170 protein-coding genes, 4 tRNA genes, 1 other RNA gene, 1 pseudogene, 1 CRISPR repeat array and 1 riboswitch (2 of these 178 only partly in view) are annotated in these 230686 nt (G+C 52.8%); of the genes and pseudogenes, 65 read left to right on the top strand and 111 right to left on the bottom strand.

Going from position 1 to position 230686, the window contains the following annotated elements; translation table 11 throughout:
* The 14 genes from BMX00_RS02495 to BMX00_RS02425 form a co-directional block, all read right to left on the bottom strand.
* A protein-coding gene (locus tag BMX00_RS02495) for an aspartate aminotransferase family protein (protein ID WP_090826711.1) crosses the window boundary here: on the bottom strand, positions 1-891 show its 5' portion. The gene continues 522 nt to the left of window position 1, outside the view; 891 of the gene's 1413 nt are visible here — the first part of the coding sequence; the start codon lies at positions 889-891; its stop codon lies beyond the left edge, outside the window.
* Positions 892-969: 78 nt separating this feature from the next.
* The gene (gene rpoC, locus BMX00_RS02490; protein WP_090826708.1) at positions 970-5190 is read right to left on the bottom strand and encodes a DNA-directed RNA polymerase subunit beta'; all 4221 of its coding nucleotides are present in this window, start codon (positions 5188-5190) and stop codon (positions 970-972) included.
* Positions 5191-5289: 99 nt separating this feature from the next.
* On the bottom strand, positions 5290-9363 hold the full coding sequence (gene rpoB, locus BMX00_RS02485) for a DNA-directed RNA polymerase subunit beta (RefSeq protein WP_090826706.1): 4074 nt from the start codon (positions 9361-9363) through the stop codon (positions 5290-5292).
* 172 nt (positions 9364-9535) lie between these two features.
* Positions 9536-9916: a 50S ribosomal protein L7/L12 gene (gene rplL / locus BMX00_RS02480; RefSeq protein ID WP_090826704.1), complete on the bottom strand. Its 381-nt coding sequence runs from the start codon at positions 9914-9916 to the stop codon at positions 9536-9538.
* A gap of 71 nt (positions 9917-9987) precedes the next feature.
* A complete protein-coding gene (gene rplJ / locus BMX00_RS02475) occupies positions 9988-10512 on the bottom strand; it encodes a 50S ribosomal protein L10 (protein WP_090826702.1) in 525 nt (174 codons plus the stop codon).
* A 409-nt stretch (positions 10513-10921) separates the two neighbouring features.
* Complete coding sequence (gene rplA / locus BMX00_RS02465; RefSeq protein ID WP_090826698.1) at positions 10922-11614, bottom strand: 50S ribosomal protein L1; 693 nt, start codon at positions 11612-11614, stop codon at positions 10922-10924.
* 1 nt (position 11615) lies between these two features.
* On the bottom strand, positions 11616-12047 hold the full coding sequence (gene rplK, locus BMX00_RS02460; RefSeq protein ID WP_090826696.1) for a 50S ribosomal protein L11: 432 nt from the start codon (positions 12045-12047) through the stop codon (positions 11616-11618).
* Between the two features lie 105 nt (positions 12048-12152).
* On the bottom strand, positions 12153-12686 hold the full coding sequence (nusG, locus tag BMX00_RS02455) for a transcription termination/antitermination protein NusG (RefSeq protein WP_090826694.1): 534 nt from the start codon (positions 12684-12686) through the stop codon (positions 12153-12155).
* Positions 12686-13030 (bottom strand): preprotein translocase subunit SecE, encoded by a 345-nt coding sequence (gene secE / locus BMX00_RS02450; protein WP_090826692.1) that lies wholly within the window; start codon positions 13028-13030, stop codon positions 12686-12688. The genes nusG and secE overlap by 1 nt, the downstream gene beginning before the upstream one ends.
* A gap of 174 nt (positions 13031-13204) precedes the next feature.
* Positions 13205-13280, bottom strand: a tRNA-Trp gene (locus tag BMX00_RS02445).
* Between the two features lie 121 nt (positions 13281-13401).
* Complete coding sequence (gene tuf, locus BMX00_RS02440; RefSeq protein WP_090826690.1) at positions 13402-14592, bottom strand: elongation factor Tu; 1191 nt, start codon at positions 14590-14592, stop codon at positions 13402-13404.
* 67 nt (positions 14593-14659) lie between these two features.
* Positions 14660-14734: transfer RNA gene (locus BMX00_RS02435), tRNA-Thr, on the bottom strand.
* 109 nt (positions 14735-14843) lie between these two features.
* Positions 14844-14917: transfer RNA gene (locus tag BMX00_RS02430), tRNA-Gly, on the bottom strand.
* 170 nt (positions 14918-15087) lie between these two features.
* Positions 15088-15172, bottom strand: a tRNA-Tyr gene (locus BMX00_RS02425).
* Between the two features lie 271 nt (positions 15173-15443).
* Here BMX00_RS02425 and BMX00_RS02420 point away from each other — a divergent pair.
* Entirely contained in the window at positions 15444-15803 is a 360-nt protein-coding gene (locus tag BMX00_RS02420) for a hypothetical protein (protein WP_090826688.1), read from the top strand.
* A gap of 64 nt (positions 15804-15867) precedes the next feature.
* Here the strand turns inward: BMX00_RS02420 and BMX00_RS02415 are convergent, their stop codons facing one another.
* Positions 15868-16332 (bottom strand): FKBP-type peptidyl-prolyl cis-trans isomerase, encoded by a 465-nt coding sequence (locus BMX00_RS02415; protein ID WP_090826686.1) that lies wholly within the window; start codon positions 16330-16332, stop codon positions 15868-15870.
* Between the two features lie 223 nt (positions 16333-16555).
* Between BMX00_RS02415 and BMX00_RS02410 the strand changes: the two genes are divergently transcribed.
* Complete coding sequence (locus BMX00_RS02410) at positions 16556-16957, top strand: YbaN family protein (RefSeq protein WP_090826684.1); 402 nt, start codon at positions 16556-16558, stop codon at positions 16955-16957.
* 278 nt (positions 16958-17235) lie between these two features.
* Here the strand turns inward: BMX00_RS02410 and BMX00_RS02405 are convergent, their stop codons facing one another.
* The 4 genes from BMX00_RS02405 to BMX00_RS02385 all read right to left on the bottom strand — a co-directional run bounded on the left by BMX00_RS02405 (position 17236) and on the right by BMX00_RS02385 (position 21471).
* Positions 17236-17901, bottom strand: a complete 666-nt coding sequence (locus BMX00_RS02405) for a YiaD family glycine zipper/OmpA-like lipoprotein (protein WP_090826683.1) — start codon at positions 17899-17901, stop codon at positions 17236-17238.
* Between the two features lie 322 nt (positions 17902-18223).
* Positions 18224-19750 carry an alkaline phosphatase family protein gene (locus BMX00_RS02400; protein ID WP_090826681.1) on the bottom strand — a complete coding sequence of 509 codons (1527 nt, stop codon included), beginning with the start codon at positions 19748-19750 and terminating at the stop codon, positions 18224-18226.
* A 319-nt stretch (positions 19751-20069) separates the two neighbouring features.
* Entirely contained in the window at positions 20070-20981 is a 912-nt protein-coding gene (gene xerD, locus BMX00_RS02390) for a site-specific tyrosine recombinase XerD (protein ID WP_090826677.1), read from the bottom strand.
* Positions 20968-21471, bottom strand: a complete 504-nt coding sequence (locus tag BMX00_RS02385; protein WP_090826893.1) for a methylated-DNA--[protein]-cysteine S-methyltransferase — start codon at positions 21469-21471, stop codon at positions 20968-20970. Before BMX00_RS02385 ends, xerD begins: the two co-directional genes overlap by 14 nt.
* Positions 21472-21669: 198 nt before the next feature.
* Between BMX00_RS02385 and BMX00_RS02380 the strand changes: the two genes are divergently transcribed.
* The 9 genes from BMX00_RS02380 (at position 21670) to BMX00_RS02335 (ending at position 33516) form a co-directional block, all read left to right on the top strand.
* On the top strand, positions 21670-23175 hold the full coding sequence (locus BMX00_RS02380) for a leucyl aminopeptidase (RefSeq protein WP_090826675.1): 1506 nt from the start codon (positions 21670-21672) through the stop codon (positions 23173-23175).
* 16 nt (positions 23176-23191) lie between these two features.
* Positions 23192-23614: a DNA polymerase III subunit chi gene (locus BMX00_RS02375; protein WP_090826673.1), complete on the top strand. Its 423-nt coding sequence runs from the start codon at positions 23192-23194 to the stop codon at positions 23612-23614.
* 111 nt (positions 23615-23725) lie between these two features.
* Positions 23726-24088, top strand: coding sequence for a hypothetical protein (locus BMX00_RS02370; RefSeq protein WP_090826671.1), 363 nt, complete (start codon positions 23726-23728; stop codon positions 24086-24088).
* Positions 24089-24221: 133 nt separating this feature from the next.
* Positions 24222-27023 carry a valine--tRNA ligase gene (locus tag BMX00_RS02365; RefSeq protein ID WP_090826669.1) on the top strand — a complete coding sequence of 934 codons (2802 nt, stop codon included), beginning with the start codon at positions 24222-24224 and terminating at the stop codon, positions 27021-27023.
* 293 nt (positions 27024-27316) lie between these two features.
* Positions 27317-27970: an adenylate kinase gene (adk, locus tag BMX00_RS02355; RefSeq protein WP_090826665.1), complete on the top strand. Its 654-nt coding sequence runs from the start codon at positions 27317-27319 to the stop codon at positions 27968-27970.
* A gap of 208 nt (positions 27971-28178) precedes the next feature.
* Complete coding sequence (locus tag BMX00_RS02350) at positions 28179-29438, top strand: 6-phosphofructokinase (RefSeq protein ID WP_090826663.1); 1260 nt, start codon at positions 28179-28181, stop codon at positions 29436-29438.
* Positions 29439-29566: 128 nt separating this feature from the next.
* Positions 29567-31600: a sodium-translocating pyrophosphatase gene (locus BMX00_RS02345; protein WP_090826661.1), complete on the top strand. Its 2034-nt coding sequence runs from the start codon at positions 29567-29569 to the stop codon at positions 31598-31600.
* Positions 31601-31705: 105 nt separating this feature from the next.
* A complete protein-coding gene (locus BMX00_RS02340) occupies positions 31706-32116 on the top strand; it encodes a GlcG/HbpS family heme-binding protein (protein WP_090826891.1) in 411 nt (136 codons plus the stop codon).
* A gap of 332 nt (positions 32117-32448) precedes the next feature.
* Complete coding sequence (locus BMX00_RS02335; RefSeq protein WP_090826658.1) at positions 32449-33516, top strand: AI-2E family transporter; 1068 nt, start codon at positions 32449-32451, stop codon at positions 33514-33516.
* Positions 33517-33734: 218 nt separating this feature from the next.
* On the opposite strand, the gene BMX00_RS02330 is transcribed toward BMX00_RS02335, so the two are convergent.
* Entirely contained in the window at positions 33735-34550 is an 816-nt protein-coding gene (locus BMX00_RS02330; protein WP_090826889.1) for an SDR family NAD(P)-dependent oxidoreductase, read from the bottom strand.
* 230 nt (positions 34551-34780) lie between these two features.
* On the opposite strand from BMX00_RS02330, the gene BMX00_RS02325 reads away from it, so the two are divergent.
* Positions 34781-35479, top strand: coding sequence for an SDR family oxidoreductase (locus BMX00_RS02325; RefSeq protein ID WP_090826656.1), 699 nt, complete (start codon positions 34781-34783; stop codon positions 35477-35479).
* A 285-nt stretch (positions 35480-35764) separates the two neighbouring features.
* On the opposite strand, the gene BMX00_RS02315 is transcribed toward BMX00_RS02325, so the two are convergent.
* Both BMX00_RS02315 and BMX00_RS02310 read right to left on the bottom strand, forming a co-directional pair.
* Positions 35765-36085, bottom strand: a complete 321-nt coding sequence (locus tag BMX00_RS02315; RefSeq protein WP_090826652.1) for a heavy metal-binding domain-containing protein — start codon at positions 36083-36085, stop codon at positions 35765-35767.
* A gap of 90 nt (positions 36086-36175) precedes the next feature.
* Complete coding sequence (locus tag BMX00_RS02310) at positions 36176-36442, bottom strand: hypothetical protein (protein WP_090826650.1); 267 nt, start codon at positions 36440-36442, stop codon at positions 36176-36178.
* Between the two features lie 87 nt (positions 36443-36529).
* On the opposite strand from BMX00_RS02310, the gene BMX00_RS02305 reads away from it, so the two are divergent.
* The 3 genes from BMX00_RS02305 to BMX00_RS02295 are packed head-to-tail and all read left to right on the top strand — an operon-like array spanning position 36530 to position 40340.
* Positions 36530-37543, top strand: coding sequence for a Fe(3+) ABC transporter substrate-binding protein (locus tag BMX00_RS02305; protein ID WP_090826648.1), 1014 nt, complete (start codon positions 36530-36532; stop codon positions 37541-37543).
* Between the two features lie 10 nt (positions 37544-37553).
* Entirely contained in the window at positions 37554-39239 is a 1686-nt protein-coding gene (locus BMX00_RS02300; protein ID WP_090826646.1) for an ABC transporter permease, read from the top strand.
* 24 nt (positions 39240-39263) lie between these two features.
* Entirely contained in the window at positions 39264-40340 is a 1077-nt protein-coding gene (locus BMX00_RS02295) for an ABC transporter ATP-binding protein (protein ID WP_090826645.1), read from the top strand.
* Between the two features lie 84 nt (positions 40341-40424).
* Here the strand turns inward: BMX00_RS02295 and mltB are convergent, their stop codons facing one another.
* The 7 genes from mltB to glgC all read right to left on the bottom strand — a co-directional run bounded on the left by mltB (position 40425) and on the right by glgC (position 53730).
* Positions 40425-41420 (bottom strand): lytic murein transglycosylase B, encoded by a 996-nt coding sequence (gene mltB / locus BMX00_RS02290; protein WP_090826642.1) that lies wholly within the window; start codon positions 41418-41420, stop codon positions 40425-40427.
* Positions 41421-41525: 105 nt separating this feature from the next.
* A complete protein-coding gene (locus tag BMX00_RS02285) occupies positions 41526-45098 on the bottom strand; it encodes a UvrD-helicase domain-containing protein (RefSeq protein ID WP_177171738.1) in 3573 nt (1190 codons plus the stop codon).
* The gene (locus BMX00_RS02280) at positions 45095-47938 is read right to left on the bottom strand and encodes a PD-(D/E)XK nuclease family protein (protein WP_090826640.1); all 2844 of its coding nucleotides are present in this window, start codon (positions 47936-47938) and stop codon (positions 45095-45097) included. The genes BMX00_RS02285 and BMX00_RS02280 overlap by 4 nt, the downstream gene beginning before the upstream one ends.
* A gap of 24 nt (positions 47939-47962) precedes the next feature.
* A complete protein-coding gene (fdxA, locus tag BMX00_RS02275) occupies positions 47963-48286 on the bottom strand; it encodes a ferredoxin FdxA (protein ID WP_090826638.1) in 324 nt (107 codons plus the stop codon).
* A gap of 247 nt (positions 48287-48533) precedes the next feature.
* A complete protein-coding gene (locus tag BMX00_RS02270; protein ID WP_090826636.1) occupies positions 48534-50561 on the bottom strand; it encodes an alpha-amylase/4-alpha-glucanotransferase domain-containing protein in 2028 nt (675 codons plus the stop codon).
* Between the two features lie 159 nt (positions 50562-50720).
* A complete protein-coding gene (locus BMX00_RS02265) occupies positions 50721-52421 on the bottom strand; it encodes a glycoside hydrolase family 57 protein (RefSeq protein WP_090826633.1) in 1701 nt (566 codons plus the stop codon).
* A gap of 31 nt (positions 52422-52452) precedes the next feature.
* The gene (gene glgC / locus BMX00_RS02260; RefSeq protein WP_090826885.1) at positions 52453-53730 is read right to left on the bottom strand and encodes a glucose-1-phosphate adenylyltransferase; all 1278 of its coding nucleotides are present in this window, start codon (positions 53728-53730) and stop codon (positions 52453-52455) included.
* Between the two features lie 155 nt (positions 53731-53885).
* Between glgC and glgB the strand changes: the two genes are divergently transcribed.
* Positions 53886-56135, top strand: coding sequence for a 1,4-alpha-glucan branching protein GlgB (gene glgB / locus BMX00_RS02255; RefSeq protein ID WP_090826883.1), 2250 nt, complete (start codon positions 53886-53888; stop codon positions 56133-56135).
* A 53-nt stretch (positions 56136-56188) separates the two neighbouring features.
* Positions 56189-57673 carry a glycogen synthase GlgA gene (gene glgA, locus BMX00_RS02250; protein ID WP_090826631.1) on the top strand — a complete coding sequence of 495 codons (1485 nt, stop codon included), beginning with the start codon at positions 56189-56191 and terminating at the stop codon, positions 57671-57673.
* A gap of 51 nt (positions 57674-57724) precedes the next feature.
* Here the strand turns inward: glgA and glgP are convergent, their stop codons facing one another.
* Both glgP and orn read right to left on the bottom strand, forming a co-directional pair.
* The gene (gene glgP, locus BMX00_RS02245; RefSeq protein ID WP_090826629.1) at positions 57725-60280 is read right to left on the bottom strand and encodes an alpha-glucan family phosphorylase; all 2556 of its coding nucleotides are present in this window, start codon (positions 60278-60280) and stop codon (positions 57725-57727) included.
* A gap of 69 nt (positions 60281-60349) precedes the next feature.
* Positions 60350-60895, bottom strand: a complete 546-nt coding sequence (orn, locus tag BMX00_RS02240) for an oligoribonuclease (RefSeq protein ID WP_090826881.1) — start codon at positions 60893-60895, stop codon at positions 60350-60352.
* Positions 60896-60994: 99 nt separating this feature from the next.
* On the opposite strand from orn, the gene BMX00_RS02235 reads away from it, so the two are divergent.
* The 3 genes from BMX00_RS02235 to rsgA all read left to right on the top strand — a co-directional run bounded on the left by BMX00_RS02235 (position 60995) and on the right by rsgA (position 63540).
* Positions 60995-62251: a M48 family metallopeptidase gene (locus tag BMX00_RS02235; protein ID WP_090826879.1), complete on the top strand. Its 1257-nt coding sequence runs from the start codon at positions 60995-60997 to the stop codon at positions 62249-62251.
* A 45-nt stretch (positions 62252-62296) separates the two neighbouring features.
* Positions 62297-62638 (top strand): 4a-hydroxytetrahydrobiopterin dehydratase, encoded by a 342-nt coding sequence (locus tag BMX00_RS02230; RefSeq protein ID WP_090826627.1) that lies wholly within the window; start codon positions 62297-62299, stop codon positions 62636-62638.
* A 110-nt stretch (positions 62639-62748) separates the two neighbouring features.
* On the top strand, positions 62749-63540 hold the full coding sequence (gene rsgA, locus BMX00_RS02225) for a ribosome small subunit-dependent GTPase A (protein ID WP_090826878.1): 792 nt from the start codon (positions 62749-62751) through the stop codon (positions 63538-63540).
* A gap of 101 nt (positions 63541-63641) precedes the next feature.
* Here rsgA and BMX00_RS02220 read toward each other — a convergent pair whose 3' ends face one another.
* The 12 genes from BMX00_RS02220 to BMX00_RS14940 all read right to left on the bottom strand — a co-directional run bounded on the left by BMX00_RS02220 (position 63642) and on the right by BMX00_RS14940 (position 74678).
* Positions 63642-64226, bottom strand: coding sequence for a gamma-glutamylcyclotransferase (locus BMX00_RS02220; protein ID WP_090826624.1), 585 nt, complete (start codon positions 64224-64226; stop codon positions 63642-63644).
* 261 nt (positions 64227-64487) lie between these two features.
* Entirely contained in the window at positions 64488-64916 is a 429-nt protein-coding gene (locus BMX00_RS02215; protein WP_143053027.1) for a hypothetical protein, read from the bottom strand.
* Positions 64917-65189: 273 nt separating this feature from the next.
* Positions 65190-65405: a hypothetical protein gene (locus tag BMX00_RS02210; protein WP_143053026.1), complete on the bottom strand. Its 216-nt coding sequence runs from the start codon at positions 65403-65405 to the stop codon at positions 65190-65192.
* A gap of 210 nt (positions 65406-65615) precedes the next feature.
* Positions 65616-66032, bottom strand: a complete 417-nt coding sequence (locus tag BMX00_RS02205) for a universal stress protein (protein ID WP_090826618.1) — start codon at positions 66030-66032, stop codon at positions 65616-65618.
* Positions 66033-66112: 80 nt separating this feature from the next.
* Positions 66113-67456: a SulP family inorganic anion transporter gene (locus tag BMX00_RS02200; RefSeq protein WP_090826616.1), complete on the bottom strand. Its 1344-nt coding sequence runs from the start codon at positions 67454-67456 to the stop codon at positions 66113-66115.
* A 961-nt stretch (positions 67457-68417) separates the two neighbouring features.
* Positions 68418-68909 carry a winged helix-turn-helix domain-containing protein gene (locus BMX00_RS02195; RefSeq protein WP_090826614.1) on the bottom strand — a complete coding sequence of 164 codons (492 nt, stop codon included), beginning with the start codon at positions 68907-68909 and terminating at the stop codon, positions 68418-68420.
* Positions 68910-69202: 293 nt separating this feature from the next.
* Positions 69203-69520 (bottom strand): P-II family nitrogen regulator, encoded by a 318-nt coding sequence (locus BMX00_RS02190; RefSeq protein WP_090826612.1) that lies wholly within the window; start codon positions 69518-69520, stop codon positions 69203-69205.
* Positions 69521-69673: 153 nt separating this feature from the next.
* On the bottom strand, positions 69674-70624 hold the full coding sequence (locus BMX00_RS02185; RefSeq protein WP_090826611.1) for a sodium-dependent bicarbonate transport family permease: 951 nt from the start codon (positions 70622-70624) through the stop codon (positions 69674-69676).
* A gap of 1774 nt (positions 70625-72398) precedes the next feature.
* Complete coding sequence (locus BMX00_RS02175) at positions 72399-72896, bottom strand: hypothetical protein (RefSeq protein WP_090826606.1); 498 nt, start codon at positions 72894-72896, stop codon at positions 72399-72401.
* Between the two features lie 102 nt (positions 72897-72998).
* The gene (locus BMX00_RS02170; protein WP_245727564.1) at positions 72999-73328 is read right to left on the bottom strand and encodes a P-II family nitrogen regulator; all 330 of its coding nucleotides are present in this window, start codon (positions 73326-73328) and stop codon (positions 72999-73001) included.
* Positions 73329-73454: 126 nt separating this feature from the next.
* Positions 73455-74435 (bottom strand): sodium-dependent bicarbonate transport family permease, encoded by a 981-nt coding sequence (locus tag BMX00_RS02165; protein WP_090826604.1) that lies wholly within the window; start codon positions 74433-74435, stop codon positions 73455-73457.
* A gap of 117 nt (positions 74436-74552) precedes the next feature.
* A complete protein-coding gene (locus BMX00_RS14940) occupies positions 74553-74678 on the bottom strand; it encodes a hypothetical protein (RefSeq protein ID WP_281245889.1) in 126 nt (41 codons plus the stop codon).
* A 1587-nt stretch (positions 74679-76265) separates the two neighbouring features.
* Here BMX00_RS14940 and BMX00_RS02155 point away from each other — a divergent pair.
* From BMX00_RS02155 to BMX00_RS02135, 5 genes are read left to right on the top strand one after another with little or no spacing between them, the layout of a single operon-like run.
* A complete protein-coding gene (locus BMX00_RS02155; protein WP_090826874.1) occupies positions 76266-77750 on the top strand; it encodes a complex I subunit 4 family protein in 1485 nt (494 codons plus the stop codon).
* On the top strand, positions 77743-81030 hold the full coding sequence (locus tag BMX00_RS02150; protein ID WP_090826600.1) for a DUF2309 domain-containing protein: 3288 nt from the start codon (positions 77743-77745) through the stop codon (positions 81028-81030). The genes BMX00_RS02155 and BMX00_RS02150 overlap by 8 nt, the downstream gene beginning before the upstream one ends.
* Positions 81031-81035: 5 nt before the next feature.
* Positions 81036-82670, top strand: coding sequence for a proton-conducting transporter transmembrane domain-containing protein (locus BMX00_RS02145; RefSeq protein ID WP_090826599.1), 1635 nt, complete (start codon positions 81036-81038; stop codon positions 82668-82670).
* A 4-nt stretch (positions 82671-82674) separates the two neighbouring features.
* Positions 82675-84258 carry a complex I subunit 4 family protein gene (locus BMX00_RS02140; RefSeq protein ID WP_090826596.1) on the top strand — a complete coding sequence of 528 codons (1584 nt, stop codon included), beginning with the start codon at positions 82675-82677 and terminating at the stop codon, positions 84256-84258.
* A gap of 16 nt (positions 84259-84274) precedes the next feature.
* Complete coding sequence (locus BMX00_RS02135) at positions 84275-85750, top strand: complex I subunit 4 family protein (RefSeq protein WP_245727561.1); 1476 nt, start codon at positions 84275-84277, stop codon at positions 85748-85750.
* Positions 85751-85971: 221 nt separating this feature from the next.
* Here the strand turns inward: BMX00_RS02135 and BMX00_RS02130 are convergent, their stop codons facing one another.
* The 16 genes from BMX00_RS02130 to BMX00_RS02055 form a co-directional block, all read right to left on the bottom strand.
* A complete protein-coding gene (locus tag BMX00_RS02130) occupies positions 85972-87093 on the bottom strand; it encodes a carboxysome shell carbonic anhydrase domain-containg protein (protein ID WP_090826592.1) in 1122 nt (373 codons plus the stop codon).
* A 48-nt stretch (positions 87094-87141) separates the two neighbouring features.
* The gene (locus tag BMX00_RS02125) at positions 87142-88452 is read right to left on the bottom strand and encodes a sensor histidine kinase (protein ID WP_090826590.1); all 1311 of its coding nucleotides are present in this window, start codon (positions 88450-88452) and stop codon (positions 87142-87144) included.
* Complete coding sequence (locus tag BMX00_RS02120; protein WP_090826588.1) at positions 88439-89122, bottom strand: response regulator transcription factor; 684 nt, start codon at positions 89120-89122, stop codon at positions 88439-88441. The genes BMX00_RS02125 and BMX00_RS02120 overlap by 14 nt, the downstream gene beginning before the upstream one ends.
* A gap of 331 nt (positions 89123-89453) precedes the next feature.
* Positions 89454-90521 (bottom strand): uroporphyrinogen decarboxylase, encoded by a 1068-nt coding sequence (hemE, locus tag BMX00_RS02115; protein WP_090826586.1) that lies wholly within the window; start codon positions 90519-90521, stop codon positions 89454-89456.
* A gap of 244 nt (positions 90522-90765) precedes the next feature.
* A complete protein-coding gene (locus tag BMX00_RS02110) occupies positions 90766-91896 on the bottom strand; it encodes a deoxyguanosinetriphosphate triphosphohydrolase (protein WP_090826584.1) in 1131 nt (376 codons plus the stop codon).
* Entirely contained in the window at positions 91889-92989 is a 1101-nt protein-coding gene (aroB, locus tag BMX00_RS02105) for a 3-dehydroquinate synthase (RefSeq protein WP_090826582.1), read from the bottom strand. The genes BMX00_RS02110 and aroB overlap by 8 nt, the downstream gene beginning before the upstream one ends.
* 128 nt (positions 92990-93117) lie before the next feature.
* Positions 93118-93531, bottom strand: a complete 414-nt coding sequence (gene hemJ / locus BMX00_RS02100) for a protoporphyrinogen oxidase HemJ (protein WP_090826580.1) — start codon at positions 93529-93531, stop codon at positions 93118-93120.
* Positions 93532-93784: 253 nt separating this feature from the next.
* Positions 93785-94345 carry a NifU family protein gene (locus BMX00_RS02095; protein WP_090826578.1) on the bottom strand — a complete coding sequence of 187 codons (561 nt, stop codon included), beginning with the start codon at positions 94343-94345 and terminating at the stop codon, positions 93785-93787.
* A gap of 34 nt (positions 94346-94379) precedes the next feature.
* A complete protein-coding gene (sufU, locus tag BMX00_RS02090; RefSeq protein WP_090826576.1) occupies positions 94380-94862 on the bottom strand; it encodes a Fe-S cluster assembly sulfur transfer protein SufU in 483 nt (160 codons plus the stop codon).
* Positions 94863-96122 (bottom strand): cysteine desulfurase, encoded by a 1260-nt coding sequence (locus BMX00_RS02085; protein WP_090826574.1) that lies wholly within the window; start codon positions 96120-96122, stop codon positions 94863-94865.
* Between the two features lie 3 nt (positions 96123-96125).
* Complete coding sequence (sufD, locus tag BMX00_RS02080) at positions 96126-97430, bottom strand: Fe-S cluster assembly protein SufD (RefSeq protein ID WP_245727559.1); 1305 nt, start codon at positions 97428-97430, stop codon at positions 96126-96128.
* Between the two features lie 2 nt (positions 97431-97432).
* Positions 97433-98221: a Fe-S cluster assembly ATPase SufC gene (sufC, locus tag BMX00_RS02075; protein WP_090826570.1), complete on the bottom strand. Its 789-nt coding sequence runs from the start codon at positions 98219-98221 to the stop codon at positions 97433-97435.
* Positions 98218-99654, bottom strand: a complete 1437-nt coding sequence (gene sufB, locus BMX00_RS02070; protein ID WP_090826568.1) for a Fe-S cluster assembly protein SufB — start codon at positions 99652-99654, stop codon at positions 98218-98220. The genes sufC and sufB overlap by 4 nt, the downstream gene beginning before the upstream one ends.
* Positions 99655-99759: 105 nt before the next feature.
* A complete protein-coding gene (locus BMX00_RS02065; RefSeq protein ID WP_090826566.1) occupies positions 99760-100110 on the bottom strand; it encodes a HesB/IscA family protein in 351 nt (116 codons plus the stop codon).
* A 59-nt stretch (positions 100111-100169) separates the two neighbouring features.
* On the bottom strand, positions 100170-100694 hold the full coding sequence (locus BMX00_RS02060; RefSeq protein WP_090826563.1) for an Rrf2 family transcriptional regulator: 525 nt from the start codon (positions 100692-100694) through the stop codon (positions 100170-100172).
* 275 nt (positions 100695-100969) lie between these two features.
* Positions 100970-101587: a TetR family transcriptional regulator gene (locus BMX00_RS02055; RefSeq protein ID WP_090826561.1), complete on the bottom strand. Its 618-nt coding sequence runs from the start codon at positions 101585-101587 to the stop codon at positions 100970-100972.
* 68 nt (positions 101588-101655) lie between these two features.
* On the opposite strand from BMX00_RS02055, the gene BMX00_RS02050 reads away from it, so the two are divergent.
* The 5 genes from BMX00_RS02050 (at position 101656) to BMX00_RS02030 (ending at position 112223) form a co-directional block, all read left to right on the top strand.
* The gene (locus BMX00_RS02050) at positions 101656-102897 is read left to right on the top strand and encodes an efflux RND transporter periplasmic adaptor subunit (RefSeq protein ID WP_425433856.1); all 1242 of its coding nucleotides are present in this window, start codon (positions 101656-101658) and stop codon (positions 102895-102897) included.
* An 11-nt stretch (positions 102898-102908) separates the two neighbouring features.
* Entirely contained in the window at positions 102909-106025 is a 3117-nt protein-coding gene (locus BMX00_RS02045) for an efflux RND transporter permease subunit (protein ID WP_090826560.1), read from the top strand.
* Positions 106022-107452 (top strand): efflux transporter outer membrane subunit, encoded by a 1431-nt coding sequence (locus BMX00_RS02040; RefSeq protein ID WP_090826558.1) that lies wholly within the window; start codon positions 106022-106024, stop codon positions 107450-107452. Before BMX00_RS02045 ends, BMX00_RS02040 begins: the two co-directional genes overlap by 4 nt.
* Before the next feature lie 356 nt (positions 107453-107808).
* A complete protein-coding gene (locus BMX00_RS02035) occupies positions 107809-109050 on the top strand; it encodes an efflux RND transporter periplasmic adaptor subunit (RefSeq protein WP_090826556.1) in 1242 nt (413 codons plus the stop codon).
* On the top strand, positions 109047-112223 hold the full coding sequence (locus BMX00_RS02030; protein ID WP_090826554.1) for a multidrug efflux RND transporter permease subunit: 3177 nt from the start codon (positions 109047-109049) through the stop codon (positions 112221-112223). Before BMX00_RS02035 ends, BMX00_RS02030 begins: the two co-directional genes overlap by 4 nt.
* 200 nt (positions 112224-112423) lie before the next feature.
* Here BMX00_RS02030 and BMX00_RS02025 read toward each other — a convergent pair whose 3' ends face one another.
* Complete coding sequence (locus BMX00_RS02025) at positions 112424-113347, bottom strand: LysR family transcriptional regulator (RefSeq protein WP_090826552.1); 924 nt, start codon at positions 113345-113347, stop codon at positions 112424-112426.
* 144 nt (positions 113348-113491) lie between these two features.
* Here BMX00_RS02025 and BMX00_RS02020 point away from each other — a divergent pair, with 144 nt between their 5' ends.
* The 4 genes from BMX00_RS02020 (at position 113492) to BMX00_RS02005 (ending at position 118644) form a co-directional block, all read left to right on the top strand.
* A complete protein-coding gene (locus BMX00_RS02020; RefSeq protein WP_090826550.1) occupies positions 113492-114961 on the top strand; it encodes a ribulose-bisphosphate carboxylase large subunit in 1470 nt (489 codons plus the stop codon).
* Positions 114962-114984: 23 nt separating this feature from the next.
* On the top strand, positions 114985-115419 hold the full coding sequence (locus BMX00_RS02015; RefSeq protein ID WP_090826548.1) for a ribulose bisphosphate carboxylase small subunit: 435 nt from the start codon (positions 114985-114987) through the stop codon (positions 115417-115419).
* 186 nt (positions 115420-115605) lie between these two features.
* Complete coding sequence (gene cbbX / locus BMX00_RS02010) at positions 115606-116559, top strand: CbbX protein (protein WP_090826546.1); 954 nt, start codon at positions 115606-115608, stop codon at positions 116557-116559.
* A gap of 231 nt (positions 116560-116790) precedes the next feature.
* The gene (locus tag BMX00_RS02005; protein WP_090826544.1) at positions 116791-118644 is read left to right on the top strand and encodes an ABCB family ABC transporter ATP-binding protein/permease; all 1854 of its coding nucleotides are present in this window, start codon (positions 116791-116793) and stop codon (positions 118642-118644) included.
* A 56-nt stretch (positions 118645-118700) separates the two neighbouring features.
* On the opposite strand, the gene BMX00_RS02000 is transcribed toward BMX00_RS02005, so the two are convergent.
* Entirely contained in the window at positions 118701-122777 is a 4077-nt protein-coding gene (locus BMX00_RS02000; RefSeq protein WP_177171737.1) for a CheR family methyltransferase, read from the bottom strand.
* A gap of 258 nt (positions 122778-123035) precedes the next feature.
* On the opposite strand from BMX00_RS02000, the gene asd reads away from it, so the two are divergent.
* Entirely contained in the window at positions 123036-123848 is an 813-nt protein-coding gene (gene asd / locus BMX00_RS01995) for an archaetidylserine decarboxylase (RefSeq protein WP_090826540.1), read from the top strand.
* A 148-nt stretch (positions 123849-123996) separates the two neighbouring features.
* On the opposite strand, the gene galU (BMX00_RS01990) is transcribed toward asd, so the two are convergent.
* The 4 genes from galU (BMX00_RS01990) to BMX00_RS14675 all read right to left on the bottom strand — a co-directional run bounded on the left by galU (BMX00_RS01990) (position 123997) and on the right by BMX00_RS14675 (position 129494).
* A complete protein-coding gene (gene galU / locus BMX00_RS01990; RefSeq protein WP_090826538.1) occupies positions 123997-125049 on the bottom strand; it encodes a UTP--glucose-1-phosphate uridylyltransferase GalU in 1053 nt (350 codons plus the stop codon).
* Positions 125050-125125: 76 nt separating this feature from the next.
* On the bottom strand, positions 125126-126670 hold the full coding sequence (locus tag BMX00_RS01985; RefSeq protein WP_090826870.1) for a cytochrome B6: 1545 nt from the start codon (positions 126668-126670) through the stop codon (positions 125126-125128).
* Positions 126671-126907: 237 nt separating this feature from the next.
* A complete protein-coding gene (locus tag BMX00_RS01980) occupies positions 126908-127465 on the bottom strand; it encodes a DUF6328 family protein (RefSeq protein ID WP_281245888.1) in 558 nt (185 codons plus the stop codon).
* Positions 127466-128039: 574 nt separating this feature from the next.
* On the bottom strand, positions 128040-129494 hold the full coding sequence (locus BMX00_RS14675) for an endo alpha-1,4 polygalactosaminidase (protein WP_090826534.1): 1455 nt from the start codon (positions 129492-129494) through the stop codon (positions 128040-128042).
* Between the two features lie 950 nt (positions 129495-130444).
* Here BMX00_RS14675 and BMX00_RS01970 point away from each other — a divergent pair.
* The gene (locus BMX00_RS01970) at positions 130445-132589 is read left to right on the top strand and encodes an Agd3-related carbohydrate deacetylase (protein ID WP_090826531.1); all 2145 of its coding nucleotides are present in this window, start codon (positions 130445-130447) and stop codon (positions 132587-132589) included.
* A 66-nt stretch (positions 132590-132655) separates the two neighbouring features.
* Positions 132656-133081 (top strand): hypothetical protein, encoded by a 426-nt coding sequence (locus tag BMX00_RS01965; RefSeq protein ID WP_090826529.1) that lies wholly within the window; start codon positions 132656-132658, stop codon positions 133079-133081.
* An 88-nt stretch (positions 133082-133169) separates the two neighbouring features.
* On the opposite strand, the gene BMX00_RS01960 is transcribed toward BMX00_RS01965, so the two are convergent.
* A complete protein-coding gene (locus BMX00_RS01960) occupies positions 133170-136748 on the bottom strand; it encodes a tetratricopeptide repeat protein (RefSeq protein ID WP_090826527.1) in 3579 nt (1192 codons plus the stop codon).
* A 330-nt stretch (positions 136749-137078) separates the two neighbouring features.
* Here BMX00_RS01960 and BMX00_RS14265 point away from each other — a divergent pair, with 330 nt between their 5' ends.
* Positions 137079-137366 (top strand): hypothetical protein, encoded by a 288-nt coding sequence (locus BMX00_RS14265; RefSeq protein ID WP_143053022.1) that lies wholly within the window; start codon positions 137079-137081, stop codon positions 137364-137366.
* Here the strand turns inward: BMX00_RS14265 and BMX00_RS01950 are convergent.
* The 11 genes from BMX00_RS01950 to BMX00_RS01900 all read right to left on the bottom strand — a co-directional run bounded on the left by BMX00_RS01950 (position 137317) and on the right by BMX00_RS01900 (position 151255).
* The gene (locus BMX00_RS01950) at positions 137317-139929 is read right to left on the bottom strand and encodes a bifunctional glycoside hydrolase/polysaccharide deacetylase family protein (RefSeq protein WP_177171736.1); all 2613 of its coding nucleotides are present in this window, start codon (positions 139927-139929) and stop codon (positions 137317-137319) included. The two genes, BMX00_RS14265 and BMX00_RS01950, sit on opposite strands and share 50 nt — an antisense overlap.
* A gap of 359 nt (positions 139930-140288) precedes the next feature.
* A complete protein-coding gene (gene pelG / locus BMX00_RS01945; RefSeq protein ID WP_090826521.1) occupies positions 140289-141656 on the bottom strand; it encodes an exopolysaccharide Pel transporter PelG in 1368 nt (455 codons plus the stop codon).
* A gap of 236 nt (positions 141657-141892) precedes the next feature.
* Positions 141893-143401 (bottom strand): GT4 family glycosyltransferase PelF, encoded by a 1509-nt coding sequence (pelF, locus tag BMX00_RS01940; protein WP_177171735.1) that lies wholly within the window; start codon positions 143399-143401, stop codon positions 141893-141895.
* Positions 143401-144420 (bottom strand): tetratricopeptide repeat protein, encoded by a 1020-nt coding sequence (locus tag BMX00_RS01935; RefSeq protein ID WP_090826516.1) that lies wholly within the window; start codon positions 144418-144420, stop codon positions 143401-143403. The genes pelF and BMX00_RS01935 overlap by 1 nt, the downstream gene beginning before the upstream one ends.
* A gap of 11 nt (positions 144421-144431) precedes the next feature.
* Complete coding sequence (locus BMX00_RS01930) at positions 144432-145769, bottom strand: PelD GGDEF domain-containing protein (protein WP_090826514.1); 1338 nt, start codon at positions 145767-145769, stop codon at positions 144432-144434.
* A 25-nt stretch (positions 145770-145794) separates the two neighbouring features.
* The gene (locus tag BMX00_RS01925) at positions 145795-146376 is read right to left on the bottom strand and encodes a hypothetical protein (RefSeq protein ID WP_090826512.1); all 582 of its coding nucleotides are present in this window, start codon (positions 146374-146376) and stop codon (positions 145795-145797) included.
* A 624-nt stretch (positions 146377-147000) separates the two neighbouring features.
* Positions 147001-147405 carry a DUF4870 family protein gene (locus BMX00_RS01920; protein ID WP_090826510.1) on the bottom strand — a complete coding sequence of 135 codons (405 nt, stop codon included), beginning with the start codon at positions 147403-147405 and terminating at the stop codon, positions 147001-147003.
* Positions 147406-147539: 134 nt separating this feature from the next.
* Positions 147540-148385: an MlaA family lipoprotein gene (locus tag BMX00_RS01915; RefSeq protein WP_090826508.1), complete on the bottom strand. Its 846-nt coding sequence runs from the start codon at positions 148383-148385 to the stop codon at positions 147540-147542.
* Positions 148386-148413: 28 nt separating this feature from the next.
* Positions 148414-149586, bottom strand: coding sequence for a cysteine desulfurase family protein (locus tag BMX00_RS01910; RefSeq protein ID WP_090826506.1), 1173 nt, complete (start codon positions 149584-149586; stop codon positions 148414-148416).
* 79 nt (positions 149587-149665) lie between these two features.
* A complete protein-coding gene (iscR, locus tag BMX00_RS01905; RefSeq protein ID WP_090826504.1) occupies positions 149666-150136 on the bottom strand; it encodes a Fe-S cluster assembly transcriptional regulator IscR in 471 nt (156 codons plus the stop codon).
* A 282-nt stretch (positions 150137-150418) separates the two neighbouring features.
* Positions 150419-151255, bottom strand: coding sequence for an RNA methyltransferase (locus tag BMX00_RS01900; RefSeq protein WP_090826502.1), 837 nt, complete (start codon positions 151253-151255; stop codon positions 150419-150421).
* A 38-nt stretch (positions 151256-151293) separates the two neighbouring features.
* Between BMX00_RS01900 and BMX00_RS01895 the strand changes: the two genes are divergently transcribed.
* The 4 genes from BMX00_RS01895 (at position 151294) to mutS (ending at position 159985) form a co-directional block, all read left to right on the top strand.
* Complete coding sequence (locus tag BMX00_RS01895; RefSeq protein WP_090826500.1) at positions 151294-152103, top strand: inositol monophosphatase family protein; 810 nt, start codon at positions 151294-151296, stop codon at positions 152101-152103.
* Positions 152104-152232: 129 nt separating this feature from the next.
* A complete protein-coding gene (locus tag BMX00_RS01890) occupies positions 152233-154299 on the top strand; it encodes an amylo-alpha-1,6-glucosidase (protein ID WP_090826498.1) in 2067 nt (688 codons plus the stop codon).
* 3 nt (positions 154300-154302) lie between these two features.
* Positions 154303-157041: an MGH1-like glycoside hydrolase domain-containing protein gene (locus BMX00_RS01885; RefSeq protein ID WP_090826496.1), complete on the top strand. Its 2739-nt coding sequence runs from the start codon at positions 154303-154305 to the stop codon at positions 157039-157041.
* A gap of 238 nt (positions 157042-157279) precedes the next feature.
* Positions 157280-159985, top strand: coding sequence for a DNA mismatch repair protein MutS (gene mutS, locus BMX00_RS01880; RefSeq protein WP_245727548.1), 2706 nt, complete (start codon positions 157280-157282; stop codon positions 159983-159985).
* Positions 159986-160019: 34 nt separating this feature from the next.
* Here mutS and BMX00_RS01875 read toward each other — a convergent pair whose 3' ends face one another.
* The 13 genes from BMX00_RS01875 to rpsB all read right to left on the bottom strand — a co-directional run bounded on the left by BMX00_RS01875 (position 160020) and on the right by rpsB (position 172680).
* A complete protein-coding gene (locus tag BMX00_RS01875) occupies positions 160020-160517 on the bottom strand; it encodes an FKBP-type peptidyl-prolyl cis-trans isomerase (protein ID WP_090826494.1) in 498 nt (165 codons plus the stop codon).
* Positions 160518-160765: 248 nt separating this feature from the next.
* The gene (gene rnhB / locus BMX00_RS01870; protein WP_090826491.1) at positions 160766-161368 is read right to left on the bottom strand and encodes a ribonuclease HII; all 603 of its coding nucleotides are present in this window, start codon (positions 161366-161368) and stop codon (positions 160766-160768) included.
* Between the two features lie 146 nt (positions 161369-161514).
* Complete coding sequence (gene fabZ / locus BMX00_RS01865) at positions 161515-161952, bottom strand: 3-hydroxyacyl-ACP dehydratase FabZ (protein ID WP_090826486.1); 438 nt, start codon at positions 161950-161952, stop codon at positions 161515-161517.
* A 101-nt stretch (positions 161953-162053) separates the two neighbouring features.
* Entirely contained in the window at positions 162054-162581 is a 528-nt protein-coding gene (locus tag BMX00_RS01860; RefSeq protein ID WP_425433855.1) for an OmpH/Skp family outer membrane protein, read from the bottom strand.
* Between the two features lie 85 nt (positions 162582-162666).
* A complete protein-coding gene (gene bamA / locus BMX00_RS01855) occupies positions 162667-164949 on the bottom strand; it encodes an outer membrane protein assembly factor BamA (protein WP_090826481.1) in 2283 nt (760 codons plus the stop codon).
* Positions 164950-164951: 2 nt separating this feature from the next.
* Complete coding sequence (gene rseP, locus BMX00_RS01850; protein ID WP_090826478.1) at positions 164952-166319, bottom strand: RIP metalloprotease RseP; 1368 nt, start codon at positions 166317-166319, stop codon at positions 164952-164954.
* A gap of 321 nt (positions 166320-166640) precedes the next feature.
* Positions 166641-167828 carry a 1-deoxy-D-xylulose-5-phosphate reductoisomerase gene (gene ispC, locus BMX00_RS01845; RefSeq protein WP_090826475.1) on the bottom strand — a complete coding sequence of 396 codons (1188 nt, stop codon included), beginning with the start codon at positions 167826-167828 and terminating at the stop codon, positions 166641-166643.
* On the bottom strand, positions 167825-168646 hold the full coding sequence (locus BMX00_RS01840) for a phosphatidate cytidylyltransferase (protein WP_090826471.1): 822 nt from the start codon (positions 168644-168646) through the stop codon (positions 167825-167827). The genes ispC and BMX00_RS01840 overlap by 4 nt, the downstream gene beginning before the upstream one ends.
* A gap of 50 nt (positions 168647-168696) precedes the next feature.
* Positions 168697-169494, bottom strand: coding sequence for a polyprenyl diphosphate synthase (gene uppS / locus BMX00_RS01835; protein WP_245727538.1), 798 nt, complete (start codon positions 169492-169494; stop codon positions 168697-168699).
* A gap of 109 nt (positions 169495-169603) precedes the next feature.
* On the bottom strand, positions 169604-170161 hold the full coding sequence (gene frr, locus BMX00_RS01830; protein WP_090826465.1) for a ribosome recycling factor: 558 nt from the start codon (positions 170159-170161) through the stop codon (positions 169604-169606).
* Between the two features lie 93 nt (positions 170162-170254).
* The gene (gene pyrH / locus BMX00_RS01825; RefSeq protein ID WP_090826460.1) at positions 170255-170971 is read right to left on the bottom strand and encodes a UMP kinase; all 717 of its coding nucleotides are present in this window, start codon (positions 170969-170971) and stop codon (positions 170255-170257) included.
* Positions 170972-170975: 4 nt separating this feature from the next.
* Positions 170976-171884, bottom strand: coding sequence for a translation elongation factor Ts (gene tsf / locus BMX00_RS01820; protein WP_090826457.1), 909 nt, complete (start codon positions 171882-171884; stop codon positions 170976-170978).
* A 52-nt stretch (positions 171885-171936) separates the two neighbouring features.
* Positions 171937-172680: a 30S ribosomal protein S2 gene (rpsB, locus tag BMX00_RS01815; RefSeq protein WP_090826454.1), complete on the bottom strand. Its 744-nt coding sequence runs from the start codon at positions 172678-172680 to the stop codon at positions 171937-171939.
* Positions 172681-173175: 495 nt separating this feature from the next.
* Here rpsB and BMX00_RS01810 point away from each other — a divergent pair, with 495 nt between their 5' ends.
* The 4 genes from BMX00_RS01810 (at position 173176) to BMX00_RS01795 (ending at position 175027) form a co-directional block, all read left to right on the top strand.
* Positions 173176-173589, top strand: coding sequence for an ElaB/YgaM/YqjD family protein (locus tag BMX00_RS01810; protein WP_090826451.1), 414 nt, complete (start codon positions 173176-173178; stop codon positions 173587-173589).
* Between the two features lie 39 nt (positions 173590-173628).
* On the top strand, positions 173629-173997 hold the full coding sequence (locus BMX00_RS01805; RefSeq protein ID WP_090826447.1) for a phage holin family protein: 369 nt from the start codon (positions 173629-173631) through the stop codon (positions 173995-173997).
* Positions 173994-174353, top strand: a complete 360-nt coding sequence (locus BMX00_RS01800; RefSeq protein ID WP_090826444.1) for a hypothetical protein — start codon at positions 173994-173996, stop codon at positions 174351-174353. Before BMX00_RS01805 ends, BMX00_RS01800 begins: the two co-directional genes overlap by 4 nt.
* Positions 174354-174445: 92 nt before the next feature.
* Positions 174446-175027, top strand: a complete 582-nt coding sequence (locus BMX00_RS01795) for a shikimate kinase (protein WP_090826867.1) — start codon at positions 174446-174448, stop codon at positions 175025-175027.
* Between the two features lie 70 nt (positions 175028-175097).
* On the opposite strand, the gene def is transcribed toward BMX00_RS01795, so the two are convergent.
* The 7 genes from def to smc all read right to left on the bottom strand — a co-directional run bounded on the left by def (position 175098) and on the right by smc (position 184998).
* Positions 175098-175631, bottom strand: coding sequence for a peptide deformylase (gene def, locus BMX00_RS01790; RefSeq protein WP_090826439.1), 534 nt, complete (start codon positions 175629-175631; stop codon positions 175098-175100).
* Positions 175621-176367: an S-methyl-5'-thioinosine phosphorylase gene (locus BMX00_RS01785; protein WP_090826436.1), complete on the bottom strand. Its 747-nt coding sequence runs from the start codon at positions 176365-176367 to the stop codon at positions 175621-175623. The genes def and BMX00_RS01785 overlap by 11 nt, the downstream gene beginning before the upstream one ends.
* Positions 176368-176429: 62 nt before the next feature.
* On the bottom strand, positions 176430-176975 hold the full coding sequence (locus BMX00_RS01780) for a hypoxanthine-guanine phosphoribosyltransferase (RefSeq protein WP_090826434.1): 546 nt from the start codon (positions 176973-176975) through the stop codon (positions 176430-176432).
* A gap of 151 nt (positions 176976-177126) precedes the next feature.
* Positions 177127-178014: a UTP--glucose-1-phosphate uridylyltransferase GalU gene (gene galU / locus BMX00_RS01775; protein ID WP_090826431.1), complete on the bottom strand. Its 888-nt coding sequence runs from the start codon at positions 178012-178014 to the stop codon at positions 177127-177129.
* An 11-nt stretch (positions 178015-178025) separates the two neighbouring features.
* Positions 178026-180143 (bottom strand): NAD-dependent DNA ligase LigA, encoded by a 2118-nt coding sequence (gene ligA, locus BMX00_RS01770; protein WP_090826428.1) that lies wholly within the window; start codon positions 180141-180143, stop codon positions 178026-178028.
* Positions 180140-181429 carry a cell division protein ZipA gene (locus BMX00_RS01765; protein WP_245727530.1) on the bottom strand — a complete coding sequence of 430 codons (1290 nt, stop codon included), beginning with the start codon at positions 181427-181429 and terminating at the stop codon, positions 180140-180142. Before BMX00_RS01765 ends, ligA begins: the two co-directional genes overlap by 4 nt.
* Before the next feature lie 2 nt (positions 181430-181431).
* Positions 181432-184998, bottom strand: a complete 3567-nt coding sequence (smc, locus tag BMX00_RS01760; RefSeq protein WP_090826423.1) for a chromosome segregation protein SMC — start codon at positions 184996-184998, stop codon at positions 181432-181434.
* A 111-nt stretch (positions 184999-185109) separates the two neighbouring features.
* Here smc and queF point away from each other — a divergent pair, with 111 nt between their 5' ends.
* Positions 185110-185529, top strand: a complete 420-nt coding sequence (queF, locus tag BMX00_RS01755) for a preQ(1) synthase (protein WP_090826421.1) — start codon at positions 185110-185112, stop codon at positions 185527-185529.
* 219 nt (positions 185530-185748) lie between these two features.
* The gene (locus tag BMX00_RS01750; RefSeq protein WP_245727528.1) at positions 185749-187110 is read left to right on the top strand and encodes a LysM peptidoglycan-binding domain-containing protein; all 1362 of its coding nucleotides are present in this window, start codon (positions 185749-185751) and stop codon (positions 187108-187110) included.
* On the opposite strand, the gene BMX00_RS01745 is transcribed toward BMX00_RS01750, so the two are convergent.
* The 3 genes and pseudogenes from BMX00_RS01745 to BMX00_RS14810 all read right to left on the bottom strand — a co-directional run.
* Positions 187097-188188 (bottom strand): PEP-CTERM sorting domain-containing protein, encoded by a 1092-nt coding sequence (locus tag BMX00_RS01745; RefSeq protein ID WP_090826415.1) that lies wholly within the window; start codon positions 188186-188188, stop codon positions 187097-187099. The genes BMX00_RS01750 and BMX00_RS01745 overlap by 14 nt on opposite strands.
* A 368-nt stretch (positions 188189-188556) precedes the next feature.
* Entirely contained in the window at positions 188557-188889 is a 333-nt protein-coding gene (locus BMX00_RS01740; protein ID WP_090826412.1) for an SMR family transporter, read from the bottom strand.
* Positions 188890-189097: 208 nt separating this feature from the next.
* Positions 189098-189354: pseudogene (locus BMX00_RS14810) on the bottom strand (transposase); the annotation flags it as partial.
* A gap of 262 nt (positions 189355-189616) precedes the next feature.
* On the opposite strand from BMX00_RS14810, the gene BMX00_RS01730 reads away from it, so the two are divergent.
* The 4 genes from BMX00_RS01730 (at position 189617) to BMX00_RS01715 (ending at position 198298) form a co-directional block, all read left to right on the top strand.
* Positions 189617-190768: a DUF1207 domain-containing protein gene (locus BMX00_RS01730; RefSeq protein WP_245727578.1), complete on the top strand. Its 1152-nt coding sequence runs from the start codon at positions 189617-189619 to the stop codon at positions 190766-190768.
* A 109-nt stretch (positions 190769-190877) separates the two neighbouring features.
* The gene (gene recJ / locus BMX00_RS01725) at positions 190878-192653 is read left to right on the top strand and encodes a single-stranded-DNA-specific exonuclease RecJ (RefSeq protein WP_090826404.1); all 1776 of its coding nucleotides are present in this window, start codon (positions 190878-190880) and stop codon (positions 192651-192653) included.
* 211 nt (positions 192654-192864) lie between these two features.
* Positions 192865-196326, top strand: a complete 3462-nt coding sequence (mfd, locus tag BMX00_RS01720) for a transcription-repair coupling factor (RefSeq protein ID WP_090826401.1) — start codon at positions 192865-192867, stop codon at positions 196324-196326.
* A gap of 310 nt (positions 196327-196636) precedes the next feature.
* Positions 196637-198298, top strand: a complete 1662-nt coding sequence (locus BMX00_RS01715) for a sensor domain-containing diguanylate cyclase (protein ID WP_425433853.1) — start codon at positions 196637-196639, stop codon at positions 198296-198298.
* A gap of 99 nt (positions 198299-198397) precedes the next feature.
* On the opposite strand, the gene BMX00_RS01710 is transcribed toward BMX00_RS01715, so the two are convergent.
* Together BMX00_RS01710 and purT are read right to left on the bottom strand one after the other, a co-directional pair.
* Entirely contained in the window at positions 198398-199243 is an 846-nt protein-coding gene (locus BMX00_RS01710) for an SH3 domain-containing protein (RefSeq protein ID WP_245727524.1), read from the bottom strand.
* A gap of 141 nt (positions 199244-199384) precedes the next feature.
* Complete coding sequence (gene purT, locus BMX00_RS01705) at positions 199385-200623, bottom strand: formate-dependent phosphoribosylglycinamide formyltransferase (RefSeq protein ID WP_090826398.1); 1239 nt, start codon at positions 200621-200623, stop codon at positions 199385-199387.
* Between the two features lie 197 nt (positions 200624-200820).
* Here purT and serB point away from each other — a divergent pair, with 197 nt between their 5' ends.
* Positions 200821-201651, top strand: a complete 831-nt coding sequence (gene serB, locus BMX00_RS01700) for a phosphoserine phosphatase SerB (RefSeq protein WP_090826861.1) — start codon at positions 200821-200823, stop codon at positions 201649-201651.
* A 135-nt stretch (positions 201652-201786) separates the two neighbouring features.
* On the opposite strand, the gene BMX00_RS01695 is transcribed toward serB, so the two are convergent.
* The 4 genes from BMX00_RS01695 to BMX00_RS01680 form a co-directional block, all read right to left on the bottom strand.
* Entirely contained in the window at positions 201787-204393 is a 2607-nt protein-coding gene (locus BMX00_RS01695; protein WP_090826395.1) for a TonB-dependent receptor, read from the bottom strand.
* A gap of 14 nt (positions 204394-204407) precedes the next feature.
* Positions 204408-205520 carry a sialidase family protein gene (locus BMX00_RS01690; RefSeq protein ID WP_177171734.1) on the bottom strand — a complete coding sequence of 371 codons (1113 nt, stop codon included), beginning with the start codon at positions 205518-205520 and terminating at the stop codon, positions 204408-204410.
* Between the two features lie 228 nt (positions 205521-205748).
* Positions 205749-206615 (bottom strand): PA4780 family RIO1-like protein kinase, encoded by an 867-nt coding sequence (locus BMX00_RS01685; protein WP_090826392.1) that lies wholly within the window; start codon positions 206613-206615, stop codon positions 205749-205751.
* Between the two features lie 148 nt (positions 206616-206763).
* Positions 206764-207996 carry a dicarboxylate/amino acid:cation symporter gene (locus BMX00_RS01680; RefSeq protein ID WP_090826859.1) on the bottom strand — a complete coding sequence of 411 codons (1233 nt, stop codon included), beginning with the start codon at positions 207994-207996 and terminating at the stop codon, positions 206764-206766.
* A gap of 415 nt (positions 207997-208411) precedes the next feature.
* On the opposite strand from BMX00_RS01680, the gene BMX00_RS01675 reads away from it, so the two are divergent.
* The gene (locus BMX00_RS01675; protein ID WP_245727522.1) at positions 208412-209404 is read left to right on the top strand and encodes an MraY family glycosyltransferase; all 993 of its coding nucleotides are present in this window, start codon (positions 208412-208414) and stop codon (positions 209402-209404) included.
* 24 nt (positions 209405-209428) lie between these two features.
* Complete coding sequence (locus BMX00_RS01670; protein WP_090826389.1) at positions 209429-211456, top strand: polysaccharide biosynthesis protein; 2028 nt, start codon at positions 209429-209431, stop codon at positions 211454-211456.
* Between the two features lie 54 nt (positions 211457-211510).
* Here the strand turns inward: BMX00_RS01670 and BMX00_RS01665 are convergent, their stop codons facing one another.
* Positions 211511-213268, bottom strand: a complete 1758-nt coding sequence (locus BMX00_RS01665; RefSeq protein ID WP_090826387.1) for an ABC transporter transmembrane domain-containing protein — start codon at positions 213266-213268, stop codon at positions 211511-211513.
* Between the two features lie 81 nt (positions 213269-213349).
* On the opposite strand from BMX00_RS01665, the gene BMX00_RS01660 reads away from it, so the two are divergent.
* Positions 213350-213652, top strand: coding sequence for a hypothetical protein (locus BMX00_RS01660; RefSeq protein WP_143053021.1), 303 nt, complete (start codon positions 213350-213352; stop codon positions 213650-213652).
* Between the two features lie 74 nt (positions 213653-213726).
* Here the strand turns inward: BMX00_RS01660 and BMX00_RS14805 are convergent, their stop codons facing one another.
* Both BMX00_RS14805 and BMX00_RS01650 read right to left on the bottom strand, forming a co-directional pair.
* Entirely contained in the window at positions 213727-215352 is a 1626-nt protein-coding gene (locus BMX00_RS14805; protein ID WP_177171733.1) for a PEP-CTERM sorting domain-containing protein, read from the bottom strand.
* A gap of 523 nt (positions 215353-215875) precedes the next feature.
* Positions 215876-217672 carry a TonB-dependent receptor domain-containing protein gene (locus BMX00_RS01650; RefSeq protein WP_090826381.1) on the bottom strand — a complete coding sequence of 599 codons (1797 nt, stop codon included), beginning with the start codon at positions 217670-217672 and terminating at the stop codon, positions 215876-215878.
* 334 nt (positions 217673-218006) lie between these two features.
* Positions 218007-218273, bottom strand: a riboswitch (cobalamin riboswitch).
* 540 nt (positions 218274-218813) lie between these two features.
* Here BMX00_RS01650 and BMX00_RS01640 point away from each other — a divergent pair.
* The 6 genes from BMX00_RS01640 to BMX00_RS14795 all read left to right on the top strand — a co-directional run bounded on the left by BMX00_RS01640 (position 218814) and on the right by BMX00_RS14795 (position 221818).
* Positions 218814-219014, top strand: a complete 201-nt coding sequence (locus BMX00_RS01640) for a hypothetical protein (RefSeq protein ID WP_090826375.1) — start codon at positions 218814-218816, stop codon at positions 219012-219014.
* A gap of 6 nt (positions 219015-219020) precedes the next feature.
* Positions 219021-219329 carry a cell division protein ZapA gene (locus BMX00_RS01635; protein ID WP_090826373.1) on the top strand — a complete coding sequence of 103 codons (309 nt, stop codon included), beginning with the start codon at positions 219021-219023 and terminating at the stop codon, positions 219327-219329.
* Between the two features lie 87 nt (positions 219330-219416).
* Positions 219417-219596, top strand: a non-coding RNA gene (ssrS, locus tag BMX00_RS01630) — 6S RNA.
* A gap of 175 nt (positions 219597-219771) precedes the next feature.
* Positions 219772-221253 carry an amidohydrolase family protein gene (locus tag BMX00_RS01625; RefSeq protein WP_090826369.1) on the top strand — a complete coding sequence of 494 codons (1482 nt, stop codon included), beginning with the start codon at positions 219772-219774 and terminating at the stop codon, positions 221251-221253.
* Positions 221254-221372: 119 nt separating this feature from the next.
* Positions 221373-221648: a VOC family protein gene (locus BMX00_RS14800; RefSeq protein WP_245727520.1), complete on the top strand. Its 276-nt coding sequence runs from the start codon at positions 221373-221375 to the stop codon at positions 221646-221648.
* Positions 221609-221818, top strand: a complete 210-nt coding sequence (locus tag BMX00_RS14795; protein ID WP_245727518.1) for a VOC family protein — start codon at positions 221609-221611, stop codon at positions 221816-221818. Before BMX00_RS14800 ends, BMX00_RS14795 begins: the two co-directional genes overlap by 40 nt.
* A gap of 95 nt (positions 221819-221913) precedes the next feature.
* Here BMX00_RS14795 and BMX00_RS01615 read toward each other — a convergent pair whose 3' ends face one another.
* Positions 221914-223152 carry a CapA family protein gene (locus BMX00_RS01615; protein WP_245727516.1) on the bottom strand — a complete coding sequence of 413 codons (1239 nt, stop codon included), beginning with the start codon at positions 223150-223152 and terminating at the stop codon, positions 221914-221916.
* Positions 223153-223280: 128 nt separating this feature from the next.
* Between BMX00_RS01615 and BMX00_RS01610 the strand changes: the two genes are divergently transcribed.
* From BMX00_RS01610 to BMX00_RS01600, 3 genes are all read left to right on the top strand, one after another.
* The gene (locus tag BMX00_RS01610; RefSeq protein ID WP_090826364.1) at positions 223281-223772 is read left to right on the top strand and encodes a pyrimidine dimer DNA glycosylase/endonuclease V; all 492 of its coding nucleotides are present in this window, start codon (positions 223281-223283) and stop codon (positions 223770-223772) included.
* A gap of 328 nt (positions 223773-224100) precedes the next feature.
* The gene (locus BMX00_RS01605; RefSeq protein ID WP_090826362.1) at positions 224101-225054 is read left to right on the top strand and encodes a Kdo hydroxylase family protein; all 954 of its coding nucleotides are present in this window, start codon (positions 224101-224103) and stop codon (positions 225052-225054) included.
* A gap of 259 nt (positions 225055-225313) precedes the next feature.
* Positions 225314-226618 (top strand): sugar-transfer associated ATP-grasp domain-containing protein, encoded by a 1305-nt coding sequence (locus tag BMX00_RS01600; protein WP_245727514.1) that lies wholly within the window; start codon positions 225314-225316, stop codon positions 226616-226618.
* A gap of 149 nt (positions 226619-226767) precedes the next feature.
* Positions 226768-230340: a CRISPR direct-repeat array (repeat unit 28 nt; unit sequence TTTCTGAGCTGCCTACGCGGCAGTGAAC).
* A gap of 130 nt (positions 230341-230470) precedes the next feature.
* Here BMX00_RS01600 and cas6f read toward each other — a convergent pair.
* A protein-coding gene (gene cas6f, locus BMX00_RS01595) for a type I-F CRISPR-associated endoribonuclease Cas6/Csy4 (protein WP_090826356.1) crosses the window boundary here: on the bottom strand, positions 230471-230686 show its 3' end. The gene runs 348 nt beyond the window's last position; only the last 216 of its 564 coding nucleotides appear in the window; its start codon lies beyond the right edge, outside the window; its stop codon occupies positions 230471-230473.

Raw genomic sequence — 230686 nt, 5'->3', positions numbered from 1 at the left:
GACGATTGCGCGATGCATGCCGTCGTAAACGCTATCATAAACGGCGCGACGAGTAATCGTCGCCCCCACCGGAATATAACCACCGGAAAGCGCCTTTGAAAGACAGATGACGTCGGGTTCCAGGCCCTCGATCCATTGGCTGGCCAAAAAACGTCCCGTGCGCCCCATCCCTGATTGCACCTCGTCGCAGACCATCAATGTGCCATACTTCCGACAAAGACTCTGTGCGCCAAGAAGATACTCGTCACTGGCGATGTTGACGCCCTTGCCTTGGATAGGCTCAAAGACAAAGGCCGCGACATTGCCCCGGGCTAGCCGTGCCTCAAGACCCTCCAGGTCACCAAGCTTCACTTCCGAACTATCCGGAAGCATGGGATCGAAACCTCTGCGAAAACTTGCTTCTCCGTTTAACGAGAGGGAACCCATCGTGAGACCGTGAAACGCTTTCGCGAGATGGATCGTGGTGGGTCGGCCTGTATGGGCGCGTGCAAACTTGATCGCCGCCTCGATGGCTTCGGTTCCTGAATTGCTGAAGTAAACCATATCCAGACCGGGTAGCATGCGCTTCACAAGTTCACGCGCCAGCACGGCGGCCAGGGGCGGAGCGTCGAAACCAACCCATCCCGGAAAATCGGAGTCCAACACCTGCTGCATTGCGTTGCGGATGGCAGGATGGCGGCGGCCGAAATTGAAAACACCCCAGTTGGTCAGAAAATCCAGATAACGTGTACCATGTTCATCCCAAAGATATGGGCCTTCGCCGCGCACCCAGGTGCGGTTGAAACCAAGCGTGCGCAGTACCTTGACGAAGACCGGATTCACATGTTCTTCGAAAAGCTCGAAGTTTTTGCCGCGAGTCTCGGCAACTATTGCATTGATATCAATTGGCATAACTCGGATCTTCCATTTTGTATTGATGAGCTCGCAATATGGACCGCTGATCTCAAATTAAATCCGGACTGTGATGCGTCATAATGCCAACTGCTGATTCCCTGTATCTTCCTGACGCAACTCATGACTCTCCTCGGTACTTAACACAAGTCTCTGCTTTTTGCGCGTATTGTGGAAAGTCAAGCCGGTCCCCGCGGGTATAAGCCGCCCGACGATAACATTCTCCTTAAGGCCACGTAGATCATCCTTCTTGCCCATGATGGCCGCCTCGGTCAGCACCCGCGTGGTTTCCTGGAAGGAAGCCGCGGAAATAAAGGAATCGGTAGAAAGTGACGCCTTCGTAATGCCGAGCAGCATATACTCATAGGTGGCAGGCTCTTTATTCTCCAATGCCACCTCTTCATTTTCCGCCAGCAGATCCGCGCGTTCGACCTGTTCGCCAGGGATGAATCGGGTATCACCGGCATCTACAATTTGTACCCGGCGCAACATTTGCCGGACGATAACCTCAATATGCTTGTCGTTGATCTTGACACCCTGGAGACGATAAACATCCTGAACTTCGTCGGTAATATAACGAGCGAGCGCTTCGATACCCAAAAGGCGGAGAATATCATGCGGGTCGGCCGGTCCGTCGACAATGCTTTCTCCCTTGTTCACGACTTGACCGTCGTGCGCAGTGACGTGCTTGTCCTTGGGAATCAGATACTCATGCGAAACCCCGTCCAGATCGGTAATGACCAGGCGTTGTTTGCCTTTGGTGTCTTTACCGAATGACACGATCCCCGTAACCTCCGCCAGCACACCCGCATCCTTCGGTGAACGGGCCTCAAACAGCTCCGCAACGCGAGGCAAACCACCGGTAATATCCCTCGTTTTCGAACTCTCCTGTGGGATGCGGGCCAATACCTCGCCGACGCTGACCTGCTGTCCGTCCCGCACCGTAATAACAGAGCCCACTTGGAATGTGATATTGACAGGGAGATTGCTTCCGGCGAGTCTAACCTCCTTGTCATCTTCATCCAGAAGTTTCACCATCGGCCGCAAACCCTTGCTTTGAGCCACGCCGCGTCGTTTCGGATCGATCACCACAAGGGTGGACAAGCCCGTCACTTCGTCGATCTGCTTGGCAACGGTCACGCCTTCCTCAACGTTCTCGAAACGAACTTTACCGGCATATTCGGTAATGATGGGACGAGTATGCGGGTCCCAGGCGGCCAGCACCTGCCCAGCCTTTACAGCTTCCCCGTCGCGAATCAACAATGTTGCGCCATAAGGCGCTTTGTGGCGTTCGCGTTCGCGGCCGTTATCATCATATATCACGACTTCGCCACTACGCGAAATTGCGATCAGTTCGTTGCGGGCGTTGGTAACATAACGCATCGTAGCCGAATAACGCACAATCCCATTTGACTTGCTCTCCACCTGACTTGCTACCGCGGTTCTGGAGGCAGCACCCCCAATGTGGAATGTGCGCATGGTGAGCTGAGTGCCGGGTTCACCTATCGACTGGGCAGCAATAACCCCTACCGCCTCTCCTACATTGACAGGGGTACCTCGTCCCAGGTCGCGCCCATAACATTTTGCGCACAGACCATAGCGCGTTTCACAGGTAAGCGGGGTGCGAACTTTTACTTCATCTATACCTAAAGACTCAATCATATCCACCGCACTTTCGTCCAACAAGACGCCAGCGGGATACATCACGGTCTGATGCTCCGGATTGATTACATCGGTAACGACGACTCGTCCGAGTATCCGTTCACGCAGAGCCTCAATGACTTCGCCCCCTTCTACCAACGCTTTCATCAGTACTCCATTACCCGTCCCACAATCGTCCTGGGTCACAACCAGATCCTGGGTCACATCCACTAAACGGCGGGTAAGATAACCCGAATTGGCGGTCTTCAGTGCCGTATCGGCCAAGCCCTTCCGAGCTCCATGGGTCGAGATAAAATACTGCAGCACGTTCAGCCCTTCACGAAAATTCGCGGTAATGGGCGTTTCGATGATTGAGCCATCGGGCTTGGCCATCAATCCCCGCATTCCCGCCAACTGACGAATCTGGGCAGCGGATCCGCGCGCACCTGAATCGGCCATCATATAAATCGAGTTGAAGGATTCCTGTGTCAGTGACTTGCCTTTTTCGTCGTTCTTGGTTTCCCCAGTTAGCGGATCACGTATCGGCTCAACGCCGAGCTGATCCATCATAGCCTTGGCCACCTGATCGCCAGCACGACCCCATATATCCACCACCTTGTTGTAGCGTTCTCCTTGTGTCACCAAACCCGACGTATATTGAACTTCAATCTCCTGCACCTCCCTTTCGGAAGCACTGATAATGGCATCCTTCTGCACCGGCGTCAGCATATCGTCCAGGCAGATCGATATACCGGCGCGAGTCGCGTAACTGAAACCGGCATACATCAGTTTATCGGCAAAAATTACCGTCTCGCGAAGGCCACAGCGGCGGAAACTGGCATTAATAAGCCTTGAAATTTCCTTTTTCTTGAGGACTTTGTTGATGAGGGGAAAGGGAAGCCCGGCGGGCAGGATTTCGGACAGCAGCGCTCGTCCTACGGTAGTATCGTAACGGGTGGTCTTCTCGCGGCGCTCACCGTCAGCGTTGATTTCGTATTCCCTGATCCGCACCGTGATTCTGGCGTTCAGCTCGATGATGCGGCTCTCATAGGCGCGGGATACTTCACTGATGTTGGAAAATAACATCCCTTCGCCGCGCGCATTGATTTTCTCCCGCGTCGTGTAATACAGTCCCAGCACGATATCCTGCGATGGCACGATAATCGGTTCACCGTTTGCTGGCGATAGGACATTATTGGTGGACATCATGAGGGTGCGGCATTCCATTTGCGCTTCCAGCGAGAGCGGCACGTGAACCGCCATCTGGTCGCCGTCGAAGTCGGCATTGAATGCTGCACATACCAGCGGATGCAATTGAATAGCCTTGCCTTCGATCAGCACCGGCTCGAACGCTTGTATACCCAGGCGGTGCAGGGTTGGCGCCCTGTTTAGCATTACCGGGTGCTCGCGGATGACATCCTCCAGAATATCCCAGACGATCGGGCTTTCGTTTTCCACCTCGCGCTTGGCCGCCTTGATGGTGCTGGCTATGCCCATGATTTCGAGTTTGTTGAAGATGAACGGCTTGAACAATTCCAGCGCCATTTTCTTCGGCAAGCCGCACTGATGCAGTTTGAGTTGCGGACCCACCACAATCACCGATCGTCCGGAATAATCCACCCGCTTGCCCAGCAGATTCTGACGAAAACGCCCGCCTTTGCCCTTAATCATGTCGGCAAGCGATTTTAGCGGCCGCTTGTTCGCGCCGGTCATGGCTTTGCCGCGACGGCCGTTATCCAGCAGTGAATCCACCGCTTCCTGCAGCATGCGTTTCTCGTTGCGTACGATGATTTCCGGAGCTTTCAGCTCAAGTAGACGTTTCAGCCGGTTATTTCGGTTAATGACACGGCGGTATAGATCATTCAGATCGGAAGTGGCAAAGCGCCCTCCATCCAGCGGCACCAAGGGGCGCAACTCGGGCGGCAATACCGGTAGTACCGCCAAAACCATCCATTCCGGCTTGATACCGGATTTGTTGAACGCCTCCAGCACCTTGAGGCGCTTGGCGATCTTCTTCATTTTGGTTTCCGAACCGGTTGTTCCCATCTCGCGGCGGAGATTATCGATCTCGACCCGAATGTTCAAGTTACTCAACAGGTCGCGAATACCTTCCGCACCCATGCTGGCGCGAAAATCATCCCCGTATTCTTCCGTTTTCGCACGATAGTCGTCATCCGTCAACAACTGGCACCGCAGCAGAGGAGTCATGCCGGGATCCGTCACCACATAAGCTTCGAAATAGAGCACGCGTTCGATATCACGCAAGGTCATATCCAGCACCATGCCCAGGCGCGAGGGCAGCGATTTGAGAAACCAGATGTGCGCTACCGGGGAGGCGAGTTCGATATGACCCATGCGCTCACGCCGTACCTTCGACAGCGTGACTTCCACACCGCATTTCTCGCAAATGACGCCGCGATGCTTCAAGCGCTTATATTTTCCGCACAGACACTCGTAATCCTTTACGGGACCGAAAATTTTCGCGCAGAATAACCCGTCGCGTTCCGGCTTGAACGTGCGGTAATTGATGGTTTCCGGTTTCTTTACTTCACCATAGGACCACGAACGTATTTTCTCTGGCGAAGCCAGACCGATCTTGATTGAATCGAACTCTTCTTTCTGGGTAACCTGTTTGAATAAATCAAGCAGTGCTTTCATTTGTCACTCCTGTTGATCAGGGGTCGATACATAAAAAATTTACCGGTACTTTAAACACGGAAGCGAAAAATACAGAGATTCCGTGCCGCTATATGAATGCTAATGCCGGTCTAAATCGATATCCATCGCCAGCGAGCGGATTTCCTTCACCAATACGTTGAATGACTCAGGCATGCCGGCATCAATTTTGTGATCGCCCTTGACAATACTTTCATATACTTTGGTACGCCCGTTCACATCGTCCGACTTAACGGTCAACATTTCCTGCAACGTATAGGAGGCCCCGTACGCTTCCAGTGCCCACACTTCCATTTCTCCAAAACGCTGACCACCGAACTGGGCTTTTCCGCCAAGCGGCTGTTGGGTTACGAGACTATAAGGACCGGTTGAGCGCGCGTGCATTTTATCGTCCACCAGATGATGCAGCTTCAGCACATGCATATAGCCCACTGTGACAGGGCGATCAAAAGCTTCACCCGTCCTTCCATCGTAGAGGGTCACCTGTCCGGACCGGGGGAGACCGGCAAGCTCCAGCATATCCTTGATCTCACGCTCGGTCGCACCATCGAACACAGGGGTTGCGAAAGGCACGCCCTCCTTGAGATTATCAGCCAAATCCAATATTTCTCCATCAGTAAGTGAAGCGATATCCTCTTGCCGCCCGCTGGTGTTATAAATCTTGTCGAGTAATACGCGGACCTCGGCGGCCTGGCTGCCAGCGTGCAGCAGATTACCGATCCGGGTGCCCAGGCCTTTCGCCGCCCATCCAAGATGGGTTTCCAGAATCTGGCCAACATTCATGCGCGAAGGCACGCCCAAGGGATTCAGCACCACATCGACCGGTGTGCCGTCAGCCATGTAAGGCATGTCTTCCACGGGCACAATCTTCGAAATGACACCTTTATTACCGTGGCGCCCGGCCATTTTATCCCCCGGCTGCAGGCGGCGCTTCACCGCAACATAAACCTTGACCATTTTTTGCACGCCCGGCGGCAATTCGTCGCCTTGGGTAAGCTTCTTCTTCTTCTCTTCGAAAGCAGCATCGAACGCCTTGCGTTTCTGCGCCAGACCCTCTTCGATCTGCTCGAGCTGCAGGCTTGCCTCTTCCTCGGAAAGCCGGATATCGAACCAGTGATGCGGATCAACGCCGTCAAGATATTCCTTGGTAATCTCCGCGCCTTTGGCAAGTTTTTTAGGGCCGCCGGTAGCAGCCTTACCTATGAGCAAGCGCTCGATACGCTTGAAGGCGTCGGCTTCGACGATTCGCATCTGATCAGCCAGATCTTTCTTGTAACGTTTCAGTTCGTCGTCAATGATCTGCTGGGCACGCTTGTCGCGCTCGATTCCTTCCCGTGTAAATACTTGTACGTCGATAACGGTTCCCGAGATGCCGGATGGCACACGTAGCGATGTATCCTTCACGTCGGAAGCTTTCTCGCCAAAAATAGCGCGTAACAGCTTTTCCTCAGGCGTCAACTGGGTTTCGCCTTTGGGAGTGACTTTCCCCACCAGCACATCGCCCGCTTCCACTTCGGCGCCAATATGGACTATGCCTGAAGCATCCAGGCGTCCGAGCTGCGCTTCCGACAAATTGGAAATATCGCCCGTGATTTCTTCCGTTCCCAACTTGGTATCACGGCTCACCACGGACAGCTCTTCGATATGAATCGAAGTAAAACGATCTTCAGCAACGATACGCTCTGAGATAAGAATCGAGTCTTCGAAGTTATAGCCGTTCCATGGCATGAACGCCACCAGCATATTCTGCCCCAAAGCCAGTTCACCCTTGTCGGTAGAGGCACCGTCAGCGACCACGTCGCCGCGCGCAATAACGTCACCCACCTTTACCAGGGGACGCTGGTTGATATTAGTGTTCTGGTTGGAGCGGGTATATTTAATTAGGTTATAGATGTCCACGCCCACTTCGCCGGCGCGTGTTTCGGTATCGTGCACGCGCACGACGATACGGCTTGCATCCACGTAATCGACCACGCCACCCCGCACCGCCTGGACCGCTGTCCCGGAATCGACCGCCACAACACGTTCGATACCGGTGCCAACCAGAGACTTTTCAGCGCGAAGACAAGGGACTGCCTGACGCTGCATGTTGGAACCCATCAGGGCGCGGTTTGCATCGTCATGTTCCAGAAACGGAATCAATGAGGCAGCGACCGATACGATCTGCGCTGGCGCCACGTCCATGTACTCGATTCGGTCCGGTGTCGCCAGGGTAAATTCATTCTTATGGCGACAGGAAATGATCTCGTTGGTGAATTTACCATTGCGATCCAGCTCGGCGTTTGCCTGCGCTATCACATACTGACCTTCTTCGATAGCCGACAGATAGTCAATTTCATCCGTTACCTGACCGTTTTTCACCTTGCGGTAGGGGGTTTCCATGAAACCGTATTCATTGGTGCGCGCATATAAGGCCAGTGAATTGATCAGGCCAATGTTCGGGCCTTCCGGCGTTTCGATCGGGCAAACACGACCATAATGAGTGGGGTGGACATCGCGCACCTCGAACCCTGCGCGCTCCCGCGTCAACCCGCCCGGTCCCAACGCAGACACTCGTCGTTTATGGGTAATCTCGGAAAGCGGATTGGTCTGATCCATAAATTGCGATAACTGGCTCGAACCGAAGAACTCGCGCACCGCGGCGGAGACGGGCTTCGCGTTAATCAAATCATGCGGCATCAGGTTATCCGACTCCGCTTGACTGAGCCGTTCCTTAACCGCTCTTTCGACTCGTACCAACCCGGAACGGAACTGGTTTTCCGCCAGTTCACCGACAGAGCGCACGCGGCGATTGCCAAGGTGATCGATATCATCAATCTCACCGCGGCCATTGCGAAGCTCAACCAGGATTTTAATAACGGCAGTGATATCCTCATTCGACAGCGTGGTTGCCCCGTCCAATTCGGTTCTGCCGATGCGGCGATTAAATTTCATTCGCCCAACCACCGAAAGATCGTAGCGCTCAGGCGCATAAAATAATCCGTTGAATAGCACCTTGACAGCTTCTTCGGTGGGTGGTTCACCTGGACGCATCATTCGATAGATGGCCACCTGCGCCGCCATCTGGTCAGCGGTCTCGTCTATTCTAAGGGTTTGTGATATGTATGCGCCCTGGTCAAGATCATTCGTATAAATTGTCTGAATCTGTTCTATATTTGCATCGTGCAGCTTGGCAAGCAGAACTTCGGTAATCTCGTCATTGGCCAATGCCAGCACTTCACCTGTTTCTTTATCTACCACGTTGTGGCCCAATATGCGCCCCAACAGAAAATCTTCCGGTACCGCCAGTTTATCAATGCCTGCCTGCTGCATCTCACGGACGTGCTTGACGGTTATACGCTTGTCTTTCTGAACAATAACCTTGCCATTCTTGGTGACGATATCGAAGCGCGCAATATCGCCTCTCAACCGTTCCGGTATGAGTTCGAACAGGATCTCTTTTTTTGATAAATGGAAGGTATCGAAGGAAAAGAAATCCGCAAGAATCTGCTCCGGAGTGTAACCGATCGCCTTCAGTAAAACGGTAATGGGCATCTTACGGCGACGGTCGACGCGGAAATAAAGGTAATCCTTGGGGTCGAATTCGAAATCGAGCCAGGAACCACGATAAGGAATGATACGTGCCGAAAAAAGCAATTTACCGGATGAATGCGTTTTGCCGCGATCATGTTCAAAAAACACCCCTGGTGAGCGGTGCAATTGGGACACAATCACGCGCTCGGTGCCATTAATGACGAACGAACCCGTGTTGGTCATGAGCGGAATCTCACCCATGTAGACTTCCTGTTCCTTGACTTCCTTTACAGTCGGCTTGGACGCTTCTTTGTCCATAATCGTCAACCGTACTTTTGCGCGCAAGGGTGAAGCATAGGTAAGCCCGCGCTGCTGGCATTCCTTCACATCGAACGGCGGAGCACCCAGCACATAATTGACAAAGTCGAGACGCGCATTCCTGGAATGACTCTCGATCGGAAAAATGGACATAAATGCTGCCTGCAGTCCCTGATTGGCGCGACGATCAGGCTCAACTTGAGCTTGCAGAAACGCTGCGTAAGACTCGATTTGTGTAGCGAGAAGAAAGGGGATCGGCAAAACGCTCGCGCGCTTGGCGAAACTCTTACGGATACGTTTTTTCTCGGTAAACGAATAGCTCATGGAATCTCTCCGGGAGGTCAGAGGACGGATGGACAGAAAATGGGAGCAGAGTACCTGATTTTAGCTACCGTGCTGAGTGTTCTACCGCACATTGAATGCGGAAATCCAAATGTGGAAAAGCCAGAGCCTGGCGGCGTCGTTGACGCCGCCAGCTCGACTTATTGCATTACTTTTACTTAATTTCAGCGGTCGCACCGGCTTCGGTGAGTTGTTTCTGGATAGCTTCAGCATCAGCTTTGGGAATGCCTTCCTTGACCGGCTTGGGCGCGCCATCCACCAAGTCTTTCGCTTCTTTCAAACCAAGTCCGGTAATCGCGCGCACGACCTTGATAACATTAACCTTGCTGTCTCCTACGGCAGTAAGCATCACGGTAAATTCCGTTTGCTCTTCCACGGGGGCCGCGGCTGCACCTGCCGCGGGAGCAGACGCTACAACAGCAGCGGCGGCAGCGGAAACACCAAACTTCTCTTCCATCTCCTTAATTAGCTGGGAAAGTTCCAGCACAGTCATGTTTGCAATCGCTTCCAGAATTTCTGCTTTGGCTATAGCCATGTTCTTCTCCTGATAAATTTAAGCTTATGATCGTATTACGGTTCTTATGTCCTAAACGGCGCGAAACTAGACTAGGCAGCTTCCTTTTGATCACGGACGGCTGCGAGGCCACGTGCGAAACGGGCCGGCACTTCGTTGAGGGTGCGCACGAAATTGGCAATGGGTGCCTGCATGGTGCCCAACAGCTTCGAAAGAAGCTCGTCACGGCTCGGCAGCGCGGCAAGGCTGGCAATCTCTTTACTGGACATTACCAAATTTGGCATTGCACCAGCTTTGATCACAAATTTGTCGTTACCCTTGGAAAACTCGTGCAGCACCTTCGCTGCCGCTACGGGATCACTTCCGATGCCATAGGCCAACGGTCCCACCATATGGTCGGAAAGCCCGTTAAAAGGTGTTCCGCTTATCGCGCGCCGTGCTAGGGAATTTTTAAGTACGCGAAAATATATTCCCGACTCCCGTGTCTTGGCACGCAACTTGGTCATGTTTCCCACTCCCAGCCCGCGATATTCCGCGATGATAATAGCCTGGGCTTTCGCCACCTGGGCACTGACCTCGGTGACCACCGCTTTTTTCTCTTCTAAATTTAGACCCAAGGTTCATTCTCCATCAGTTAAAATACGGCGTTGAGCTTTAGTTTCGGATAATCTGATCTGATCAATCCGAAAAACCGTAAACGGTGGCTCAATACCACGAACCGGCGACCTAAATCAGGAGCTGAATCTCTTTCAGGAGCTGAATCTGTTCCTGCTGAATCTGTCCTGTTTTGGGAAGCCATCTGCGTTGGGTGCTCGGATGATGAAAAAACAAGATACTAGATCCTGCCTCAACTTCTTCCGTCTCTGCAATTAAGCCCTCGACGATGGTTTGTTCAATAACCCCTGACTCTAAAAAGAACTCCACCAATCGCCAAACAACCCCAACGGTCTTTGATAACCCGCCGAATCGACAAAAGCGAAAGCGTCTCTCCGGCAGCCCAAAGTCTTACAAAATCATTTTTTGACCTTAACGCATGCTGGTCTGGTCAACCCGGACTCCTATTCCCATAGTGCTGGAGATCGAGATCTTTCTTAGATAAATACCTTTGGATGTCGCGGGCTTAGACTTGTTCAGCGCATCCAGCAATGCGGATATGTTTTGAGTTAACGCTTCCACGCTGAATGACGCACGCCCGATGGGGCACTGAACGATACCCGCTTTATCGGCTCGATATTGAACTTGACCTGCCTTGGCATTTCTGACCGCTCCCGCAACGTCCGGGGTAACGGTACCCACCTTGGGGTTGGGCATCAAGCCGCGCGGGCCGAGAATTTGACCGAGTTGTCCGACAATACGCATGGCATCCGGGCTGGCGATCGCCACATCAAAATCGATATTGCCCGCCTTGATCCGCTCCGCAAGGTCTTCAAATCCCACAATGTCAGCACCCGCTGCAAGCGCTTCCCTGGCTTTATCTCCTTGAGCGAACACGGCTACGCGGGCGGTCTTGCCCGTACCCGCCGGCAAAACCACTGATCCCCGCACCGTCTGGTCCGATTTTTTCGCGTCAATGCCAAGATTGACAGCCACGTCGACTGACTCATCGAATTTTGCAGTCGCCGTTTCCTTGATGATCTTGAACGCCTCGGGCAATGGATAAGATTTGGTGCGATCCACCTTTCCGCTAATCTCCTTGAAACGCCGCGATATATGCGCCATGTTATATACCCTCCACTTCGATACCCATGCTGCGAGCGCTGCCGGCAATAGTGCGAACTGCCGCATCCATGTTTGCTGCCGTCAGATCGGGCATCTTTGCCTGTGCGATTTCTTCCGCCTGCTTTCTTGTCAAACGCCCTATCTTATCGGTGTGGGGCTTGGGACTGCCTTTGCTCACTCCGGCTGCTTTCTTTATCAGCACGGTCGCAGGCGTGGTCTTCATAGTGAAAGTGAAGCTCTTGTCGGCATACGCGGTTATTACAACCGGCACCGGTAGCCCAACTTCCATTTTCTGCGTAGCGGCATTGAATGCCTTGCAAAACTCCATGATATTGAGTCCCCGCTGGCCTAGCGCGGGGCCAATTGGCGGGCTGGGGTTGGCCTTGCCCGCCGGTACCTGCAGCTTGATATAGCCGACTATTTTTTTTGCCACGACAATTCTCCTCTTGGGTACAAGCGAACGTATTGTTCTCCCCGTTTAATAAACAAGACGGCGGCACTCCCCATCCCTGCGGAAGCGCTCGCCTCTATTTCATCTTCAAGCTTTTTCGACTTGGCTGAAATCCAGTTCCACGGGGGTGGGTCGGCCAAAAATGGAAACTGAAACCCTGATTTTACTTTTGTCATAATTGACATCTTCCACATTCCCGTGGAAATCAGTAAATGGCCCTTCCTTGACCCGGACGGCCTCGCCCGGTTCGAAAAGAACCTTGGGCTTGGGTTTCTCTACACCTTCCTGAATCTGATGAAGGATGTTCTGTACTTCCTTATCGCTGATCGGGGTTGGTTTCATTGCCGAACCCCCGATAAATCCGGTAACTTTGGCGGTATTCTTGACCAGATGCCACGTTTCGTCGGTCATCTCCATCTCGACCAGCACATAGCCAGGAAAGAACTTCCGCTCGCTGAGATTCTTCTGACCGGCTTTCATTTCGATGACTTCTTCTACTGGAACCAATATCTGTCCAAATTTATCCTGCATACCAGCGCGATTGATGCGTTCTTTCAATGCGCGCTGCACGCTCTTCTCAAACCCGGAGTAGGCATGAACCACATACCATTTCTTATCCATTACCCCTCCTGTCCCATCAGATACTTCACCGCCAACAGCAACCCCGCATCCACCATCCATAAAAATATTGCCATCACCAGAACAAAGGCGAACACTATCCCGGTAGTCTGCATCGTTTCCTTGCGGCTCGGCCACACGACCCTCCGGGTTTCTTCCGATGACTCCTTACTGAACGCATAGAACTGTTTACCTTGAGGGGTAAACCACACTACTACCGCCGCCAGAACAATGCCAGCCAGGACCGAAATCACACGAATGACCATGGCGCCATCCCGCAGGTAATAAAAACCGGCAATACCTGCGATCAATAGCAGAAGCGCGAATCCCAACTTGATCTTATCCACTACTTTTTTCCACTCTGCCTTTAATGCTTGTCAGTAAATGAAGGGGTGTACGAGCTGATCATGCAAATCGCAGCCTCAGCCCATGATTCAGCGTATTGGGCGGCATTAAGAAGATACTTCGCTTCCATTGCGAAGCAAGCGGAATTGATGGTTTTTCAATGGTACTCCGTGTTTTGGCAGGCCAGGAGGGCATCGAACCCCCAACCTTCGGTTTTGGAGACCGACGCTCTGCCAATTGAGCTACTGGCCTGTATTCGTTGCGAGCCCAAAGCTGAAATCACAAAATTCACTCAAGTATATCGATGCACAAATCATCAGTTTGCAAGACTTCACCTCTCACAACTGATCTGCATCATCTGCACCACCTGATACTACTCAATAATTTTTGCCACCACACCTGCGCCGACGGTTCTTCCGCCTTCACGAATGGCAAAACGAAGACCCTCTTCCATGGCAATCGGCGCAATCAGGTTGACTGTCACCGATACATTGTCCCCAGGCATCACCATCTCAGTGCCCGCCGGCAATTCAATCGCACCCGTGACGTCCGTGGTCCGAAAGTAAAATTGGGGCCGATAGCCCTGGAAGAATGGGGTGTGACGTCCCCCTTCTTCTTTGCTCAGCACGTATATCTCGGCGGTAAATTTGGTATGCGGGGTGATCGAGCCAGGCTTGGCCAGCACTTGACCACGCTCGACTTCCTCGCGCTTGGTGCCTCGCAGCAATACCCCAACGTTGTCCCCTGCCTGCCCCTGGTCCAGCAGTTTCCTGAACATCTCCACGCCAGTACAGACTGTCTTGATCGTGGGCCGCAATCCGACTATCTCGATTTCTTCGCCCACCTTGACTACACCCCGCTCTACCCGCCCCGTTACCACCGTGCCGCGGCCAGAAATGGAGAAAACGTCTTCAACCGGCATCAGAAAGGGGCCGTCCACAGCCCGTACCGGCTCCGGTATGTAGCTGTCCAGTGCATCCGCAAGCTTGAATATGGAGGGCTCGCCTATATCGCTTTGGTCGCCTTCGAGCGCCTTCAGGGCAGAACCTATGACGATCGGGGTGTCGTCACCGGGAAAGTTGTATTTCGACAGCAGTTCGCGAACTTCCATCTCCACCAGTTCCAGCAGTTCGGCATCGTCCACCATGTCGGCTTTGTTCATGTACACCACAATGTAGGGTACTCCCACCTGACGCGCCAGCAGTATGTGCTCGCGTGTCTGCGGCATCGGTCCGTCCGCAGCCGATACCACCAGTATGGCCCCGTCCATCTGGGCCGCGCCCGTTATCATGTTCTTGACGTAGTCAGCATGACCAGGACAGTCAACGTGGGCGTAATGACGGCTCTTCGTCTCGTATTCAACATGCGCCGTGTTGATGGTGATGCCGCGCGCTTTCTCTTCCGGCGCCGAATCTATCTGCGCATAGCTCTTCGCCTCACCACCAAACTTCTTCGACAATACCATCGTGATCGCCGCCGTCAATGTGGTCTTGCCATGGTCCACATGCCCTATCGTCCCAACGTTCACGTGCGGCTTCGTCCGCTCAAATTTGCTCTTTGCCATGATGAAATCCTTTTTAAAGCACTTTTTCTTCTGTCAGGTTCTCAATTAAAGCCTATGTTAAAGCCTATGGAGCCCATGGCCAGGATTGAACTGGCGACCTCTCCCTTACCAAGGGAGTGCTCTGCCACTGAGCTACATGGGCAAGCATCGATCCTGCCTAATTACATTTCCTCATTACAATTCATTAACACTTGACGTTCGGCGACTCTTGGCTCTTTCAAAACAAACCTGCGATAGACTTGTTACTCATCTGGAGCGGGTGAAGGGAATCGAACCCTCGTCGTAAGCTTGGAAGGCTTCTGCTCTACCATTGAGCTACACCCGCGTCTGGCAACCGATGTGGATCGAAGCAACCAGTCAACTCATCACAGAAACCACCGCATGCGCCGCCCGCATGGCTGATTCATCCCTTTCTTTTTTCTCTTCTTCTTCCTTTAACCTGGCTCTTTAACTAGGCTTTTAAGAGTTGATAACGGAAAGCCAGCCGGTCCCAATTGGTGGAGGGGGAAGGATTCGAACCTTCGAAGGCAGAGCCGTCAGATTTACAGTCTGATCCCTTTGACCGCTCGGGAACCCCTCCAAACGAAACCGCTAATTGTGAATGTTTTGAGTTGACAAGTCAACGTGCATTTAAGGGTTTCTCTAGAAAACCGCTGAATAAGGGCCCGAGTTTGCAGATAGGTGTAGGGGAGGACGGCATTACAACCAACCCCTGGCGCTCCTCCTCGGAAGAGGCCAGAGGGTCGGCAGGCGCTATTCCGTGTCGCACTGTTGCAACAATACGGCCCTACACTACCTACGGTTCCAAGTATGTCGGTCCAACCCATGATGCGGATTAAACGGAGGCGAAAATGGAGAACGAAATCGAGTTGTTGAACGACTCGGATATACAGGAAAAACTGGAAGATGAAGGTATGGTGGGCGAGGAAGAGGTAGAAGGGATAGAAGAGGTAGAAGAGGTAGAAGAGGTAGAAGGGATAGAAGAGGAGGAACCGGAGGAAGAGGAAAGAATCTATCGCAAGGCCATCAAGACGGTTGAGAGCCACGAAAGAAAGCTGAACCTGCTTTATTCAGGCGCAGGGATGTACTGGCTTGGCATGTCGATTGGCTGGAAGGCGTTTCGCGTCGTGCATACCAGACGATCATCCTCAACTATAAGGGTTCGCGGGGTTACCCGGCATTTGCTCACCTTCCCCCATTGCAGCTATTGAAGCCCTCCCGGCGCATTCCCCGCAGAATACTGTTTGAGAAGCCGGAGCATATTTAAAAACGAATTCAATGCGTAGAGCCTTGCCGCAGGCCCAATAACTCAACATCAAATATCAATGCCGCGTTCGGAGGAATAACGTTCCCTGCCCCGTGCGCGCCGTAAGCCATTGCCGGGGGGATAATCAAAGTGCGCTGTCCTCCAACTTTCATCCCCGCAACACCCCGATCCCAGCCTTTAATTACGCGCCCCGCTCCAAGCAAAAACGAAAAAGGAGCGCCACGGTCGCGCGAACTATCGAACTTCGCGCCCTTCTTATCCGGTGCGGCTTCATCATAAAGCCAGCCGGTATAGTGCACTTCAACCATTTTGCCGACGACGGCTTCTTCGCCAGTCCCAACCTTTGTATCCTTTTTTATAAGCTCGGTCACGCTGGCCGCTCCTTTATTGGTTTCAGAAAATGCACCGGAAGACAACAGAGTCATGCCAAATATGGCCATGCTCAGTTTGATCAGCATATTTACTCTAAACATGTTTACCTCAATAATAAATAAGTCCGCGGAGCGCAAGCTACAGCGGGCAAGAATCGCATTATACCCGGGTAATCTGTGTCGAGATGCGATCATGACAACTTATCGCTACCGGGAGGATCTGAGCATGCGACCGGAGCTGGCAATGGATTAAAAGGAGGCAGGCGTGGGGAAAAGACGAGGGGATTTAGGGATGAGGCACGGATGAAACCAAGGATGAGTCAGGATGACTTCGGCAAGGATACATAATTCACGGTTAATACGTGCCGTTTATTTAGTCGGTGGTTTTGCCGCACTGATACTGGCTGTGGTGGGCATCGTATTGCCAGTATTACCGACGACTCCTTTTGTCCTCCTGGCGGCCGCATGTTTCGCACGTAGTTCAAAGCGCTTCCATGACATGCTCCTGGCCAACCGCATCGCCGGACCCGTTATCCACGAGTGGGTCGAGCACCGCAGCATTCGCCGTCAGGTCAAGCGCTGGGTGTACCTGTTGCTGGCACTGTCATTCGGCAGCTCCATGCTCTTCATGCCCTCTGGGTGGCATCAGGGGATGCTAGCCGTACTGGGTGTCGCCCTGGCCGTATTTGTCTGGCGCATACCCGTGAGGGATACCGATGCGGGATGAGGAGAAATGATGAGGAAGATTCTGAACTGTCTCCGACGGCCCAGTTGCAGCCTGTTTGGCAGCACCCGATGAAGCGGAGCCGCGACCGAATGACGAAGCAGCGTATCTCGAACACCCATCCATCCATTCATGGATCCATCCGAAGATTTTTCGGTGGGTAAAGCGCCGGACCCGGTCACCCCACAAACAGAAAGCGCGGGGAAAAATGGCTAAAGGGTAGTGTCATCATCCCTTACCGCGAACGCTGCATTTTCGTACGCTCTTATTCACGTACGCTCTTATTGTGGAGCAGCCTGTGGTTCAGCCACAAAGATTTCAACACGACGGTTTTTAGCCCGGTTCGCAAGCGTATCATTCGCCACAAGAGGCTGACGTGAGCCCCGGCCATCAATATTAATGCGACTGGCGGACACCCCCCGGCTCACCAGATAGTCGCGCGTACTGGCTGCACGGTTGAGCGATAACGGGTTATTGATGGCATCGCTACCTGAACTGTCCGTGTGGCCGATAATGCTCACCCGCGTGCCAGGATTGTTGGTAAGGCTTGTTGCAAAGCTATCCAGTACCGGTTTGAAATCAGATTTGATCTCTGCGCGGCCCGTATCGAAGGAAATATCGCTTGGTATATCCAGCTTCAGGCGATTATCGGACGTCCTGACTACCTGCACGCCAGTGCCTGCGGTGGCTTGTTCCATTTCCTTCTTTTGCTCTTCCATTTTTCGGGACCACACATTGCCCGCAATGGCCCCCAGGCCAGCGCCGGCAGCCCCGCCAATCGCTGCCCCTTTCCCTCCGCCCGCGATTGCCCCGATCAATGCTCCCGCACTCGCGCCTACTCCCGCCCCAATGGCCGTATCGCGGGTTCTTGGACTCATTTCGGGTGTGGCGCAACCGCTCAGCACCAAGATCGCTGCTACGGAAATAGTTGCCAACTGATTACGCATGATCTCTCCTCGTCTGTATTAACTTCTTCTGGTAGGAATGACTCCTGCTATTTATAACTATAACTGTAGCAGAGGAGATAAGAGATGCCAAAGTCGACGCGGGTAGCTACCAAAACCAATGATAAGCCAGAATATCTTCTATCTATCGACGAAGAAGCCAGTCCATTTTCGCGGACCTGAGTTATTCACTTAAATTCTTTTGAAAGAACGACAACCGAACGAAGAGAAAGCGTCATCACGGCTGCTCGCGATGACGCCATGTTAGCCCCTGCCTATGGCTGATGCGGCTGCCCGCTATGTTAAACGAATGAGCCGCGGGTCATCACTCCCGGTCATCGCCGCGAAGCGCTGGCAACGGGGTTGTTTTTTCCTTGCGCACTGCAAGTAGTTCTTCAGGATCGATGCGTAACGCTTCAAGAATCGTTGGGGCCACCTGCATGGTCTCAACCGGCGACTTTACCACTTTCTTCGATAGCCCGGGATGCGATACGATGAGCGCGACATTGGTATCGTCATTGCTAAAGCCCCCGTGTTCCGCGATCTTTTTCGACGACGTGGTGAAGATGACGCCGGGAGTGGGCAGCACGATAATATCCGGTGTTCGGCTATCGATGAGGGGATCGTTGAACCTGAGTTTCAGCAAATCGCCGGCAAGCACGTCCTGTATGTTAAGGGCTGTCTGGTTGGCACGCAAATAATCAGCTACCGCCTGGGTCTGACTTTGATCCTTCAGCCAGATAAGCGCAACGTCATCATCTGTAATCTTGGCGAACATGCCAGCGATTGCTGGGCTGACTTTGTCTTCCAATGTACCAATCTTGTTAACTTTAACCGGGTCTATTGGGCCTTGACCGTGCTTGGCGCTAATGATCATTAGGGTCGAATCGTAGATCCCCTCGTCCCTCAGTGCCTTCACTATTTTGCCCAAGGAAGCATCCGTTTGATCGAGCCCAAAAGCCAGAACTTCTGAGGGTGTGGCCAATGCATCGATATAGCCGCCGCGCTTTCCTTTCAGATTGGGCTGCGGTCGGGGATCGTTGTCTGATGCGATTTTCTGTCCAACGCTGACAGCCTGGAAATTCATCCCAAGAATGGTCGGCTTACCGACATTCTTTGTTCCGCTATGATCGAAGCCACGAATTTCGTTAATTACGGCATCGACCTTGAGCTTGTCGTTCGCAGCGGCGGTCACAACGCTAAACGTTGCGTCAAAACCGTTGACAATCGTTATCTCCGGTGTGTACAGATCATCCACGCCTTTTCCGGATGGTCCATTCACCAGATCGTAAGCAGGATGCTTATCTGCCCATGCTGTGCGGCCGCCGTGATTCTTGATGACTTCGAAGATAGTATTCACTTTTACGAACTGATGCGGAAATACCGGTTTGCAGTCGGGCCCCAACGGCAGCTTGGCCGGGTCGATACCGTCATTGGTAGCATTATCAATGGTTTCATCGAGTACGACTTCGGTTCCTGGAGTACCGCCGCATTTGCCCGGTGCAAAGAAAGTTCGGTCGTAACTGTTGTCGTAGAAAACTCCCGTCGAGCTCGGTGATCCGCCCGTAACGAGTGCCAATAGGCCAGGGAACGAGTCGGATGGTTTCGACGAGGATGCGTTGGTGTAGCGTACAGCATGCTGACTCAACGTTGCCAGCGCTGAACCCGGATGTGTCCGGATGTAATTCTCGACGTCAATTGCATGCATGCCATCCACGCTAATCAGCAATACATGCCGGACATGATGCTCCGTGGGAAAATGATGTTCGCTGTGTTCGCCGGCGTAGAGGTTAGCGGATATCACTAGGGCGGATGAGGCCAACAGCGACAGGGTAATCTTGCGAAACTGCATGGGGATCCTCCTTGGGGTGGGTACAACTGTGGGAGGTGTCACCCTACTCCATGTGTATTACGATTATTCGTGGCGAGTACGATCTCGGGTTAATCTTTAAGAACTATTATGCTGATTGCACCTTTTTTGCCACCTTTTGCTTCGGCTTCCTAGTATTGATAGCAAAGCTCGAGATGAGCGGTGTGACGAGAGGGGTGACATGCAACATGGCTTGTATTGCTTATGATCGAATCAAGCGCCAAAACGTCAGCAACGGAAGATAGGAAAGAGAATGCTCAAATGAGTATCGGAATACCCACTACGGAATACTGCCGTTGCATTATCCGCGTGGGTGATGCATGGCATGGATCCGCTTCAGCCGTTCCCGCGCCACGTGAGTATAAATTTGAGTGGTGGAAATGTCCGCGTGGCCCAACAGCAGTTGCACCACGCGCAAGTCGGCTCCGTGATTGAGGAGATGTGTAGCGAAAGCATGACGCAACGTATGGGGCGAAGGGAGCTTGGCTATGCCAGCCTGGCGGGCATAGCGTTTGATCAGATACCAGAATGCCTGGCGCGTCATGGCGGAGCCTCGAGCGGTTACAAACAGCGCATTGCTCAGCTTTTCGCCCAGTAAGCCTGGCCGAGTTTCTTTGGCGTAGCGGACTACCCATTCCAGCGCCTCCTCACCCAAAGGTGTAAGGCGCTCCTTTCCGCCCTTTCCCATAACCTTTACAACACCCATGCTCAAACTGATCTGCCCAGCTTCCAGGCTGACGAGCTCTGACACCCGCAGACCGCTGGCATACAATACCTCGAGCATGGTGCGGTCGCGCAATCCCAGCGGTTGTTGGACATCAGGCGCATGAAGTAATGCCTCAACCTCTGCTTCGGTCAGGCTGACAGGCAGACTGCGCGGTAGTTTGGGTGAATCGATGTTGAGGCTGGGGTCAGCCTGAACTTTTCCCTGCTGTAACAAAAAACGGTAGAACCGCTTTAAGCTGGAAAGCTCGCGGCTGGTCGTGCTGGCTTTGACCTTGGCGGAAACCTTTTGGGCAAGAAATCCGAGCAGGTCGGAATGCATTGCAGCGATGAATGCGCTGTCATTCTGTTTCGGTTTGCCAAGCCATTCTCCGAACTGTTGCAGATCACTGCGGTAGCTGTCCAGCGTGTTGCGCGACAGGCCATCTTCCAACCACAGGACGTCCAGGAATTCGTCCAGTAACGCCATATCAAGCTCAGACACGCTCATGGTGCAATAGCCAGCGCTTGATGGCGAGCGGGATCCCGTCACTCGCATTCATAAAGCCGCCCAACCCCCCGCTTTTGGCAATAACGCGATGGCAGGGAATAATGATGGGAAGGCGATTGGCGCCGCATGCCTGTCCTACGGCACGAGGAGCGGAATGCAACTGCGCAGCGATATCGGCATAGCTGCGCGTTGTGCCACTGGGGATATCCTGAATGGTACGCCATACCCGGCGCTGATGAATCGTGCCACCAATATGCATCGACAGATCGAATATGAAGCGCGGATCGGTCAAATACGCTTGTAATTGATCGCAAATCTCTCTCGCAAGAATGTTTTGCGGCGCAAGTGTAGGGGTATCGATGGGCAGATATTCAATATCCGTCAGCCAGTCTTCGTCGATGCGGAGACCGAGCACGGCAAACGGCGTAGCGAGCTTCGCCTGATAATCAGCCGATGGTTGCATCGTCAGGTTGGCCTTTGATTTACTCATGATCATTTATGTATCGGCATCGGCTCGACCTAGCAGGGCTACGAGGCGGGCCTGTTACAGGACTGGTTGCGAGCCGGTTTACCATAGCGCGTCAATAATTTTTTGCCCGCTTTGACTTTATGCGAACAGTCCGGCGATAATCGGCCATTATCCGGTTTGAGCAAGTCGTCGGCAAGACCTTGAATTAAGGAGTACGCGGTGAAATTCAGCATAAAAAAGGGAAGTCTGGAGAAGCAACGCAGTGCCTGCATGGTCGTGGGTATATTTGAGCCGCGTAAAATGAGCGAACCTGCGGAGGCTCTCGACACGATCGCCAACGGTTATATCAGCGCCATATTGCGCAGCGGCGATATGGAAGGCAAGGCAGGCTCCACGCTCATGTTGCATAACATTCCCGACACGCCGTGCGAGCGCGTATTGCTGGTGGGGCTTGGCAAAGAGTCAGAGCTAACCGAAAAGGGGTATCGCGACGCGGTACGTGCCGCCTTTAAGGCACTGAATGAGACCGGCGCCGCTGAGGCGGCCTTGTTTTTGACCGAGACGCCAGTCAAGGACCGCGACACCGCCTGGAAAGTCTCACAAACCGCGATTGTAGCCATGGAAACCATCTATCGCTTCGATCGGCTTAAAAGTAAAGTGGAGGAAACCAAACCCCGCCTGCACAAAGTCACGTTGCGCGCTGTCAACGCGGGCGGGGCGACGGAGCTTGCCGGGAGCGAAGAAGCCCTACAGCAGGGGCTTGCCATCGCGGAGGGTATGAATCTGGCTAAAGATCTAGGCAACCTTGCGCCTAATATCTGTACCCCAACCTATCTGGCGGAGCAAGCAGTGGGTATGGCCAAGACCCACAAACTCAAGGCTACTGTCCTCGAACAAAAGGATATGGAAAAGCTCGGCATGGGTGCGCTGCTCGCCGTTGCCCGCGGCAGCCATCAGCCCGCGAAGCTGATTGCCCTGGAATATTGGGGACGGCCAAAGAAAGAGAAACCTGTCGTACTGGTGGGTAAGGGTATCACTTTTGACACAGGCGGCATTTCCTTGAAGCCGGCGTCGGAAATGGATGAAATGAAGTACGACATGTGCGGCGCAGCCAGCGTGCTCGGCACCATTAGCGCAATCGCAAAAATGCGGCTCCCCCTGAACGTCGTCGGTGTCATTCCCACCACTGAGAATATGCCGGGCGGCAATGCCACCAAACCTGGCGACGTGGTTACCAGCATGTCGGGGCAAACCGTGGAAATTCTCAACACCGATGCTGAAGGACGGCTCATCTTGTGCGACGCACTGACTTATGCCGAGCGCTATGAACCGGAGACCGTTATAGACATCGCGACCCTGACGGGCGCTTGCGTCATTGCGCTCGGTCATGTCGCATCGGGCCTTCTTAGCACAGATGAGAAACTGGCTGAGGAATTGCTTTATGCCTCCGGGCGAGCGGCCGACCCTGCCTGGCGCCTGCCATTATGGGAAGATTACCAGGAGCAGCTCAAAAGTAATTTTGCCGATATGGCCAATATTGGCGGGCGCGCTGCCGGAACCATTACGGCCGCGTGCTTCCTTTCGCGTTTCACCAGGAAATACCGGTGGGCTCACCTGGACATTGCCGGCACCGCATGGAAATCAGGCAAGGAGAAAGGCGCTACCGGCCGACCGGTACCTTTGTTGACCCAATTTCTGATTGACCGGTCATTAAGGAAAACCTGACGTCGATTTGAATAGCATGACTGAAATCGACTTCTACTCTGGCGGTGGCGATAGGTTGGATGTCGCGTGCCGCCTCATCACGAAGGTTGTTCGCAAGGGTTTCAGAATAATGATCTACACACCCGACCTCGTGATGGTCGAACAACTGGATAATCTTCTGTGGACCTTCTCTCCAACGGATTTTATCCCGCACTGCCGGGTTGACGATAAGTTGGTCAATGTTACCCCGGTCATATTGGGCCACAAGGCCACCAAGCTCCCCCATGATGAAGTGTTGCTCAACCTGGATATAGAGAATCCCGTTTTTTTCAGTCGCTTCCGCCGCTTGATCGAAATTGCCGGAACAAGACCGGAAGATACTGAGGCGGCACGAAAACGGTACCGTTTTTACCAGGACCGGGGATATGAAATTCGCCATCACAAGCTTGGCTGGCAATAGTAATCGTTAACTCTGATTCGAAGAAATCGTCCGGTTCATCCATTATTCTCGGTCCGTTATAACCTCCTTATGATCTCCTTACCATCCCCTTAGCGAAACCGGGATATCCACATGACAAATGGCAATGACGTCTCTCAGGAAGCCCAATATGATGAGATCGTGAGCAAATTGGAGGCGTTACTGCAAAAACACAAACGCAAATCCTCAGCTACAATGGCAGCAGCGGGCGGCGCGGCGGCATATCCCAGCTCAATTACGGGAAGCATGGACGTGCCACTGACAGCGAACGACAATATTCCGACGCTCACTGAAACGGTTCATATCACTCCGGCGATGCTCTTGCCTCAGTCTGACATTACCTCCTTGCTTGGCCAAATCCTGGATTCTGCGCTCAATGATGCCGGTGTCGACCTGGATCCAGTTGCGCGGAAAGCGCTTGTACACGCGCTGGAAAGTCATCTGTTCGGCCTCTGAGCCATTCGCGGTTACCTCAGACTAGAGAGCTGTGCCGAAGCCACCATTTCATAAAGCTTTCGATCCTACCGCCCTGCCGGCGCTTCCTCTTCCGCTATAATGGCCGGTTTTAATGCAAGTCTTTGATAGATATATGGAACTTGAAAAAAGCTTCAACCCCCGCGCCATCGAAAACCATTGGTATTCAGTTTGGGAAGCGGCCGGCTATTTCAAGCCACTTTCGAATAACGCAGGGGCTGAAGGGGTTCCTGCTTATTGCATTATGCTGCCCCCTCCCAATGTGACCGGCACATTGCATATGGGGCACGCCTTTCAGCATACGTTGATGGACGCGCTTATCCGTTATCACCGTATGCGCGGCTACAATACGTTATGGCAGCCAGGCACGGATCATGCCGGGATCGCCACCCAGATTGTGGTGGAGCGCCAACTGGATCAGCAAAATATCGACCGGCGCGACCTGGGGCGCGAAGAATTCGTCAAGCGCGTGTGGGAATGGAAAGCGGGATCGGGCTCCACCATTAGCCGCCAGATGAGGCGGTTGGGTGCATCATGCGACTGGTCGCGTGAGCGTTTCACCATGGATCCGGAATTATCACGGGCCGTGACCGAGGTTTTCGTGCGGCTCTATCGCGATGGCCTCATTTATCGGGGCAAGCGCCTGGTCAATTGGGATCCGGTGCTGCAAACCGCTGTATCCGACCTGGAAGTGATATCGGTGGAGGAAGAAGGATTTCTCTGGCACATCCGGTATCCGCTCGAAAAAATTGCAGGCGGGATCCCGGATGAGAAAGAGGCAGATGGATTGATCGTCGCCACGACCCGCCCCGAAACCATGCTGGGCGATATGGCGGTCGCCGTGCATCCGGACGATGCACGTTACCGTCATCTGATCGGCCGCCATGCGCGCCTGCCGTTATGCGAACGAAACATTCCCATTATTGCCGATCCCTACGTCGATCCCGCGTTCGGCACTGGGTGCGTCAAAATCACTCCCGCGCATGATTTCAACGACTATCAGGTGGGACAACGGCATAAACTCGTTCCCCTCAACATTTTCACACTGGAGGGAAGGATCAACGATCTTGCGCCTGTCGAGTATCAAGGCCTGGATCGTTTTGACGCTCGCAAGAAGGTTATCGCGGACTTGGAACAACAAGGGTTTCTGGTTGAAACAAAGCCGCACAAGCTGATGGTCCCGAGGGGCGACCGAACCCATGCGGTGATCGAGCCGATGCTTACCGACCAATGGTATGTAGCAATGGAAGGTCTTGCCAAGAGCGGACTGGAGGCAGTGGCAGGTGCCGATGTAAAGTTCATTCCGGAAAACTGGAGCCACGTCTACAACCAATGGCTCGAAAACATCCAGGACTGGTGCATTTCCCGCCAATTGTGGTGGGGCCACCGCATCCCCGCATGGTATGACGAAGACGGAAATATCTTTGTCGCGCATGATTTGAAGGAAGCGCAACGCCAGGCTGGCGCACACAAGCTCATGCAGGATGAGGATGTCCTGGATACCTGGTTTTCGTCCGCGCTCTGGCCGTTCTCCACGCTCGGCTGGCCTGATGAAACGCCAGAGCTCAAGATGTTTTTGCCTACGTCCGTTCTGATCACCGGCTTTGACATCATTTTCTTCTGGGTCGCGCGCATGGTCATGATGTCGCTCTACTTTACCGGCAAGGTGCCGTTCCGGGAAGTCTATATAACCGGGCTGATCCGCGACGCGGAAGGCCACAAGATGAGCAAATCGAAGGGCAATGTGCTGGATCCGCTGGATCTCATCGATGGCATTACGTTACCGGAACTGATTTTCAAGCGTGCGACCGGCCTGATGAATCCCGGGCAGGCGGAATCCATCGAGAAACTCACGCGCAAGCAATTCCCCGACGGCATTCCCGCATTTGGCGCCGATGCGCTGCGTTTCACCTTTGCCAGCCTCGCTTCACATGGCCGTGATATTAAATTCGATATGCAGCGCTGCGAAGGTTATCGGAATTTCTGCAACAAGCTGTGGAATGCTACGCGTTACGTATTGATGAACTGCACGGGAAAAGATACGGGGTTGGTTGCAGATTTGGACGTACAGCCCGTTTATGCACAGCCACTGGCACATCTGGACACCGACAAGTGGATCATTAGCCGCCTGCAACATGCGGAAAGCGTGGTGGAGCAGGCCTTCCATGACTACCGCTTCGATATTGCGGCACGAGAAATCTATGAATTTGTCTGGGACGAGTACTGTGACTGGTACGTGGAGTTTGCGAAGGTACAGTTGAATAGCGGTACTGAATCCGTACAGCGCGCTACTCGCCATACTTTGGTGCAGGTGTTGGAAGCAGCGTTGCGGCTTGCCCATCCTATCATTCCCTTCATTACGGAAGAACTGTGGCAGAACGTCGCGCCGCTTTCCGGGAAAACGGGTCCGAGCATTATGCTCCAGCCCTATCCCGAACCCGACCCTATGAAAATCAGCGAAGACGCCATCGCACATATCGCTTTACTCAAGGACATGATTAACGCCTGCCGCACGCTGCGCGGAGAAATGAATCTATCCCCAGCGTTAAAAGTGCCTCTGTTTACCGCGGGAAACGCGCAGGCACTTGCTGAATTTACCCCTTACCTGGTGGCGTTGGCTAAGCTGTCCGCTGTTGAAATCATGGATGAATTGCCCGACGCCGAGGCGCCGGTCGCAATCGTCGGCGAGTTCAGATTGATGCTGAAAATCGAAGTGGATAAAGAAGAGGAGCGCGCTCGCCTGGCCAAGGAAATCGCTCGCATCGAGAGCGAAATCGTTAAAGCGGAAAACAAGCTTGGCAATACCAGCTTTGTTGAGCGCGCACCGGCCAGGGTGGTGGAGCAGGAAAAAGAGCGGCTTGCAAGCTTCGGCGCAACGCTGCAAAAGGTGAAAGAACAGCTGCGGAAACTGGGCTGAGCATGGCTGTTTTTACCGACGATGATTCCGGTTGCAAATTAAACGCCGCACCTGCATACGTCCCCGCCCGCGAGGAATATCCCGAAGGTCTGGCAACTGTCCCGCAAGCGCTTGTAGAAAAGCGAAGCTACCGCGGCAAGAAACATAAAAAGCACATAAGCAACAGAAGGGATTGCCAGTAAAAAATTCAAGCAACCGGCTTGCCTGCGTTATAATCACCAGATAAACAAATAAATACCTCTAGCTCTGCATTTATAAAGGCGGAGATTTACGGAAAGAGAAAGGGGGAAACAATCATAATCATCTTATTAGGTGGCCCCGGGGCGGGTAAAGGCACCCAAGCCAATTTCATTAAGGAATATTTCGGCATTCCGCAGATTTCTACCGGCGATATGCTGCGCGCCGCTGTGAAGGCGGGTACCGAACTCGGCATCATGGCCAAAAGAATCATGGATGCGGGCGGCCTTGTATCCGACGATATCATTATTGGCCTGGTTAAAGCCCGTATCGCGCAGCCGGACTGCAGGAAAGGTTTTCTCTTCGATGGATTCCCTCGCACCATTCCGCAAGCGGACTCAATGAAGGCCGCTGGCGTACCGATCAATTTCGTTATTGAAATTGACGTGTCCGATGAAGAAATCATCAGGCGCCTGTCGGGTCGCCGCATGCATCCCGGTTCGGGCCGTATTTATCATATGATATTTAACCCTCCCAAATTGGATAACAGGGATGATGTAACCGGCGAGCCGCTGATCCAGCGCGACGATGACAAGGAGGAAACCGTAAGAAAACGGCTGGAAATCTATCACGCTCAGACTAAACCGTTGGTAGAATACTATGCCAGATGGTCAGCTCATGGCGGAAAGGGTGCCCCCAAATATGTAAAAGTAGCGGGGATCGGATCGGTTGAAAATATCCGTGATGCCATTTTCGCGTCACTGAAATAACTTCAATCAAAGTCCTGGCGGGATTTGAGCTTTTAGTCTTTCAGTATTACCCGCCTTTTAATCGCGAATAAAAGCACTACTGCAGAGGCAGCGATCCCGGACGCTGCCGGATGCATATTGGCGCCGACAAGACTATAGCGCCAGGGAGAAAGCGTGCCGGTTCATACGCCGGCGGTAGCACAAGGATTTTAATTATCAGGGGAGAAACATGGCAGCAAAGAACGCCTTTTATGCTCAATCCGGCGGGGTCACCGCCGTCATCAATGCTTCCGCCGCTGGCGTTATCGAAACCGCGCGCCAGCAGAAGGGGAAGATCGGTAAGATTTACGCGGGCCGTAACGGTATTATCGGCGCGCTTACCGAAGATCTGATCGATACCAGCAAGGATTCCATCACGGCAATCCGAGCGCTGCGCCATACTCCATCAGGCGCTTTTGGATCTTGCCGTTATAAATTGAAAAGCCTGGAACAGAACCGGCGCGAGTACGAACGCCTGATCGAAGTATTTAAAGCCCATAACATCGGCTATTTTTTTTATAACGGCGGCGGCGATTCGGCTGATACCTGCCTAAAGGTATCCCAACTGGCCGATACGCTAGGCTATCCTGTCCAGGCCGTTCATGTGCCGAAAACAGTGGATAACGATCTGCCCATTACGGACTGCTGCCCCGGTTTTGGCTCGGTCGCGAAATATATTGCTGTCTCAACGCTTGAAGCAAGCTTTGACGTAGCCAGCATGTCGAAAACATCGACAAAGGTATTCGTGCTGGAAGTGATGGGACGACATGCCGGCTGGATTGCGGCGGCGGGCGGCCTGGCATCCGGCAAGGACGGTGAAATACCGATCGTTATCCTTTTCCCGGAGATCCCGTTCGACCGAACGAAATTCCTTGCCAAGGTGGACAGTCATGTCAAGAAGTTCGGCTACTGCTCTGTCGTGGTATCCGAGGGGGTGAAAGGAGAGGACGGCAATTTCCTTTCCGATCAAGGCCTGCGCGACGCTTTCGGCCATGCCCAACTGGGCGGTGTGGCCCCTGTTGTGGCAAATATCATCAAAGAGGGGTTGGGCCTTAAATATCACTGGGGGGTAGCTGATTATCTGCAACGCGCCGCCCGCCACATCGCGTCGAAAACGGATGTGGAGCAGGCCTACGCAATGGGCAAGGCCGCTGTGGAATTCGCCATCGGCGGGCACAACTCGGTAATGCCCACGGTAGAGCGTACCTCCAGCAAGCCCTATAAATGGAAGGTGGGCATGGCACAGCTATCGAAAGTTGCCAACGTCGAAAAAATGATGCCCAAGAACTTCATCAGCAAGGATGGTTTTGGGATTACGGACAAATGCCGGGAATACCTCGCTCCTCTCATCAAAGGGGAAGACTATCCCCCCTATAAGGACGGTTTACCCAGCTATGTCAGGCTGAAGAATGTGGCAGTTCCGAAGAAATTGAGCGATTTTACGATCTGAGCCTTTACAAGCTATGGTGCAGGCGTGGGCAACCTGATCTTCGCGCTCAAAAGTAAGGATGGCACCTTAAAAAACAAATCGTATTTCGCATATGTGCTCAGGCGATCTGAATTTAACTGGAGATTTGAATGGCTAATGGTTTAATCATCGCAATCGGTTGTGCGATGGCGGCACTCGTGTATGGAGTGCTAATGATAAAATGGATTGTAGCGCTGCCTACGGGTAACGAGCGCATGCGGGATATTGCTCTTGCTATTCAGCAGGGCGCTTCGGCTTATTTGAACCGCCAATACACCACCATCAGCATTGTGGGTGTTATTCTGCTGATGGCGATTTTTTTGGCCTTGGGCTGGCAAACCGCAGTGGGGTTCGCTCTTGGCGCATTTCTGTCGGGCCTGACCGGTTATATCGGCATGAACGTGTCGGTACGCGCGAATGTTCGCACTGCGGAAGCCGCCCGCCATGGCCTCAATGCCGCGCTGGATGTAGCCTTCAAAGGCGGTGCGATCACCGGCATGCTGGTTGTGGGATTGGGTTTGCTGGGCGTAGCGGGCTATTTTGCGGTCCTTATCGGCATGGGCGCCACCGAAGCGCAGGCAACGCATGCTCTGGTGGGTGTGGCGTTTGGCAGTTCGCTTATTTCCATTTTTGCCCGCCTTGGAGGCGGCATTTTCACTAAAGGTGCGGACGTCGGCGCCGACTTGGTGGGTAAGGTTGAGGCAGGCATTCCCGAGGATGATCCGCGCAATCCGGCGGTCATCGCTGACAACGTTGGCGATAATGTCGGTGACTGTGCCGGTATGGCTGCGGACCTGTTTGAAACCTATGCCGTGACCATTATCGCCACCATGCTGCTGGGCGGTCTCCTGATTACCGATGCGGGTCCTCACGCGGTACTCTACCCGCTGGTATTAGGTGGAGTCTCCATCATCGCTTCCATTATCGGCTGCTATTTTGTCAAGGCACGCGAGGGCGGCAAGATCATGAATGCGCTGTACCGTGGTCTGGCAGTTGCGGGTGGGCTGGCGGCAATCGCTTATTATCCCATCACTACCATAATGCTGGGCGACGGTGTCATGATCGAGGGCAAACTGGTCTCATCGTTGAATCTGTACCTTTCCGTCCTGGTCGGCCTGGCGCTGACTGCCGCCATGGTATGGATTACCGAATACTACACCTCCACCGAATACGCGCCAGTGAGGCATATCGCGGAAGCATCCAGTACTGGCCACGGCACGAATGTAATTGCCGGATTGGGCGTTTCCATGAAATCGACCGCCGCTCCCGTGCTCGTGGTTTGCCTCTCCATCTGGTGCACTTACGAGCTGGCAGGACTGTATGGCATCGCCATTGCCGCCACTTCAATGTTGTCGATGGCGGGCATCATCGTGGCACTCGACGCCTACGGCCCCATTACCGACAACGCCGGCGGCATCGCGGAAATGGCCGGCTTGCCGCCGGAGGTGCGCGATATCACCGATCCGCTGGATGCCGTGGGCAACACCACCAAGGCGGTGACCAAAGGCTACGCTATCGGCTCGGCTGGTCTGGCAGCGCTGGTGCTGTTCGCGGATTATACTCACGCACTCTCCAGCGGCGGCAAGATCGTAAACTTCGATTTATCCGATCACATGGTGATCATTGGCCTGTTTATCGGTGGTATGGTGCCCTATCTGTTCGGCGCCATGGCGATGGAAGCCGTCGGTCGCGCGGCCGGTTCGGTGGTGGTGGAAGTGCGCCGGCAGTTCAAGGAAATACCCGGCATCATGGAAGGCACGGCCAAACCTGATTACTCCAGAGCGGTGGACATGGTAACCAAAGCGGCCATCAAGGAAATGATTGTTCCCTCATTGTTGCCGGTAGCGGTGCCCGTGCTCGTCGGCCTCCTGCTTGGTCCGGTTGCTCTGGGTGGTGTCCTGATTGGTGCCATCATTACCGGCATTTTCGTAGCCATTTCGATGACTGCCGGTGGCGGAGCCTGGGATAACGCCAAGAAATATATCGAAGACGGCAACTTTGGCGGCAAGGGCTCGGAGGCGCATAAAGCGGCGGTAACTGGCGACACCGTCGGCGATCCTTACAAGGATACTGCCGGCCCCGCAATCAACCCGCTCATCAAGATCATGAATATCGTAGCCTTGCTCATTGTGCCGCTGATATAAAACCAGATTGTGTTTTCTGCAAAGCACGCCGGTCGTTCGGCGTGCTTTATTTTTTACCGCACTCATGGTCTGCTTCTTCAATGGTTCCTCGACACCCCATTCTCCATGAACAATAAAATTATCCTCAGTCTCGATGATGCCAAAACCATTGCGGCTGCGTCAGAGGCTGAAGCCAGACACAACGATTGGCCGGTTGTGATTGCAATTGTCGATGATGGGGGTCACCTCATCCATCTCCTGCGCCTCGACAATACTCAATTCGGCAGCGTTGAAGTTGCGATTGAAAAAGCCCATTCCGCCATTGCCTTTCGCCGCCCTACCAAGGTGTGGGAGGACCATATTGCGGAGGGGCGCATGCGGTATCTCGGCCTGCCCGGAGCCGTACCGATTGAAGGAGGTTTGCCCATCTATGCCGGCGGTCAATTCATCGGTGCTGTGGGAGTCAGCGGAGTGAGATCCAACCAGGATGCACAGATTGCGCAAGCCGGGCTGGACACATGGTTGAACGCCCGCTGATCAGACTCCGCCTTGACGCCCTTTCTACGGGCAGCGAATTCCACAGCGCTGCCACAGATTGCGTAATGTGGCAGTCTTGAAGTCGAATGCCATGATCGCCCGCTACACGTCTTATAGCGGGCGTCAGCAGGTCTGACGGCAATCTCGATAAGATTGCTCTCAACTCCCCAATATTCCTTCAGGCCTTCGAGAAAGCCCTTCCATGAATTCCATCAGGGGTGCATCCCTTTTTCTTGCACCATTGCCCAACTTGAGGCTAAGTTAAGGTAGGATTGAGCTGCAACTGGATAAAATGGCGGCTAAAACGCGTCATCACTTCATTATCTGAGAATATGAATTTTCCGGAGATTCAACAGAAAACCTTCCTGCTCATGCTGATTGCCGTTTCTCTGGCGTTCGGGTGGATACTGCTGCCATTCTACGGCGCGGTATTCTGGGGTTCTGTTCTGGCCATCATATTTACCCCGTTTTATCGCAGATTGCTGATCACCATGAACCAGAGGCGGAACCTGGCTGCATTCACCACCTTGCTGCTCTGCCTTATCATGGTGATTCTGCCGTTAACATTGATTACGGCTTCGCTGCTGCAAGAGGGGCTGGCTGTTTATCAGCGGATCCGCTCTGGTGAGCTGAATTTCGGCGCCTATTTGCAACAAGTCATGAGCGCCCTGCCAACATGGGTAGTCCATTTGATGGAACGTTCGGGAATAGGAAATATTTCAGAGTTGCGCGATGCGCTATCGAACAGCGTTTTGCAGGGAAGTCAGCGTATCGCGACAGAAGCGCTCAGTATCGGCCAGAATACGTTCGAGTTTATCATCAGTTTTATCATCATGTTATATCTGTTGTTCTTCCTGCTTCGCGACGGGGCTATTTTAACCGCCAAGATAAATCAGGCCATCCCGCTAAGCATGGAGCACAAGCACCACTTGTTCAGCAAATTTATCACCGCTGTTCGCGCCACTGTCAAAGGCAATATAGCCGTGGCGGCGGCACAAGGCATGCTGGGTGGATTGATATTCTATTTTCTTGATATACAGGGAGCGCTGCTCTGGGGATTCGTGATGGCCATCCTGTCTCTGTTACCAGCAATTGGCGCGGGATTGATATGGGGGCCTGTGGCGATTTATTTTCTGTTTACCGGAGCGGTCTGGCAGGGAGTAGTCCTCATTCTTTTCGGGGTGCTGGTAATCGGCTTGGTCGATAACATACTGCGGCCCATACTCGTCGGCAAGGATACCCAGATACCCGACTATGTGATACTCATCTCAACGCTCGGCGGCATGGTTCTTTTCGGGCTTAACGGCTTTGTTATTGGCCCGGTCATTGCAGCGCTATTCATCGCTGCCTGGGATCTCTTTTCTACGGCAAACGAAAACAACAGGAATTCGGGATCCTGATAATGCCTTATCCTCCGGCCTCGACCGTATCTGCCGCAAAGCTTACGGCCAGATCAAGGCGGTACAGTGGGTGCAAGGCGGGCAATACCGGGATTAAACCTGAATCCGGCAGTTAACCGCTCATTTTTGGGTTTACCCCGCCGTGATCCCAAAGGTTTGCGATACTTGAATTTTTACCTTGTGATGAGTTCGCTACTCCGTCCAACTGCCTGACTAGGTTAAAATTTCATCTGACGCCTGGCTCCCCAGGCAAAGAGGCGGTCCCCAAGCAGCCACCTGGCCACAACGGCTATCTTGGAATCAAAAGGCAGAGCATGCCGTACTGGGCGAACAATAGCCGTCAAAGCATCAAGTACGGATTGTGCAATGATGTCCGGCCCAGGCGCCTTGGGTTCGCCAGCCAGAAGCTTGTGCACACCCGCGAGAAGTTTTTGATAGGCAGATGGATGCGCGACCGTCTGAAGCAGCCGTAGCTGATTGGGAACGAATTCAGTTTTGATCAGGCCAGGTGCGATGAGCACGACGTCGATCCCGAACTCCATCACCTCTCCCCGCAAGGCATCAGTCAGTGCTTCCACAGCATGCTTCGAGGCCGCATACCAGCCAAAACCCGGAATGGATACCCTGCTCAACGCCGAAACAATATTGATGATGCATCCAGATTTCTGATCCCGCATGTATGGCAGAACCGCCTGCATGAATCGCGCGTAGCCAAAAACGTTAACCTCGAACTGACGGTGAGCGGCCTCCATCGAAACGCATTCTATAGCGCCCAGTTGGCAGAACGCAGCATTATTCACCAGCACATCAATTCTTCCCTTTGTTGAAATGATATGGTTTACCGTTGCTTGAATAGCTTCTTCATCCGTGACATCCAGCCTGATCGGCTCAATATGGTCGGAGCGTATCCGTTCCAACCTATGCATACGCCGGGCCGCTGCGAATACGTAATAGCCATTTCTTGCAAGAAGCTTGGCCGTGGCTCTTCCAATACCGCTGGATGCGCCTGTCACCAGTGCGATTTTCTGACTCATTTCTCCCTCCTTCATTTTTATTGCGTTATGTTTAGCTTCTCGCCCATCTCATACGCAAGCCGCGGCTTCGTGCGCGCTCTCCGATCATGTTTTCGATCAACTTCGGTAGATTCGCCACTTGCACCTTCGATTTGAGCCTCTGATACTACAGTCTGTTGTCTATAATTTTAGACAACAGCTACTCTGGTTATGGGAAACCGCATCCGGGCAATATCCAAATGGAGGAAAGCATGAAAACAACATTGATCACCGGCGCCAACCGTGGGATTGGTTTGGAGTTCTCCCGACAATATGCCGAGGACGGCTGGCGTGTATTGGCCTGCTGCCGTACTCCAGAGAAGGCAGATGCACTCAATATGCTGGCAACGAAATATCCTGACCGGGTCAGTGTATATATGCTGGATGTCGCTGACCATGACCAGATCGATGAACTGGCCCGTTCGCTATCCGGCGAATCCATTGATCTACTGATTAATAATGCCGGGGTTTATACCGATTCTCATGCCGGCACTTTCACTAATATTGATTATGAGGCATGGGTCCGCGCGTTCCTCGTCAATACCATGGCGCCGCTGAAGATGGTTCAGGCGTTTGCTTCCCATGTCGCTCGGGGAAGCCAGAAAACGATCGTGACGATCAGCAGCAAAATGGGCAGTATCTCGGAAAACACCAGCGGGGGCAGTTACATGTACCGATCCAGCAAGGCCGCAGTCAATATGGTCGTGAAAACACTATCCATCGACCTTAACCCAGCCGGCGTTATCGCAGTGGTTTTTCATCCAGGATGGGTAAAGACCGATATGGGTGGGCCGAACGCACTGATCTCCGCAGTGCAAAGCGTATCGGGAATGCGTCAGGTCATTAGCCGCCTGACCATGGGCGACTCGGGTAAATTCTTCGCCTATGATGGGCAGCTTGTGCCGTGGTAAATGCACGGCCCACTTTCATCGCGCACCCTGAGCGTTGCCGAGGGATCCAAAAAAGTGGGAGGGGGCGTTGGCGCCCTTGGAGCATCGCCCGAGCGGTATCAGAGCAGCTGAATGTCCGATCGCATTGGTTGGAGGCGCCTGCATCCGCTGCGAGGTGGCGCCCCGAAGCTTAGGGGCGAGGGTTCCCGCGAAGCGGGATGCCACGACCGTAACTTCATCATTCAAAACTGCTCACTCCAGGTTGTATCTTCCTGCGGAAGACACTGCTCCGTCCTGCGCGGTCGCCTATTCAACGATCACCGCAGTTCCACTCGCGGAGACCATAAGCATGCCATTTTCCTTACCCATGATCTCGTAATCGATATCAATACCGATCACGGCGTTTGCTCCCAGATCCACCGCCCGTTGCGTTAGCTCTTCAAGGGCAATCTCACGCGCACGTTGCAGTTCTCTCTCGTAGGTACCCGAACGGCCCCCCACCAGGTCCCGAATACCCGCAAACAAATCCTTGAACAAGTTGGCGCCGAGGATTGCTTCACCAGCGATGACTCCGCAATATTTGGTGATGCGTTTGCCCTCGATGCTTGGCGTTGTTGTAAGTTGCATTACGCTCCCCTCCGAATCCAGAATATATGCTTATCGGTTATTCATAAAAGATATTGCCAGGTGTTGCTTGAGATTCATGCCATCTATTCATTAAGGCGTTCCTCCTCTGGGCGGCCTTTTACGCAGCTTCTTCAGCCCCCATTTCCCGGGAGCGCCCTCCCGAGGTTTCGGCTGATCCGTGGGTGCGCCGGGTTTACGCCGATGGTTCTGCTCCGGAGCGTTGGCCCGGTTGACAGGAGTAAGCGTAATCTCGAGCTCATTGATTTCAGCCCATTGGGCTTCGGTACGCTGGCGCTCGGGAACTGCAAGAAGCTCCTGCAGGCGCTGATAAGATGAAGCCGATTGGGATTTTTCCATGATAATTAATGTGGTGCTTTACTGATAATTATTATCATTTATAATATGACAATAATAGTCTTCCGCTATTCATACCCGGAGAAAAAAATGCCGAGCCGCCGCTTGTACCATTATCTTACCGCAATGTTTTGTTGTGTCAGCCTATTTAGCGCCAACGCGGCACATGCGGAGCAAGTGGTTGTCTATTCGGCCCGGATCGAACAGCTCATAAAACCGATGTTCGACGCATTCACTAAAGATACGGGCATCGGCGTGAAATTCATTACCGATAAGGAGGGCGCATTGCTCGCTCGACTTAAAGCGGAAGGAAAAAACACCCCTGCCGATATGTTAATCACTTCAGATGCAGGCAACCTCTGGGAAGCTGCCCGGGAGGGGCTCCTGCAGCCGGTAGAATCCAAAATACTCGGAGCCAATATCCCCGCTTATCTGCGCGACCCGCAGAATCAGTGGTTCGGCCTGTCGGTGCGCGCGCGCACCATCATATATAATACGCAAAAAGTAAAACCTTCCGATCTTTCTACTTACGAAGCCCTGGCTGAGCCAAAATGGAAGGGGCGGCTGTGCCTGCGCACTTCCAAGAAAGTATACAATCAGTCTCTGGTGGCAATGATGATTGCCGAGCATGGCGAGGCCAAAACCGAACAAATCGTAAAAGGCTGGGTCGCCAATCTGGCCATCGACCCCCTATCCGATGAAACCAGGGCAATGGAATTTGTTGCTGCCGGGCAATGCGACGTTACCTTGGCTAACACTTATTATTACGGCCGCCTGATGGAGAAGAACCCTTCACTTCCGCTAGCAATTTTCTGGCCAAACCAGACGGGTACCGGAGTCCATGTAAACATCTCAGGGGCAGGAGTTACAAGATACGCGCATAACGTTCCGGCTGCAATTAAATTGCTGGAATTTCTGTCATCGGAAAAGGCGCAGAACCTGTTTGCCGATGTAAACATGGAGTATCCAGCCAATCCCAAAGTCAAACCGGACCCGCTGGTGGCTGCTTGGGGCTCTTTTAAAGAAAATCGTATCAATGTGACTACGGCAGGTGAACTGCAGGCAGAAGCGGTTAAATTGATGGATCGGGCCGGCTATCGGTAAGGCATAAAGGGTGAAAAGTGAGGCGATTAACTCCACGGGGGACAATACAAGCACCAGAAGTTATTTTTCCCGCTTATCGATCTATAAACAAAGCGGCTTACTGCGCTGGCGCCTGATCCCTATTCTGGTCGCGGCAGTCGTGCTGATTCCCGTCGGCACAGTCATCTCGTCATTCTTCTCTCCTGCCAGCGATGTCTGGCAACATCTTGTTGAGACAACGCTACCGGCCCTGCTGAGTAATACATTCTGGCTCGCTGTGGGAGTCGCCTGTGGTGTAACGCTGCTGGGGGTCAGCCTTGCGTGGTTCACCGCGGTATGTGAATTTCCCGGGCGCAAATTCTTTTCCTGGGCCTTGCTGCTGCCTCTTGCGATTCCCGCGTATGTCACTGCATTCGTTGCGCTAGGATTATTCGATTACATTGGTCCCGTTCAAACCATGCTCCGTGAATGGCTGGGACCGGACCTGTTCTGGTTTCCGAATGTACGCAGCAGAACGGGTGTTATCGTTGTTATGGTTCTGGCGTTTTATCCCTATGTCTATCTGCTGGCACGCAACGCATTTCTCACTCAGGGTAAGCGCTCACTGGAGGCCGCTCAATCCCTGGGCCTTAATCGTACACAAGGATTTTTCAAGCTGGCACTACCCATGGCGCGACCTTGGATTGCAGGCGGGCTGATGCTGGCGTTGATGGAAACGCTCGCGGATTTCGGTACGGTGGCAGTTTTCAACTATGACACATTCACCACCGCCATCTATAAAGCGTGGTTCGCCATGTTTTCATTATCTGCGGCCTCTCAGCTCGCGTCCCTGCTGATTGTGATCGTCTTTGCAATGATCCTCATTGAACAACAGCTTCGTTCACGTACGCGCTATGCAGAAATCAAACAGAGCGCACCCGGCGATCGTATTCCGCTCGCCGGCTGGCGCGCATGGTTGATCGCCGGTTTTGCCTCGGGCACACTTTTTTTTGCGTTCCTTTTACCGGTCACTCAACTGAGTATCTGGGCTGCGGATGTTTTTGCGCGCGATTTCGACCAGCGTTACCTGGAATTTCTCTGGCATTCATTGCTGGTATCCTTCCTTGCCGCACTACTTACCTGTTCCGTCGCTCTACTCCTGGTTTATGCAACGCGCCGGCAATCTGATAGGGTCACTCGCGCCGCCGTGCGTATCGCCACCATTGGTTATGCGCTGCCCGGGGCGGTTCTGGCGGTGGGAATCTTTATTCCGTTGGCATGGCTGGATAACTGGTTGAGTGAAGTGGTCATGCGATTGTTTCATATAGAAACGGGACTGCTGATCCAGGGCACGCTTGCTACGATGCTCATCGCCTATATGACGCGTTTTCTCGCCGTAAGCCACAGCCCCATAGATAGCGCAATGCAGCGTATAACCGGTAACATTGACGAGGCCGCCATGGGGCTCGGCCTGGGTGGGTGGTCGGTCCTGCGCCGTGTTCACTTGCCCATGCTGAAAGGCGGCCTGTTCACTGGCGCAACACTGGTGTTCGTGGATGTGATGAAAGAAATGCCCATTACGCTGATGACCCGGCCTTTCGGATGGGATACGCTGGCGGTGAGAATTTTTGAAATGACTTCGGAAGGACAATGGGAGCAGGCTGCGCTGCCCGCGGTTGCCCTGGTGCTGGCAGGGCTGCTCCCCATCGTACTCTTCATGCGGCAAACCGATAGATAGGTTGAGCAAAACCTGAACAGCTGCATGAATACACTGCTTGATCTCAGGAATATCCGGCATGCCTACGGCCGGCAAACCGTGGTGAACGATTTATCGCTCACGCTAAAAAAGGGTGAGATCGGTTGCCTGCTGGGCCCGAGCGGCTGCGGCAAGACAACTGTGCTACGTTGCATTGCCGGGTTTGAATCTATCTCGGCTGGCGAGATTTCCCTCAAGGGGACGGTAGTAAGCAACGCAAGCGTGTGTTTACCGCCCGAACAGCGGCACATCGGCATGGTATTTCAAGATTATGCATTGTTTCCCCATCTGACTGTCGCCGCGAATGTCGGCTTCGGCTTGCATCGCATGCGGAAAACCGAGCGTGAGACGCGCGTTGCCGAAATGCTGCAAACCGTAGGCCTCGCCGAGGCGGCAAAGAAGTACCCCCATGAGCTTTCCGGGGGTCAGCAACAACGCGTGGCGCTAGCGCGCGCGCTGGCCCCACGCCCCGATTTACTATTACTGGACGAACCTTTCTCCAATCTGGATGTGAGCCTGCGGGAACGCTTGAGCCTGGAAGTGCGGGATATTCTCAAGAGTCAGAACGCTACGGCGATTTTAGTTACCCACGATCAGGACGAGGCTTTTGCAATCGCGGACGAGATCGGCGTCATGCATCATGGCGAAATACAGCAGTGGGACACGGCTTACAATCTCTACCACCAGCCCACCAACCGGTTTGTCGCAAACTTCATCGGCCAAGGAGTTTTTCTTCCCGGCAGGATGCTCGATCCGCAACATGTCGAAATAGAACTGGGAGTCCTCACAGGGACCACACCGCACGAATGTACTCCGGGATACTGCCTTTTATGTAGCCCCGGATCCCCCGTGGAGGTACTTATAAGACCGGATGACATCGTGCATGACGACGCCAGCCCCTTATGGGCAGTGATTTTGCACAAGGCGTTCCGAGGTGCCGACATTTTATATACATTACGCCTGCCCGGCGGTGCAACTGCCCTGTCACTGGTGCCCAGCCATCATAATCACGCAATAGGGGAGAAAATAGGCATCAAGCTTGAGGTTGACCATGTCGTAGCGTTCAGCCAACCTACATCATAATGATAAATTCAAACTTCAGGTCCCTGTTTGTTTAAAAGTACGAAGGGCAATAGGCATGAGGAATGAATTCAATAAACGTTATCTTCACCGCAAACTCGAATTCCTGGCTGCGTAAATCTCCTTCGCCAACTCCAACACTGACATTGCATAATTCACACTGCGGTTATAGCGGGTAATGACAAAGAAATTGTTGAACCCCAGCCAATACTCATTCCCGCCATTGTTTTCCAGCTCGATCAATGTAGCATGAGGGTTGCCAGGCATACTCACCCGCGAAGCGATACCCAATGTTCTCAAGTCGGCTACGGTATAGGTCGGCCAGTTTCCGGTGAAGAGTGCTGCACGGTAATTTTCACTGTTAACCAGGGCGGGAACCGCCACCGCTTCTCCCATTTGCCAGCCATGGCTTTTTAGATAGTTCGCAACACTGCCTATCGCATCCGTTGTGCTGCCGGATAAATCGATTCTGCCGTCGTTATCGTAGTCCACGGCATAGCGCCGGTAGCTGCTGGGCATGAATTGCGGAATACCGATAGCACCAGCATAAGATCCTTTTATATTCAGTACATCCGCATTTTGATCCTTGCCCAACAGCAGGTATTGCTCCAGTTCACCACGAAAAAATTGGGCTCGCTTGGGGTAGTCGAAAGCCAGCGTGGTCAATGCATCCAAAACGCGGTGTTTGCCGGCCTGCGCGCCATAAAGTGTTTCCACGCCGATTACTGCCGTGATGATTTCTTCGGGAATGCCAAACTCCCTGCGCGCGCGCTCCAGCGTTTCGGCATGACTATTCCAGAACGCGACGCCCCCGGCAATACGCCTCGGGTTGACGAATAGCGTACGAAACTCGTACCACGGCCTTGAAGTAGCCGGCTGCGAAATGGCATTGAGAATCGCCGGCTGAAACTGTGCCATGACGAGAATGCTTTCAAGCTCGGCTTGGTTGAACCCGTGCCGATTCACCATCTCGCCGATAAATGCCTCGATCTCCGGCCGCAGTTGCGCTGCGGCAGGCGTCGCGGCAGCCCCCATGCACCCGGCGAGTGCAACAAGTCCGAATGTGTATCTCAGCAGATGCATGGCTTTCCGAATAATATTGTGCGGAATAGACGCCCCAGCTCACTGTTGTAAACGGGACAAACGGCCGCCACTATATGGAATTTACAAGTTGAGATAGCGATTCTCCTATTTTCGTACCTCATCCTCCCACTCCCGCCATCCTCTTAAAAGAGGGAAATAGAGTCCCCGCTTTACCGGTTTATTGTCAACCCTGTGCATAAGCTCGGCGTAGCGGTCGAGCTGGGCACGGTAGCGCTCCTGCTCACGGCTGAGAAAGCCTTCCAGGTCGGCGCCTTCATGGCTGCTGGTCTTGTAGTCCACAACCCAGCGCTGGCCATGTGCATCACAAAATGTCCGGTCGATGACGAGATCCCGCGGCTGGCCATCGATGACTGCTGTCATGCACAACTCGTTGCAAGCATCCTGTTGCGATCCCAACAGCCATCGCCCGCGTGTATCGCTCACCGCGTGGGTGAGGGCAGTTATGATGCGGTCGGCAGCCACATCCGTTTCCCTGTTATATTTATACATGCCGCCCGCCATCAACTGGTGCCTGACAGTATCGCGCAAATCCTGAATCCGCGCCGTATTCCATGTTTCCAGCCCATCCTCGGCGATACACCGCAACCAGCGGTGTACTATATTCCCAATATGGCGCGCCCTTTCGCCGGCCCATGAATATTCGATATCGCCTCGCGTCGAACTCGCAGGCTGCTGAGCCTTCCACTTTGTGGCTGGCGGCGCGGCCGGCAAGGCCCAACCCGAGACCAGACGGCGCAATGATTGGTCAATCGGATACTCACCCGTCCGGCCTGACTCTTTGCCCGTAGGACTATGCGGAACAGGCGATGGTTGCGAAGAAACCGCCTGCACCGCCGCTTTTTCATAGATGGGTTGAACCGCGGGCCAAATTTTGCTCAGTAAGGATTTTCTGGCGGGCGGCCTCAGCTCATGCTCGCCATCGCGGCTGTAAAATACGCTTGTGCTCCCGAGCAAGTGTAACCGTTTTCTAGCGCGCGTTGCCGCGACATAGAGCAGGCGCTCGTCCTCCAGGCGCTCTTTTTCATTATCCATTTTCTCCAGCCAGGCGTAGATACGGTCTCCGTCGGCGCCCGTTTCCTGTATCGGCGCAAGCAATAAATCATTACCGCAGCTTGCTTCACTTGGAGACGACCGCGCGCGCAAGCGCTCCATCCACATGAACAGCTTTTTATCGTTGCTGCGGGATGAACGACCAAGACCGGGCAGGATGACATAATCGAATTCCAAACCTTTGGCTTTGTGTATGGTCATGATCTGCAATCGACCGTCAGCCTTCAGGTCCGGTAATGCGTAAAGCTTGGTGAGGCCTTCTTCCACCGCGCGAATGCCGGCGTTGCCTGCATCCTCGTGCGCTTCAAGGTGATCGAGATAGGCTGCCGCATCTTCAAGGTCTGCCAAACCATCCACGCAAGCGGGTCCTCCCAGCGCGAGCCAAGCCGCCTCGACTGTCTCCCGCAGCGATTGCCGGTAGCGATTGTCCAGGCAGACCCTCAGCTCTTCCCGTACGCGCCGCAGCCGGGCTTGGCCATCGGTGGAGATGGTCGCAATGCGTGAAGCATCGTTTAGCACTTCCCAGATCGTTTGATCTCTTGTGCCAGATCCCGTCGGCTCGGTATCGCCGGACATTCCGCTTTGATCCATGGGAACGGGTGCGGGTGTCGAAACCAACGCATGGATGTCTGCCAGTGTAAGACCGCACCACGGGGCGCGCAACAACGCAAGCCAGGCCAACCGGTCTCCCGGATGGGTCAGCGCACGCGTCAGGGCAAGCAAATCCTGGACAACTGGCCGGAACGCCAATCCCTCAATATCAATCGCGCGAAACTTCAGCCCGGCATTCCTGAGCCGTGGCGCGATTTCACGGAGATGGCTGCGGTTGCGCACCAGAATAGCCATCGTCGCGGATGGATCATTTTTTTGTGCTTGCAGGGCGATCTCTACCACTCTCGTCGCCTCGGCGGTGTGATCATCGTCGAAAAAAGGGTGCACGCCGACTGCCGCGCCATCAAGCAGGCCATGCATTGAGGCGGACGGTATGTATGGGGTTGCGCCCAGAGCGATGTCCTCCTGCTTCGGCATGATGCGTGCAAAAGTGATATTGACCCAATCCACGATACCGCGCTGGGACCGGAAATTAGCCGAAAGAGAAATCGGGTGCAAAGTAATATCCCCGATTCCCGCAGCGCGGGCACGCAGGAAAAGGCCCACCTCGGCTTCGCGAAAACCATAGATGGACTGCATGGGGTCGCCGACTATCAGCATACTGCGGCCGTCTCCCGCCTCCCACCCTGAGGTAAGTCTGGTGACAAGTTCGTACTGACTGATCGATGTGTCCTGAAACTCGTCTATTAATAGATGGCGAATGCGATAGTCGAGCGCGAGCGCAAGATCGGTGGGCATCTCAGGCTCACCGAGCGAGCGCAGGGCGCCTTGCGAGACCTCGGTAAAATCCACCTTGCTACGAACCTGGAATACGAGTCTGAGCTGGGCGACGGCGCGCGGCAGCAGCCGCATGATCGAGCCGAGCACTTCCCACTGTTTTTCGGTGTAACAGGAGGGCGGCAGAAGCCGAACATCATGCAGCGCCCGACATAAAGTATTGCCATTTTCGTGCGCCGCCAACGATGAAACAAGTGTGCATGCTCTCTCTTTCCATTCCTTCGCAATGTCTTTCCGTCCCTTTGTGACGGTAGGAAAGCCATCGTTTATCGTGTGCTGTTTGCGCCAGGCGCCGTCTCTTGTGAGCAATAGCTCGGCGATCGCATACCAGCAGGCGTAATCCTGCTCCTCATCGCGAGGCAATACGCAAAGCCCGCCGAACTGCTCATAGTTCATTGCAATCGAGTTTCTGCCGCTTGCAGCCAAATTGCAGGCGGCATATCGCATAAGCTGAACCAATTCATCCTGCATCGACTCAGGATGAAGTTGAAAAAGGCTGCGCAGGTGCCTGAGCGCATCCTGCCGCGTATTTCTCAGTGCGGCTTCCAGCTCATCACGGTCCCTTCCATGAATATGGCGCAGCCAGTGGTCGCGTCGCGCCAGCATTTCAGCAAGCAGTGATTCGACGCGGGCCATGTCATTGTCGAGATGTTCCAGTAAGCACTCGATATCCCTCATGACAACTTCGTTGCTGTCCACCAGATGGATAACTGTGCGCGCCGCTTCTCGATACAGATCGGACGCATCCTCTAGGGTCTCCGGTTGGCAGCCAAATTCCGACAAGATGGGCATCTGGCGGCTCAGCGAGGCGCATAACGAATCAAAGGTCTGAATGCGTAGGCGCGCCGGATTTTCGGCCAACCGCCAGCCGGCCTCCGCGTCGCGCCGAACCGCCGCATCAGCCAGCTCGCGAGTGAGTTTTTGGTGCTCAGTTTCAGGCAAGGTCAATGGATCAAGCTTGCTGCCCGCCTGAGCCAATGCTCCGATCACCCGTTCACGCATCTCCCCGGCGGCTTTTCGGGTGAAGGTTATCGCAATAATCTCTTCGGGCTCATTGACGCATGTAAGCAGTTTGAGATAACGCTGGATCAAAAGCCCGGTCTTGCCGGATCCAGCAGGGGCCTGAACAATAAAGGAATGACTGGGATCAAGCGCACGGCGGCGCTCGGCAAGGTCCGGCGTATCCGTCATACTTGAAATAGGCGAAAGTTTATTCATTCATCATCGCTCTCGATAAATCTATCCCCCCTGTCCCCCGTTCGCTCATCAATACGGCAAAAGGATCTCAAATCGCAGTTGCGACATGTGTGAGGGTATTTCTTGGGATCAACCCTGGCGTCGCCGCTGGCGAAACTGGCTGCGATATCGGCAATATTCGTATGCCAGGCCTTAATCAGTTCTTCCCATGAGCGAAATTGATCACCCATACGCGGTCCGGGAAATGCAGGCACCCCGGGCAACAGATCGCTGTCGCGCGCAAGGGTTACAAATCGCATGTCCCCCATCCTGACCTGCGCAAATACAATGGCTGCAGCATCCGGTTCGCTGGTGACAAGATACAGAGGCAGTTGCGGTTCCTCCGGTCGCTCATCGAGCAGGGAGCGCGCCACCGGCGCCCTGGATTTGTAATCGATAATAATGCGGCGCCCGTCAGCGAGCTCGTCTACTCGATCCAGGCGTGCCGTCAGGACAAGCCCGCCGATTTCAACGCTGCGTTTATCTTCAATGGCTACTACCTCGAATCTACCGCGCTTTCGATCTTCGTTAAGCCATTCTCGCGCCGATCGCATCAGGCGGCGCTGTTCGATTTCCGCAAAACGACCAGACATCGCGACCGGACGATCTCGGCGTAGGCGGGCGATCGCTTCCTTCGCTGCGCGCATGAGCAGCGCTTCAAGATCGTCATCGCTAATAGTATCGAGCGCATCTTTGGTTTTGAGCTGGCTCCACGTCAGCGCGAGTACATGATGTATGAGCGTGCCCCGCTCTGCCGCATCCAGTCCGGCGGATGGCGATTCCGGACTCTCCGCACCCAACCTGTGCAGTGCCAATGCACGGAATTGGCAAGCGGCGTGATCTTTTATTACCGCCACGCCCCCACGGACGCGCCCACCCATTTTTGCCGCATTACTCCCGCGCGGACTATCCGCTCCGTTCGTTTCGCCGGCGGCGGGCGCAACGGGTGCCACAATCAGCGCCGGGGCTTTATCGTCGCTTACTCGCTCAAGCCTGCGGACTTGGTGGATCAAGTCCCGGTAATCCGGATAATCAGGCAGCACAAGCTCTGCAGTAGTCACAATGGCAATATCCAGAATCAGCGGGCTGAGCGAAAGCGTACGCGCCTCACGGTCGTCGCTGTACCGCGAATGGCTTAAAACAACCTCATCCGCCGTAGAAAGCCATGTGGCGGTAAGCCGATGCGCGAGCTCGAGCGAGGCGGCTGCAGAGCCCTGCGGAAACCCAGCTGATTGCTGCAGCTCGACCGGAAGGAAAGGATTCGGCCGTGGCTGGGGCGGCCATGCCTCATCAGATAAACCCATTACCCAGAGGTGATCGAACGCCATCCCGCTGGATTCCAAAACGCCGAGTATCTGTATCGGAACATCCGGTGTCTCAGGCTGAAACATCACCTGCGCAACCATATGGCGCAGCCGAACCAGAGCTTCGCTGTAGCGAATATGAGCGAGGACGGAATCAAGTGCGGCAAAATCAGCCAGAATTTCCTGCCACTTTTTCAAAGTCTGATATTCAGACGAATCCAGATCGCGCTCGCCGGGAAAACCGAGAGTCCGCAACGCTTCGGAGATTTCGCGGGCCAATGTTGACGGTTTATGCAAACCGGCTAATTTCGCTTTGACGTGCTCGGAAAAATTGAATAGCCCTTGTACCAGGATGGGGCAGCCTGCCGCGGAATCTTCACGCTCGATCAGGATCAGCAGCCATTCAAGTGTAATCGTAGACTCGGCACGCTTGCGCAACCGCATATCCAGCCGCGCACGGTCCATGATTTCAGTCTCGCCGCCGCTGAGGAACGGTGATCGAAGTAAATGACTTGCTCGCTCGAACTCAATTTCTCCTGAACCGAGTTCGAGCATCAGGAGTGCGGCGCTTACAAGAGGATACGAATCCAAAGTCATACCGAGCGACACGTTGAATGGGAACGTGTGCTCGGCTCGGCTCGACAGTGAATGCTGGCGATCCGGATTCATTACGGAATCAAAGATCCGTATGATCTTGTTATGGTATTTGGAAAACTCCGGGACCACCACGCCTATGCGCGCCGAGCCATTGGCCTCGAGCCGCGCCCTAGCCCATACCGCCGCGCAGCGGATCTCATCAACACTATTGTCATGTACAAGGCGACGCGCATTAAAATTGTGCAGCTGAAGCTGCGACCGAGGCTGTGCCATCATGACTTCACAATCCGCCTCTTGAAGCTTGCTCAGCAATGTCGCCTGCTGGGGTGTAACGATATCGAAACCATAGCAAACCAGCCGTTTCGGCTTATGGAATTTCAGGTGTCCGCACAATTCGCATATCAGGTTGTAAAGGCGCGCCCGGTCAATCTGGCCAGCGCGACCGGTCATCTCCTCGTAGCATTGTGACCAGTCCCGGAATGCCTTCGTGTCTTCATTCAGTATAAAACCCTTGAGCCGCGGAATGAGATGCCAGGCATGGGCAAGCTGCCAGGCTTCGCGAGCAAGCAGCGCCGCCTCCGCAACAGCAAGCAGAACTGCGCCCTTCTCCGAATAGTTGATGGCGCTTTCCCACAACACCTGTTCCTGAGCGGATTCAAGAAGCGCAGGCAACCCGCGTGCCTCCCCGGAATACAGCACATCTTCGTAAATACGTTCGACAAAAGCGGAAATTGGAAGAATATCAGCCGAATCCCAGATAGTGATACCTCGGATGGCCTGGGTGCGGTCGAACTCGCTTTTAAGCATTCTCGCGAGCCGGCGGGTGGGTGTAACCACCGTCACGCCGGCCTGCGGGCCGGCGGCAAGGTCGACAAAAATCTCGGAGAGAGAAGTTTGTGGGAAATTCAGATTGGAGGACATGCGGCGGCAAGCTACCGCTGCGTATCAGCGTTCTAGTTTATCCAGCTTTTCAGTTACCTTCGCCCAGTCATCGGCATCGGGCGGCGCTTCTTTTTTCTCAATGATAGGTTTCCAGGCCTTTGACAATTCAGCGTTGAGTGCGGTGAAATGCTGCTGTTCCACCGGCACATCATCTTCCGAGAAAATTGCCTCTACCGGGCACTCAGCGACACAAAGGGTACAATCTATGCATTCGTCCGGATCAATCACCAGAAAGTTGGGTCCCTCGCGAAAGCAATCCACCGGGCATACGTCTACGCAATCAGTGTACTTGCACTTGATACAGGCTTCAGTTACTACATAAGTCATGACGGATCCTTGCTGAGCTCTTGGAGAATTCGCGATTTTACCAGAAATTATTAGGGGCACCATAACTCTATAACCCGCGACGCGCTTATCATCACGGGCCTTTTATCCTTCCAAACGAGTCTACAGATAGAGTCGACAGGCAACGCCTCAGTTCCCGTTGAACTGGCAACTGATATGTGAGCGGCAGGAGTTGAGCGAAGTAAAGTCAAACGGGGATCGGGGGGCCTTTTTTCCGGAGAGCCGTGATTTATGATGAGCCCTCTTTCAGGGTTCCCCCTTTCGCCTTGATCTCCAGCGAAACCAGCAGCTCGTCCATTGTTACCGGCCACTCCAGCTTCAATGTAACCGCCTGCATGATTTTCTCGAAGCCGGCCTCCGACTGTGATACGGAATAATAGGGTTGGGCGCGCAATGACGCGGGAGATGAAACTTTAAGCTCAACACTTCCCTGCAGCTCATCGTCATCCAGCGCAATATCAACTACATCACGCAATTCGAGCAGTTGACCGAACCCGCCTGGGATTCCGCCTCGATAAACATAACGTCCGCTCCAGCCATCACAACTGGGCATGGCGAGATTGATTTCCGTACTGAACACACCCTCCACGTCCGCCGCGAACCGGTATGAGACCTGCAAGCGACTGTCCACCAGATCGAAACTCTTCGATATCTGCAACGAAAACACTTCCGCATGACAGTATGGGCCACTGGCGGTGAATGGTTCATGCCGGTAGTCCACCGTATCGCCATTCAAGCGATCTATAAACAATCCTCGCGCATCACCGTCCACCTCCATATCTTCCACATCTATCTTATGCTTGAAGCTGATTCGCTCATGCGCTGAAGCGATACCGGTGCCGCTATGTCCGCTGCTTTCGCTGTGACGAATTTTATGATAATAATGTTCAGTCTGGCGCCGTAAGGTATCACCAAAATTATGGTTCAGCAGATAAGAATCGAACTCGCAGATACCTCCATCCCCGTCCAGCTTCAGTACCGCCTGAATCAACCCGTTCTGCAGATACATTTCATCCGTGCCGTCGAGATCAGTGTCTTCGATAAAGCGGGCCGCACGCGGTGCGCATGCGTCCAGCATTGCTTCCAGCTCGACGATTGCTTTATATATCGCCCGCCTCAGATGGGGTAGATATAGCCCCCCGAACAGGCCATGCCAATACGCATCATTGGCTTGCGACTCGTAGAGTTTCTCTTTCATCCTGCTGGTGTGCTGGCTGACCGGCAGCGAGTCGAGCCGCGCCGAAAGGCCCAGCATGCGTTTATGCATCCAGTTGGATTCGGGATATCGGGAAAAAAAATTCTTCCAGATACCGCCGCGCAGAAACGCCTTGTGGGACTCATACCAACCTGCCGATTTTGCCTGCCGTACCAGATCGGCATAAATATGGGCGGGCTGGGCGGGCAATGTCCACTCGTTCATTTCGATATAGGAAGTGGTTGGCAAATACACCACGCCACGGGTTTTTTCAATGGAATGATAATCACGGTAGTGTTGAGTGCGAATCATGGACGAACTCAGGATTCCCTGGATGAATTGATCGAGCCATCCTCTTTCATAGACCCACTGGTAGGTTTCCGGCCAAATGCCAAATTTTTCGATATCGTCGAAGTAGATCGCCGCATTCCGGCCGCCGGCCACGTTGCTTTTGGCGAAGGACTCGATATAGGCCACTACTTCATCCGCTGGAGAGAACGGCAGTCTGTAACGCAGAGTTTCTGAAATTGGAAACAGATCCAGTACGCGTCCATCCTCTTCGGTCGTGAAATAACCATCCAGTTCTGCTGCAGTTTTACCTGCGCAAAGAAAGTGATAATCGTCCACGATTACATAGCGAATACCACAATCAGCCAGCGCGGGCACAACGGTTGCCTCCCAGACGCGCTCCGTCAGCCAGGCACCTTGCGGACGCTGCCCCAGCTCCATCTCCAGCTTATCCGAGAAAGTCTGGATCTGACCAATACGATCGCGGTTCGGAATGGCTGCCAGTACAGGCTCGGTCTCACCCGCGCCAAATAGCTCGACTTGTCCGCGAGCAACCATTTCGCGCAACAGCAACATGTCCTCAGGATAATGATGCAGCAAATAATCCAATAGCCAGCCGGAAATATGCAATGCAAAGCAGAACTTCGGGTAGCGATAAACTACTTGCAGGAAGGGCTTGTAGCAACGAAGGTGGGCATCGGCCAATACCTCGGGGAAATTGCCAACAGGCTGATGAGCATGAACGCCGAAAAGCAGAGAGACGGGTTGAGACATGGACCTATTCTCCAGAAAAAGCTTCGGCCAAATTTACGCGGGCGCCCTATTCATAGGGCGCCCGCAGCCGGGTTGTCCGTATTACCGGCCGTCTCTGAGTTTGCACCAGCTATAATGATGTTCTCAACAGATTAATGAGCACCGCCTCTTCCGGTGATTTCACGAGGCACGACGCATGGCGCCGCCCGATTCAGGAGTACCGCCGACACCCTGGCTGATGGGTTCCCTTACCGATACCGGTACGGGCAGCTTCAACAGACAGTAAAGATTAGCCAGATTGGCGCGGAACAATTTGTCAAAACTTTCCACCACATGGGGCGGGTTGTAATCCCCTAACCACCAGAACCAGTCAGAACTTTCGCAAGAAGCAAGTTGCCGTTCCGCTTTAGCCTTTTCATCCTCCGTCAGGCGCCCGCTCTGCATAACCAGATCGTAACTATGCTTGGCTGCACATAGCAGATCCCAAGCCTGGTTTTTTTCCTTGTCCCCGATCCAGGTCGAAAATGTTCCATAAACCCAGCTGCCTGCGGCCAAAACCGGGAGCACGGTGGCTTCAGCCTCTGCGGATGCAATATAGTCACGATAGGTCGTGGTGCGGATTACAGGGTGATTTTCGAGTATCTCATAGAGATCATTTAGAAAATAATAGCCGTTGTAGGGATAATATTCCCAGGCATTTTCACCGTCGAGTATTACGCTTACCACCGGGCTCTCTCTGGGTAGTGCGTTGTGACCGATGTCTTCCAAAGAGTGTACCAAATGCTCGGCGGCATCCCGTCCAAACCATTTCGAATACTCGAAACCAATCATGTCGGAAAGTCTCTCATCGCGAAAAAAACAAATGACATTGTTTGATTTGCCCGCTACCCGATAAGCTCGATAGAGATAACGGCCTCGTTCCGGCAGGGGTTCGGCTGGGTACGATTCGCGTAGACTGTTGGCCAAAACCACCTCGCCACTCGCGCTCCATTGGCAATCCTGTTCCGCCAGAATTTCAAGAAACGGTGCCGATACAGCGCCCTCTGCGGGCCATACGCCACAAGGCCTTGCACCAAAGCGCCGTGAATGGGTCGCAATGGCCGAGGCTAACTGAGATGCGACCCGGCTTTTCCCTCCAGGGTAGGCTGCTTCGGTCGGCAGGTTAACGCCCGGCATACTGTCGCGCGCAGAAGAAAAGTCTATCAGCAGCGGCGCCAAAGGATGATAGTGGGGCGTAGTGGACAATTCGATTTGCCCGGACTCGGCGAGCTTCCGATAGCGCGGGATCAACCCCTGTATCAGCTCCCCGATCAGATTCAATAGCTGGGTTCGGTCGGCATGGCTGAAACGCGCACCTTGCGTCATCAACCGTACGACTGTCTCATTGTTTCTCCGCACACTCTCTCCGGTCCACGCAAGGTGATACCATACGAGCAAGTCCGACAGATATTGACCCGAGAGATACACCAGCTCAGCTTCACTACGCTCCCTTAATCTTTCGTGCATGTCGTGCAGACGCTTGTACGCGGGGTAGGGTTGCATCATTGTCGTATGGTTACTGCGAAAACAGCTATCAAAGATTCTTACACGATCGCCTATGGATATCTGTTCCAGATCCGGCGTGCCCAGCAGACGCAGGAGCGGATCCCGCAGCTGGCCGGAGGCGAACTGCGCGGCATAGTCCTCAAGCTGATCCAGCAATACCGGCACGAAATTGACAACCGCCTTCATGGAAGGATGTGATTCCAAGTGATACACCATGTCGGTGTAATCCTTGATAGCGTGCAAATATACCCATGGGAGCATAAATTCGCCGGTTTCGTAATTGCGATAATCCGGCTGATGCATGTGCCACAGCAAAACTAATTGTAATGGTTGCATTTCTTTCCAGATCTAATAAAACTGTGCTCTCTCATCTGACATAATGTATTTTTTGGCCCAGCATTTCCGGAGTAATCAGGGTGATCCCATTTTCGGTAACGTAAAATCGCTTACGGTCTTCCAGCGGGTCAAATCCAGCCCTCATTCCGGGGGGGATGACGCAGTTCTTGTCCACCACCACCCGCCTCAGGCGCACGTTTCTGCCGACATCGACATTGGGCAATATAACGGAGTCCTCTATATTGCTGTAGCTGCGCACCTGCACGTTGGAAAATAATAGTGAGCGGCGTACCGTTGAACCGCTAATAATGCAACCGCCCGAAACCATGGAATCCAGCGCCTGGCCGCGACGATCGTCGTCGTCAAAAACGAATTTTGCCGGGGGTAATTGCTCCTGGTGAGTCCATATGGGCCAATCCTCATCGTACAAGTTCAGGTCCGGTGTGATGTGAGTGAGATCAAGGTTTGCCTCCCAATAGGCGTCGACTGTGCCCACGTCCCGCCAGTACGGTACGCCAGAGGCCATATTGACGCAACTGTCCATAAAGCGATGAGCAAATATCCGACGACGTGGTACCAGATACGGAATCAGATCCTTACCAAAATCATGGGATGAATCCGGCTCATCATGGTCGCGGATCACTTGTTCGAAAAGAAACTGCGCGTTGAATACGTAAATACCCATGCTGGCAAGGGCGTGCCCGGGCTGACCGGGGATAGGAGCCGGATTCGCTGGTTTCTCGGCAAAACTGGTGATACGCCAGTCAGCATCGACACTCATGACACCGAACCCGCCCGCCGACTGCAGCGGCACGTCGATGCACGCAATTGTCATATCCGCCGATTTCTCCACATGATCGGCCAGCAGCTTGCTATAGTCCATTTTGTAAACGTGATCGCCGCCCAGGATTACCACATAATTCGGATTATGGGAGCGAAGAATGTCCAGGTTCTGGAACACGGCATCGGTGGTTCCCTGGTACCAGGTTTCCTCAATGCGCTGTTGGGCGGGCAGCAGCTCGACAAATTCATGAAAGCGGCCGTCGAGAAAGCCCCATCCGTGCTGTATATGGCTGATTAAACTTTGTGATTTGTACTGGGTTGCCACGCCGATACGCCGGATTCCGGAATTGACGCAGTTGGAAAGGGCAAAATCGATAATGCGGAACTTGCCCCCGAACGGCACGGCGGGCTTGGCGCGCCAATCGGTAAGTTGCCGCAGCCGGCTGCCACGCCCGCCAGCCAGTATGAACGCAATCGAATTACGCGTAGTCTGGCTGTGAAAACGTATATCCGCCTCTTGTTTCATGAGCAGCCACCCGTACATAACATTGACAGAACTCCTGAATAAATCTCCGCGTCGTGCTTCATCAATGGCCCAGCTGGCAGCTGGGCTTGAAAAATCAGGGGCTTAATCAGAGGCATATCTGTTCCTCACCTCATGCACAGGCTATAATTCATCCCATGCAATCGAATCCCTCAAGATATGCCCTGATCGTCAAAGTCAACCCAGCCCTGGAAGCGCTCCTTGCAGCACGACTGCATGATCCCTTTAGTTATCTGGGTGCTCACATGGAGCAGGATTATATCCTTATACGGGTATTCTACCCTCATGCGATGAATGTATGGATCAGTATAGCAGGCAATTTCGAGCTGATGGCAAGGGTGCATCCATGCGGAGTTTTTGAATGGCGTGGCCCCATTTCGCCGGTCATGCCCTACCTGTTGCGCGTGGAGAATGACAGCAATACGCCGGAAGCACATATATATGAGACCTACGACGCGTACGCATTCCTGCCCCGCGTTTCCCATTATGACCTGTACCTGTTCAACGAAGGCAGATTATGGCAGGCGTATCGCACTCTTGGCTCCCACGCCAGGGAAATCGATGGTATCGCCGGGGTTCTTTTTGCAGTGTGGGCACCCAATGCTGAGCGCGTCAGCGTGGTGGGGGATTTTAACCGCTGGGATGGGCGCATACATCCGATGACGGTTCATGGCTTCAGCGGGGTATGGGAATTGTTCATTCCCGGCTTGCCGCCGGGTTCGCTCTATAAATATGAAATACTCAACCGCAGCAGTGGCGAGCTCCTTCTTAAAACAGATCCTTATGCCGGATATTATGAGCTGCGTCCCAACACCGCCGCTTGTACGCCTGCTGCCAGCCAGCCAGGCTGGCACGATGCCGGGTGGATGGCAAACCGTGCGATATCCGATTGGTTGCACGCTCCGCTGAATATTTACGAGGTTCATGCAGGGTCGTGGAAGCGTAATCCGGACGGAAGTTTCCTTTCATATCGCGAACTTGCCGGGCATCTGATCCCGTACGTACGCGAGATGGGTTACACCCATATAGAATTGTTACCCGTTTCGGAGCACCCGCTCGATGAATCCTGGGGTTATCAGACCACCGGGTATTTTGCCCCCACCAGTCGCTTTGGCTCCCCGGACGATCTGAAATTTTTTGTTAATGCCTGCCATCGGGCAGGGCTTGGCGTCATTCTCGACTGGGTTCCGGCGCATTTTCCAACCGATGCATTCGCCTTGACCCGGTTTGATGGCACAGCGCTGTATGAACATGAAGATCCGCGTATGGGATTCCATCAGGACTGGGGCACGCACATCTTTAATTTTGGGCGTAATGAGGTAAAAAGCTTTCTACTGTCGAGCGCCCATTACTGGTTATCAGAATTCCATATTGATGGGTTGCGGGTGGATGCCGTCGCATCCATGCTCTACCTGGATTATTCGCGCAAGCCGGGAGAATGGATACCCAATAGATTTGGAGGTCGGGAAAATCTGGAAGCGATGGATTTCCTGCGCGAACTGAATATCATGGTGCACCAGGAATTTCCTGGCGCATTGACTCTGGCTGAGGAATCCACTGCGTGGCCAGCTGTATCTCGCCCCGCTTATGTCGGCGGCTTGGGGTTTTCGATGAAATGGAACATGGGCTGGATGAACGACACCTTATCGTATATGAGAAACGATCCTGTTCATCGGCGGTTTCATCATGAGCAGCTTACCTTTGGTCAATTGTACGCATACAGCGAAAATTTCGTGCTGCCGTTCTCTCATGATGAAGTTGTCCACGGGAAGGGCTCATTGTTAGGCAAAATGCCGGGCGACGCGTGGCAGCGATTCGCAAATCTGCGTCTGTTATTTTCTTATCAGATGACCTACCCCGGCAAAAAGCTGAATTTCATGGGTAATGAATCCGCGCAACAGCAGGAATGGAATTCCGGCGGGGAACTGGACTGGGAACAGTTCAAATCCCCGCAACACCTCGGCGTAAAAAGGTTGTCGCGGGATCTCAATCACCTGTACAGCAGTATCCCGGCATTGCATCAACTCGACTTTTTACCAGAAGGCTTTACATGGATAGACTGCCACGACGCTGATAATTCCGTGATCAGTTATCTCCGCCATGCCTGCAATGGCTCATTCGTGCTGGTCATTCTGAATTTTACGCCCGTGCCGCGGAGAGAATACCGTATCGGTGTTCCGGCCGGGGGAACGTATCACGAAATATTTAACAGCGACTCTTCATACTACGGCGGCAGCAATCTGGGTAATATGGGACGTATCGACGCTACGTCCGAGCCATGGATGGGGTGGCCGCATTCTATTGTCATCACGCTCCCGCCCCTGACGGGAATTATTCTCTCGCTTGAAAGCTCGCGCGGCGTTGTGGTGCTGACGGATGAGGTGTGAAGGCACTGGTAAGGCAGTTCCCTCATACATAAAAATAGAAAACGGATTCATTGATGCCGCTCGGTTCTACCCATCCCGGCCTTCGGGTGCTATTTATCACGCCAGAAATTCATCCCCTGAATAAAACGGGCGGCCTAGGTGACGTAAGCGCGGCGTTACCTGCGGCGTTACGCGAATTGTGTGTGGACGTGCGGGTACTGATCCCTGGCTATCCTCAAGTACTAGCGGGGCTAAAATACAAGCGCAAGATAGCTGAATTTTCCGCCCGGCCTCCGTTTCCTTCAGCTGCACTGTTGTCGGCAAAGCTGCCACTGGGAGGATCCGCGGACCTTCCCTTACTTATCATCGATTGTCCGTCCTTTTACTGCCGAGATGGAGGTCCCTATTCGGACGCATCCGGGCGCAACTGGCCGGACAATGCCTTGCGTTTCGGGCTTCTATCCAAGATCGGGGCGATTCTTGCAAGTGACGCCAGTCCCATTGCCTGGCGTCCCCGAATCGCCCACTGCAATGATTGGCAAAGCGGCCTGCTGCCCGCGTATCTTCACTTTCATGCAGGGCAAAAAGCAACTTCATTGATGACGATACACAATCTCGCTTTCCAGGGTGTTTTTCCTCCCGATACCGCGACTCAACTGGGACTGCCCGCCGCAAGCATGAATATGAATGGCGTGGAGTATTACGGCGGAATGTCCTTCCTCAAGGCCGGGCTGTATTATTCAGACCACATCTCTACCGTGAGCCCGACCTACGCCCGGGAAATTCAGACTGCACCGCTGGGTTTTGGTATGCAGGGTTTGCTGGCTTCACGCCGCGAAGACATCAGCGGCATTCTTAATGGCATCGCCACTGATGAATGGGATCCCGCTACTGATCCATATCTCGCGCGGAAGTATTCGATTACTAATCTGGCTGCCAAATCCGCTAATAAAAAAGCGCTGCAGAAATTGCTGGGGTTGACTATAGATCCTCAAATCCCGTTGTTTGCTGCTATAAGCCGTATCACATACCAAAAAGGTTACGACCTGCTGCTGCAAGTAGCAAAAGAGCTCACGGAAATACCAGCCCAACTGGCGATCCTGGGCAATGGAGAGATAATACTGGAACGTGAATTGACCGCGCTGGCAAGAAATAACGGCGGAAAGATCGCCGTATGTATCGGCTTCAATGAAAAACTCGCGCACCTGATCGAAGCCGGAGCCGACAGCTTTATCATGCCTTCGCGCTTTGAACCGTGCGGCCTGAATCAGATGTACAGCCAACGCTATGGCACGCCTCCGCTCGTGCACGCCACGGGTGGCCTGGTTGATACGGTCGTCGATTGCACACCCGCAACCTTGGCTGTCGGAAGCGCCAGTGGTTTTCTGTTCCGCGATATGACGGCGGAGAGTTTCCTTAACGGAATACAGCGCGTCGTCGCTGCCTACAACGATAAATCCGTCTGGCGCCGCTTGAAGAAAAATGGCATGACCAAGGATTTCAGTTGGCGCTCCAGCGCCGCCGATTACCGTAAAATTTATTTGTCTCTGTTATCTTGACGGGCCGCGCGCCATTCGATGGTGAAGTTTTCCAGCTTCACGCAAATATCTTCAAAGCCATACCATCATGCCCATTTCAAACGGATGGGTCAGCAAAGGCTGATATGGATAGATGCGAATGTAGTACTCCAGTTTCCCGCATAAATCCGGAGTGAGATTCAATGCAAACAGGTGTTCTCCCGATTCTTCGACCCCGGTGAACTCAAACCGGAAATGCCTGAATTCGGATAGCTTGCTCTTTTTGAGCTGACGGCAGATCAGCAGCTCGACGATTACATCCTCAGGCTTCAAACCGTTCAGTATCGCAGCGACCTCAAAATGCAAAGCATCACCGAAGCTGATGCGCTTGGCTGGCGTATCCAACCGGCGAATACGGACCCCTCCCCACGCCTTTCTAACAAAAGCTTTCCAGGCTGCGGTTTTTATCGCACCCTCGAAATCATTCTCAGAATAAACTCTGCCCTGCCTGCTGGCCGGCACATAAAATTTTTCGGTGTACTCGTTTACCATGCGCGCGGCGTTGTAACGCGGCAGCAACGATATCATCGAGTTCTTGGCCATCTTTACCCATCCCGACGAGTAACCCGGCTTATCACGAGTGTAATAGAGAGGCACAACATGGTCCTGCAGGGTTTCATAAAAATCTTTGCTTTCTTCCCTGTCGCGAAGCGCTGGGTCCATATTCTCCGGTCCCGGTTTAATAGCCCAGCCATTTTTGCCATCGTAACCCTCCCCCCACCAACCGTCGAGCACACTCAAATTAATCGTCCCATTGATACCTGCTTTCATACCTGAAGTACCGCTTGCTTCCAGTGGATATACCGGACTGTTAAGCCAGACGTCCACCCCGGCTACCAATCGCCGGGCGAGGCGCAGATCATAATCCTCGATCAGAAATAGTCGCCCTTCAAATTCAGGCATCCGTGCAACCTGGCTCACGCTGCGGATCAGATCCTGCCCGGGAACATCTACCGGGTGCGCTTTGCCTGCGAAAATGATCATGACGGGACGCTCCTGATTGAGCATGATCCTGCGCAACCAGTCGAGATCCTGGAATAGCAGTGTCGCCCGCTTATAGGTGGCGAAGCGGCGGGCAAAGCCGAGCGTCAGGATGTTGGGATTGATCGGATCGACCGATTTCAGCAGCCGGTCCAGGTGCGCTTCAGACCCGTGATTCCGGGAGTTCTGCGTGGCCAGACGCGCGCGTATCCCGTAAAACATCTGCGACTTCAGGGTTTGACGGACGCTCCAGAATAAATGATCCGGTATTGCACTGATACGGGACCAGTATTCGGTATCACACATGTTGTTGCGCCACTCATAGCCGAGATACCGGTCAAATAAGTCGGACCATTCCTGCGCCAGGAATGTTGGCACATGCACACCATTTGTGATGTAAGCGATCGGATTTTCCTCCGGCTCGATCTGGGGCCATAAATCCCTGCATATGCGGGCCGATACATTGCCGTGTATCTTGCTTACGCCATTGTGGAACCGAGAACCGTGAATGGCGAGCGCGGTCATATTGAAATCATGGTTACCCGGGACACGGCCAAGCGCCATGAATTCTTCACGGGTTATACCGAGGTCATGATAAAATTTTTGGAAATATGTATTTATCATGTCATCGCTGAATTGGTCGTGCCCTGCCGGTACCGCGGTATGAGTAGTAAATACCGTGCTCGCGGCCACCGCCTCCAGCGCACTTGGAAAATCCAGCCCCTGCTGCACCAGGCCGCGCATGCGCTCCAGCATCATGAAAGCCGCGTGGCCTTCATTGATATGCCATATCGTCGGCTTGATCCCCATTTCCTGCAGTGCAAGTACACCCCCGACGCCGAGCAGGATTTCCTGCTCGATACGCATGGACCTGTCGCCGCCATAGAGCTGGTGAGTAATATCACGGTCATCCGCTGAATTTTCCGGAAGATCCGTATCCAGCAGATAGAGGGTGACATGTCCAATTTTGGCACGCCAGATCTTTGCCTCTACTTTGCGCTGAGGTAATTCCACGTCGATCCGAACTTCCGTCCCGTCATTGCGCAACACCGGTGCCACCGGCAAATCTTCAAAATCAGAATCGGTATAGGTGACCCGCTGATTGCCCTGATTATCTATGGTCTGGAAGAAATATCCCTGACGGTAAAGCAATCCAACGCCGATCAACGGCAAGCGCAAATCGCTTGCTGCCTTACAGTGATCCCCCGCCAGAATACCCAAGCCGCCGGAATAAATGGGAAAGCTCTCGTGGAAACCGAATTCGAAACAAAAATACGCCACCTGATCGTTTGCTTTGAGACCTTTGGCGCCGTCACGCCGTACCGGTTCGGAATGATATGAATCATAGGCAGAGAGAATGCTGTTGTAATTAGCCAGAAACACCTGATCCTCGGCTGCCTTCCACAACAGCGATTCATCCACGCGCTTGAGAAATGCCTTCGGATTGTGGCCCACCGCTCCCCACAGGCTGGGATTCAGGCGCGAAAACAGCGAGCGTGTCGAGCGGTCCCAACTGTACCAAAGGTCATTAGCCAACTCTTCGAGGCGCGCAAGCCTGGGGGGTATTTTGGGGTTGACAGCAACAGTAAAGACGGTACCAGTGGGCATATGTAATTTTCCTTGCAGGGGTGGAAAAAGTGTTATTCAGGCCCCGAGAGGGGAAAATTCCCTGATGATTTATATTCTAATGAAGTGCTCGCGGTAATGCTTCAGCTCGGCGATGGAATCATAAATATCCGAGAGCGCTTCATGCCTGGATTGCTTTACCAGACCCGCCAGGATTTCAGGTTTCCAGCGTTTTGCCAACTCCTTCAAAGTGCTCACGTCAAGGTTGCGGTAGTGAAAATAAGCTTCCAGCCGCGGCATCCATCGCCCCAGGAAACGTCGATCCTGGCAAATGGAATTGCCGCACATGGGCGAGATCCCCGGGGGAATATGCTCTTGCAGAAACGCGATCATGGATGCTTCAACCTCAGCTTCCACCAACCGGGATAATCTGACCTTATCTATCAGCCCGGAACGGGTATGAGTGGACGTGTTCCAGCTGTCCATGGCATCGAGTACCGTGTCTGGCTGGAAGACGACCAATACCGGCGCTTCCGCCACTACGTTCAGTTGAGAATCAGTCACTACCAGAGCGACCTCTATGATGCGGTCGTTCTCCGGGCTGAGGCCGCTCATTTCCATGTCTATCCAGATGAGGTTGTGGCTATCTTGTGCCATAATGGGAACGCAGTCCATGAATTTTCAATGCGTTATTGTGTCATATCCGATATCAGCGCGTCATCTTCCATCCAGGTTTCGTTCGCTTACTTTAGATTTATGCAAACGTTCACAGCTGTTTTTCTCATCGCTTTATCGCTTACGTTCGTGACGCGGATGTGGCTCTCAGCCCGACATATTCGTCATGTTCTCGCTCATCGTGGCAGCGTTCCTGCAAATTTTTCTTCGCAGATCAACCTTGAAGCTCATCAGAGAGCGGCTGACTATACCTGCGCAAAGACGCGCCTGGGTTACGTCAGCATTTTGTTGGAAACGGCGGTATTGCTGATATTGACCTTGGGAGGGGGAATAGATGCCCTATCCTCATTCTGGTCGGCCCGATTGAATAATCCGCTCATTCACGGGATGGCGCTCATCCTCAGTACCATGTTGCTGATGGGCTTATTGGAAATTCCCATAAGCTACTACCGGAACTTTGTTATCGAGCAACAATTCGGCTTCAACAAAATGACGCCCCGGATGTTCCTGCTCGATCTTGTCAAACGGACACTAGTCGGGCTTCTGCTCGGCGTTCCACTGCTGCTCGGCATTTTATGGCTAATGGATAAGATGGGTTCGAACTGGTGGTTTTATGCCTGGCTGGGGTGGATGGGTTTCAATCTGGCTCTCCTGGCCGTGTTCCCCACCTGGATCGCTCCGCTATTCAATAGGTTCACGCCGCTTGAAGATGCGCCACTCAAGGCGCGCATCGAGCAACTGATGCGAAAATGCGGCTTCAGAACCAGTGGTCTTTTTGTAATGGATGGCTCGCGCCGGAGCAATCACGGCAACGCTTATTTCACCGGTTTTGGAAATACCAAACGCATTGTTTTCTTCGATACTCTATTGGCGCGTTTGGATGTGCCGGAAATTGAAGCGGTGTTAGCGCATGAGCTGGGGCATTTCAAACGGCATCACGTTATCAAGCGTATTGCGTGGACGTTTGCTATGAGCCTCTTGTTCTTATGGTGCCTCGGGTATTTAATGCAACAGCCCTGGTTTTACCTGGGGCTGGGTGTCCATGCTCCATCTGTACCTTCTACTGCAACAGCCCTATTGATATTCTTCCTGGTCATGCCTGCGTTCACATTCCTGTTCCAGCCAGTCGCCAGCCTGTATTCCCGCAAACATGAATTCGAGGCTGACGAATACGCTGCGCATAATGCTTCCGCAATGGACCTCATACGCGCATTGGTCAAACTCTATCAGGACAATGCCGCGACACTCACTCCCGATCCGCTGCATTCCGCTTTTTACGATTCCCATCCTCCGGCTTCGCTGAGGATCGCGCGCCTGCAGAGCCTGGCGCGAAATTGACCGCTAAAGCATAATTATAGTTTCTTATAACTACCAGGAGCGCCAATGAATAACGCTGTCGATGATCTCACCATGAAAACATGCCGGCCCTGCGAAGGCGGCACGCCCCCCCTTTCATCCAGCGAAATAACCGAGCTGATGCAGCAGCTCGATGGATGGGAATTTCTAGAGGCCAGAATTGGAAAGGATTACCATTTTAAAAACTATTATCAGACCATGGCTTTTGTCAACGCCATTGCATGGATCTCACATCGCGAAGATCATCATCCTGATCTAATGGTTGGCTACAACAAATGCCGGGTTGAGTACACGACTCATGCCATCGGTGGGCTGTCCGAAAACGACTTTATTTGCGCGGCAAAAATTGACACCCTGTTCACAATTTGAGATCCAATCCGCTTTCTACCGCCTCACCGCCCGTTGCCGGACAAATAATCGCCGCCTTTGGCAGGCATTTCCTCGTAAAAACCCAAAGTGACGCGGTTCTCCCATGCGTAATGCGCGGAAAGAAGGGTGGCGTGGCGTGCGGTGATCAGGTAGAAATTCAGCTTACGGGATCGGGACAAGGTGTAATAGAGCGCATTCTTCCGCGCAGCACACTGTTGTATCGTAGCGATGCTTACCGCGAAAAACTCATCGCTGCAAATGCCACACAAATAATTATCGTAGTCGCTGGGGTCCCTGGTTTCAGTGAGGAGCTCATCAACCGATGCCTTGCTGCTGCCGAGAGCCAGCGGCTCAAGCTTCTGATTGTACTCAATAAGGCTGACATCGTTCAGCCAACGCACGCTGCAGCGACCAAACTTGCTCTCTACCGTGAGCTCGGCTATACGCTCTTGGAACTGAGCGCCAAATTTGATGCGGCGCCCCTGTTACCGTATCTGCGAGGGCAACTCAGCGTTCTGATAGGCCAATCGGGTATGGGAAAATCCACACTCATCAATACGCTTATCCCCGAGGCCGAATGCGCGACCGCTGCAATTTCCGTAGCGCTTGACACCGGACGCCACACTACTACTTATGCCCGGCTTTATGAACTTGACGAGCACAGCGGCATCATCGATTCTCCGGGTTTGCAGGAATTTGGCTTGCATCAACTCAATGGCGAGGAATTGGCGTGGGGATTTATAGAATTTCGTCCCTACATTGGACAGTGCAGATTTACAGACTGCCGGCATATGCATGAGCCGGACTGCGCGCTCGCACAGGCGGTGAGGGAGGAAAAGATCAGCGCGCGTCGCCTCGTTTTTTATCAAAAGCTGGCTGCGTCATCTGCCGCCATCTCGTGAGCGCGGCATGAAATCTTAAACAGTCCGGGACGAAAACGGGCGGTACCGAAACCAGTACCACCCGCTGAATGGATATTCGAAAACGCCAAACTGTTTTTCGCCTAGGCCTCCTGAACGGCAGCCTGACGCATACCTGTATTAAATTGAAAATGGCTTAGCGGTAACGCACCGAATAGTAGCGATTCTCTCTCGGAACGGCGCTTTTTATTGAAGTCGGGTTGTGCGTCAAACGTCCGCAGCCACTCAATGTACTCATTGGGCAGACCATGCTCAATGGCTCCCGCTATGGCAGATGCTTTATACCATTGATATGGCAGAAGCGGGTCCTCCCTATAGCTCGCTACATATGTTACCGCGATGTAAGTGCCGGTTGACGTGACGACTTGGATATTCGTTTCACTATATCCAATCCCCAGTCCTTCTCTTTCTTCAAAGCTCGGCTTCTCTTTCTTGTTTATCTTATAAAGAATCCCATAAGCCCGATCGTTCGGATTGCCCGTGAGCTCGATATCACATTTTCCGGAGCCGTCGCGACTTATTTTACCGAATGAGAATCGACGTCCCTGAACAAAACCGACGTCAATAGCTACGGCGGACGGCGCTCTATCCGGGGCATTAATTCTGCGAGACAACATATTTGCACCATATGCAAAGTAAAGAAATGTTTGAGTCGATTTGTTTAGCATGATTTTACCGATATAAAGAGGTTAAAGAAATTAATCGCTTGCGTATTACAGATAGCTAATAAACAGCCAATCAATTGCTATACGGCATCAGAAGATTGGGCGCCGAATATAGAAGACTAGAGGAACAAGTCATCCTGGATGGTGGCAATTCCTGCGCTTCTCCTGTTTTTCTTTTTAAATAGGGGAGTCCCGCGCTTTTTGGGTTTCAGGCAATGAACTCATATCGCCTGTGATCTCTTTTAATTTCATTGAACGTTACGCCTAAAGATGTGCGTCATAAGTGCTGCCCGTTGTCATCTCGGGAGAATAGGCTCCCTCACATTGTCTGCGGTCGTGCTCGAATTTTTTCCATGTACGGCTCCGCTCTTTTGTTTTGGTGGTATTTGCACTGCGCAGGACTTTGCGGTAATCGCTCCATGCCTTCCGTTGCGCAAGCCGTCGGGTTTTATAATCGCTTATGCTCCAACTACCCTTCAGCGCGTCACGCCGCGCTTCCAGAGCATTTTTTGTCGACGATGACCAGTCGCTAACCATATTAGCCAACGTGGTATCACGAGTATCGATGGCGCTTTGTATGCACAGAACATCGATCTTGGAAGAGACTGTCGTTGCGGATTGTTGCGCAAGAACCGGGAGCCCGGCGAATATGGCACTACTGAGTAGCAGCGCTTTGACCAAATTGATTTTCATGTGATAGTACATCAATATATTTTCACAACTTCACAGTTTCTTTATGTTTTATACACATATTCTTCACATAATAGGCAAAATTTTTTTGAGATTTAGTGTGAGCGAATAAGTGGAATTAAAATATCAACCGTATGCACGAGCTTCTCTGATATAAATTTATTGCGTCTTTCACTGGAGTCGGAATCATTCTTCAATATACCGTGCAGAAGATGTGGGGCGGGTAGACTGGATAGACCCGTTTTGCTTTCCCGCCCCCCCCCGAAAGGCTCGTTTTTACGCCATGGCACGGCTTAAAATCTGCTTATTGCGACGCGGTATGAAGCTGAAAAGATTGGGGTAAGCGAGCATCAGGTAAGTACTAGCCACGATGCCGAAGTCTATAGCCAGCCACCCAGCATTGATTTCCCGCGATGCGAGAATGGGAACCGCCCATAGCAGGAGAAGACTCAAATTCAATATTAAAGCGGAGATACGATGAGTAGTTTTCACGGAATGACTCCTGAAAAGAATATTGTTTAAGGAATTTCACGCTAACTATAAGAGTGCCCTGAGCAGCTTAGAATTTATTAATAGAACCTAGCTGACATACAGATCACAATTACTTAACAAATATTATACATATTCTTCACAACTTCACAAGTATTTTACATTTAGTACACATATTCTTAACATTATGCGCAAATTTTTTAGGCCGATGAACTAATGCGGGCGAACGAGCAAAATTGAAATTTCAACCGTTTGCACCAACTTCTCCGCCACCGAACCGATGACCAGGCGTTCCAGCCCACGGCGCCCTTTTGTACCCACCACGAGTAACTCGGCTCCCCACTCGGCAGCAGCATTTGCGATAACTTCGGCTATCCCGTTCAAGCCGTATACTCCGTCGGAATTCAGCAAGCGGGTTTCAACCCGCGGTACGGCACTTGCCGCCGACGCGGCCTGCCCCAGCAGGTCCGCCCCGGCTCGCTGATTTTTATTTTCTTCGTCATCCGCTTTGGCCGCAGCATGTACTATGCATAGCTGGGCGCCGTCGGTTGAAGCTATATGCAGAGCCTCCTGTAGAGCGAATGGTGAGGTTTCATCGCTGCCGATTGCTACCATGACCTTCCTGTACATACGAACTCCTGTTTGTAGACGATCCACTATATCCGACGAGCGGATGTGCTAGTCCGCCCGCCGTCCTTTGAATGACCTGCTCAGTCGACCCCGCCACCCGAGAATTTCTCGAAATACTTTTTGATGATGACTTTGCTTGGAATTTTTCCGGCCTGGTTAAAGACGAGATAGTTGACAAGCCCGTGCACCGCCAAGGCGACGATCATCCCTTCGAAAATGCCGATCTTGAATACCAGCAGGCCGGTAACCGTGGCAAGAATCAATGCATATTGCCCGTAGTGGGCGACGTGCCACAGACCCATGATCATTTTCCAGCCCGAGAAAATCATGATTGCAGCCAGCGAAAATTTCGGCAGGTACTCGAGGTAGTGTGAATTGATCACGAAGAAGAGGATGACAGACCCTACGACGAGATTGGAGAATTTTGTATAAGCCCCGGCAAGCTTGTTGGTCGTGCTTTTAGCCAGACCATCGAGATTGGTCATGCCTCCAAAGAAGCTCGAACCCATATTGGCTATCCAGATGGCAAGCAGGCTGTTGTTGGTGTTGCATTTGCGGCCCAATGGGTCTATTTTTTCGATGGCGGCATTGCTCATGACCTGCTCGATCACATCGATGGTCGCAAGCATCGCGCAGAAGCCGATGAGATATACCCAGGTCATGGCATCTTCTACGTGTGGTATCGGGAGGGCAAGCTTAAGCTCCACATCATCCACGTGCAGCATGGGGACGGTTATGAATTGGGCTACGATTATGCTTGCGCCGATCAGCAGAAAGTATGGAATTGCGGGTTTCGAGTTCTTGAACCTGGAAAACAGATACACGAACATGGCAAATCCGGCCAGCGATATGAGGACCATCTGTACACGGGCGCCATTCCAGAATGCGTCAGCCGTCTCCTGATCCGCAGGGATCTCATAAGTAAACGTCATAAACTTAAGCGCAATCTTTAAACCGACTCCTGCCAGCAACCCCTCGACGAGATACGCCGGAACAGCCAGCAGGATATACCGCTGCCAGTTGTATTTCCACACCACTGCCTGCATGGCAGATGTCAGGAAAATGGCAAATGCCATGTTTTCGATGCCGAAGCTGTGAACGCCCAAAGCCAAGGCGGGCGCCAGGCCGGCCGCCACCCCTGGCACACCGATATAGTTGCCCGGCCGGAAGAAGGCATTAACCCATCCGATGAAACAGGCAAAAACCACCGTTGCCAGCGCCACCTTGATGGGATATTCCGACATCATCGCGATCCCCGTTGAGAGGGGGATGGCCATGGCTCCGCATATAATCCCCGCCTGCAGGTCTCGGGCAATATACTTTGCCTGGAACCCGGCCGATCCAGGAGCGACGACCGGTGCCGCTGTTCCGCTGGACCCGTGATCATCCGTGGGAAGCGACTTATCTGAAGTATGTGAGCTCATACCTATCTTCCTTTTAAAAATTTAACGAATAAGATTTATGGAGAATACCCGGCACGGTAATGCTTTCGGTGACGCCTCGTCCTTTGCCTGCTTTCGCCGCATACTGGAAAACGGATACACCGAAAGCGACTTCAAGTTACTTTAGAAGCTCGTCTTCGGCCATGTAGATAGAGGTGCCGTGTAACAGTCTGGCAATGGTTTCTGCCACGAATCACGGTGGTTACTCATCAGTTATTTTCTTTGGCTTTAAAGACGGCGCTAACATAACATCGGATATGTGAAGATTATGTATATTAATTGTCAAGTTTTTGTGAAGTACTTTAAATTATCTTCACATTTGATTTTCCCTGTGTCTTATATAAATCTAAAATTTCCTTATTTTGTCGCTCTTTAAACATAGACTTATAATTATTATGCTTACTATTACGGGTATTAGATGCATAAGCCAATTTCATCACGAATGTGAAGTTTATGTAAAATTATGGGCAGCGCTGTAAAAATGGTAATAACTGATATGAAATGGGTTTCCACTTACACGTGCGCTAACTAATATGCGGGGCGGAAATAAACGCGGTCGGAGGCCATCGCTAGTCGAGCATGCGACATGAGTGAATAACGCACTATCGAGCAAATGCGCCTAAGGATCGCTTCAGCCGGACAATTGTCCGTACTTTATGGCCAACACTCTCAATCTTTCTAAAGTAAAAAAGGGAGAAGAAAGAAAAGAGCAGGAGAAAGAGAAAGAAAGGAAAAGGAAAAGGAAAAGGAAAAGGAAGTAGGCAGGGCAGCGATAAGTCTTGCGCTGCCCCGATTGAATTAAAAACCAGCAATTGTACCAACGCTTAGTTTGTGCCGCTAACCACTTGGTCCAGTGTCAGGAGGCGAAAAAAGCCTCAATAGATCAGATAACCCTGTTTTTTTACCAGGTGTTCGAATATATCCAGCATAAGTTTTACCGTGATTATTTCTTCTGATTCATTCTTTCCCATGCTTGCGTGACCATTGCGTCCGTTTTAGAATGTTGCGTAAGTTTCGAGAACCCATGGCGCCGAAGCAATTGATAAACCGTTGAAGTTGACACTTGTCTTCCTACCCGCCTTTCAAGCTCAGCCTTTAATTGGGGTATAGGAAGAATACCCGTATCTTTTGCTTCGCTGACGAACGGCGCAAGAAACGTTACCTCTTCGTCAAGGCTCATCCGCGCATGATTCCGAAGGCCCTTTTTTGTCTTTACCTGTTCTGTGCCGATTTCGATACGCTGGAACCGCGTCCGCAGTTTTCCGGTACGGCTCTTGGATAATCCAATGATCGTAGCCGTCTGTTCCAGCGATAGCCCAAATTCCAGCGGCAGGAGTAATGCTTGTGCAGCACGCAACGCGTCAACCGTTTTGGCTGATGCGATCCTCTCCTTCGCAGCCTCAACAAACTCCCGTCCCGTCGCAGGTCTTGCCATATCACTCTCAAATAAATCAATTAAATCAAATAATTTTAGGTAATGAACCCCGGATAACCGCTTAGGCCAGCCATCAGCAGGATCGCGGTGCGGCCCAACATATAATTCGAAAAACTCTGTGTTGTAACATGATCAACCTCTCAAATAGTGCGTAAGCCCAGCAAACACGACTATAAGCGTGCTGCCAAAAAACCTGGACCCAGTTAGGTAGGAGATGTGTCCAGGGTTAATGGCTGAGTAGTGAGAAAATATGCCCGAAACACATGAGTAACTTCGCAAAATCCAAGTCAGGTTTAATATGAAGCCGCTGGCCCTTCAACCCAGGAACAGTCCGAGATTAGGCACATGCCTCCAAAATCTTTTAGTTTGGGGCGAAGTGCATTAATCACCTTCTGTGCTGTAGGTTCCAGGCATGCGAGAATCAACAAGGCATTAGTCTCCTCAAAAAAGATATCGTCAGGGCGTCGCGACCCACGCGAACCGAGACCGCCAGCTGACTTGATGAACGTGTAGCCACGCACGCCAATTTCACGCAACAGAGCTATCAGTTCTTCGAGCTTTTCCTCATCAATTACGATCTCCATCCGTTTCATTGCTATCGTAGAATTCATGGTTTTCCCCGAGAATAATTAAAGAGAGGGCCGTATAACCGCAGCGCCCTGTTATTGATGTAACGTCCTATCGAAACGTACTATCAGCCCAGAAAGTGCTTTACTAATGCCACCTTGGTAATGATAGTACGTCCATCTTTTTTTGCGCTGAGACTATGCTACGCCTTTAAACCATTTCGCCATTTCCCAGTAGATCGGCACTCCGATGAAGATGTTAAATGGGAAGGTAACCCCTAGAGACGCACCGATCGATACCGCCGGATCCGCTTCTGGCACCGCGATGCGCATGGCTGCGGGAGCCGCGATGTAGGAACAACTTGCATACAGAACAGCCAGCATCATGGTACCGCCCGTAGATAAACCGAATGCGGCGCCCAGGAATGCGCCAAAGAACCCCGCTGTTAACGGGAACAGTATGCCGAACACGAGCAGGAACGGGCCTTTCGCCCTGATCGCCGACAACCGCGCCGATGCCAGCAAGCCCATTTCCAGCAGGAAGAGCGACAGCACGCCCATGAACAGGTCCATGTACATCTTATCCAGCGGCGCGACAAGTTTTACCATTCCGGCGTAGTAACCGATGATAACGCCGCCGACCATCAGAAAAATACTCGTGCCGGTCAGTATCTCGTGCAACAATTTGCCCCACTGGGTAGTGCCCTTGGCACCCATGCGCGCCAGCACCGTCCCCGTAACCAGCGCCGGTATCTCCATAAGCGCCATTATCAGGACCATGTAGCCTTCGGACGTCTCCTTGATACCTTCCAGGAAGGCGAGGCCGACGGCAAAGGTTACCGCGCTTACCGAACCGTAGTGGGCGGCAATAGCGCCGGAATCGGCCTGACTAAATTTCCCCAGCTTCTTCAATATAGGATAGGCCGTCAGCGGCACCAGCGCCGCGAGCACAACCATCGACAGGGCGATGGGCAGTACGTCCATGATCTCGTACTTGGCCATCGATACTCCACCCTTGAAACCAATGGCTATCAACAGGAAAATGCTCAGGCTTTTGTATAAGGCCTCGGGGATCTTGAGGTCGGATTTCAGTACGCCAGCTAAAACGCCCAATATGAAGAATCCCACTACAGGTTGTATGGTTGGCATCGCTTATCCTCCTATTTTGATCAGTTGTTGTAAGGATCTGCGCGATTTTGCCAGCGCTATGTCCCAGCCTCTTTTGTGTTGCATGTGGCGTTTAAGCACTTTCTCTCCCCCCAAATTGACGTTGCTATTCATAACGTTACCCTCAGCATTACTCTATTTACATGTACTGCACCCCAGCATTAATTGCATAAATCAGGTTTATTACGCATTGACCTGCCTCAACTTCTTCCTGGCTTCTTCCCGACCGCACACGCCTGATGAAAATGATTTTTTGATTGACTCGCCTCCAGAGAACGGGTGGCGTCTGCTCTCGCAAAAAAACTTGTTTCACAGCACCAGCGCCGCAGTTTTCGTGAACGGCAAGCACAGCCACGCGGCTATCATTCGGTTTCTTGAATGCCCCTATATGAATTTTGAGCTGATTCGTACCGACCCGCTTCACAACACATATCTTCTAATCCGGTCGCAGAGACAGCACCTTCATGAAATCCACCCGCTTCCAGCAATTTGTTAACTTCTCAAAGACACTTTTCAAACATACGATTGTCATAAATTCCTCCGAAAGTAAGGAATTTCTGAAACACAAATGGAATTAATAACAATTTGGATACAACCGAACAGCTGAGCCAATAATTTGCTGTTATGGCCATTTTCCATAAATTATTTATCCCATTGATCAGCAGTTCTTCTTCGGAGTTTGATAAAAATAGTCTGAAATTAAATCCCCGTACGCGTATCCCAATAAAATATCTCGTACTAAGTACTTGAATATTCACCAAAATATGTGGTTAAGCAAAGACCCGTTTAGTTATAGGGGATATAAATTTACGGATGAGGCGAAAATTAGCACACCATATGTGAAAAAAATATTTTGTATGTGTGATTAATTTGTGAATACCGAAGAACAATCAATTTTTTTAAAAAAGTACTAATTTCTTATTGAATTCAGTCTCCCTCACGAAACACATAATGCCGATTAAAATCTAGCTGGTGTCCAGGTTAAAATTGAGATGGCACGAATTCGACTTGGGGTGTATGACCACGTGGGTTATCTGACGGGTTGTAGACGGGTTGACTGGCGGGTTGACTGACGGGTTTGTGTTGCATTCCGCTGTCGGGCATTCCTGAGAATGCGTGCTTCATGCAAAGGCTGCGCGAGCGACATAACAGCATTCCCCCAAGCTGAGCTGCGCGCCGAATGGGTATGTGATCGCGAGAAAAGCGAATGTCGGGCAAGCTAAGTGCACATTGCATGTTTTATGCATGCGATAGTGCCCATCAAGCGGATATGTCCAGTCTACCAGCACGCTCGACTGGTACACATAAACGGAGGAATTTAGTGCCAGGATGACGCCGGTGCAAGTGGACCATGATTTGAGCGATAGCCACATCCAGCGCGGCGAACAGGGGGCTGTGACTCCCTCTGCGCGCACAGTTAGGGCTGCGCCGTTCTGACACGCCAACCGAAAGGGGCTCGGCGGCTGCGGGTGATCCCACACCTGGATCTGCGGGTTCTCACCAGGGAACATCAAAATTAATTCTGGAGTTCGCGAGCAGGAGGCGCTCGCGGCTTTGCTAGCGGGCTGCTTTGTGAGACTTTTGGGGTTATATGAGGGAAGCCTCGCGAAGCGAGGGATCAAGGCAACGGCCCGGGGCCGGGACGCGCTTCGCGCGTGATTATCAACTTCGTTCCCAACTTAGTTGCCAACTGAGAGAACCTGTTCAGAGATTCCCTTCAATCATGCCCGCGCTGGGGTTTGATTATTCTCCGGGGTCACGTCTCTTTCTGCTGGCCCACTCTTTCCCATGCTTGCGCCACTAACATAGTCGTTTGCGGGTGCTGCGCCAGTCTTGACAATCCGTGACGCCTGAGCAATTGATAAACGGTGGATGTCGATACTGGCCTGCCTATGCTTCGTTCAAGTTCAGCTTTCAGTTGTGCGGCGGGGAAAGCACCTGTGACTTTTGCCTGGGCAACAAATGGCGCCAGAAATTTTACCTCTTCTTCAAGACTCATCCGGGCGTGGTTTCGCAATCCTTTTTTGGTTTTAACCTGTTCAGCGCCGGTTTCGATACGCTGAAACCGTGTCCGGAGCTTCCCCGTGCGGCTCTTGGATAATCCAATGATGGTAGCCGTCTGTTCCAGCGATAACCCAAACTCCAGCGGCAGGAGTAATGCCTGGGCAGCACGCAGCGCATCAACCGTTTTGGCTGATGCGATTCTCTCCTTTGCAGTCTTAACGAACTCTCGTCCCCTAGCAGGTCTAGCCATTTTTATACTCAGTCAAGTTAAATATTGGAATAGGTCCCGGCTAATATCAGCCGGGATTCGGTTTGACCCAGGATTGATCGTCACCTGAACCACTCTTCCAGCTCAGTATGAAACCGCCGGTCCTATAACCCACTGACAATCTGAGACCAGACACATGCCTCCAAAATCCTTCAGCTTGGGGCGAAGCGTCATGATCACTCTTTCCGCCTGCTTTTCTTCACAAGCCAGGATTACGACCGCATTATCTTCCTTCAGAAAAGGTTCATCGGGTTTCCGTTCTCCGCGTGAACCCAGACCGCCAGCCGGCTTGATAACGGTATAGCCCCGCACATCCGCCGACCGCAATAACTCGATCAGGTTATCGAGCTCCTCTTCTTCGATGACGATTTCGATCCGCTTCATCGATATTAAAATTTCTGGTCTTAACATCATAGTTTTTCTCCCAAAAATGTTTACGTGATAGTCAGGATTTGAATGCTTTCAATCAGATCAGATCTATCTCTAATACTTTCGAATGACCGGCAACTTATTCCCCAACTTATTCCCAGGCAATCTCGCTTACTGCCCGGCCAGATACTGCGCAGCCGCGTAATAAGAAGGAATGCCGATCACCACGTTAAACGGAAAGGTACAGCCGAGCGACAGAGTCAAGTAAAAAGAGGGATTGGCCTCGGGTATCGCAAGTCGCATCGCCGGAGGTACCGCGATATAGGAGCAGCTTGCGGCGAGCACCGTCACCAGCGTGACACCACCCACGGAGTATCCGAGGTAGTAATGGCCCAACAGGAGTCCGAAGAACGCACCTATTAGTGGCATCACGATCCCGAAACCGACAAGGAACACACCCACCGTTTTAAATTCCGATAGTCTTTTTCCCGCTTCCATCCCCATGTCCGCAAGGAATATGCACAAGGCGCCCATGAATATGGTTTCAAAGAATGGCTCGATCTTCTTGTAGCTCGTATCCGACACCACTGCACCAATCGCCATTGAGCCGAACAGCAGCAGGATACTGCCATTGGTAAAGGCCTCGAGCAGCAAATGCTTATACATGCCCTTGTCCTGCTTTTGCGCTCCTCCCATGATTTTTCGCGAGTATCCGGCCAGCACCAAGCCAATCATGATCGCGGGTGACTCCATGATTGCCAGCATGATCACGGGATAGGCTTCATAGGTCACGCCGATCCCCCCCAGGAATGCCACCGCGGTCATATAAGTCCCTGCGCTCACCGAACCGTAATGTGCGGAGATGGCCGCGGCGTTGAGCGGATCGATCTTTCCAATGACTCGCAAGATAATGTAAGCGATGATAGGCAAGCCAATGCCAAATGCCAGGGCTGCCCATACGGCGGGAAGGGCGTCACCCATGTTTGACGAGGACAGCGCCTTGCCGCCGTGCAGTCCGATTCCGATCAGCAAGTAGATAACAATCATCTTGTGCATATCAGGCGGAAATTTAAGATCCGATTTGATTACACACGCAAACATCCCAAGGGCGAAAAATAATATCGCCGGTACAAGAAGACTGGAAACTGACATCGCTACCCCCTTATCTAAAAATTAGTTAAATTAGACTGCACGACTTACCCGCCTCCGAGATGGCGTCATGGGCACACTGGAACCTTCAAGTCGGGTAATCGAGTGGTTATGAACACGTCAGAGAAGAATCCATTGATCTACGGAGACCGCGCTGTAAACGTCTGGAATTTTTCTGAAGACCACAGTGGCCACCAAGCCGGTTCCCGCGACATCCCCTTCCACCGTGATAGAGATGAAGTTCATCAGAAGTTTCATCTCCGTTTAAGAGCTTTGTTCATTTCCCAAAAACACGCATGTCATATTTCTCTCTCCGATGGTGAATAAGAATTACTTAAACGGGAACGGACTTAATAACATCTGGCAATACAAGCGAACGGCTGACCCGCAATTGTTTTTTTATGTCCATCATTTAAACGCTTCCTCCATTGATCAAGCAGATCTTTTAGGCAATCTGATGACAATTAGTTTGAAATTAAATCCCCGGAGCAAACAAGCAACTGGGGCGCAAATTAACACACTGTATGTGAAGAAAATATTTTTTATACGTGATCATTTTGTGAATGTTAGAAGTGTTAAAAGCAGTGTTAAAGGGACATTTATATGTGAAAAAATAATTTTTTATGCGTGATGATTTTGTGAATGTCACCCGTAAACGTGTTGAAGGGCCTTAAATGTGAAGAAAGTATTGATGTGAAGAAAATATTTTGTATAGGTTATGAAATTGTGAATGTCATAAGTGTTAAAAGGATTTAATTCCATGTTGCATTCAATCTTCCACCAGAACTTTCCAACACATTCAATAGAATTTGCCTGGTCTCCAAATTAACATTGAGATAGCCTGAATTTACGTGTTACACAGCCAAGGGGTCTGTCTGACAGGTTTAAATTGCAACCCTGCCGTGAAGCGTCAATTAGAATTCGTGCTTCATGTGAGGTCGGGGATAAATGGTCGTGCAGGCGTTTCATCCTGGGATCACCTGTCGAAGACTTGGATATCGGCATCCTGACGGTACCTACGAGGAAATACCGAATAAGTAATACCTTATCTCGCAAGCAGGGACTCGACGATGGCCTTGCGCAATGGGCTGGTCTATAAACGAGGAAGTCGGACCCGAATAGCGCGCAACCGCGCAGGGTAGAGCAGGGCCTTCTGCAGGAAGGCGCGACCCAGAGCAGGATGCGGCGCCCGAAGCGTGGTGGTAGCGGCATTCCCACTGCCCGATCCCCGCTCCAGGGCGGGCCCTTCGCGCAGCGTTCTTGGTTCCCCATCGCGCTAAAGTCTGACGAAAGCTTTACATTGCTTACCGCATTTCAATCTGTGGCCTTCCCATCGAGTTGGAGAAAAATCGCCCGTGGGCATCGCCATCATCGTGGAAAGCACAAGCTACACTTCCATAGGGGCAATTTACTTACCAGAATTAAGACTTCGTGTTTACGTGCGAATCGCATGTTTGTGAAGAAAGCATTATGAATTCGTGATGAATTTGTGAATGTCGTACGGCAGTCAACAATATTCCAGCAAAGTTGTGCTTTTATGCAGCATTCATGCCATGATTAGAATTCAATGCTTGGGTATCTGCTTGATTGTGAGGAAAACATTCGGAATCCGTGATTAATTTGTGAATATTTAAATGATTTCTGCATATTAAAAAAAATTGTACTTATTTGTTAAATCCATGACACAATCAGTGTTATTTTATTTCATCTAAAAATAATATATGGCCGGCAATAGCAGTTAGAAACACAGCTAACAACCACATACAGACCTGCAATTAATTGAAACAGGCGGTTGTTTTCCATAATGAGAAACGGGGGTTGGCGCACCAGGAAATGGGGATCTTAAGCGCAATTCTGTGGACGCCAGCGATGGGTGCCTTACTATTGGCACTGATCCCCGACCGTGATCAAGATTTCACCCGTGCTCTCGGCAGGTTTTTCGCCGGTATTACCGTTTTATTCACCTGTTATCTGCTGTTCAGTTATGACCAGCGCGACGCCGGTCTGCAGTTCAACGAATACTTCGCAATCAATCCCAAGGTCGGCAGTGCGTACGCCCTGGGCGTTGATGGTTTGTCCCTTCCCATGGTGGCATTGGCCACGCTGCTCACATCAATAGCATTACTTGCTTCTTCCGGCATCAATATCGGTGTCAAGGGCTATCACATCAGCATACTGCTGACGGAATTTGGAATGTTGGGCGTGTTTCTTGCCCAGGACTGGTCTCTCTTCTATATTTTTTGGGAGGCGACCTTGATTCCCATGTTTTTCCTGATAGACCGCTGGGGTGGGCAACGCCGCCAGACAGCAAGTCTCAATTTTGTGCTGTATACGATGGGTGGCTCCATTTTTATGCTCGTCAGTCTGATTGCGGTCTATCAATACGTTCCGGAGCATGTCTCCCTGATGAGCGCAATGAGCCGGGTATCGGAGACCATGCCCAAGGATCAGCAGATTTGGGCGTTTCTGGGTTTCCTGATCGGCTTCGGCGTCAAGATGCCAATTTTTCCGCTGCATGGCTGGTTGCCGCTTGCCCATGTTGAGGCGCCGAGCCCGGTCAGCATTCTTCTGTCGGGTATTCTGCTGAAAATGGGAGCATACGGTCTGCTCCGGGTAGTGGTCCTCCTTCCGACAGCTGCGCTTGCTTTGCAGTCACTTCTGGTATTTCTTGCGCTGTTCGGCATGATCTATGGCGGATTGCTGGCTTGGCGGCAAAGCGATCTTAAAGCGATGGTCGCGTATTCTTCGATCAGCCATATGGGCATTGTTCTTCTGGGTATCGCCACGCTGAACGAAACTGGTTTCACCGGTGCGGTTCTGCAGATGAGCGCCCACGGTTTGATCGCGGGCGCATTGTTTCTGGTGGTCGGTCTGCTATACGAACGCACCCATACGCGCAACATACAGGACTATAGCTCGCTGGTTCAGGTCATGCCGCGTTTTGCATTTTGTACCACCATAACATTGTTGGCCGCGATGGGAATGCCCGGAACGGTCGGGGCGGTGGCTGAACTACATGCGATGGTGGGCGGTTTCAGGCAGTGGGGGGGCTTGATGGTGTTTTTCAGTCTGGCCATCCTGATCAGTACCGCTTACGCGATCCGTACCATTGGTTTGCTGTTTACAGGCCCGGTTAAGCCGCAAATGAAACAGATTGAAGATTTAAGGCCGCCTGAGTTGCTGGCACTCGGTGTTCTGGTCGGCGGCATCGTGTTGTTCGGCCTGCTGCCCGCATCGCTGGTTGATCTGTCGGCAGCGACCACTTCGCATATGAACAGCCTGATCAGGTTACGAATTCTGGAGGGTAGCGATGCCTGAAGCACACTTGAAATCCAGCCATCCGGTAGCAGACATACGCGAGCACATCACGCAAGCATTAAACCATCTGGACCATGTCCTGCCTGGCCAGGCGCCCATTCTCGATTTCGTGCACCACAATACGTTGCATGGCTTCCAGCATCTTCCCTTCGAAAAAGCCTTGGCTGAATTCGAAAAACTGACCGGCATCTCCGGTTATCTTCCAGAAACACAGAACCGTGCTTTTTACGGTCAGGGGCGTATCAATGACGACGATATCTCGGCGGCCCTCGCGCATGATGCCGCTCTACAAGCGGAACAGATTATCTGCAAAGTAAAAGATAGAGTCCTAACTCGTGGGGACGTGTATCGCGTTGCATTGTTATTCGACCTGCAATCCTTGACGGTCAGCCAGCTGAATTGGCAAATAGAAGAATTGAATGCGTTGGATTCCGTGCAAGCCGATGTACCGTTAAAAGTTCATAAGCAATTGTTTGCTGACAGCACCAGCCCGGAAAGCGTGATAAGGGAGCTGTGGGAAGGCATTCTGAAAAAACTCGGAATGAGACAAGCTGGTCTGCACCCCGAAAATTTACTTGATTTATCGTTGGAGCAGGCTGAGGAATGGCTGGAACACGTCCATGAAAGAAGCCAGGGGGCATCGGTTCATCAGCAAATGCAACAGCAGGCAAACAGGGCGCTGGATGAATTGCTCGGCCAACTGGGCGATAGCATCACGTTGCGCGGTTTGATCATGGCGTTGAGCGGGACCGATGTTCTTGACTCTATTCGCCCGCAACTGATACGTATTTGCGCCTCATGCATGGACGAGGGCATCGCGGCATGGCAGATGCCTGAGCGCAGCCGATTGGGTGTTTATGGCGCTTGGCGAGCAGTTGTTCAGTATGACGCGGATCCCTTTCTGCACGAATTGCCCGATTGGCAGGAGATCATCGCGGAATTGCCTGCGGATGCGGTAGATACCATCATTCTACAATTGACGCGACTGGAAATACCGCAAGCAAAATGGGAAGGATATCTCCGCCGTTTGGCGCTCGAATTACCCGGCTGGTCAGGCCTGATCAACTGGCGTCAGCATCATCCAAATTATTATGCGGTCGAGGATGCGAGACCTAACCTCGCCGATTATCTGGCCATACGGTTAACGTTGGACCGATTCTGGCTAAACCGTATTTGCCATGAAAATTGGCGCGTCGAAGCCAGGTTGAGCGGATTGCAGACCTATTTCCGTAAAAACCTGTCGGAATTCCTGGTGCGCAGCCAGTTGTACAAGAGGAGGTTGCCGGAATACCTTACCGAACGGGTAGCGTCTCTGATCCTGCTTGCAGGTTCGGAGCGGCATGAGCGTGCGGACTGGCAGCGTGTTGCTGATCTGATTCAGACTTGGCAATTCAGCCCGCTGGCTGAATCCCAAGACACGGAACATACCATCTATAGTAGTGGTTGGCGGCTGTTTCGTTTATGCCAGCACCTGGGTCTGAACGCCTCGCACGTACAGGAACTTGAAAAAAGCGATTTGCTCCAGATGCTGGCGCTGCTGGATCAATTTTCGCCGGCAGAACGCGGTAAAGTCTGGCTGTATGCTTACGAGCGGCATTACCGCGAAGCTTTTTTTCAGGCAATACGCGCTAACCATAATCATGGAACATGGGCTCAGCGCGATAGACGCCCCGACTCACAAGTAGTTTTCTGTATAGATGATCGGGAGGAAGGCTTTCGCAGGCATCTGGAAGAACTGAATTCCACAATCGAAACGCTCGGGGCTGCGGGCTTTTTTGGCGTACCGATGAACTATAAAGGTCTGGATGACACCAGGGTTACGCCATTGTGTCCCATAGTGGTAACACCCGCCCATGAGGTGCGGGAAATACCCAGGCCCAAAACTGACGAAACGTTCTTGCGGCATAATGACGGACGCAGATTGGCACAGCGCGCCGCTAACCTGATGTACCAGAGCTTACGCAGGAACCTGTTGCTTTCACAACCCCTTATTGATGCGATTGCACCGGTTACCCTGGCTGGATTATTGGCAAAAACGTTGCTGCCTAAACGCCAGCAAACCGTTCTGGCGAGCATTCGCCAGGGAGTATCCCCCGCAGTGGACACCCAGCTGATGTTTACGTCAACGGATACCGCAACCATTGCCACGCCGGATCACCCCAAGCTGGGCTTCACGGATAAGGAACAGGCCGATCGCGTTGCCGGTTTCCTGCGCAATACCGGGCTGACCTACGGCTTCTCGGAAATAGTGGTATTGATGGGGCACGGCTCCATTAGCCAGAATAACCCTCATCTGGCGGCGTATGATTGCGGGGCTTGTAGCGGCCGCCATGGCGGCCCGAATGCAAGACTGTTCGCAGCGATGGCCAATCGGCCGGAAATACGCAAACTGGTGGCCGAACGTGGCATCAATATCCCATCTGATACCTGGTTTATTGGCGCTGAGCATAATACCTGCAACGAGGAAATCACCTGGTATGACATAGGGGATGTTCCAGGAGAACGAAAAGCTGCGCTCACCAAATTAACGGGTGAATTGCGCCACGCGCAGCAAATGTCAGCACACGAGCGCTGCCGCCGGCTGGCATCGGCACCGCGTAACCCCACCCCGGAGCAAGCTTTGAAGCATATTGAAGAGCGCGCTACCGACTTTTCCCAGGCCAGACCTGAACTGGGGCACGCTACCAATGCCGCGGCAGTGGTCGGACGCAGATCGGTAACCCAGGGTGCGTTCTTCGATCGCCGCGTTTTTCTGATTTCCTACGATCCCACGCAAGACCCGGAGGGAAAAGTGGTGGAAGGAATCCTCCTGGCTGTCGGACCCGTCGGCGCCGGAATTAACCTGGAGTATTACTTCTCTACCGTTAACAACGAACGTTTTGGTTGTGGTACAAAAGTACCGCATAACGTCGTAGGAATGTTTGCCGTGATGGAAGGTGCGGCCAGCGATCTACGCACCGGCCTGCCGCGGCAAATGATCGAAATTCATGAGGCGGTGCGCTTGCAGATTCTGGTGGAAGCGAGGACATCAATCCTGGAACAAATCTATGGCCGTCAGGAAAGTCTACGTGAATTAATATCCGGCGGATGGATATTGCTCAGTGCCAAGGACCCCGATACCGGTGAAATATTTATTTTTGAGCGCGGGATCGGGTTCGTCCCCTGGCGAGCCGAGGCAAGAGATCTACCGTCGCACAAAAATTCCCCGGACTATTACCGAAGTCAAACCCTGCCATTACCGCCCGCCCTGATAAGGCAATCCAGACCGGAAGGAACCTGAGAATTATGGATATCCTGGCCGCTTTCATTCCCCTGCTTCCCGCGATCGCTGCGGCCGTTATAGGAATCGGTCATTTATCCGGAATGCTCAACGGGGAGCCCGCCGAAACCACGACAGCGGCTATCGCAAGCTGGGCGATTGGACTGTCCTGTCTATTGGCGTTGATTCTGCTCGGTGGCGATTTGATCGGTCAAAACGCCGGCTCATTTAGTGCCGGGCAATGGCTGAGTAGCGGCATGTTGACCATCCAGGTCAATTTTATTACTACCGGCATCAGCGTGGTATTGGCAGCGTTATTTGCCATCCTGTTGTTTATCATTATCCGATTCTCCATTAATTACCTGCATAGGGAGGCGGGTTTTCACCGCTTCTTTTTCTTGTTGAGCCTGTATGCGTCGGCAATGCTGTTACTGGTGTTATCGGATAATGCGGTGGGAACCTTCATAGGGTGGGAGATTGCCGGCCTTTGCTCTTATCTATTAATAGCCTACGCTTACGACCGTCCGGTTGCCGCCTATAACGCGACGCGTGTGTTCGTCACGGTACGGGCGGGGGATATCGGTTTCATTTTGGGCATCGCGCTGAGCTATGCATGGACCAAAACACTCGACTGGACGCAGCTTAACGCTTTGTCAACACAACTATCCACCGGGCAAGCCAGCGCAATTGCCCTCTGCTTTGCCATTGCTGCTTTCGCAAAATCAGCCCAGCTGCCGTTTGCACCATGGCTGGCGCGCGCAGCTGAAGGTCCGACGCCATCCAGCGCGGGGTTTTACGGCGCAATAATGGTGCATTCCGGCGTTTACCTCATGATTCTTATACAGCCCATTCTTGAGCGCGCACCGCTGGTCATGGCTCTGGTCGCGGTAGTGGGACTGCTGACGGCTGTGTATGGCTTTGCTGTCGGGCTGACCCAGACCGATGTCAAGAGTTCGTTATTTTTTGCCACAACCGGACAATTGGGCCTCATGTTTCTGGAATGCGGATTGGGATTCTGGCAATTGGCGAGCTGGCATTTATGCGCCCATGCCATCGTTCGCGGTTATCAGGTATTGGCTGCGCCATCGCTTATGCATCAGATTCTGGGCAATCCAATCCAGCCGGTCAGCCGGGAAATTTCAGGTTTGCGCTGGGTGTACGCCACCTCCTTGCACCGTTTCTGGATTGACCAGATTACCGATTGGGCTTTGGTAAAGCCGGTACTGAAACTGGCTCATGACCTGGCGTATTTTGATGACCATATCGTTGATCGCGCCATGGGAATTCCGCTCCCTTCGCTACGCTCGATATCTACGCTGGCGCAACTGGAAAAACGAAAAACCGCCATGCGGCAGTCCCTATACTCATCACTAGGTGTTCTCGGGAGCGTGGCGCAACCGCAGAAGCGTAAAACTGTTACGCAACAGGATAGTCATGACGAGATCTTTGCCAGAGGCAGTGGGTTTGCCGGCAATCTTACCGAGCGGATCACCGCGGGATTATATTGGTTCGAGGATCGTCTCGTCATACGAGGCATTGGCGAAGACATGATCAAGTATGGTCAGCGGCTTGGGCTTGCCGCCAACAAAATCGAACAGTTGCTGCTCAACCCCGGTTATCTCGCCCTGTTCGTTCTAATAATATTATTGGTTGCGCTTTAAGACCATGGTCACCAACGTCATGTTTTGGTCGGAATCGATAGCGTTTCCCCTACTGACGACGTTGGTTCTTGTTCCCTTGGCGGCCATGACCGCCATCCTGTTAACGCGTTCGTCCACAGGCATCGCCATGGGCTTCGGCTTTGCAGGAACGTTGCTCAATTTATTTTTAAGCTTTTACCTGTTATCCGTATTTGACCCTGAAACGGCCGGAATTCAACTGGCTGAGCAGGAGCGTTTTTTTGGTTTCACTTACTACAGCGCCGGTATTGATGGTCTGAATGTTCTCTTCATTCCACTCACCGCAATTTTAGCGTTGCTGGTTCTGATCTATAAAACCATTACCGGGCGTACGTTTGACTGGAAATTCATTGCCTGCCTGCTTGGCTATGAGGCCATCATGATGGGCGCTTTTACCGCATTGAACGTCATCCAGTTCTGGTTCTGGAGCCTGCTGGAATTGCTTCCGGTGATTCTTTTGACAGTCCATGGCGGTACCGGCCAAAGAAAACGATGGATGATTACCCGTTTGGCGCAGTACTGGGGCTGGGGTCTGCTGATGACCTTGGCAGGCTTCCTGCTGCTTGGCTTTGGATTGATGAATTCGGGTCACGACCTGAGCTTCGACTGGTTGACCCTGAAGCAGAATAAAACATTATTACAGAACCAAACACTGATCTTTATTCTTCTGTTTTGCGGCTTTGCCATTCGGATGCCTTTGTTTCCTTTTCACGGCTGGCTGCCGATACTCGCCGAACAGAGCGCCGTGGCCAGCGTTACCATTTTCCTGGTGGGTTTAAAGCTGGGCGTTTATGCAACCGCGCGTTTCATCCTGCCGGTACTGACTGAAGTCGCAGAACATTGGGCCGGATTTGTAGTCACGCTAGGCCTGATCTCTATTTTTTATGGCGCCCTCCTTGCGTTGATGCAGATCAACATCCGGCGACTGCTCGCGTTTTCAGTCATCAGTCATGTGGGGATACTGGTTATCGGTATTTTCTGTTTTAACGAACATGGATTGAACGGTGGAATATTTCTGACGCTGGCGTGGGGCTTGGCGTCAGCGGGTATGCTGTTCAGCGCCGGTCTGATTTACGAGCGCACCCACACAGCATTTACTCCCCGTCTGGGGGGCCTTTTTGATACCAACGTCACCATAGCGCTGCTTTTCTTTATTGCCGCGCTGAGCACGATTGCCATGCCCGGAACGCCGGGGTTCGACGCGGCCCACCTGCTCATCGAAGGAACCATCGAAGAATATGGCTGGCTGATTGCCATCGCTATTCTGGTCGGCAACGTCATGGCAGCCGCTTTCCTGCTGTTAGCTTTTCAGAGGATATTCATGACGACTTCCAAACGGGCCATCGTACCGCAAAGAAGCGAGCGTTACCTGATTAAAATGGAACCCGTCATCACCATCACGATTTGCTGGCTGCTTATCGGCACAGGCTTTAACACGGCGCCTTGGCTGAACTATATAGAGCGAGATCCAACCGGGATGAGCGCCTACTACCATAAACATGACAAGCGTCTCAATGGAGTGCCGGTAAAATCGATTGATGGCGGAGCCACGCGGGATCAGCATGACTGAAGCGAATTTTCCGATATTGAGCCTCATTATACTGCTGCCTCTATTGGGTGGCGTTGCGGCAGGCTTTACGCGCAACATCAGTATGGCAAAAAAGATAGCGCTATTCGTTGCCGGTCTTGAACTGATCGCAACCCTGATAGTGGTTCAGTGGTTCGACGCCGCACAGGGTCACCGCTTCCAGCTCGTGGAGCAGCACGCCTGGATCCCGAGTCTGAATATTCAGTTTCTAATCGGCGTTGATGGTATTTCCGTATTGTTTTTGCCGATGTCGGCACTGTTGACCTTGGTCGCCCTCATTGCTTCATGGAATTCCGTGCAGCACCTGACTCGTTTCCACTTTGCCTTGCTACTGGTGATGGAAGGCGCCACCATGGGTGTATTGGTGGCGCTGGATATGATGTTGTTCTTTCTGTTCTGGGAATTGATATTGCCGCCCATTTTCTTTCTGATCGGTTTGTGGGGCGGTGGTCCCGAGCGGAGGGGGGCGGCGATGAAATATATGCTGTATATGGTGTTCAGCGGGGTTCCGCTATTATTTGCGTTCATCATGCTGGGTGTCAATCACGCCATGCAAACTGGTGGCAGCATTCCACTGAATTTATCTTTCAGCTTTCCCGTCCTGTTAGATACGTACATGTCGGACGATTTGCAACGCGTTATTTTCATTCTATTGCTCACCGGATTTGCGGTTAAGGCTCCGCTAGTGCCGTTTCATACGTGGTTGCCTACCACCGCTGTGGAAGCGCCGACGCAACTGACGGCATTATTGGTTGGTCTGAAATTAGGTGCCTACGGCATGTTGCGTTTCGCCATGCCGCTCACGCCACACGCTTCGGTGGAATATGCCTGGGTGCTGGGTATCCTGGGGGCTATTACGTTTACCTATGCGGCAATGATCGCCCTGCAGCAGACCAACTTGCGTCGTCTATTGGCCTACGCGAGTATCAGTCATGTCGGCTTGGTGATAGTGGGCATCGCTACGCTCAATATGCAAGGGATTCAGGGCGCAATTTTTCAATTACTCAATTTCACCCTGATTGCAAGCTGCCTGATCTTGATCGCAGGTTTTATTCAACACCGCCTCGGCAGTACCGAACTCATTCACCTGGGCGGTTTGGCGAAAGTAATGCCCCGCCTGACCAGTTTTTTCTTTTTGTTTGCCGTGGCGAGTATCGGCGTACCGGGAACCAGCGGCTTTCCGGCAGAATTCTTGTTGATCGTTGGCGCGCTAACCGCCCACCCGGGTCTGGGTGTCGCTGCGTTGTTGGGCGCTATCCTCGGTGCAGCGTATATGTTGTCGTTTGTCCGGCGTGCATTTTTTGGGCCCATTGTTCATGTCAGCGTACATCAGGTACAGGATCTTCGCTCTCGCGAATTCGGACTGTTATGTGTACCCGCTTTGCTGGTTTTGTTTTTTGGCTTCTTCCCCGACTTGGTAATGGATATCAATAGATTGGCCGCCGAGTCATGGTTAGGCCGACTTACCAATTAGACTTGGGCCAAAGAGCGCCCCACCGATCCACCCTATGCGGTTATAACTGAGCCGTAAACATATGCCCGGATAGCCCGTGATATATTCGCCCTTGGGGAGCCCCGCCGGAAATTGGGACCCGCGGGTAGTTAAATCCCGGTCCGCCCCAGGAGTGACGGAAGATCCGTTCTCCCATCACTCCTCCTTGAGGCGATTCATATTGCAGTGGCAGCGAGGGGGTATCAGAATGAGGCGGCAGTCATCTCACTGCGATCCGTATTCGGCAGATTTTCGGTTATTGTTTCCAGTGTCCGCGATTGCCAGTCGAGTACGGCAGTACGGATAAACATTTTCTCGGCAAGGTCCGGATGTTCGCGGCGCACCACCTCCGCGGCAAAGCGCGCCAGGAAAAGCGATTTCAGCTCGGCACGCGCCTTGTCCATACCAATCTCCATGTAAGGAACCGAGGCCAGAAGCAGGAACCCGTCATCGGGGATGCGACCGCTGCGCATGTTGCCTTGGATGATACCGGCAGCCTTGCCAATGGGCACGTCGAGATTCGGGCTGTACGGACCGATAATCAAAGCCAGGTTAGGCGTGTGCAGGAAGTCAAAGCCGCGGCCGACGCAGATCATCCATTCGCGATGCTCAATGTCCAGAAGCCGCTCATTACGTGCGGCCTGCTCGCGCACGCGAGCGATGGTATCGAGATTGCCCAGCAGCAGGGGCAACAGATCGGCGCGCATCTGGGCCGGCATGTCGGGCAGCAGGGCGGCAAGACGGGGCTCCAGCGTCGCTTTCTCATCCGGCGTGACCAGCGACATATCGAGCTTCTCCCCATTGGAACCATGAACGATTATCGTATCCTCGTCAGTCTCGATCCCGCAAATAAGAGGATATATGGTTGCGTGCTCCGCGCCGAAGATTTGCTGCATCTGGCGCCGGATGACCTGGGTATGGGCATAGGCCGCCTGCGTGTCGTAATTGAATCCGGCGCATCCACGGTGCGGATCACCTTTGGAAAAGTGATAGGTAACCAGAAACAGTACCCGCCTCCCGGCCCTTACCCAACCCTGCACATGATGAGAGAGCACCTCGCCCAGATACGGCCAACCAAGATCGAATGCGCCGCCAAGGTTGCGGAACGGCATGAGAATGCCAGGCGGAGTATTCGTCATCACGGGGAGATTGATGCGACCGTCCATACACTTCAACACGGCAATAGCGGTTGGATGCTGCGCAAGATACCGCTCGCGCGCCAGCCATGCTTCCGGTCCGCGAAATGTCGTACCGTGGCGGTCGGCAAGATGGAATAGCCAGTCTATGCGCTTCTCTATGGGTAAGCGGGTAACATTAGTATACATTTGTCGGCTCCGGTCATTTGCAAGGGAAATTGAAACCAGGAAATACTATCATAAAAATTGTGAAGAATTAGTTAAGGCTACAGCCTGAGAAGCGGGAAATGTAATATGGAATGTGGCGCCTTTTCCTGGCGTGCTCTCGACATCAATGATCCAGCCGTAGTGATCGCATATACGCTTGACTATAGCGAGTCCGATGCCCAGGCCCTCGCCTTGCGTCGAACCGCGGAAGAAGCGCTCGTACAGGAGGGGCATGTAAAACGGTTCGATGCCTATGCCGGAATCCGAGATCGAGAGACGGCTCTGGCTGAAATTTACACGGATGAAACCACGTTCGGTATATTGCACCGCATTGCGAAGCAGATTCACAAGCGCCGTATGCAGCGCCTGGCGGTTCAGCGTGAGGACGGCTTTCGGCTCTATCGCAACTTCGAAATTCAAACGCTTGCGGTAAATCTCCGAACATACGGGTTCCACTGCGTCATAGACACATTCCGCGAGGGCAACCGGTTCCATGATACCCAATGACTGCTCGCGGGCAAGAAAAAGCAAAGCCTGTAGCTGCTCACCCATGCGGGTTGCGGCGGCTTCGATCATACCGACACGAACGCGCGCCCTCTCCGAAAGATTGCGCTCCGTAACCAGAAGCTCACAACTCGTCAGTATGGTGGTAATAGGTGTCCGAAGTTCATGGCTGACATTAGCAGTAAACTCCTGTTCGCGCCGCAGCATGCGCGTAATGCGATTCTGGTAGTCATCCAACGCGTGCGCAAGCTGCGCCACTTCCTCGTCCTGCCCGGGCTGTATCATCGTTGCGCCTTGCCCGTCGCCCGGTGCAAGATGTCTTACACGCTCGGCAAGATCGGTAACCTGTTTGACTAGCACACCCGCAAGCAGGTATCCCACCACAAGCGCGACGCCGACCACCGAGAGGAGCGATAAAACGATAAGAAGTCTGAGTTCCTGCTGGCGCTGATCGTGGAGCCCGATTTCATAGGCAACGATAAATTTGACGCCATCAATGTGTCTGACCGCGACCCTGATCTCCTCGGGACCTTTAAATACCCTGTGACGCCTGTAGTTGAGACCCTGCAGATAGGACGGCAGCCGGGACTCTTCGGAAGGGTCACGGATGATGTATTTTTCGAGGTGAAAACCCACCTGCGGTACAAAATTGCGACTCTCGTGATAGCGCTGGAGCATATAGTCCATCTCGGTTTCCATGATCTGCTCGATATGCGCCTCTTCGATGTCGTCTGAAGCGATATACAGGCTGATACCAAGAGTGCCGACTACGACTATGCAGAAGATTGCGAACGCCAGCGCAACACGAAGGCGAAGGCCACGCTTAAGCCCGGGCACGAGAGATCAGACGGTAACCGAGCCCATGAACTGTCTCAATCGGATCATAGCCACCGGCCCGGCTCAACGCACGGCGCAATTCGTGCATATGACTGCGCAATGTGTCACTGGTCCCCTGCGCATCTCCCCAGACTTCCGATTCAAGTTCTCTTCGGCTGAATACGCGGCCGGGCTCGCCCATCATGAGAGCGAGCAGACGGATGCATTTGGGCGGCAGCTTCACACCCTGCCCGGCAAATTGTATCGACAGGGTTTTAGGATCGAACGTCAAATCGCCGGTTTCCAGCATGCGGCTGGTGACTTTGCCTCCGTGCCGTTTGTGCATCGCCACCAGGCGGGCCTCGACTTCTTTCAATGCAAATGGCTTAACCAGATAATCATCGGCGCCGCAATCGAACCCTTTCAGCTTGTCCTCCAGCGTATCACGCGCCGTCAGCATGAGTACCGGTGTATCGAGATTGGCGTCCTGGCGGAGTTTGCGGCACAACGTGATGCCGTCCATGGCAGGCAGACTCAGATCGAGCAGAATACCGTCAAATCGCTGCGTCACCGCGAGATGGAGGCCGGTAATACCATCCGCGGCCGCGTCAACGCTATGGCCACGGGCCTCAAGAAAATCGTAAAGGTTTGTGGCAATCGCGGGATCGTCTTCAATAATAAGGATATGCACGAGATGATCCTATTGAAAATTACAAATTAACAATGGGTTAACCAAATGTCCTAACGAATTTGACCTGCCTTGCTTTTCTTTGTTCCACAGGATGATTGCTCGATCAGGCGTGAAATAATCACATCCGTCTCACGAATCTCCCTATACGTCTCCCTAGACTGCGTCCAAACTGAAGTACTACGGGAATCCAGTACATTCCGATTAATATGTGCCTGATTAATCGCCCTTTGTGTATAAAATTAAAAGCCTCAGACAAGTTCTTCAGATTTTAACAGTTCCGCCGGTAACTTAGCGAATTGAGCGCTTCCGATAATACGTGTTCAGACGCTCCTTAGTGTGGACGATATTTTCGACTGATACTGTGAACCGCTTCAACCAGTGCCAGAGCATTTTCCGGGGGCGTAAACTGGGAGATCCCATGGCCGAGATTAAATATATGTCCATAGCTGTTCCCGTACGCAGCAAGGATTTTCTCTACTTCAGCAGCAATGACTTCAGGCATTGAAAACAGCACAGCCGGATCGAGGTTTCCTTGGAGGGCCACCTTATGGCCGACCCGCCGGCGCGCTTCAGCAATATCCACTGTCCAGTCAAGTCCTACCGCATCACAACCGGAGTCCGCGATGCGCTCCAACCACAGTCCTCCTCCCTTGGTAAAAACAATGTTCGGAATGCGCGCGCCGCCATATTCACGTTTCAGTCCGGCCAATATCTGGCTGATATAGCGAAGGGAAAACTCCTGGTAAGCGGCATGCGACAATGCCCCGCCCCAGGTATCGAAAATCATGACCGCCTGAGCACCGGATTCTATCTGTGCATTAAGATAAGCGGTCACGGCCTGAGCATTGATATTGAGTATGTGATGCAGCAAATCCGGGCGCTGATACAACATGGTCTTGATCTGACGAAAATCAGTACCCCCGCACCCTTCCACCATATAGCAGGCAAGCGTGAAGGGACTGCCGGAAAAACCGATCAGCGGCACGCTGTTATCCAGGGCTTTGCGGATCTGTGAAACCGCATCCATAACGTAACGCAGATGCACCGCGGGATCCGGTATGGTGAGCGCGCGAATTTCCCACTCTTCGCGCAACGGTCGTTCGAACTTGGGCCCTTCACCCTCGGCGAAATAAAGTCCCAGACCCATTGCATCAGGAACAGTCAGAATATCTGAGAACAATATCGCAGCGTCCAGGGGAAATCTCGCCAAAGGCTGCATTGTGACTTCGGTGGCAAAATCCGGGTTCTTGCAAAGTGCAAGAAAGTTTCCGGCGCGGGCGCGTGTCTGATTGTACTCTGGCAGATAGCGCCCAGCCTGGCGCATCAGCCATACGGGGGTATATTCAGTTGGCTGCCGAAGCAGGGCTCGCAGCAGCGTATCGTTCATTGGTCTTGTCATTTGTATTCAAATCAATCGCTGAATCCAGCAAGGCAATATGACGGAGACAAGTTTCTGCCTCGGCGGCAAGTATGGATGCATAAGATCCGCCGAATCTGCTGCCCCGCTCCACCATTGCACTCAAACCGGTGATATTACCAGTGATTGGTCTTGCGGTATATGCCCTTGTTCCTGAGGTCCTTAGGTAGTAATGATACCGACTACATATCCGTATTGCCCATAAATTCGGCAAGCGGTGACTTATTCAGTATGTCTTGATCTCATCGATAGCGAACAGACGCTGGTACTCGCGGATGGCATAACGATCAGTCATGCCGGCAATATAGTCAGCGATCGCCTGATGCTTATCCTCATGATATTTCGTTTGGTATTCAGGTGGGAGAAGCCGGATGTCGGAATGGAAAGCATTGAACAGCATTTGGATGGTATGGCGCGCCTTGGCACTCATGCGAACCACCTTATAGTGCCGGTAAAGATGGTCGTGCAGGAATTTTTTCAGTTCCTGCTGTTCCTGGCGTACCGCGGCACTGAAGTCGATCAGGCAGGGCGCTGCGCGTACCGCCGGCAAGCCATCCAGACATGCATTGGCTATATTGGCCGCGCTTTGCCTGGTTAGATCTCTTACCAGCGTGTTGATCATGCGCCGCACGGTTTCGCGAATCAATCTTCGCCCGGAAATGCCCGGATAGTGTTTTTTAGCCAAGGCCAGGTGTCGGCCAAATATCGCGATATTCTCAAGCTGCTCCTGTGAAATAAGGCCGGAGCGCAAGCCGTCGTCCACATCATGATTGTTATACGCTATTTCGTCGGTCAGATTTGCCAGTTGCGCCTCCAGCGAAGGGCGCTGATTGATAAGGAACCGCTCACCGACATCTCCCAGTTTTTGTGCATTTTTTCTGGCGCAATGTTTGAGTATGCCTTCACGGGTTTCAAAGCAAAGATTCAACCCATCAAATGCGCCGTAATGCTCCTCCAATACATCCACAACCCGAAGAGACTGAAGATTATGCTCGAACCCTCCATATTCTCTCATGCAATCATTTAGAGCATCCTGACCCGCGTGACCAAATGGTGTATGACCCAGATCATGGGCCAGGGCAATGGCTTCGACCAGATCTTCATTCAGGCGTAAATTGCGGGCGACTGAGCGTCCGAGTTGCGCCACTTCTAAACTATGCGTCAAGCGCGTGCGGAATAGGTCGCCTTCGTGATTGACAAAAACCTGGGTTTTATACTCGAGCCGGCGAAATCCCGTGGAGTGAATGATCCGGTCGCGATCGCGCTGGAATGCGGTGCGTCCAGGGGACGACTCCTCCATGAAGCGACGCCCGCGAGAATTTTCAAGCGTTACCGCGTAGGGCGCCAGCTCATGCATTGCCGGTACATTCCGCTAGCGTCGCAGCGAGCATATTCGAAGGCACATCGGACCGGACCACTGCCTTTCCCATGCGTTCGAGCAGGACAAAACGTATCTTTCCACCCTCGACCTTCTTGTCCAGTCCCATCAGGCGCACATACTCTGCTGTGCCTAGATTGGGCGCTACGCAGGGCAGTCCTGCTTGTGCATAAAGATTCCGGATCCGCTCAACATCAATCGAATTGATCAGGTGCATCCTTTGCGACAGTTCCGCTGCCAGTATCGTGCCGGCCGCTACCGCTTCACCGTGAAGCCATACACCGTAGCCCATCCCGTTCTCAATCGCGTGACCAAAGGTATGGCCCAGATTGAGTAATGCCCGGCCGCCGCTCTCACGCTCATCAGCTTCCACGACTTCAGCCTTGTTGACGCAACTGCGCCGTATCGCCTCGACCATTATTTCCGCGTCCCGAGCCACAAGCCCTGCAATATTTTTCTCCAGCCACTCGAGGAAAGCAGGATCCCGAATAAGACCGTATTTAATGATTTCGGCAATGCCTGCGCGCAACTCCCTGTCAGGCAACGTATCGAGCGTTACGGTATCAACGATGACTGCCCGGGGTTGATAGAAAGCCCCTATCATGTTCTTGCCCAACGGATGATTGATTCCGGTTTTACCACCCACCGAGGAATCAACCTGCGCCAGCAGTGTGGTAGGGACCTGAAAGAAAGGCACACCCCGCAGATAGGTCGCGGCGGCAAATCCCGTCAGGTCACCGACGACCCCGCCACCCAGGGCGATGATGGAAGTACCGCGTTCACAGCGATGAGCCAGAAGAGCATCATAAATCAGGTTCAGCGTTTGCAAGTTCTTGTGTTCCTCACCGTCGGGCAGAATGATCGGCAGGGACACGACATTATGCCGGCCTAGCGCACTTCGCAGTCTTTCCATATAAAGAGGCGCTACGACCGTATTGGAAATGATCGCAACCCGTTTCTGAGGCAAGCGCTCAAGAAAAAGCTCAGGCTGGCATAAAATATCCTCACCGATGTGTATCGGGTAACTTCGTTCGCCGGGTACGGAATCGAGCATTACGGTAATCGTTTGCATATGGGTTAAAGCAGTATGGGCGGGACTCGCTGGTTCTCGGGCTTAATTCATTCCTGCCAACCTTGTCAGCCTTGGCGAAATTGTCCACCTTAACAGCCGGGTCGCAGGAAATTTATAAATAGACATTCTTACAGCGGCTTAACCACCACTAGTATTACCACTGCGATCAGGATCAATACCGGAATTTCATTGAACCAGCGGTAATAAGCGTGGCCGTGCCGGTTACGGTCATGCTTGAAATCAGCAAGAAGCCTGCCGCAGTAGAGGTGATATGCAACCAGCATCAACACCAGCGCGAGTTTGGCATGCAGCCAACCACCTGAAATACCATAGCCCAGCCAGAGCCACATGCCGAAAACAATGGCCAGAATCGCGCTGGGCGTCATGATGCCATAGTAGAGCTTGCGTTCCATTATCTTGAAACGTTCGATTCCTGGCAGGTCGCTGCTCATCGCGTGATATACAAACAGACGCGGTAAATAAAACAGTCCGGCAAACCAGGCCACAACGAAAATGATGTGAAAGGATTTTACCCAGAGCATCCGATCCTCTTAACACAGCAATAACCATTCACCCGGGGGTACGCCAGAACCTCTTTCAAGCAGAGCACTTTCATGCAAGGCCTTCAAGCAGAGACCTTAGGCAGGTCATACTATAGCCGATCAGTGTGACCAGGTGAATACGATGCTATGGAAATTCGCGATGTCCCGCTATGATCGAAATGGTAAGGATGTGAGGACAGTACCGTGGAGCTTCCGAATGAGATGCGAAGGGACGGAGCTTATTCAGAGCTGGCTAGATCGCGACGATCTCGAGATTGGGTTCTATCGACCTTAACATATTTTGAATACCACGGAGCGTGCCAGAGATTGAACTCGGGCAGGTACCGCATGCGCCTTGGTAGTGTACGCTGAGTTTGTTGCCTTCGAGCCCGAGCACATGAAGATCGCCTCCGTCATTTTGCAGATAGGGCCGCACCTCTTCGTCGAGCAGGGCGTTAATCGTTTCGAGGCGTTCCTGATCCTCAGGGCTCAAACCCGCAATTGCAGCGGTTGCCGCTGCAACGGTAGCGGCCGATTTCGAATCTGCCGCAGGTGCCGCGCGGATAGGATCTGCAACCACACGAGCCAGATCTTGCCAATCGGCGCCACCGTCCTGGGTGATCGTGATCCAGCGATCGACATAAAACACGTTGGTCACATGATCGATGTCGAATAACGCGGCCGCCAGCGGATCATCTTTTGCCTGCTCGGCATTATCGTATGAGCGCGAAACTCCCCAGGTCAAAGGTTCCCTGAGAATGAATTTCAGAGCGTTCCGGTTAGGCGTACCCTCGATTTCAGCTATTTTTGGCATTCTGTCCTCCTATCTGACCAGACCTCGCCCGCCATCAGGCGTCGCCGATCGCAGCATGCATCGGATCGTCTTCCGCCTCGGTCGAGGTAATGTTAACGGAATTGAGCGCCGCATGCAGCGTATGCCACGGTAGAATCGCACATTTTACCCGCGTCGGCAGATCCCGGACCCCCGCAAATACTGTTAGCCGCCCCAGGTGATGGGGACTTTCAATGTCGAGCTTGCCAACCGCCATATCGCGGAATTCCTGAATCAAGGTTTCGGCATCCGCACGTGCCTTACCTTTGACGACGGTAGTCATCATCGACGCGGATGCTTTGCAGATGGCGCAGGACTCGCCGTGGAACGCGATTTGATCGATACGCTCCCCATCAAGATGGAGCTCAATGTCGAGGTGATCACCACACAGTGGATTATGGCCGACGGCATGATGAGTCGCGTTATCGAGCGTACCGTAATTGCGGGGCTTCTTGTTGTGGTCGAGGATGACCTCTTGATAAAGTGATTTCGAATTCATTTATATAAAAATCTTCTGCACGGTGCATAGGCTGGCAATAAATATATCGACCTCGGCCATTGTATTGTAAAACGCAAAGGACGCGCGCGTGGTCGCAGGCACACCGAGGCGCAGCATCACCGGCTGAACGCAATGATGCCCCGTGCGTACGGCAACCCCCTCCTGATTCAGGAGGGTGCCGATATCATGCGGATGAACTCCCCTAACCTCAAACGACAGCACTGCCGTTTTTATTGCAGCGGTGCCAATGATGCGCACGCCCGCCAAATCGTTCATCTGTTCAGTTGCATAGTTGAGTAGCTCAAGCTCATATGCTGCGATTGCATCCAGGCCTATCGCTGACAGGTAATCAACTGCCGCCCCCAGCCCAATCGCGGCGGCAATCGGAGGTGTACCGGCTTCGAATTTATGAGGAATGGTATTGTAAACAGTTTTTTCAAACGTTACAGACAGGATCATGTCCCCGCCGCCCTTGAATGGCTGCATGCATTCGAGCAATTCGGCCTTGCCATAAAGAATGCCTATGCCCGTGGGCCCGCACAACTTGTGGCCGGAAAACGCATAAAAATCACAGTCGAGGTCTTGTACGTCAACTTTCATATGCGGTGCAGCCTGCGCCCCATCAACGAGTACCGGCACCCCCCTTGAATGCGCAAATTCAATCATTTGCTTGACCGGGTTGATGGTGCCGAGCGCGTTCGATACATGCATCACGCCGACAAATTTCGTGCGCTCGTTAAAAAGCTTCTCGTATTCGTCGATGAGAAGCTCGCCCGCATCATTGATGGGTACGACGCGGATCTTCGCACGCTTTTCTTCCGCAAGCATCTGCCAGGGTACGATGTTTGAATGATGTTCAAGCGTGGTCAGAATAATTTCATCGCCAGCACCAACAAACTTACGACCATAACCGTGCATGACCAGATTGATTGAATCCGTGGTGCCACTGGTGAAGATGACTTCCCTGTCTTCGCGCGCATTGATGAAAGCCTGCAGCTTGCGCCGCGATCCCTCGTATTCAGCCGTGGCCGTTTCCGATAAATAATGCACTCCCCGATTGATGTTGGCATGTTGAGTCGTCTGATAACGCACCAGGCGGTCTATTACCGACTGCGGCATCTGGCTGGATGCCGCATTGTCGAGATAGACCAGCGGCTTCCCCTCGATCTGGAGCTTGAGTATTGGAAAGTCTGCGCGAACGCGTTCAACGTCGAACGCCGAACTAAATTGAGATTTCAAGGCAGGCTCTACAATATTCATTGTTCAGTTTCTCTGCGTTTGTTCCAGCACCGTTTGCTCAAGCCGACGCTTGAGCGAAGCGATGGGTATGCGGTCGATGATCTCTGCGCCGAATGCGTAGGTCAGGAGATTACGCGCCGCAACCTCCGATAATCCTCGGCTCTTGAGATAAAACAGTTCCTCGTTATCGAGCTGCCCAACGGTTGCCCCATGCGCACATTTTACGTCATCCGCGAAGATCTCGAGCTGTGGCTTGGTGTCGATATGGGCCCTGGCGCTCAACAGCAGGTTGCGGCTCGACTGGGAAGAGTCGGTGCGCTGCGCGCCCGGGCGCACAATGATCTTCCCGTTGAACACCCCGTGCGCAGCACCGTCGATAATGCATTTATGCAATTGACGGCTTGTGCCATCCGGTGACGCATGATCTATGCACGTATGCGTATCAGCAAGTTGGCGCTCATTGATCAAAGCCAGCCCGTCAACAGAGCATTCCGCTCCCTCGGCGGCAAGGCGGGCGTTCAAATCATAGCGGGAAATGCGCGCGCCGAACGCGACACTGATAGATCGATAACGGCTCGCGCGTGCAAGCGATACTGCAGAGTTTGCCATGTGGAACGCCTGCCCGCTGTCGCGCTGAAGCCGGGTGTGGCTAACCTGGGCATTATCGCCGATTGCGATTTCCGTCACTGCATTGGTGATATAGGGGCCTTCCTGCAACGTAACGTAATCTTCAACAACGGTAACCGCGCTGCCGGGCTCGGCAATCAGCAGGCAGCGTGGATGGCTTGTGGATTCCGCCTGCGTCGCGATGAACAGCACATGCACGGGCCGCTCGATGGCTGTATTGCGCGGCGCAATGATTAGCGCTCCGTCATGCAGAAATGCGGTGTTGAGCGCGGCGAACAGATTGTCCTGGAACGCTGCATGGCGGCCGAGATGGGGCTCCATTGCGTGTGCATGGGTGGCCAGCGCTGCGGATAAATTCGTGACGATCAGGTCGGCGGTCCTGTTTGATTGCACGGACAGCTCTGGCATATAGATGCCATCAACAAACACGAGTGTAGCTGACGTTCCCTCCACGTAGAAACGCGCGATGTCTTCCTTTTGCAAGGATGGCACAGTACGCACCGGATGGAACGACAGCTTGGCAAGTGGCGAAATATCCGTAAAACGCCACTCCTCGTCGCGCGTCGTCGGCACTTTCAGCATACCTGCACGATCGACCGCACTGGCGCGTAAGCGATTGAACCAGGCCAAAGGACTGGGCGGCAACTGCGGCTGTCCCTGAAGCAGGCTCTCCAGATAGCTGTTACCGGTAACCATACTCATGCTCATGCACCGGCCGCGACGGGTTGCGCGTTGCCGATCCCATCATAACCATGTGCCTCGAGATCAAACGCAAGGTCTTTACCGCCTGTCCGGATGATGCGACCCGACTGCATCACGTGCACGAAATCCGGCACGATATAGTTAAGCATGCGCTGATAGTGCGTGACCAGGATGGTCGCATTGTCCCTGTTGGCGAGCCGATTCACGCCATTCGTAACGATCCTGAGCGCATCGATATCGAGACCGGAATCGGTCTCGTCAAGAATCGCCAGCCGTGGCTCCAGCAGCGCCATTTGCAATATTTCGTTTCGTTTTTTTTCGCCGCCGGAAAATCCTTCATTGACACCGCGATCAAGAAAATCCGGGCTCATTTCAAGCAATTTCATTTTCTCGCGCACAAAATCCTCAAACTCGAGCGGATCAAGCTCGTCCTTGCCGCGTTGTGCTTGCACTGTGTTGTAGGCAAGCCGCAGAAAATGGCTGTTCGCGACCCCAGGTATCTCGATCGGATACTGAAAAGCGAGAAATACTCCGGCACGCGCGCGCTCTGCAGGGTCGAGATCGAACAGATTTTTACCTTCGAACAGGACTGAGCCGCCGGTGACTTGATAGGCGCTGTGGCCGGCAAGCACCTTGGCAAACGTGCTTTTACCCGAGCCGTTTGTACCCATGATGGCGTGCACTTCCCCGCTTCTCACCGTAAGGTCTATACCCTTGAGTATCTCGATGCCATTGACAGTGGCGCGCAGACCACGCACTTCAAGCAGTACCTTGCTGTCGGGGTAAATCATCCCACGCTCCCTTCGAGCTTGAAGCCAAGCAGCTTGGTCGCTTCAACCGCGAACTCCATTGGCAGTTGTTGAAATACGTCCTTGCAAAAACCATTAATGATCATTGATACCGCTTCCTCATTGCCAATGCCGCGCTGCGCAAAATAGAACAATTGATCTTCGCCAATCTTCGATGTGGATGCTTCATGCTCGACTTTAGCTGCCTGGTTGCGAACCTGAATATAGGGAAAAGTATTGGCGCTGCACTGATCGCCGATCAGCATCGAATCGCATTGCGAATAATTTCGCGCACCGGTGGCGGTAGGCGCAATCCTGACCAGTCCACGGTAACTGTTGTTGGAGTGGCCCGCCGAGATGCCTTTGCTGACGATGGTACTACGCGTATTTTTTCCGATATGGATCATTTTGGTACCGGTATCCGCCTGCTGATAATTGTTGGTTACCGCCACCGAATAAAATTCCCCCACCGAGTTGTCGCCCTGCAAAATGCAGGAGGGATACTTCCAGGTAATTGCCGAACCGGTTTCAACCTGCGTCCACGAAATGCGTGAATTGACACCTTTGGCCAACCCACGCTTGGTAACAAAATTGTAGATACCACCTATGCCGTTTTCGTCGCCCGCGTACCAGTTCTGCACTGTCGAGTACTTGATGTCGGCATTGTCGAGCGCGATCAGTTCGACCACTGCGGCGTGCAATTGATTGGTATCGAATTTCGGGGCGGTGCAGCCTTCAAGATATGAAACAGACGCCCCTTCCTCGGCGACGATCAGGGTTCGCTCGAATTGTCCCGATTCCTCTGTGTTGATTCGAAAGTAGGTCGATAGATCCATCGGGCATTTCACGCCTTTGGGAATAAAGCAGAACGTACCGTCTGTAAATACTGCCGAGTTGAGGGCGGCGTAATAATTGTCCCCCACTGGCACCACCGTGCCGAGATACTGTTTAACCAGATGTGGATGCGCATGAACGGCTTCAGAAATCGAGCAGAAAATGATCCCCACTTCGGCCAACTTCTGCTTGTAGGTTGTCGCGACCGACACGCTATCGAAAATCACGTCAACCGCAACACCGGCAAGTGCCGCCCGTTCGTTCATCGGCACGCCGAGCTTTTCGAAAGTACGTAACAATTCAGGATCGACCTCGTCCATGCTGCTCAGTTTCTTTTTAGGCTTGGGCGCCGCGTAATAACTGATCGCCTGAAAATCGATCTTTGGATACTTAACGTTCGGCCATTCCGGTTCTTTCATCTTCAACCATTGGTGATACGCGTTGAGGCGAAACTCGAGCAGCCACTCGGGTTCGCTCTTCTTCGTCGAAATGAGCCGGATAATATCTTCGTTCAGCCCCTTTGGCGCAATATCGGATTCGATATCGGTAACGAAGCCGTGCTTGTAGGGCTGATTGACCAGATTTTGTAATACTGCACTCATCAGATTGCTCCACTATCGTTCATGTTTGAAGACAGGATCCTGGAATTCCCACGTGGAACGCCGTCGCATCTCCCGGCTTTTGCCGGCGCCTTCCGTCATTCAAAATTAAAGCAGCGAAATCCTGGCCGGCTCTTTCACGCTAAAACTTTCTCCGCAGCCACATGTATTGTCAACATTGGGATTGCCGACCCTGAACGAGTCGTTGAGCCCTTCCTTGACAAAATCAACCTGCGAACCGTCGATGTACGGCAAGCTGCCGGCATCGATTACTACGTTAGCGTTACAAGACTCGAACATCTGATCGCCCGCGCGAAGTTCGTCCGCGTAATCGAAGGTATAGGCAAATCCGGAGCAGCCCTCTTTCTTTATGCCGATGCGCAATCCCAGCCCCTTGCCGCGCTTCGCAACCTGCTTCCGGATTTGCTTTGCCGCATTTTCGGTCAATGTAACCGCCATCATTATTCTCCAGTCGCCGCATCCCCCTGATCTGAACCAATACGGAATTTATGCCGGATTCAGGCCGGCAATGCGGCACGCTCACGTTCGGGCGTGATACGTTCACGCTCGGGTAAGGCACGCTCACGCTCGGGTATGACTTTTCGCATATCCAGCATTTGCACGACGCCGCTCTGTCTTGCTTTCTGTTCATCCACCAATTGCCTCAGCGTAATCCCGCCGAGATGATCGAAAATAAGGTCATTTAGCTTTACCCACAAGTCGTGCGTCATGCACTTTTTATCATTGTGGCAATTTTCCTTCCCGTTGCATTGCGTCGAGTCGATCGGCTCATCAACGGCAAGGATAATCTCGGCAATCGAGACCTGCCCCATGTCTCTGGCAAGGCAATAACCGCCACCCGGACCTCGCACGCTATCGACAAGCGCACGCTGCCGCAGCTTCGCGAATAATTGCTCAAGATAAGATAGAGAGATTTGCTGACGCTGGCTGATTTCGGCAAGCGTCACCGGGCGAGTGGTACGCTGCATGGCCAGATCCAATAGCGCCGTTACCGCAAATCGCCCTTTCGTTGTTAGCCTCATGATTAACTCCTTTCCACTCTCGTCATTCAATTAAAATAGACATATCGACCATTAATCAGTTCAGCCAATGCCAATACATGACTGATTTAGTCAACTATAAGATACTTGATCGATTTAGTCAACTATAACGAAGATAACGAATCAACCGGACAGACGGGCAGGGAGTGGAACGGCAGCGTGCAAGAAAGCGAAAGGATGGCGAAGATGACGCAAAAAAGAAGTGCCAGAGAAGCTTGCCTGAAATATCAGGTGTGGAGAATCAGGCGTGAATGAGTCTATCGGCGGCGGAGCCGCATATGGGCTTTGACCAGCTCGATTGCCCGGCACCGAAACTGATCGCCATTCGTATCTTTGACCCACATATGCAGCAAACCAATAAAGAATAGATGCGTATCAACGGCCAACTGAGCAGGATCATGGGAAAGATGCAATTGATCTTGAGCTTGCGCGCGCTCGTAAGCCAGTTGCATTTTGTTTGCAATGCCCGAACAATTTACCATTATTTGTGGTAAGACAGAGGCAAATTCACCCACGTACTCGCACTTGATCATCATGATCTCATAAATCTCACGCGTCTCGATGCTGTCTGTCAGCACCTGTATGGTGCCACACAGAAAGTTCTCTATGCATGTAAGAGGATCTTCCGAGCCTTCAACGAGCAAGGTATCGTCCATGCGATCTATCAATGGCAGGAACACCTGCTCACGCATCGCCTGAAACAGCTCGATTTTATTGTCGAAATGCCAATAAATTGCGCCGCGCGTAGCGCCAGCTTGCACGGCGATGTGCTCCATCGTGGTACGGCTGACGCCGTGTTCCAGGAAAACCTGGCGTGCCGCCGCGATGAGGCGTTGTCGAGTCAATTCTGCGTTTTCTTTCATTTTTCGCGCCATGGCTCCGGTTTGAATATTCGCTATTTACATTGACGATCTTTTGGTGAATAATTTACATACATACACGAATGTATGCAAGCTATTATTTTCGCAAACTGGAGTTGATGATGTCGGCCGCCAGCCATTATAAAAACAAACGCCGCAATTTGTTAGCGGTTATCGGTTCAAAGGCCATGATTGCACTGGCTGCAAGCGTTGTATTGATTGCTTGTGGAAAAAATGGTCATGCGCCCGGCCAGCCTCAGGCGGATATGGCTCTTCCCGTCAGTGTAATTGAAGTGCAACCTGCTACGGTGCCTATCAGTGCCGAGGCCGTCGCGCAAACCGAAGGTGCGAAGGAAGTCGAGATACGGCCTCGCGTAGGAGGCATCCTGCTCAAACGGCTATACGAGGAAGGGGCGGCGGTCAAGGCAGACCAGCCTATGTTTCAGATCGATCCTGTGCCCTATCAATATGCTTTGGCTCAGGCAAAGGCCCAGCTTGCGGAACAAAGAGCGCGCATCATACAGACCGAGCGCGAAGAGAACCGCTTGCATGAATTACTCGCAACACAAGCCATCAGCCAGCGTGAATACGACAATGCCGCATCCGATAGTGCCATCGCGCGCGCTGCCCTTCAGGCTGCTGAAGTACGCGTGCGCGATGCCGAGCGCAACCTCTCCTACACGCTGGTAACCGCACCGGTCAGCGGCATATCCGGTCGCTTCCAATTTTCGGAAGGGGCGTTGGTGGAGGCGAATAACAGCCTGTTGACCACGATTGTCCAGTTGACGCCCATATGGGTGCGCTTCAGCCTGTCCGATAATGAACTTGCTCAGCTTGGCGGGCCTTTGACTGAACAAAAGGTCAAGAAGGTGACATTGATATTGCCCAACGGTATTGAATACGAAAAGGAAGGTGAACTGAATTTCGCCGCGAGCCAAATCGACCCGGCATTGGGTACGCAGCAATTACGCGCGACTTTTGATAATAGCGGGCGGCAGTTGCTGCCGGGGCAGTTCGTGCGCGCCCGGGTGGTGACGGGCGAACAGGACGGCGTCTACCTCGTGCCCCAGGTCGCAGTGCAGGTTTCCGATATGGGCAAGATCGTGTATGTGGTCAACGAAAAGAATGAAGCAACGGTCCGGCCCGTGGTGGCGGGCCGCTGGGTCGGCAAGGACTGGGTCATCCTCGAAGGCCTCAAAGCCGGAGATAAAGTCATCGTCGATAACCTCATCAAACTCCGTCCCGGAACGCTTGTGGCGCCGCATCCGGTCGTTGAGGCACCCGCAGGTCCTCCGCCGCAGTCGGGACCCCAAACGCAGACCTAAACAGGTATCTCATGACTCGATTCTTTATCACCCGCCCGATTTTTGCATCGGTGCTGTCGATCATCATCGTTTTAGCCGGGCTGGTCTCGGCGCTGCAACTTCCCATTGCGCAATACCCCCAGATTGCGCCGCCTACAGTGCTGATCACCGCGACGTTTCCCGGCGCTAGCGCAGAGACGCTCACCAAGACGGTCGCCGCCCCTATCGAAGAACAGCTAAGCGGCGTGGAAGATCTTCTATATTTCAGCTCCAGCTCCGACTCAAGCGGGACGCTGACCATTACCGCGACTTTCGAAGTAGGGACGGACGTCGATCAGGCAACGTTCAACATCAGTAATCGAGCAAACATAGCCTTGCCGCGGCTGCCAGAAGAAGTCCGGCGGATCGGGTTGAGAATAGAAAAGCGTTCCAACGACATCCTGATGGTGTTCATGCTGATCTCCAAGGACAAGGGAAAATATGACCCGCTGTACCTAAGCAATTACGCTACGTTAAACGTTCTGGATGAGCTGAAACGCACCAAAGGCGTGGGTGATGTAGTCGTTTTTGGGGGGCAGGACTACTCCATGCGCGTCTGGTTGCGCCCGGACCGCATGGCGCAGCTCGGCGTCGCCACAACCGATATAACCGCGGCTATTCAGGCCCAGAATGCGCAGTATGCTGCCGGCAAGATCGGGCAGGAGCCCATGCTTTCGGACCAGCAGTTGATTTATACCGTCAACGCCAAAGGCCGGCTGCGGACGCCCGAGCAATTCGGCAACATCATTTTGCGCGCCGATGGTCCGCGCGGCGTTCTCTATCTGAAGGATGTGGCGCGAATTGAGCTCGGCGCGCAAAGTTATGATGTGCGCACAGCGTTGAATGGCGAGCCCGGGGCAGGAATGCCGGTCTTTCTTCAACCCGGCGCAAATGCGCTGGATACGAAAAACGCCCTCGTCGCCAAGATGGAAGAGTTGAAGAAGCGCTTCCCGGAAGGAATGGATTATGTCGTGCCTTACGATACCAGTCTTTTCGTCAAAGCCTCCATGTGGGAGGTGGTAAAGACGCTGGGCGAGGCAATGCTGCTGGTGATATTGGTCGTCTACCTGTTCCTGCAAAGCTGGCGCGCTACCCTAATTCCCATTATCGCGGTCCCCATTTCGCTGATTGGCACGTTCGCAGGGCTGTGGCTGTTCGGTTTCTCGATCAATACGCTCACCCTTTTCGCCATGGTCTTGTCCATCGGCATCGTCGTAGACGATGCAATCGTGGTGTTGGAAAACATCGAACGTCTGATGGATGAGGAAAAGCTCTCGCCGATGAAGGCGGCGATCCGCTCCATGGAACAGGTTGCAAGCGCGGTCGTGGCGATTGTATTGGTGCTATGCGCGGTTTTTATACCAGTCGCCTTCATGGGCGGAATTGCGGGAGAACTCTATCGGCAGTTCGCAGTAACAGTCGCGGTGGCTGTCACCATTTCAGGCGTGGTGGCGCTGACTTTGACGCCGGCGCTATGCGCCATCCTGCTGAAGCACACGCATGGAGAGTCCGCGTTCTTCCGGGCCTTTAACCGTGGTTTCAGGCGCCTCACCGATTTCTACATCGCCATGGTCGGCACTACCATACGGCATAAAATTATCGGCGCCATTGTATTCTCAGGCATCATCGCCGCGGCAGCATATCTGATCCAAACAGTTCCCGAAGGTTTTGTACCGCCGGAAGATCAGGGCTATGTGGTGGCGGCGACCATCCTGCCCGATGGGGCAACGCTCGCGCGCACGACTCGAACCGCTGAAGCTGTGCGGGCGGGGATTGCAAAAGACCCCGCAGTTTCGCACGAATTCGTGGTTAATGGCTTTGATCTGATTGGCGGTGGAAATAAAACCAGTTCGGCAACGATGTTTGTGGCTTTCAAAGACTGGTCGGAGCGCACCGCCAGCGCGGAGGATATTATCCAGAAACTGAGTGCGATCGGCATGCAGCAATCCGACGGGATAGCAATAGCATTTAATCCGCCTGCGATCCGTGGCTTGGGAACCGCCGGCGGCTTTGAAGTTTACGTGCAAACTCGTGCCGGCGCAGATCCGCTCCAATTATCCAGCGTCGTCAACAATTTCATCGAGGCGCTGAACCAGGAACCGCGCCTTGCGGGTATTGCCACGTTTTTCCGCCCCACCGTACCGCAATTCTTTGTCGAGGTGGATGAGGCAAAGGCGGTTTCCCAGCAAGTACGCATCCCCGATATCTACGCCACCTTGCAGAGTACGATGGGTTCACTTTATATCAACGATTTCAATCTTTCGGGTCGCACGTACCGCGTCCAACTGCAGGCGGAACCGGCGTATCGCATGAATCCGGATGATCTTGGCAGGGTTTATGTGCGTTCGCAGTCAGGCGCCATGGTGCCTATGTCAGCGCTGAGCAAAATCAGCACCGTTGTGGGAGCCGAGCAACTGGAGCGGTATAACGGCCTGCTTTCCGCAAAAGTAATGGGAGGCGGCGCCCCTGGCGTAAGCTCGGGCGAGGCCATTGAACTCGTGGAAGAGATTGCGGAAAGGAGCTTGCCGGATAACTACCAGATTGCCTGGACAGCCCAGGCCTACCAGGAAAAACGCACCGGCTCGGCGGCGGTGTTCGCCTTCACCTTCGCCATCATCATGGTGTTTCTGATCCTGGCTGCGCAGTTTGAGACCTGGGCGTTGCCCCTGGCAGTGATCATGGCCGTGCCTTTCGCGCTGTCGGGCGCGTTGCTCGCGGTCCTGGTGCGAGGGATGCCGAATGATATTTATTTCCAGGTAGGCTTGATTACGCTAATTGGCCTTGCCGCTAAAAACGCCATCCTGATCGTGGAGTTCGCCAGCCAGAAAATGAAGGAAGGGATGCCGGTGGCGCAGGCCGCGGTTGAAGCCGCACGCCTGCGCTTTCGCCCCATCGTCATGACTTCAATGGCGTTTGTGCTGGGGATCGTGCCGCTGGTGATCGCGACCGGGGCAGGAGCAGCGGCGCGCCAGTCGATGGGCACCGGCGTATTAGGCGGTATGTTGCTTGCAACTTTTGTCGCCACCATCTTTATTCCCCTGTTCTTTACCTGGCTTACCCGTGAACACGCGCCCCAACCGGCTGAAAGCATGCGGGAGGAGAAGGCATGATGACATCGGGCATGACATGGGATTCGCGGGAGCGCGTGCGCAGTCCGTGGGCATGGATATTGTTGCTTTTGCCAACCCTGTTGCTGATGTCGTGCGCCATGGGCCCCGACTATTCGCGGCCTCATATCGATGCATCCGACCGTTTTCGTATGGCAGAAGCAGAGGGGCAGTCGATTGCCAATCTCCCATGGTGGCAGCTCATTAATGATGAGCAGCTCCAACACCTCATCAAGCAGGCCCTGCTGCAAAACAAGGATCTCAAGCAGGCGGTTGCCAGTGTTGAAGAGCTCCAGGCTCGGCTCGGGATAGCCCGCATGGATTACCTTCCCAAGATGGATGTGAATATCAACGCTCCGGCATTTGGGCGCCTCGGTGGCTTCCTCTTCCCTGGATTTCCCACGCCCTACAGTTATTTTGGTCAGGCGACCTTGAACTGGGAAATTGATGTCTGGGGAAGGGTTCGCCGTTCCAACGAGGCTGCCTTGGCCGATCTGATGGCGCGCGAGGAAAATCGCCGCGCTGTAGTGCTTACCCTGGTGAGCAGCGTGGCCCAGTCCTACTTTGATCTTCTGCAGTTTGACATGCAGCTGGATATTGCACGCAACGCCCTGCGATCGTGGGAAGAATCGGTCGCCCTCGCCCAGGCGCAACTTCGGGGGGGCATAATTTCGCGCCTTGATTCGGATCAGTTCGACGCGGAACGGGCCAACGCTGCAGCCCGGGTGGCGGAACTCCAACGCCAAATGGTACAAAAGGAAAATGAACTGAGCGTTTTGCTGGGTAACAACCCGGTGACGATCGTTCGCGGCCGTTCGTTGACCGAGCAGGTACTACCGCCCGAAGTGCCCGCAGGTCTCCCTTCCGAGCTGCTGGAACGGCGTCCGGATATTCTACAGGCGGAGAAAACCCTGGCCGCGGCAACCGCCAGAATAGGAATGGCCAAGGCGGCACGGTTTCCCAGGCTCACGATTACCGGTTTTCTGGGTGTGGCCAGTCCTGCTCTATCGAAAATTTTACTTTCCGGCAGCGAGTTCGGTGTGGGCGGCCTTGGACTGGCAGGCCCGTTGCTCAATGCCCAAAGCCTGGGCCTCGAGCAGCGTGCTGCCGAAGCCCAGGCGAAGCAGGTATTGGCCCAATATGAGCAAACTATTCTGGTAGCGTTCAAGGAGGTGGAAGATGCCCTGATAGCGGTTCGCACTGCCAATGACCAGCGCAAAGCACAGGAGGAGCAGGTTGAAGCGCTGCGCTCGGCTTTGAATGTATCGAATCTTCGCTACCAGGGAGGCATCACCAGTTATGTCGATGTGCTCCTCGCCAAGCGCAATCTCTTCGATGCCGAATTCGCGCTGACGGCGACGCGCCGCCTCCACCTGGCGTCGATTATCCAACTCTACAAAGCGTTGGGCGGAGGATGGACGCCGGGATAACCGATGCCTAGCCATCGGGCAGACTGAGGAGACAAGGAACGCCGCTTCTCATTCCGGTGCATTCTCACGCACATTCTCACGCATCTACAATGATTGTTGCCATTTCGCTGATTCAGAGCTTCCGCCAGTTCCCTGCCAGTATGCTGAGTACCCATACCCAAGCTATACCTGATTATTCCAGACTTCAAACTCTTCAAGTAGGTCGAAGCGGGAAATAAATATTGTCATAGCAACACCTGCCATAACCACCAAAACTATCCCCTGGGAGGATGCCTCTTAAAGGCTGAGTTTGCGAGACCCGTCGGGTTGGCGTAATCTCGATACCCTCTTCTCAGAATAACCCGAGAGCCGAGCATATGAACCTGATAGTGCAACGCTTAACGAAATTCCCTGGTCATGACGGGCCTCGCATTGCCCGCATGAATATCGGGTTATTCCTGATCCTGCTTGCCGGCTGCTCGGAGAAGGCGCCCCAGGGGCCGGCCCAGCCTATCCCACAGGTAAAAGTGATTACCGTGACTACGCAAACGATCGCGGACGAGCCGGAGTTCATCGGACGGACGGAGGCCTTCCGGCCCGTGGAGATTCGGCCACAGGTAACGGGAATTATTCAAAAAATCTTCTTTACCGAAGGTCGCAATATCGGCAACGGCGATAAGTTATACCTGATCGATCCTGTTCCCTTTAGAGCCGCCTACCTCAATGCGAAAGCCAGGGTGGCCCAGGCTCAGACTCGAGTGGTCCAGACAGAACAGGATTTGGCTCGCGTCAAGCCGCTGCTCGAAGCACAAGCTGTCAGCCGGAAGAACGTTGACGATGCCGTGGCCGAAACGTTGGCAGCCAAGGCCACGCTGGAAGCTGCGGAAAGCGACCTGGTTAAAGCGAAATTTGACCTTGATAATACGCTGATCACCGCTCCGGTGAGTGGCCGGATCGGTCGCAGCCATTTCTACGAGGGCCAACTGGTCTCCGCTCAGACCACCCTTTTGGTTACCATTGATCAGTTGGACCCCATGTACGTAAACGTGAACGTTCCTGAAAGTTATCTCCTCCGGCGGCGGCGCGAACTCGCTGAGCATAAAGTCGAGAGGCCGGATATTTTTCAGCTGCGTGGCGTGATGACGTTTTCGGATGGGAGCGTGTATCCCGAGGAAGGAATACTGGATTTTGCGGATGTCACGTTACGCCCCGAGACGGGTATGTTACAGGCACGGTTTACATTTCCCAATCCGGAAGCGCGCTTTTCTCCTGGGCAATCCTATTTTTACCCTGGACAGTTTGTCAAAATTCGTCTCAAGGGGTACATACGCCGTGATGCGATACTCGTCCCCCAACGAGCTGTTCAACAAGGACCGAAGGGATCATTTGTCTACGTCATCGATAATGACAGCAAAGTGGAGCTTCGACCAATTCAGGCCAGCGCCTGGCGTGGGAATGAATGGTTGATCGAATCCGGCCTCCGTTCGGGTGAACGGATAGTCGTGGAAGGGTTTTCTCGAATTCAGCCAGGAACTCAAGTCAACGCCGTTCAATATCAGAGCGAGGAAACTTCTTCGAACAACGCTTCAGAGAAGAAACTCATTCAGGAAACGCCATGATTTCCCACTTTTTTATTGATCGTCCAATTTTTGCTTCGGTTCTCTCTATCATCATTGTGGTGACAGGCCTGGTTTCCCTGCGAAATCTGCCCATAGCGCAGTTTCCGCAGATCACGCCGCCGATGGTTCAAATTGACGCCGATTATCCAGGCGCAAGCGCAGAAGTTGTTGCGGAAGCCGTCGCGCGTCCCATTGAAGTGCAGCTCCCTGGCATCGATAACCTTCTGTACTACGACTCCACCAGCACGAACGACGGGCACATGACGATGAGGCTCACGTTCGAAATCGGAACCGATGTGGATATCGCACAGGTCCAGACGCAAAACCGTCAACGCCTTGCTGAACCCCAGTTGCCGGACGAAGTCATTCGTCAGGGGGTAACTGTGAAAAAGACCTCACCGGATCTGTTGGCGGTCATTGCACTGAGTTCCACGGATCCGCGTTATGACACTGTTTTTCTGTCGAACTACGCCCTGCTCAGGATTCTCGATAGCGTAAAACGGCTTCCTGGCGTCGGAGATGCAGTCATCTTCGGTGGCCAGAATTACTCCATGCGGTTAATTCTCGATCCCGTCCGCATGGCTCAGCTCGGCCTTACTCCGACCGAAATCGCGAATGTCGTCCGCGAGCAAAATCGGGATTTCCCCGCCGGAAGAATAGGCCGCGAGCCCACGCCGCGCGGTACAGAACTCACCATCCCCGTAATCACGCACGGCCGGATGAGCGAGGTCAAGGAATTCGAGGATATGATTGTCCGCGCTTATCCGGATGGATCCATGGTGCGGATGCGGGACATCGCACACGTGGAATTGGGTGCTCAGTCGTATGATTTGGAAGGACGATGGAATGGGAAGCCCAATACATTTCTTCTAACCTTTCTTGCCCCGGGAGCCAATGCGCTCGACACCGTTCATCGGGTCCGCCAGGAAATGGACAAACTGGGCAAGACCTTTCCGCCAGGAGTCTCCTACGATATTCCCTATGACACTACCATATTCATTGATGTCTCCATCAAGGAAGTGGTGAAAACCCTCGTTGAAGCAACGTTACTGGTCATCCTGGTCGTTTTTCTCTTCCTGCAGAGCTGGCGTGCGACGCTCATTCCTGCCGTCGCAGTTCCCATTTCGCTCATTGGCACGCTTGCGGGTATGGAAGCGCTGGGGTTTTCAATCAATACGCTAACCCTATTCGGCATGGTCCTGGCCATTGGTATCGTGGTGGATGACGCAATCGTTGTGGTCGAGAATGTCGAGCGGCACATGACCCAGGACAGGCTGCCGCCCAGGGAAGCGGCGAAAAAGGCCATGGACGAGGTGACCGGCCCCGTGATTGCAATCGTCCTGGTGCTGGCTGCCGTGTTTGTGCCGGTGGCATTTTTGGGTGGGATTACCGGCGAGCTGTATAAACAATTTGCGATTACGATCGCCCTGTCTGTCGCCATTTCGGGATTCGTGGCGCTTACCCTCAGCCCTGCTCTTTGCGCACTGGTTCTCAAGCCAGGCCATGGCCCCCCCAAAGGATTCTGGAAAACGTTCAACCGGTCTTTTGAGTGGCTGCAAATGCGCTACGTCGGAACGGTCGGAATCATCCTCAGACGATCACTGATTGCTCTGGCTGTTTTCGCAACGCTGGTTTTCGTAATCCTGAGCCTGTTCAAAACCATTCCGGGCAGTTTTCTTCCGGAAGAAGATCAAGGTTACTTTATTACTATCGTCCAGTTGCCGGACGGAGCCTCCTTGACGCGGACGATCGAAGTCCTGAGTAAAGTGGAAAGCTATTTTCAGTCGATTGCGGCAGTCCACTCGACAGATACCCTGGCTGGCCAAAACTTTGTTTTCGGAACCCGCGGAACCAATCAGGCGACGATGTTCATTCCGTTGCACCATTGGGATGCACGCAAAAATGCAAACGAGCAAGTCCCCGGCCTCATCGCTTCGGCCTTTCAGGAATTTGCCAAAATCCCTGAAGCCTTGATTCTTGCCTTTAATGCCCCGTCGATTAGGGGACTCGGTTCCACCGGAGGCTTCTCCGTACAATTGCAGGATCCCAGCGGAGGCGATTTTTCAGAGTTTGCCGCCATCGCCCAGGAATTTGTTGCCAAGGCGGTGGAACATCCGGCCATTGCAGCGGCCAGCACCAACTTTCGTGTGAGCGCTCCCCGGCTCAACGCCAAGGTGGATCGTGAGCGGGCCAAAGCATTGGGCGTACCCATTTCTGAAGTCTTCGATACGATGCAGGCGTATTTTGGGAATCTGTATATCAACGATTTTGTAAAATTTGGCCGTATCTATCGGGTGCAAACCGAGGCGCTACCGGAATACCGGTCCAGCCCGGAGGATATCAGCAAGATATATGTGCGCGCTCAGAATGGCTCGGAACATACCATGATTCCGCTGGACTCGGTGGTCACCACCGAGTTTAGCAGCGGACCGGATCCGGTCACGCATTTCAATGGATTCAATACGGCGCTCGTGCTGGGAGGCGCCGCGCCAGGGTACAGCTCGGGACAGGCACTTGACGCTCTGGAGCAGGTGGCGGATGAAATCCTGACTCCAAAAGGTTATGCAATCGACTGGAGCGGGATATCGTTTCAGGAACGCAAGGCTGGCGGACAATCCATCGTGGTGTTTGCCTTTGCGTTGCTCATGGTCTTCCTGGTGCTGGCGGGCTTGTACGAAAGCTGGTCCATCCCATTCGCTGTCATCCTTGCGATACCCTTTGGAATGCTCGGTGCGCTGTTGGCCATCTGGACCCGGGGCCTGACCAATGACATTTATTTTCAGATTGGGTTGGTGACGTTGATCGGACTGGCCGCTAAAAATGCGATCCTGATCGTCGAGTTTGCCAATCAGCGATACGCTGCGGGTGAGTCGTTATACGATGCAGCGCTCGACGCGGCACGTCTTCGTTTTCGGCCTATCATCATGACGTCGATGGCCTTCATTCTGGGTGTGCTGCCGCTTGTTGTCGCTTCGGGAGCAGGTGCAGCGAGCCGGAATTCCATCGGGACGGGGGTGTTCGGGGGGATGTTGGCGGCAACATTTCTCGCTATCTTTTTTGTACCGCTTTTTTTTGTGATGATTGGAAAGATCGCACGACGAGGCGAGCATTCAGTGGCTGAAACCCAGCGGGTTGAAGCTGCTCATTCTTCTTCTACCATAGAAAAGCCGTAATCTGCATCTGATTGTCGTGGTGCTCCCCAACCTCTGTTCGATATCGAATTTGCCTCTCACGGCGACCCGCCTGCATCTGATATCCGTCGTGCAGCTCTATAAGGTTTTAGGCGGAGGGTGGTCGCCAGCTTGATCGATGCCTCGTATCTCGGATGCCCGCGAATCTCCGGAGGAAGCTTAAAATAATAATCATGTATCTATCAGTTCCTCGCCCCTGCGACCTGCGGCATTAGTCCACGCGCCTCTTTCAACAAAAATTCCCTGAATGCTTGTGCTACGCTCGAAAGACGTTTGTTCTTTCGATGAACGATATGCCAATGGCGCATGATCGGAAAGTCCTGCACATCAAGAATTTTGAGCCGTTTCGTTTCAAGCTCCAATTCAGCGGTATGCAACGACATGATGCCGAGTCCCATCCCCGCCTGAACCGCCTGCTTGATGGCCTCGCTCGTATCCGTTTCCATTCCCCTGTTGAGGGAAATATGATGTGCCAAAAAAAACCGCTCCATCGCTCCACGAGTACCTGAGCCTGGCTCGCGCACCAGGAAAGTTTCCTGCTCTAATTGCTGTACGGGAATGTCGCGCACCTTGCATAACGGATGATCCGGTGGGGCAATAACCACTAAGGGATTTTCCATGAAAGATTCATTGGCAATATCCAGGTCATCGGGTGGCTGACCCATGATGGCAAGATCGATCACATTATCGGCTAATTGTCTTAATACGGTTTCCCGGTTGGAAACATTCAGGCTTACGGTAACGCCGCTATAACGCTGGCAAAACTTGGCCAATAGATGAGGAGCGAAATAATTGGCGGTGCTTACCACCGAGATATTGAGTTTCCCCCTTTCCAGACCTTTCAACTCATCCAGCGCAAGCTCCATGTCGGCCAATTGTTGGGAAATGGCGCGGCTGTAATGGTATAGCTCGTGCCCGGCATCCGTTAGATAGATTCTCTTGCCCATCTGCTCGAAAAGAGGCAAATCAATGTTATCCTCCAGTTGCTTGATTTGCATCGATACGGCGGGTTGGGTCAGGTAGAGTTCCTCGGCGGCGCGCGAAAAGCTCAGATTGCGCGCAACCGACTCGAAAACCTTTAGCTGTCTCAGGGTGATATGGAGCATAGCCGTTTTTGCCCAGGCGGATTTTGAGCATTCATGTATAAGGTAAATATTATCATAATGATCAGAACACGTGACTGTTGTTTATGATAAACCGGGTTACAATCTTTCTGTAGTACTTTTATCTACCCTACGAGGAGAACTGACATGAGTCAAGAAATAACCGGCAAGGACCGCTATAAATCCGGCGTAATTCCGTACAAAAAAATGGGATACTGGGATGCCGACTATGTTCCCAAAGATACGGATGTTATTGCGCTTTTCCGGATCACACCCCAGGCAGGGGTGGATCATGAGGAAGCCGCCGCCGCTGTCGCTGGCGAGTCTTCCACGGCAACCTGGACCGTGGTATGGACCGACCGGCTGACCGCCTGCGAACTCTATCGCGCCAAGGCCTATCGTTCCGAGCTGGTGCCCAACACCGGTCCTGGCACCAAGACCGAAGCCCAGTATTTCGCCTATATCGCCTATGATCTGGACTTGTTCGAGCCGGGCTCCATCGCCAACCTCACCGCCTCGATCATCGGCAACGTATTTGGTTTCAAAGCCGTGAAAGCGCTGCGCCTTGAAGATATGCGCATTCCGGTTGCCTACCTGAAAACTTTCCAGGGCCCCGCCACTGGCATCGTGGTGGAGCGCGAACGCCTCGACAAATTCGGCCGGCCATTGCTGGGCGCCACCACCAAACCGAAACTGGGACTCTCCGGTCGCAATTACGGCCGTGTGGTATATGAAGGACTCAAGGGTGGCCTTGACTTCATGAAAGACGACGAGAACATCAATTCGCAACCCTTCATGCACTGGCGCGACCGTTTTCTCTACTGTATGGAAGCGGTCAACAAGGCTTCCGCCGCAACTGGCGAAGTCAAGGGCCATTACCTGAACGTCACGGCGGGCACCATGGAGGATATGTACGAGCGCGCCGAATTCGCCAAGTCGCTGGGCTCGGTCATCATTATGGTTGACCTGGTAATCGGGTACACGGCAATCCAGTCGATGGCAAAATGGGCACGCAAGCACGACATGATCCTGCACTTGCATCGCGCTGGCAACTCAACCTATTCGCGCCAAAAAAATCACGGCATGAACTTCCGCGTGATCTGCAAATGGATGCGGATGGCGGGCGTGGATCATATTCATGCTGGCACGGTCGTTGGCAAGCTCGAGGGCGATCCGCTCATGATCAAGGGCTTCTACGATACCCTCCGCGAGCCACATACTTCGCAAAGTCTGGAAACCGGCCTGTTCTTCGAGCAGGACTGGGCTTCCCTGAATAAGGTTATGCCGGTGGCTTCAGGTGGCATCCATGCCGGCCAGATGCACCAGTTGCTCGATTATCTCGGCGAAGACGTGATACTGCAGTTCGGCGGCGGCACCATCGGTCACCCGATGGGCATACAGGCCGGCGCAGTTGCCAATCGTGTTGCGCTGGAAGCAATGGTTTTGGCACGTAATGAAGGTCGCGATTACGTGAAGGAAGGCCCCCAGATTCTGGAAGCGGCCGCCAAGTGGTGCACACCGCTCAAGCAAGCACTGGAAACCTGGAAGGATATCACCTTCAACTACGAATCCACCGACACTGCGGATTTCGTGCCGTCCACAACGGCCAGCGTTTAACCCGCACAAGGAGAAACTACACTATGATGACCAATTTTCAAAACCGTCTCACGCAAGGGCAATTCTCTTTTCTGCCGCCGCTGACGGATAAGCAAATCTCGGCGCAAATCAAGTATGCGCTGAAGAACGGCTGGGCAATAGGTATCGAATACACCGACGATCCGCATCCGCGCAACACATACTGGGAAATGTTCGGGAACCCGATGTTTGACTTGAAGGATCCCGCCGGCATTCTGGCGGAGATCAATGACTGCCGTAAAACATACCCGAATCATTATATCCGGGTAACAGCGTTCAACTCGACGCGTGGCGTGGAGAGTCCAACCATGTCATATATCGTCAACCGTCCCAAGACAGAGCCGGGCTTTAGGTTGGATCGCCAGGAGGTGGATGGTCGCAACATTCGCTACACCATTCATTCCTACGCAGCCGACAAACCGGAAGCTGAACGATATTAATGAAGGCTATCCCCTTCCCTTTCGGGGAAGGGGCCCAATCCGGGGCATGGGTGAATCGTGTGATAAACCACACTGCTGCATTTATCTATGCCTGATCGTGAATTCGCTGTGTAAGCCCGTTTTCTTGAATTAAAACTCCAAAGCACGTATCGAATACGCTTACGCGCTTTATCGTGTGGATCAAACGTGAAAAATCATCCGGAACCCCTACCCTCTGATAATAGTTCAGTTGATCTGGACGCCGAATTTCGCACTTCCAACATCAAGGAAGTGCTGGATAAGCTTGATCTTGAATTGATTGGCTTGAAACCCGTGAAAACCCGCATCCGTGAGACAGCCGCGTTATTACTCGTGGATCGCGTGCGCAAGAAATTGGATCTCACCGCCGGAGCGCCAAGTCTGCATATGAGTTTTACCGGCAACCCGGGCACTGGGAAGACTACGGTGGCGCTACGCATGTCCGAAATACTGCACCGCCTGGGTTACGTGCGTGAAGGGCATCTTGTCTCCGTTACGCGCGACGATCTGGTGGGTCAATATATCGGCCATACTGCACCCAAGACCAAGGAGGTGCTGAAGAAAGCGATGGGAGGGGTGCTTTTCATCGATGAGGCCTATTACCTCTACAAACCCGAGAACGAACGCGATTACGGCGCGGAATCGATAGAAATTTTATTGCAGACGATGGAAAACAATCGGGAAGATCTGGTTGTAATTCTTGCGGGCTATAAAGACCGTATGGAAAAATTCTTCCGCAGTAATCCGGGCATGCGTTCGCGTATCGCCCATCATATCGACTTCCCCGACTATAGCGCCGATGAATTGGTTGCTATAGCCAAACTCATGCTGGCTGCGCAGAATTACCGCTTTAGTCCCGAGGGCGAGAAGGCTTTTGGGGAATATATCCGGCTAAGAATGAAAATGGATCATTTCGCCAATGCCCGCTCCGTTCGCAACGCCCTTGATCGGGCGCGGCTGCGGCAGGCCAATCGCTTGTTCGAGGGGGCACGTAAAAATCTTTCGCGTATTGACCTGATGACTATCGAGGCCGAGGACATCCGCGCAAGCCGCGTATTCAAAGAAGGTGCGGTTGATCTGGATGGTGATGAGGGTGCGAACGAGCTGTTATCGGCCAGCTGATTTGATATGATGGCTCTGGAAAAATATACTTGATGCAAAGCTTTCCATGATCCCGATCGGAAAAAGCCACTAGCTGAAATTGACGTATCAATGATGGGCGCCCAGGTGTGGGCGCCCGTTTTTTTTTGCGACACAATAACCTATTTGCTGCGCCATGATAAAAATAGGTGCGCCATACTGTTCTCATTCTGATTTCATCGATAAATCCATAAACCACCCGGGACTTAACTTATGCGTCCAACCCGCTTGGAAAAACCACCAGCCAACCGGAACGACTGGAAAACCATTCACTTCCTATTACCTTATCTATGGGAATATAAAGGCAGGGTGATTGCGGCGTTGGCACTCCTGGTCATGGCCAAGCTTGCCAATGTGGGCGTACCGCTGATTCTGAAAGAGATTATCGACGGTCTCGACCGCCCCCGCGCCCTGCTGGCCTTACCGCTTCTGTTGTTGGCCGGTTACGGTGCGTTACGCCTGTGCAGTACGCTATTCGGCGAACTGCGCGATGCCGTGTTCGCGAAAGTTACGCAGCGTGCGATCCGCCGGGTCGCGATCAAGGTGTTCGGTCACTTGCATGCGCTGTCGCTGCGCTTCCACCTCCAGCGCCAGACCGGCGGGGTATCACGCGATATCGAGCGGGGAACGCGCGGCATTTCTTTTCTGCTTAACTTCATGCTGTTCAATATTTTGCCGACGCTGCTGGAAATCGGTTTAGTGGCGGCAATCCTTATTTCCCGATACAGCATCTGGTTTTCGGTGGTCGTATTTGGCACGTTAGCCGCCTATATCGCCCTCACGCTGATCGTCACCGAATGGCGCATGATTTTTCGCCGCACCATGAATGACATGGATTCAAAGGCGAACACCCAGGCAATTGATAGCCTTTTGAATTACGAAACAGTCAAGTATTTTGGCAATGAAGCGTGGGAAACACGGCGCTACGACGAGCATATGCGAAATTGGGAGGTGGCGGCGGTCCGCAACCAGACGTCGCTTGCCCTCCTCAATTCGGGCCAGAGCGCTATCATTGCGGTGGGGATCACCCTGCTGCTGTCGCTGGCGGCGGACGGAGTCATCCAGGGCACTATGTCTTTAGGCGACCTGGTACTGATCAATGCGTTTATGTTGCAACTGTATATGCCCCTGCATTTTCTGGGGTTTGTTTATCGCGAAATAAAGCACTCGCTGGCGGACATGGAAAAGATGTTCAGCCTTTTAGCCGAGAATGAGGAGATCAAGGACGACCCGGACGCGTTTGACCTCGTGGTGGCGGACGCGGGTATTCGCTTCGAGCGGGTTAACTTCAATTATGAGCCCAGTCGCCAGATTCTGTTCAATATCAGCTTCGATATCCCTCCCGGCCGTAATGTCGCGGTGGTGGGCCATAGTGGATCGGGCAAGTCAACGCTGGCGCGTTTGCTATTCCGCTTCTACGACACAACCTCAGGCCGGATTCTGATAAACAGCCAGGATATCAAAAACGTCACGCAGAAAAGCCTCCGAGCGGCCATCGGAATCGTTCCACAAGACTCCGTCCTGTTCAATGACAGCATTTATTACAATATCGTCTATGGCCGTCCTGAGGCGACTCAAGACGAGGTCATCGCGGCGGCAAAAGCCGCGCATATCCATGACTTCATTGAGAGCCTGCCAGATAAGTACGACACGACCGTGGGCGAACGTGGATTAAAACTTTCAGGCGGCGAAAAACAGCGTGTCGCAATCGCCCGTGCAATTTTGAAAAACCCCAAAATCCTGGTGTTCGACGAAGCGACGTCGGCACTGGACTCGAAATCGGAAAAAGCGATTCAAACAGAATTGAAGCGTATCGCCGCGAATCGCACCACCCTGACAATTGCCCATCGGTTATCCACTATCGTAGAGGCCGACGAGATTCTGGTTATGGACAAAGGCCATATTGTCGAACGCGGCATACACCGGCAATTGCTGGCGGCCAACGGTGCTTATGCCCACATGTGGGAGCTCCAGCAGAGACAAGAACAGATCGGATTGCGATTGACGGACGATATCGGGCAAAAGTCCGACGATACAATGGACCCGGTTAAAATTTCAGCTGTCTAGACGCTTCTGAATAAACACCTCTGAACGCGGGACACGGAAACTCATTCGGGGATTTCCTAACTGCCATTCGATATCAATGACTTGATCAGTTTATGTATCGTTTCGGGCTCAACCGGCTTGACCAGATGATGTGCGAAGCCCGCTTTACTGGTTCGCTCAAAATCATCAGGTCGTCCATAACCGCTGACTGCGATCAATACCGTTTTTTTTGTTTCTCCCATCTGATGAAATTGGCTGGCGATTCTCAACCCATCCGGTTCGGGTCTGCTCAAATCGAGTAGCGCGACGTGCGGAACAAATGAGCTCGCTTCGCTTACCGCGGTAGCGAAATCATATGCTTTCCGTACCTCATATCCATACAAGCCCAACAGCATGGCCATCGCATCGGCGCTATCCACGTTGTCATCCACAACAAGAATACGTCCTGCTCCCCCTGTTCCGGAGCCAGGTGCTAGCACCGACATCGCCTTCGGCACGGTCTGGGTATCAGCCAATGGGAGCCGAAGAACAAACTCGCTTCCCTGACCGGGCCCCTTGCTATATGCCGTGATTGCGCCACCGTGCAGGGTGACAAGCTGAGATACCAGCGCAAGCCCGATCCCCAGCCCACTACCGGTTTTTCCGAAGGCTCGTTCTTCTTGCATATAAAGCTCGAAAATCTTCGGCAGCACGCGCGAGGGAATGCCTATACCGTTATCTGTGACCGAGATAACGACCTCATCGCCTTCGCGGCGGGCAGACAGCGCAATCTTGCCGCCATCGTTGGTGAACTTGGCTGCATTGGTGAGCAGGTTCTCGATGATCTGGGTCAACCGGACGGCATCTCCACTCACAATAAGGGGCTCATCGTCCATTGTAACGCTGAAATGGTGCCGTCGAGCCTCTATCAACACCCTGGTCGATTCCACGGCGTGATGTATAACCACAGACAGATCTACCGTTTCCCTCCGCAGTATCAAGGTGCCCCGAGTGAACCTGGCGACGTCAAGCAGATCCTCCACCAGGCGCGTCATATGGTCGACCTGCCGAGTGATCGTTTCTCTTGCCCATGTGAGACGTTTGTCGTCAGATTTTACGAAACTCAGTGCCTCGGCGGCGTTGCGGATGGGAGAGAGCGGATTGCGAAGCTCGTGTCCCAGCATGGCAAGAAACTCATCCTTGCGCCGGTCAACGTTACGCAACTGTTCCTCGGCATTCTTGTGATACTGAATATCGACACTGGACCCAACAAACCCTACCAGATGCCCGCGTTCAAAACGGGGTGCGCCCACGAAACGCATCCAGCTATAGCCGCCGTCCACTTTGCGCAATCTCAATTCCCGGTCATACCCATCGAGAGTGGCCTCCGCAGTTGAGCACGCGGCCAGGTAAGCCGATAAATCGTCGGGTTGGGCAAGCTCTTGCCATCCGGTGCCGAGCAGGCTTTCCGCTGATCGTCCTGTCTCGTTAACAAAACGGCGATTCACAAATTCGAGCTTGCCCCCCAAACCGCTGATCCAGATGAACACAGGCGCTGTATCCGCCAGATCTCTAAATTTTTTACTTTCCCTGACTTCGGATTCCGCCTGCTTCAGCGCATCAATAGGGATAAATGTGATCACCGCACCTTCAATGCGGTCTTCCACGGTACGATAGGGCAGCACCCGCCGTAAATAGAAGTTCCCCTTCGGGGTATGAACTTCTGTTTCCACCGTCGAGCCCGAAATCTGAACCCCTCTGGCAACCGTTTCCAGATCCCCTGGCTCGATCCTGAGTGCGAAATCGCTTATCGGGCGGCCGATGTCCGAGGCAATCAGGCGGAAAAGCCTGTGGGATGCGGGGGTGAACCGTTTTATGCACAACGCGCTGTCAAGAAACAGGGTTGGCAAATCGTTGCTCGCCAATAAATTGAGAATATCCTCATTCGTTGTGCGCAATTCAGCGATAGTGCGGTCCAGATCATTGTTAACGGTCGCCAGCTCCTCTTTTGAGGTCTCCAATTCCTCGTTGGCCGATTGAAGTTCCTCGTTCATTGACATCGCCTCTTCATTGGCGATATGCAATTCTTCATTAGCTGCTTCGAGTGCTTGAATGGTGGCTTCAAGATTTCGTTGCGAGGCCCACAGATCGTCCTGCAATTGTCGTCTGGTCCACGCCTCGGAATCGAGCCCCGCTTGATTCCCTACTGCAATCAATGCTTCATACTCGAACGTCACCAGTACAAGACCGTGATCCTCATGATCCGCCCTGACGGCTCTGATATGCAATTGCCGGTTCTCATCCGGCGCACGCTCAAGCACAACTTCTCGACCATTGCCCTCAGCGCGGACAGCATGAGTGACCGTGCGAAGTGCAATACGCAGGCTATCCGATGCCATCGATAATAAATCGCGTGTGACGGTGCCTTCCGGCTGCACGAGAAAATCCTTGGTGGGACCGTAGAAATAGAGCACTTGCGAATCCCGGTCAATGAGCACCGCGGCGGTCGAACGCTGCTGCAGCAACAGCTCGCGCACTAGATCGGCATATTCTCCACGCCGCGGTTGAGCCTCCCGCATCTCGCCGTCCACTGCGGTCGTCGACATACCGTTTATCAACGGCAGCCTGATCGGTTGTTTGCGTGAGGTTCCAGCCGCCTGGTAAAGACGAAACTGCTTTGAAAGTGGCTTGAAGAGTTCGTTATGTGCCGCAACCGTCTCGGACTTGCCGAGGAACAGGTAACCTCCGGGCTGTAGAGCAAAGTGAAACATTCTGAGCAGGCGATCCTGTACCTCTGGCTTCAGATAGATCAGCAAATTGCGGCAACTGATCAGATCCATGCGGGAAAATGGGGGATCAGCGATAAGGTTGTGCTGGGAAAAGAGTACCGAATCGCGCAGAGCTTTGCGCACTTTGAATCGATTGTCCTCCAGACGTGTAAAATATCGGGTCAGAAGTTCGGGAGCCAACGTATTTGCGATAGCTTCTGAATAAATACCCGCGCGCGCGGCGTCAAGCACTGTCGGGTCGAGGTCGGACGCGATGATGGTTACGGGAATGTTCAGGCTGCCCCGTCGAAGCAGCTCAAGCAAGGCGATGCCCAGGCTGTAAGCCTCCTCGCCTGTCGCGGCTCCCGCCACCCAGGCCCGTATGGGTTCACCCTGCGCATGGTTATGGATGATCCGGGGCAGAACAGTCTCTTCAAGCGCCTGCCAGGCTTGGGGTTCCCGAAAGAATTCGGTGACATTGATCAGCAAGTCGTTTCTAAGATTCCTGATTTCTTCCGGACTCTGTTTCAGATACTCAAGATAAGCACTCAGATTTTCAAGGCCCTTTACGGCCATCCGACGCTTCATGCGGCGCATGAGCATCCCATCTTTATAACCGCGGAAGTCGCTACCATGCTCACGCAGCAGGGCGACAATGTTCTCCAGAGCATGTGTTTGGTCTTCCGTCGATGCCGAAAGGAGCCCGTGCCGCCAAAATTCCAAGCAACCAATGTAGCGGACAAGCGTTTGCGCCATCTCCTCGATAGGCACCACATAGTCCATCAGCCCGGTGCCGACCGCACTTTCGGGCATGGCGGGATGTTGCGCGGTACCGGGCGTCTGGGCCATGACCATGCCTCCGACACCTTTGATCGCCTTGAGGCCAATGGTGCCGTCATGCTCCGCGCCGGTAAGCACGATACCAATAGCCCGCTCCTGCAGTTCTTCGGCCAGAGAGGTGAATAAAACGTCGATCGCCTTTCGCAAGGGCTGCGGTTGTGCTATCTCCTCGAGCCGCAAATGACCTTTATCGAGCAGCAGATAATGGCCGGGCGGTATGACATAAACCTTGTCTGGCTCGACTGCTGTATCCTCCTTGACCTGGACAACGGCCATGGGGGTGGACTTCGCCAGAATATCGGCGAGATAGCTGGGTCGGTCAGGCGCAAGATGCAATACAACGATGTAAGCAATATTTTTTCCGGCAGGCAAAAACTTGAACAGCCTCTGAAGGGCATCGATCCCGCCGGCGGAAGCGCCAATCCCTATTATTGGAAACAGCGCGGTTTCTCTCTCGGTAGACTCCTCCGTGGTTTCTTCATCGGGCGAACCAGTTAGCTGAACATAAGATGAATTGTCCGGCAGCAGAGGACCCGGTGCGAATTTCTTTTTGTCGGCTTCTGTCATAGGGGATGTGATGCTGTCGGTAGGGCAGATCAGTGTAGCATGCCTTGTCCCGGCACTGCTGAGGAAGTGTCCAGGCGGCCATGCCCGCATGCCGTACGCGTTCTTTCAGGAAAATTGGCGCGGCCCAGGTGATGTCAACGACAACCTTTAAAGGGTTAAGCGAGACTTAACGCCCCTGAACAATTATAATCTCTCATGGATTTTTGTTAAGGATTTCAAGTGTTCAGCGCATTTTTTTCAGTATTGCCTCAATATTTAATGCCTAAACAGGCAATGACAGTGTTGGCTGGACACATTGCCAACGCCAGCGCCGGTCGCCTCACTACCTTGATTATCCGCTGGTTCGTCCAGCATTACGGCGTGAACATGGATGAGGCCGTAAATCCCGATATTCGCAGTTACCGGACGTTCAATGATTTTTTTACGCGCGCCCTGCTTTCGGAGAAACGCCCTATTGCTCAGGCAGACTATATTTGCCCGGCCGATGGGGTTTTAAGTCAGCTTGGGGTGATTTCGGGTGATCAAATATTTCAGGCCAAAGGGCGAAGCTATTCCGCAACAGCGCTGGTGGGAGGTGATGGCGCGTTGGCCGAAAAATTTTACGGCGGCCATTTCGCTACAGTGTATCTGAGCCCCAGGGACTACCATCGGGTACATATGCCCTGCAGCGGGCGATTAACCCGCATGATCCATGTTCCGGGCACGCTATTCTCGGTTAACCCCATTACAGTACGAGGCGTTCCAAGCCTTTTTGCACGGAACGAACGCGTGATTTGCATATTTGAATCGCAGCACGGCCCCTTTGTCATGATCCTGGTAGGAGCCACCATCGTCGGCAGTATATCCACCGTGTGGCATGGGGTCGTTAACCCGCAACACCCGGGAGAAGTTCGCGAATGGCTATATGGCTCGCAAGAGTTGGTGTTCGAAAAAGGTCAGGAAATGGGCCGGTTTCAGCTAGGCTCAACCGTAATCATGCTATTTCCGGAGAATAGATTGGCCTTCAATTCACTCTGGGCGCCTGCGCGGGCTGTCCGCCTCGGCGAGAGGATGGCCAAGGTTATCGAATAAAGCGGCTGGAAAGGGACCAGGTCGCTCCATCCGGCTGGTTCCTACAGAGGGAATTGCGGGTGCAGAGCTTCGACCAATACCTTGCACCCGATCAGATCAACCTACCGAGCCTTGCACATGATATGCCAGAGATGATTTTGCGCGGCTATCAGGCTCTTTGCAATATCGCGGGCGAACGGGTATCCACATCAGTCGTGGCATAACCGACCGACGCAAAGGGGGCCTCACAAGCGGATTCTTGGGCGATTTCGTGGCTCATCCGCAATAGTATTTCGCGGAATTCAGCACCTACCTCGGGATGTTGCAAGCCATACGCCACCGTTGCTTCCAGAAAGCCCGCCTTGCTTCCGCAATCATAATGTCTCCCCTGGTAGCGATAGGTCATTACCGGCTCCAGTTTAAGAAGACGCGAAATTCCATCTGTAAGTTGAATCTCCCCGCCTACTCCTGGATCAAGGGTTGCGATGCAATCGAAGATCGCGGGCGAAAGAACATAACGTCCGACGATCGCCAGGGTTGAGGGTGCTGCCTCGGGTGTAGGTTTTTCCACCACACCCCGTATTTTCATGCTGCGGCTTTCCGCGTCGTCACTGTAAGCATCCACAATTCCGTAGCGGCGGGTTTCCTCCCGGGAGACTGTTCGGACAGCCACAAGGCTGCTCGCTACCCGCTCATATTGAGAAATCATTTGCGCCAGTACAGGAGGCTGGCCATCGATCAAATCGTCTGGAAGCAGTACCGCGAAAGGCTCATTGCCAACAAGATGCCGCGCGCATTGAATTGCGTGCCCCAGCCCTCTCGGCTCTTCCTGGCGGACGAAGCTGAAGTGCAGCCCACTATGGTTCAGTTGCCGCAACATTCTCAACGAGGCATGTTTCCCTTGCGAGGCCAGTTCGCTTTCCAGTTCCACTGACCGATGCAGATGATCTTCGATGGCTCGCTTGCTGCGGTGAGTTACAAAAATGATTTCTTCAATGCCCGCCGCAGCCGCTTCATCCACGGCATATTGAATCAACGGCCGATCGACAATAGGTAGCATTTCCTTGGCGATCGCCTTGGTCGCAGGCAAAAAACGAGTGCCCAGTCCGGCAACAGGAAACACCGCTTTCCGCACCGCCTTGGGAGATTTTCGAAAAGACGTACCGTTGAGCGAAAACATTTCTTTTCGGTTTAAGGCGGCAGGTGTGGCGGAAATGCTCATGTGTGGTCTCCCGTGATATTGACGCGCTGCATCGATAAATTAATTTCTTCCTGGTTCCTGGTGCGCCCAGCGTGCGCTAGAGCTGCCGCATGTAGGCGACGATATCCGACTTCTCCTCATCCGTAAGCTTGAGCTGTAATATGAGATTGAAGAATTCAACGGTATCTTCGAGTGTCAGCAGCCGGCCGTCATGGAAATATGGCGGACTGTCCTTGATGCCTCGCAGGGCGAACGTCTTCATCGGGCCGTCGCCCGGCTCATTGAGGAACCGTTCCAGCTTCAGATCGTGCATTTGATGGTCAAGGAACGCCGGTGGCTTATGGCAACTCGCGCACTGTCCTTTCCCAAAGAAAAGTTTCTCCCCGCGCAACTCCTTTTCGGTCGCTTTAGCGGGATCAAGCCTGCCCTGACTGTCCAGTTTGGGCGCGGGTGGAAAATCGAACATGTTTTGAAGCTGCGCCATGTGGCTTACGTGAATCCGATCAAAAATGGTCATGCCCTTTTTCATCGCATGAATCGGGTCGCCATTGAAATAAGCAGTCCTGAATTCAAATTCGGTGAAGTCTTCCACGGACCTCAAGCTGCGCTTGGAGCCATGTATCTGCTGATTGAACAGTCCGCGCAGGCTGACCGTATCCAGGCGGAAACGCCGCTCTTCGGGTCGGATATCGGGACTAAGATGAAACTGTCCGGTCGTATGCCCGTTTATATGGCAGTCAAGGCAAGTGACTCCGAGGCTGGGCTGAGCGCTTTTGCGGTCATCCGTCGGATTAAATTCTTCCTGAGGAAAAGGAGTGAGCAACATCCGCAGTCCATCCAGTTGCACGGGTGTCAGGATATCTTTGAACAGGCGGTAATAATTGTTGATTGAAACCACTTCCCCTCGCGATACATCCCCCAGTTCAGGCCGGTTCTGGAGAAAAATGGCGGGGGGAAATTCCGGCAGGAAGGCGTCAGGCAAGTCAAAATCAACATCGAACCGCTGCAGGCGGGGAAACATATCGATCTGAAATTGTGGAAAAACCTGTCCCCCTGGAGACTGTTTGGGATGAGGCAGCGCCGGGTAGGGAAAGGCATTCTGGCTCCGGATCTCCGCAGGAGACATGCTGGCCAATTTTTGCCAGCTCAGTCCACCCGACAGGCGTGCGGTCGGCCCGACTGCCAAAGGTTTGCCCCGAGACATTTTTGCCTCCCGGTCAAGCCGGGGTGTCAAATCGTAACGCCGCATAAGCAGGTCACGCTGGGTTTTCATAACTTTGGGGCGATCCGCCACATCGGCTTTCATGATTTCTTCGAAAGTTTGCATCGGCCTTTTGGCATTCAGCGGGTCACGATAAAACTCAAAGCCCAATGTCTTCCCTTTATCAGGCTGGTTTTCAAAAGCGGGGGAAGAAGGCTTTGCGTTCGTCGCAGCAAATTCATTGGACTGGTCGTGTTCGTTCTTCCTCTGTTCGGGTCGTGTAACAGGTGTCTCGCGTGGGGTCTGAGCATCCATCACCACATCTCGGGAAGATCCTCTTGCGGGACGGGATTCGACATCACTTTGACTTATAGCAGTGCTCATCCCTGCACCCAGGCTCGCCATGCCCAGACCCAGCATCAGTACATTTATTCCTTTCATGCCAACCTCCATTCTCTGGCGGAAGCGCGCCTTAAACGCTAAATTCCTCCCGCTAACAGCTGTTATTTTTGATTTCCAGCCGGCGTTTACCACAAGCTTGAATCGGCTCAGCCCGAACCCCGACACCAACAGGCAACGAGGCGTCTATCATGGCCGTTTTCGACATCAGACGTCTGTACGAAACCGCACACTGGTGAACCCAGCAGATATACAAACAAAGTGGACAAGCCTGAGGGCTCATTGAAGAAGGCCTGGTAAGAAAAATAGCCTTGCCAGAGACAGACTGCCAGACCTAGTACGCACCCGATTCTTTACTTCTTGTTCATCCGGGGAAGAATGAACCACAAGGCTATAAAGCATCCGCCCACCGCAAACGCCAGCAACGATGCTAACAGGCTCCCCGCGATTATTCTCGCGATCAGATAGAAGTCCACGCATAAACCCATTAGCAGAGGCAGCATGCCCCAGAGCAATAGACGCGTGGCAAAGCCAAATAAATTGCTCAGTAACTTTTTTCGTCCCGGTCTGCCGGTGAAAAGCGGCGGGCGTCATGACAAAAGCGATGGCTATCGCCGTCAGCGACAAGGCGAACAGATGAAGGTTTTGCTCGGAAGATGTGAGCATCTGAGAGAAGCCGTCATTAAATACCGCTATCAGTTGGAAGCCGAACAGGGCCTGTATGCCGGGTAAAACCATACGGCATTCCTCCAGCAGAAGCTCCGCGGCTTTCGACAACGGAAGTTCTTCGGTCCTGTCACTGGCTTGGGTATCAGTAGGCAATGGGGAAATTCTCATCTTATCTATTGTCTGCCCCAACTTCCGCAACTCAGCGGGCGCGTCCGAAATGCGAAATAGTACCGACGGAACCATTCCGCCTTAAGCAGGAATCGCCACGCTATTGAAAACGCGACGTTAATGACATACTAATAAGCCGGATCGGCTGGGTCTGTGCGCCGAGGCACATATTGAGGAGGACGCAACCGGATTTGATAGTCGACTAGGCTATAGTGTGAAGCGGAGACCCGACGGGCATGTAATAAAAAACCAGGAAAAGACCCTGCTCATGAAGAGCCTCTAAAAGCCGGGACTTCAGCCAGGACCCTGCAATTGAAGCCGGTATCTTCGATTTATAAAAAATGGATTAAGACCGACTGGGTTGGTCTTCGTTAAGAGGAACCCAGCCAGGAACCCAGCCGCGCATGATGCGATAGATGACCGTAAGCCGTTTCCATCCCAGCCAAGGCAGCGCATACCAGAGCATGAGCATTCGCCGGTCGAAACGGGAGTTTAAGTAAGTACCCACTTCATCGCATTTTACCTGGCCGGAATCCTTTCCTTTTGGGATAGCTTGACAGTTAGGGTAACGCAATTACCTGCAGGATTCTCTCCAGGCGTCCAGAGATAGATTTTTCTTCAGAAAGTCAAAATTCATTGCATTGGCTTGCGGGCAAAAGCTCGAGTTTGCGAGATTATATTCAATGCCGAACACAGCTTTCCGGGCATCAACAAATGGTTTGAGAGTGTTGCATTCGCCATATTGGAAGCATTCTTCATTCACAGCAAAGTCAAAATAATTCACAAGATCCTTTATTTGGTCAAGATCATTTTTCAAACCTATGGCGAGTCCGAGGCTATGCGCTGCTTCAGCAAGGGCTATGTTATAAGCCAGTTGATCATTGTAGCTGAGAGCAAAACCCGTATTGTTACTGTAGCCATCAACGTTGTCAGGATCGATACCGTCGCAGCCTTTTTGAGCAGCTTGTTCCATGCGAGCCCGCATGATGGGAATCAGGATATCTAGCCGTCGTACATCCAGCCACCTTTCGCCTGCCCAGCCGTCAAGATTCCGGCCGAGGACCGGGGCTTGAAATGCGCCGATATCGGGGCGCCAGTTTTCATAGCTGCCCGCACTAAAATAACAAATGACATGCTTGCCCTTCGATCGCAGTGCCGAGATAACGGCGGCGCTGGTATCGAAGAGATCGAGATTGTATACATCGACATTCACGGTGGTATCAAGCGTGCCGGTGTATTGGATTTGCCACTTTAATCCCGGAGCCGGTTGCCAGCGGTTTCCGTTGTTCACAACTGGTGGCGGTGATGCGGCACCCGAATCACTACCCAACCCTGCCGTATCGGTAGACGGACTGGCACCAGAACTTTTTATTTCGAACGCAACGAAATCAAGTTGGCTATTGTTTCCGCTACTTCTTGTCACGTAGCGTAAGGTTATCTGATTTCGGCCGCTGATAAATTGACTGGGGTCTGTTACTGTTGCAGCGATATTACTCCACGATCGGTCGGCTGCATCACGATTGTCCGCGATATAAACCCACTTGCCAGTTTTGACATTCAATAGTTGAAATTCCCATTTTTGAACGGATTTTTGTGGACCGCGATAATTAGCCTGGAATATAAGTTGCTGAATCGTTTTGTCAGGTGTAGCGGGCAGGTTGAACCTGAAGGTACCCAAATATCCACGCTGATCAGTTCCAAATTCTATATAGCTGTCTAAATTGTCGTCTGAGCCTTGCTGATCCTTTACAGCAAGAACCTCCAGGGGCTGGGGCGTCGACGAGCCTGTTTTATTTAATAAGTTGGATGGGAAAATGAATTCGGCAAAACTGATATTTGCCGTAAGGAGAGCCGTGCCTGCAAGTAACTGGATTAATTTTTTTATCTGTTTGGATCGATGCATCTTATAAACCAAAAGTTTTTTTATTGAATTAATGATGGGCTTGATAAAGATGGGCTGAGTAAACGAAGTCTTCGAAGTCTTAGTAAGCGAAATATTAGAAACTTTGATTGTTCTGGATTCCTGCATGCTGTGTCTTCCTCGGCGAAAGTTATGGAACTAAAATTAAGGCAATTGATCTGGGACATGATGAGCTGGGTGACATGATTCCAGAGTTGCGATCCTGGAGTTTAAAAATTCAGAAACAACTGATTTGTAAAGCGTGATCGACGAATTTTAGTGATCCCCCGGTAGCCAGATCCGGTGGCCACCCACATTGTTGCCAGACTGACAGTGAAGACTCTGGCGCTTTACCATCAATTAAATATCACATACGAGTTGCCGCCTTCGTTCACATGGTTGGGTAGTATGCGGTAGCGTCTTTGTGCTCGTCTTCCCCTCTTAGCCTTATTCCCCTGCCCTATTCCTCTTGTCCTCCTTTTCCCTGCCCTCCTATTCTGTCACTTCCCCAACAATCAGCATGCGCTTCAGGATGCGCGCCAGCTCGCCAAACTGCCGGACTTACATGCAGCAAATTAGCAGAACGATATCCTGGCCATCGATTGAGAAAGCGCGGAAATGACAGCCATTTAAAAAAGTTTGCTCTAACCGATATTTAAAATAACTCTGCCTTGAGCCTATGGTTCAGTAGGGATACTTTTCGGGCTTCCCAGCATGACGGACGAGCGTCCCGATAAACATTGAATTCACTGAAGCACTATTCATGCCAAACTTTTTAGTCACCAGAAATAAGCGGTTTTAAAAAAATTAACTCCAAAATTGTCGCTAAACCGCACTATAAAGATATTGGGTTGCAGTAACGCTCTGTTATTTATCGTGCTGTATTGTCGCTTTCTAGCGACAAAAAAGACCTATGTTGGTTATCGAACGGACATGCCTGTGTGTCAGCATCACGCAGAATTTGCTCCGACATCGACTTAAAAGCTTCATATTTTCTTGGAACAAAAACAAAAAAGTCCGCTTAACAAAGTCCCTCCGTAACCCCAAACCCTCCACATTTGCAAAAGGAGATTTCATTCATGAAAAAGAAGAACCCGAGCATGAAATGCTCACTGCTTGTCTCAGTGACAATATGGTTGGCGTCAATTGTTGGAGCAGCTCCCGCATTTGCCGATAATGCCGTTAAATTAAGGGTATTGCTCATCACGACCGGTGAGATAGCGAACGATATGGGATTCGCCTATATCAAGCCCGTCCTGGATGAGATGGGCGTGCCATATGATGTATTGAATGCCGAAACACAGGACTTGACGGCTGCAATGCTCGCCGCTTCTTCGGCCGGCGCCGGCTGTAAAGCTGCGGATGCGGGTTGTGTCGGCAATTATAATGGCATCATCCTGACGGACTCAGACCTGGTTCCCAACTTCACGCCAGCGGAATGGGACGTCCTGCACGATTATGAAAAAAGCTTTGGCGTACGCGAAGCGGTGCTGTCAGGATGGCCAGCCACTTATTGGGACCCGAACGCTCCTTTCGGCATTTACCTCGATTATGGCCTGGTCTTTTCGTCCAGCGGAAACTCCTACAATGCCCAGTGGGCAGTGCCTGCCACATACAGCAAGCAGGTTTTTGAGTATGTGAACCCGGCCAGTCCCTTTCCAGTTACGGACTTTGCCTTCGCGGCCAACCCTCGAAACGATGGTACCCTCCTGCGGGACGGCACTAAACCCAACGTTGTGCCGCTCCTTAAAACCCAGAATGGCGAGGCCCTGGTATCGATCGTGCAATACGTCCTGCCTCCGCAGACAACACCGGTACGCGAGGTCATGATCTCGACGATTACAAATGCCGACTTCCTTCTTCATTCCAAGGTCCTGGCCTACGAGTTCATCAACTGGGCGACACAAGGCGTCTTCATTGGGGCGCGCTTTGTCCATCTGGCCACCCATTTGGACGATTTGTTTCTTGCTGACGAGCTATGGGATCCCGCTCTTAAGGCAACCAACCCTGCAACTACCTATCGACTGAATAGCGCCGATATCACGAACGCGGTGAGCAAACAGATCGCCTTTCGTGCCGCCCATCCGACAGCCGGTACCACTTTCAAGCTGGATTTTCCATTCAATGGTGCCGGGGCAGTGCTGGATCCGGAAGCAGCGACCCTCGCTGCAAACCTGACCGATGACCTGGTGGCGGCGGTGGTTGCCAACAAAGCCAATTTCCGCTTCATGAATCACACCTTCTCGCATGCAGACATGGATAAGGCGCCGGTCCCGGCCAATGCCCCTTGTGATTACGCCACCTTGACTACTCTTGCGGCCATCCAGGCGGAAATCACCAGGAACCGGACTGTCTGGGGGCTTCTGGGTCTTCCCGAGCAAAGCCAGAATAACCGGATGCTCTTAAGCGGCAACCACTCCGGTCTCAAAGACCGCAAATGCACTGCTGATCCTGCCTTGCATCCGGAAATGTCCGACGTCCAATCTGACGACGTGGCGTTTGATCAGGGCGGGGCCAATCCGCTCTTCCTTCAAGCCGCTGCCCGCGCCGGGGTGAGCTATCTTGCCTCCGACTCGTCGCAGCGGGCGCAAAACCTCGAGCAGTACATCACCCAGTACGACGATGGCAGCCAAACCGATCGGATCATGCTGCCGCGCTGGCCGACCAATATTTTCTACAATGTTTGGAACCCGACTCAGTTGGTGGATGAGTACAACTACATCTTTCACGACAGGTTTGTGAATGCCGGACAAGATCCATGTCAGATACCCGGAGCCGTTTGCTCTCCGCGGGACTATGCCGGAATTCTCCTTGCCGAAGCCGATGCGGCAGTACGTCATATGCTGACCTTTAACAAGTGGCCTCATTTTTTCCATCAGACGAACCTGGCCCAATATGATGCCAGCGGCAATACGCTCCAGTTCGACTGGCTCAATGCTGTCTTCACGGCATACGAGCGGCTGTTCAAACTGCCAGTCAAGAATTATCCTCATTATCTGAGTGGCGACCATACAGCAGACAGCCTTAGCGCCAAATCCGCGATTATTCAGGCGGTCTGGAATCGCACGACCAACCAGGTGACACTATCCGCAAATAAAGCTGTACCCAACCTTTCGGTTACGGGTTTGTCGGGTGGAGAACTATATGGTGGTCAATTTATCCGTAGCATTAACGTAAATACCACCTCCACGACGATTTCTGTCAACCGGGCGCTCACCCAGTGACCATCCTGTGAGCATCCGCTACTTTCGAATATTCTGGCAACACTAAATAATTAGGAGGACCTTCAAATGGTAAATTACATCCACTCGATCCGGGCCGTCCCTGCCCTGCTGATTGTCGCCGTGACCGTGACCATCGGCGTGGGAGCCCCGGTGTTGGCATATGCTGCCGCCACCGAACAGACGGGCAACACCGGACAGGCTGGCAACACATCCCAAAAAGCCAATGATGAAAGAAGAAAGATAGGAGAGGCAAATGACCTTAAGCTAAAGGCGCGGGACCCGTTATACGCCGAGCAGGCGAAATCTCTGGCGGCGCAATATAAAGAAACGGCGGAGATCGTTGCACGCCAGGGCGGCAACCCCCAGCCGATTCTCGATGCCGCCGCTCAGCTCGAAGGTCAGTCTGAGGTTGTTTCAAAAGCCCGTCAGAATAAAAACCTTTCTATTCAGATTCCAGAACCCGCGGCCCATTCCCACAGTCACAATAAATAGCTTCCCTGTCGATAAGCACTTGGGTGCCCCCCGTAAAGCCGGGGGCATCCATTTATTTATCCAGCTTTCTTAAGATTCAGAAGGTAATTCAGAAGCGAAAGGAATATTGAACACCTGCTCCCGCAAAAGGTTGATTGGTCCTGCCGCCCTGGACATTGCTATAGAAGGCTCCGACACTAAGAATATCGGGACCCAATAATTGAATCCCCATTGACAACCGCCCGTTATACCCCAAGGCATCCGCTGGCCACACATACCCGGCCCAAACATCTGCAAGGATAAAGGGGCTCCTCAACACACCCTGATCAGGTGGTCCATAGCGAAAACTCGTACCCATACCCATCATGGCAAACCGGCGCGGCACGATGGTCTGAGGCTCCGCGATGGCGGGACTCAGTAACCCAGTCAAGTCAGAAGGAAGTGTCTGTGCAAGGGAATTGTCTTCCCATGAGCCCTGTAATCTGATCTGCCAGTCTCGAAAGCCGGAAAGCAGAGAATGCCCCATGATCGCTTGCAGCTTGTACCCCTTACCCAGCTCCCCTCCTCCTCTGGTCGAATAACGATGCCCATCGACCTCAAGATTGACAAATGTTTGCTGTGATAACTGAGTGGATATACCAAGCAAAACTGTATCTTTCGTTCCGAGCGCCCGTAGCGCTCCGGTCTCATGACTGAGTTCGTTAACCCCCACGCGCAGACTCGCTCTCAGCCTGTTGGTCAAGTCCTGGCTAACTCTAGCGGCGCCATAAGCAATGGAGTTCACTTCCCTGAGATTTCCGCCCACATTAGCCTGGAACATTCCCTGGCGAAGAGGATGTCTATATTCTGTTGAGATATCTACTTCATCAGTTGCAGGTAAAGTGATGTTGGGATCTGTAGAACTGAGGTGGATATGCCTAAGGTCCGTCGCCAGCACTCCACGCAAGTAAGGCACGTTAAGCCGGGCTCGACTTTCGATGAAATTGATGTTTCCGAGAGTCCTATAGTCAAAAGAGCCTGTTATCTGCCTGCTTGTTTTTACCACCAATTCATCTCTTAAATTGAAAAGGCTTGCTTGCAAGGGTGAAGGTTGTTTATGCGTCTCAAGAAGCTTATAGGTTGACGCTAATGCCTCTTCATTTCTGCCTAGACGCTTGAGCGACTCCATTTTATTAAATTCGGAAAGACTGTCATTTTCATTTTCAAGAATATTCGCGACAGTAGCGAGATCGTTTTCACCTAAAGCTAATGAAAGGCGCTGCCATGTTGGCGAATTTTGTCTCGTAACATGCTCATGTAATAACCAGTAACGCGCCGCGGGATAGTTCTCCTGGGATAAATACGCAGCGACAAGCAATTCCTGAACCACAGGATCATCGTATCCTTTGGCAAGCAGCTTCTTCAATAGGGATACATCTGCATTTGCGCCTTCCAGGTCGCGAATCAAAGCTATATATTCTGGACGCAATAGTTCCTTGATCTTTTTGCCTGGTGTTTTTCCAAGTTCATTCAGACGGGACCTTAGGTTAAATAAGACATGTTTTCGTAAATGCCACGCTTTATCTATATGCCCCGATTTGCTCAAGGCGTCTGCGTAGGTAAGCAGCCAAAGATAGTCATCGGGACTTATTCGTGATTTTCGCTCGAACCAGGGCAAAGCCTCCTTGTTCTGACCAACCTTGACCAACGCAACCCCATAAACGCCCCACAACGAGGGATTTTTTGAAGCTTCGCCTCGCCAGGTTTTAATGTGAGATTGCAGCGATCGCTTGTCACCCTGCCCAATCAGATTCCAAAAAATTCCTTCTTTGGCGGTAGTCGATGCAGGATTGACTTCCAAGGCTTGCTGGTAATCTTTCATAGCTGTTTCGGGTTGGCTCTCATGAATATTTAGCTGAGCGCGCATTAACCAATACATCTCCGATTTCAAAAATTGCGACTCATTGCTCTTCGCCTTTTTCAAAAGCCGCTTTAGTTGTTCCGTCAAGCCTGCCTGATTGGCAACATCCATAGAAAGCAGTAACCAACGAGATTGACTAAGACGGTGATAGGCCTCTTCACCGATGGCGATCGACTCTTCTGTTTTACCCATATCTCGCGTCAACTGGATCAGTCGTTCTGGGATAAGTGCGTTAGTACTACCTGATTTCCACAGAACGTTATAAGCCGATAGTGAGTGCTCAGGTCGTTTCAACTCCCACGAAAGGTCGCTCAGAATCTTCCAGAAGTACGTTTCTTTTGCTGGAGCATTATTTTTATTTGATAACAATACAGAAAGCGCCTTCTCAGATTGCCCGTTTTTCCATATTAATCTGGCTTGATGGGTCACAGTCTCTGGCACACGATTGAAGTTCGTCCCGATAAGTCCCCAAGTTGTCATGGCCTCGGTTAACTGTCCGGCATTTTCCTGTGTTTTAGCCAAAGCCTCCCACACCTGTAAGTTATTGGGATAGCGCTTTAAATAGGATTCCAGAAACTTAACATGATCAGATAAACTGCCGGCCTCATTATATGCAGACAATAAGCTATTCATTTCCTCACTGGTTAGTTTCCGCCTATCTGATAGCTGTACTAGCATTTCCAGCGCGGTACCGATTGAGTACAGCGCTTTTGAGAGTCTGATCGTATTCATGATGGACACATCATCTTTTCTATTTCTTGCCAGCCATAACCATTCTTTCAGGGCAACCTCTGGCATTACAGCCCATTCTGCAATACGTCCTAAACTTTCATGAGCATTTTCATCAGCTGGAGCAACCTCCACCAGCCGCTGAGCTAATATCAATGCGGACTGAATTTCCCCAACTGAAAGAGCGCGATCGACCTGCTTCCTGATTTGTTCGGGATTGTCAGGATCAAGTTCCAACCGCACGGCACCCATTTCATGTGCATGCCTTTGATTGTTGTCAGCCAGATGAATACTGATCGCCTCATCTAGCAGTTCAGGATCTTTGGGAAATCTCTGGTGATAGTTATGGAAATACTCGAGAGCGAGCTTCCTGTCACCGGCTGCTCGTAGAGTTTGAAGGGTTAGAAACGCAAATTGCCGAGCTTGCGCCGGATCCTTCGACAACGTATAGGATTCGTTATATATTTCTGCCGCCCTATGCGGCATCTCCGACGCGATATGCCATTTTGCTGATTCCTGCAATTTCTCAAGGCGTTCGGAAGAATCAAGAGTAACGGCCGACCATCGGTAATACAGGTTTGCAACAACAGCTGGTTGTTCAAGCTCCAGGCTGAGTTTAATAATTTTCGGTAATAACGTTATGGGAACCTGATGTTTACTGATCTCAATAATACTGTTTTGCAAGTTAACCAGCTTTGTTTTCCGGCTCGGGTCATCTTCCACTATTGATAAATAATCTTTTAAGTCAATTTCCAATACCAGTAGCCTGGTACTTAAGTCTGCTGGGCCATTTTCGGCTAGTAATGGTTCTAAAACAGTACGAGCCTCATCTAATTCGCCGAGGTTGATATGGTGTCGCGCAAGTTCCATGCGTAAGCCGGCATCATCAGGATTAATATCTAACAGAAGGTTTAAGTACAATACTGAAAGATGATCCGGCTTCTCTATCTGGAATAATTCTCTTAACCGATCCTCTCTATAAAACAAAAGGGCAAAAACAAGACTCAATGCCAAACCGAACAAAAATATTGTTTTTTTTAAACTGCCGAACAAGCTCATGATCGGGTACTCTCAGGGTTTCATTCATTCATGCCAGACATTTAAATACCGAAATCTTCCCTGGCTAGAGATCCAACATTATCGAGCAGCCAGGATTGATGCTGAAAGAACAAAAACCGAGCTTGATGCTGACACACTAGCTCTTCCGTTCGGTAAACCACATAATCAGAAATTTATTACAGCTAGGGCAAGAAACATCAAATAGAGAAATGTTCGTAAGCACGCCCGAAAAAATGATCAGTGACGATGCGCCCTGCTTCTCTCTTCTCCCCCCTTTAACATAGACGCAAAAAGTAAAACTTTCTGGCAGGGATTTGCCTGGAGGTTCTAATGATGAAATCCGGATTACAGAAAAGCCAGGTACGGCGATTGGATGTATCCCAGCCGGTGCAAGTGAGCGAGATAGAGCCGAAAGGTCGCCAGCTCAAGCGCATGTATGTGAGCTGGGGCCTGGCGAATGAAGCGACCAGGGTGGCTGTGGAAAGCCGTAGCGCCACCCAGGCGCGGGGATTTGTCCCGAATTTGGCAGGGGAGCTTACGGACCGACAACCCCGGGAACTTTTATCAATTAATAACAGACGACTGTGGCGTTACCGGGATTGGCCACTGGAAAGATAAATTTCCAGCCTTTACTTTGGTGCTGTCCATCCAGTCTGCCACCTGACCAATTGACATAGCATTTCCGTTCGGGTGGGGCCATGACTATTTCTAGCGGTGTATGAGCATGTATTTGTAAATTAATTCCCTCTGCAGTCTGCTGCCATTTCTCTATCTCGCCATTGCTGTGTAATAGATAAGGGGATGAGGGAGGATCAGGTGTGGTATACAATAGAACTTGACCATGATCGGGCAAAAGATGCACATATCGTCCTTGACGTGCATCACGAACGCCTACAACCCCCTCGGATCTTTCTAAATCAGGCCATCCTGTTGACACTGGCAAACGTACTGTACGTAGTGTATTCAGCCCTCTGATAGTCCACGCCCCGTCCATGCGGCGAGAGAGGGTCATGTTCTGGAATTCATTTACCTTCTGGCTGTACTCACTGACCCAGACAGCTCTATGTTCCTGTTTAATACTCCAGTCATACACGGCTTTCAGGGCATTAATGGATGCAATCTTAGTGCCTGAATAAAAGTGATAATGAATATGCAGTGGTTTCAGACGGAGTGGGCTGTCCGTAAGCCGCATGGTTTCGATAACCCGATTAAATCCATAAAAAGGGCCTTGCCATCCATTTGTATAAACATGGTCGCTTGCAATGGGGGCATATACCTGGAGCTGATCATTAATTGCATACCCGAGAGGAGGCACGCGGGTCATCGTGCGTTCATCATCGAATATCGTCGCGCCACCACCGTTCATATTCTCCAATCCAAGCGAACGCGTCAGAACTAGGGCCTCTTTATTTGCCAGCCCGTCACCCGTCCAGAGGAAAACACGGGCATGTTTGTTCTCGGGTGCCAGTGTTTTATTGATATATTCTGCTGATCCCGCGATTTCCCGTTTTAAGTCAAACTCATATCCATCAATAGCAAGGTGATAATCATCACCTGCAGCCATAATATTGTTCTTTTGGAACCATGCTGAAGGATGACTATAGGAATGACTTGCTATTTCCACATTGTTCAGTTTAAAAATATCTCGTGCTATTGTTTCGATCGGGGTTAATTTGTCAGATGAACGGCCACTCGCTGTTTCTCCTTCAATTATGGAAACTGTTGAAGGCAGATTATATTTTTGCAGAAAGTGATCTTGAATGACTTTTACGGCCAACGGCACGCCGGGTATTTCTGCTTTATTCCCAGCTCCATCACCATCCACCTGTACCAGCAATAAACGCCGGCCATTCTCAGTCGTGACATCAGGTACAGGTATTCCTGTCAGATCAAGAGCCTTGGACAAGAATTCAAACGGATTGATGATCCATCGTTGGCGTCCCTGGTAACCTGGCTCTATTACATAGGGATGCAAGGCAACACCTCCCCAATTTCCCGAAAACACAGCAACCAATGGCGCTTCCGATTGATCTGCCAAGCCTAGATGATTTTCAATACCGCTTTCGAGTGCTTGCCAGGCTGTTACCCCTTGTAACGTGGGGTTAGGCTGCGCCTCATAACCAACAATCTTATCGCTCTGCCCAATTTTGAGTGGCCCCTGTAAATTTTCTGACTGACTTAATTTGACCCCTAGATGTTGCAAAAAAGCATTGTCCGCTTTGAAACCCAAGTTTCCCAGAATAGCAACCTTTACTCCGGAATCTATTTGCCGCAACAGCCAATCTCTATAAATCGTCGGTATCAATAAGCCATCGTTGTTGAACCAGGTCACGATCCCTGCATATTGTCCTGTCAATAAATTGCCTGGTAACCCTACATTCACATCCATATAATCGAGCGAATAGCCCAGGTATTCCAAAGGCATAGCCAGTAATTTATGAACATCTGTCTGTTGCAGGCCTTCCGGGTAGTCCTTCCCATCATAAAGCGCCAAAACTCGTCTGGGAAAAACTTCCACTTCGCCAATGCCCAGGATATCCAGCCCGGGATTTGCCACCCAGGGGGTAAAGCCCAGGTCAGATATTTGTTTGGCGGTAGTGCGCGCCAATTGCTTCTGCTTTGGGTCAACGTAGTCAATGACGATTACCTGTAATCCATATTGATCCTTTGCTTGCTTTAACCTCTCGAGCAACCAGTAACGATCAGGCTCAAGAACTTTTGTATATTGTTGACTTGGGGGATCCCATCCCTGGAATAGCGATTCAGCAGCTAACGCAACCGCATATCCGCCAACTTCCGGTAAGATCGCAAATCCCCGGTTAAGTATAAGATCGACTCCCGGAAAACGCTGATGTATGCGTTTAATCAGATTCGACAATGCTTTTTCCTGAATCAATCGGCCGCCAGGTTCAACGACAGATATTTGATAACTCTCCAGTCCATCCAAAAAAAAACCGCGGTAGCCTTTTTCCCATAACCGGGACAAATATTTATCAACCAGGTAGTCGTGCCATCCCTGCTGGGTGAGGTCAATGATGCTGCTTCCCCATTCTTTATTACTGGCCATAAACCAGTTTCTCGGGATTTCGGAATACCAGGATCGTGACCAGTTGACCTCCCCAACACTTACATAAGCGAATACTTTGGTTCCCTTATCACGAAGATCAACCAGATTATCCATATTCTCAGGTTCTACTATGACTTGCTTAAAATGAGAAAGTAGATTTATCGGGGCTGGCCGGCCGTAAAAAAAGGCGGTACTGGAATCAGCGTATGCGGGGAGGAAAACCGAGGATAAAAACATGCCAGTAAGCGTTATAAAAGCATAATGGTTTGAAAAAGAATACACGGGTGTTTAATTCCTGTGCTTGGAGGCAAACGCCATTCCTGCGTATCGCCATCATATTGCCGTCTGCAATATGATGGCATTTTCATCTTCTTCAGCTTCCGACCGCTTTCATCAATCGATTAAAATGTCTGAAGATTCCTGGCGGGACCTGGTCTTGCCATATACTTATTTGCTCCAGCGTAATCGATTGATTAACGTAGCATGAACGTATCGTAAACTAATCGGCTAAGTCTTTTTGAGACGATGGCCATACCCACCAGTGTAGTTGTTACAACGGACAAGGCGAAACCATAGCCATAAAATGCAGGCCCCAGATATTGACTCAGAAGTGTGAATACGATGTTTGAGGTAATAAATAACAAACACAGATACAAAGCATCTTTACGATTATCAAAGTAGAACAAAATGTTGAGGACAGCCAGCAATAATACTTGGACACCCACCGCAACCAGGTCAATATTTAACAGTACTCCATAAAAAGGTGATATTCCTACCCATGCCAGTAATTTATCCCCCACTGCCAGCAATATAATGATGGTCATTCCTTGTACCTTAAAGATTTCGATAAACCCTCTTCGAATTGTTACGACCATTTCTTCATAGATCTCTAAAATAAGCTTTAAGGGTGCACCACCATTAATGGCACCATAAAAGTTTTTATACTGTTCTGCAAAATCCGTCTCCATTCGCAATAAAAATACTGCCATACCCGGTATGATGGATAAATATGCAAGAAATATGGGAAGATCATAAATCGGCGATCCCCGCAAGGGTGAAATGATCGCAACGCTGGTTTGAGGATTGAACCAGAAAATAAATTTATCAGCCCAGATACCCAGGTTATAAAGAAAGCCGGTAATTGCCAAGGTTGGGAATATTTGATTTCGCCGTAAAAAATCAAAGGCGATCAATTTATTACTCGAATAGGAGCGAAAAACTACAACCAGGAGCATAAATAACAAAATACTATGGCCTAAAACAAAACCAGAAAGCAGGCCTTCCAGTCCAAAGTCGCCTAGCTCGATAGCAGCCCAAACGGTTATCCCATAACCTAACAGAAAAGCTAACAAAATCTCACGGTATGCTTTCACTCCCGCTAAAACGATCACTACAATCCAGATCGTGGAAAGGATAACCAGACCGCTCAACATCAACAAACGATATAACACCGAGCCGGTAAACAGGTAAATCGAACAAAAACCCGCAAGCGTTCCGCTGACGGTTATTACAATAAATATGGCCCCTGTTAGATTCGGTAAAACGTGTTCATCCTGTTTTTCATACAACCTGTCCGAAATAAAGCGTGTGATCATCAGCTGCAAAGGACTGGTCAGGATTAAGGAAATCGCCATCAGATAAGTTACAGATATCTGAAACTGCCCAACATAAAAAGGTGTACTTGTGTTTTCTGTATTGATGATACCGATCAGGAGGATGCCAATAATTGACAATACCCATGGGCCCGAACCAATGATTCCGGCGAAGCCATAAGCAAGCAGTAGTCCTGACAAAGTATCAGTTCTCGCCAGCTCCCGCAGTCGAAACCCAATGCCAGCCATTATGTGGGGCTATCCAAATTTGGGCATAAGGGCTCTGCAAAAAACGCGAGGCAGTGCGTTACGCCAGCGCATGGCAGCCAGAGTCTTCATGGCCGCCAAAAGCGCGGAAAACGATAGGGAGAAATTGAAAGGGTGCACGTCTGTCAGAATTGATCGATGCAGTTCTGCGTAAAATGGGGTACCCGGAACATAATCGCCCCTTGATGCAGAGTTGTAACACACCCCTCGACAGTGACTCATTGTGTCAGCGCCTGGTCATAAACGCTTTTGTAGCTGTCAAGCATTCTGGACTGCGTATAGTAGGTTTCAACGCGTTGAATACCAGCTCTCTTTGCTGCATGCCAACGATTTTCATCGGTCAGCAGTGTAATCACAGCCGTAGCAGTTGCTTCCGGATCTGCTATGGGAGTCACAATCCCTGCACATCCCAAAGCACAGTCCTCGTCGCTGTTACCTTCGACGATTTCCCGACAGGCACCCACATCAGTAGTCACGACTGGCAGACCGCTTGCGAAAGCTTCAAGTAATACCAATGGAAAGGCTTCACTGATTGATGTCAGTACCAGCAATCCCAGACGAGGGAGCACGTCGCTAATTTTCTGGAACCCCAGAAAACGTACTTTTCCTTCCAGCCCCAGCTCCCGAATCAGACTTTTACATTCCTCCACATATCCCTTATCCTCATCTTCCGGACCAATCAGCCAACCTTCCGCTTCAGGGAGTTGAATCACAACTGTACGCATAGCTCGGATAAAAGTCTTGATATCCTTTATCGGCACTATCCTGCCGAGCAACCCGATCACGAGCGGGATTTTTCCTGGCCATTGCGCACGGATAGGAAGAAAACGCTCCATTTCCATACCGTTGGGAATAACTTGTGTTCGGTCACGATCTGCGCCATCGGCAATTTGACGCCTTCTATTATTCTCATAAAGACTTATGATCGGATTTGAGGCTGTATAAATAAGCCTGCCAAGCGATTCAAAATATCTTATCCACAATAATTCCTGATATTGCATTCCCATATACAGAGCATCACTTAACGAATCACGATGCTCTTTAATGAAATGGGATTGCAGGTCTACTTTTCTTTCTTTAGTGTAAATACCATGTTCCGTTAGAATAAGCGGTCGATTGGTTCTGTAATGCAGTAATACCCCTAGAAAACCCGCGAAGCCAGTGGATACGGTATGGAATGCTCCAGTCGCCATGGAAAACCGATCGGCAACACTGGCAAGTAAAAACAATGGAATGTGCGTAGCTTTAATTGCCCACAGATAATGGATGAATGAATTCCCCGCGTTATATTTATTGTAATACTCACAGATATGCTGCCACGCTGCATCGCTAAACGAAAATTCCTCCGCACTGAAGCCAGACGGCTGCCCTAATGAAACCAAAAGTTTCTTTAAGGCAGCCTCATCAAATCCTGAGCACGGATTTCGGAACCGTTCATGAAGCTTGCCTGACTCTACAATATATTCATCATTACCCTTACAGGCCTTTGGTTTTGACTTGAAAAAAGGCTCCCATAAATAATGACATTCCAGGTGAACGACGTTATCGGGCAAGACATATTTTGGTTCGTCATAATCGCTCTTCCTGGATCCCAGAAAAATTAGGGAAAACGTATACTTTGGCAGCCCTTCGATTATCTGGTGCACCCAGCCGGAAACCCCACCCCTGATAAATGGATAGGTGCCCTCTAACAAGAGTGTGATATCGGCATATTTCTGCTGCTGCATCAGATCTCTTTCCGCCAGAATCGTGCTGCCGTTGTTAACAGGGGATAGGCTGCGGGAAGTTCTATCGCCGCCATTAATTGCTTCACTTCGTGATAATGGCGGCTACAAAAGGCTATTTCGGCATAATAAGTTAGCAAGCTTATATATTCGATTCCGAGAATTTCAGCCTTTTTGAATTGCTCAAACGCCTGTTGATATTTTCCCAACCTCAGCAAAATTTGAGCGTACTGGAACAGGATTCCCGAATCCTGGGGAGAATATCCAAGACCCAGTTCAATATATTTGTAGGCCATGCCGAGAACATGTTTTTTCGCCTCTCCTTGAACCAGACCAAGATGCGCCAATTCCCAGTAATCATTAGCGATCTGCCGATACAATTGTTTTTTTCCGGAGTTTTCCTTTTTTTCAAGTTCCTGCTTGGATTTCTCAATGCGCTTGCTCAGCCTGTACTCTTTGCGGTCCAATAAAGCGTAAGCAAGTAACCTGATATCATCAACCGGATCGCCAAGTGCCATACGCAACAATGGAATTGCATCTCTATCCTTTAGCTTTAATGTTGCGTACACAGCTTGCAGCCGTCTATCAGAATTTCTGGATCTGTATAAATCATGCAGACTATGCAAATTAACAGGCTGACCGCCCGTAACGGTAGTTTCGGAAGGAAGATCCCGAATTTTATTTATATTCATCAGAAAATTCGGTCTTTCCGGTTTGGAGGAAGAATGGCCTGCTACAACTGGTATCGCTGAAATCAGCCCTATCAATCCCAGCACAGGCAGATAAAAAATGACCACAAAGAAAAAAATAAAAACACTCAACTTAGATTCATTGTGATTAGGCACAATGAATTTAGGGAAAATATAGGCGGCGACAGCACTTGCAATAAAATGGCAAAATAAGGCTGTTATCAGGTTCTGTTCGGATAGGGATTCATGGAAAATTAGCTGTACACCCTGTATTTCTAATCCCAGGGCAAGAGTAAGTAGACTTAATTTATACAGAACTGGAAATATGCGCATTTTTATTCCTCCTAATTCTGGTAAAACTCATCTATTTCCAGTAAAACTTTTTCTCGCGAAGTTTTGTTACTTAAAGTCCATATACAAACTCTAATATTGCCCTCATGAAAGCTAAAGGCCATCCTATTCAATCCATGACAAACCGTTTCAGCCGATGATTTCGATAATTCAATGCGATTTAGAAATTCATTTGCGCCATTTTCATCCGTATGGGGTAGTAACATCAAAAAGACCTGGCGATCCCAGCTATCTTTAACGATAAGAATTTCGTCCCCTCCCCGCAACTCGGCCTGAAATTTAGCAAGAAATTTCCTCTGCAGCTCTTCAGAGCTGATAATTGTTGCAATCGTCACAGCAGAAGTCTTTAAGTTTTTAATCTCCCCTAGAATTCGGCGCAGCCTGCTTTCAAACACTTTTTTACCATCAGTGTCATTACAACAGGACTCTGCGCGCCGCTTGATAAGATCACCAACTTTTCCGCCCAAAACGGCCAGAAAATCCATGGTACTTTCCTGCAATGCAAACAATGGCATCTCATTCACGACAATCATCCCCCAGATTTTGTGATAAACATCTACCAGAGGGATGGCGACTAGTACGCCAACAACAGCCATTGCACCATTTTTTTCGGTTTCGATACTCGCAACATGTCCGGTGCGCAGGGCTTCTTCTATTACAGGGTCTGAGGCGAACAAAGTACAAGGCTGTCCTAACGACGCCACAGGCTTAGGCCCAATTTCCCGTTGTTCATTGACCGCGTAAATCCCCGCCATCTGCACATTCATATAGCTGCCTAGAATTTTAAGAATATTCTCCCCAATACCAGCTAGTGGTTCACCTTTATGTTGTTCTAAAGTTAAAACTTTCTCCTTCAGATCAAGCAAGGATAAACGCAGGCTTTTTGCCTGACTTGCCAAATGCTGTTCCAACTGATAGTGCGAGGCTTTGATAAGGTGGTATGAGCGGGCAAACTTATCCATTCTTACCTTAAGATGGGTATATTTGTAATCCAGCATGTTTATCTTACGAGCCCACGATTCATAAAACTCAGCCGAAATAACTGTGAGTAGCAGCAAACCGATTATCATTTCTTCGGGAAAAAAAGAGACTTGAGGCCCCCCCAGGTAAATAACACAGGCGATCATGCTTATAAGCAATGCAGCCGAAGTTATCCCCCACACAAACCCATATCGAAGACTAGTTAATAAAGGAGCAATAATCAGCCAGGGAAAATGATAATTTATGAAAAAAGGATCAGATGCATCAATAACATACCCAATTATTGGAAGTAATAATGTGATAACAAGTGGCTCTATCCACCTGGTTTTTAGTACCTTCTCCAATAACATTGACTTTTTCAACTGTTAACAGAAATCACGATTCGGTGATTTCAACGCTTGAAATCAACTCACCAAGCAATTTTTGTGCTGTACCACTCAGCGATCCTGTACTCCAGCCAGATCGCGCTCCCCTTGCGGACCAAACAACTTTGCCAGAGGAAATCTCTATAACTCGAATTGTCAAGCCAACAGCCGGTTCACTACCAACGCCGAGCTTGTACTGCCATTCATCAACGCTTCCAGTCACTGCATAAGAAACCTTATCCTTAAGAGCGAATAACAAGGCCTTTTCCTGACGCTTGCGGTCGTCGAATTCAAGCAATCCACTCTTGTCTTCGTCTTGCTGTTGGTACATTTCTATATTTGAAATCCCCCGAATTCTGAACAGTGTGGCCAGCATTTCTTCCACTTGTTCACCTGCCCGCGGAGTCTGTGAATAATTTTGAAAAGGCAGGATCATCCAACGTCCAGAAGAGGAAAATGAAGAGCCTTTCTGTACGTCAATTACCGAACAGGCCGTTAACCAATTAAGCAGGATGAAAAAGAGGAAAAATCTAGGGGAAAATCTAGGCTTTATATGAACATGTAGCAGGATTTTTTCATTACTTATTAACATAACCAACCCTCTTTTTTATTAATTTCCTCGGATACTGGCCTCAATCGGTTTTTTCCGACCGAGAAGATGAGTTTTGAATATCGCGTCTGATTGAATCTGTGCGCCACCCCACATAACACCTTGTGTTTTGAGCAGCAGGAAAGAAATCCGGGAAGACGGCTCAGCTCCAGCTGAGTGACCAATAATCACGCACAAGTATGAATCGAGATCGAGAGGCCAACATACAACAAGAACTTCAGGCACTTGCTAAACCATCGGTCCGGTTGGACACTTATAGATATAAGGGTGATGTGACACAGCCGCGGGAATGAATGTGTGTGCGTCATCCTCACCCATCGCAATCAGCGATCGGGTGGCGGCTGGTATGGAAGGGTATTACATGTATCGAATGTATTACCTATGTGCGAGCTCGAGATGGTGATATCGAGCGTAAGCCCGAGGCTCCCAATTCTAACTTGATAATTTTTCGATCCGGGGGCGTGAAACCGCGGCTTTTGACCGAGCGCGGCTATTGACTGAGCAATGGAGCCCGCCCTGGCGTGGACGGGTGGAATCGAACTACGTTCACGGCTTTAAGGCCGCGAACAAATTCGTCATGGCCTCGGTGGCCGAATATCGCGGATTCTAAGGCACGGGCCTGCCCTCGTTGAGGGCAACCCAGCCGCGTATGATACGATAAACGACCCATAAGCCTGCGCCCACCGCGAGGATATACGCAAGCATAATGCCAATAACGGTAGCGAACAGAATGGCTGCAATGACCAGCCAAAGCAATGCATACCAGAATGTGCGTATTTGCCAACTAAAATGAGAATCGAGATAAGTGCCGCGAACGTCGCTGCGTTTGATATAGTTGATAATCACCGCGATGATAGAAGGCCAGCCGGTAAGGAATGTCGTTATGATAAGCGCCGACCCCAGAATTCCCATCAGTGCGCTGAAGCCGTGCAGTAAATAGATGATGTGCGTAAGACGGACGAGGCCTGCTCGAGGCACAACCGACACAACTCGTGAGTCGGGTCCATTCATATTTGGTTTCCTTCAGCCTGGGATTTTCCGGGAAAGAAGCTCATGACAGAGGTAATGATAAACGGACGCCAACGGATGCCATGGACAGGCAATGCATCGGCCGAAATCAACCAGTTCTCTGCTGGAAAGTACGATTACTTGACCGGCGGTTTCTCTTTCTGCGGTTTCTCTTTCCCCGACTCCTCTTCCGTTAGATCCTCGTACGCTTCAGGCGGTGGATTTCCGTCGTATATTAAATGCTTGCGCTGCTGTAAATAAGCGTCACGCACAAAAAGATAAGGCTCCAGCGCAGCTTCGTCGCGAAGCTTCATGGGACCGGATAGCCTCGCCCGTGTGTCAATAGCGTCAAGAAAGGAAAGGGGTACCGTGACGGGCGCACCCACGGCAAAGAGGCCTGCGTAAAACAACGGATGAGTCAAGAATCGCACAGGAATTCCCGGGAAATCGCGATCACTGCTAGGTCCGAGGAAAGGGATAAACAGATAAGTTCTTGCGTTAACACCCCATACGCCCAGCGTTTGCCCAAAATCTTCATAATGTTGCGTCAGGCCCATGGGTGAGGCCACATCGAAGAGTCCACCTACCCCTAAGGACGAGTTGACGATAAAACGCAGGCTATCTTGGAATCCCTGGCGCACTTTACCCTGCAAAAAGACGTTTAAAACAACATTTGGATAGGCAAGATTATCGTAAAAATTGCTAACGGAGCGCTGAACTCTTGTTGGGACATAGTCGATATAAAAATCGGCAACCGGTTCCAGTACCTTACGGTCAACGAAATCGGTGAGCGCGTAGGATTTTCGGTTGACTTTTTCATAGGGGTCGATCTGGTCGGATGAAGCATCCTCCAGGTTGTGCGGGCGCATGGTAGCGCAGCCCGAAAGCAGCACAATACTCGCTATCAAAAGCAAGAGCCTCGAATGGCTGAGTCTCACCGATTGATGAAATGGTGTAATGCAATTGGCCAAGCTCAAATCCATCTTTTCTCCATTCGAATACTGACGAGCTTCAGACTGTCATCATGCTCATTCGCCTCAATTCTTCAGTTACCTTGCCTAAAGCTTTGAGAAACTTTTCCACTTGTGCCATCGAGTTACTGCTGCCCAGGCTTATGCGCACCGCGCAACGGGTCAGCATCGGGTCCACGCCCATAGCTTCCAACACATGACTCCGGCCGGGGTTCACGCTGGAACATGCGGCGCCGCTTGCTACTGCAAAACCCGCCTTGTCTAGCCGAACCACCAAGGTGTCCCCTTCGATACCAGGCAACGCAAAATAGCACGTATTGGGCAAACGCGGGGCCCCGCGTCCGAAAATAACGGCCCCCATTCCGATCAGCCCCTGCTCCAACCGCTCGCGCATTGCCAAAAGGCGTGCACCGCTTTCCGCCACCCGCGTTTTGGCTAACCCGCAGGCAACACCAAACCCCACGATCGCGGGGACGTTTTCAGTACCCGAGCGCAGCCCGTTCTCATGGCCTCCTCCATAAATGAGCGGTTTGAGCGACATCCGCTTATCCATGATCAAGGCCGCGGCGCCCTTGGGTCCATAAATCTTATGGGCTGACAATGTTATGGCATGGACCTTGAGCGAAGCAAAATCCACAGGAATTTTCCCGAAAGCCTGCACCGCATCGGTATGCACCCATGCGCCGCACGCCCGCGCTTTCTCCGCGATTGCCCCAACATCCTGGATGACGCCGGTTTCGTTATTCGCGAGCATTGCCGACACAAGCGCGGACTGGCGTTGACCAGGCTGCTGTTCCAGCATTGCGCTGTCCACATCGGCGAGATCAACCCGCCCCAGGCCATCCACAGCCAACCGACGCAGGTTCCACTTTGCATATGCGTTTCGCGCGAGCTCCTGGGCTGTCCGCATGACACACGGATGTTCAACCGAACTCACGATAATTCTTCCCGGTTTCAGATAGCCTGCGGCGCCCTGGATAAACAGATTATTCGCCTCTGATCCGCCACTGGTGAAAATCACCTGCGATGGTTGCACCCCGACCGCGCCTGCAACCTGCTCGCGCGCTTCGTTCACTGCCCTGCGGGCGGCCATGCCCAGCACATGACGGCTGGAAGCATTACCGAATTCCTTCTTGAAATAAGGCAGCATTGCCTCGAACACCGCATCATCCACCGGTGTTGTAGCGTTATGGTCGAAATATGTGTAGGTCATTCGTCGCCCTGTGCCTACCGATCGGCGCGGTGTCCGGATTGAAATTGATCCGGTTCCGATTCCGGGCGTTGCCGATTGGTCATACCAGGGCTGCTTCCTGCGGCTGCTTGCACGCCCGCATATCCTGCAGTACCGCAATATCCTTCACCTTGGGGCTCACCACCAGTTGCTCCAGCGTAACCAACGCCAGGTAATCACGTATTCGGGCATTCAGGTTGGCCCATAAGTCATGCGTCATACACCGCTGATCATTATGGCAATTTTCCTTACCGCCGCACTGCGTTGCATCGATGGGTTCATCCACCGCAAGAATGATATCAACTACTGATACTTCGCTCATTGATTTGGTCAGGCAGTAGCCGCCGCCCGGACCGCGCACGCTGCCCACCAGTTTATTGCGCCGCAATTTCCCAAACAATTGCTCCAGATAAGACAAGGAAATTTTCTGACGCTCGCTAATGTCCGCTAACGTAACAGGCCCCTCGGTGCTGTGCAAGGCAAGATCAATCATTGCGGTTACCGCAAAACGCCCTTTAGTCGTCAATCGCATTTTTTGCTCCAATAGAATTCATACTTTAAAATACTTTCTGAAAATTATCGGCTGTTAATACCCGACAACCCCTAATACCCGACAATGCTGGTCAAGTATATAAAGCCCCTCTATTGCGGTCAACTATTTTGTTGAGGTGGCTGCGTTACACCGGGTGAGTGCCAATTTTCTTCACAATCCTGGCTGGAAGCTCAAATTCGCGTCTGGGGGCAACACGGCGTCCCTTGGAATGGTAAAAATAGCCGAGGTTCCAGCCAAACGGCCAGGCTATTGAAGATGCCTCTATCTGGTCCGCTCGGTGTCCAGCTCGTTTTCATCTGAGCGGTCAATGCAGGAATCACCTGGAATTTCCTCGGACGCGCCCGAGCTGCCCAAAGCGATAGGCGGGGGTGTTTGCATCCGTTTTTCGCACGCGCCGAGAATTCCGCGCAATATGTTGACTTCTTCTTTTTCCAGCCGGGTACGGGCAAACAATCGGCGCAACCGCTGCATCAACCGTTTTGGCGCCTCAGGATTCAGAAAGCCGCTGCGGACCGCGACGCGCTCAAGATGGCTGAGCAGCAATTCAATTTCATCGAAGCGTGCCGCCATCCCGGCTATTCGTGGCACAGGCCCGGGCTCCGACAGCGCCATGCGCAACTCGTACGCCATCACTTGTACCGCGCTGGCGAGATTGAGCGATGAATATTCTGGATCGGCCGGAATATGCAGAATGATCTGGCACTTGCTTACCTCCTGAGTGGTGAGGCCCGACATTTCCGTGCCAAAAACCAGTGCTACAGGACTTTTCCGGGCATGAGAAACAAGTTCCAATGCCCCCTGGCGAGCATCAAAAACCTCATGCGAAAGATCACGCGAGCGAGCAGTGACCGCCGCAGCCAGCACCGTTCCGCTTAAGGCTTGGTCAAGGTCCGCACAAACCACAGTTTTGTTCAGGATGTCCCATGCGCCGGCGGCGCGCCTTTCCGCTTCCATGTCGGGAAATGATCTTGGATTTATAAGATAGAGGGAGCCCAACCCCATCGTCTTCATTGCCCGCGCCGCTCCGCCTATATTGCCGGGGTGGCTCGTATGGCTTAGCACTACGCGGACATTATCAAGCGGCTGGAGGGGATTCATATTAAAATCGCAGCCTGTTCAATTCTCGAACCCAAGTAATGCACCCTATGCTCACCATTGCGGTAAAAGCCGCACGGCGCGCAGGCGGTATCATAAACCGCGCTGCGCAGAATCTGGATTTACTGCATGTTTCACGAAAGGCACACAGTGACTTTGTCAGTGAAGTGGACGGTGCGGCGGAAGACGCTGTCATCAGGACACTGCTGGAGGCTTATCCCAACCATTCCATTCTAGCAGAAGAAAGCGGCGCTCAAGGTGATCCCGCCAAGTCGGAATATCAATGGGTGATCGATCCGCTCGATGGCACTACCAATTTCCTTCATGGCTTCCCGCATTACTCGGTGTCCATAGCACTGATGCATAAAAACATACCGACCCAGGCTGTCGTGTACAATCCATTTGCAAACGAACTGTTCACCGCCAGCCGCGGGCGGGGAGCTTATCTGAACGATCACCGTCTGCGCGTAAGCAAGCGCAATCAACTTGCCGATTGCCTGATCGGCACCGGCTTCCCGTTTCGCGAGTTTTCGAACGTGGAAAGCTATATGGCGATATTCAGGGATATCATGCCGAAGGTCGCGGGCATCCGCCGGCCTGGTTCCGCCGCGCTGGATCTCGCGTTTGTAGCGGCTGGACGCTACGACGGCTTTTGGGAGTTCGGGCTTTCGCCGTGGGATATGGCTGCCGGCTGCCTGCTCATCACGGAAGCAGGAGGGCTGGTGGGTGATATGGACGGCAACGCCACTCACCTGCAAAGCGGTAATGTGGTCGCGGGCAATCCGAAAATCTTCGGGCAAATGATACAGGTCATTTCACCGCACCTGGGCAGAGACTTAAAGATGAGTTAACAACGAAGAATTGCTCCGAAGAATTCCCTGAAGAATTCTTCCTTGCATATCCGCAAGCAGGCGGCGGATATGTTCAGGCAGGATCGACGAAAAGACGGGCGACATCGCTCTTTTTGGGAACGACAAAGTATGGAACCGCCGGATATTATCCGCTTTGGCCGCGCAACCTGTTGCGATCTGGAACAAGCCAGCAGGCGCGAGTGGTGGCTGGCGGACGGTCTCGGCGGATATGCCGGCGGCACGATTGCTCAGTGCCTGACGCGGCGCTACCATGGCCTGCTCATCGCGCCCGCGGAAACCTCGTTGGAGCGGCGCCTGATATTCGTCAAAGCAGATGCGACATTGCATGACAGCGAGCGCAGCTGGCCGCTGTTTACCAATTGCTGGGGCAGTGGTGCAGTTGAACCAAAAGGACTGATACATATCGAATCGTTCCAGCTCGATGGCAGTATTCCAGTCTGGCGTTTCGCAATCGATGACCTGATCCTGGAGCAATGCATCTGGATGGAGCAGGACCAGCATACGACCTGTATTGCCTGGCGTCTGGCTCATGCATTGGAGCGGCCCGTGTATCTGGGCATCGATCTGCTGATAAATAACCGCAGCCATCACCGCGATAATATCTCACACGAGTTCAGCCCCGCAATCGAAGGCGACGAACGCCATATCAGTGTCCGGCATGCCGGCGACGCGGCATTGCATTTTTATGCCGATGGCGGCCAGCTCTTCGAAAGATATCAATGGATCGATGATTTTTATCTCGCGCGAGAACACGAGCGGGGCCTTGGAGATCGCGATGCGCACTTGTGCGCCGCACACATGCGATTGCCGTTGAGCGTTAATTGGAACGGCCTGGTGGCGACGCGGGCGGCTGCGCCTCAGCCACATCTGTCGGAATTGCTCCGCCGCCGGCGCGCCCACGATGTTTCCCGACTGATGACTGCTGCGGTCGACGCCCCGGAATTGCGCGGCGCGCCATGCTGGGTGCGGCAGCTTGTATTGGCCGCCGATAATTTTTTGATAATACGACCTGCTCCACGACAGGAAAGCTCGGGGAAGGAAGACCAGGAACGGCCCGGGCAACAGCTTGGGCAGCGCGGTGAATTGATTATCGCGGGTTACCCATGGTTTGGCGAGTGGGGGCGGGACACGATGATTGCGCTGCCGGGATTGCTGCTAGCCACCGGGCGCCACGCTTCCGCCCGCAATATCCTCGCGGCATATGCCCGTTTTGCCGACCGGGGCATGCTGCCGAACACCCTCCCGGATGAGGGCGGCCAACCCCAATATAATACGGTCGATGCCGCCCTGTGGTACTTTGAAGCATGGCGTGCGTATATCTCAGTCAGCCATGATGTCGTGACATTGCGGGAATTTTATCCGTTACTTCAGGAAATGGTTGACTGGCACGTGCGCGGCACGCGTCATAGCATTGGCGCCGATCCAGACGATGGCCTGCTGCGCGTTGGAGAGCCCGGACTACAACTGACGTGGATGGATGCCAAGGTCGGCGACTGTGTGGTCACGCCCCGGCATGGAAAGCCAGTGGAAATTAACGCGTTGTGGTTCAATGCGCTCACGTGCATGATGCAATTCAGTCAATTGATCGGCAAGAAGTCCGATGTTTACAAAACGCTGGCCGGGCAGGCGCGTAAAGGGTTTCAACGCTTCCTGAAACCGGAGGGCGGGTTGTATGACGTGCTGGATGGACCGGAAGGCAACGATGCGAGCATACGTCCTAACCAGATCCTGGCGGTGACCCTGCATTATTCACCGCTTTCGCCATCGGCCCAGGCGCTGGTGCTGGCCGAGGCAAGGCGTCATCTGCTCACTTCCTATGGTTTGCGATCGCTGGCTGCGGAACACCCTGGTTACCGCCCCCACTATGAAGGCGGTGTGCGGGAACGCGATACGGCATATCATCAGGGAACGGCCTGGAGCTGGCTGCTGCCTCACTATGCGATGGCGGAATACCGGGTGACGGGCAATGCCGACCTGGCCCAATCCCGTCTCGCCCCCATGCGTGACCATCTGCTGGATGCGGGCCTGGGCACGATTTCGGAAATTTTCGATGGCGAACCGCCTCATGAGCCGCGCGGCGCCCCGTCACAGGCATGGAGCGTTGCTGGCATACTGGAGGCTTGGGTAAAACTGGAGCGCGTCCGACGCGCAGCCAAACAAAAAGAGGAGGATTAGTGCATGCCCATTCAATCGGACGCGGAGCGGCAACGCCTCAAAAACCAGCAGCATCGCGCAGAGAACTGGCGTCTGTGGGGACCTTATCTCTCCGAACGCGCTTGGGGCACGGTTCGAGAAGATTACAGCCGCTACGGTAGCGCCTGGGAATATTTCGATCACGATCAAGCCCGCTCCCGTGCCTACCGCTGGAATGAAGACGGTCTTGGGGGTATTTCGGACGAGGCACAGTGGCTATGTTTCGGGCTGGCATTGTGGAACGGCAGGGATCCTATCCTGAAGGAACGTGCGTTCGGTCTTTCCAGCAGCCAGGGTAACCGCGGCGAGGATGTGAAAGAATGCTATTTTTATCTCGATGCCACCCCTTCGCACGCGTGGCTCCATTATCTCTACAAATATCCCCAATCGGCCTTTCCTTATACACGACTGATAGAAGAGAACGCGCGCCGCTCGCGTGAAGATCCTCCATTCGGCCTGATTGACAGCGGCGCTTTCGCCGAGGGGCGCTACTGGGACGTGGAAATACTCTATGCAAAGGCTTCGCCCGAGGAACTGCATATCCGCATCCTCGCCAGCAACCGGGGACCCAGCGAAGCCGCGTTATGGCTATTGCCGCAGCTCTGGTTTCGCAATACCTGGTCGTGGTCGGATGAAATAAATGAAAAGCCTGTGTTGCGTGCTGCACCGGCACCCAATGGCTCTATCGGCCCCGGCGGCCGCATCGATTCCGGTGGCGCCGCCTGGGCAGTCGCTGCGCAACACCCTTTATTGGGAACATACCATCTCTATGGGCAGCAAAAAGCCAGCCTTCTCTACACGGAAAACGAGACCAATAACTCCCGGTTGTGGGACGTGCCCAACGCAGGGCCGTATGTCAAAGACGCGTTTCATCGTTTCCTCATCGATGGCGACCAATCGGCGGTGAATCCCCTGCAGCAGGGAACCAAATTCGCCGCTGTGCATAAACTCGTGGTTGCGCCGGGTCAAACCCATGCAATTGATCTGATATTATCGGCCCAGCCTAAGACTCAGCCATTCATCAGCCACGACCAGGTTTTTACCCAGCGCCGTGCGGAGGCCGATGCTTTTTTCAGAACGCTCCTGCCGCATGCGAGCGCTGAGGATCACCGCATCCTGCGCCAGGCGCTCGCCGGCATGATATGGAACAAGCAGTTTTATCATTATGATGTCTCTACTTGGCTGAAAGGCGACCGGGTTCCACCACCTTCCGCGCGAGAACACGGGCGTAACCATCGTTGGCCTCATTTCAAGGCAAATGATGTGGTTTCGATGCCCGACGCCTGGGAGTACCCCTGGTTCGCGGCCTGGGACCTGGCTTTTCATTGCGCGGCGCTGGCGCTTGTCGATGTGGATTTCGCCAAGGATCAAATCGAGCTGCTGTTGCGCGAAAACTACTTGCACCCGAATGGCCAGGTCCCTGCATTTGAATGGGCGTTTGACGATGTGAACCCGCCCCTGCAAGCCATGAGCGCCCTCAAGGTGTTCCGCGCGGAACGCGTGCAGCGCGGCAGGGGCGACGTGGCGTTTCTCAAGCGCGTGCTGCACAAGTTATTGCTGAATCACACCTGGTGGATCAACCGCAAGGATGCCACCGGCATGAATGTATTTGAGGGTGGATTTCTCGGGCTGGACAATATATCCGTTTATGACCGCTCCCGTCCGCTACCGTCCGGTTATACGCTGAAACAGGCCGACGCCACCGGCTGGATGGCCATGTTCTCCCTGCAGCTTACAGTAATGGCGCTGGAAATTGCCGTTGAAGACGGAGCCTATGAAGACATCGCGATACAGTGCTACAGCCAGTTTCTGGCAATCGCCAACACGATTGCCGGTCATACCGGCGCACATGTATCGCTTTGGGATGACGTGGACGGCTTTTTCAAGGATCTCGTGGCCAACCCCGATGGCACTGCGCAACGTATCAATGTTTTTTCCTGGGTTGGCATCATACCTCTCTTCGCCAGTGAGGTTGTGGATGCCCGTTTACTGGCGGGACGCACGCGTTTTAACGACCTGCTCTGGAAACATCAGGATGGCATGTTTAATGGAAGCATCATATGTGCCTGCCCGGTAACCACCAATGAACGTGGGGAGCATTTGCTGTCGCTGGTTAATGCCGCGATGCTGGTCAAAATGCTGCCGCGTCTCTTCAACGAGAACGAATTCCTGTCGCCTCACGGCGTGCGCAGCGTTTCCAAGCGCCACGCAACCCAACAAGATCTCGGGCATATTCCCGGCATAGGCAAAGCTGCCATCGATTATGTGCCGGGCGAATCCAACTCAGCGCTGTTTGGAGGCAACTCCAATTGGCGCGGGCCGGTGTGGATGCCCACCAATTATTTGCTGGTTCAGGCTATCGAAAAGATGCACCGTTACCTGGGGGATGCTTTTACTTTTCCCGCGCCGTGCCTGAACGGCTACGAAATCAATCTGAAATATGCCGCCACCCTGTTGGCGGAACGGCTGGCGGACATTTTCCGCCGTGATGAATACGACCTGATTCCGGCCTTTCCCCCGGATAGCCCGCATCAGAGCGATCCAAACTGGCGCGACCTGCTGCTGTTCCATGAGTATTTTCACGGAGAAACGGGCCAGGGACTGGGCGCCGCGCATCAAACCGGCTGGAGCGGACTGGTGGCAAATCTGGTGATGCGCCGCTACCATACCGATATTCCCGAGTACTGGAAGCGGCAGGACGCGACTGTTCCATCAGAACCATAGCGTCTTAGCGGCCAGCCACCCGTACCGGCCTGTTTTATTTGTTATATAAGGTCATGTCGTAGAGTATGGGGCGGGTTCTTTTATCGCTAACCGCCGGATCCGTAAGGTAAAACGATCAACGTATTCTCAAGTGGCCCCACAAAGTTGGCGCCGAAACCTCTCGATATCCTCAGCAATAAAAATCCAGCACTTTTAATATCAATGCTCCAATTGCTGAGAATCACCAAAAGTACAAGGAATGCTTAAACAGAACCAGAAGGATAAAAGCACGGAGAACCACACTCCCATGATGCAGCAGTACCTGCGCATCAAGGCGCAGCATCCGGACATGCTGATGTTTTACCGCATGGGGGATTTCTATGAGCTGTTTTTTGAGGATGCGGAAAAGGCGGCGCGGCTGCTCGGCATTACGCTGACCCGTCGCGGGACGTCGGCGGGCGAGCCGATCAGGATGGCGGGCGTGCCCTATCATTCTGCCGAGCAGTATCTGGCAAAGCTCATCAGGCTCGGCGAGTCCGTGGTGATCTGCGAACAGGTTGGCGATCCCGCCACCTCCAAAGGGCCGGTGGAGCGCGAGGTCACGCGGATTATTACGCCGGGGACGCTGACCGATGCGGCACTGCTGGAAGAAAAATCCGAAAGCCTGCTGCTTGCGTTGTGCGTGCATGAATCAATGCTGGGATTGGCATGGCTCAACCTGGCGGCCGGGCACTTCTGCGTCACGGAAACAAAGCTTGATAATCTGGTGAGTGAACTTGAGCGCCTCAAGCCTTCGGAAATTCTTCTGCCTGAGTCGCTGGAACTTGCCGCACTCGGCAATATCCATGCACACAAACAAACAGGCTGGAAACGTCTCCCACTATGGCAATTCGACGTGGAAGCCGCCGTGCGCAATCTCTCCCGGCAATTTGGTACGCATGATCTGTCCGGTTTCGGTTGTGATGGTCTGCATCCTTCGCTGGGCGCTGCAAGCGCCCTACTGGACTATGCGCGCCTAACCCAAGGTGCCCAGCGCAGCGGTATCCAAGGCATGGGTATCCAGGACGGGGGTATTGCGCATATCAACAGGCTGCAGGTGGAGCGAGACGGTACCCACCTGCGCATGGACGCGGCCACGCGCCGTAATCTGGAAATTTCCGAGACCATACTTGGCAATAAGTCGCCGACATTGCTGTCGCTCCTGGATACCTGTTCAACGAACATGGGCAGCCGCCTGCTGCGGCAGTGGTTGCATCATCCCTTGCGCGATCGTGAGGCGATTCAGAAGCGGCTCGATGGCGTTTCATTTTTAATGGGCGAAGCGGGATTGGGACCGTATCTCGCAACGCGGGACTGTCTCAAGCGCATATCGGACATTGAGCGCATCGCTGCACGTATCGCTCTGAGATCCGCGCGCCCGCGAGACTTATCAGGGCTGCGTGATGGTCTCAAAAAGCTGCCCAAGGTCGTTGCAACGATTACCACCGTTGATGCCATCCCTGAACACGTCAGCCAGCACGTCGCGGCGCTGGCGCAATCGATGACGCCCGACGCTGCACTTGTCGCGCTTCTGGATCGGGCGCTACGGGAAGAGCCCGCGCTCGTGCTGCGTGAAGGTGGAGTCATAGCGGATGGCTACGACGCCGAACTGGATGAATTGCGTGCCTTACAAAATAATTGTGGCGAATTTCTGCTGCAACTGGAAGCACGGGAAAAAACACGGACGGGAATCTCAAATCTCAAGGTGGAATATAACCGCGTGCATGGTTTTTATATCGAAGTGACTCATGCCCACACCGAAAGGATTCCGGATGACTATCGCAGACGGCAAACGTTGAAGAACGCCGAACGCTATATCACGCCGGAACTCAAGGCTTTTGAGGATAAGGCGCTATCGGCGCAGGAGCACGCACTGGAACGGGAGAAATTTTTATACAATGCATTGCTAGATACGCTGTCAGCATATATTGGCCATTTGCAACAGGTCGCCCGGAGCGTCGCCGAAATGGATGTGCTGGCGGCATTTGCCGAGCGCGCGCTCGCACTCGATTACGCATTGCCGGTCTTTACCGATGAGGCCGTTATTGAAATTCAAGCAGGCCGCCATCCCGTGGTGGAAAACCAGGTGGAGAACTTCATTGCCAACGATGTGCGGTTTGGCGCATGCGGCGGAGCTCAACGGCAAATGCTGGTCATTACTGGCCCCAATATGGGAGGCAAATCTACTTATATGCGGCAGGTCGCGCTGATCGCATTGCTCGCTCATTGTGGCAGCCTCGTTCCGGCGGCAAGCGCCCGCATCGGGCCGATGGACCAGATCTTTACCCGGATCGGAGCATCCGATGACCTTGCCGGTGGGCGTTCGACATTCATGATGGAAATGACCGAGGCCGCGAACATCCTTCATAACGCCACCGCGCAAAGCCTGGTGTTGATGGATGAAATAGGACGAGGTACGTCGACTTTTGACGGCCTGGCGCTGGCCTTCGCAATTGCCCGGTATCTGTTGGAAAAGAACCGAAGCTATACCTTATTTGCGACGCATTATTTCGAATTGACAAGACTCGCGGAGGAGTTCGCGCACGCAGCCAATATCCACCTTGATGCGGTGGAGCACAAGCATCATATTGTATTCCTCCATGCCATCAAGGAGGGACCGGCCAGCCAGAGCTACGGCCTGCAGGTGGCGGCGCTGGCGGGAGTGCCTGAACCGGTGATCAAAACGGCAAGAAGATATCTAGTAAAACTTGAGCAGGAAAGTATCGGCAGGCAACCGGTTGGGAGCCAACTACAACGCGATTTGTTCTCACAGGAGCCGGCGATGAAACAAATCAAAGAAAGCCCGGAAAGCCCGCCCGAACATCCCGTTCTTGCATTGCTGCGTGCAATCGTACCAGACGAGCTAAGTCCCAAACAGGCTTTGGAAGAACTTTATGCGTTGAAAAAGGCAGCGGAAAAGCAATAGTCCGTATTGTCAGCTGCGGCGTGAGGAGGTCCCGTTAATGTTCATGCCCGTGCCCGTGTCCATGTCCATGGGGTCCGTGAGCGTGCCCATGCGATAGTTCTTCCACAGTCGCGGGGCGGACGTCTGTAACTGTGCAATCAAAACGCAAAGCCATGCCGGCCAGGGGGTGATTGCCATCCACCACCACCTTGTCTTCGGCAATATCGGTTACGGTGTAGATCAGGGTATCGTCGGATCCTTCCTGTCCTCCTTCGAACTGCATTCCCACCGTAACGTCGTCCGGAAAGAGCTCGCGCGGCTCCACCCTTACCAATTCGCTGTCGTACTCGCCAAACGTATTTTCCGGTTCCATTAAAACCGAGCAACTGTACCCCACCTCTTTGTGATGCAGCTCCTCTTCGACCATCGGAAAAATACCGTCATAACCCCCGTGCAAGTAGCTGATCGCCTCGCTCGGCTTCTCCACCACTTTTCCGGTGAGATCGGACAGTTCATACTTGAGTGACACCACGGTATCTTTTTCGATGCGCATAATATTAGAGGGCCTCAGTTAATTGGCGACATGGATAAAAATTGAACAATAAATCGTACTTTTTGAAGCACCGAAACCTTCGATCCGATCAAACTGATCTGTTGAGAGCAGGTTCCCGCATTACCGGCCGCTACGAAAGAAGACTGAAATGAAGGGAAATGCGTTATTTCCTTAAAACCGTAATCCTGCAATAAACGAGGATTTTATCTTGCGATTAGTAGGACGGCATACAATCGCCAATTCTCACCTCACCCGAGCTTTTCAATTTCCCCCATTAATTCCCTGACAGGCGCAAAACTGCGCCGGTGCACCACCGAAACGCCGTGTATGCGTAATGCCGCAATATGCGCCTCCGTCGAATATCCTTTATGCCGGTCGAAGCCATAATTTGGAAAGCGCCGGTGCAACGCCACCATCTCCGCGTCGCGAGCGGTCTTGGCCAGTATCGAAGCCGCGGAAATCTCCGGCACAAGACTGTCGCCTCTGACGATGGTCGTTACGGGAAAACTCAGACGAGGACTATGGTTGCCGTCGATCAGTACCCTGCTGGGAATGAGGGAAAGACTTTTAATGGCACGCTTCATAGCCAGCAGGCTTGCCTGGAGAATATTCAGGCGGTCAATTTCTCTAACCGACGCAGACCCAATAGCCCAGGCCATGGAATATGTTTTTATGGCGATAGTCAGCCTGTTGCGTTGCTGTTCAGTAAGGGTTTTCGAATCCGCCAGGCCCTCGATCCGATGGGCAGAATTGAGTATGACGCACGCGGCAAACACTGGCCCCGCTAATGGTCCTCTGCCGGATTCGTCGACGCCACACACCCGGTTGAATTCATCGGCTGGGCTTTCCATATCTCCTGCTTTAATTCTGATTATGCCAATCTTTTATAGCTAACTTCAGCTGGTAACTTTCAGGTGGCGGATGATGCCCACCCTTTTAACGAATCATCCGGCTCGAATTTATATATTTACAATTGAGTAGTGGAAAAACTCGGCTGTTACTGCTTGCTTCGCATCGTGCACATCAGCTCTGCCTCTGCCGCTACACGGCCATCCACTTCCGCCCGGGCGGAATATTTCCAGATGCCGATTCGCTCCCGCAATATCGTTGCCTTGAGTATCAACTGGTCACCCGGCTGAACAGGCTTTTTGAAGCGGGCGCCGTCGATACCGACAAAATAGTAAAGGGAATCGTCGTCCGTCTGTAGATTCACGGTCTTGAGCGTCAAAATCGCAGCCGCTTGAGCCAACGCCTCGATAATCAGCACACCGGGCATCACCGGATGATGAGGAAAATGACCGCCAAAAAAAGGTTCGTTGATAGTCACATTCTTGAGGGCGGTAATATCTTTTCCCGCTTCGCATGACACAACCCGATCCACGAGCAGAAATGGATAGCGATGAGGCAAATATTTGAGTATTTCATGGATATCCATTAAACATTTTCCTGATTTTCAAGTCATTAATTGCGTAAAGACTATAGCCATTGCTATCTCTTCGGCATACCGGCTGAAACTTTGCGGGAATATTGCAGTAATTATTTGTCCGCCAGGGCCTTGATGACCTTTTCGGTAATGTCTATGCGCTGGCTGCGATAGACCAGATCCCGCAACGGCAATACCAGGTCGTACTTCTCTGTTTCGGCGATAACCTGGATAGCTTTTGTGGCAATCAACTGTAGCGCGGCAACTTCATCGTTCTGGCGCAGGCTCAGATCTTCCCTCATCTGCCGTTGAGCACGCTGGTATTCGCGGTTGAGAGTAGCCAAATCACGCTCCTTGTTGCGCCGGTCTGCTTCAGCCATCGTTTTTCCGTCTTTTTCCAGAACATCCTGAAGCGCCTTTGCCTGGGACGCCATCTTTTTGAGTTCCTGGTCGCGTGGCAAAAATTCCTTTTCTATTTTCTTCAGTGCTCTTACAGCCGGCGCTGACTCGGCAAGAATCCGCTCGGTATCAACAACGCCGATCTTTATTTCATCCGCCAGCGCACCAACCGTTCCCCAGGCGAACGCGAAGAGGACGCACACCGTGGTTATACTCCGCCGCCACAGAACGTTTTCTTGCAATTTTTTCTCCGGAATGTTCATAGGAACCTCTGAAAGTTCCCCATATCTACATGAGCCAGCAGGGGCGCTACGCCGGCTTTTTCAACTAGAACTGCTGCCCAAATTGAAACTGAAACCGCTGTAAATTATCGCCTGGATGATTATTCAAGGGTTGAGCAACGCTGACCTTAAGAGGACCCATCGGTGAAATCCACATGACAGCAATGCCTGCCGAGTAGCGCAACCCCTCCTGCTCCGGTATCACCCCGCCTGGACCCCAGACCGAGCCGGCGTCAAGGAATATGCTCGGGCGCACCGATCGATCGTTCTTCAGCCCCGGCATCGGAAATAGTAATTCGATGCTGCCGACTGCGCGCTTATTGCCCCCCAGTGTCCGGTTATTGCTGTCACGAGGCCCCAATGAGCTGATATTGTAACCGCGAACCGAGGTATTGCCGCCGGCAAAGAAGTTTTTGAAGAACGGAAGCTCCTTGCCATTATAGCCGCCACCGTATCCCAGTTCCCCATTCAGCATGAGTGTGAAGGTATCGGTCAGAGGATAATACCACCTTAGGTCATAACTCAATTTGTAATAGGTGAGATCGCCCCCCGGCAAGCCAACCTCGGCAGCTACGCGTTGTGTCGTACCTGAAGTAGTCCAAATGGCGCTATCGCGACCATCGCGCCGCCAGTTGAGAGTCATCGGTATATTGATGGTGCTCTTTCCGAATTTTTGCACGAAATCAACGTTGCGCTGCGGACTATTGTCGCCCAGGTGAATGATCACATTCTCCGCCCCAAGGCCGGCCATGATGCTATCGTTCTCGTTGATCGGGATTCCAAATCGCAAACCCGCGCCAGTGGTGTCGGTATTAAAACTGTTCACCGCGACCAGCGTGGCCGTGTTGAGCGTGCGTTTGTAAAGATCAAACCCCGCAGTTATGCCGTCGCGGGTGAAATAGGGGTCGGTATAAGATAGTGAATAGGTCTTGTTGACGCTCCCCGTATTCACCATGAGATTGACGAATTTCCCCGTGCCGAATATGTTGTCTTGAGCAATTGAACCGCTCAGTATCAAACCTTCCATATTGGAATAACCCGCGCCAAACATGACAGCGCCCGTAGGTTTTTCCTTGACGTCAACGTTTACGTCAATCTGATCGGTAGCGCCCGGAACGGCCGGCGTTTCGATACTGACCGCATTGAAATAATTCAACCTGTCTACGCGTTGTTTTGAACGGTTGATCTTGCTGGTGGAATACCAGCCTCCTTCGAATTGCCGCATCTCCCGGCGTATCACTTCATCCCGGGTACGGGTATTTCCGGTTATGTTGATACGCCTCACGTAAACCCGGCGTCCGGGATCTATAAAGAAGGTGAACCCTACCTGTTGTTTTTCCTTATCCAGTTGAGGTGATGCATTGACGTTCGCGAACGCGTACCCGTCATCGCCCAAACGGTCGGTAATGAGCTTGACTGATTCAGTCAGGCGTTCCCGTGAGAAAACGTCTCCCACCGCGAGTTTTATGAGCTTGCGCAAGTCTGCTTCCGGCACTAGCATTTCCCCGGCAAGCTTGACCTCTGAAACGGTGTATTTGGGACCTTCGACGATATTTACGGTAATGTAAATATCCTGCATGTCGGGGGTGATGGATACCTGGGTGGATTCCAGGCTGAATTCCAGATAACCGCGATTTAGATAAAAGGATCTCAGCGACTCGAGGTCTGCGGAGAGCTTCTGTTTCGAATACTGATCCTCCTTGGTGAACCAGGTCAACAGTCCGGGAGTCCGCAATACGAACGCACTCAGCAATTCCTTTTCCGGGAATTCCTTGTTCCCGATAATATTTATTTTCCGGATCTTGGCGGTTTTCCCCTCGTCAACATGGAAGTTGATCGCTACGCGGTTGCGTTCGAGCGGCGTGGTAGTGGTGGTAATTTTTACCCCGTATTTACCGCGGCTGATATATTGATGCTTCAGTTCCTGTTCAGCCCTTTCCAGCGTCGCCCGGTCGAAGATGCGGGATTCCGCGAGACCCGCCTGCTTCAGGCCTTCTTTCAACTTATCTTTCTCGAATTCCTTGGCGCCGACGATGCTGATCTGCGCAATGGCGGGCCGCTCTTCGACCACCACGAGGAGCACGCCATTTTCAGACTCAAGCCGCACATCTTTGAAGAAACCGGTTGCATACAGCGCCTTGATGGCAGCGGCCGCCTTTTCGTCATCGAGCGTGTCGCCCACCTTCACCGGCAAATAGCTGAACACCGTTCCGGCCTCGGTGCGCTGGATGCCTTCGATCCGTATATCCTTGACTACGAATGGCTCACGCGCCCATGAAATCGAAGCGCAAAAAACAGAAACAAGCGCAACGAGGGTTCTGACTTTCATACTTAACCGGGGAGGAGGCGGCTGATATCGTTATATATGGCAAAAACCATCAGGGCAAATAAAAGCGCCATCCCGACCTGTTGACCAACTTGTATGGCTCTGGCAGAAAGCGGACTGCCCTTGACTATTTCGATCACATAATACATTAAATGCCCCCCATCCAGTATGGGAATAGGCAACAAATTCAGCACGCCCAGACTGATGCTGATGACTGCAAGAAAGCTCAGGTAAGAGGCGACACCCATTTGAGCCGACTTTCCCGCGTAGTCTGCGATTGTGATGGGGCCACTCACATTCTTCCACGACATTTCCCCCGCCACCATTTTGCCTATCATCCGCAGTGTAAATACGGATGTTTCCCAGGTTTTTTTTATCGCCCTGATCATGGCTGATCCGGGGGAATAGCTGACCTCTGTCAGTAGTTTTGCTAGTTCATCATGGTCGATTTGTGGACCGATACCGACTTTTCCCGTTTTCTGTCCGTCTTCGGTAACCGTATCGGGTATAACGTCTATGCCAACAGTCTTGTCGTTACGCCGGATTTCCAGCGACAATTTTCTGCCCGGGTTCTCCCGTATCTCCTGTACGAGGTCTTCCCAAAAACCGATGTTCTTGCCATTCACCGAGAGGATCTCGTCACCGGGCAACAAACCGGCACGATCGCCCGCGCTGCCCGAAGTAATATGGGAAATGATAGGCTTCACTGCTGGCTGATATGGAATCATACCGATTTTCTTCAGGAAGTCTCCCTCGAGATCATCTGCGTCGATATGGCTCAAATCCAGTTGTCGTATGGCAATTTCGCCGTTGGCGCCGCGTATCTCCACGTCCACGGATGGGGACCTGTCCGCCGCTTTTGACAGCAGCAGCCAGCGAGCATCCTGCCAGGTTGTGACGAGCTCGGCTCCAATCCTCAAAATGGTTTCCCCCCCCTGGAAACCGGCGAACGCCGCAGGCGTTGCAGGTTTAACCGGGCCCAGGACCGGTTTCATACCACTGACGCCAAGCATGAATAAGAACCAATAAAGCAGGATCGCCAGCAAGAAATTGGCGATTGGTCCTGCCGCAACAATGGCGAACCGATAACCGACCGGCTTGCGGTTGAATGCGCGCGCCAGATCCTGAGGCTCAACTGTACCTTCTTGCTCATCCAGCATCTTGACATAGCCGCCGAGCGGAACAGCGGCTACGACCCATTCTGTTTGATCTTTCCCCAAGCGCCGGGTTAATAAGGGTTGGCCGAAACCGATGGAAAAACGGAGCACCTTAACTCCCACCCATCTTGCCATCAGGTAGTGGCCAAACTCATGAAACAGGATCAGCACTCCCAGGGCAATAATGAAAGCGATTATGGTGGAAACAAATGTCATATCAATGGATAATGGGGTTCGGGTAAAACCGGTTCAGGCGAGCTTCAAATGGAGAGTTGATCTGAGTCTTGTGCAACATGAAGCTGATGCTGTAAGAGCGGGAGAATATGATCAGGCCGGTCAGCAGGCCATTGGAAGAATGAGTACCTGTTTAGCATATACTCCGGCAAGGGGTGATCAATTGTGTTTTGAATCGGGTTCAGGGGAATTCTGCGTTCGGGCTCGTGCAGATGCGCGGGCCGACAACTGTCATGAGGATTAGTTGAAGACGAGTGACAGGTGACAGGCTGATCCTTTTGGAAGGCCAATGGCTCAGGAACCTTATGCGAGGCATGCCAACCATTCATGTGCCGCTTCACGCGCCACCCTGTCCGCCGCCAGCACATCGTTAAGCGTGGCGATATCCTTGTGTCCAACTGTTTGCATGACATCTTCAATCATGGCCGGGATCGCCGTAAATGCCATGCGGGATTTAAGGAAAGATTCCACCGCCACCTCGTTGGCGGCATTCAGTATGGCCGGCGCGCTACCGCCGAGCGCCAACGCCTCGTATGCAAGCTTGAGGCAAGGAAAGCGTTTAAAATCAGGAGCCTCGAAATCCAGCCTGGCCACCTTAAACATATCCAGAGGCGTTACGCCGGTTTCGATTCTTTCGGGAAAGCCCAAAGCATGAGCAATGGGTGTGCGCATGTCGGGATTACCAAGTTGAGCCAGCACCGAGCCATCCACATATTCGACCATGGAATGGATAATGCTTTGAGGATGGATGACAACCTGTATTTGCTCGGGCTGGGCTTCAAATAACCATCTTGCTTCAATGACCTCCAGACCCTTATTCATCATTGTGGCGGAGTCAACCGAAATTTTTTGCCCCATCACCCAGTTGGGATGAGCGCAAGCCTGCCCCGGTGTTACCTGCTCCAGCTGGGCCAACGATGTCTGCCGGAAGGGGCCACCTGATGCGGTCAAAAGGATGCGGCGAACTCCGGCCTCCCGCAAGTCCCCTTTAAAATGATGTGGCAGTGACTGAAAGATGGCGTTATGTTCGCTATCGATAGGCAACAGGGTAGCGCCATTTTCCTTGACCACATCCATGAAAATGCGCCCGGCCATCACCATGGTTTCCTTGTTCGCAAGCAATACCAGCTTGCCCGCACGGGCGGCGGCAAACGTGGGACGTATCCCGGCAGCGCCTACAATCGCCGCCATGACCACATCGACTTCCGGCAACGATCCTACTTTTTCGAGCGACTCGACACCCCAAAGTACCTCGGTATCAAGTCCTGCGGCGCGAATTTCAGCTGCCAGCCAATCGGCGCTGGCTTCATCCAGTAACACTGCATAGCGCGGGTGGAAGTGACGGCATTGTTCCAGCATTTTTTTTGCATTCTTGTTCGCAGCCAGTGCAACAACGGAAAACCGGTCGGGATGATGTGCAACCACATCCAATGTACTTACGCCGATGCTTCCGGTAGAGCCAAGAATGGTGAGATGACGAACGGCTATCATAGGTCAGACTGTAAAAGTAAAAGTGGCAGGACAGCTAGGGGAAGTGTTGAAGTAAGCGCATCGATGCGGTCAAGTATACCACCGTGACCCGGCAAAATATTGCCGCTGTCTTTAACGCCCGCATGACGCTTAATCAGAGACTCGAACAGATCGCCGAGGATGCCCATTATGGCGAGTACCAGCAATAGCGGCATCAGAAACTTGATGTGCGCTGCTTCCCCGGCGATATGGCTCCATATCAGCGCATAAATGGTAACCGCCACCAGTGCGCCGGCAACGCCTTCCCAGGTCTTGCCCGGACTGATGGCGGGCGCAAGCTTGTGTTTTCCCCAGGCACGTCCGGCAAAATATGCTGCCGTATCGGATATCCAGATCGCAGCCATGAATCCCAGCAAGAGCAGCGGATCGATAGCCCGCAGCTGGTATAAGGCAAAGCTCGTCGGCAATAGCACCAACCAGCCTGTTAAAGCCAGCAAGAATGGATTCCTGATTGGATATCTCGACTTCAGCAGGTAGGGAACGATCAGCGACCAGAATATCAGCGATGCCACATAAAAACTTAAAAATGATGTGGTATATGGGTCAGCCACGACCGCTCGGCTCAAAACGAAGAGCAATTCGCCAGCCAGGATGGTGGTAAGCAACAGATAGATGATGGAATGAGAGACAGAAAACTGTGCCAGCCGGCTCCATTCCCATGAGCCCGTCACCGTCAACGCAAGCAGCAATATCATCCAGAAAATCGCCGGCAAATAGAATAATGCCGTCAAAAACAGGCATAGCACGACTATGGCGGTAAGAACTCTTGCCCTAAGCACGCCCGCTCCCCGTTGAGACCCAAACTGAACCGACCGGGAAAGCGTGGAAGCTACGCCGTTCTTTGGGCTGCAACTTCCCTTCCCCCATGGGTGGACGGCGGTATTTGAAGTTGCTCGCTGGTGCGCCCAAACCGGCGCTCGCGTTGCTGATAGGACTGAATGGCAAGCTCTAACGCATGCGCGTCAAAGTCGGGCCAAAGGGTATCGGTGAAGTACAGTTCGGTATAAGCCAATTGCCATAGCAGGAAATTACTGATGCGTTTTTCGCCGCCTGTACGAATGAACAGATCGGGTTCGGGAGCATAATTCAATGCGAAATGCGGCATCAGATCCTGTTCAGTGAAACAGTCTGCCAATTGCGGATGTTGCGCCAACATCTTGCGAACTGCCTGCATGACGTCCCAGCGACCACCGTAATTCGCGGCGATGGTGAGCGTGAACCGTTTATTGTCTGCTGTGAGCGCTTCGCCATTGCGAATGAATTCGACGATCTTGGGCTCGAATTTCGACAAATCGCCAATTACCTTGAAGCGAATACCATTCTCATGCAACTTGCTAACCTCCTGCTCCAGCACATTTATAAAAAGCTGCATCAGGAACGCGACCTCGTCCGAGGGTCTACGCCAATTTTCACTGCTAAAAGCAAACAAGGTGAGATATCCCACACCGCGATCGACACAGGCTCTGATAGCGGTGCGGACCGTTTCCACTCCGCGTTTATGCCCCGCCACTCTCGGCAAAAACCTTTTTTTTGCCCATCGACCATTGCCATCCATTATGATGGCAATATGCCGTGGAATCATGCTGGTCTCAGGTATTTCGCGGGTTGAACTGGTGTTGGGAAGCATTGGGCACAGTTGGGCACAGTTGGAATATAGTTGAATCAGTGGCACCCGTTGGGTTGGGGCAACGCCAAAATCGGGGATAATTCGCACTTGGAAGACTTCCCCCTCACGTTCAGATTGCCATCAGCTCGGCTTCCTTGATTTGCAGGACTTTCTCAATTTCCGCAACGTAGCGGTCGGTGAGCTTCTGGATTTCTTCTTGCCCCCGGCGTTCCTCGTCCTCGGCAATTTTCTTTTCCTTGAGCAACTCCTTCAGATTGGCATTTGCATCGCGACGAATATTTCGCATCGCCACACGCGCAGTTTCGGCCTCATGCTTTACTATTCGGGTGAGGTCGCGACGGCGTTCCTCGGTCAACGGCGGCATCGGTACCCGGATGAGCTCGCCCATCGTTACGGGATTCAAGCCCAGATCCGAGTTACGGATGGCTTTTTCGATCGCGCTCAGCATCTTCTTTTCCCACGGCGCAACAGTAATGGTGCGCGCATCGGCAAGGCTGACATTGGCTACCTGATTGATAACCGTGGGCGCGCCATAATAGTCCACTGTAACATGATCCAGCAGACCGGTATGAGCCCGGCCGGTCCGCACTTTGCCCAAGTCCAGCTTTAATGCCTCGAGGCTTTTCTGCATTTTTTGTTCGGCGGATTTTTTAGTGTCGGCGATCATGATATGTCAACGAATGGAAGTCGGGAATGAGTTGCCCTTGAAAAGGGGATGGATTGATCGGGCTAAGCTGGATGTAAATCGGGATATAGGAATTCAAACCTCTACCAGTGTTCCTTCGTCCTCACCCATCACCACACGCTTCAGCGCACCGGGCCTGAAAATGCTGAACACATTGAGCGGCAGCTTCTGGTCACGGCACAGTGTCAGGGCAGTAGCATCCATCACCCTGAGATTCTGTGAAATGGCGGTATCGAATGATAATTTTTCATAGCGTACGGCGTGAGCATTTTCTTTGGGATCGCAGTCGTATACGCCATCCACCTTGGTGGCCTTGAGCACGATATCCACGTTCATTTCCATCCCGCGCAACGCGGCAGCGGTATCCGTAGTAAAGAACGGGTTGCCCGTACCGGCGGCAAAAATAACGACCTTGCCTGCTTCAAGGTAGCGGATGGCTTTACCCCGAATATAAGGTTCAACTACCTGATCAATTCGAAGCGCCGACTGCACCCTGCTTATCAGTCCACCACGACGCATGGCATCCTGCAGTGCCAGGGCATTCATCACGGTAGCCAGCATTCCCATGTAATCGGCGGTGGCGCGATCCATTCCATCCTCTGCGGAAGTCATTCCCCGAAAAATATTGCCACCCCCGATGACGACGGCCACCTGAACCCCCAGCCGGGTTACATCTGCGATCTCCGCGACGATACGCTCAACTACTGCACGATTGATGCCATAGCTGTGATCACCCATCAAGGCTTCGCCGGAGAGCTTCAGCAAAATACGCTTGTAAGCCGCAGTCTTCATGAAGCTACTTTGGCTGCGGCACTTGATCTTCTTTTGCCTGGTTCACTTGAGCCATTACTTCGGCGGCAAAATCATCAGCTTTCCTTTCGATGCCCTCCCCTACTATATATAACGTAAAGCCGTTCACTTTCGCTGACTTTGCCGCCAGTAATTTTTCTACAGTCTGATCTGGATTCTTGACGAAAGGTTGACCAAGCAGCGTGACCTCGGCCAGGTATTTGGCAATGCGGCCATCCACCATTTTCGCGACGATGTCCATGGGTTTGCCGCTTTCCGCCGCTTGTGCGGTATAAATTGACCGTTCGCGCGACAACAATTCGGGCGATACCTGCTCACTTGAAACGCAAATAGGCTTGCTGGCCGCAATGTGCATCGCCAGATCCTTACCCAGCGTCTCGTCGCCCCCGGTGTAATCGATCATCACACCGATTTTCGCACCATGCAGATATGAAGCAAGCTGCCCCTGCGTGGCGTACCGCATGAAGCGGCGAATGCTGATATTTTCGCCCAGCTTCATGACCAGCGCTTTACGAAACTCTTCCACATTTTCGCCGCTGGGTAATGCAGCGCCCGCCAATGCTTCGGTATCCGCCAGACTTTCGGTGGCCAGCAGACGGGCAAGGCCGCGTGCAAAATTGATAAAATCCTCATTTCTCGCGACAAAATCTGTTTCACAATTGACTTCGACCAACGCGCCATGCTTGCCATCCGGCGTGATATATGCCCCAACCATGCCCTCTGCCGCGGTGCGACCTGCCGCCTTGCTCGCCTTGGCACCGCTTTTGATCCTCAGTAGATCTTCCGCGGCCTTCATGTCACCACCGGTTTCGGTTAGTGCTTTTTTGCATTCCATCATGCCCAGACCGGTCAGACCGCGCAATTCCTTCACCATTGGTGCGGTGATTTCCGCCATATTCACTCCAAATTTATTTGATCGTAGACAGGTGCTGCCAGAACCGGCCTGGTCACTCTTCCGTTGCGGCCACCTCATCCGTTTCGGGAAATTCGTTTTTTATGATTTCCTGCACGCTCTGGCGGCGCCCCTCCAGAATCGCGTCAGCCACACCTCGCGCATAGAGCCGTATCGCCTGGCTGGAATCATCGTTGCCGGGAATGACATAGTCCACGGGCTCAGGGTTATGGTTGGTATCCACCACGCCGACTATCGGAATGCCGAGCTTTTTCGCTTCCGTAATGGCGCCTTTCTGGTAACCGACGTCGATCACGAACATCGCGTCAGGAAGGCCCTTCATATCCTTGATGCCGCCCAGGCTGCGATTGAGCTTTTCCAGTTCACGCTGAATATCCAGCGCTTCTTTTTTGGAAAGTTTGTCGAGCGTGCCATCCTGCATCATCGTTTCCATGTCGTGGAGGCGTTTGACGGATTGCTTTATCGTCTTGAAATTGGTCAGCATCCCGCCGAGCCAGCGCTGGTCCACGTAAGGGGAACCGCAGCGAATTGCCTCCTCACGCACGATATCGCGCGCTTGGCGCTTGGTGCCGACGAATAGAATAGTACCCTTGTTGGCGGACAACTGACGCACGTATTTCATCGCGTCCTGATACATCGCCAAGGTTTTTTCCAGGTTGATGATGTGTATCTTGTTGCGATGGCCAAAAATATATTGAGCCATTCTCGGATTCCAGAAACGGGTCTGGTGCCCGAAATGAACACCCGCTTCCAGCATTTGACGCATGGTTATAGACATGAATTTCTCCTTTAGGGTTGAGCCTCTATCCGCCAATCGCTCTTTTAGGAGCACCCTTCTGGAACAGGCGGATATGTGAATTAAGCCGGATATGTGAATTAAGCTGGCCGTGAATTAAGCTGGCGTACGGGAATATCCTGTGGAAGACCAAGGGGAAACAAGGACCCCAGGATGACCGCAAGGCCAGATTAGCGGGGGATTATATCATTTTTGCCTTGGCCCGCTCAATTTGAACCCGAGGATTTATTTTGCTCCACACGGATACTTCCGCGTGGGATGGAGAGGCGTAACGGCCAATAGGCCACAGATTAAATAGGTGATTTTCTTTATATCTTTTTATGTGTGTCAACGTACATACCGGCGTCGGTCATTTGCGCGAAACTGGGATGAGGTTGAGGCCTGAATGCGCCACAAACAAAGTATGCCGCATCAATATGCCGCATGCCACATCGCATCGGCTTTTTTCTCTCTAATGAATAAATAAAGGAGTACATCATGCAAACAGAAACTTCCACCAACAAAACAGACAATGCACAGGCGGCCGCAGAAAATATGGCGCATCACGCCGGGAGCGCCGCCCAACGCGTAGGGGAAGCTGCAAAGTCGGCTAGCAAGCATGTGGGTGCTGTCGCAGGTGAAGAGCTTGCCAATCTCAAGGCCGATCTGGACGACTTGATTGCGCGCATACCCACTTTATCAGATGTCGACCTGGAGGATGCGAAGGAAAAACTGCTGGCCAAGATTGCAGCTACCAAGGAATCGGCCAGAAGCATCGCCGATAATGCTCGTGAACAGTTCGACCATGGCGTTGAATGCTCTAAAGAATATGTAAAAGAGCGGCCATTGCAATCGGTGGGTTACGCCGCAGCAGTCGGCTTTCTGGTCGGCTTGCTCTCGGGGCGCCGTTAACCGTTCCGCCGGCCCCAGCATACGTCGAGAAAAACCGCCATGTTTGAGACCATCAAAAAAGCCAGACAGCTCGGAGTGATCGCTTTGGAACGTATGAGTGATTACCTGGAGTTACTGAAAGTATCAGCGGAGATTCAGGGGCAGAATTTCATGAGGCGGATAATCGGTGCTTTGGTGGTAGCGCTCCTTGCCGTCTTGAGCCTTATTTTCCTTGGTATTGCCATTATAGTCACCTGTTGGGATACGCCCTATCGCGTTATTTCCGCATGGGGCGTAGCGGGGACTTATGCATTGATAGCCTTCGGGACATATATCGCGAGCCCAGGCCGGACAGATTCCGTTTCAGCTTTTGATACCCTGCGCAACGAATTGCAACAGGATGTGAAGCTGATGAAGGATGTTGTATGAGCAATTCCCTCGAAGATGAGCGAAAAGCCATTCTTGAACGGATGAGTGCCAGCCGCAGAAATTTTCGGCATATGTTCGACCATGAAGAAGACCATGACCATGAACCTGTATATGATGCGCATACTTTCCCCCGCAGCCATACGTTTAGATTTTTAACGAAGCATCCATACTACGCCACCCTCTCGGCGCTTGCTGCAGTCGCCATAATACCCCGGGGATTGCTGAAAAAGGCGGTAAAAGGTGGTGCCACGGTCACGGCAGGAATACTGGGCAGCGGGACGAAGACATCGATGATAAGGTACGTCCTGCCCCCCACGATACGTTTGCTGCGATCCTACAAACGCCGAGGCCGATAGCGCCCTCCGTCAGGCAGAATAGGCAGGATAAGGAAAAGTAAGATAGCAGGATGTTTCGACGCGAATTGTGGCATTTCCGCTACAATTGGGCGATGGATTCAATAAGCATAACCATAGCGTCAGACGTCGCCATAAACGAGCCCAACGGTAATATTTTTCTGGTGGGTATGATGGGTGCGGGAAAAACGACCATAGGCCGGCTGCTTGCGCACTTCCTCGGCAAAACGTTTTATGATTCCGATCGGGAAATTCAAAAACGAACAGGTGTCGGGATACCTCTGATTTTCGAGATTGAGGGCGAGGCCGGTTTCCGCAAGCGTGAGACAGAGATGCTGTCGGAACTGGTGAAAATGGAAAACATTGTGCTCGCTACGGGTGGCGGTGCCGTGCTGAGCATGGAAAATCGCAAGATGCTGAAGCACAGGGGTACGGTCATTTATCTGCGCGCGGCGGTTGATGATTTATGGCGCCGCACCCGGCAAGATAAAAACCGGCCGTTGCTGCGGACCCCCGACCCACGCAGAAAATTGACTGAATTATATATGCAGCGCGATCCCCTTTACCGGGAGACAGCGCATATCGTTGTAGAAAGCGGAAAACGCAGCGCACGCAATCTGGCTCAGTTGCTGGCACAACAGTTGGCCTGCTCCGGCTTGGGATCCAAAAATGGATGAAGCAGATCCGAGAAGCCCGGCATATCTTCGCTCCTGGCCGGCGAGATCGCCCAACAGAATGGTTCGAAGCTTACTCGTCTATCGGCGCGTGATCCGGAAATAACACGTCGGTAAAACCGAAGGTGCGAAAATCGGTGATACGCATGGGATAGAGGATGCCTTGCAAATGGTCGCATTCGTGTTGCACAACGCGGGCATGAAATCCGTCCACCGTGCGATCTATGGATCTACCATATTGATCTGCGCCCTGATAGCGCAGTTTCGCAAAACGCGGCACCATGCCGCGCATGCCGGGAACGCTCAGGCAACCTTCCCAGCCGGATTCCATTTCATGTGTAAGAGGTGTCAATACCGGATTCAGTAGTACTGTGTACGGTACTTCCTCTGCATTGGGATAGCGTGGATTATGCTTTACGCCGAATATTACGACTTGCAGGCCAACCCCAATCTGTGGCGCAGCCAGTCCCGCGCCATCAAGCACATCCATGGTTTCCCGCATGTCCTGGATCAGGGCGTGGAGCGCGGGCGTACCAAAGTTCTTGACCTTCTCGGCCACTTCCAGCAATCGGGGATCTCCCATTTTTAATACCGGTTTAATCGCCATCGAGTTCCACCACGTGTTCAAGAATATTTCTGACGCCCACCATCGCCTGTTTCAGAACAGCATGGGCGTCCTCCAGGCGGATGGCACGCGCACTGGTTTTACGGCCTGCGGCATAATTGGCTACGACGGCAATCGTCGCATAGCACAGGCCCAGCTCTTTAGCCAGCGCGGCTTCGGGCATTCCCGTCATGCCCACCATATCGACACCGTCCCGCTCCATCCGACTGATCTCCGCGGCGGTTTCAAGCCGCGGCCCTTGTGTCGCACCATAGACACCGCCATCGATAACTCGTTCATTTGCGCGTTTCGCCGCCCGTAAAAGGCCATTCCGCGTTAAGTGGCAATAAGGCTCGGTAAAATCAATATGAGTAACCGACCTGTCCAGGCCTTCATGATACGTATACTTGCGGCCGTGCGTATAATCGATAATCTGGTCAGGAATAGCGATCATGCCCGGCGTTAAATCGGCGCGAATTCCGCCTACCGAAGCCACGGATATTACCCGGGAAAGATCCAATGATTGCAGTGCCCACAGGTTTGCCCGGTAATTCACCTCATGGGGAGGGATGGTATGGCCATATCCGTGGCGAGCCAAAAATACAACCTTATTATCGTTGATTTTCCCAAAAGTCAGCGGCCCCGATGGTTCGCCATAGGGCGTTCTCATAATCTGCCGATGCGATATTTCAAGACAGGCGAGCTGGGCCATGCCCGTACCGCCTATGATTGCGAGCATATCTGTTCTTTCAAGTTAAATGAATTGGAAAAAGCCTTGCATCGGTGGCTTTCCAGAAGATCCTAAGCTTTCACGGCATAAATTGCCGGCAAATTTCGCCACACGCCGTAAATGTCCATCCCGAACCCGAACACATAGCGATCCGGCACCACCAGGCCGACAAAATCCGCGCGGATCGGCTTGGGTCGAGCGATCTCCTTTTCGGCAAGAACGGCACTGTAGAAAGCTTTAGCACCGCGATTCATGATCCAGTCTCGTATCGCGGCCATCGTAACCCCTTCGTCAAGGATATCATCAAGCACCAACACTACTCTGTTGCACACATCCTCGTGGGGCGACATTTTCCAATCGAGTTCCGAGCCCTGAATCCTGTTGTCGTAGCGGCTGACATGGAGATAATCGAACGTAAGCGGAAACTCCAGCAAAGGCAGCAACTGTCCGGTAAATACAACTGCGCCCCCCATGACGCTCAACACTAGCGGATACTCGTCCGACAGCGCCGCGGTAATATCCGCCGCCATGCGGTTTACAGTCTGCGATACAGAATCCGCGGAAAATATCTGCTCCGCGGTATCAAATATTTTTCTTGCTTCTTCGGAAGATAACATCAATAGAGGATACCGGGGCCATTGAACGTGGCTCCCGCGAATGGAGTAATTATTCAAATCCCTGCAGAAATTCAGCACCAGCCTGTTCCAAATTTGCCAAATTTGCCGAATTTGCCTCAGCTAAAATGGTAAAAAAGAAGTTCAAACGGCACTATTCGGCAGAAGGGCGGCAACACACCAGGGCATTCAAATATTCGGAAAATTCCCGGGCGACTTCAGGATGCTCAAGCGCCATCGCGACGGTTGCTTTGAGGTAGCCGATCTTGCTTCCACAATCGTAACGGGTTCCGCAAAATTCATAAGCAAGCGCCCGCTCCTCCTGTAGCAATGAGGCGATACCATCCGTGAGCTGAATTTCTCCGCCCGCGCCTGGTTCAATTTTTTCCAGGTGTTCAAAAATTCTGGGCGTCAGGATATAGCGGCCTACCACACCCAGCGTGGATGGCGCGTTCTCGGGCTCGGGTTTTTCTACGATACCCGTGACGGGATGCAATCCTTTCATTCCCGGTCCGCATTTCACGATGCCGTAATTCACCGTATGTTGCGGCTCGACATTTTCCACGGCCAGTATCGAGCAGCCGTTTTGTTCATATATCTGGCTCAACTGCCGCATAATCGGAGGATCTCCCACAAGTAAATCGTCTGCCAGCAGCACCGCGAACGGTTCATTGCCTACAGCGGGGCGCGCGCACAGTACCGCGTGACCCAATCCCAGCGCTTCCGGTTGACGAATATAAATACAGGAGATGTTCTTCGGCAAGATGCGCCGCAATATTGCCAGGGTATCGCTCTTTCCCCGCGCTTCCAGCTCCGCTTCCATTTCGTAGGCTTTATCGAAGTGATCTTCGATCGCACGCTTATGACGTCCGGTTATAAAGATCATTTCCGTTATGCCTGCCGCAATAGCTTCTTCCACGGCATACTGGATCAAGGGCTTATCCACGATGGGCATCATCTCCTTGGGACTGGCCTTGGTAGCGGGCAAAAACCGAGTGCCCATGCCTGCTACGGGAAAAACGGCTTTCGTTATTTTTGGCATGGGTGGCTCGTTTAAGGATTAAGGCTGGGAATTAGACGGGAATCAAGACGGGAATCAGCTTGCGAATTCTGTAATAATTGCAATAACCCTGCCTCGTCGAGAATGGCGATTCCGAGTTCGACCGCTTTGTCGTATTTACTGCCGGGATCGACGCCCGTCACCACGTAATCGGTATTTCTGGATACGCTCCCGGTTACTTTTCCTCCTGCGGATTCGATCCGGTCCCGCGCATCCTCCCGACTGAGATTCGGCAGGCTGCCTGTGAGTACAAAAGTTTTTCCTGCAACTTTATCAGCATCGAACCCCTTGTGGGGACTGAGCCCGGCCTTTGTTTGCCCGGTGTCTTCGCTTTCCTGCCAGTGTACCCCACGGGCGCGCAACTGGCGGATAACTTCCACGTTGTGTGCCTCATTGAAAAAGCTGGTAATACTTTGAGCTACAACGGGGCCGACGTCCCCCACCTGCTGCAAACTTTCGGCATTTGCTGCCATCAACCGATCCAGTCGCCCGAAATGTCGGGCCAGATCCCTGGCGGTGGTTTCGCCAACGTTGCGAATACCCAGGGAATAAATAATGCGCGCCAAGGTGGTGTCTTTGCTTTTTTCGATAGCATTTACAATATTGCGTGCGGACTTTTCCGCCATGCGCTCCAGAGCGGCCACCGCAGTTGCGTCGAGTTTATAAAGATCCGCGGGGGTTTCGATGATGGCGCGATCGACTAGATGATCCACCAGCTTGTCTCCCAGGCCCCTGATATTCATTGCCCTGCGTGAGGCAAAATGCAGAATGGACTGCTTTCGTTGCGCCGGACAAAACAATCCGCCGGTACAGCGCGTGAGCGCTTCACCGGGCAAGCGTACCGCTTTGGAACCGCAGACGGGGCAGTGCGTCGGCATAGCGAAAAACCTGGCGTCCGCCGACCGTTTCTCTTTCTGTACAGCTACCACCTCGGGAATGACATCACCCGCGCGCCGCACGATGACGCTGTCGCCGATCATGACGTCTTTGCGCCGGATTTCATCCTCATTGTGGAGCGTCGCGTTGGTAACAGTGACGCCACCTACGAAAACGGGTCTCAGCCGTGCAACGGGAGTCAACGCGCCGGTTCTGCCCACGTGCACCGTTATTCCCAGTACTTGCGTTGTCGCTTCCTGAGCCGGAAACTTGTGAGCAATGGCGAACCGGGGAGCGCGGGAGACAAATCCAAGTTTCTCCTGCTGCGCCAGATCGTTGACTTTGTACACCGCGCCATCTATCTCGTAAGCCAACTGTTCACGCATCCCGCTTATCTTGCCATGATACTCCAGCAGGCCCGCCACACCGAGAACGGTATCTCGTTCGCGCATAACCGGAAATTTGAGAGACTCGAGGTAATCCATTACGTGGTTTTGTTTGTCGTGAGGTAGATCTCCACCCTCACACGCGCCAATGCCGTATGCGAAAAACGTCAGCCTGCGGCTGGCTGTGATACCGGGATCCAGCTGGCGCAGCGACCCGGCGGCGGCATTACGAGGATTGATGAATTCCCGTTCGTTTTTCTCGCGCTGTTGCCGGTTAAGTTTTTCGAAATCCGACCTCAGCATCAACACCTCGCCTCGGACTTCCATGAAGGCAGGCACCGCAGTGTTGTCGCGATTGGGTTGAAGCCGCAAGGGAATCGCCCTGATGGTGCGCAGATTCCGGGTTACATCTTCGCCAATATAACCGTCACCGCGGGTCGCTCCGGTCGCCAGTACCCCTTTTTCATAGCAGAGGCTGATCGCCAGACCATCGAATTTTGGTTCTACCGCATACTCCACCTCGTCCGTGCCCAGCGTTTGGCGCACTCGCCGGTCGAACGCTTCCACCTCCGCTGCGCTGAATGCGTTGCCGAGAGAAAGCATCGGCGTTCGATGGTGAACCTTTGAAAACTCCTTGAGAGCGGCAGCGCCTATGCGCTGAGTGGGGGAATCAGGAGTAACGAGCTCAGGATAATGCCGCTCAAGTTCCTGCAACTCGCGAAACAGTTCGTCATATTCGGCATCCGGAATAGTCGGGGCATCGAGCGAGTAATAGTTGTAATTGTGCAATTCGATGGTTTCGCGCAATTCCCTTGCGCGACGCCAAATATGTTCCGGATATTCGCTCACGCAAACAGCCTCAGCGCAATTGCACTGCCGGCGGGAATGTTGCGCGCCAGCATCATGGACTCGATGGCCACGAGCTGTTGCTTGATTTTCCGAATCCCGCTGTCACTCAAGGGAACGCGATTATCATCCACCATGACACCCCCCAAGGTGTCCGCAAAATTTCCCGCGAGATTCATCATCCGGTCGAAAACGATCTCTCCATTCGCCACTCGGGGTACGTCAAGCAGAAACGTGACACCGTGAGTCGTGAGCGTTCGCAGGGTATCTGGAAGAAATGGCGCGGGTTCAAAGTTAGCAAGGAAAAATACATTGATATTATTCTCATTGCAATAACTGAACATGCCGTCCGCCCCAAGTTTGAAACCTGATGATTCCGCCAGAACACGAATCTTGGCACCGGTCAATGCACCGCCATCCCTACTGATAATGTTGATGCCTATCATGACATCCACTTCTGTGCAGAATTCATCGAGCACTAATGCCTGCGCATGGGCCTCAGGTATATCGGGACAGTCGGCGATCGCATTCACGCGGACAGAAAAGTTTTGAACCATATCGCGGAACTCGGATAAATTTACTTCGCTTACGGGACCGGCGCGATCGACAAGTTGCAGGCAACCTTTCAAATGGGTATAGCCTCCCTTGCCGTAGCTTTGTACGGTAATTTCTTCCCAGGGCGCATCGGGAACTCTTTGGCCCAGCCATCGCACCGGTTTGTTGAAGTCAAATTTCCGCAGGAGCACCTCCGCCAAACTCGAATCCGCGATCGATGTTTCAGCATGGATGTCAGCCACATAATCCACCCCTTTCCCTGCCCCGGCGGCTTGGATGGTTGCTGGTGCTTCATCCGGTACGGTTCGCATGGGAGCCGGCTCGCGAACAGGCTCAGAGACTGGCTCGGAGAATGGCTCAGAAATTGGCTCCGGGGTTGGCTCCGAGGTTGGCTCCGAGGTTGGCGCCGGGGTTGGCTCCGGGGTTGGCTCCGAGGTTGGCTCCGGGGTTGGCTCGCGGATCGGCTCGGCTGCCCGGGCAGCTTCCGACGGTTCCATCGATTTCATGTCCGGATCCAGCTGAAGCTCCTGCGATGCTTCCGCGCCGAACCGGGGCTCGATCCGTTCATTTTCTACGGGAGGCGTGGCCGTTCGCAACAGTACATCTTCAGGTTTCCGTCCAAATGCCTCTTCCGCATGCCGCCGATAGCGGCGCTGCTGCATCCAGTTAAAGCAAATGACGCCCATGACCACGACTATGCCGATAGCGATCAGACTGATTTGCAGTTCGCTCATGTTTACCACGCTTGTCCGGTCCTCGTCGACGCATTGCTCAGTCTGGCAGCTTCTTCCATTTCAACTGCGACCATGCGGGAGACCCCCTTTTCCTGCATTGTGATGCCAATCAATTGCTGTGCCATTTCCATCGTAATTTTATTGTGGCTGATGAACACGAACTGAGTCTGGCGTGACATTTTTTTTACCAGGTTGCAGAAGCGTTCGGTATTGGTATCGTCCAGCGGAGCGTCCACCTCATCCAACAGACAAAATGGCGCGGGATTGAGTTGGAACAGCGAGAACACAAATGCGAGCGCAGTCAGGGCCTTTTCACCGCCGGATAACAGATGAATTGAACTGTTTTTCTTGCCTGGCGGCTGAGCGATTATCTGTATGCCCGAATCGAGAATCTCATCTCCTCTAAGTAACAGTTTTGCCTGCCCGCCGCCAAATATGGTGGGAAACATCTCGTCTAAATTGGCGTTGACCTTTTCTACCGTGCCCAGCAGACGTTCGCGTGTTTCACCATCTATCCGTTGAATTGCGTTTTTCAAGGTTTCAGACGCTTCTTTCAAATCCTTCAACTGCGAATCGAGATAACTCTTGCGCGCCTGAGATGATTGCAACTCCTCCAAGGCCCCGAGGTTGACCGCTCCCAGGGCAATGATCTCATTATTGAGACGATTGATCTCAGCCTGTAACGTAGCGGGGCGCGTTTTACCAAGAGCATGTGTCAACTCTTCCTCGGGTGCTCCTGCTCGTTTTAGTTGCTCGTCAAACTGGTTCTCGATGATGCGTGCTTCCTGTTCCTTGAGGCGAGCGGTATTGATGGATTCTCGCAAGGGGTGCAACTTTTGTTCGGAAGCGAGGCGCTCCTGCTCTACATTGCGCAGCTCGCCGCCCGCCTCTTCCAGGGCATTGCGCGCCTCGGCCAGTGCCTGTTCATGCTGTCCGCGCAGAGTCAGTTGTTCCTCGATGCGTAGGTTCAGCCCGGTGTCGTCAAAAGTGCTTTGCTCAGCCTGCATCTTTTTCAACTGGGCTTTGAGCTCAACGAGATTCTCATCGATAACGCGAATTGATTTCTCCACCTCGGCGATTTTATTGTGGCAGGTTTTCTCGTGGAATAATGCTTCCTGCATTTCCTGTGCCGCGGTCTGCGCGAATCGGCGCTGTGCATCGAGCGCCCGTTCCGCTGCCTGGCCCTCCAGTTTTTCCTGCTGCACCTGCTCCTGCAGGTTTTCGATCTGCGCGCGGCATTCGCGCAGTTTTATTTCCGCATCCCGCATTCTCGAAGCTTCCACCCCGGCCTGCTGCTCGATCTCCGTCAGTTCCTCCTCAATCTGGCCGCATCTCTGGCTGGTGCGCTCGAAAAGTTGAGTGAGCTTCAACGCCTGCATCTGTGCGTCATGATGCTGTTGCTGAAGCTGCCCAATATCAAAACGTAAACGCGATACCGTTGATCCGAGTTCCCGGCATGCCTCTTCCGCTGCCTCCAGAGATGACTTCTCAATCGAGAGACTTTCTCTCAGCGCATCGGATTCGATTTTAATATGGGCTATTTCGCGCTGGCGTCCCAACACTCCGTGTAATTGCGAATCAGGCGCATAATAGGTGAGGCTGTGGTAGGTAACAATATGGCCCTCGCGCGTGACCAGCATTTCTCCAGCGGAAAGCCTGGCTCGGTGCAAGAAGCTTTCACGTAAACTGTCAACCACAAAAACCCCGCTCAACCATTCTTCCACGACCGACTTGATTTCCGGGGTGTCGCAAGTCAGATACGATTCCAGCGGCGTCCAGTCTTCCCTGTCATGCAGCGGCTCGTGGGAAAACCCTCTTGCCTGTTCGCTTCCTGCCGGCCGGCTGGTTGGCTCATAGAGCGCCCATTTCGCAGGAGGCGGGTCATTCACCCAATCGTGCGCCGACTCCAGTTGCTCAAGCTGGGCGCTATTCAGACGCTCACGCAGCACTGCTTCAAGCGCATCTTCCCACCCCTTCTCGATTTGAATCCGTTGCCACAAACGTGGCAACGTATCCAGCCGATGTTTTATCAGCCACGCACTCAGTCCTTCACTGCCTTCCAGGCGCTGCTGCAGGCGCCGCAGCGCATTAAGCCGGGCTTCAGCCTGAATAATCCTTTGCTGCAGCATCTGTACCTTATTTGCACAAGCGCTCTTTACTTCTTCCGCGTCTAAAAGCAGGCTTTCAGTTTGTGCGAATAATTCCTGTTTCTGTTTCAGGTCAGACACACGACCCTCAGCCTCGCGATTCAGATGCGACAACTCTTCGGTTTTGGCTGGAGGCAGTGCGCCCCGCTCTGCCAGCAGTCTCGCGCGGCGCGATTCGAGCTGCCGGATGCCTTTTTCCGCGTATGCCCGATGGTTCTCTTCCAGGCGCCCAGCCTGCTCTATTAGCATCAAACTATGCTGTGTTTCCGTTAATTTTTCCTGACATGCGCGAAAAGCGACATCGGCCTGCGGTAATTTTTCATTCTCCGCCGCCGCCTTTTTCGTCTTCGCTTCATAAGCCAGCCGGGCCTGTTCGAGCTTTTTTCGCCATTGGACCAGGACAAGGGCGGCTTCTCCCGCCTGCTTCTCGCGATGCTCAACCTGGTTGTTCACAGTTGCGATTTGTTGAGCCACGCGGTGGCGGTTCTCACGCAAGTGCCGGATCTGCTGTTCGATACGCGCAATTTCCGCATTGATTGCATAAAGCTCGCCCTGGGCCTGATGCATGTGATCGCCTAACGCGTAGTGCTGAGCACGCTTTTCTCCCAGACGTGTTTCAGCGGCCCGCAGACGCGCAGTTTCAGCTTCGAAAGCGGTTTGCATCGATTGGAGTTCATGTTCCGCAAGGACACGCTGCGCGGCGGCTTCCTGTTTGCGAGCACACCACAAAAGATTTTGCGTCGCGAGCAATTGAGCCTTCAGCTCGTTGAACCGGCTGGCGATCTTCGCCTGTTGTTCCAGCCGCAATAACTGTTTTTCCAGCTCCTGGCAAATGTCGCCTACCCGCAAAAGATTTTCGGATGTATCAGCCAGGCGCAATTCGGTCTCTCGACGGCGCTCGCGATATTTCGATACGCCGGCGGCTTCTTCGAGAAATACGCGCAGCTCTTCCGGCTTTGCCTCGATAATGCGGGAGATCATTCCCTGCTCGATGATGGCATAGCCGCGGCCTCCGATACCCGTGCCCAGAAAAATGTCGGCGACATCACGGCGGCGGACATGGATGTTATTGATGTGATATGTGGATTCGCCATCCCGGCGCAATATGCGCTTGATGGAAATTTGGGCATAGCTCGACCATTGTCCGGCAGCCTTTCCGAGGCTATTGTCAAACATCAGCTCCACGCTGGCGCGCCCAATCGGCTTTCGGTTGGCGGAACCGTTAAAAATCACGTCCTGCATGGACTCACCGCGTAATGCCGATGCCCGAGATTCGCCCAGAACCCAACGGACCGCGTCGATCACATTCGATTTACCGCAGCCATTGGGGCCGACGATCCCGACCAGGTCACCGGGGACCGGTATCTCGGTAGGATCGACAAAGGATTTAAAACCGGCGAGTTTGATGTGGGAGAGGCGCAATTTTTCGTTGGCAACCAGCTATAATTGTGCAGCCCGAAGAATCTGGAAAGCGATTCTTGAAAGACATACGTTAGGGCAGCCCATTCTAACCGATTTGACCAAGATAAGAGAATGCCCAGTACCCCTGCGAAAGAACTCGAAATATTTCATAACCCGACACCCAGTCGGGATTACCTCATCCATATGGAAATCCCTGAGTTCACCTGCCTGTGCCCAAAAACGGGGCAACCGGATTTCGCGACACTGATCCTCGATTACATCCCGGATAAAAGATGCGTGGAGCTGAAAAGCCTCAAGCTCTACATCTGGTCTTACCGTAACGAGGGCGCATTCCATGAGGCCGTAACAAACCGCATCGTGGATGACCTGGCTGCTGCCCTCAAGCCAAGGTATCTTCGCCTTACCGCCAAATTCTACGTGCGGGGTGGAATCTTTACTACAGTCGTTGCGGAGCATCGAAAATCGGGCTGGAAGCCTCTACTTGCGGTAGAGCTCGGAGCGTTCGAGAATCAGTCTCCAACGCGCTGCTAGGTCCTCCCAATCGATGTGCTGAGCAATAAATCCCGGATGAGCCGGCGAGCCCGGGCCTGTTCAGGAGTAGAAATTATTTGCAACCGGCCGCGCAAGCACTTGCGTTGCTAACGCGACTCAAAACAAGTTTCACAGCGCTAATATAAAACGACCAAGAATACTCACGTCAACAGTTTCGATATGCCAAGTTCGACACGATTCCTTATTATCAGCCTGGCCATGGCCACGATCAGTTTTACTGCAACGGCGGCCGAGTTTTCCGGTCAGCCGGTGGTACAGTTAAAGCCTGAAGATGAGAGCCCCGTATCCGAAGAGATTCCCGCTTTGGAAACGAGTATTTTAAACCCGGCCGGGGAAAAAGATGATTCTTTCGAAACGACTCGTTCCATCTCTGGCTTAACCACCTCTCCGCTGGATATCTGGGAACGCATACGCAGCGGCTTCGCCATGGCTGAGCTTGACAGCGAAGAGGTGCGGCATAGCGAAGAATTCTACGTCAGCCGTCCGTATTACATGAATCGCATTATTGAGCGCAGCAAACGCTACCTTTTCCATATTATGGAAGAGGTGGAACGGCGCGGCATGCCAGCCGAACTTGCGCTGCTCCCCGTCATTGAAAGCGCTTTCAATCCCCGGGCGCTTTCTCATAGCCATGCCTCCGGTATCTGGCAGCTCATCCCATCTACAGGCAAAAACTACGGTTTGAAGCAGAACTGGTGGTACGACGAGCGGCGGGACATCATCGCCGCCACGGGCGCCGCCCTAGATCACCTGAAAAAACTGCATAATATGTTTGGCGACTGGAAGCTTGTGCTGGCGTCGTATAACTGGGGAGAAGGGGCGGTGGCGCGCGCGCTCATCAGGAATCGCAACAATGGTCTGCCGGAGGATTTCCGCAGTATTACGCTACCCCCTGAAACCCAGAATTTCGTGCACAGGCTGACAGCAGTAAAAAATATCATTTCCAATCCCGCTGCGTTCGGCATTGAACTTGCCAGCATACCCAATCAACCTTATTTTGAGAAAATCACGGCGACTCGCCACATGGATATAAAACTGGCGGCAAAGCTCGCTAATATTCCATTGGATGAGTTCAAGGCGCTCAACCCCGCCCATAACCGGCCCGTCATCAATGTGGACAATTCCCGTACGCTGCTGCTGCCCTCGGATAAAGTAGAAGTTTTCATCGAGAATCTGAAAAATCATGGCAAACCGCTGGTATCGTGGCAGGCCTATCGAGCCAAGAAGGGGGAAACCGTGGAAAAAATAGCAGCACAGTACGGCATCAGCGCACAGCGACTCAAGGATGTTAATGATATTGACGGGCATAGCGTAATGTCGGGCCAAACTTTGCTGGTGCCCATATATGGAAATGCTGCGGGAGAAGATATCTCTATCATGAGCAACAAGCCCGCTACACCGACCTTGCCTGAACGCTTTTTTGTTTATGCGGTGAAAAAGGGTGACGCGTTATTCAATATCGCCAAGCGCCACGGCGTTACCGTTGCGCAAATAAAGTCCTGGAATCGTGGTACGGATCGCCTGTCTATCGGACAAAAACTCATACTCAAGCAGACTTAGGAACCCGGGAGTTTTTGCTGGAGTTTTTGCTGCAGGTTCGCACAATCCACATGCCAGCGAATCCAAGCGCGAGAAGAGCAAGCGGCGCAGGTTCCGGGACAGTCCTTGCTTCCTTCGGATAGGCACCCCCGGAGCCGCCGTCACTACTCTGATCCAACCTCCCCCCGTTGCCACCGCCGCCATTGTCAACGCCTGTTGGGCTACTGGAGGGTCCACCTCCACCGGAACCGGTACCACTCTCCTCGCTGTTACCAACCGGACCAACCGGACCCCCACCGCCACCACTAGGGCCACCACCTCCACCGGCTAACGTTGGTGGCGTTCCGCCCAACCCACCGATAGCGTTTCTGGAATTCCCGTTATCCCCGTTCCGGCTCCCGGCGACGGAAGCGACACTGCCTCCGCTGTTTCTGCCGGTGATGCCACCCGCGCCTGAGCCGGGAAAACCGCTGCCCTCGGCGCAGAGGTTTTCCTGCACACCACGCTTTTGCTCAGGATGCGATTGCAGACATTCTCGTGGATTTCGCCGGGTTATCGCAGGTGTCGGAGGAGCTGGCGCATGGTGATCTGCAGTCGGGACATCGTGTGAATTTGCTTCCCAATTCGTCGTCATGAAGCCGACGGCTGCCAGAAAATCAGCCATCGCGACGGGATCGCCATACGATTCCACATACGATTCCATGATAGGCATCCCATCGATACCATCCCTGAGGAGAGTCTCCAGGATAGAATCGCCTGAATTTGAACCCTTAAGCCTGGCGCCAAAACTGTTGTAAAATCCGTGGAGCGATACATAAAATGGACCATAAAGTAAATCGGAGCCCCCGGAGCCATTACCGGTCAACGGATCGGCATTCTCGACACGCGTGCCCCACAAAAGTGGGTTTACCGATGACCGCCCTTGCTCTGCATAACCATGGCGATTGCTATGGTTATCGCCATGGTTCACGTCATAATCGTCTATGAAGTGGGCATCGATGGCATGCGAATCAATGGCATGTACTGTATGGAGTTGAATTAAGGTAGCGTAGGCGCTGGCGGAAAGTGACAGGATAAAAAGTATAACGCACCTGAACATACCGCAAATTCGTCTACGATCGCAATATCGCTGGGGAGAAGTCATATTTGTTCCGCTACTTGTGCTGTATGAGCCTGCTATATGAGCCATGTCAGCATCGTAACAGCTTCAGTAACAGTAACAATTGGACCTTAGTACACCCCTCAGTACACCCTCAGTACACCTTTACATACGCCCTTCGTACACCTTTTAATCAGCCTGCAACTTCGATAACCCCCCGGGTTAAGTGTCTTAAGCGTCCGTTGCAAAAACCGATCCTCAACCCGCTCCGGTCCGCTCCGCGCAGGATGTGCTGTAGCTTCGTGGACGTTCTCGCCGTTACTGTTTCGAGTGATTCGATAAGCTCTCCAGTTGTTCTCCAGTTCAACTTAATGAGCGACCGATTTGGAAAACACGTTCAGAATAACCACACCCGTAATGATGAGCGCTAACCCGATAACAGCGGGGAAATCGAGTGCTTGCCCCAGGACAAGCCAGCCGATAATGGTGATAAGCACAATCCCTGCGCCCGACCAGATTGCGTACGCGATTCCTACCGGGATGGCACGTAAGGTCAGGGACAGAAAGAAGAATGCGGCAGCGTAACCCGCTACCACGACAAGCGATGGCCAAAGCTGGGTAAACCCGTTGCTCGACTTCAACGCGGAGGTTGCTAGCACCTCACTGACAATTGCGATGGAAAGGAAAAGCCATTGCTTCATTGCTGGTTCCCCTTGTATTGCTGAATGATTGGCGCCCAATCAGAAGATAATAATACAAGCATATTTCAAGTAGTGAATCGCCCCGTTTCCCCTAGACACTTTTGAGCCGGTTGACAGATAACCCTGGGCGTCCCAATTGCGCCATAAAACACCTCCAAATCTACATTAGATCAGATGGTGTTGCGTTGACCAATGAATGCACCGCGGCCTTTTTTAGGATGTCACGTTCCTCCGTGACACGTTTTAGTTCAGCCGTTTTAATTCAGCCTTGAGGCACGCAATTCGGCCTGCTGGCTTTGTGCTTCACAGCGTACTGGTTCTGGCTGGCTGTACTTCTACCCACTCATACAAACTGTGCTGCGACACTCCCAGCCGGGCGGACACCTCTGCCACCCGGTAACGTCGCTCCGTGATCTGCTTCACCGCTTCGATCTTGAACTCTTCCGCGTAACGCTTGCTGCTCAGGACACCTCCTAATGACGCCTTAGTTTAAGGCTCTTGGGTGTCTAGTGCATCAGGGGCGATCATAGGGAGGTTACTGATCTGCAAGAAACGAATAACAGGATGCTTTATGTACGCCACCGTACCGACCTCGCTTTCCTTGATTATTAAGTTCGCAAAATAAAGTCAGTAGATAAAGTCAGTAGAGTCGAGATACAGGCAGGTGCGAAAAGGCCTGAAGCAAAAATAACCGCACCGTTAACAAGAGAGGAATACTGTGAGGTCACTGCCAATCGTAACAACCACCACCTTAATATCAACCATCCTGGTTTTTACGTCTGCTTTCTGCACATCCACTGCAAATGCCGCGATATCCGATGATTCGTATATAGCAGGCTATGCTGCGGGCGTCCTTAAACATAGCTTAAAGATCGATATCCCATCATTAGTCGTACGGAACGGCATTATCGCTGTACCGGCAGGTGATCTACCTGCAGCGGAACGGGCAAGGATTGTGCAGGTATTATCGGGAATCCCTGGAGTTACTGCGGTACAAGTGGTGGAAAGCACCGTTCAGCAGCCTGTAATTACTCCGCCGGCGCCGGATGTAGCAATCACCGCTGAAGGAATCCCGGCAACAGACGCGGCAGTTCTGCCCACGGGGGCCTTACCTGAAGGCCATCTGTTTAAACCGTTGCTGGCTGATCCGAGATGGGCCCATTTTTCAGCCGCTTATCGCAATTATGTGGGAAGAGATATTGACGGGAATAACAATGGGGCCGTCAGCTTTGGCGAAACCATTCCATTTTACCGAGCCAACCTGGCGCAACCGTTTTTTCGATCCACCGTGCAATGGGAAGCAGGGCTTCAGGCAGCAGTCTTTAGCGACTTCAATCTCGGCGGGCCGTCATCCGACCTCATCAATACGGATTTTATCGCGTCTGCATACTCAAGCATGCGTGTGGGCCACTTCTCGGCTTTCGCCCGTGTCTTTCACCAAAGCTCTCATCTTGGAGATGAATTTTTGCTGCGAACCCGACTGCAGCGTATCAATCTCAGCTATGAGGGAGCCGACCTCAGGCTATCTTATGAGTTTCCCTATGGAATACGAATCTATGGCGGAGGGGGCGGCATTTTTCATCGGGATCCTTCTACCCTTAAACCCTGGACAACGCAATATGGTATCGAATTCAGAAGCCCTTGGCGGACAAGATTCGCATCCATGCGACCGATTGCAGCGGTGGACGTCAAGAACCATGAGCAAAACAATTGGAATAGCGACGTATCCGTCAGAGCCGGTATCCAATTCGATAAATTCGGGGCATTCGGGCGAAGGCTTCAATTCTTGATGGAATATTTCAGCGGCAACTCACCTACTGGGCAGTTCTACATTCAGAAGGTCGAATACCTCGGTATCGGCGCGCACTATCATTATTGAACTGCCCAGGCTGATGGGTACGCGAGTGGGGTTACGCGAGTTCTCTCTTTTCTATGTTTCCAAACGTTTATACTAGAACTGGAAATCATCAGTTCCCAAGTTCTAGTGCATGCTTAATACCATAGTTCGCAATTATCCATCGTATGCTTTCGATAGGCTCGTTCGGCACGGCTTCCATCCGGTGCTGGCCCGCATCTATGCCGCCCGCGGTATCGAAATGCCCAATCAGCTCGAAGCGGAGTGGCCTCGGCTGATTCCGTTCCCACGCCTGAAGAACGTCTCTTTAATGGCGGCGCGCCTTGCCGACGCGATTATTGCGCAGAAGCGTCTGCTGATTGTTGCGGATTATGATTCGGATGGCGCCACCGCTTGTGCCGTCGGCATACGTGCGCTACGGGCTTTCGGCGCGACGGTTGATTATCTTGTCCCCAATCGTTTCGAATATGGTTACGGCCTCACGCCGGAGATCGTGCATCTGGCCGCTGCTACAGTCCGTCCGGATATTCTGGTCACGGTGGATAATGGCATTGCCAGCGTGGAAGGTGTGGCTGAGGCCAACCGTCGGGGAATTCAAGTATTCATCACCGATCATCATCTGCCTGGGGACACACTGCCGGATGCGGCCGTGATCGTGAATCCCAACCAGGCCGGCTGCGGCTTCCCCAGCAAGCACCTGGCCGGAGTGGGCGTAATGTTCTATCTGATGTGGGCCCTGAGGGCCGAGTTGCGTACCAGAGGATGGTTTGCTCCTCCTCGAAAAGAGCCTAATCTTGCCAGTCTGCTTGACTTGGTCGCTTTAGGCACTATTGCCGATGTCGTGAAACTTGATGACAACAATCGCATTCTTGTCCATAAAGGGTTGCAGCGTATACGCCATGGGCGTTGCTGCGCGGGCATCCATGCCCTCCTTGAAGTTGCGCGCAGAGATTTTCGACGAGTATCCGCCTATGAACTGGGTTTTATCCTCGGACCGAGATTGAATGCTGCGGGTAGGCTCGACGATATGGGGGTTGGAATCCAGTGCCTCATCACCGACGATGCAGCCTGCGCTTCTCGAATTGCCCTGCAGCTCGACGCACTTAATCACAAGCGTAGGGAAATTGAAGCGGACATGCAGACTACGGCGCTGGCCATGCTGGAGAATGCCTTTTCAGCACAGTATGCACAATTCCCCACGTCCCCCGCTGGAAATACGACCAGCCTGAGTCTGTTCGATCCTAGTTGGCACCAGGGCGTGATTGGCATACTCGCGTCCCGCATGAAGGAGAAACTACATCGCCCCGTGATAGCATTTGCCTCCGGTAACGACGGAGAGCTAAAAGGGTCGGGGAGATCCATTCCTGGGTTTCACTTGCGTGATTCGCTGGATCTCGTTTCCAAACGCTACCCCGGCCTTTTGCGCAAGTTCGGCGGCCACGCGGCCGCTGCGGGACTCACTATATGCGCCTCCGATTTTGTAAAATTTCGTGACGCTTTCGAAGAGACTGCGCAGGCGTTACTTACGCCGGCTGATCTTAAGCGCATCGTTGAGACCGACGGCGATCTGGATGAATCTGAAATGAATCTGGATCTGGCACGGCGGCTTGACGAGCAAGTGTGGGGGCAGGGCTTCGCCCAGCCCACCTTCATCGCTCGCTTCCAGGTACAGGAACAGCGCGTGATCGGAGAAAAGCATTTGAAACTGAAGCTGCAAAGATGTACGGAGGCAGCTTGCAACCACAAATCAGTGAAAATGGATTGCTCATACGAGGCAATATTATTCTCTTGCAATGTTCCTCTTCCCGAACTGATCTATGCGGTTTACCGTTTGCAAGTGAATGAGTTCAAGGGCAACTCAAGCCTGCAGCTTGTCTTGGATCACTGGTTTCAAGCTGATGCATTGTAAACACCTGAACAATCGTATCTGAAACGCCCAGTTAAAATAGGGCGTAAAAAGGCGACAAATCGGACGAAAAACCGGGCACTTATCCGGAATTTTATCTCCGTTTTCGCATTTACACGACTATTCCGATACAAAAAATCGGCTCGAATACTGGCATATAATGTCACCTTTTTTATGTAGAGTTCGGGCGCCGGGTTGCCCATCTATTGAAAAGATGTCGTCCAAGCTGACTATTCCTTCGCCCGGATCATTGATCCGGTATGAGCCCTTCGAGGGCTCCGGGGATGCGCTCGTCCTTGCAGAGTTGGCGAGGCAGTCCAAACCGCTCGCGATTATCACGGCAAGCGCGCTGGCGGCCCAAAGGCTACTGGAGGAAATTTCTTTTTTTGCGCCCGGATTGAAAGTTCACTTGCTGCCAGATTGGGAGACATTGCCCTATGATGTCTTTTCGCCCCACCAGGATCTGATTTCGGAAAGGCTTGCCACACTGTATCAACTCATGAGCGGCAACTGTGACGTTTTGATTGCTGCTGCCACCACGGCCCTGTATCGCATGCCCCCCCGGGGATATCTGGCTGCGCATACCTTCTTTCTTAAGCGCGGTGAGACGCTCAACCTGAATGCGTTTCGCGGGCAGATGACCCTGGCGGGTTACAGCCATGTAACCCAGGTGCTTTCCCCAGGAGAATACAGTCTGCGCGGCGGACTGGTCGATCTGTTTCCAATGGGCAGCCCACTACCTTATCGCATTGACTTGCTGGACAACGAAATCGAAACCATCCGTACCTTTGATGTGGATACGCAGAGAAGCGTGTATCCAGTCACGGAGATACGATTGTTGCCAGCGCGAGAATTTCCTCTTGACGAGGAGGGTCGCACCCGTTTTCGCGGTAACTTTCGCGAAAAATTTGAGGGAGACCCATCAAAAAGCCGAATTTATAAAGACATCAGCAAAGGCGTTACACCCGCAGGTATTGAGTATTACCTACCGCTTTTTTTTGAACATACCGCATCGCTCCTCGACTATTTGCCACAAACCACGCTGGTATGCCTGCATCAGGACATCCATTCGGGGATAGAAAACTTCTGGCGGGATACACAATCACGCTACCAGCTACTGCGCGGTGACAATGACCGGCCGTTGCTAAAGCCGGGTGACTTGTTCCTTCCGGCCGAGGCTTTTTTTGGTGCGCTCAAACCTTATCCGCGCATAGAAATTCCATCCCATAGCCGAAACACGACGGTCAAAACCCCGAATTTGACCGAGCCGCTGCCGCCACTCCAGATCGATCGCCGCGCTGATAATCCGGCAGAGAAACTTGCCGCGTTCCTCAAGCAATTCGCGGCGGAGTTCGAACCGCCCGGCGGTCGGACATTGCTGTTGACCGAAAGCCTCGGCAGACGGGAACTCGTTGCCGACCACCTGATGCAATATGGACTTTATCCGGATAGTTGCGATGATTACGCACAATTTCTGACGAGCAGCAAACCGTTCATGATTGGCGTGGGCCCGCTGCACAACGGATTCATATCCCCGGGTGACGGGTTGGCTTTTATTACGGAGAGCGAGCTGTACGCCAGGCATCTGCATGGACGCCGGGAGCGCGATTTGCGTAAAACCGCCGTGGTGAATGAAACGACGCTTCGCGATCTCTCCGAAATCAAATCCGGCGACGCCGTCGTACATGAGCAACACGGCATCGGCCGCTATCTCGGGCTGGTAACCATGGATATGGGCGAAGGAGCTACCGAGTTCCTGTCGCTGGAATACGATGGGGGAGACAAACTTTATGTACCCGTCTCGCAACTGCATCTTATCGGTAGATATAGCGGAGCCGCACCCGAGGCCGCCCCGCTGCACAAACTGGGTAGCGGCCAGTGGGACAAGGCTAAACGCAAGGCGATGCAACAGGTGCGCGATACCGCGGCCGAACTGCTCAACATTTATGCCCAGCGCAGCGCCCGTCCAGGCCATGCGTTTGCTTTCAGACAGCACGATTATGACGCGTTTGTCGAAGGCTTCGGCTTCGAGGAAACTGCCGACCAGGCTACCGCTATCGAAGCCGTGATTGGGGATCTGACATCTGACAAACCGATGGACAGGCTGATTTGCGGTGATGTGGGTTTTGGCAAAACGGAGGTAGCGTTGCGCGCCGCTTTCGTAGCTGTAGCCGATGGGAGACAGGTCGCAGTTCTCGTACCCACGACACTATTGGCTGAGCAACACTTCCAGAATTTTTCTGACCGCTTCAGCCTGATCGCGAGCGAGTGGCCCGTAAAAATTGTGGAATTGTCCCGATTCCGCTCAGCAAGGGAGCAAACTCAGGCGCTGACGGGATTGGCCACCGGACAGGTAGACATCGTCATCGGTACACACAAACTCATTCAGAAAGACGTGAAGTTCAAAAACCTGGGACTGGTCATCATTGACGAAGAGCATCGCTTTGGCGTGCGCCACAAAGAGCAACTGAAGAACCTGCGTTCGGAAGTGGATATTTTAACCCTTACCGCTACGCCTATCCCGCGCACGCTTGCCATGTCGCTGGAAGGTCTGCGGGATTTTTCCGTCATCGCGACCGCGCCGCAGCGGCGGCTCGCAATCAAAACATTCGTCAGCCGTTTTTCCGAGGGAATTATCCGCGAGGCCTGCTTACGTGAACTGAAACGCGGCGGTCAGATTTACTTTTTGCACAATGAGGTCGACACTATTCAGCCTATGCGTGACAAGCTTGCCCGCCTGTTGCCGGAAGCACGCATAAATGTTGCCCACGGGCAAATGCGCGAACGCGAGCTGGAGCATGTAATGAAAGATTTTTATCAGCAGCGTTTCAACCTGCTGGTTTGCACAACCATTATCGAAACTGGCATTGATATACCCACTGCCAATACCATCATCATCAACCGCGCGGATAAGTTCGGTCTGGCGCAATTGCATCAGCTACGCGGGCGAGTCGGCCGCTCACATCATCAGGCATATGCGTATCTCCTTATCCCCGAAGAGGAGGCCTTAGGCGCGCAGGCCAGGAAGCGGCTCGAAGCCATTCAAACAATGGAAGAACTGGGCGCCGGCTTCTACCTTGCGATGCACGATTTGGAGATCCGCGGGGCCGGCGAGGTTCTTGGCGAATCGCAAAGCGGCGAGATGCAGGAAGTCGGCTTCAACCTCTACGCCACCATGCTCGACACCGCTGTTCAATCACTGAAAGAAGGTAAAGAGCCTGACCTGCAACATCCCCTCGGAATCGCCACTGAAATCAATCTACATGTACCCGCGCTCCTGCCTGATGACTACTGCAACGACATTCACGAACGCCTGTTACTCTACAAACGCATGGCCAACTGCATAAGCGAAGATCAACTGGATGATATGCAAATTGAATTGACAGACCGTTTTGGATTGATACCCGAGCCTGCCCGGACATTGATGGACTGCCACCGTCTACGTATCCTCGCCAAGCCCTTGGGTATTACCCGTGTAGATGCGGGTGTTGACAACATCCAGATCCAGTTCGCGCCCAATCCGCCGGTGGACGCTGCCAAGATCGTCTCGCTTATTCAGCGCGGCCGCGAATATCGGCTCGCCGGCCCTGATCGATTGAAGGTACAGGTACAGATTGCGGGAGTAAGAGAACGCGTGAAGCGCTTAAAGAGCTTATTCGCCGAGTTGAGCGGTTGAACCCGTGCTTATTCGAGAATTGAACGAATGCGCATCAGCTAGGATGGCCGCGTACCTCGCTCACGCCCAGATGTCCTGAACACGCTCCGGTCCCGGTGAGGTTTCACTCAAGGCCTCTTTGCTGCATGAGTGGTCGAGCTGCATGGGTGGCCGCATATATTTGGTCGCGACGGTTTTTCTTTCGGCAGCGTTTTCGCTTATAGGAACGCTATGTTCTGCCACTGCTTTGGAGACATGATGATCCTTTACCCGAGCGAAACTCGCCCGTTAATTTTATTTTGCAGTCTGTAAAACGGTCCTGATGGGTGGCTTGAAAAGCATTAAAAGCAAGCTCGTGATATTCGCCGTGCTTGCCACGCTTATTCCTTCGCTGGGGCTTGGGCTGCTTTCCTTTCGGCAGAATGAGACGCAGACCAGCGAAAAGGTAACCAACCAGCTTCTCGCCCTGACAAATGACGCGAGCCGCGAAATGGAGCTCTGGATGGATAAGCGCGTTCACGAAGCAAATGTGACGGCCACCTCCAGCGCAGTCATAGAGGGGTTGCCGGCACCTAACCGGTCACAAACAAATACACCTGTAAAAAATTCGCGGGCATTGGCACATTACCTGCGTTCGGTACAGGAAAAGCTCGACACAATACTGGAACTCACCGTAATGGACGCTGCGGGGCAGATCGTGGCTAGTAGCGCGCAAACCCCTGCTACCGTAAAGCTTCCGAAAGACTGGCCCGGTTCCACCGCCACAGAAGGTCTTGTGATTGTGCCTGCCCGTTGGAACGAACTATATGGCACGGCATCACTTTCGATCGCGGTCCCAGTGCTTTCATACGACAACATCATAAAAGGAACATTGGTAGCCGTGCTTGATCTCCGCACGTTACAACCCCATCTTAAAAACGACACAAAATCGCCGCCGGGTGAGGTACTTCTGCTCGATTCAGATGGTATGATTCTTGTCGGCAGCCAGGTTGATACCGGCAAACGGATGCAGTTCGACGTATCCTTGCTCCAACGCCTGTTGGCACAGCCCGGCAAGCCTCTGGTTTTTGAGGGGGCGACCCATCAAGATGCCATCGGCCTGGCGGATGCCTCCAGGGAACTGGCCGTCACTATCGTGGCGGAACGTGATCGCGCCGAGGTCTACAGTGCGTGGATCGAATTCCGCAATATGTTTCTGGTGCTGGTGAGCTCGTTGGTCCTGATCATGGCAGCGGTCGCTTTCAAGATGGGCCGTTCGATCGTTGGACCGCTGCAGCGGCTGATCCGTGCCGCGGATCGCATCGCCGCAGGCGATCTTGACGTGCGGCTTACCGATAAGAGAAACGATGAACTCGGTCATCTCACTCGTGTGTTCAACCAGATGGCCGATAGGCTGCGCTGCAGTCATGCCGAAATCATGGCTGCGAACGAAGCCATGCAGCAACAGAATCAAATGCTGGAGACTCTTTCCATTACCGATAGCCTGACCGGCTTGTATAACCGGAGCAAGTTGGACGCAATCCTCGCCGATCAACTTGCGCGATTCAAACGAACGCAACGGCAATTCAGCTTGTTAATGCTCGACATCGACCATTTCAAGACACTCAACGATACGTACGGGCACGTCACTGGCGACGAAGTCCTGACGAGTGTCGCCAGAATCCTTCTTCAATCGGTCCGCAGCATCGACTACGCGGCCCGTTATGGCGGCGATGAATTCATCGTTATTCTGGTTGAAACTTCAGCGGATCAGGCACAAAAAACCGCGGAGCGCATCCGCTCACAGGTGGCAAACATGCGCTACAGCGCCGACGGGTCCACAATCGCCGTAACTGTGAGTATTGGCATCGTACAGTATCGGCCCGACTACGCAACGCCAACCACGATGCTTGCTCGCGTTGACAATGCGCTCTACGAGGCAAAGCGCGGCGGCCGCAACCGAGCCTATTGCGATCATCAGGAAACTGCCAAACCCCGCGAACTGAACCTCTAAGCTAGTTCAGGATTCACCAGTTTGGGAGATCGTTCGTCAGCCACTTGCCGTTCTCCCTGTTTACCCGTCCGCTTATCAGTAATTTTGCCAGCTCCGTTTTCAAGGTTTCGCTATCTGCGCCTCTACTAATGTATTGAGTACCCATCCTGAGCGCCCATCGGCAGTCTGAACTTGCAACCAATCCCCGTGGTAGGCTTCTGCTATCATGGTTGTATCTTTTGCCAGTATCCCAAGCACGGCGTATTGTAAACCAGGCTTCTGGCGCAGGTTGCTTTTGACCGCGGCACGCAGCGGAATGGGAGTCTGCAATGAAACAGATATTTGATCTGCTGCCTTACGAGTTCGGTTGTTCTTCAACATATCGATAAACTCCCGCGCTTGCGCGGCATAGTCCATGGCGGCAGCATAATTGTCCACTGCGTACAACGCGGTCGCTGCTTCGAGAAGACGCCTTGCCTGGTTTTGCAATAATTGCTCAGCACTGATCATGGGAGAGGATTGCAGGCTTTCTATGAAAATTTCGGCTTCTGCAATGGTAGAGGCGGCTGCCGGGCGCGTAGCCAAACGGCGAAGCTTCACTTGAGCATGGGCCGCCTGGCTGCTGGTTTGCTGCAGTGTTTTCGCCTGATCCTGCTGGCGTGCCTGTTGGCTGCGGATATAAGTATCTTTCTCCGCCAGCAACTTCTGCAAACGCTCGATTTCCTGTTGTTGTGCCTCCTTTTCCGCCAGCAGCTTTCCGCGCTCAATTTCATACTGTTCCTTGACGCGGGACTCAAGAATGGCTACCGAGATCTCGGGCTCGGGCGCGGGTGATTGCTCTTTCGGGAGAATATTGCAGCCAGCCATGCTCAAACCCAGAAGCGCGACTATTACCCGGCCTGGCATATGCTCACGCGGGGTCGTCAAGCTTTTATATGACGCTCTCAATTTTTTGAATGATCCCATAGTCTTCTTTTTCTTCAGGATTGCAAGGAGTTCCTGAATAAGCCGTCAATTTGATCCGTTAAGGCAAAATGGCTTCTATGGGCCGCTTTTTGGAATATGGCGTTTAAAACGCAAGAGGTGTACCGTCATCCGGATCTACGTTTAGCTGCCAACCCTATCCTCTTTAACGGCAATTTTCACCGGAACTATATGGCTTGCCGCGAGCTTCGCACGGGCTCTGGCTTCGACGACATCGATACCGTTTGCCAACGCCACACCCATTCGGCGCCTTGGGAATGATTCAGGTTTACCGAACAGACGGAGATCACTCTGCGGCACACGCAACGCTTCCTCCACTCCAGTGAAAGCAATGGCCTGTTCTTCCAGTCGACCGTAAATCACGGCGCTCGCACCGGGCGCCCTCAGGCCGGTATTCACCGGCAGGCCGAGTATGGCGCGCGCATGCAGTTCGAACTCGTTCTGAATCTGGCTACACATCGTTACCATGCCAGTATCATGGGGTCGCGGGCTGACCTCGCTAAACCAAACATCATCACCCTTGATAAATAGCTCCACTCCGAAGATCCCCAGCCCCCCGAGGTTATCTGTAACCCTTTCGGCAATGTCGCGTGCCCGCTGCAATGCCAGCGTCGACATCGCTTGCGGCTGCCAGCTTTCCACATAATCACCGTGAACCTGGACATGGCCGATGGGTTCGCAAAAATGCGTCTCTACCGTGCCATCCGCGGCGGCCGCACGTACCGTAAGCTGCGTTATTTCGTAATCGAAATAAACGAAACCTTCGATGATTACGCGTTCCTGATTCACCCTTCCGGCGCTGGCAGCATAGTGCCACGCCGCTTCCACTTCGTCCGCACTGTGGATTTTTGATTGGCCTTTGCCAGATGAAGACATCACCGGCTTTATAACGCAAGGATAGCCAATGCCGGCTTCGATTGCCTGTCGCAATTCCGTAAGATTACCGGCAAAAGCATAGGGTGAGGTCGGCAAACGCAGCGTTTCCGCTGCAAGACGGCGAATTCCCTCACGATGCATGGTTAGCCGAGCGGCGCGTGCTGTGGGAATGATTCGCGCCATTCCCAAGCGCTCGATCTCCATCAGCATGCTGGTATCGATTGCTTCAATCTCCGGCACGATCATATCCGGCTGTTCACCTTCCACCAATTTGCGCAACGCCGCGCCATCCGTCATATCAATGACATGGGAGCGATGGGCCACCTGATGACCAGGCGCATGGGCATAGCGATCCACGGCGATTGTTTCTATACCCAGGCGCTGCAATGCAATAATGACTTCCTTGCCCAGTTCGCCGCTGCCCAATAGCATGACTTTTGTGGCTGATGGGCTAAGGGGAGTACCGATGATGAGCGGTTTGTTCACTTGTTTAGGTGTTCCGTCATGGCGCTGTACAGTTGTGCGGACAGGCCGAGGCAGCGATTATATTCGCAGCTTGCGTTTTCTTTTTTGAAACGGCGTCAATTCGTGCCAATATACGGATCATTTCCAGATTGGTTGTAGAAGTATTGGACGATTACTGGCAAAATGCGCCAGCATTCTCAACCGCAATGGAATTGTATATGAATCTGATCATACAAGGACTCGAGATCGAAAACAGCGACTTGCGAGCACTGGCAAAGCTCGCCGGCGCCAACCATATCGAGCGCATCACGGGCGAAGCTTTTCGGTTGAAAAACGCTACACAGCGCGAGCATGTTGCCCAATACTGCGCAGATGCCGGACTGGATTATGCTTTTGTCGAACCCTCGGCATTACTTGCGGACTTCCGCCTGGTAGCAATGGATATGGATTCGACATTGCTCGCGATCGAGTCCATAGATGAAATAGCTGATATGCGCGGCATAAAACCGCAAGTGGCGGAAATAACGCAGAGAACCATGCGTGGTGAGATCGTTTTTGAGGAGAGTTTGCGACAGCGCACAGCGCTTTTGCATGGCCTGGAGGAGGAAGCGCTGCAACAAGTGTATGACAGCAGGGTTCGGTTGAGTCCCGGCGCGGAAAAGATGCTGCAGCGGATGAAGTCGGCAGGCCTCAAAACGATGGTCATTTCAGGGGGCTTTACATTTTTCACCGAAAGAATCAAGACAAAGCTGGATTTCGATTACGCCGCTGCCAATACGCTCGAAATAGTGGATGGAAAACTCACCGGCAGAGTCTTGGGAAAAATTGTGGGAGCGGAGGGAAAAGCGGAAGTACTAAGAAAAATAAGTGGAGAACTGGGATTGAGGCGGGAGCAGATCATCGCCATTGGCGACGGTGCCAACGACCTGAAAATGATGGGGGAAGCGGGGGTCAGCATTGCTTATCACGCCAAGCGTATCGTTCAGGATAACGCTACTTATGCGATCAATCACGTCGGCCTGGATGGGGTTGTAAATTTGTTCGGTTAATTTATTGGTAATCTTTCACCTTCTTCAAACCGTATGCTGATATGAAAAGTGCTTCGAATCCCCGCTTTTGCGATAACAGCCGACGTTCCCTGGCTGTCGATGACCTAATTGACTGCTGTCTCTTAGCATACCGCGTCAATAGCTGAACGCGGCTTCAACCAGATAAGTTCGTTGCGGATAGGGATGGAAAACCCATGCCTTGTCATTGTTCAGGTTGGTGATGCCAAAGGAAAATCGGCTCTTCAAACCGTTTTGGAACTTGTACCGATAATTGGTTTTGAAGTCCATGAAGAAGAAGTCGCTCTGAGCGCCAAACACATTGTTTACGTGATCCTTGTTGTCGAGGTCATTAAACGAATCACTGGTGTATCGGCCCGCGAGCGAGATATCCCATGCTTCAGTTGCGTTGTAGGTCGCAAAGAAATTTGCCCGCCAGTGAGGTAAACGAATGCGTTGCTTACCATCAAGATTAAAATTGGCGTTGGCTCCAGTTGGGTCCGTGAATACCACGAGTCCTCCCTTATCTACTTTCGCGTTCATCCATGTTCCATTGAAGCTGAAATCAAATTTTGAACCCAGGATGCGGCGTTGGTCGAAGATCAGCTCAACACCGGTCGTGCTGGTCTGATCAATATTCTGGAAAGCACTTGAAGTGAGTACACCCGAGGCCCGCTGCACCTGCTGGATGGCATCCTTGATATCGTCGCGAAAGGCATTCACGCGGATATAGCCTTTTTGCAATCTATATTCGACCATGAAATTGTGATGCACGCCATTCTCGGGTTTGAGCAGCGCATTCGCGGTAAGAACGCTGGTCGGTGTGCTGAGCGATTGGAACAGTTCGGCGATGACCGGAAATCGATGAGCCCGGCCAAACGAATAGCGGACCTTCCATGGTCCAGGCTCGTAGCCCAGGGAAACTTTAGGAGAAAGAGCGGATACTTCACGATCCGGTACAGAGGTACTTCCTACAACCCCATTCATAGCGGACCACCACTCCTGACGCGCACCGACTGTAAGATCCCAATCCGGCAGAAAACGATAGGCCGATTGCGCGAAAACCGCATGGGTTGAGGTCTGCCCATCATTGTTGCGGTTCGCCTGCAATGCGCCACGAGTAAGCGTGTTGTAATCGGTGAGTGCGTATTGTCGAAAGCTCAACGTATATAGATCAAAGTGATATCCGCCCAGAAGTGATATTTTTTCATTGCCGAACAGCGCTGGAGTGCTCAGCTTGAGATCGTAATTGAGCCAGTTGAATTTCTTGAAATCCTGGATCTGCCCGGAGCCGTTATTCGTCGGGTCGTTTGCATTGAAAAAAGCAGTGGCTCGTGTGTCTTTCAGCACGTCGAAATAACTGATCGTCGAATCGATATTCCAGTTCGGGTTGAGCGCGCCGCGAAGCTGCAACCCAAGATTCAGTGTTTCGCGCTTGTCCTGATTGCCGCCAAAACCGCTCTGTACAACGTCAAATCGCGTTCCGTTCAGGGAAGCGTTGCCGGGAACCGCACAGGTCGAGGGAGAGTTGCACGTGGGCGTAGGACCGCCCCAAAATGGCTGCCCGGATGCATTGGTCAAGAAATTTTGTACGCTATTACCGTTGCGCGTACGATCCTCGTACGCCGCGGTAAAGATGGTCTGGAGCTCAGAGTTAATGTCGTAACCCAGCTTGACCTTGAATAAGTTGGTGTTCACTTTTTCCGGCCCGGTATCACCGTAAATAATGCTCGGGGTGCCACGGGTATCGGGTGTGCGGATACCACCGTTAACCGGTGTGCCCCCAGGCGCATCATGCAAACCGCTATTGTCGATAAAATAGCTCATGGGATGACTCTGAGCCTCCAGGCGATTGTAGGCCAAGTATACGGTCAGTTTGTCCTGAAACCGGTTACCATACGCCACATATTGACGGTCGCCTATGAAGGTTCCACTATCCGGGCCATAAATTTTGAACGGCTGAATAAAGACGCTGCTCTCGACGTAGAATTCCTGCTTGCGCGGCATCCGCGTCTTTATATTGATGACACCCCCAATGGAATTGCCGCTATATTCCGCAGAGAACGGTCCATAAACAATGTCCACGGCATCAATTTCGTTGGGACCGACCAGCGACCAGCGCGGAGCGCCGTTAAACGTTGCCTGTAAAAAATTGTGCAGCGGCAAGCCGTCGGCATACACCATATTGCGCGCCGTCGAGAACATGTCCGCCCCCCGAATACCGAGGACACCGTTGGGATCGCCCACATAACGTTGGCGGATTTGCAAACTGGGTTGATATTTCAGTACCTCTTCAGTGGTTTGCGCGTTTTGACGCTCTATCTGCTCGCGCGTCACCCGGGTCGAAGGTGAGGTGTAATGCGTATCGGGTTCAACCTCGCCCGTGACAACCATTTCCTTGAAGACCGTTTCCTTTTCAGCGACCGGCACAGGCTTATTCCGGCCGGGTGCCTTTTCACCGCTCTGGGCGGTCGCCTCATCCTTTTTTTTCTCATCCGTAGACGGTTGAGTTGTATTTGATGCCATAAGCCTTTTTTCTTGCCCAGGTAGCGGGGATGTGTCCGGTTGAGCGCTGTGCCCATCCAATGTATCGTCGTTCGACGATGCTTCGATAAGTGTCCCCGGTTTGGATGTAGCCGTGGCGCTTTTTTTCTGAAGAAGCTTTGCTGGCTGTTCGGTGTTATCGGCCGCCCAGACTGAAGATATCCCGAGCAGACCCGCAAGGGCGAGAGAAAGAGTTTTCATATTTATTTTTGAAATCAGCTGGAGCGTATTGCGGCGACCCGTTCGATAGGCACAATACGTAAGCCGTCTTTTGCCGTATTCCATACGATGAGTACTCTTCTTCCATCGATCAACGGAATGGGATAATCGGTCGCGCCGGCAGACTCCATCAGGCGCATGGGTTTGCTCCAGGACGAGCCGGCATCATTCGAGTACATCAGCTCCACTGAATACGAGTTTCCGTCGAATTCCCGCCAGGTGAGCAGAACGGTTTTTCCCGCTGCCGCCACGGAAGCATGACTAGCCTGAGCTGAGGGATTTCCGATGGGCAAGGGCGGCGATTGCCAATTGCCGTCGATATGCTTATAGAACAAGCCGCGGCGCGTGGAGCCATCGGTAAACCATGTCAGATGGAGCTGGTCCCGGTAGCCAGTCGCGATACTGCCTCCGTTATGCGGGCATGCATCAATTTGCCATTCGTCATCCGTGGCGCGGCGTACGCCACCCTTATCTAGGTTTGCGATCGCGAAATCGCGTGTGTTGGAACCAAAAATATTTCGCCAGAACGCTACTGGACCTTCTGCTGTCCAGGTTAGCGCGATGCGGCAACATTCGCAGGTGTGCGCCTGAAATCTGCGGTTAGGATGAAAATTTGCGCCGTTATCGAACGACTGCGCGGTATAAATGGATGTCCCGGAAAACGCTTCCCCCCTCTCCTTCGCCGCGTCCCGATCGCGGGCATCCAGCCAGGCAACCACCACCCTGCCCGTGCCATCTATTGCCATCGAATCAAAACGATGGCTGGTGATACGGCCGTCATCGTTCAGGGTGACAGGCTGAGAAAAAGTCTGACCTGAATCCGACGACCGCGCAAAACGAACATTTCCTGAATATTTCTGCGGCAGCGACTGTACCCAGGTCAAGAGCACCGTACCGTCGCGTGCAACGGCAATCTTGGGGCGATTCTCCCCATCAGCCAGGATGTTCTCCGGCTCAGGTGTGGCTGGAACCGGGCTGGAAAAGTTCTTGCCGCCGTCATCCGACCAGGAAACCAACAGTCGCTGGTTCTCAACCTTCGCTAACCACAATCGCCCACGATCATCCAGCGCCGCACCGACTGCCAGCGTCGTCTTCGCCGGGCGAGTCATGGATTGGCCTTCTCCTCCCCCGGCTGAACTATCATGGTCCGCAAATGCATCTGCTGAAGCCGCCATCCAAAAAGCAGCACCAATATGAAAGATCCTGTGCATCTTTAAGTTTTCATTCTGGTATCAGGGCAAGGAGAATAATCCATCTTTCGAAGCTTGAGAATGCGACAAATTGTCGCACCTCGTCAGTTATCTCCGGTAAGTCTTTGTGATTCAAATTTTTTTGAATCAGCGACGACGCGCATGTCGCCCCATTTCAAACTTGTAACGCTGCCATGCCGCCTCTTTCTTAAGCACAATATCGACGGCTCGCAGGACACCGGACACATTGGCTGGCTTTCTGTTGCGCTCGATGTACCCGGTCAGGTCGACGTCCGGGTGTAACTTTCCGCCCTGGTAAAGCGACCATATCTCACTGCCATAATCCATTGCCAGCAAATCCGGAGCAAAACGGCCGAAATACGCCGCAAGATTATCGACGTCTCGCAGGAGCATGCTACGAGCGTTGTTGTTGTGCGCTGCGTTGATAGCCTGGGGCAGATCAATGATGACCAGGCCGCGGCTGCCAGCAAGCACATTGAATGGAGACAAATCGCCGTGGATGACCCCGATACAGAGCATACGGACGATCTGCCTCACCAGTAAGCAGTAGTAGTCACGGGACTGTTCCGCTGTCAGCTTCAGATCGTTGAGCCGTGGTGCGACACCCCCATTGCCGCCGGTTATCAATTCCATCAGCAGCACGCCCTCGAATAAATTGTAGGGTTGGGGAACGGGCACGCCGATGGCGGCAAGTCGATACAGCGTATCCACTTCAACGCTCTGCCATGCATCGTGCCGCGCTTTACGCCCAAAGCGCGTCCCGTTACATATGGCACGAGCATGGCGGCTATTTTTTTCTCTGCGGCCTTCCGTGTAATCAATACTGTGATGAAAACTGCGCCTGTTGACCTCTTTATATACTTTTGCACAGCGAACGTTTTCGCCGCAGCGGACCACGTAGACCATAGCTTCCTTGCCACCCATAAGCTGACAGATAACCTCGTCGATCAGTCCCTCTTCTATCAACGGTCGAATCCTTTCAGGTGTCTTCACGGCAATCCCTCTCTCTTGATAACGGCCTGTACCAATTGTAAGGAGGGAAAATCAGCTTGGGAATGTGGCAAATTGCCGCAGGCAATTGCCAAAGGAAACAACGGGGGATTAACTGCGTAATGCGGGGGTGCTGTCGCCTGTTATCCGTTCACCTATTAACCCACTTCTGGACCACAAGACTTCCCACCATATCCCCTTCGACATTGACGGCCGTGCGGAAAGTGTCCAGCAGACGATCAATCGGAAGCAGGATTGCAATCGCTTCGGCCGGCAGGCCAACCGATTGCAGCACCATTACCATCGTTACCATTCCCGCGCTGGGAATGCCAGGCGCACCCATCGCGGCAAGCATGGATGTGATAAACACAACCATCTGTTGCATGAGGTTAAGGTCAATGCCCGCAAGGTTGGCAATAAATAGAGCCGCCGCAGCCTCATATAGCGCGGTTCCGTCCATGTTGAGCGTCGCTCCCAGAGGCACCACGAAACCGGCAATATCGCGCTTGACGTGCAGATGCTGTTCCACGCAGCGCAGCGTGACGGGTAGCGTGGCGGAACTGGAACTGGTGGCAAAAGCGGTTATCAATGCCTCACGCGCGCCGCGCCAGAATTTGAGCGGACTCATGCCGGTGACCAGGTAAAGGATCAACGGCAGTACGATTACCCCATGCAATAACGTGGTGGTGATGACTACAGCGACAAATTCCATCAACGTCACAAGCAAGGCAGTGTCCTGTGTCGCGGCAAGCTTTAGCAGCAGTGCCATAATACCCAGCGGCGCCAAACGCATGATCCAGCCTACCAGCATCAGCATCAGCTCGAGAAATTCCTGTAACAGAATCAGAATATTGGCATAGCGCTCACCCCCGATTACCAGCGCAATGCCGAGCAAAAGCGCAAAAACCACAACTGCCAGTACATTCGACTGAGCCAGAGCCGCTATCGGATTCTGAAACAGGGTATGGAGTAGATGGGCGAAAAAATCGGATAACGACATATGCCTCGCCTGAAAACCGTGCATGGCATCCTGAAACATCGCAAGTTGCAACCCCTCGCCCGGACGGACAAGGTTGGTGGCGGTCATTCCCAGTATGATTGCCAGCGCCATGGAAAATACGAAGAAGCCTAGCGTTGCCTTCCATACCTTGTGCATCTGCCGGTGCGCGCGTAAATTGGCAACCCCTACCGCGATGGATGTAAATACCAGAGGGATGAGCACCATCTTCAACAAGTCGATAAACAGGGTCCCGATCAGTTCGGAAACATAGAGTCCCGTTTGTGCGACTGCCGATTCCTTTCCAAGCGCGGCCAGCGCCAGACCGAGGACGATACCCGCGGCCACCCCGAACAGAATTTGTGCGTTAAGCGATGTCTTTTTCATCAGTAGTTTCGGATATGAAATACAATCGATATAGTGGAGTAAAACATCCTCATTCGCGAAATTCAAATTCCACGGGGAACCGGCAAAGCTTGCCCGGTCCCTCAAATGAAAGTGAAAAAACAGATTACCTGCTACTCCCCAATAACGATATCCAGCAGCGATGCAATTTCCTGAGGAGCCTCCGGACCACCCTCATGGGATTGTAAATTTATCAATCCCTCCTGAATTCTTAGAAGTTGGCTGGACGCCAACCGGAAGCAAGCATCCCGCTGACGAAGATGTAATTGCTCTTTTACGCCAGGGGCCAGTTAATCCATTGCTCCGCGCCAGTATAAGACGCATAATCGGCTGCATGACCTCGGGCTTGTTTTTGCCGGATCGAGCGCGAAATTCTCAAGAGTTATAATCGACTATTGTGATTGCCGGTCCTTCGCTTTCGATGGTTTTGGCTCCGCTGGCAGCATTTACGGTGACGCTCGCGCTGGTTCGGTATCTGGCCAATGGCAGCTTCCTCAGGATACTCGATTATCCCAACTCCCGGTCGCTCCATAGCAGGGCTGTTCCGCGAACCGGGGGGCTTGGGTTGATGTCGGGGATCCTTGTCTCGTGGGCGCTCGTTCCTGACGCACTACCTTTGCTCTTGTGGACGAGCGTTATGCTGCTGGTAGCGATATCTTTTGCCGACGATGTTTTCGGCTTGCCCGTCTGGGTAAGGTTACTGCTGCACGGCGCCGTTGCAGCCTCGCTATCGATTTCGATGCTATCCGATACGCATGGCTGGGTCGCCGCAATCATGGCCGCCGTCGCAATCACCTGGATGCTCAATCTTTATAATTTTATGGATGGTTCGGATGGCCTGGCAGGTGGCATGGCACTAATTGGTTTCAGTTCTTATGGCATGGTTGCATGGTCGGCCGGAAACGAGCCGTTTGCAATGATAAATTTCTGCATTGCCGCCGCTGCCGGAGCTTTCCTCCTGTTCAATTTCCATCCGGCGCGTATTTTCATGGGAGACGCGGGATCGATCCCGTTGGGATTTTTGGCCGCAGCGCTGGGATTGACGGGCTGGATAAACGGTGATTGGCCGTTATGGTTGCCTGCGCTGGTATTTTCACCTTTCATTGCGGACGCTTCCATCACGCTTGTAAAACGCGGTCTCCGCGGCGCGAAGGTTTGGCAGGCGCATCGTGAGCATTACTATCAGCGCATGGTGCAAAGCGGGTTAGGCCACCGTAATACGGCGCTGCTCGCTTATGTTCTTATGCTGGCAACGGGCGCCAGCGCAATGTGGGCAATGACACAGAATACTTCTGTTCAACTGGGAGTCTGCATCGCCTGGAGCGGAATTTATGCAGTGATGATGCTTGTCTCCGATCGCTACTGGAAACGCCGCCCCAGCGGCTCCTAGCATGCCCGATAACATGCCAATATCATGCTCTTGCACAAACCTAACATACGGTCTCTAATCGCGTTCATTCATGACGTTGTGGCGGCGGTCATCGCGTGGTGGCTGGCTTATTCTTTTCGTTTCAATTTTGAAATACCTCCTCTTTATTTTTCATCATTGAAACACATCCTGCCCTGGGTGATACCAATACATGCGGCAGCGTTCGTGGGATTCGGCCTGTATCGCGGGCTCTGGCACTACGCCAGCTTGCCCGATTTGCGGCGTATCCTGTTTGCCGTATTGATGTCGGCGTTCGCGGTGCCTCTGGCCTTGTTCATGTTGCAAGTTCACTCAGGGGTACCGCGCTCAGTGCTGCTGCTTGCTCCCATTCTGCTTCTGTTCATTATGGGAAGCAGCCGAATCTCCTACCGGTTTTGGAAGGAACACCGGCTCTACGGGCAGAAGAAACTGGAGGGAACCCTTGTACTGGTTCTCGGCGCTGGAGATGCTTCTGTCAGCCTGGTGAAGGAACTCTCTCGCAGCACGCAATGGAGAGTAGCGGGATTACTTGATGACGATCCTGCAAAGCGCGGCTTGACACTGCACGATTTCAAGATCCTGGGCCGCATCAGTGATTTGCCGAGGATAGCTAAAAAACTCGGGGTCGGCCATGCCATTATCGCCATGACCTCATCCGGATACGACCGCCGCCAATCCTACCGCGCCGAGCCCGACCGGCGCAGGTCAAATCGTCTTCACCGTGACCGCCGCCGAGCGCTGGAGATGTGTGCTGCCGCCGGGGTGAAGGCGCTGACCGTCCCTTCATATGACGATTTGATCAGCGGCAAAATCACGGTATCGCAAATCCGCAGCGTCGAGCCCGAAGACCTGCTGGGCAGAGATCCTGTGGTATTGGATAACGAAGGGTTGCATCACCTCCTGGCAGGAAAAACCGTGCTGGTCACCGGCGCCGGCGGCTCAATCGGATCGGAATTATGTCGGCAGATCGCCAGGTTCAGACCGGGCCGCCTGGTGCTGTTCGAACTGAATGAATTCGCGCTATACAGCGTTGAACAGGAATTCCAGGCCAGTTTCCCCGAAATATCAATGGCCTTTGCTATAGGCGATGTCAAGGATAAGCCGCGTCTGGCTCAGGTTTTTTCACAATATAGTCCGACAGTTGTATTTCACGCCGCCGCCTATAAGCATGTGCCGCTCATGGAACAGGATAATGCCTGGCAGGCGGTGTTGAACAATGTCCTTGGCACTTACGTCCTGGCACAAACTGCCATTGAGCATGGGGCGGAGAAGTTCGTATTGATCTCGACCGATAAAGCGGTCAATCCCACGAACGTAATGGGCGCGAGCAAGCGTCTGGCGGAAATGATATGCCAGGCATTACAACAGCCCGTTCCTCTCCCTGGCAGGGAGAATTCGGTAAATGCGACGCGAGAGGCGGGCTTTGTGATCGTACGTTTCGGTAACGTACTGGGGAGCGCAGGGAGCGTCATTCCAAAATTCCGCGAACAGATTGCAAGGGGCGGCCCAATTACCGTTACACATGCCGAAATCACTCGTTATTTCATGTCCATACCCGAGGCCGCGCAACTGGTTCTGCAAGCGGGATTGATGGGCGGGAGGAGGGACAGCGGTGAAATCTTTGTACTGGATATGGGTGAGCCGGTAAAAATCGTTGATCTTGCGAGAGACATGATCCGTCTCTCGGGTCTGAGCGAGGACGACATAAAGATTGTCTACAACGGATTGCGGCCTGGAGAGAAACTCTACGAAGAATTGTTGGCGGATGACGAAAACACATTGCCGACACCTCACCCCAAATTACGCATTGCCCAGGCACGCCGGGTGGACGAAAAATGGCTGGCAGAGCTGTTGGCATGGCTAAACGGGCATCCGGTACTCAGTGATGCCGAAGCCAAACATGAATTGGCAAAATGGGTACCCGGATATTCGTCCGGGGAATCAAGCCAACAGGAACGGCGGGCGACGCACGAGTTCACTGAAAGGATCGACGGCGATCTTCGTAGTGATGTTCTGAGTGTGCCATACGGATAAGCATAAGTACGGATAGGCATTGGATGGCGACAGGGCCAGTCAGCATATCCCGGTTCAGATAAATGTCCGTGCAAGTCTGGCGTAAGTTCCATGCTTCGCCAACAGTTCGCTGTGGCTGCCAATTGCCGTAATGCTGCCTTTATGCAGCAGGACAACGCGATCGGTTTTACTCAGAGTGGCTAAACGGTGCGTGATGACCAGCGTAGTGCGTCCCCGCGTTACGGCTTCCAACGCATCCATATGATGCGTGGTTTCGGCGTCGAGCGCTTTACTTATCTCGTTCACGATAAGGACAGGGGAATTTTTCAATAATGCCCGCGCAATAGCGATACGGAACCGCTGTCCTGCAGACAGTTTTAAACCCTGTGTTCCGACTGGCGTTTGCAATCCCTCCGGCAGCTCCCGCACAAACTCCGACACACGGGCGGCATACGCCGCCGACATGATCCTGGCTTCGGTTGCACAACTCATGTCACCATAGGCGATGTTGGCCGCAATGGTGTCGTTGAACAGCTCCGCGTCCGCGGATATCAGCGCTATATTGGCGCGCAGGCTGGCTAAACTGATGCTTTGCAGATCCCTGCCGTCAAGCAAAATTCTTCCGCTTACAGGACGAAAAAAAAGCGGCACGAGATTCGCAAGCGCGGCCGCACTGCTTGTCTGAAAACTGACCAGGGCTACCATCTCGCCTGGATGCACCATCAGATTAATGTCCCGCAGCACTGAGCATGCTTCGAAACCTGATTCGGGACCCGCTTCAAAACCATCTCCTACTGCAGGGCAGAAGCTGACTTGTTCGAAACGCAGCTCTCCGCGTGTGCGCTCAATGGCAACTGTTCCGGTCTCCGGTTCAGGCGGCTCGTCCAATAACGAGAATATGCTGTCGCCCGCGATCAGCCCCGGCTGTAAAGTTGCCTTTATGCCGGCGATGCGCTTTACAGGAACGACCAGCATTGCCAGAGCCGCTATAAGTGAAGCAAATCCCCCCGCCGTGATCTCATCGACAAAGGATTGCTGAACAGCAAAATAGATAGTGGCGGCCAGTGCAGCAGCAGTGGCCATTTGTATCACTGGAATACCAAGGGCCGCGACGGCTGTCCGTTTCATGATGAAACGGTGCATTCCGGCTGTCTGCTCGCGCACACGGCGGCTTTCATACTGCTGACCGCCGTAAAGCTTGACCGCCGCGTAGTTTTCAATGGATTCCTGCACCACCGAAGTGATGCCGTCCACTGATTGCCCCACATCGGACTCCATTCGTTGCAGCTTGACAGCGATCAAGCGCACGATCAGCAGGATCAGGCATGTCATGGATAATGCCAGCAGCGAGAGCTGCCAATCGAGATAAAACGCCCATCCCAACAGGCCAATAATCGTAAATGTATCCTTCACCAAAATGGTGGCCACGGCGATAAAGGTTCGAGCGACCTGGTCACTATCGGATGTGATCCTGGAGATGAGGCTGCCCGCAGAATGGCTGGCATAATAGCGACCCGGCAAGCTCAATAATTTCTCGAACATGTCCACCCGCAAGTCTGCAGTCAGTTTGCTGCCTAGCCAATTGATGGCATAGGTACTGATATGTCCCGCCGCGCCCCGGACTGCGAAGAGCGCGATGATTCCCATCAGCACTAATTGCATCAGTTCCCGGTTCTTGCCCGTAATAGCCTCGTCCAGCAGCGGCCGCAGCAACGCAGCCAGCATCGGCACCGTCGCCGCCATCACGATCATGCCTGCCAGCGCAAACGCAAGCACTTCCCAATTGGGCGCGATATATCTCATCAGACGCCGGCATAACTGGCGGCTGCTCATGATTTGCACATTGGGTTGGCTGAGTTGGATATCCGAAAATCATCGGACTTTAGCAGTGCGAACGCGACCAGGCAATGCGCAGTGATGATTTGGTTTTGGTATTTACCGTTGATAAAATATGTTACCAATAATAACCGCGCTGCAGAATTGCCTTCGTTTGAACATGTCAAGCTTAGCCAGAACGAATTCGGATTACTTGATCCGCGCACAGCTGACGGTGTCTTTCGTTATTGGCACCAGTGGCATCCCTTATTAGCACCTATTGGGACCTTTTGTCATCTTATCCAAATTGATACGCTTATAAGCGAGTATATCCCGGACTTTGACCGGCCTAAAAACGCAAATCAGGAATTAGCGGATATTAAAGAATTTGCGCTTAAATGACTCATGTTGCAAAAATCCCCCTCAAAAAAAACGGGGGCCAAGCCCCCGTTAATAGTTCGGAGTTATTACCTTAATCAGGCGTGTCCGTTCTTGCGACGACGCGCCAAGAAACCCATCAAGCCTAAACCCGCCATGAACATTGCGTAAGTTTCGGGTTCCGGTACCGGCGTGGCCATCAACATCAGTTGGCCGCCTTCAACCATGGCGGTCGGGTCGACCAGACCGAGGGATGATGCCGAGGCATGATCTTGAGCCACAAGCAGATGATAAGTGTGGTCATCATGCTTGCCGAGAATGGAAGTGATGTCGATCACGCCGGACGTTTCTTCATCCTTGGTATGCGAGCCGGCGGTAAACACCCCGGTCGAGGAAACATCGCCGAACAGCGCCGGATCGAACTTGCCCAGCATGGTCATCGTGTTGCTCTCCGGATCGAATTGCCATACTTTGCCGTTGTGATTTGCATTGCCGACATCTTCCAGCAAGGTGATCGTGCCGTCTTTGTTCACGGAAATATTATCGAACATGTTGGGACGAGCGTTGCCAAGACCGTTAGCGATAGTAGTGCTGTCGAACACCACGTCGATCCTGCCACCGGCTTCCGGGTGGGTGATGTCGTCGAACGTAAGACTCCACAGACGCGTGCCGCCATGCTGGGTGCCGCCTGCGGTATCTGTTGTGTCAAGCTGATCGGTGGTCACAAAGTAAAACTTTGTGCCGTCAGCGCTCCAGGCACCGTCTTCCGGCCGGGAGAAGGTGGTGGAAGCGGTGTCGCTCAACGTGAAGTGAGTGCCGTTGGCTATGCCGGTAGTGCGGCTGGTAGTGTTGTTCAGCTCATCATTGGCAGTGGTACCGTCGGCATGACCAGCGACATTGACGAATTTGGTCACGCCATTGGTCAGGCCGGCGCGGTCGATTTCAGAACCCGTGTTGGTCTTGGTTCCCACATATACGGCCAGCGCGTTATTCAGTACGCCGGTACCACCATCGTTGTTGCCGATGACTATGGTCTTGTCCTGGGTGTAAGGATTGGCCAGGAGGTTTTCCCAGGCACCGACCGCACTGCCGCCGGAGCCGTTGGTGGAGGGATTCATTTTGCCAAGAATATAGGCGTTGCCGGTATTGGCCCCGGTAGCGACGGTAGCGACAGCATAACCGGTGGCGCCCCCTTCCTCACCGTTCAGGAACAGGCGGGACTGTGTACCCAAGCCACTAGCAGGATTATAGAATGCGCTTACCTGAGCCATGTCCGCGGAACAGAAGCGATTGAACGACCAGCCGGTCGTGGCGCTGGCGTCGGAAGATTGGGTGCTGGTATTCCAGCCGTAGACGTTCTGGATCAGATCGCCGCCGGAAACAACTTGTAGCGTGCTTTTGTCGATGACCCAATCAGAAACGAAGGCACCCTTGGACAAGGGGCCATGGGCAACCCCAGCAGTATTGCCGAGTTCATGGTTCATCAGCACCGTGAAGGTGCCGTTATCATTGTCGTACGCCCCCAGACCATCCGGAATGCCCGCCATCCGATAACCACCGACGCTGTCGCCAGTGGTCAATATGGATTTAAAGCTGACCCCAGGAGCAACTGCTTGCAGGTATGCGTCTGCGGAACTGCTGGGGCCTTGGGCAGCCGAGGCGAGTCCGGCTTCGGCGGTGAGGGCGGCCGCAACCGCCAAAGTGATCTGCGTCATGCGTAACATTGATTACCTCTCAAAAAGTTGGGATGGGCGATATTGCAAGACATATTCGAAGTTAACGTGCAAAGCTTTAACCTGCATGTCGACGATCAACATAGCGTTTCAATATTGCATATATGCTATCTTGATGATCCGTCAAATGGGGCTGGACGGACTATGGTCATTGATCGGTGTAAAGCCAGGCTGTGGCATGCCAAAATGCTTATATGTCCGTGTCGAAACAGCCCTGAGCTCAGAATCCACGTTTTGGCGAGGTCTGCAATCAAGTCTGCAATCAAGCAGTGGCAGCTAGCGGATGCTGCCTGAGTAACACGACGTCAAAGCGTGTGATGTACTGCTGATCCCGTTGGCGACTCAACAGGTCGAAGAGAAGGATGCGGATACTATACTGTTGCAGCACTACGGCGACAAAATATTACGCGGACTGTAGCTGTTGCGATTATCGTGCATCCCACGCCGAGCGTGCATTTTCCTGAAATACCGCCCGAATACGCAGCCACACGAGACTTATCAGGCTCAAAGTCAATCAGAACGTATGGGAAATACTCGCCCACACAGTCCGCGGAATTCCGTTAAACCCGATGGCGGGCTGATATTTTTTATCGAGAAGATTGTCGATCTGAATACGAAGAGTGGAGCCCTGCCGGATCCTGTATGACGCGCTGAACCCGACGATTATCATGGAAGGCAGTTTGTGAAGGTTTTCGCCGTCGTCGTACCGTTCTCCTTCACCCCGCGCTATGCCCTCTGCTGAAAAGTTGCCGACGGCATATCTCAGGACCGCCGTTCCGAAGATCCTGGATCTGCGCGGCAGGATAGTGTCGAGCTGCACATTGCGCGGGTCCTGTATAGTCAAGTTGGCTCGTGTTGACCATCCTTTACCTATCGGCTGGATTCCCGTCAGCTCAAACCCGTCAATTCGGGCCCGCGATATGTTCTCCACCTGGGAAAACACATTGTTAATGACGATTGCATCACTGATGGTATTGATGAAATACCCCAGGCGATAGCTTGCACCATCCGCACCATCGTACGATACAAAGGCTTCATGCATGCGGCCGCGTTCGGGCTTAAGGTTCGGATTCCCCGCGAAGCCGAAGGTGGGAGGGAAATAGAGGTCATTGAAAGTCGGCGCCTTGAATGACAATGAAGTCAGCGCTCCCACCCGCCAGGACTCACCCAGCTTACGCGCCAGGGAAAGGGAGTAGGTATTAAACCCTCCGAACTGACTGTTCTCGTCGTGGCGAAACATGCCTTCCGCCACGAGATGCTCTGAACCCAGTTGCGTTCCGATAAACCCTGCAACGTTAGTCCTGCTTGCCTTGGTAAAAACTGTCGTGCTCTCTACTCCCTGGATCTCATGATCCATCCCCGCAAAAATACGGCCCGAATTCAGCTTCTTTTCCAGCTGGAGCGATCCCTGCAGGGAATGGCTATTGAAAATCGCCGGGAAAGCTCCTCGCACATTGGATCGATCAAGGGAACCGCCATATGTCGCCATAATGCTGATATCGCGGGGCAGAGAATAGATTGCCCTGAGGTTCGCCATGGAAATCGATTGCAGATTCACATCGTCGGTAGTTAGCGACGCATCAAACGATGTCCTGACTTGCGAGCCTAATGCAGTCGCCTCCACCTGGAAATCCGGTGTTATCCATCCTCCCGCCTTGGCTACGATCCCCAAGCGGCTTCTGGGGTCCTTGTCCGGATTGAAGGCGAAGATGTTATTTCTGTTGGTTGCCGACCCCTGCTGGATAATGTCCTGCACGATCCGGACTCCCGCGTAATAGGATTCTCCCCGTATCCCAACACTTCCCGCGGCGCGCTCCGAAAATCTTGAGCCGCCGCCGGCCGAGACCAGCATCCCTTTCGGGATATCGATGTTTCCGCGTATAACCCCCCCGACCGCATTAGAACCGAAAGCTGCCGACGTCCCGCCTTGAATTACATCGACCGATGACAGGAGGCCCGGCGCGATAGCGGCGAAATTCGGCGAACCGACTGTCGCGGATGACATTTTCACGCCGTCTATCAGGAACACCGTCTGGTTTGAGTTGGAGCCCCGCATAAAAAGTGATACCGGCCCGCCCGGCCCGAGTTCATTGATCTGCACCTGCTCCTGCAACACAGTCTTCCAGTCATTATCCTCGACCTTCAGCTTGATGGAATTAATTCGAAGATTAGTCAACTCCTTGCCTTGAGGGATACGGTTCCCGCCGTAAATAGTCAGTTCCGGTAGCGCTGTTTCAGGCACATCGTTTGCGAGAGCCAATCCCAACGGGTTCAATATCAACCCCAAAGCCAGCATTTTGCCTAATCTCATTCGTAATTCCTTCACAGTTGAGCTTCATCTCGGCGTCGGCGCGAGATGCATGGGTTACCCGCCATGGATCGCCATAGATCTTTACCGATGGATAAAAGTCTCAGATATGCAGAAGACGACAGTAAGCTGCCGGCTTATTCCAAGAAACAGGCATACAGGATTGTTTTATCCGGCGGACCCGCGGTCCAGCACGATGACAAAGGAAATACGTGGCACCCGGCAACGCCGCTAAGTGGCGCCAAGGAGCGCTAAGGAGCTCGTTAAGGAGCCTCTGAGGAATCGACGAGCGCAGAGATATCGAAAGGATATCGATCAGAGACCGCCCCACGCGGTATTTCCAAACGCATTCAAGGCCGGTATCCGGGCTCGCAGGACTTGACGTAACGCCTTCCCATGAATTGAAGAATTCACAGTGGCTTCATGCCATAAGAAATGGCATTGTTGATACGTCCACACCTGCTTACCGTTGCGGGGGCAGCCCAGGCATCTTTAGGAAATTCAAAACCAATCTCCATGGAGGAGATACGTTCAGAGCTTACCAACCTGGTTCCCGTTTAACCCGGCTGATACGCAGCCGGGCACCTCAAACGTGGCCGCAATTCTACCAGAACCGGGCAATAATGGTTTAAGAGGATAACGCAACGGAAATAGCGCAGCGGGTGGAGCAAGTTGTGCCAAGAGGAGTGATGGACTGGGCGGTTGGGTCGCCTGCTGGCGGTGGATCGCCTGCAGCCTCAGCCCTGCCCTGGCGGACAACCATGCCGACGGTGACTCGAATCCCACGAATGGAAGCGCTGCCGCCCATCACGCCGGGTTGCCGGGTAATGCCGATTCAGTCGCGCCATGCTTTGCTCCCATGGAAATGCATTGTCATGGTATCGGTTGAGAATATTATTTCAGAAGCTAGTTGTAAAAATGAAAGCGTTTTTATTCCGGCTCCACGACAGCAGAGTGGGAGCGGCCGGCCCCCGCCTCTGCCAAAGGGATGAAACCAGGGACAGTCGTGGCCCCGGCGGACTGAATACGCGCTACGGATCGACACGAATGCTGGAAACTACTTTTAGATAATTACCTTAGCAGTTGACTCACCAAGGATTTCCGCACTATAGTGAGCTGACAAGATCCATATAAATATAAAACAATGGAATCAGAACTGAAGGCGCTTGAAGATAAAATTCATCAATTCGTACGGTTGTGTCAACAACTGCGATCAGAAAATATTCATTTGCGTCAGCAACTGGCAACTGCCACCAGCGAAAATAAGCATCTTGCGGAAAAGATAAACGCCGCAACTGGCCGCCTGGAAGCGCTCCTTGCACAGTTCCCCAAAGGTAATGAATAGCCAAGAATGAAAAACAGTAACGCCATGGATGTCAGCATTATGGGACGTGACTTCCGCATCACGTGTCCTGACGACGAACGTGAAGAATTACAGAGAGCGGTGATTTATCTCGATAAAAAGATGCGCGAAATCAGGGACAGCGGAAAAGTGATCGGATCCGAGCGTATCGCGGTTATGGCTGCGCTCAACATTACGCATGAGTTACTGACCGAGAGGCATAGGGAAGGGTTTGACACCGAAGAATTTAGGCGTAGAATCGATCGCATGCAGGCAGCCCTTGATGCGGTATTGCCGGAACAAGACAAGCTGTTCTGATCCGGCTCACGTAATTTCAAGTTGCCCCAACAATTTCCCCTTTGCGCGTGCCATCAGATCCGGAAGGCGGCGAAAATGGATAAAAGTTGTTCCCTGCGGTGTTCGTTTTAGGCCTATATTCTTTGAACCAACTTTTTGAGAACTGGTTACGAACCATAGCGATGCTGTTGTGCGCGTCCTATACGGAAGCGCCTGATGCATCCGGTAAGTGACCGCCTTGGACCTTAAGGTTCAAGATAATGGCCTGACGGCATTTGCGGGGACTTTGTTTCAAGCCCAAAAAGCAGTGAAGTAACTTTTTGGATAGCCTAGCTTTTTGGACAACCGGATTGCTTCAGTCAATGGCCCCAGGCCGGTGTACCGTGCCAGTATGAGCGGCTCGCCGAACAAATAGCTCTTCCCGAGCTCCGCATTTATCTTCGTTTTAAGAGGATGTGCCGGCATGATTTCCAAGACCCATCCCATCGACTCCGGTGGCGCTCGCCTCCCGATCAAGCTCGATACGACGTCGAACGGAGAGTTTGAGCCGGTTCCGTTAACGCCCGTCAACCGCGCGGCGAATCACCTCGCGCATGAAGCGGCCGATGAAAATGCAGAGCGTCTGGCCGTTTCCCGAAGAGATTTCCTCATCTCCGCTTGCGGCGCGGCCTCCACGCTTCTCGCATTCAACACTGCAAACGCGGCAGCCGGCAAGACTGGCGGCTTCTTCGATTTACCGAAGGAGGCCGCGCTCGAGCCGGAGCTTGCGCAAGCGACGGTTGGCGGCCAGGGTGAATTCATCTTCGACGTACAGGGGCACTTTGTCGATCCGAATGGTGCGTGGGTCAAAAAGCTTCCCCCCGGCTCCAATCCCCTAAGTCAAATGCCCAAGGCAGGCTGCGCGCTCGCCTCCGAACCCGGCTCGCGCAGTTATTTGCGCTGCCTCGGACCTGACGAGTTCATCAAGGACGTATTCCTCGACTCTGATACCGATATGATGGTGCTCTCCTTCGTTCCTTCCGCGCCCGATGCCGAGCCGCTTACCATCCAGACGGCGGATGCGGTTCGCAGGATTGTCGATCGCATGGAAGGCACGCACCGTCTGCTGGTGCATGGACGGGTCAATCCCAACCAGAAGAGGGATCTAGAATCAATGGATGAGCTAAAGGAGCGCTGGGGTGTATCCGCGTGGAAAACTTACACGCAGTTCGGTCCTGGCGGCAAAGGCTATTTTCTATCGGACGACATCGGCACCCAGTTCATCGAGAAGGCGCGCGGGCTCGACGTCAAGGTTATCTGCATACACAAGGGTCTGCCTTTCGGCAAACAATCCTACGAGCACAGCCAGTGTAGCGACATCGGGGTTGTTGCCAAACGCTTTCCCGATGTTAACTTCCTCGTGTATCACTCGGGCTTTGTCACCACGGTTCCCGAACGTCCGTTCGAAGGAAGGGGCGCGGGCGACGGCATCGATACCCTGATCCGTTCGGTCATCGAAAACGGCGTAGAGCCGAACAGTAACGTGTACGCCGAGCTGGGCAGCACCTGGCGCTTCCTGATGCGCGATCCTGAAGCCGCCGCCCATGCGTTGGGAAAGCTCTTGAAATATTGCGGTGAGAACAACGTCCTCTGGGGCACCGATTCCCTCTGGTACGGGTCGCCGCAGGATCAGATCCAGGCGTTTCGCACGTTTCAGATTGCCCCCGAATTGCGGGCGAGATACGGATACCCTGAGATCACGCCACAGCTCCGCGCCAGAATTTTTGGCCTCAATGCGGCGAAGGTGTACTCTATCAGCGCGGACGAGGTGAAAAAATACACGGGACGCGACCGTATCGCCCGCGAGCGGCAGGCTTATCTCGAACATCCTGAACCGCATTTCCTCACCTATGGCCCGAAAACCCGAAGGGAGTTTCTTCGATTAGCCGCGGCCGGGCAATTTTGATCACCCACATCTCTGAACGGAATTCGTAGCCTGACTGGCCTATCATTAAGTAAACAAAAAAGTACAAAGGCACATATGCAAGCCATCACATATTGGGCTAAATACCTCAAGGTAAGTATATGGATGAGAAAGCGAAACCGCATCTGGTAGGCATCAATCACATCGCGCTCGAGGTTGGGAATATCGATGAAGCGGTGGCCTTCTACGCTCGCATCTTTACTTTTGAGTTGCGGGGCCGCGGCCGAGGCGCCGCCTTCATCGATATGGGCGATCAATTCATCGCGCTGATGGAAGGGCGATCTCAGGCCGCCGACGACCACAGGCATTTTGGTTGGTCGTTGACGACCGTTCGCACGTGCGCGAACTTGCCGAAGCGGCAGGGGCAACCCTGTTAAAGGGGACCTTCCTCGACTTTCTCGACCCGTGGGGCAACCGGATTCAGGTAGTCGAATATCGCGATCTTCAATTTATGAAGACCGATGCCGTGCTGAAATTCATGGGGCTGGAGCTGGACAAGAGCGAACAGGCGCAAGCGGAACTGCGTGAGAAAGGAATCCAAACATGAGACAAAATCGGTTTGATAAAAAAGACCGACAACGGACCAGCAGGGCCTTTCCTCAGGCCCTGCTCAAGCCTTTGCCCCTTTAGCTACTCAGCAGATTAATCTGTCCAACGCAGTATCAATGTATCGGCAACCAGCTCCACCTCGGTTTTGAACTTTCTACCTTCCCTGTTCAGAACGTCCTTCAGCCAGAGCGCATCGCTCCTGGACGCATGATTCAGCCTGAAGCGTCTCGTCTGCATGGGGACCATATCCAGTTTGATCAGCTTCCCGTCTGCTGGCTCCACGCTTGCAAAATACATCAGCGAAAGATCACCTCGATAGGCCTCATGCCCGGAAATCCCTTCATAGTCATTCAGAAAGTCACCGCAGCCGTAAAGAATGAGCTTTCCTTGATAAACCTCGATCCCTTTTGCATGGTGGGAGGAGTGGCCATGAATGATATCGACGCCTGCGTCATCGATCAGCCAATAGGCAAATTCCTGCTGCTCGCGTGGCACCTCATATCCCCAGTTGCCCCCCCAATGAATCGAGGCAATAACAACATCACCTGTGCGTTTTAGTCCACTGATGTAATGCCGAATATCCCGTATGGTTTTCACGGAGAAGTCGGGCAAAAAGTTTACGCCGGGCTTGCCCGCTGTGGCAGCCCAGCTCCAGGGCACGCCGCTTGTTTCAGAACCGAAAGAAAAAACAAGCACGCGCCCCTTTCCAGAGACAGGCATTATCGCCGGCGCCTGAGCCTCCTGGATATTCATGCCTGCGCCCGTCGTTTTGATACCGGCTTTTTTCAAGGTATCCAGCGTCTCAGCAAGACCGGAATAACCCCAATCCAGGATATGATTGTTCGCCAGGGCGCAACAATGGATATTCGCCGCCGTAATGCAGGGAATATTATCCGGATTCATCCGATAGTTGACCGCCTTTTCCTGCACGTCGTTGCTGCCGGTAACGGCGGTTTCCAAATTGATGATTCGCAGATCGGGCTTCCGAAGCTTGAGTTCAGCAAGAGCATCTCCCCAGATGTATGAAAAATCCACTGGTCTCGGAATGGGGCCGTTCGCCTGTTCGGCAAGCTCCACATATCCCGCCGCGCTTTTCATATACCCCTCGTAGAGAGTGGGGTTGCCGGGATGCGGCAATATCTGGTCGATTCCCCTGCCCGTCATGACGTCACCACAGAGGAACAATTTGATGACGCTGATACCCGAGTCGTGCAATAGCGATTCCGAATTGCCCTGTTCGCTTTTTATGCCCCCAGCCTTGTCACTGTTTGTAATGGACTGCGCATAAAGCGGGTAAACCGCCACGGCAAACCCCGCCGAAAGCGTGGACACAATGAATCTGCGCCGTTTCGGTTGGTGATTCACATGTTTTGCATTCTCGAGATTCTTCATTAAAATAGCACTCGAGGGCCGGTATGCTTTCATCCTAGACCATATCGACAGGAATGGTGCAGCTTACTATGCGTCTCTGGACTGTTCATCCGCGTTATCTCGATGCCAAAGGTCTCGTCGCAACGTGGCGAGAGGCATTATTGGCCCAAAAAGTGCTGGCCGCGGTAACCTGCGGCTACCGACATCATCCCCAGCTTATCCGGTTTCGCGCGCATCCCGCCCCAATTCAAGCAATCGGAGCGTTTCTGGCAGACCTTGCGAAGGAGGCCGCACGACGCGGCTATAACTTCGATATAAACAAGATCCTGGAGCACGGGGCTATGGATCAAGGGGCTACTGAGCAAATCGAGGAAACAGAAGGGCAGCTATTGTACGAGTGGGCTCATCTCAGGGCAAAACTGCACAGGCGGACGCCAGATCTTCATCGGCAGTTTCGAAGCATCATTATTCCCGAGCCTCATCCATTATTTCGTATTGTCCCCGGCAGCATCAGAGAGTGGGAAAAAGTGAAATCCCCAGCGCCCGGCAGCCACCCTCTTGAGCGTCGTTCAAGAGGGTGACCGGAGTCAACTTGTCTCCATCAGCGGCAGGCTTCCAAGACAAATTCCTTCCGAGACCATTCATTGGCGAGACAGGATAAATGGGCCTATGAGCATGGCATCGAAATGGACTTCAGCCATTGCGGACACCCAACCGATAATGCCAGCGGGAAAAGCCTCAATGCGTTTGCAGCTTGGAGCGCCTTAGGCTTATTTGGGTCTTGTCTTTAGAGAATGCCAGGCGCAAAATTGATGAATTGGCGGCAGTACTAAAAAGAGTGCGTCCTCACTTCGCATGGCTAGTGCAACTCCGGCGAATATGGACTTCTTACACAAATCAAGGAATATCATGGTAGATCAAGGTTGTATTTCTGTGAGCGAAGAAGCAGGAACCGTGAAGATGCTGACGATCGAGCCGGGAGCCGACCTATCGGCGCCGGAGGTGCGACGTACGGCCATCGAGACACTGGAAGGGGGAGGGTTAATCTACCTGCCAAAAAGCGGCTTTGAGCTGTCCGAACGGGAGCGAGAGCTGATCTCGGACACGGCGAAGATCCTGACTCGGGAGCCCGATGTCCAGGATGGCCGCCCGACGATCATCTTCGATCCGGCGCACGGCCGCATCAAGAAGTACCACTACGCGCAAGTGCGCGGGAAGTTGATGCGAGCCCAGGTCAGAGACACGGCGCGCCCCGATATCGAGGCGATCATGGTGCGCTACGGCAAGTGGTCCGAGGATGTGATCAACCAATTGTTCCCCATCTACCAGGAAGCACTGGACCGAAAACGGGTCACCTATCGGCCTTTTGCCCGCAACAGCACCCAGTCGCTGCACATCGACTCGAGCTATGGGTACCCTACTCAGGGGCGCGGCATGCTGCGCATTTTCACCAACATCAATCCCGTCAATCGATTGCGTATCTGGCAGCTCGGCGAACCGTTTGAACCCTTCGTGAGCCGTTTCCTGCCTTCTGTGCGCCTCAGCAAACCATCCTGGATTTCCGCCATTCTGGCGCGCCTCGGCATCGTCGACGGAGCCAAGACCAAATACGATCAGTACGTGGCGGCGGTGCGCGCCCTGGGCATACGCGACAAGGAGTACCAGCGGACGGCACCTCGCAAGATCATGGAATTTCCGGTTGGCGCAAGCTGGATCGCAATCACGGATCTGGTGCTGCACGGCGCGATATCGGGGCAGCACAGCCTCGATCGGACGTTTTACCTGCCGGTGGAGGCAATGAGCGATCCGTCGCGCTCTTCATTGCGTATCCTGGAGAGGATGACCGGCGAAGCCCTGGTTTGAGCGCGGGCGGTAATCGCAGGACGTCAGAGTCGTCCTGTCTGGCGGGCAAGATGAAGATGCCCGGCTCGCGCCCGGGCCCTCGATTACCTCGGCGGCTGAGCTTTGCCTGCCTTCCCTCCGGGGTAATGCTGGAAGTGAACCCAGCTAACCCAAGCCCTCGCTCATTTACTCAAGCATGGATTATTGCGGCAGAAATAAGTATTAAATTGATAGAGGAATACACTTACGTCGCAAATTTTAAAGAGCGGTGCTGAAGATCGTGAGTGACTGGAGCTTTGACAGAATCACGAGGGAATTGAGCGGTGCAATGTGGACGTTTTCCCGCTTGCCTGATGACAGCTCGGCAGCAACTTTTGTCCACCGGTGCTTCCAACGCGAGATTTGGCACGAGGTCAAGCTCCGCGAGCGGATCGCAATTTGGGCGGCTCTGCCGCTCGTCCCATTGGTAGTTGTGGTGCTGGCAGCAATTTTCACCTCGATCAACGGGCAGGCGATAAAGAAACGGACCGGGAAGGGGATAATCCGGCAAGTCCGCGAGCAGCTCGGAGTCTCGCTGCGGCACGCGATCTTGCCTCCCTGGTACTACATTTTCGAGCTGCATGACGACGACAAGCGCCAGCGCGCCTGCGAATATGTGAACCGGTTTGAGATGAAAAGCGGACTCTACCGCATCCTGCGCGACCACAATGGCGGACTTCCCATTCCTGCGGAGCGCAGCACGGCGTGCATCAAGGACAAATTGTGCTTCATGTCCCGCTGCCGTAAATTTGGCATTGCCACTGCGCCTGCCCTTCTGAGCGTCGCGAAGGGGGAGGTTAAGGCGCTTGATTGGAGCGGACCGGGCCTCCCCGAGATCGATCTCTTCGTAAAGCCGTTGCATGGCCAGAATGGAAAAAATGCCACGCGCTGGGATTATCTGGGTTCGGGGCAATATCGACGCAACGACGGTAAACGTGCGACTGCAGACGAGGTGTTGGAAGACTTGCGCCAAGCGTCACAGCGCAGGGCTTTCCTGGTGCAGCCACGACTCGTGAATCACAGGGAGATCGCCGACCTAGGCAATGGCACTCTTGCAACGATTCGGGTGATGAGCTGCCGTGATGAGCAAGGCGAATTCGAAGTGACCAATGCGGTTTTTCGCATGGCGCAAAACGGTACCGTCGTTGTCGACAACTTTCACACAGGGGGAATCGCCGCCAACGTCGATATTCATACCGGCGAGTTAGGGAGGGCCACCTGTGGGGCTTGGGGGTCGACCGTGGATGGATGGTATGAGCAGTATTACGAAAACGGTGCGCAGATTCTGCACCGCAAGCTCCCATGCTGGCCTGAGCTGATCGATCTGGTCCGCTATGCCCATGGCAGCGCGTTCTCCGACCAGGTGGTGATCGGCTGGGACGTCGCCCTGCTCGACAGTGGACCGTGCATGATCGCAATTAACAAAGCACCGGATTTCGACATGATTCAGCGGATCGGTAGCGGCCCAGTGGGGAACGAGCGGCTAGGAAAACTTCTGGCGTTCAACCTGAGGCGCACTGTCGAGGCTAAGCATCGTTCGCTTTAGGCTGGGTGAAGATAATGTGAGGCTCGCTGCAACTCATATTCTGTAACCCATGTTTCGCTCCGTTCGGTCGAATTTGCAGAATACATACCTTCCTCAACGCAAAAGGCGGTCGCGCTTCGGATCGGGGTTTCCTATCCTCCACACTACTTTTTCTGAGCTGCCTACGCGGCAGTGAACGATCGCTCAATCGGTCTGTGTTGGGGCCTGATTTTCTGAGCTGCCTACACGGCAGTGAACCAAGTATGGCGCTGATCACAGCCGCAGCACTTTTTCTGAGCTGCCTACGCGGCAGTGAACTATCCCGAGGCTACAACTCCTGCCGTTGTCTTTTTCTGAGCTGCCTACGCGGCAGTGAACAATGCTTCGCAAGGTTGGCGGGGGCTGATCGGTTTCTGAGCTGCCTACGCGGCAGTGAACAAAATCCCTGAAAGATTCGGCGCGGCGGGAAATTTCTGAGCTGCCTACGCGGCAGTGAACTCGATACGAATAAAGGCTCTCCAATGATGGCAATTTCTGAGCTGCCTACGCGGCAGTGAACTGCCAAGCGAGCGCCTCAACCCGCCCGGAATATTTCTGAGCTGCCTACGCGGCAGTGAACCATTTGACCCGCCCTCCTGTATCGGTACTACGTTTTCTGAGCTGCCTACGCGGCAGTGAACGCACGAACGCCAGCAACAGAGCGCCGCCTATCTTTCTGAGCTGCCTACGCGGCAGTGAACGCCGCCGCTTGTGTGCGCTGGTTTTCTATATTTTTCTGAGCTGCCTACGCGGCAGTGAACACTACGTGAAGGGTTTGCGGTCCCTTTCAATCTTTCTGAGCTGCCTACGCGGCAGTGAACCAAATGATGTGCGCGATGTGCAACTGCCTGACTTTCTGAGCTGCCTACGCGGCAGTGAACAAATGCTTCGCATGGTCACGGGGGTGATCTGATTTCTGAGCTGCCTACGCGGCAGTGAACTACACTATTAGTACACCTCAAGTCTCATACTATTTCTGAGCTGCCTACGCGGCAGTGAACAGCGGATTCTTTTTGCGCAGCCGACTCAACCATTTCTGAGCTGCCTACGCGGCAGTGAACCGTTTCAAGCGGCGCGTCGAGGTACGCGCAATTTTCTGAGCTGCCTACGCGGCAGTGAACCAGTCGCGCACGTGGAACAGCACGCGGTCTCATTTCTGAGCTGCCTACGCGGCAGTGAACTTTATATCATGCTGCTTTCAGCGATTCCTATGTTTCTGAGCTGCCTACGCGGCAGTGAACTATTACTGAAGAACTTTTGAAAATTAACCTCATTTCTGAGCTGCCTACGCGGCAGTGAACGACCGCGCCATTCGCCCTATTGTAGTTATCGATTTCTGAGCTGCCTACGCGGCAGTGAACTTTGGTTTCCCTATGTTCGGCGGTCAAAACATTTTCTGAGCTGCCTACGCGGCAGTGAACCTGCCGTACGGACCTGTGACGATCATGGGCAATTTCTGAGCTGCCTACGCGGCAGTGAACTCGGGTATGTATCCGAAATTTCCGTTATTAATTTTCTGAGCTGCCTACGCGGCAGTGAACCTCTTCGGCAGACTTTTCAGCATGTTCCAAACTTTCTGAGCTGCCTACGCGGCAGTGAACTTGTCGGTTGCAAGCGGGGGAAAAATGCCAGATTTCTGAGCTGCCTACGCGGCAGTGAACTGTGAGTGCGTTTAAACCGCGTCCGGCAACAGTTTCTGAGCTGCCTACGCGGCAGTGAACAAATGGGGCGCTGCGCTTATTTTATTCTGGCTTTTCTGAGCTGCCTACGCGGCAGTGAACGGGTTGCTCTGGTGTGTCCTGGTAGTCGTGATTTTCTGAGCTGCCTACGCGGCAGTGAACTTTCCGCTATCACTACGGCACGAATTTGGATTTTTCTGAGCTGCCTACGCGGCAGTGAACGCCAGATAGTGATACTCGGTCCCGCTTGAGCTTTTCTGAGCTGCCTACGCGGCAGTGAACGTGGCGCATCTTGCATCTATGCGGACCTGGATTTTCTGAGCTGCCTACGCGGCAGTGAACTTGGCGAACGAGAAATGAGCTACCCCGGATTATTTCTGAGCTGCCTACGCGGCAGTGAACAATTTTTCTCAAACTTCTCAAACATTTTTAAATTTCTGAGCTGCCTACGCGGCAGTGAACCTTATGCGGTCACGCTGGAACTGCGGCGCATGTTTCTGAGCTGCCTACGCGGCAGTGAACTTCTGACGTTGTAGCTACCGAGCTTTCCGACCTTTCTGAGCTGCCTACGCGGCAGTGAACCCCCTTTATTGTTCGTAATAAAGGTTTCAGTATTTCTGAGCTGCCTACGCGGCAGTGAACTGAAATAGCGCCACGCATAGCCGGGCTGAGACTTTCTGAGCTGCCTACGCGGCAGTGAACGGCACCGAGATTAACAACCTAAACAAGTTCCGTTTCTGAGCTGCCTACGCGGCAGTGAACTTTCCATAAAGCCACTTGATAACAATGCTGTAGTTTCTGAGCTGCCTACGCGGCAGTGAACTCAATAGTGATCTTTGACCCAGCAAGCACAGATTTCTGAGCTGCCTACGCGGCAGTGAACATCGCTTAAAGGTGAACTCGGCTTTTTAAAATTTTCTGAGCTGCCTACGCGGCAGTGAACGGAAACGTGCCGGGCTTTCTTTATCGCGTCAATTTCTGAGCTGCCTACGCGGCAGTGAACGTAATGCCGTTGATAAAAACCAAGCCGAAAGATTTCTGAGCTGCCTACGCGGCAGTGAACTTCCCCAACGGCATAAAGCCGCCTCAGTGATATTTCTGAGCTGCCTACGCGGCAGTGAACGCCTGATAATTGGATGGATACGGTCACCGGGTTTTCTGAGCTGCCTACGCGGCAGTGAACCGCTCAGAATGCGGCAGATGGTCGGCTGGGTTTTTCTGAGCTGCCTACGCGGCAGTGAACGAAAAGCGGGAAAGTCTCTGTATCGGCTTAAATTTCTGAGCTGCCTACGCGGCAGTGAACCAAATGATGTGCGCGATGTGCAACTCCCGGACTTTCTGAGCTGCCTACGCGGCAGTGAACGCAGCCGGACCAAAAATCGAACTCCGCTTTAATTTCTGAGCTGCCTACGCGGCAGTGAACAGAATGGAAGAGGGCGAGGAGGGTTTGCTTGAGTTTCTGAGCTGCCTACGCGGCAGTGAACTCATTCCGTCCGTTAGCTTAGCCGCTTCACTCGTTTCTGAGCTGCCTACGCGGCAGTGAACCCGGATTATTGCATATGACCCCGAGGATCAATTTTCTGAGCTGCCTACGCGGCAGTGAACTCGGTAACGGGCGAGGTTCAAAGCCCATCAACTTTCTGAGCTGCCTACGCGGCAGTGAACGGTAGCTCCTATGCAAACTCTATTCTCGATAATTTCTGAGCTGCCTACGCGGCAGTGAACCTTAAATCGGGGGGTTATGGTTCGCGCCTTGGTTTCTGAGCTGCCTACGCGGCAGTGAACGTCGCAAGCGCAAATCAACGCCAATGTCAACATTTCTGAGCTGCCTACGCGGCAGTGAACTGTTAAAAGGCACTGCCAGCGGACCCCCAAAATTTCTGAGCTGCCTACGCGGCAGTGAACGATTTGGCGGTATCGCTGCTTTGTCTGTAGCGTTTCTGAGCTGCCTACGCGGCAGTGAACTCAACAACTCGGCGGGGCCGGGGTCGGGGTCTTTTCTGAGCTGCCTACGCGGCAGTGAACTGGATCAAAAATCATGCAAATGCCTATTCCCTAACAAGATTAAACAGAAAATAGCGTACCCACTTAAAAATTCAGGCAGAACATAAGTTATAGATTTTTAAAGAACAAATTCAGACCCATTAAAAAATGGTCAAAACCATGGAATTGTGGCCACCTGGCTCAACCCATAGGCATTGAAGTTGCCTGCAACAGCGTGGGACTGGGCTGGACCATGCTCGATAAACAGCCTGAAGGACTGGCCGCTGCTGGTGCTGCGCAATTGCACGTAAGGCAGGTCCGCCAGCCGGGCAACCTCGTCCGAAATACGCCGATGGGCCTCCTCGACGTCCAGGTCGTGGCGTCGCAT

The organism is Nitrosovibrio tenuis (genome assembly GCF_900109785.1).
Lineage (GTDB): Bacteria > Pseudomonadota > Gammaproteobacteria > Burkholderiales > Nitrosomonadaceae > Nitrosospira > Nitrosospira tenuis_A.
Note: the sequence above shows the minus strand (reverse complement) of the source record. Positions and strands in the feature narration are given on the sequence as shown.

Coding starts and splice junctions, on each gene's coding strand:
- BMX00_RS01915 (WP_090826508.1), bottom strand. CDS start 148,385: ATGGATTTGAGCTTGGCCAATTGCATTACACCATTTCATCAATCGGTG.
- glgP (WP_090826629.1), bottom strand. CDS start 60,280: ATGCCCACTGGTACCGTCTTTACTGTTGCTGTCAACCCCAAAATACCC.
- BMX00_RS02230 (WP_090826627.1), top strand. CDS start 62,297: ATGAATAACGCTGTCGATGATCTCACCATGAAAACATGCCGGCCCTGC.
- BMX00_RS02190 (WP_090826612.1), bottom strand. CDS start 69,520: ATGAATTCTACGATAGCAATGAAACGGATGGAGATCGTAATTGATGAG.
- BMX00_RS02215 (WP_143053027.1), bottom strand. CDS start 64,916: ATGAAAATCAATTTGGTCAAAGCGCTGCTACTCAGTAGTGCCATATTC.
- rpoB (WP_090826706.1), bottom strand. CDS start 9,363: ATGAGCTATTCGTTTACCGAGAAAAAACGTATCCGTAAGAGTTTCGCC.
- BMX00_RS02235 (WP_090826879.1), top strand. CDS start 60,995: ATGCAAACGTTCACAGCTGTTTTTCTCATCGCTTTATCGCTTACGTTC.
- BMX00_RS01670 (WP_090826389.1), top strand. CDS start 209,429: ATGCTCTTGCACAAACCTAACATACGGTCTCTAATCGCGTTCATTCAT.
- BMX00_RS02365 (WP_090826669.1), top strand. CDS start 24,222: ATGGAACTTGAAAAAAGCTTCAACCCCCGCGCCATCGAAAACCATTGG.
- xerD (WP_090826677.1), bottom strand. CDS start 20,981: ATGAGCGTGTCTGAGCTTGATATGGCGTTACTGGACGAATTCCTGGAC.
- BMX00_RS02040 (WP_090826558.1), top strand. CDS start 106,022: ATGATGACATCGGGCATGACATGGGATTCGCGGGAGCGCGTGCGCAGT.
- BMX00_RS01610 (WP_090826364.1), top strand. CDS start 223,281: ATGCGTCTCTGGACTGTTCATCCGCGTTATCTCGATGCCAAAGGTCTC.
- glgC (WP_090826885.1), bottom strand. CDS start 53,730: ATGAAACAAGAGGCGGATATACGTTTTCACAGCCAGACTACGCGTAAT.
- BMX00_RS01750 (WP_245727528.1), top strand. CDS start 185,749: ATGGCCACGATCAGTTTTACTGCAACGGCGGCCGAGTTTTCCGGTCAG.
- glgB (WP_090826883.1), top strand. CDS start 53,886: ATGCAATCGAATCCCTCAAGATATGCCCTGATCGTCAAAGTCAACCCA.
- BMX00_RS02285 (WP_177171738.1), bottom strand. CDS start 45,098: ATGAATAAACTTTCGCCTATTTCAAGTATGACGGATACGCCGGACCTT.
- iscR (WP_090826504.1), bottom strand. CDS start 150,136: ATGCGATTGACGACTAAAGGGCGTTTTGCGGTAACCGCAATGATTGAT.
- sufD (WP_245727559.1), bottom strand. CDS start 97,430: ATGAGTATGGTTACCGGTAACAGCTATCTGGAGAGCCTGCTTCAGGGA.
- BMX00_RS02325 (WP_090826656.1), top strand. CDS start 34,781: ATGAAAACAACATTGATCACCGGCGCCAACCGTGGGATTGGTTTGGAG.
- BMX00_RS02170 (WP_245727564.1), bottom strand. CDS start 73,328: ATGATGTTAAGACCAGAAATTTTAATATCGATGAAGCGGATCGAAATC.
- BMX00_RS02415 (WP_090826686.1), bottom strand. CDS start 16,332: ATGTTTAGAGTAAATATGCTGATCAAACTGAGCATGGCCATATTTGGC.
- BMX00_RS01665 (WP_090826387.1), bottom strand. CDS start 213,268: ATGAGCAGCCGCCAGTTATGCCGGCGTCTGATGAGATATATCGCGCCC.
- BMX00_RS02005 (WP_090826544.1), top strand. CDS start 116,791: ATGCGTCCAACCCGCTTGGAAAAACCACCAGCCAACCGGAACGACTGG.
- BMX00_RS01930 (WP_090826514.1), bottom strand. CDS start 145,769: ATGTTATTGGAGAAGGTACTAAAAACCAGGTGGATAGAGCCACTTGTT.
- bamA (WP_090826481.1), bottom strand. CDS start 164,949: ATGAAAGTCAGAACCCTCGTTGCGCTTGTTTCTGTTTTTTGCGCTTCG.
- rnhB (WP_090826491.1), bottom strand. CDS start 161,368: ATGGAAAGCCCAGCCGATGAATTCAACCGGGTGTGTGGCGTCGACGAA.
- queF (WP_090826421.1), top strand. CDS start 185,110: ATGCCCAGTACCCCTGCGAAAGAACTCGAAATATTTCATAACCCGACA.
- BMX00_RS02330 (WP_090826889.1), bottom strand. CDS start 34,550: ATGAGTCAGAAAATCGCACTGGTGACAGGCGCATCCAGCGGTATTGGA.
- BMX00_RS02045 (WP_090826560.1), top strand. CDS start 102,909: ATGACTCGATTCTTTATCACCCGCCCGATTTTTGCATCGGTGCTGTCG.
- mutS (WP_245727548.1), top strand. CDS start 157,280: ATGCTTAAACAGAACCAGAAGGATAAAAGCACGGAGAACCACACTCCC.
- BMX00_RS02015 (WP_090826548.1), top strand. CDS start 114,985: ATGATGACCAATTTTCAAAACCGTCTCACGCAAGGGCAATTCTCTTTT.
- BMX00_RS14265 (WP_143053022.1), top strand. CDS start 137,079: ATGATGAAATCCGGATTACAGAAAAGCCAGGTACGGCGATTGGATGTA.
- rseP (WP_090826478.1), bottom strand. CDS start 166,319: ATGACATTTGTTTCCACCATAATCGCTTTCATTATTGCCCTGGGAGTG.
- serB (WP_090826861.1), top strand. CDS start 200,821: ATGAATCTGATCATACAAGGACTCGAGATCGAAAACAGCGACTTGCGA.
- hemE (WP_090826586.1), bottom strand. CDS start 90,521: ATGACAAGACCAATGAACGATACGCTGCTGCGAGCCCTGCTTCGGCAG.
- BMX00_RS02335 (WP_090826658.1), top strand. CDS start 32,449: ATGAATTTTCCGGAGATTCAACAGAAAACCTTCCTGCTCATGCTGATT.
- BMX00_RS01625 (WP_090826369.1), top strand. CDS start 219,772: ATGATTTCCAAGACCCATCCCATCGACTCCGGTGGCGCTCGCCTCCCG.
- BMX00_RS02220 (WP_090826624.1), bottom strand. CDS start 64,226: ATGCTAAACAAATCGACTCAAACATTTCTTTACTTTGCATATGGTGCA.
- BMX00_RS02095 (WP_090826578.1), bottom strand. CDS start 94,345: ATGCCAAAAATAGCTGAAATCGAGGGTACGCCTAACCGGAACGCTCTG.
- BMX00_RS02185 (WP_090826611.1), bottom strand. CDS start 70,624: ATGCCAACCATACAACCTGTAGTGGGATTCTTCATATTGGGCGTTTTA.
- rpsB (WP_090826454.1), bottom strand. CDS start 172,680: ATGTCTATAACCATGCGTCAAATGCTGGAAGCGGGTGTTCATTTCGGG.
- BMX00_RS01965 (WP_090826529.1), top strand. CDS start 132,656: ATGGTAAATTACATCCACTCGATCCGGGCCGTCCCTGCCCTGCTGATT.
- BMX00_RS02410 (WP_090826684.1), top strand. CDS start 16,556: ATGACTTCGGCAAGGATACATAATTCACGGTTAATACGTGCCGTTTAT.
- nusG (WP_090826694.1), bottom strand. CDS start 12,686: ATGGATAAGAAATGGTATGTGGTTCATGCCTACTCCGGGTTTGAGAAG.
- galU (WP_090826431.1), bottom strand. CDS start 178,014: ATGCCAAAAATAACGAAAGCCGTTTTTCCCGTAGCAGGCATGGGCACT.
- BMX00_RS01985 (WP_090826870.1), bottom strand. CDS start 126,670: ATGAAAGGAATAAATGTACTGATGCTGGGTCTGGGCATGGCGAGCCTG.
- BMX00_RS01910 (WP_090826506.1), bottom strand. CDS start 149,586: ATGACCTACACATATTTCGACCATAACGCTACAACACCGGTGGATGAT.
- BMX00_RS01740 (WP_090826412.1), bottom strand. CDS start 188,889: ATGAAGCAATGGCTTTTCCTTTCCATCGCAATTGTCAGTGAGGTGCTA.
- BMX00_RS02200 (WP_090826616.1), bottom strand. CDS start 67,456: ATGAGCTCACATACTTCAGATAAGTCGCTTCCCACGGATGATCACGGG.
- BMX00_RS01920 (WP_090826510.1), bottom strand. CDS start 147,405: ATGAATGGACCCGACTCACGAGTTGTGTCGGTTGTGCCTCGAGCAGGC.
- BMX00_RS02110 (WP_090826584.1), bottom strand. CDS start 91,896: ATGCATGAGCTGGCGCCCTACGCGGTAACGCTTGAAAATTCTCGCGGG.
- BMX00_RS01900 (WP_090826502.1), bottom strand. CDS start 151,255: ATGAATCCCCTCCAGCCGCTTGATAATGTCCGCGTAGTGCTAAGCCAT.
- BMX00_RS02175 (WP_090826606.1), bottom strand. CDS start 72,896: ATGGCTAGACCTGCTAGGGGACGAGAGTTCGTTAAGACTGCAAAGGAG.
- BMX00_RS02020 (WP_090826550.1), top strand. CDS start 113,492: ATGAGTCAAGAAATAACCGGCAAGGACCGCTATAAATCCGGCGTAATT.
- BMX00_RS02265 (WP_090826633.1), bottom strand. CDS start 52,421: ATGCAACCATTACAATTAGTTTTGCTGTGGCACATGCATCAGCCGGAT.
- BMX00_RS14805 (WP_177171733.1), bottom strand. CDS start 215,352: ATGTTACGCATGACGCAGATCACTTTGGCGGTTGCGGCCGCCCTCACC.
- BMX00_RS02195 (WP_090826614.1), bottom strand. CDS start 68,909: ATGGCAAGACCTGCGACGGGACGGGAGTTTGTTGAGGCTGCGAAGGAG.
- BMX00_RS02055 (WP_090826561.1), bottom strand. CDS start 101,587: ATGGCGCGAAAAATGAAAGAAAACGCAGAATTGACTCGACAACGCCTC.
- frr (WP_090826465.1), bottom strand. CDS start 170,161: ATGATCGCCGACACTAAAAAATCCGCCGAACAAAAAATGCAGAAAAGC.
- BMX00_RS02340 (WP_090826891.1), top strand. CDS start 31,706: ATGAACAATAAAATTATCCTCAGTCTCGATGATGCCAAAACCATTGCG.
- def (WP_090826439.1), bottom strand. CDS start 175,631: ATGGCGATTAAACCGGTATTAAAAATGGGAGATCCCCGATTGCTGGAA.
- fabZ (WP_090826486.1), bottom strand. CDS start 161,952: ATGGATATCCATGAAATACTCAAATATTTGCCTCATCGCTATCCATTT.
- hemJ (WP_090826580.1), bottom strand. CDS start 93,531: ATGCTCTGGGTAAAATCCTTTCACATCATTTTCGTTGTGGCCTGGTTT.
- BMX00_RS01680 (WP_090826859.1), bottom strand. CDS start 207,996: ATGAAAAAGACATCGCTTAACGCACAAATTCTGTTCGGGGTGGCCGCG.
- rpoC (WP_090826708.1), bottom strand. CDS start 5,190: ATGAAAGCACTGCTTGATTTATTCAAACAGGTTACCCAGAAAGAAGAG.
- BMX00_RS02270 (WP_090826636.1), bottom strand. CDS start 50,561: ATGTCTCAACCCGTCTCTCTGCTTTTCGGCGTTCATGCTCATCAGCCT.
- rplA (WP_090826698.1), bottom strand. CDS start 11,614: ATGGCGCATATATCGCGGCGTTTCAAGGAGATTAGCGGAAAGGTGGAT.
- BMX00_RS01605 (WP_090826362.1), top strand. CDS start 224,101: ATGGTAGATCAAGGTTGTATTTCTGTGAGCGAAGAAGCAGGAACCGTG.
- BMX00_RS01925 (WP_090826512.1), bottom strand. CDS start 146,376: ATGTTAATAAGTAATGAAAAAATCCTGCTACATGTTCATATAAAGCCT.
- BMX00_RS02280 (WP_090826640.1), bottom strand. CDS start 47,938: ATGTCCTCCAATCTGAATTTCCCACAAACTTCTCTCTCCGAGATTTTT.
- BMX00_RS02140 (WP_090826596.1), top strand. CDS start 82,675: ATGGTCACCAACGTCATGTTTTGGTCGGAATCGATAGCGTTTCCCCTA.
- BMX00_RS01800 (WP_090826444.1), top strand. CDS start 173,994: ATGAGCAATTCCCTCGAAGATGAGCGAAAAGCCATTCTTGAACGGATG.
- BMX00_RS02345 (WP_090826661.1), top strand. CDS start 29,567: ATGGCTAATGGTTTAATCATCGCAATCGGTTGTGCGATGGCGGCACTC.
- BMX00_RS01960 (WP_090826527.1), bottom strand. CDS start 136,748: ATGAGCTTGTTCGGCAGTTTAAAAAAAACAATATTTTTGTTCGGTTTG.
- BMX00_RS01780 (WP_090826434.1), bottom strand. CDS start 176,975: ATGTTATCTTCCGAAGAAGCAAGAAAAATATTTGATACCGCGGAGCAG.
- ispC (WP_090826475.1), bottom strand. CDS start 167,828: ATGATAGCCGTTCGTCATCTCACCATTCTTGGCTCTACCGGAAGCATC.
- rplL (WP_090826704.1), bottom strand. CDS start 9,916: ATGGCTATAGCCAAAGCAGAAATTCTGGAAGCGATTGCAAACATGACT.
- BMX00_RS01875 (WP_090826494.1), bottom strand. CDS start 160,517: ATGCGCATCGAAAAAGATACCGTGGTGTCACTCAAGTATGAACTGTCC.
- BMX00_RS02130 (WP_090826592.1), bottom strand. CDS start 87,093: ATGTATACTAATGTTACCCGCTTACCCATAGAGAAGCGCATAGACTGG.
- BMX00_RS01695 (WP_090826395.1), bottom strand. CDS start 204,393: ATGAAAACTCTTTCTCTCGCCCTTGCGGGTCTGCTCGGGATATCTTCA.
- BMX00_RS02315 (WP_090826652.1), bottom strand. CDS start 36,085: ATGCAACTTACAACAACGCCAAGCATCGAGGGCAAACGCATCACCAAA.
- fdxA (WP_090826638.1), bottom strand. CDS start 48,286: ATGACTTATGTAGTAACTGAAGCCTGTATCAAGTGCAAGTACACTGAT.
- aroB (WP_090826582.1), bottom strand. CDS start 92,989: ATGCAAACGATTACCGTAATGCTCGATTCCGTACCCGGCGAACGAAGT.
- BMX00_RS02035 (WP_090826556.1), top strand. CDS start 107,809: ATGAACCTGATAGTGCAACGCTTAACGAAATTCCCTGGTCATGACGGG.
- BMX00_RS01885 (WP_090826496.1), top strand. CDS start 154,303: ATGCCCATTCAATCGGACGCGGAGCGGCAACGCCTCAAAAACCAGCAG.
- BMX00_RS01970 (WP_090826531.1), top strand. CDS start 130,445: ATGAAAAAGAAGAACCCGAGCATGAAATGCTCACTGCTTGTCTCAGTG.
- uppS (WP_245727538.1), bottom strand. CDS start 169,494: ATGCTTCCCAACACCAGTTCAACCCGCGAAATACCTGAGACCAGCATG.
- BMX00_RS01805 (WP_090826447.1), top strand. CDS start 173,629: ATGTTTGAGACCATCAAAAAAGCCAGACAGCTCGGAGTGATCGCTTTG.
- BMX00_RS02065 (WP_090826566.1), bottom strand. CDS start 100,110: ATGGCGGTTACATTGACCGAAAATGCGGCAAAGCAAATCCGGAAGCAG.
- glgA (WP_090826631.1), top strand. CDS start 56,189: ATGCCGCTCGGTTCTACCCATCCCGGCCTTCGGGTGCTATTTATCACG.
- tsf (WP_090826457.1), bottom strand. CDS start 171,884: ATGGCGGAAATCACCGCACCAATGGTGAAGGAATTGCGCGGTCTGACC.
- BMX00_RS02050 (WP_425433856.1), top strand. CDS start 101,656: ATGTATGCAAGCTATTATTTTCGCAAACTGGAGTTGATGATGTCGGCC.
- BMX00_RS02025 (WP_090826552.1), bottom strand. CDS start 113,347: ATGCTCCATATCACCCTGAGACAGCTAAAGGTTTTCGAGTCGGTTGCG.
- BMX00_RS02165 (WP_090826604.1), bottom strand. CDS start 74,435: ATGTCAGTTTCCAGTCTTCTTGTACCGGCGATATTATTTTTCGCCCTT.
- BMX00_RS01690 (WP_177171734.1), bottom strand. CDS start 205,520: ATGACTCGCCCGGCGAAGACGACGCTGGCAGTCGGTGCGGCGCTGGAT.
- asd (WP_090826540.1), top strand. CDS start 123,036: ATGCCTAAACAGGCAATGACAGTGTTGGCTGGACACATTGCCAACGCC.
- BMX00_RS02305 (WP_090826648.1), top strand. CDS start 36,530: ATGCCGAGCCGCCGCTTGTACCATTATCTTACCGCAATGTTTTGTTGT.
- BMX00_RS02405 (WP_090826683.1), bottom strand. CDS start 17,901: ATGCGTAATCAGTTGGCAACTATTTCCGTAGCAGCGATCTTGGTGCTG.
- sufB (WP_090826568.1), bottom strand. CDS start 99,654: ATGAGTGCAGTATTACAAAATCTGGTCAATCAGCCCTACAAGCACGGC.
- pyrH (WP_090826460.1), bottom strand. CDS start 170,971: ATGAAGACTGCGGCTTACAAGCGTATTTTGCTGAAGCTCTCCGGCGAA.
- BMX00_RS01785 (WP_090826436.1), bottom strand. CDS start 176,367: ATGCTCGCAATCATAGGCGGTACGGGCATGGCCCAGCTCGCCTGTCTT.
- BMX00_RS02205 (WP_090826618.1), bottom strand. CDS start 66,032: ATGTACAGGAAGGTCATGGTAGCAATCGGCAGCGATGAAACCTCACCA.
- BMX00_RS02400 (WP_090826681.1), bottom strand. CDS start 19,750: ATGCAGTTTCGCAAGATTACCCTGTCGCTGTTGGCCTCATCCGCCCTA.
- BMX00_RS01795 (WP_090826867.1), top strand. CDS start 174,446: ATGGATTCAATAAGCATAACCATAGCGTCAGACGTCGCCATAAACGAG.
- orn (WP_090826881.1), bottom strand. CDS start 60,895: ATGGCACAAGATAGCCACAACCTCATCTGGATAGACATGGAAATGAGC.
- BMX00_RS02145 (WP_090826599.1), top strand. CDS start 81,036: ATGGATATCCTGGCCGCTTTCATTCCCCTGCTTCCCGCGATCGCTGCG.
- BMX00_RS02310 (WP_090826650.1), bottom strand. CDS start 36,442: ATGGAAAAATCCCAATCGGCTTCATCTTATCAGCGCCTGCAGGAGCTT.
- BMX00_RS14940 (WP_281245889.1), bottom strand. CDS start 74,678: ATGAACTTCATCTCTATCACGGTGGAAGGGGATGTCGCGGGAACCGGC.
- mfd (WP_090826401.1), top strand. CDS start 192,865: ATGTCGTCCAAGCTGACTATTCCTTCGCCCGGATCATTGATCCGGTAT.
- BMX00_RS01895 (WP_090826500.1), top strand. CDS start 151,294: ATGCACCCTATGCTCACCATTGCGGTAAAAGCCGCACGGCGCGCAGGC.
- BMX00_RS02350 (WP_090826663.1), top strand. CDS start 28,179: ATGGCAGCAAAGAACGCCTTTTATGCTCAATCCGGCGGGGTCACCGCC.
- BMX00_RS02085 (WP_090826574.1), bottom strand. CDS start 96,122: ATGAATATTGTAGAGCCTGCCTTGAAATCTCAATTTAGTTCGGCGTTC.
- mltB (WP_090826642.1), bottom strand. CDS start 41,420: ATGCATCTGCTGAGATACACATTCGGACTTGTTGCACTCGCCGGGTGC.
- BMX00_RS02375 (WP_090826673.1), top strand. CDS start 23,192: ATGACTGAAATCGACTTCTACTCTGGCGGTGGCGATAGGTTGGATGTC.
- pelG (WP_090826521.1), bottom strand. CDS start 141,656: ATGGCTGGCATTGGGTTTCGACTGCGGGAGCTGGCGAGAACTGATACT.
- BMX00_RS02030 (WP_090826554.1), top strand. CDS start 109,047: ATGATTTCCCACTTTTTTATTGATCGTCCAATTTTTGCTTCGGTTCTC.
- BMX00_RS01890 (WP_090826498.1), top strand. CDS start 152,233: ATGGAACCGCCGGATATTATCCGCTTTGGCCGCGCAACCTGTTGCGAT.
- BMX00_RS02370 (WP_090826671.1), top strand. CDS start 23,726: ATGACAAATGGCAATGACGTCTCTCAGGAAGCCCAATATGATGAGATC.
- BMX00_RS01745 (WP_090826415.1), bottom strand. CDS start 188,188: ATGTTCAGGTGCGTTATACTTTTTATCCTGTCACTTTCCGCCAGCGCC.
- BMX00_RS14675 (WP_090826534.1), bottom strand. CDS start 129,494: ATGCAGGAATCCAGAACAATCAAAGTTTCTAATATTTCGCTTACTAAG.
- BMX00_RS01810 (WP_090826451.1), top strand. CDS start 173,176: ATGCAAACAGAAACTTCCACCAACAAAACAGACAATGCACAGGCGGCC.
- pelF (WP_177171735.1), bottom strand. CDS start 143,401: ATGCAGCAGCAGAAATATGCCGATATCACACTCTTGTTAGAGGGCACC.
- BMX00_RS01765 (WP_245727530.1), bottom strand. CDS start 181,429: ATGAGCGAACTGCAAATCAGTCTGATCGCTATCGGCATAGTCGTGGTC.
- tuf (WP_090826690.1), bottom strand. CDS start 14,592: ATGGCAAAGAGCAAATTTGAGCGGACGAAGCCGCACGTGAACGTTGGG.
- BMX00_RS02150 (WP_090826600.1), top strand. CDS start 77,743: ATGCCTGAAGCACACTTGAAATCCAGCCATCCGGTAGCAGACATACGC.
- sufC (WP_090826570.1), bottom strand. CDS start 98,221: ATGATTTACCCCGACAGCAAGGTACTGCTTGAAGTGCGTGGTCTGCGC.
- BMX00_RS01635 (WP_090826373.1), top strand. CDS start 219,021: ATGAAAAACAGTAACGCCATGGATGTCAGCATTATGGGACGTGACTTC.
- sufU (WP_090826576.1), bottom strand. CDS start 94,862: ATGAATTCGAAATCACTTTATCAAGAGGTCATCCTCGACCACAACAAG.
- galU (WP_090826538.1), bottom strand. CDS start 125,049: ATGAGCATTTCCGCCACACCTGCCGCCTTAAACCGAAAAGAAATGTTT.
- BMX00_RS01935 (WP_090826516.1), bottom strand. CDS start 144,420: ATGCGCATATTTCCAGTTCTGTATAAATTAAGTCTACTTACTCTTGCC.
- BMX00_RS01980 (WP_281245888.1), bottom strand. CDS start 127,465: ATGAGAATTTCCCCATTGCCTACTGATACCCAAGCCAGTGACAGGACC.
- BMX00_RS02155 (WP_090826874.1), top strand. CDS start 76,266: ATGGGGATCTTAAGCGCAATTCTGTGGACGCCAGCGATGGGTGCCTTA.
- BMX00_RS02295 (WP_090826645.1), top strand. CDS start 39,264: ATGAATACACTGCTTGATCTCAGGAATATCCGGCATGCCTACGGCCGG.
- BMX00_RS01640 (WP_090826375.1), top strand. CDS start 218,814: ATGGAATCAGAACTGAAGGCGCTTGAAGATAAAATTCATCAATTCGTA.
- BMX00_RS02000 (WP_177171737.1), bottom strand. CDS start 122,777: ATGACAGAAGCCGACAAAAAGAAATTCGCACCGGGTCCTCTGCTGCCG.
- BMX00_RS02420 (WP_090826688.1), top strand. CDS start 15,444: ATGGAGAACGAAATCGAGTTGTTGAACGACTCGGATATACAGGAAAAA.
- BMX00_RS01710 (WP_245727524.1), bottom strand. CDS start 199,243: ATGGGATCATTCAAAAAATTGAGAGCGTCATATAAAAGCTTGACGACC.
- rsgA (WP_090826878.1), top strand. CDS start 62,749: ATGCGCGGAAAGAAGGGTGGCGTGGCGTGCGGTGATCAGGTAGAAATT.
- BMX00_RS01650 (WP_090826381.1), bottom strand. CDS start 217,672: ATGAGATTAGGCAAAATGCTGGCTTTGGGGTTGATATTGAACCCGTTG.
- BMX00_RS02385 (WP_090826893.1), bottom strand. CDS start 21,471: ATGAGTAAATCAAAGGCCAACCTGACGATGCAACCATCGGCTGATTAT.
- BMX00_RS14800 (WP_245727520.1), top strand. CDS start 221,373: ATGGATGAGAAAGCGAAACCGCATCTGGTAGGCATCAATCACATCGCG.
- BMX00_RS02060 (WP_090826563.1), bottom strand. CDS start 100,694: ATGAGGCTAACAACGAAAGGGCGATTTGCGGTAACGGCGCTATTGGAT.
- recJ (WP_090826404.1), top strand. CDS start 190,878: ATGCTTAATACCATAGTTCGCAATTATCCATCGTATGCTTTCGATAGG.
- BMX00_RS01950 (WP_177171736.1), bottom strand. CDS start 139,929: ATGGATAATCTGGTTGATCTTCGTGATAAGGGAACCAAAGTATTCGCT.